Source organism: Thalassotalea profundi (assembly GCF_014653195.1).
GTDB lineage: Bacteria > Pseudomonadota > Gammaproteobacteria > Enterobacterales > Alteromonadaceae > Thalassotalea_B > Thalassotalea_B profundi.
Genome location: NZ_BNAH01000005.1, coordinates 57,672 through 288,357 on the forward strand (window position 1 = coordinate 57,672; position 230,686 = coordinate 288,357).

Here is a 230,686-nt window from a genome sequence, read left to right on the forward strand (position 1 = left end):
TCTGTTTTTGAAGAACTGAGTTCATTGGATACTTCATCTAAGTGAGCTTTTAATTGTTCCAGTTGTTCATTAAAATTATTTGTTAGGCTAGCACTTTCGCTATCGAGTGATTGATTTAATTCGGTAAAGTCTTTCTGTGTGGCTGCTGCGAACATTTCATGCTCTGAGGCTAAATTGTCAATGTGCTTCTGTAAGTTAACTTCATTATCATCATGGTTTTTATCAATAAAACTTAAGCGTTTGTCCATTTCAGCGAACTGTTGTTCAATATCTTGCTGTAAGCTATCAAAACGTTTAGTTAGTTTAGTGTTGAGTTCACTAATAGATGCTTCCATTTTATGGGTAAGTGCCGCTATTTGTTCATATATGTTCTTTTCTGCTGCGCCGAAAACAATTGATCTTAGCTGGTTTAGCTCTTCAACAGGATCAATCGCTTTATTTTGTATTTTCTCATTACCATCTTTCTTATTGGCCATTTTACTTTCCATTAAAATAAATATAACTACTCAATTTAGTGTAGTTGTGTTTTTTATATTTGCCTGATAATTAAACTATTAATGATTAAAAACCAATAAATTTTCAATAGTTAGATTAATAATTGAATATGAAAAGCGTATGAATATTCTTTTTTAAATTGAAAACTAAGCAAACAGTTAATAAACTTTGTATTTTATGTGTTTTTTTATTTTAACGTATTGGATTGATTAGAGTTTATTTGGTTAGTGTTTTTAATTGCTCAATTTTTGTATAACTTTCGCTTATGCTTCTATGAAAACGAGCAAAAGCTTAAAATGGTAAAACTCTTATAATTAGACGCTTTTAAAAGCCTTGATACAAATACTTAATGGCTAATTGGAAGGCATAAAGTAAACTTACAACCACCGAGTGGTGAGTTTGTTAATTGGCAGTGTCCGCCGTGCCACTGACAAATACGATTGACGATGGCAAGCCCTAAACCAAAACCACCAAATTCCTTGTTACGGCTTTCTTCAATACGATAAAACGCATCAAATACTTTATCTTGTTTACTTTCATCAATCCCTTTACCGTCATCTTCAATACTGATATAAAGCTGTTGAGCGTCAAAATGTACGGTAAAATTAATGTGGTTTTTTGCATAACGTAAGGCATTACTTAATAAGTTTTGTATAGCTCGCTCGATGAGTTGCTCATTACAATAAAAAGTATATTGGGACGGTAGATCATAGTTAATCGAAATATCAGAAGTACGGGTAAACTTTTCAATTGTATATTTAATTAATAAATTTAAATCTGTGTCAGACTTGTTGCTATGTGCATCTAAGTTTTCTAGTCGCGCGTAGCTGAGCATTTCATCAATAAGTGCTGACATTTCACTAAGGTCTTGACTCATTTCTTGGCGTTGTTGGTCAGAGACATTGTCTAACATTTCAATAGAAAATCTGAGTCTAGCAAGGGGGGTTCTTAATTCGTGAGATACATCATTTACAAGCTGTCTTTGATCCGAGATTAATTTAAGTATTCGCTGTGACATCGAGTTAAAAGTCGCTACGATATTCTTGATTGGAGATCGCGGGTTTGGCAGTGGTTTTATATCAATATTTCCATTAGAGATTTCAGAGGCTTTTTCATTAAGTTGGTTAAGATCTAGCCACAAAGGTTTAGTCCATAGGTAGATAATAAGACCAAGTAAAATATAAGATAAAATTAATAAGCTAATTTTAATGAACTGGTTATTCGTATAATTATTTTGTTGCTTAAAAGGGCCAAATACATAAATGTTATCGTTTTTTTTACTTTTGATATAAACAATAAGGTTATCGTTACTATCATATCCGATGAGAGATTGTTTATGTGTTAACACCTGCTTTTGTTGCTCTAACCAAGCAATATCTTTAGATTTTATAATATTAACAGGCATCGCTAGCTGCTGTTGAATATTTTTTAAACTTTGTGTAGCAAAGTTATTTTGTCCAGTATTAGTAGGTAAAGTGTCATCCGTTAAATTATCTGTAACTAATGTTAATGCTGTTAAGGCCTGAATCAACGATTGATGTTCAGATGATTGTTCTTGGTGCCATTGTTGCCATAAATATTCGGATAGCCAATTAATGGAAAATAGACCGATAACAATTACCACAAATAGATGAATAAACAAACGATTCATAAATAGCTCATTTTTATACTAGTTAACATCAAACTAAGCTTTAATAGAATACATAGTCATGATGCTATGCCGTCCATGCTGTTTTACTTAGCATGTAACCTTTCCCCCAAACGGTGATAATTCTGTAAGGATTCTCTAGGTTATCATTAAGTTTTTTACGTAATCGTGAAACTCTGACATCGACACTGCGATCTAAGCCATCATATTCTCGGTCGATCATTTTTTTATGAATGTACTCTCTATTTTGTGGTTCACCGGCATTTAAGGCTAATAACCAAAGTAGCTCAAATTCATGGCTAGTTAATTCAACTTCTTTACCATTAAGTAATACTTTTCTAGCTGCTTTATTAATATGAAGTTCATCAAATTGAATACTGTCAACTGGCTTTTCTATTGGTTGACTTTGTCTTAAACGTGTATTAATTCTTGCAAGTAGTACATGGGGCTCAATAGGCTTTATTAGGTAGTCATCGGCGCCAATTTCTAGGCCTAATACATGATCAAAGTCACTATCTTTAGCTGTTAGAAATAAAATAGGGTTATGAAAATGTTGTCGAACACTGCGACAGATAGAGAACCCATCGACTTTCGGTAACATGACATCCAAAATAGCTAAGTCAGGTGGTGTGTTTTTTATATAATCAATAGCCTGCTCACCGCTATGCAAAACCGTTACATCAAAATTATTTTGTTTTAGAAACTTTTGTATTAACTTTGCTAGGCGTTCATCATCTTCAACTAATAGAATATGTGTCATTAAAATACACTCCAATCTGCACGTAACTTTCGTCGATATCGTTGAGGGCTTACTCCGCTTACTCTAATTGTTTTTGCTGCAAATATTTGTGAATCATTACGAAGGGTAAATATATTATTTTTTTGCAAAGTAATGGGAATATTGGTATTAACATGCCGAGTGTTTTTCCAGCATTTTATTGCTAACTCTTCTTGGTATAAGCAATAATTACTAATGGTTGGTGATTGCCAGCTTACATTGATTTCCATTGAACAGGGATCTCCGGACTTTTCTACAATACATATCTTAGGTGTTATCTCTAAAATAGCTTGGGGTTGAGAAGCAAAAGCTGAGACTGAGAAACATTGTATGGGAAAATACACTAATGAGTACCTAAACCAATTGTTAGAACGCATATTCCATCCCAAAAAATACGGTATCAATAAGATGTGTTTTTACTAGGGGGCTGTCGGCTGTATTTGAATCAAGAAACGTTCGCTTCCAGTTGAAAAGTAACCGCCATTGTTTGTTAATGGTTTTTGATAGCTTGATTCTTATGATAGGGTTAACACTGGCGCTTCCATGGAAAGTATTTCGAGCATAAAAGTTATTACTTTCTTCAATACCATAGTAATAATCGACTAAATTTTCACTGTTAACTTGTGCTCCCACTCCCACGTTTATCGATGTGTTTTTGCTATAGGGGATGTTGAACGCACTATTTAGACTTACGTTGGCATTATAGCCGTTGTACACACCATTAATATCATGTAATAACTTTACACTGATATTTGTGGCAGAACTCATAAACCAATTTATTTGAATACCCGCGTCGAGTGCCCAGCGCTTATTGTCTACTTGAGCTATATTTACATTTTCTTTCGAGGGGGAAGCGGCACTTAAATTATACATAAATATATTTTGAGGATGCCAGCGACTAAAAAAAGATTTTTCTAGATTAAATTCGCTGATAGCACTTATCACTAAGTGGTGATTATTTGTGAATGAATAACCCAAAGTGCCGTTATCAAAAAATAAATTTTCGCCGTAGTAACTTACTGATGGCACAATAAATAAAGGTATATTATCGCCACCATTTAATGGATTCGTATGCACGCCTGCACCAAGCGCTATGGATAGTTGCCACTCACCTATTGGCGCGCACTCCTCATTGTCTGTATCACAAAACGCAAAAAGAGAAGTACTACAAAAATAAAGTAAAAGAAATAGATATTTCAACGAGAATGATTCCAGAGTTTATTTTATTAATTTATCAATAGAGGTCTACAAATACTAGTGCAGATTACATCTGATTACATTTGAGAGAGTTACAAATGTTTAACGAGTTTGGTGACTGGTGCATCTGTCGCTGATTACAAAAGATAACAAATCATTACATCAATATACTGTTTATCTGCCTATAAAACGGTTAATTTTATTTCGATCCTTAATTGATATGAGAGCAGAAAACATGTTGTATTTTATCTTATTTTTATTTGCTTTGCTGGCACTAAAATTAGAGTTACGGGCAAGAGCAAAACGTTAGAAAGATCACTCGTCAATTTTTAGCAGTATTCTACATTTACATAGAAGGAATAAAACTTGCTAGGTAATATCACGTCAAATTTATGTTGAAATACGGATATGATCAATAATATTAATACCTATAGTAATTTGTTTAACGCGAGTTCCACCAGTACATCTGAAGTTGATGCTGTCATTGCTGAGCATAAGCAAAGTACGGCAGTGGTTGAACAAGAAATTAGCCATAGTACTAATTTATATTTAAGCTCTCGCGCACAAAAAATTAACTCAATTAGCCAAGAGTTTTTTAGTGGTGGGAGCTTAAGTGTTGAAAATATTGATTCATTAAAAGAACGTGTATATCAGCTAGGACTTATTTCAAAACAGGAATATGCAAGTTTAACTAACACAGAGTTGTCTGAAAAAGAACTGGCGGCAGCCGAAGCATTACCTAACCAAAATATTGCTAATTTTATTGGTGATTTTTTAACTCGTTTAGATGAAACAGATGCAGGTAAAATAGAAAAATCGGAAATTGACGAACCTTTAGAAGAAAGTGAAACACTTATTTTACTAAAAAGCACCTTATTAACAGCAAAAGACATTTTATCTGATGTTGAACAAGCTAAAACTAATTCAAACTTTAAAGAGTCTTTGGCCTCAACGTTGTCTTTCTTACAAGAAACCATTAGTGCCGATGCCTTTGAGAAAATGCCACTTGATGACAAGGTTGGGCTAAGTAAAACGTATCAAGCACTTGAAATAGTAGATAAAATATCACCACAACGTCTAAGTAACGACAAGCTTAATCGTTACCTAGAAGTTTCTCTTGAATAATATAGAAAGGGTTGAAATAACCTTGTCTAAATAATCAAGCATTAATTATAAATCAACTCAAAACATTCATTATTTATATAAAGCTCTATTATTTTTAATAACAGAGTTGTTATTTTCTTGTTAAGTAATTTTATTTATTTTGTTGCTTGCTAGGAGGCGATTCTTTAATATAATGTTGAATTCGTTAATTTTTAAGTGTTAATGAATTTAAAATTAACAGGAAGGCGTTGCTACTGTCTGTTATTAATTGAATTAAATTTAATGGGGTTAAAATAATAATAAAATGATGGTTAAATCTAAATTAATTCATGGAATTCTTTCTGTTGTCATGTTGTTGGCAATGACTGGTGTAAATACTGTGAATGCAAAGCTTATCACGGTTGAAAATTGGCATTTAACGACTGATGAATTGGGTGGCTTACGGCAAAGTTCTGCCTCTGAGCAAGTTTTTTATGCCGTATCTAAAATATGGCAATTAGATAGAAATGATACCTTTGAAGCTTTGGATGGTTATTATTTTGCAACACATCAAGAGTGGCGAGATTTAGTCGGTTTTGGCCCTAATAGTAATCGAGGTTATAAAAACCAAGGTGGATGGAATGATTATGAATGGGAAGGGAAAGAGCGTTACTTTTTTTTATTTGCTGATACATTAGATACGGGGTGGTATAAGCACGCAGGGAACAATGATACAACATCAAACCACACCGGATTTTATCAAGGAAGAACAGGTATGGCTGGTTTTGTTATGATTAAGGGGGAAAGAGAAGTCGCAGGTTTTGGTGCTGATGCTATTGTCCCAGAGCCTACAACAATCGCTATTTTAAGCTTAGGAATTATTGCTTTATTTCTGCGTCGAATTATTGATTAATCATAATATTTACAATTATTAACTGCCAAGAGCTGGAGCAAAGCTCTTGGCTAATATAAGTTATGATAACTAGTGGTAGATAGACAAACCTAGCTCTTCTGCGATACCTGCAATAAGGTTCATACCGACAACTGAGTTTCCAAAACTGTTAAGTGGCGGGCTCCACGCGCAAATTACGCCAAAATTAGGGACAACAGCAACAATTCCCCCTCCTACACCACTCTTTGCAGGTAAGCCAACTGAAAATGCAAACTCGCCTGATTGATCATACATACCACTGGTCGATAAAATCGCATTAACTCTATGGGCATCTTTTGGGGTGCATATTTTTTTATTCGAGAGCGGGTGAATACCTTTATTGGCTAAAAAAAGTAAACTTTGAGCTAGTTGTTTACAGCTCATACTCACCGAGCATTGAGCAAAGTAATGCGTTAATACATCGGGCACTTCGGCTTCAATATTACCAAAACTTTTCATTAAGTAGGCAAGTGCCGCATTTCTATTGCCATGTATTAACTCTGATTGATTTACTTCTTGATCTATATAAATATTTTCGTCATTGGCCAATGAACGCATAAAGCTTAAAAATGCAAGCTTACTCGCGGAATAATGGCTTGCTAATACATCAGCAACTAAAATAGCCCCTGCATTTATAACGGGATTACGCGGAATACCTTTTTCCCACTCAAGTTGAATTATCGAGTTAAATGGTTGGCCTGAAGGCTCCATATTAACGCGTTTCCATAAGTTATCTCCGACTCTATTCATTGCCATAACTAAGCCAAATATTTTGGAGATACTTTGAATTGAAAACTGAGTGTCATAATCGCCTGCGGTAAATACTTTTCCATCAATTGTAGCGACCACTACGCCCATTAACTCAGGAGGAACTTGTGCTAAAGCAGGAATATAATCTGCGACATTGCCTTCTTTATATGACAGAGTTTGTAAAGTTAAAAGGTTGTGTAGTTTTGACTTAAAATCGTCAGGAATTTTTCTCATTATGATGTGCATTCCACTAAAAGGTGAATGTTATTTATGAGTGTTATTATGCATGACTTTTTAGTGATTAATAACCCACTTTGCTTCTAACTTATAGTGAACTTTACTTTAACTTTGTGCCTCTTTAAATTTAATTTTGGCGTAGGCCAACAACGAAACTCCAAATGCAACAATAATAGCAGTTACATATAATGCATAGTCATAGTTATTAAATTGTTTAATTAATGCGACACTGTATAGTGGTGCAACAATTTGCCCAAGACCATACGCAGAAGTAATTGCGCCCATGATGAGTACTGGATTTTTATTGGAAAGTTGACCTGCAAAGTTCATAAACAAGGCGACTAAGCCAATAAATGTTGCACCGAATAATAAGCCGCTAATGATGTTTAAAATAATATTGCTAGATAAGGTAGGAATTAAGATACCGATAATCTGCAATAGCATGGCTATTATCATAATATTGATACTGCCAAAGTGGTGGGCTAAGCGCATCCAAATAATACAAGCGGGGATCCCGGCAATTCCTGCAATTAACCATACGTAACCACCGTAGCCCTCCAGACCCGCTAATGAATTGACAATATCGGGTAAGAATGTGGCTTGTACTACCATGCCGACACCTTCGGTAAAGTAAGCGAGTATAAGTATTATGGTGAGGGGGGAAAATAATGATTTATCAAATTTATGCGTAATAATTTTATCTTTAGTTTGTTTTTCAAAACGTAATATATAAGCGGAATAGCATGAGAAAATGGCACCTATAACAGCGAGAATAAGCCAAGCTTCTTTCCAGTTACCACCATAGTAAAATACGGCTCTCATGATAAGATCTGTCACAACTATTGAGAAACCTAAACCACTAAAATGAATGCCCATCGCTTTGGTTTTACTGCTTAAATTTAACTTCAACATGACAATAGAGGAGCCAACAACTAATGCCATTGCCGCGCCAAAACCTGCTAACAACCTTGCTAGGATCCAAACAAGGTTATTTTCGGTTATACCCAAAATAAATGAAAAAATGACGCAAAAACATAAACCAAGCCTAAAGTATTTTACTTTGGCATGTTTATCTTTAATAAATATGGAAAAAATAGAACCAGATAAATAGCCAACATAATTTATTGATGCAAGAATACCTGCAAAAGTAATACTAATACTATCGGCCAGCATTGCGGGTAAAAGAGAGGTGAAAACAAAGCGTGCTACCCCTACACCGACAACTAAAGCTAAAATTCCAGCTAGTAGAATAGCGCTATTACTTTCTCTATTAAATTGCAATATGTTGTCCAGTCGTTATGATTTTTCAAGCCTTCAGTGTAAAATTTCTAGAGGCGGATAAGCAAATCATTAATGGTGATGAGTATAATAGTGAATATAAATAAGCTATTTAATTTCGACTACTTGTTTGCCTGTGAAATTTCCTGAAAGTTGCTTACGCAGTGCTGACGAAATGCTTTCTGAATCAAAGTCTATTATCGAAATTTCAGGCACAGATATATTTTTATTAGCCACATTTTCCAATAATAATTTATTCATAAAGGACATATGTTGTTGAGCACACAAACTATTGGCCAACCAAGCTCCACCTAATGAAACTATACTGATATTTGGTGCCTTTCTAAACATCAATTCAGGGGCTAATGTCGGTAGAGTTTTTAAACAGGCAATGCGACCGCAAAATCGCATTAATTCTATGTTTCTAACAGTGGTTTCACCGCCAATAGAGTCAACTACGGCATCAAACCCTTGCGGACCAAGGGTCGTTCTTATTTTGTCGCAGAGTTTTTTATCGTGATAATCAAATACTGCGTCAGCCCCTAACTTTTTAACAAGTTTATGGTTGCGTTTTGATGCTGTGGTAAATACATCAGCGCCGCGTTGTTTGGCAAATTGAATAGCAAATTGACCTACAGCGCCTGCACCAGCTTCAATAAAAACAGTATTTCCTTCTGTTATTTGCACTTTGTCTAAGGCGATTAGTGCAGACATACCAGAGCAAGGTAAGGTTGCTGCAATATTGCTAGAAACTGTTTCTGGGATAACCGATACGGCAAAGTTTGGCACTTTAGCATATTCACTCAATACACCTTGTTCTGCCAAACTTGAGTGCCACATAATACGATCACCAACACTTGGAAAAAGTCCTTTATTGGCTTGTACTACTGTACCTACAGCATCTAAGCCTAATATGTGTGGATATTGCCACTTACAAAACCCCGTTTGTGCAAATTGCGCGTCTAAGGGGTTTAAGCCTACCGCTTCAATTTTCACCAAAATTTCATTCTCATCACATTGCGGTAATGGTAATTCAATTTTTGATAAGATCATCTCTTCATTGGGCTCTACCAACACAATGGCTTGCATAGTGTTGGGTAAGTCGCACAGTTGTAGCGTATTATTAGGTGCCATAACGTCTATTTTTCAGCAGTTAATTGACGACTCCATCGACCATTAAAGGCTTGATAAGTGCTTACCTTAGCAATTAATGATGATATTGATGAGTCAATATTGTCTTTTTCCGCTATTAAAACATCCTGTCGCGCATCTAACAACTCTAGATAAGGAATTTGTCCTTCCTGATACATCGCTTGTGCTTGATAAAATGCATTGTTAGCGTGCTTGAAGCGTTCTTGGGCAAAAGATTGTTGATTGTTTTGCTTCACTAATAACTGTAGTGAAAGCTCACTTTCATTCATCGCCTTCAGTACGATTTTCTGATATTCACTGTAAGCTGCTTCGCTTAAATATTCTTGTGCTTCTTTTTGCGCTAATAATGCGGGGTAACTTAATAATGACCATTCGATTTGAGGGTTTACTTGCCATTGCTGCTGAGTATCGACTAAACGAGTGTTGTTCAATCCAAGTATGCCAGCAAATCCGCTCAAGCTAATATTAGGTAACAATGCTTTATTAGCAGCCACACTTAATGAATTAGCTTGGCTAAACTTATATAGAGCTTGGAGTATATCGGGGCGAAGCGCAATGGCATTATTGGGGTCTATAATTTCGACCGCTATTTGGCTTAATAACACTTCACTGTTTTCATCAACCTTGATTTCATTAGTAAAATGTCCTGTTAATAAGGCAAGCGTTGATAAATCACGATATTTAGCATACTTTATTTCAGGTAACAATGCTTGCTGTTGGCTTAATTGTGCTTTCGTCCTATTAAGGTCTAATTCGTTAGCCATCCCTTCATCTACTTGTGCTTGTAGCACATCGATACTTTGATGAAGCGCTTCTATTTGTTTAGTGGCAATATGTTCTTTTTTGATATTCCCTTGATAGTTTACATAACCTTTAACTATCGCAGAAACAACTTCTACTTGTAGTAGTCTTAGTTGCTCAGCTTGACTCATCGCTGACGCATTGGCTGCATCCACTAAAGCTGTAATTCTGCCAAATAAGTCAATTTGCCAATCAGAAGCGATATTTGCCGTTGATTCCTTACTAATAGCATCAGCTAAGCTACTTCGGTTAGCTGATGCTGATATGCTACCTTGAGGTAAATAATCTGTTTTTTGTGCGCCAAGTCGAGCTAACGCACTTTTCAATTGTAATTGACTTGTTTTTAAATCATGGTTTTTCGCTAATGCGGCGTCAACTAATTGGTTGAGTTGTGCCGAGTTGAATCTATGCCACCAATTTAATTCATCTTGCCCAGATAAATTTGAGGCAATATCAGCTCGCTCTATAAAACTTTCTAATAGTTGTTGATGTTGCGTTTCATTAATTTTACTGGCGCAGCCAGTAATCAAAGCTGAAAGCATAACAGCGGCTACAATATGCACTTTATTTTTAAACATAATTGAAACGTTACTTTTTAAATTAGAGTTAATTAAAGTCTTCATCATTATTTCTCAGCTTTTGATACTTTATTTTTACTAAGAAAAATGTAGAAAACAGGCGTGAATAATAAGCCAAAAATGGTGACTCCGATCATGCCTGAAAATACAGCATTACCCATAGCATGTCGCATCTCTGAACCAGCTCCCGTGGCTAATACAAGGGGCACTACACCGGCAGTAAATGCAATAGATGTCATCAAAATAGGACGTAAACGCATTCTACATGCTTCTATAATGGCATCTAAATGAGACAAACCGTTTTCATTTTGATCTTTTGCAAACTCTACCATTAAAATTGCATTTTTGGAGGCGAGGGCGACTAATACAATTAATGCTATTTGAGTAAATATATTATTGTCTGAGCCTACTAACCATACACCTAATAATGCTGAGAAAATCGTCATCGGTACTATTAGTATAATGGCTAAAGGAAGTCGTAAACTTTCGTACTGTGCGGCAAGCACCATGAATACTAAGAGTACCACCAAAGGAAATACATAAACCATGGTATTACCGGCTAAAATTTGTTGGTAAGTCACTTCAGTCCATTCATAGCTAATGCCTTTTTCTAAAGTATCAGCCAAAATCAACTCGATAGCTTTTTGTGCTTGGTCAGTACTTGTCCCAGGTGTTGGACTACCGTTTAATTCTGCACTTGGATAACCGTTGTAATGCATAACACGGTCAGGTCCAGTAGTAGGTGTAACAGTTAATACTGAGCCTAAAGGCACCATATTTCCTAGGCGGTTACGTACCTTTAAGTTTAATATTTGTTCGGGATCCTGACGAAAATCCGCATCAGCTTGTGCGTTTACCTGATATGTTCTGCCAAATAAATTAAAGTCATTAACATAGACTGAACCTAAGTATATCTGTAAGGCATTGAATACTTCATCAAGTGGAATACCTTGAAGTAAAGCTTGTTCGCGATCAATATCAATATCCATTTGAGGTACTTGAATACGAAAACTTGAGTATAAGCCCATTAAAGCTGGATCTTTTTGTGCTTTTGCTATCACGGCTTGTAAATTGTTAAAGAGCACTTCAAATCCTTGATTCTCGCGATCTTCAAGCTGTAATTTAAAGCCTCCAGTGGCGCCCAAGCCTTGAATAGGAGGCGGTGGAAATACAGCAACAAATGCTTCATCAATCGCCATGAATTTTTGATTAAGTTGCGCGGCAATTGCCATAGCAGATTGACTAGGATCGGTTCTATTTTCAAAAGGTTCTAGTGGCGTAAATACAATGGCACTATTTGGGCTATTAGTGAAACCATTCACTGACAAGCCTGGGAAACCAACGGTATGAGCAACGCCTGGTATTTGATGAGCTATAGCTTCCATTTGTTTTACTACGGCTTCCGTTCGATCTAAACTTGATGCATCAGGTAATTGGGCAATTGCAACCAAATACTGTTTATCTTGAGCAGGAATAAACCCACCAGGAACTTGATCGAATAAGGTTAATGTACCACCAACGAGCACTAAATAGACAACGCCAACAACAGCACTTATACGGATCAATTTTTTAACTAACTTCTGATAGCCTTGAGAGCCTTTATCAAATACTTTGTTAAATGGCGTAAATAACCATTTGCCAAACATTGCATTCAGTAAACGGGTTAACTTGTCAGGCTTACTGTCATGCGACTTTAATAAAAGTGCAGCTAAGGCTGGCGATAACGTTAATGAATTAAATGCTGATATAAAAGTAGAAATAGTAATGGTTAACGCGAATTGCTTATAAAACTGTCCCGATAAACCACTTATAAATGCTGTTGGAATGAATACTGCACCTAATACTAACGCAATAGCGATAATAGGGCCTGTTACTTCAGTCATTGCAACACGTGTTGCTTCTAATGGAGATAAACCTTTTTCTATATTACGTTCAACATTTTCCACTACCACGATAGCATCGTCGACTACAATACCTATAGCGAGTACTAAACCAAATAAGGAAAGGGTATTAATTGATACGCCTAACCATTGCATGACAGCAAATGTACCGATTAATGAAATAGGGACAGCAATTAATGGAATAATAGATGCGCGCCACGTTTGTAAAAATAAAATAACAACGATAACGACTAATGCTACAGCTTCAAGTAAGGTGGTTATTACGGCATCAATTGACCCACGAACAAATACTGTTGGGTCATATACAATGTCGTATTCTACACCTGCTGGAAAATTTTTAGCTAATTTTGCCATCGTTTCACGTACTTGATTTGATAACTCGATAGCATTTGAGCCTGGTCGCTGGAAAACAGGCATTGCTAACGCAGGTTGGCTATCAAGTAAGGCGCGTAATGAATAGCTGTCTTGCCCTAACTCTAAGCGCGCTAAATCTACAAGGCGGGTAATTTGCCCTTCGTTACCGAGCTTAATAATAACTTGTTCAAATTCTTCAATGCTATTTAATCGGCCTTTTACATTTAATAATACTTGGAATTGGTTATCGTTCGCTGTTGGTTGCGCACCTAAACTACCCGCTGCAACTTGCTGATTTTGCTCACGTAAAGCAGTTACTACATCTGTTGCGGTTAATTCATGTGCAGCTAATGCATCAGGATCTAACCATACGCGCATTGAATATTTTCCACCACCAAAAAGTCTCACATCGCCAACTCCTTCTAAGCGTGTAAGTTGATCTTTAATATAAATATCTGCGTAGTTAGACAAGTAAGTTGTGTCATGTGTGTTTTCCGGTGAATATAAATGCACAACCATGGTTAAATCAGGTGATGATTTTTCAGCGACCACACCGAGTCGCTGAACTTCTTCAGGTAAGCGAGGTAGCGCACTATTTACTCGGTTTTGAACTTGTGTTTGAGCACGATCGAGATCTGTTCCTAAAGCAAAGGTAACGGTTAACGTCATTCGGCCATCACTAGTGGCTTGTGAAAACATATACAGCATATTTTCTATACCATTAATTTCTTGCTCTAATGGTGTTGAAACGGTTTGTCCTATTACGGTAGGGTTAGCTCCAGGGTAACTAGCGGTAACTACAACGGTAGGTGGAACAACTTCAGGATATTCACTTACAGGTAGTTGAAATAATGAAATTCCACCAGCAATTAGAATAACAAGAGAGAGCATCGCCGCAAAAATCGGCCGTTGTATGAAAAAGTGAGAAAACTTCATGAGCTGCCCTTAGTACTTTGCAAATAAGTTGTTATTGTTGGCATTACTTAAGGTAAAAGCGATGCCAGTAATGTCTAATTCAACATTGTTTGGTTGGATTGGCATACCAGGACCCACACGGGCAGGGCCATTTACTGCGATAATGTCACCTTCTGATAGCCCTGATATTATTGCGCTATACTTACCGTAACGTTCACCTACTTCGACCAATTTATATTGCAAAATATTATTTTCGCCAACGGTGAGTACAAAACGATTCTTTAAGTCAGTGCCAATTGCTCTGCTTGGAATAATAATTTGCTCAGTTACTTCGTTCGCTGCTAATTTAATGCGAGCAAAAGAGCCTGTACGAAGTTGATCTTCTGACTCTTCAAATACGGCTCTTACGCGTAAAGTGCCTGTCGAAGGATTAATTCTATTGTCAATGAAATTAATATAGCCAGCATATGGGAAGGTTGTTTGCCCAACTTTTTGCATAACCACTTTTTGTTTCTTTTCAGCCGTTACATTGTTAAATGATTTATTCCAAGTGCGCTCATCAATGTCAAAATATGCATACATTTTTTTATCTGAGACAATAGAGGTTAAAACACTCTGCCCGGCAATGATGTTATTACCTTTGGTAATGTTTGCTCGAGAAATAATGCCGTTAATAGGGGAGCGGATAGAGGTGAATTCTAAATCCAACATTGCCGCATCAAGTTGTGCCTGTAATGCTGCTACTTGTGCTTTTCGTTGTAATAATGTTGATTCACGCAATTCTGCTTGTTCTGTAGATATCGCTTTACGTTCAGATAATCTCGCTGCTCGTTTAGCTTCACTTTTTGCTTGTTCAAACGCGGCTTTAGCACTGATTACTTGTGCTTCTAAGCTAGAGACAATAGCTGCAAAAGGCCTTTTATCTAATTGAAATAATAAGTCGCCTTCAGCAACATGATCACCTTCTTTAAACGTAATTTGTGTTATTACACCTGAAATGCGTGGCATAAGTGCTACTTCTTCTGGTGATTCAATACGTGTTGTGTAGGTATACCAGGTTTGTACAGGCTTAATTAGAACTTCTGCAACGTCAATCGGTTGAAGTGGGGGTTGTGTTTGATTTTGTTTAGTTTCAGCAGTGCAACCCGATAATATAGTGGTGATAACGATTGCACTAATGACAAGAATATTTTTTAACATTTTAAGCTCCTTTGAGATATGGAGCGATCATACGGAACGAACCTGTAGATAAAAAGACTAGTTTTATGCATTCATTAATGCCAAAATGGCACCAATTGGTTGGATGAGTTAACTATGGATACTACAAGTCGATTACTTTTATTACTTGAAGTGGTAGAGCGGGGCTCTTTTACAAAGGCCGCTTTATCACGCAATATTGATAGATCCGTCATTTCTAAACAGATGAGTAGATTAGAAGAAGATTTAGGGGTAAGGCTTTTAAATAGAACAACGCGCTCTTTTTCATTAACTGCCGCTGGCGCTGAAATGGTAAAAAAAGCCCAGCAATTAAGAGAGCTCTTAAGTGAAACTATTCGACTTGCTGAAAATTATCATCAAGAACCAAAAGGTGTTTTAAGAATTACGGCATCTACCACTATAGGTCATAGATACTTACAACCTGTAATTAATGATTTTCAAAAACGTTTTCCTCAGGTTGAAGTAGAGTTACACCTTGATGAATTAGTCGTAGATATTGTTTCCGAAGGTTTTGATCTGGCATTTCGCATTGGAGAGCCTAAAGATTCATCGCTTATTGCCCGCAAAATTGCTAGAAATCGGCTGCTCCTTCTCGCATCTCCTGAATTTATTGATACTTATGGCATGCCAGAAACAATAGAAGAATTAGCCCAATTACCGTCAGCAAGCTATTCAAGTCAATCTATTAGAGTCGGCAGCATACGTTATTACAATGACAGCAATGAAGAATGTGAACAAATTACGAATAGTACTTTCAGAGCGAACAATGGTGAAGTGCTGCTAATGAAAGCGTTATCGGGCACCGCATATGTTTTAGCTCCTGCTTTCATGATTGAAAATGAAGTAAAAGATGGCTTATTAGTGCCCTTACTCACTGATTTAAAACTGATGAACTTTAGTGATATGTACGCAGTGTACCCTCATCGTGATTTACCTGTAAGAACACGATTATTTTTTGATGCAGTTAAAGACTATTTAGGGCAAAAAGTTCCTATATGGGAAAATAACATTCCAAATTTTGAGAATCTCTATCAATAATCTATTTTCGTTAACTTTTAGTAATATCAGCCAACCATTGCACTTCAAACTGTGTCATAGTTTGATGTTTTTTACTGCGCAAATGATTCTGCTTATCTTGTTCGGCATAAAAAGGTCCAACGCGGCAATAGCTGCAATAATTATCATTTAAATATTTGGGTTGGGTTAGTTTGCTGTCAAGTTCTGTGCTGATACGTTGGCTAAAAGCATAGGTGATCCCTTGTGTGTCTTTAACATGTTTATTTCGATCAACATTTCTTATTTTGTAACCTGGAAACTTTTCTATATTAAAAGGCATATAGCCAAGGTAATTAATATCAGTATTTAGGGTTAAGACTTGTTCAATATGCCATTGTCGATAAGGTTTTACATCTTTTGACGTAATAAAAGCCAGTTGTGAACCGTTAGGATCTAAAAAATAATTAACACTATTTAAAAGGTATTTCCTTAATAGGCGACGGTTTAAGGTATTTACACTGACGTTTATACACTGCTGCTTAAAGTCTTCCTCAGAATTAAATGCCGGTAATAGTGGAAATTGAAAAATTACCGCGTCAAATTGATGCTTTTTAAGTGATCCCCAAGTTTGCTTATTGGTGACATCAAAATCGGTCAGTACATTACAACCTTGGATTTGCAACTTTTGGAAGTGCACATCACCATATTTAGTGTTTAGTGACGAATAATTATCAAAAATTGTTGCAGTTAAAAACTGTGGTCGATAACTTTCAAGCAAAGCCTGTGAAAATGATAAGTCGCCATCTCCAACTGTGAGTATGCGCCACGCAGAATTGATATACATAGAGGATTAATTAAAAACCTTTATTGGCTTTCAATCGATTTTCTTTGAAATGCCTGATGAAAATAATGCGTGAGCATTGCTTTATCACTTGGGTTAACAAAGTCTAAATGAAGGTTAAGTAACTCTTCAATATTACTATTTAATTGACGATTGACTTTGTTGATGAAATTATTGTTCTCAGGTGTGTTGGTACACATTAAATGTCCTAAAATATAAGGTGGAGTTCCTTTGATTTCGTACGATCTAGCATTCACGTTAGTGATGTAATTATACACTTGCTGTGGATATAATATGGCAAATTCGGCACGTTTTTTTACAAACATATTAGCGATACCTATCTCTTGTTCTCCACTGTAACGCCTCATTTTATTTTTTTCAGGAATTCTTTTAATTTCAGAATCTATGGCATCACCGTAAGACATTTGTTCTGCAAGCAAAATTCGGGCATTGGGTTTTTCATTGAAAATATTGCTAAGATTAATAATATTATTTGATGACTTTAACGGAGCTGAGTCGATCTGCTGATATAAGCGTTGACTGAGAAATAAATTGATAGGTTGACTAAAAAGGAATTTTTTCAATCTTTCTTTATTTTTGACCCTATTTACAGTACATATACTTTGACCTTCATCGATTTGATGCAAAGTACGTTGAGTGGTCATATATTTAAATTCAATAGACGAATATACATGCTTTAAAGCATATAAATTAGTAGAAACAGACAGGTTTCCTGTGGCATTATTATTTTTAAACGCATTAAATTCAGCTTTGTTATTCGTATGAATTGTTATTTTTTCAACACTGCCGTGAGCAATAAACGTTATAAATAATAATATTGTTAATAATGAAAATTGTCTGTAAGGCATAGGGTTATTAGCGTTAAAACTTCCTAATTGAATATAAAAAGATTGGAGATTAAAGGATTGCTAAAAATACTCACATATTTATTCTTAATTATATCAGCTTTGTTATTTTAGTCTAATTATGCTGCAATTTAGCATCTATTAGCATGTTCAATGTCAGTTTCCTCGGTTAGCTATTGTATGCAATTAATTGGCTCTTTTTATAATATCGCTTAGCTAAAGTTATCCATTTTAAAGAAATAAAAAAGCCTCAACATTATGTTGAGGCTTTGCTTTTCAATTACTTATAAATAATAGAGTTATTTCACTATCGTCATTTCGTTTACTATATTACTGGCACCGTCGATATGCTCCATTGTCCAAAGCATAAAAGGTACGCTCGTATGAATAGCACGCTTAAATTTAGGATCGTAATCCCAGTCACCAATGATTGACTCGTAAACGCCGTCAAACACTAAACCAACAAATTCTCCGTTGCCATTTAGTGTAGGTGAACCTGAGTTACCCCCGGTGATATCAAGGGTAGATAAATAGTTAACAGGTACGGAATCTAAGCTGTCACGTTTGTAATTACCGAAGTCTTTATTAGCAATGGCGGTGCGAATGTTTTTAAATAAATCAAACTCGTGATCACCGGCGATATATTTAGCCAACATGCCTTCCAATGTTGTAAAAGGTGTAGCGGTTAAGCCATCTTGTGGGGAGTAACCTTTTACATTACCGTAAGTTATACGTAATGAACTGTTTGCATCCGCATAAACAGGCTCGCCTTTACTTTTCTTGTAAGCGATCATCGCTTTCATAAATTGTGGACGAATTTGCGCTAATTTACCGGCGAGATCTTCTGCTTCTTGTTCAAGCTTTTGATCATTTTCATATTGCGATACAGCAAATTGTATGTATGGATCGTTGCTGTTTTTAAAGTCTTCAACTGATTTATCCATCCATGCTAAACGCACACTTTCTTGATCAAGTTGCGTTTCGCTATGCATTTTATCTAATTTAGCTGCAAGTTTTTTGGCATCAAAGTTTTTATCTAAACCGAAAAATTGATCAAAGGTTGTATTTCGCTCTGATGCTGGAAACTCTGCATATTGCGCCATAAAGTGAGCTAATACGGCTTTATCTATGTTGGCATCGTAACGACGATTAACACGTTTCATACCTTGCGTAAAACGATTCATATCACGTTCTTGATAACCTTGCTTTCGCTCGGAGCTTGGCTTATTTTTTTCATTCGCTAAACGATATAAACGTTTGGCAACACCCATTAAATTAGTACGGCCGATATAAGATAAAATAAGATCTCTGTCTTGATTTTCTTGTCCTTTGGTAATTAATGCGTTTAGCTCAGTTAAGGTTTTTCCATATTGCTGTTTACGTGTTTGTGAGGCATTTATCCACGCTTGTAATTCTTTAAGCTCTTGCTGTTTACGCGCTAACATATCGCCTTTATGGAAACTTTCAATCATAGAACCATAGTTTTTTGCATAATTAGCTAAACCCGCTAACGTGCTTTCATATTTTATGCGCGCCTCGCTACCTGTTGGGGCAGTTGATTTAATGATATCGATGTATTCTTCTCGATAACGCTTAGCTGTTGGATAAACTAAGTTAAACTGATTTTCCACTTCTTGAGCGTTACGGTAACGGTTAGTTCGGCCTGGATAGCCCAATACCATCACATAGTCATTTTCTTCAACGCCGTTTGCATTAACTTTTAAAAATGCTTTAGGTTTAAATGGTACATTGTCTTTCGCATAATCTGCTGGCTTACCATCTTTGCTTACATAAGCTCGGTAAAATGCCCAGTCGCCAGTGTGACGTGGCCACATCCAGTTATCGGTATCGCCACCAAATTTACCAATGCTTGAAGGTGGTGCGTAAACTAAACGTACATCGCGAATAGCAAGTTGTTTAATGAGAAAATACTCTAAACCACCATGAAAACTGTATACTTCACAACGATAATCTTGTGATGTTTCACACTGCTGAACTAATTCTTTTTCATTCTTTTCAATGGCTTTGAAGTACGCTTTTCCGGTAACTGATTTTTCGATAGAGCCCGTTACTTTATCTGTTACATTGGTTAATGATTCAGTAACATAAACACGAGAACCAGGAGCAGCTTGTAACTCATCTGACATCTTTTTGGCTACAAAACCTTGTTTTAATAGGTTGTCTTCTTCGCTTGAGTTGTATTGAATTGAGCCATAAGCACAATGGTGGTTAGTAACCACTAGACCTTGGTCAGATAAAAATGAGGCGGTACAACCCCCTAAGCTAATAATTGCATTCATTGGAAATTGATCTAAATTTTCCATTTGCGTTGGGTCTAGCTTTAAGCCTGCTTTTTTTAGCTTGCCACTTATTTCTTGTAATTGGTGTGGTTGCCACATACCTTCGTCAGCTGTAGCTGTTCCAATAAATAGCAGAGATGTTAAGGACAATGCCTTAAGCATTTTTTTATATAACATGGTAAATCTTCCTAGGATAAATTCAGACTGGATATTATTTTCCGTAGCATTAAACCGTAGATATTAAGAAAAGTAAAAGAATTGTTATACTATAACATTAATTTATGTAATGTATTTGTAAAGATATGAAAACAAAAACGTTAACTAAAGTCAGGACAACTTTCTTCTGAACTCTCTTATTGAGCTTGAAATACGACTTGATTTTTAGGCTATATAACCTAAGAAAATCAATTAGTCTTTGTGTCAATAATTTTTGCGGTACCACTATTTTAATTATTACTTCTCATGTTTGATATAGGGATTGAAAAGGATAATCAAATGAAATTTAAATGGTTGAAAATAGCGTTCTAGGAGGGGTAATAGCAAGCTTTTTTAGTACGGCTAATACTGGAATTATTGTTTTTCAAATAGGAAACTATTTAAAGCTTCTCTTGACGTTTTACAATAGATAACTTGAAAGAGATGCCTACAATTTATTTTGACCATCAAATAGATCAAGGTAATTACACTTTAACGGCTGGGGCAGCGACAGCTTGGGGCTGTATTTATCATTTTAGTTGTAATAACAATTCAATATAAAAGTGATCTGGTGCTTATTCGTGTTTATTGTTTATTAACTTATCTGTCTGTGACCAAAATTTACTAGATATTTGGCTGATAACATTGGCTTCTGCGTTGATAAGTATCGCAAAACCTATATCTAATTCAGGTGAATAACCAATATCTGCTCGAAATCCTTCTACCCAACCAGAGTGATAGATTACTTTTTGTTCGTCAAGTTGATAAATTCTCCATCCGTAACCGTAATGTGCATCAGTTAAATAGTCTTGCCAATATTTTCTTCGCATATTTCTTTTAGTTTTTATTCTGGGTGTTGTTAATTCACTTAATAGTGCGGGCGATAAGACATCAGGGTTATGACCTAAATTTGCAATTAACCATTTTGCTAAATCGGAGATACTTGAGTTAACTCCTGCAGAAGGTGCAACTTTATAAAAGTCAGGCACTACATTTACAGTGCGCCAAACATATTTTCTTATCCTTTTACCTTGCTTATCTTTCTTTTTAGTTAAGACTCTTTTTCTTAAAACATGAGGCTTAGCCGTGTTGATATGTTGTTTAAAAGCATTAAAACCGATAGAGGTATCATTCATGTTTAAAGGAGAAAATAGTCTTTCCGAAAGTAAAGTGGAGTAACTTTTATCTTGGCTTGTTTCAATGGCCGGTTGTAATAGCCCAAAAGTAATATTTTGATAGCCATAACACTTTTCTGGTTGGCAAATAGGTGTAATGCGATCAAAGCGACCTATAATTTTATCCATACTCCAGTTTTCATGTAGTAAATTATCATAAGCATTAGGCATCAAACCACTAGAATGGCTGAGTATATGTTTTAATTGAATTTTTTCTGCTGCACCTTCTTTAGCTAAAGAAAAGTCGGGTACGAATTTAGTTATGGGGTCTGATAAGTTAAGAACATGCTCTTGCGCGAGCATCGTCGTAAGAGTAGAAGCAAAAGTCTTAGATACAGAAGCTAAACGAAATACCGTATTACTATTAACTTTTTGTTGTTTTGTGTTATCAATATGGCCAAATGTTTCTAAGGAAACTATCTTATCATTTTTTACAATGACATATGCCCCACCAGGAATATTGTATTTTTTGAGTTGCTCTGCGACATAAGTCGAAAATTCGTGATTAAATCCTTTAAACGTATCGGCAAAAGAAAGCGAAGTAAAAAGAATTAGCAATAAAAGGCAATATATTCGAATCAACACTGACCCCTTTAATAAAATTAAATATTCCTTCCATAAAATAAAAAAGCCTCAACATTTCTGCTGAGGCTTCGTTATAAATGGTGCCGACTGCCGGAGTCGAACTGGCGACCTACTGATTACAAGTCAGTTGCTCTACCAACTGAGCTAAGTCGGCACACGAAGAACGTGTGCGATAATCATATTCTATTGAATTTAACTATCTTGGCACCGAATAAATGTTTGTTCATTAACTAACACTCACTCAAAATTATGGTGCCTCGACCCGGAATCGAACCAGGGACACGAGGATTTTCAATCCTCTGCTCTACCGACTGAGCTATCGAGGCACATTGATAATAAATTATCACGTACTCATCTTTAAAATAAATATAATGAAAACTTAAAGATGTTGTCTTTTTGGCTTTGCCTTGAAGACGGGGCGTATTAAACTGTTTTTCCTTTTCCCCGTCAACTCTTTTTTTGAAATAAATGTTTGTTTGGTGTTTTTTTCTACTTATAGCACTAAAAAAAAGCATTGTGCTTGTTTTTTACCATCTATAATTAGCTTGTTGTTATTTTTTCTCAGGAACGTAACCTTCAATTTTAGGTTCAATACCTTCAAATAAATAATCGATCATTTGTTTTTCTAATATAGCGCGATCGTTAGGATTCATCATATTCATTTTATGCTCGTTTATTAGCATAGTTTGTTTTTTTTGCCAGAGTGTCCAGGCTTCTTGGCTGATATTGTCGAAAATTCGCTTGCCTACTTCCCCTGGGTATAATTGAAAACGAAGTCCTTCTGCGTCTTTTTTCAGGTTTTGACAAAATACAGTTCTGCTCATAATAATTCTCTAGTAGTTTTCATATTCTTTTTCATCATTGTTGTAACAAATTTTAACATACTGATAAGTGTTTGCTTATGTTTCTTTTTAAAAAGGCAACTCATTTATCTCTTCGAGTATTTTACAGCTTGAAGCGGCTAATCCAATGCTATTTGAATGATTAAGCTCATACCAGAATATATTTGATGGTTCGCTAATATTATTATCCTGATTTTGCTTACAGTTAATAAGGATAGGCGTAATATCAAGATGAAAATGACTAAAAGTATGCCTAAAAGGTGTTAAAGCTGTTCTTGATATTTCAGTCAGTCCGTATTGGTTTAACGTATCACAGGTATCCGTTTGTTTATCGACTTCAATGAAACTATACAGCCCCCCCCAAATACCCGATGGTGGTCGTTTTATCATTAATAATTGGTTATCTATTTTTGCAATCAACATAGTGGTTGATTTTTCCGGTACGACTTTTTTTGGTTTTTTTTGTGGGAAATTAGCTTGTTCGCTTAATTTAAATGCTAAACAGTTGTTATGAAGTGGGCATTTTTCGCAGCTAGGTTTACTGCGTGTACATATCATAGCACCTAAATCCATCATAGCCTGATTATAGGGGGCTACGTCTTTTACTGGAGTTAACGTGTTTGCAATTGGCCAAAGTGTTTTTTCAAATTTTGCTTGTGCGTTGTGCCCTTCAACTAAATAACAGCGCGCAAGTACACGCTTTACATTACCGTCAAGTATCGGGTGAGGTTTATGCAATGATAAGCTTAAAATCGCACCTGCGGTAGAACGACCAATGCCGGGAAGAGCAATAACTTGCTCAATATCTTCAGGAAATTCACCTTGGTATTGCTGTGCAATAATTTTTGCTGCTTTGTGTAAGTTTCTAGCGCGAGCGTAATAACCTAATCCTGTCCAATGGTGTAACACATTATCTTCATCGGCGTTAGCAAGTTCTACGATAGTTGGGAAGCTTTCCATAAAACGTTGATAATAAGGGATCACTGTTGCTACTTGGGTTTGTTGCAACATTATTTCTGAGATCCAAACACGATAAGGTGTCTTATTTTGTTGCCAAGGTAAGTGTTTTCGGCCTTGTTGGTGATACCAGCTGAGCACTTGTTGGTTAAATTTCTTGGCAGATGCTGCCGATATTTTAATTTCATTTGTCATAATGGCGTCAGTGTAGCCAATTCATCTAATCCAAACAATCATGTTTATTAAATAGCACTAGCTATTGTTGAGAAAATACGTGATATAATTGAGATATTAAATATCCATCATTAATGTTAGTGGTTAGTGCTAAATAAAAGTTAAGTAGGTAAGTATGAAAATAGATGCGAAAAATCGTAGTCAGCGTTTGCGTAAAAAATTACGAGTTGATGAATTTAAAGAATTAGGTTTTGATGTTGCTTGGAAACTTGCTGACGACACTGATAGCGAAGGTATTGATAACTTTTTGAATAAATTTTTTGATGAAGTTATAGAACCAAACGGCTTAGGCTTTGGTGGAGAGGGTGACACATTGTGGCATGGTTTAGTATGTACTCAACGTTTAGGTCAATGTACTGAAGAGCACCGTACTGCTGTTGAAAGTTGGTTAAAAACTAATGGCGCTACTGCTGTTTCAGTAAGTGAACTGTATGATGTTTGGTGGGCTGAATAGTTAGCTTACTTTTATAAAAGATAAATGTTAAAAGGCTAAAGCATAATTAATTGCTTAGCCTTTTTTATTGGGATTATTTAATGATTAAAAGTGGTACTTCACTAATAAATTCATATTTTTTTCGTTAATGCCGTCAATACCGTATTTGTTATGCCAATAAACGTATTCAATGCCGAGGTAGAGTTTAGTTTCTAGTTTTAGCATATCCGCAATATTATATTTTAATTGCGAGGTGAAATTTACACTGGTGCTAGCATCGTCGTTAGATGGGACATAATCAATAAATCCGTCATAGATTAATGATCCAATAGGTAGTGCCCATGTTGCGGTAAGCTGTTTGCCATTATCTCCGCTGTCGTTATTACGATGATAAAAATTTAAGTTTAAATATTTAAAGTGAGGGACTTTTAAATTCGTGCCAACGCCAATTAAATAGTGTGTAAATCCATCACCAATTTCAGCGGTAGTGGCAATATAAAAATTATTTAGAAAGCTATTTTTGTATTCAGATATTTGAAACCGAGGTGATATTTCAGCATACGTTTCTTTGTTACCATTAGCTGATTGTAAGCGATCAACAAAAATAAAGCTGTCGCCCCAGCTATAACCTGCAGCATGTTCAAAGGTGAACACAGTACGCTCATTATCACCCACTTCATAATTATTACCTTTGAGTAAGGTCGCACTAAAGTCAGACCAGAGAGTTTTAGCATAATTATTAAAACTACAAATTGATAATATTGCGAATACTAATACTTTCATTTAATTTTCCTTATTCGGCTTTATACAAAGCTTGTATTACTTAAATTAATTACAAGTTTTTGAGATAAACATAATACATAAGCGTGTTAATTTAATTCTAGTATTGACTAATATTACTCAATTATCTAATTACTTGAATAAAAAGTAATTATCTCATTTGAGTTTATACGGTTAAACATAGATAATATGCATCCTTATATTTTCTGTTAAAACCTCTAGTAAAAAACTATGACTGAAAGAACCCATAAAACCATTGAGCAAGCTGAACAAGAAGGCAAATACATTCGTAAAGTACGCAGTTTTGTTAAGCGAGAAGGGCGTTTAACAAATGCGCAAGCGCGTGCACTTGAAGAACATTGGTCGACAATGGGCCTTAATCATAGTGACGGTGTCATTGATGCGGGTGTACTATTTAATAACAACAACCCAGTCGTACTAGAAATTGGTTTTGGTATGGGAAAATCATTAGTTGAAATGGCGAAAAATTCGCCTGAATTAAACTATATTGGGGTTGAGGTTCACAAACCTGGTGTAGGGGCATGTATTGCTTTAGCTAAAGAACAGGAAGTGGATAATTTAAAAGTGTATGAACATGATGCTATTGAAGTATTGGCAGATTGTATTCCTGATGCAAGTTTAACTACAGTACAGTTATTTTTTCCGGATCCTTGGCATAAGAAAAAGCATCATAAGCGTAGAATTGTATCGCTAGAGTTTGTTGAAAATATTCGCCAAAAATTAAAAGTTGGCGGTGTATTTCATATGGCTACAGATTGGGAAAACTACGCAGAATGTATGTTAGAAGATATGAATAATTCACAAGGTTATCAAAATTTATCAGAAACTAACGATTATGTACCTCGTCCTGATTCTCGTCCGTTGACTAAATTTGAAAATCGAGGTCAAAACTTAGGCCATGGTGTTTGGGATTTGCAGTTTAAGCGTATTGATTAATATCAGCTTTAAGTATTTTAGTTATGCATTTTATCGCGCTGAACATGGAACAAATGCTGGCAGTTTCGATAATTACCTGTTTCCTTTAGCCATGCGTCACTAATAATCTCTCTTATTAGTGCCGCTTGTATAATACGTACGGGATAACGGCACCAATAATCAATTGTTGCTTGTTGATGGCATTCGTTATTAGGATAAATTTCACTGCGCGTTTCGATAAGTTCTTCTTCAATACTAGCAATAACTTTTGCTTTTAGATCTGTGTTAATCATCACTTTAAAACGAGTGAACTGTTTTGCTCGATATAATTGAAATGCAAACCAAGCAATAATAAGCATCGCAACAATAATGAAAAATTCCAAAATTACTTCCAATTTTAAATACGTTTATTTATCTTCTTTGGGAAGATATTTATAACCGTTGATCATAGAGGAAACTAAGCCCGTTCTCTCTTTACGTTCCCCTATAATAACACCAATAATATGTAAGGGTATTAAGAATAATAAAGTATAAAATGTATAAACATGAGTGGTGATAAAAGGCTGTCTTATTTCACGCATTGAAGCATAGGCCTGTTCATCGATATTTTCTTTAGAGTAGGGTTTTATCAGCTCAAGTTTACTGTTATCAATAGCAATGCTTTTCGCAAAATATTGCCCTAAAGGCGGATAGTAAATATCGGTGCCAGCAATAACCAATCCTGTGATCATTTGAATAAACATCGCGAGTAATAATGCTCCTACCATCAATTTCCCTAAAGGATTATGGCCTTTGTACTTTTTATGGGGGTTTTGCTTAAATTCAGCCAACTCTTTTGTAAAGTTTTTAGCAAAGGGTAACGTTTTATGCCAGCGTTCGTAACCTTTTCCAAAAAAGCCCAGTACTATTCTAAAAAGTAGATTAGCTGAAAATACATAACCTATAAGTACATGGATAGTCTTTAGTAGTATTTTACCTTCGACACTTACACCAAGTGCTTTAGCATTAAAGATAATGAGCCCTATCGCTAGTAAGAACGTGATAGTGATTACATTTAACCAATGAAAGAGTCTTAAATATCTACTCCAAACAAAAACTAGATGAGATTGACTATTCATATAACCACCTATTAACCCTATAGCTTTACTTTATATAATTATATACTTAAATTTTGCTTAAATATTATTTTAGCGCAATAAATGATGCATTTTCATGGGTTAATAGCTTTGCTTTTAAAACTAAACCACCGGCATATCCCGTGAGTTTATTATTGCTACCAATAACGCGGTGACAAGGAATAATTAATGCAATAGGGTTTTTGCCATTTGCACTACCAACTGCACGTACGGCTTTTTCGTTACTGATTTTTTTGGCAAGCCAAGCATAACTTTGAGTATCGCCAAAACTTATCGTTTGTAGGGTTTGCCATACTTTTTGTTGAAAAGGTGTACCTTGTGGCGCTAAAGGTAAATCAAATGTAGTGCGTTGGTGACTAAAGTATTGTTGGAGTTGTGTAATAACCTCTAAAAAGTATGTATTATTTTTGTGATGTTTTGTATCAATATTGATGGGCTGTTCTCCTTCAGTAAATGCCAAAGCGGTTAAACCTTTATCATTTGCTGTAAGTATAATTTCGCCGAAAGGAGATTGGTAAGTTGTATAATACATTTTAATATCTTCTTAAATTGTGTTGATATTTTTTAAAGAGCTAATGTAGAGAATGCCATAGGTATAACGTTGCATAAGAACGCCAAGGTTTCCAGTGCTCAGCTAATGCTAATATTTCTTTATTACCCAGTTTATTATCATCAATGGTAAGCGCTTTTATTACTCCTAAATCTGCACTTGGAAAAGCATCAGGATCACTTAAGCCTCTCATCGCTAAATAATTGATGGTCCAAGGACCGATGCCTTTGATCGTTGATATTAACCTTGATAATTCTTCCGTAGAACTACAATTTTCTATTTTATTTTGATGTTCATAATAAAATTTTAACCAATTAATTAGCGTATTTTTTCTTGAGGTAGTCAGCCCTAGCCCTTCAAAGTCAGCAGTGAGTAAGGTATTAATTGTTGGAAAATTTAAACTTAATTTTTCATTATTATAGGCTGATTGTTCACCATATTTTTCTGTAATGCGCTTAGCAAATGTCGTAGCGGCCTTAACAGACACTTGTTGACCTAAAATTGCTCTAATTGAAAACTCAAAGAGATCCCAACTTCCTGGTAAGCGTAAACCATTAAATTGTTTGATAGTTTGTGCAAGTATAGGGTGTTGGCTTAATTGTTGATGGATAATACTCATGTCAGCGTCTAAATCGAACATACGTCTAACGCGCATAATGACATTATTTAAGTATCTATAATCCGAAAGGCTAACGGTTAATACTAAAGCACTTTTTTTATGATGGTGGTTAACTTTTATCCAGCCTTTACATGAATCGATTGCAATGGTTCGTTGATACGAAATGTCATCTACACTTTCCATTTTTGATATTTGACGATCTCGAAAAAATTTAAGCATCAATGGCCAGTCAAATGGCGGCCGATAACTTAATTCTATGGAAATATCCTTACTGCTTGAGTTTGATTGCGCCGTACTCTTCAATTCTTTTGGTGTGCAGTTATAAGCTGACTTAATTGCTTCATTGAAGCGTCTTAAGCTATTAAAGCCTGAGGCAAAACAAACGTCAGTAATGGAAAGCTTTGTTGTTTTTAACAGTTTTCTGGCTAGTAATAAACGTTGTTGCTGAAAAAACTGGTGAGGAGCTATTCCATAATTGTCTTTAAAAACCCGCTGAAGCTGTCGTTCACTAAGGTTAAGCTTGTTCGCGATAGAGGCTATTGAATCATGATTAAAATTAAAATCATTGCAAATGCTTTTTAATTTGTTTGGAATGCTTAAAGCGGGTGCGCATTCAGGAATACAACGTTTACATGGACGAAAGCCTTCTGCTTGTGCTTGCTCAGCACTTGAGTAGTAGGTGACATTTTCTGACTTTGGTGGTCTAGCAGGACATATTGGACGGCAGAAAATACCCGTGGTTAATACCGCGGTATAAAATTTACCATCAAAGCGAGCATCTCTACTCAATCTTGCTCTTTCACACGATGCGATATCTAACATTGTTTTTACGAATTTTAATTTATATGAACGCTATCATAATAAAAGCTGATATTAATACTAGCGAATTTCAGACATCAATTAAAAAGAATTCCTTTAATCAATAAATGTTAATAGAAGGTGATTATATTAAGAGTCTGTACTACTTTTTAATTATTAATCAGGATATTTTAAATATCCGTCAGTTTTTTTGAACAATAAGTAAGCTTTTATTGTAAGACGTCAATATAGTGATTATGCAATTATAAAAATAATTATTTAAATATTAAAAAATGGGGAATACATAATGTTGAAAGACTTCCAGTCGGGTAAAGCATTAACATCTTTGAAGAAGCATCCAGTTGCGATTGCTTTGTTATCTACAATGGCCGTTTCACCATTAACAGTTTATGCAGAAGAAACTAATCAAGCTAATGACGAAGATAAAGTCGAAGTGGTTACTGTAACTGCGCAAAAACGAATACAAAATATCTTAAAAGTGCCACTTACTGTTGGCACAGTTAGCGAAAGCTTAATTGAAGAAAGCGGCTCTATTTTATTAAGTGATGTAGATAAGTTTATACCTGGTTTTGATTTTTCAGATAGTAGTATGACCCAAGCAGGGATCACCATGCGTGGTATTTCTAGCCCTAACATTAGTGTTGGTGGTGATCCATCTTCAGCTACATTTTATGATGATATATATATGCCACGAGCAGCACAAAGTGTTGTGTTTTCAGATATGGCACGTATTGAAGTACTAAAAGGTCCTCAAGGCACCTTATTTGGTCGTAATGCGGCGATGGGGGTAGTCAATATGGTACCCAAATCACCGTTTGCCGATTTTGAAGGCTTTGTTAAAGGCAGTTTCGGTACTGATAACCTTCAACGTCTTGAAGGTATGGTGAATATTCCATTATCAGATAATGTATATATGCGCGCGAATTTTCTTTCGAATAAACAGGACGGTTTCATTGAAAATGTTGCCGTAACTAACTGGAATGATAGTGATTACAAGCAATGGGATTTAGGTGAGCGTGATCATAGTGCGGCAAGGGTTGCTCTTTTATGGGATATCTCTGATGCCACGAACTTTCAATTATCGTATGACTTTGATGATTTAGAACAAGGGCCGCCTATGGCTGTTGGTATTTCTGAATATGCTTATAATAATGGTCAGTCAGCATTCTCGTCAAAAGCTGAAAACGATGTTAGAAATGGTGTCGAAGCTCGCGATATGTATGGAGTTACTGCAAAATTGCATCATGAGTTTAATAATGAATGGTCAATGAAGTATGTACTTGGTTATCGTGATTGGGAAACTGAAAATCGCCAAGATGAAGATGGCACAGCTGATATCACACGCTATTTTGATACATCAAATAACGAAGATTCTAATATTTTATATACTGAATTACAGTTAAATTATATTGGCGATAAAGTGAATGCGGTTGCAGGGTTTTCATACTCAAAAGAAAAAGTTAAACAAACGACAGAATTAAACGTTACCACAGATACTGCAGCAAGATTGATCACTGGTGATTTAAATAATCAAATTGACGGATTAGTTGCTGCTCAAGTTGCTGAAATGTTAGGCGGCAATACCGATGCTCATGCCGCTGGCGCTTTTGGACCTGGTGTTACTTTTGAAGGTGCTGTAGAAACGTTAAAGTCTGTTATGGGAATTAACGATATGGATCATATGTGGGATCCAGACGATTGGGCTGGCGCATTAAATGGTTTAGGCTTAGCAGATCAAATTATGGCGGCTATTGGCATGCCGGGAGTTCCCTTAACTGCCGATATAGTTTCTGCAACAGGTGATTTAACCTACGATATAGTGTCTGCACAATTACCTGGGCTTGTGGGGTCATCAGCTCCTTATATTCCTGAAATATTTGGTCCAAGTTACGCTGGACAATTTTGGCAAGAAAGTATTAATAATACCGGGGACTTTACTAACTGGGGCGTATTTGCTGATCTAGATTACGCCATTGACGATAAATGGAACGTAATTGTTGGCCTGCGTTATTCCAAAGACGATAAAGATTTTACATGGGATATTCCCGTTAATACCTTTTCAACTGTTCCAAGTAACAGTTTAATGCCCGCAGGCGTACAAGTGCCAATAGGTAATATTTTATTCCCGCAGGTAAACCTCGCCGCATCTGATTCTTGGAGTAAAGTAACAGGGAGATTTGTTACTAGCTATCAAATAGATGACGATCAAATGATTTTTGCTTCATATTCAACAGGATATAAATCAGGTGGTTTTGATTCATTAACGGCTTCTACAAAATCATTTGCTCCTGAAGATACAACTAACTATGAGCTTGGTTATAAAGCCGTATTGTGGGATGAAGTTATTGCCAATATTAGTGCTTATTATTTAGAGTTAGATAACCTTCAGCGGTCTATCGATTCGAAGGCTCCAGGTAGCTCACAAGCTATTCCAACCATTATTAATGAAGACCGTGAAATTACAGGGGTTGAATTTGATTTACGTTGGCATATTAATAAAAGTGTTACTGCTGGTGTTGTAACAGAAATACGTAGTACAGAGTACATTTCACCTGACTTTTATAATGGCGATGGTGACTTAATTGCAGCAACACAAACATCAAGTAATGCTAAAGCGAATTATACTTTTACACTCGATTGGATGCCTGATTTTAGTGTAGGAACAACTAATTTCCATCTTGATTATGTTTTTGTTAAAAATGTAAATGCCGACAGAGTAGGGCTTGAAGATTATGTAAAATCTATAGACGCATACTTTGAAGATACAGAGCTATTAAATGCACGTTTATCTTGGACGAATAGCAGCGATAAATTAGAAGTAGGGTTATGGGGTAAAAATTTACTTGATAATCGCTATGTTAGTAGTATTGGTGGTTTAACTGCGAGTATTTTAGGTACGCCTCACGGTCGTATAAATCGCGGCTTAGAAATGGGACTTGATGTTAAATACAACTTCTAAGCGATGTTTAAATTACAGGAAATTTAAGACTTTATAGCCCGATTTTTCGGGCTTTTTATTTTTCGATTATTGATAGGCGCTAGCCTTTTAAAAAAATTGTGTTTACACTGCAAAATCGAATTTTATTTATTAGTATTTAGGTTTTTATGTTTGAGCTTTTAACTCATTTTGCTATTGCACAAATGTTGTTTTGTATTCTAGTGCTTCTTCCTCAGCAACAAAAAAATCCATCAATTCGACTCTACATTTTATTAATGCTTTGCGGCGTTAGTTATTGTTTAGGTGAAATTCATCCTGAAAAAATCACTCATTCCTTTTTTTGGTGGTTTAGCCATATAGGTGGCAATGTACTACCAGGAGTGTTTTGGCTTGTTAGTCTTAGTGTTTTTGGTGATCATACTAAACTTAAACGCTGGCAGTACGCGTTAGCTTCAATGACATTACTCATACCTTTAACGTATCAAGCCATTCAATACATCATGAGTTTCAATGCAGATACTAGTCGTATGTTGGAACTTTTGTTTGGTCAAAGTGCATTACTACTTGAGTTAGCCTTAATTGTTCACGCTTTTGTTGTGGCTTCAAAATATTGGCGAGATGATTTAGTACAGGAACGTCGTTATATACGCGGGGCTGTTATCAGTTTATCGGCAGTTTATCTCATATTGAAAATTGTTGCGGATCAATTGCTCAATATAGACTGGCAGGGTATTGATATTATTAATTCATTATTACTAGTGGTGTTAGTAACGGGTATTAATTATTTCTTATTTCAATTACGAACTTCAAGCTTGTTTGAAACAGTTAACGTAACCCCACAAAAGCGATCACCTAATAAGAAACTATCTAAAGAGCTATTACGTATAACGGCTTCTATGACCGACGAAAAGCTATATCAACAAGATGGAATTACGATTGCTGAATTAGCAAAACATCTTGGAATTCATGAATATAAATTGAGAAATTTAATCAACGGAGAATTAAACTATCGAAACTTTAATGATTTTTTAAATCATTATCGGATTGCAGAAGTTAGCGAAAAACTCATTGATAGTGAGTTTTCAACCACTCCTGTCTTGACACTAGCATTAGAAAGTGGTTTTAGAAGCTTAAGTTCGTTTAATAAAGCTTTTAAAGCAACTCATGGGCAAACGCCTACAGAATTCAGAAAGAAAACCCTTTCTAACTTATAAATTATAGGTTTAATAATAAAGCCTATGTTGATATTTCTTATTTTATGACTTTAACAATAAAAATATCGCCTTCAAATTTAGTGTTATTCAACAACATCATTTATATACATATTTTTGCTATATCAATGTCATATTACTGAGATTTTAATACATTAATTTAAATTGGTGTATCTGTTGAAAGTCTTGCTCAAACTAAAAATTGCCAATTTTAATCAATAGAAGAAATCAATATATTTACCTGTTGTATACAGTATGCAATAATGTGTTGCGTATTATGTTTTTTTCAGGGTTAGTATGATCAATATAAGTGAAGAACAAGTAAATAATGCATTAGACTTTTCAACGTTAGTGCCAGCACTTAAACAAGCATTTACTACTGATATCTGTGTGCCATCTCGTTTGCATTATGATATGGAGAATCCTAAAGCCTCAAGAGAAACAACATTGCTAATGATGCCTGCGTGGCAAGCTGGTGATGTTGCAGGGGTTAAATTAGTAACTGTTGCACCAGACAATGGCTTAAAAAATTTACCGTCAATTCAAGGGACGTATTTATTGTTTGATATAAATAATGGCTCGATAAAAGCTATGATGGATGCGCCAGCATTAACGGCAAAAAGAACTGCGGCAGCTTCGGCTTTAGCGAGCCAATTTTTATCAAGAGAAGATAGCAAGAGTTTGCTTATAGTTGGAACAGGCACGTTAGCACCTCAACTTATTGCAGCTCACACAAACGTTAGGCCGATAAATCAAGTATATGTCTGGGGGCGAACATTAGCAAAAGCTCAAGCAGTATGTGAGCAAGTTTCAGAGTTAAATATTGAATGTATTCCTGTTGATGATATCCAATCTTATGCTAAACAAGTCGATATAATTTCTTGTGCAACATTGAGTACAACGCCGCTTATTTTTGGTCATTGGTTACAGCCTGGTCAGCATGTTGATATGGTGGGTGCTTATCGCCCTGATATGCGAGAAATGGATGATGCATGTTTAGTCGGCAATAAAATTTTTGTTGATAATTTTGATGGTGCGTTGAGAGAAACAGGTGATATAGCTATACCTTTAAAAACAGGGATTATCTCAAAAAAAGATATTAAGGCTGATTTATTTTCACTTTGTAAAGGTGAGTATCAAGTCAACCGAAAAGCAAGTGATATTACGATATTTAAATCTGTTGGCCATGCGCTAGAAGACCTAATAGCGGCTAAATTAGTGGCCAATAACACATTAAAATAAACTACGGCAATTATAGAATAGAGGTATGAGATGATCTACCAACAAAGACGTGCATGGCTTTGCCAACAACTTGATAGTGACTCTGTTGTTATCGTTGTGGGTAATACGGCGAAAACACGCAGTAAAAATATTAATTATCATTTTCGTTGTGACAACGACCTCTATTACTTAACAGGGTTTACCGAACCTAATGCTGTAGCTGTTATACGACCAGGGCATGAACAAAGTTATATTTTATTTACCCGCCCTAATGATGCGTCTGCAGAAACAAGTTTTGGTAAAAGAGCTGGACTAGCTGGTGCAATTGAATTTTATCAAGCTGACACTGCTTATGCGATTAATGAATTGGATCAAACATTACCTGAATTACTCGAAACACGTAGTAAAATTTATTATTTAGATGAGCAGGGGATATATCAAGATAGTATTTTCAAATGGATAAATACTCAGCGAAAAAATACCGCCTTTGATGTAATTAAAGCGTATCGTCAGTTATTACCTTTACAGCCTATTTTGCATAATGCGCGAGTCATTAAATCAACTGAAGAAATAACATTGATTAAACACGCGGTCAAAGCCTCTGTGAGTGGCCATAAAGCGATGATGCGATCAACTAAACCGGGTATGAATGAATTACAACTCAGTGCCATCTTTGATCGTGAAATAGCTGAATTTGGCTGCCGCGAAGTTTCGTATCCAACTATTGTTGCTAGTGGAAATAATGGTTGTTGTCTTCATTATGAAGATAATAATAGCGAACTAAAATCAGGGGAATTAGTTTTAGTAGATGCGGGTGCTGAATACCAAAAATATTGCTCTGATATTACAAGAACTTGGCCCATTAATGGAAAATTTACTAAAGAACAAGCACTACTTTATCAATTAGTATTAAATGCTTTAGATGCAGCCATAGCAATTGTAAGGCCTGGTTTACCTTGGTGTGATATATATAACACAGCAATGAGAGTTTTGGCACAGGGATTAATTGATCTTGAATTATTATCGGGCGAAATTGATCAAGTGATGAATGATGAAAGTTATCGACAGTTTACCGTGCATAAAACTGGTCATTGGTTAGGAATGGATGTACATGACGTGGGCAGCTATCATGATAAAAGTAATCAATGGTTAACTTTAAAAGAGGCTATGGTCTTTACTATTGAACCTGGGATATATATTCCTGAAAGCTGCCAACAGGTTGATCAAAAATGGCGCGGAATAGCCATAAGAGTCGAAGATGATATCATGGTAACCAAAAGTGGACATCAAAACTTATCAGCTGAAATCCCCCGAACGATAGAAGATATAGAGCGATACATGACGTCTAGGTAATATACTTTATTAAAATAATAGCTTAGCGTATTTAGACGTTACTTTTATTTTAGTGTATTTAGTTGACAATACTGTAAATGCCTATTTTAATTAGAAGACCGATAAAGCATAAAATTTCACTGATTTTTGTGTGAATTTTATCAACTAAGTGAAAAATATTAATGCCAAATAAAGGCTCATTTAATAATAAATTAAGTCGTCGAGTACTGATATATATTTTGCTGTGTAGCTCAATATTGTCGTTCACCTCTACAGCTATACAGCTGTATATGACATATAAAGATCACCTTTCTTCGTTAGATCAGCAATTTGAAAATATTGAAACAAGTTATATCCAATCAATTTCAACAAGTTTATGGGATTTTAATGAGCCTTTAGTGTTACAACAATTACAAGGTATTGTTCGTTTACCTGATATTCGTTATGTAAAAATCACAACAAGCTTTGGTAAAATTTACCAATTTGGTAAAGAAGATGTTAAAGCGGAAAAGTATGTTGAATACCCTATAATCTACGGTGAAAATACTATTGGTATTTTGGGTGTTTCGGCAGATTTTGAAGATATTTACGATAGTTTATGGCAACAAGCGGGCTTTATTTTAGCCTCTGAAGCAGTAAAGACCTTTATTGTCGCTTTTTTTATCATGATTATTGTACATTGGCTTATAACTCGCCACCTTTATTTTATTACCAATTATTCATTAAATCTAAAAGGGCATAACTTAGACACTCCTCTGAAGCTTCCAAACCGAAAAAAGAAAAGGGATGAGTTAGATGATTTAGCTGATGCTATCAATAATATGCGGATAGACTTAAAAGAGGATATTGTTAAATTAGAAGAAGCAGAAAATGCTTTAATTAATTTAAATGGTGAGTTAGAGATAAAAGTTTACGACCGTACAGCTAAATTGGCTGCTAGTAATCAGCAACTTCAACAATCTTTAGATGATCTAACATTAGCAAAAGATCAATTAGTGCAATCTGAAAAAATGGCATCTCTTGGCCAGCTTGTTGCGGGTGTAGCACATGAAGTTAATACGCCATTAGGCATCTGTGTTACTTCTATTACGGCATTGAAAGAAAAAGTTGAGGAATTAAGTAGCGCAATTGAAAGTGAAAATTTAACTAAATCTCAACTTACTACCACATTAACGCTGTTAACTGAATATCAAAATATTATTGAAAGAAGTTTAAATAAAGCTGTGGATTTAATAAGAGGGTTTAAATCTGTTGCTGTTGAGCAACATACAGATCCTAAGCTAAGCATTAATTTAGCACAGCATGTCAATGATATTGTTAATACGGTCAAAACTCTTTTCAAACGCAAAAAATATTCTATTAATATCTCCGTCGATGAAGATTTTAATTTGGTCACTTATCCCAGCGCGTGGAATCAAATATTAACAAATTTTTTAACGAACTCGCACGTGCATGGCTTTGAAAATAAAGAGTCAGGGCAGATTAATATTGAATTTACCCATAATAAAAACTTTTTAACTCTGAAATATAGCGATGATGGCCAAGGATTAACAAAAGATATTAAAAAGCGGATTTTTGATCCGTTTGTTACGACTAAACGAGGACAAGGGGGCTCAGGATTAGGCATGAATATTGTTTTTAACTTAGTACATACTAAGTTAGGTGGCACGATAAAAATAGAAGATAGTAAAGTAGGCTGTTCTTTTATTGTTAAGGTGCCACTTCAACAAGCTGATAAACCAGATTAATTAAAACGTTTTAACGAAAAAGGGGTTATATCTAAATCTGTTTTATCGTTTTGTACAAGTTGAGTAATTAGTTTTCCAGTAATTGCCCCTAAGGTTAGACCTAAATGCTGATGCCCCACTGCAAAGTAAACGTTTTTATGGGCAGGAGCTTGACCTATTACAGGTAAAGAGTCAGGCATTGAAGGTCTATGGCCCATCCAACATTGATCTTCACTTATCTCGTGATCGTGTAAAAACGCTGTATTTTGTATAATAAATTGCGCATTTTTATATAAACTTTTTGCTCGTTTCATATTTGCCGCTAGTTTTAATCCTGCAAACTCAACTGTTCCGGCCAATCGTAACCCGTGCGCCATTGGTGTAATGATAAATTTTCGCTCAGCGGAAGCTATAGGGCGAGTTAGCTGGTTATCTATGTCAAGTTTTGTTAAGTCTAAATGATACCCACGTTCATATTCCATGGGTAATTTATAGCCTAACTGGTTGGCTAATTCTACAGACCAAGCGCCGGTAGCAATAATAACTTTATCAAAAGTTAAGCAGTGTTTTTCATCATATAATTTGATGCTATCTTCTTGATAAGTAATTTTATTTACTGAAAACTTCTTGAAGATTGTTCCTAATGATAATGCATGGTTACCGATGGCCTGACATAGTAGGTAGGGGTCAATAGTATGCCCTACTTCAGTAAAATATAAGGAATAATTAATACTGTGGTGAAGGTTTGGTTCTAACAATAATGTTTGCTGTCTATCTAACAATAAGACTGCTATTCCTTGATTTTTATAGGCGTGATAATGTTGTTCAACCGTTTTTATATTGTTAGTTTCAAAAACTAATAAACTTCCATTTGTTGTTAATAAGTGCTCAGCTTTTGCTGCTTTTAAGATTGGACTATATTCTGCTATCGCATTCTTATTGAGAGCTTTTAGTGCAAGCATATTATTCTGACGTTTATCATTAAACATATTACGCATGAATTTAAAAAACCACGGTAATGCTTGAGGAAAATATCGGGGAGATATCGCGATAGGCCCCAGGGGGTTTAATAATAATTTGGGGAGTTGCCATAACAAATTAAATTCAGCAAGTGGAAAAACTTGTTCGGTGGCAAAATGCCCAGCATTACCTTTTGAACAACCTTCTCCTATGCCTTCTTTATCAATTAATGTAATACTGTTTCCTTGCGCTTGTAACTGAGCAGCGCAATTTACACCAATAATGCCTGCCCCAATTACAGCAATTTTTTGTTTTTTTGTTGTCATGATAACTTATCTCAATATAAAGCCTTGAGGGAATATATCTTTGTGATCTAATAAAAATTGGTGATAACCAGTGATAAATGCTCTACCACTAACGCGAGGAATTACTGCTTTTTTTCCATGATAGTCACAAGTTTTTTGAACATTAACTGTCATTTTTCCATTAACAATACTTTCTATTACAATGTCTTTTTGTGATGTTAGTTTTTCTTTTTCTACTAAGATCGCTGCTCTTGCGCTTACACCTGTTCCAGTTGGAGAACGGTCAACTTCTCCATTAGCAAAAACACAAACATGGCGAGAATGAGAGTTTGAGTGAGTTGTCTTATTAGAATAAAAGATAGTGCCGTATAAAAAACTTAGCTCTTTTTCAACAGGGTGTTGTAGAGAATAACTATTCATTATAGCTTTTTTTATATCCCAGCCCGCTTTGATGAGTGTTTGGTTATTAGCCGGGGTGCAATCCATACCAAGTTTATCCGCATCGACAAAGGCGTAATAAGCGCCTCCATAGGCAATGTCATAATCTACTTTACCTAAATTTTTAACTTCAACAGACTGATTTAATGCTTCGATAAAAGAAGGAACATTATCAAAGCTTACTACGATGTTTTTATTTTTATCATATTCGACGTAAGCCTTAATTAATCCTGCTGGAGAGTCTATACCTATCGCTTGATTTACAGGTGGCATTGTTAAGGCGCCCGTTTCTATCGCTACAGATACTGCAGCAATAATGCCATGCCCACACATACTGCTATAACCTTCATTATGCATAAATAAAATGCCAAATTTAGCTTCTTTCGTACAGGGCTCTGTAATTAGAGCGCCGTACATATCTGCATGACCGCGAGGTTCAAACATGAGCAATTTACGATATTGATCTAAATGTTCAGTAAGATATTGACGTTTTTCCAATATAGTGTTGCCCTTAATTGTAGGGTAACCTTGAGTTATTATACGTAAAGGTTCTCCTTCTGTGTGGGCATCAATAGTACTAATACACTGATAGTTTTCTAATTTATTAATATTAAATTGCATTTATAGTTACCTAATTGAGAAAAACTTAACGAAATGCTTGTGTGATTAAAATTATTGTATACAATATGCCGAATCTTTTCTAGTATTACTTTGACTGTATTTTAAAAATTTGAGTGAGAGATAAACTATGAATAATATAAATTGACGAGCCATTTATCCTGCGGTAACTACGCATATAATGAGGATATATCAGTCAACTTGGTTATCTACATTTCACTTGGATTAGACTTTAGTTAGGTTTAGGTTAAGTTTGATTTAAATCTATAAAACGAGATTCAGCACATTAGACAGTTAATTATGAAGATGCTCGGTTTTTTATAGCGTGGCGCTTTTCTTATTTTGTATAGGTTTTTTTATGATTAAAGGTACGTTTTTTTGCATTGATGCACATACTTGTGGCAATCCAGTACGTTTGGTAACTAGTGGTCATCCAAATTTACAAGGCGTTACTATGAGTGAGAAACGTCAAAATTTTTTACAATATCATGATTGGATCCGCAGAGGTCTGATGTTTGAACCAAGAGGGCATGACATGATGTCAGGGGCCTTTATTTATCCTCCTTGTAGTGAGAATTCTGATGCTTCAATATTGTTTATTGAAACTTCCGGGTGTTTACCTATGTGTGGCCACGGAACTATAGGTACGGTAACTGCAGCTATTGAAAACGGGTTAATTACTCCGAAAGTTAAAGGTCAGCTCACGTTAGATGTTCCCGCGGGACAAATACATGTTGAGTACCAGCAAAAAGATAGCAAAGTAACTTCAGTTAAACTACATAATGTTGCTGCATACCTTGCTCATCAAAATGTTGTGCTAAATGTTCCAGGTTTAGGAGAGCTTTATGTCGATGTTTCCTACGGTGGAAATTATTACGTTATTGTTGAACCTCAAGCTAAATTCCCAGGTATCGATCAATGGAGTGCGAGTGATATTTTACATTGGAGCCCTATAGTTCGTGCTGTAGCTGATGAATTGCTCGAATGTATCCATCCTCAAGACCCTACTGTTAACGGAATAACTCATGTACTTTGGACGGGGAAGCCACAAAAGCAAGATTCTGATGGTGCTAATGCCGTTTTTTACGGTGATAAAGCTATCGACAGATCCCCATGCGGCACCGGTACCAGTGCTCGTATGGCGCAATTATTTGCTAAAGGTCACTTAACGCTTGGCGATAGCTTTACTCATGAAAGTTATATTGGTAGCCAGTTTATAGGCAAAGTAGAAGATGTGATTGACGTAAATACGCCAACTGGAGTCATCAAAATGATCAAACCAAGCATTGCTGGTTGGGCGAAAGTTTATGGTAAAAACTGTATTACTATTGATGACGATGATCCTTATGCATTCGGCTTTACAGTGAATTAATTATTAACAGATTGAATATTAAGTAGGTATAAATATGACATTAACAGGAAAAAATTTAATTGCTGGTGAGTGGTTAGGTGAAACGGCTAACGGATTTGTTGCTATCGATGCAGCACTTAACGAACCAATGACCACAAAATTTGCAGATGCTACTGAGCAAGAAGTAGAGAAGGCAATCGCAGCGGCGCATAATGCATTTGTAGGATATAGTGAATTATCAGCAGTAAAAAGAGCCGCTTTTTTACGCACCATTGGTGAACAAATAATGGCTTTGGGTGATGAGCTCATAACAACTGCTTGCCAAGAAACAGGTCTACCCCAAGCAAGAATTCAAGGAGAAAGAGGACGCACAATTGGTCAGCTAGGTCTATTTGCCGATTTATTGGAAAAAGGCGAATATCAAGGAGTGATTGATCTTGCAGATGCTACCAGAGAGCCATTACCTAAACCTGATACTCGATTAGGATATTTACCTTTAGGTGTTGTTGGAGTTTTTGCCGCGAGTAATTTTCCTTTAGCATTTTCAACCGCCGGTGGTGACACTGCTTCAGCTTTAGCTGCTGGTTGCCCTGTTATAATGAAAGCCCATGCTGCACATCCTGGTACTGCTGAGTTGGTCGCTCGTGCAATAAGTACAGCAATAAGCATTTGCGAGCTTGAACAAGGGGTATTTTCACTCATACAGGGTAAGAATTATGCTATTGCTAGCCAAATAGTTACTCATCCGTTAGTTAAAGCTGTAGGTTTTACAGGCTCAGAACGTGTTGGGATGATCCTACAAGCGCAAATTAATGAGCGTGCTGAGCCTATTCCATTTTATGGTGAGCTTGGTAGTGTTAATCCACAGTTTATTATGCCTAATAAGCTTCAACAAGAGGGAGAGAGTCTTGGACAAGGATTAGTGGCTTCTTTGCTAATGGGACAAGGACAATTTTGTACGAGTCCTGGTATTTGGACTTATGTAGAGGATAATAATAGTGATATTTTTGAACGTGCTGCTATAGCTTCTATAAAAGCATCATCAGCAGGTGTTATGTTAACGCCTGCTATTGCCGCTACTTATCAATCTGCGGTAAAAGAATGGCAATCGATTGAAAATGTAACGCTTCTAGCGCAAGGACAAACTAGTGAGGCTTCACATTTATGTCAAGCGGCATTATTTGCAACAGATTTAGCCACCTTTAAAGCTAATAGTCAGTTACATGAAGAAGTATTTGGTTCGTGTGCGTTAATTGTTCGCTGTAAAAATTTTGATGAAATGCTTAGCTTTGTTGAATTGTTAAAAGGTAATTTAACAGCAAGTATTCATGGAACTGATGCTGATTTAAACGAAAGTTGTTTGATAGCTAGAGCGGTAGCTCATAAAGTAGGCCGTTTGATTTACAATCAAATGCCAACAGGAGTTGAGGTGTGCGCGTCTATGAACCATGGGGGGCCATTCCCAGCGTCAACAGATCTGAGAACAACATCTGTTGGAAGTGAGGCAATTAAGCGCTTTCAGCGACCAATTTGTTATCAAAACATGCCCGTTCAATTATTACCAGAGCTGTTGAGAAATTAGTAAATAGATGATTAAAGGAATTATTTAAACAATAATTCCTTTTTTTTTGTGTTTATCATTCTATTCCTTATAATAGTCGACAACTACCTCTAGGAAAAAATGTATGAGCATAGTATTTAAAACCCGAACGCAGCTTGTTGTTGAAACATTGCGAGAAAAAATTCTTAATGGTGAAATTAAAGCCGGTCAACCATTGCGTCAAGCTGCTTTGGCTGAAGAGTTAAATGTTAGTCGTATTCCTGTTAGAGAGGCATTATTACAATTAGAGGCTGAAGGACTAGTTTCATTCGAACCGCATAAAGGTGCGACAGCAACCGAGCTTAATATTGATCAAGTGGACGAGTTGTTTGAATTACGGGCTATGCTTGAAGCTAATCTATTGGCTGACTCAATTCCTAATCTAAGTGATGAAACCTTAGCTGAAGCGACGGCGCTATTATCGGAGTTAGATCAAGCTTTAGGTAAAGAGAATGCGGTTAATACTTGGAGTGCACTGAATTCTAATTATCATAACTGTTTGTATTCTGGTGCTCAACGCCCCCAAACACAAGATTTAGTTAATACTTTAAATAAAAATTCGGATCGTTATATTCGCATGCATTTACTTTGGGCTGGCGGTATTTCTAAAGCCGAGTCAGAGCATAATGATCTATTAGCTTTTTGTAAGGCGAAAGATGTTGATAATGCCGTTGCTTTACTTAAAAAACATATTTTAGGCTCTCGTGATGAAATTAAAGCTTTTTTAGTTAAACGCGAAAACAATAAACTTTAAAAAAGTCTTTAAAAACAAATGAATATTTGATCGCGTGTTAATAAGATACGTGATCAAATATTGACTTTCTCCCTTTTTATCTATACTATCTCGCCGCCTTTAGTTGTCTGAAATTTGTTCTATTATTTGAGTTTACCTTTGACTCTTACAGTTAGATTCAACACTGTAAAAAATATAATGAATACCTATAGGTTATTACTTCTATAAATATTGATTGAATTATATCAATTGAAATAAATAACTCTCACAGATGTGGGGATTATTTATTTCATTTGACATCAACCCCTTTTGAAACAAGAGATTAAAATGTTTAATATTAATGTTGCCAAAGCTGGTAACTTGAAAAATGATATATTATCAGGATTGACTGTCGCCTTAGCACTGGTACCTGAAGCTGTTGCCTTTGCTTTTGTTGCAGGTGTTAAGCCTTTAGTTGGGCTTTACGCGGCCTTTATGGTTGGATTAATAACTTCTATTTTTGGCGGAAGACCAGGCATGATATCTGGTGCAACAGGTGCTATGGCTGTTGTTATGGTGAGTTTAGTTGCGATTTATGGTGTTGAATATTTATTCGCAACCGTTGTGTTAACTGGCTTACTTCAAATATTAGCTGGTATATTTAGACTGGGTAAGTTTATCCGTTTAGTACCGCATCCTGTTATGTTAGGTTTTGTTAACGGTTTAGCTATCGTAATATTTTTAGCTCAATTAGGTCAGTTTAAAGTGACTAACGAGTTAGGTGAATTAGAATGGATGCAAGGTTCTCAGCTATATATTATGTCAGGACTTATCTTACTAACTATGGTCATTATTCATTTTTTACCTAAGTTAACTAAAGCAGTTCCTTCATCGTTAGTGGCCATAGTTGTTGTTACCGTGCTTGTACAAAGTCTAGAATTAGATACCAGAACTGTGGTTGATTTTGTTAGAGACATGACTAACGATCCGCTTGCTTCTATCGCGGGTGGTTTGCCACAATTTAGTATTCCAATGGTACCTCTGACACTGGATACTTTGAAAATTATCTTTCCTTTTGCCATTGTTCTTGCTGCTATTGGATTAATCGAATCCTTGCTAACCTTAACCTTGATAGATGAACTAACGGGTACTCGAGGTCGTGGTAACAAAGAGTGTATTGCACAAGGCGCTGCAAATACTGTTACTGGTTTTTTCGGGGGAATGGGGGGGTGCGCCATGATTGGTCAATCAATGATTAATGTTAATTCTGGTGGACGAGGTAGAGCTTCCGGTATTACGGCTGCGTTAGCATTACTTGCTTTTATTATGTTTGCTTCAAATTGGATAGAAATTATTCCACTAGCGGCATTGGTTGGTGTAATGTTTATTGTGGTTATTGGAACATTTGAATGGTCAAGTTTTCGAATTTTAAATAAAGTACCAAAATCAGATGCTTTTGTTATTGTATTAGTTTCAGGCGTTACTGTTGCTACAGATCTAGCAATTGCTGTAGTTGTTGGAGTTATAGTTTCAGCACTAGTTTTTGCCTGGGAACATGCAAAACATGTTAGCGTTAAACGTGTGAGTGACGAAAAAGGAAGTACTGTTTACGAAGTAAACGGCCCATTATTCTTTGGCTCTGTGAGTAGTTTCTTAGAGCAGTTTAATATCAAAGATGATAGTGATGACGTAATTATTGAGTTTAAAAATTCAAGAGTTGTAGATCATTCAGCTATTGAAGCTATTGATACTTTAGCAGAACGTTTTATTAATCAAGGCAAAACCATACATTTAAAACATTTAAGTCAAGAATGTAAGTTATTGTTAGAAAAAGCAGGTGACTTGGTTGAAGTTAATGTCATTGAAGATCCTGATTATCATATTGTCTCAGATAAATTAGCGTAATCTATTACGTCTTATAACGTATAATGTTCTATAAGACTGACGTAACTTGGGTCGATATAATACATGGTATTAATATATGAGTATGCAGTTAGAGTTTTTTGATGTTCCAAGCCCTTGTATAGGTATTTGTCAGACAGATGATAAAGGCTTATGTAAAGGCTGCTTTCGTTCACGTGATGAACGGCAAACATGGATTCATTTAACTTCTGACGACAAACAAAAAGTAATAAAGCGTTGCCAGCAAAGGAAAAGACGCAAAGAAAACGGTATAAAGCCCAAAGCGGAAGAACTTGTGGTAAATGTTGTACAACCTTCATTACTTGATCAACCAAATAAACCTGCTATTTGTACTAAAGATGCTGTTGATTTTGGTGATTTTGAGTTGTAAGTCTGCCTAGAGATATCATTGTTACTGAGTTAAAAGAAAGAATACGAAGCCCATTAATAGCATAATGGGCTTTTTGCTTATATATGTCATCTTGTATTTGCAAGGCAAATTGTTTATTAAATGTGAAATCTATACAACACCTTGTTCTAACATTGCATCAGCAACACGTTTGAAACCGGCTATATTTGCTCCTAATACTAAATTACCCGGTTGGCCGAACTCTATTGATGTTTTATGGGCCGTTTGAAATATGTTTTTCATGATTTCCTGTAACCTTTGATCAACTTGTTCAAATGACCATGTTTGCATACTTGAGTTTTGCGCCATTTCTAATTGACTTGTCGCAACACCGCCTGCATTTGCTGCTTTTCCCGGACCATAAGAAATTTTGGCTTCAATAAAGGTGTTAATGGCGTCTTGTGTGGAAGGCATATTCGCGCCTTCACTCACTAACTGACAACCATTTTCAATAAGAGCTTGGGCATCAGCTAGGGTTAATTCATTTTGTGTGGCGCATGGAAATGCAGCATCGGCTGAAAATCGCCAAACAGCATGGCCATCTTTTGGATAGTCATCAATAGGGATAAATTGCGCTTCTTTATATTCTTCTAAATAACCAATAAGGCTTGATCTTGAACCCTCTTTTAATTCTTTTAGTAGCGCTAAATCTATTCCAGATTCATGATATATCGTTCCTGTAGAGTCACTACATGTGATAGGAGTAGCCCCCAATTGATAAAGTTTTTCTATAGCATAGATGGCAACGTTACCTGAGCCTGAAATTAAACATTTTTTATCTTTTAAAGACTCTTGTTTAACCGACAGCATATTTTCAGCAAAATATACAACACCATAGCCCGTCGCTTCTTTTCTAACTAAAGATCCACCCCATAATAAACTTTTTCCAGTAAACACCCCTTCATAACGGCCAGTTAACCTTTTATATTGACCAAACATGTAACCAATTTCACGTGCTCCTACGCCGATATCACCAGCGGGCACATCTGTTGTTGGACCTATGTGGCGATATAGCTCATTCATAAAAGATTGGCAAAAACGCATAATTTCGCCATCAGACTTTCCTTTAGCGTCAAAATTAGAGCCACCTTTGCCTCCGCCAATAGGTAAACCCGTTAGTGCATTTTTAAATATTTGCTCAAACCCTAAAAATTTAATAATACTTGCGTTAACGCTAGGATGAAATCTTAAGCCACCTTTATAAGGACCTAATGCTGAGTTAAATTCTACACGATAGCCTTTATTTACTTGTATATTCCCTTCATCATCAACCCAAGGAACACGAAACATTATTTGTCTTTCAGGTTCTACAAGACGTTGAATAATGGCTTGTTGTTGGTAGTGTTTGTTACTTTCTAATATAGGAGCTAATGAATCTAATACTTCTTCTACTGCTTGGTAGAATTCAGCTTGAGCTGGACTAGTATTTTTTAAATTAGAAATAGTTTCATGAATATATGACATAAATATTTATCCTTCATAATTCGTGTTAAATAAGTAAAGGTAAGCCCAATCATTTTGTGAATAGGGAAAGCGTGAAATATAGCAGTTAACTTCTTACTTGGTGAGTATTTTTGAATTGTTATGCTTTAATTTTGCATATTATTGCACTAATTAAGGGCGCTAATCTAGTGTTTTTTAAGAGGTATTTAATCTAATTTATTTTCTTTTATTTGCATCAGGTTAAAAAACAAATAGTCGTTAATGGTGTAAACTATACCTATTTATAGGTATTTAACTGATAATATAGTTAAATATGCAAAATCGCCTTAATACATATTGGCATAATTAAAGGTTAGAGTATCAAATGAGTAGAGCTGGTATCCAATGGTTTCCAGGCCATATGCACAAAGCCCAAAAAGAAATCAGAGAAATTCTGCCACAAATTGACGTTGTTATTGAAGTTTGTGATGCGCGTATACCTTTTAGTAGTGAAAACCCTATGATCACTGAGATCAGAGGTGATAAACCACTTATTAAAATTCTGAATAAATCAGATTTAGCTGATCCTAAAATTACTAATACTTGGTTAAATTACTTGGAGTCACAACAAAATGTTAAGGCTATTGCTTTAACAACTGAAAATTCTTCTGTAGCTAAAACGATCCCAGATCTCGTAAAAAAATTGGTGCCAAATAAAGATGAAGCAGGTAAACAAATCAATGTGGTCATTATGGGGATACCTAATGTTGGTAAGTCTACATTATTAAATACATTAGTAGGAAAAGCTAAAGCTAAAGTGGGAAATGAACCTGCTGTTACTAAAGGACAACAACGCATTAGATTAGAAGATGGCTTATATTTATATGACACTCCAGGCATGTTGTGGCCAAAAATTGTCAATGAGAATAGTGGATACCGTTTAGCTATTACCAGTGCAGTGAAAGATACCGCTTTTGATCATGATGATATTGCTTTTTTTGCCGCAGAATACCTGTTACAACATTATCCTGAACGATTAAAAGAGCGTTATAAATTAGATATTATACCTTCAAGTGAACTTGAGCTCATAGAAGAGATAGGTCGTTTACGCGGTTGTGTTAAAAGTGGTGGGCATGTTGATTTACACAAAGCATCTGCAATATTAATTCATGAAATTCGCGATAAGACATTGGGAGCCTTGACCTTCGAAACTCCTGAGATGGTTGAGCAAGAAATAGAGTATTTTGCTGAGCTTGAACAGAAAAAAATTTCAGAGCGAGAAGCTAAAAAGCTAGCGCGTGGTCGTGGTCGAAAGAATAAAAGGAAATAATGTTGGAAAATCAATTTGAACTGCACCCTTTATTAAAAAGAGATTGTATAGAATTACTTGATTTAAAACTCTCTAAATTATTACTGATGAATGATTGCCAATACCCTTGGTTTATTTTAGTTCCTAAAAGAGCTGATATTACTGATGTGTATCAATTAGATTGGCAAGATCAACAACAACTATTAAACGAATCTAGTGCGTTAAGTGAAATATTGATGCAAGTGTTTATGGGGAAAAAAATGAATGTTGCGGCAATTGGTAATGTATGCCCGCAATTACATCTCCATCATATTGTCAGATACGAAGATGATGCCGCTTGGCCTAAGCCCGTTTGGGGCTATCAACCGACTATTGCTTATTCGAGTGAACAGCTTACCGAATTACAAGAAAAGTTACTTCCCGCATTAAAACTAGTTTTAAAACAGGAAGAATAATTTAGGCTCTGATTAGTGAGATTTAAACGATCGTATCTAATGATTGTTGAAGATCTGCGATAATATCATTTACATTTTCTAGGCCAACAGATATCCGAATTAAGCTGTCGCTAATGCCTGCAGAGCGTCGTTCCTCCTCAGAATAAGGGGAATGTGTCATAGAAGCTGGGTGTTGGATAAGAGACTCTGCATCGCCTAAACTTACAGCAATGGAAAATAATCTCATACGATTAATAAAAGCGGCTCCGCCAGCGAGATCTGTTTTCAACTCAAAGGCTATTACACCTCCAGCTGCTTTCATTTGTTTGCCTATAAATTTGAAGCCTGGATGTGACTTTAAACCAGGATAATAAACTTTATCTACAGCTGGATGAGAATCTAGATATTGAGCAATAGTTCGTGCATTTTCACAATGACGTTCTATTCTAATCGGTAGTGTTTTTAACCCCCTTAATATTAGCCAAGCGTCATGGGGGCTCATAGTTGCGCCAATATCTTTAAGGGCGGTGAGTTTTATATGTTCAATCATGTCTTTGCTACCGCAGATAATTCCAGCAACCACGTCACCGTGCCCATTAAGGTATTTTGTCGCACTATGAATGATGATATCTGCACCTAACAATGCAGGTTTTTGTAATACTGGAGTGAGAAAAGTATTATCTACAACGGATATTAACTGGTATTTTTTTGCAATATTTAATATTTCTTCAAGATCCAACACCACAAGATTTGGGTTAATTGGGCTCTCTAAAAAAATTAACTTGGTATTATCACGTATCTCTTTTTCTATTTTTGAAGGATCTGTCATGTCGACAAATGATACTTCAATACCGAATTTAGTGAGCATATGGCTCATTAAAGCAAATGAGCATCCATAAACTGCATTAGATGAAATGACATGATCACCTGCTTGTAGATTTGCAAGTAATGCGCCTGAAACTGCTGCCATACCGGTTGCCGTTGCTGCAGCGTCTTCCATTTCTTCTAAAGCTGCCATTCTCATTTCAAGTTGTCTGGTCGTAGGGTTACCTAAGCGAGTATAAATATAACCTTCAGACTCTCCTGCAAACCGTTGCGCACCTTGTTCCGCATTATCAAAAATAAAGGTAGATGTTTGATATAAAGGAGTTGCTAAGGAACCAAACTGTTCATCATTGATTCTTCCTGAATGTATGGCTTGAGTTTCAATATGTTTACTTGTTGTCATTATTTGCCTTAATTATAGTTATTATTTATTGATAAATTTACTTTAATAAAAGACAGCAAAAGACAAGCCAGTGTTATTTAATCTTTATAATTCAATTACTTAATCTTAAATTCGAAATTGTTTAACTTTTTGTTGTAATAAAATAATTACAACCTTAATTTTATAAGCATAAAATACTTTTAATTTTTTATTATATGTTGAAATATATAGAAAATATTGTGTAATTTTTTTATTACGTTGTACTATGTCTATGACGGATGTTTGGATGCAAAGGTAATATGAAAGTAGAAATTAAATCATCAGATCGTATTGGGATCAGTCAAGAAATACTCGCGGTATTTGCTGGCAAGTCTTGGAATGTTAAAGCAATTGAGGTGCAGCGACATTTTACTTTTGTTTATATTGATAGTGATGTCTTAAAAATTAACGAAATAACTGATTCCTTGTCCCACATTGAGGGGGTGAAAGGTTGTAAAAAAATTGATCTCATGCCTTCTGAATTGCGAGAAAATCATTTGAGCACATTGCTTTCTCGTATTCCTGATCCCATCATTGACTTAGATTCAAAGGGAAATATATTAGCGCTTAATCGGGCTGCAGATAAGCTCTTCTCAAGTGAACAAAAGTCGATTGTTGGTCAGTCAATCGAAAAATATACAGATATTAACTTAAAAAACATTAATAAACCTAATGAGCATAGTGTATCTATTAAAGTACTAGATACTCATTATATTGCGGATGTAAGCCCTGTTGTTGCGAATAAAAAAATTAAAGGAGCAGTAATTACATTACGCTCTATTAAAAAGTTAGGTCGTCAATTATCGATGATCCAATCTACAATTGAGCAAGGAATTGACAATATATTAGGTGAGTCAGAAACAATTCAACTAGTTATTTCTCAAACATTACGTTTTGCTGAACTTGATCTACCCGTATTAATTTCAGGGGAAACGGGTACAGGAAAAGAACTTTTTGCAAGGGCTCTTCATCAATCGAGTCAAAGGAAAAATGGTCCTTTCTTAACGATTAATTGTGCGAGTTTACCAGAGCAATTATTAGAAAGTGAGTTATTTGGTTATGAGTCAGGCGCATTTACTGGCGCAAGTAAATCCGGTAAACCTGGCTTGTTTGAATTAGCCGCAGGAGGCACTGTTTTTTTAGATGAAATCGCTGAAATGTCAGTGTATTTGCAAGCAAAGTTACTACGTTTCTTGCAAGATTATCGTTTCAGAAGGGTAGGAGGAACTAAAGAATTTATTGCTGATATAAAAATAGTAAGTGCTAGCCACCAAAATTTTAATCAGTTGATTGAGGATAAAAAATTTAGAGAAGATTTATATTATCGCTTAAATGTATTGCGATTAGAGTTGCCGTCATTAGCAAAAAGAAGTGATGATATTCCAATGCTTGTTAATCACTTTGTAAAAAATGCAGCAACACATGTTGACCAAATAGTTCCTATTATAGCAAATGATGCAATGGCGGCTTTAAAAGCTTATTCTTGGCCTGGGAATATTAGGCAACTAGAGAATACCATATTTCGATTAGTTGCGCTTAATAGTAATAAGGAAATAACACGCGACGATGTAAATGCAATTTTATATCAATCAGATGATAGTTCGACAATTAAAATTGTATCTCAAAGGGATGTTGATGATTGGGCAAGCGCACAAGCAAATTTTGAAAAGCAATTATTAACAGAATTGTATCCACATTATCCAACTACAAGAAAGCTTGCTAAAAGGTTGAAGGTTTCTCATAATAAAATTGCTATGAAGTTAAGAGCTTATAATATCGAATAAACTCTTTACATAAAATGTACTAGCTCAGACTTGATCTGACAGTTACCCGTTTTTCAATCGGTGACTGTCAGTTTAGATTTAAGCTAAATTCTTCTCAGCCCAAATCGATTTTCCATCAAGTAATGTCTCAAATGGCGTTCTGCCACAACACATTTTGCCCTGATGAGTTCGCTCATTATTGTAATAAGCCATCCATTCGTCCAGATCTTTTTGAAGTTCTTCTAGTGAGCTGTAAAGCTTTTTACGGAACGTAACTTGATAGAACTCGTTAAGTATCGTTTTGTGAAAGCGCTCGCAGATACCATTGGTTTGAGGCGACATTGCTTTAGTTTTGGTGTGGTCAATGTCATTAATTGCCAGATAAAGCTGATAATCATGATGCTCGACTTTGCCGCAATATTCAGTGCCTCGGTCAGTTAAAATTCGCAGCATTGGCAGCTCGTGCTGCTCGAAGTAAGGTAGAACCTTATCATTGAGTATGTCAGCCGCTGTAATTGGTGTTTTCGTTGTATATAGCTTAGCGAAGGCCACTTTGCTGTAGGTATCGATAAATGTCTGCTGATAGATACGGCCAACGCCTTTGAGGTTACCAACATAGAACGTATCTTGTGACCCAAGATAGCCCGGATGCGCCGTTTCAATTTCACCACACGCTTCGTCATCGTTTTTCTTTTTCTCAAGTGCTGCGATTTGGCTATCGGTGAGGATAATGCCTTCGTTAGCCACTTTTCCTTCCAAAGCTTTTAAGCGCTTCTTGAAGTTCTCTAAGTCATGGCGTAGCCAGATTGAACGAACACCACTGCCTGAGACGAAGACACCTTGTTTACGCAATTCATTGCTTGTTCTGTGCTGTCCGTGAGCTGGGTAATCTATAGCGTATTGAACAACTGCATTTTCCGTTGCTTCGTCTACACGATTTTTGATGTTTGGCGATCTGCGACTTTTATCAATTAACGCATCCAAGCCACCGTCTTCGACTAGTTCTTGGTATCGATAAAATGTATCTCTTGAAACGCCCATGACTTTACAGGCTTTTGACACGTTACCTAATTCTTCTGCCAAATTAAGTAAACCAGTTTTGTGTTTTATGATTGGGTTGTTAGTATGCAACATGAGAGTTACCACCTTTTATTTGTTTTGATTAAAAGATTTGACACCTTTATCAAAACGGGTAACTCTCAATTTTTCAAATCGAAATGTCAGATCTTGTCTGAACTAATTCACATAAAAAATTAAAGTTTATTAATGTTCAAGTAAGCGATAAAGTATTTGTTTTACATATTCAGGTTCAAAAGGTTTATCACATAAGGCATTAACGCCATCTGTTTCAATGTTCGCTAGATGCGTATCATTTTTCTCACTGGTTACCATTAAAATTGGAATATGAGATTGCTGACTCTTTTCACGAATAAAACGTGTTAGCTCTCGACCATCTACCTCTGGCATATTAAAATCAGTCACCACTAGATCATACATATTTTCTTGTAGAAGATTAATTGCTTCAGAACCATCTGAAGCTTCTGTAATTTTTTGTAGTCCTAAGTTATTTAGTACACGTTTTATGAATTTTCGTGCTAAAGCGCTATCATCAACGAGTAACACTCTAATTTGATGAACATCAAAATGCTCGAGTTCTATTTCATCTGAAGTGAGTAAATCAAGTGTTGTATTAATAGCCGCATGTAAGTGATCAGTAGTAAATGGCTTAGGTAATATAGCGACAACACCAGACTGTTTGAATTCTTCTAAATTTTCTCGTTTATTTTCACTGGATACGAGCATAAAAGGCGTATCGGCTAGTTTTTCATCGGCTCTAATTTTTTTGAGGAGATCTAAAGCAGTTCCATCGTCTAAATATAATGAGCTAATGATTAAGTCAAATTGATGTCGACTTAATATTTGATTAGCATTTTCCATGTTATTTGCTGATGTCACTTCAGTAACGTCATGCTTTTTAAGTTGGTTAATAATAATTTTTCGTTGTGTATCTGAAGGTTCAATTAATAAAATTGATAATTCAGACGGTTCTAAACTCGCCATTGTCTGTCCTTAACGATTAATTTTTTATATTCAATTAGTGCTACTTAGCTAGCGGCTAAAAAAACTAACCACCAATGAATTTTACTTTATATCCATTTTTTTCAAGTACTTGTTTGATAAGATCTCTTTTATCCCCTTGTACTTCGATAGTTTCATCAACAACACTACCACCGGTCCCACATGTTTTTTTCAGCTGACTCGCCAATGCTTTAAGTGCTTTATTGTCTAAGCCTAAACCACTGATGACGATAACGCCTTTGCCTTTTCGGCCCTTGGTTTCTCGTCGTACTTTTGCCGTACCATCACTTGGTGTGATCTGTGATTTTTTTTCTGGTGTAATTTTTCCTGAGTCGGTTGAATATACAAGTGTGGATAATTGGTCTTGCCAAGACATACTGTAGCCTAAAAGTAATTACTGTATGTTGATTATAGCTAATTCAGAGCAAAAAAAACCAGTCAAAAGACTGGTTTTTCATTATTCACTATTTGGTAAGTAAAAGCGCGATATTATAGCTTTGCTTCTAACTCAGGCAATACGTCAAATAAGTCAGCAACAATGCCATAATCAGCAACTTGAAATATAGGTGCTTCAGCATCCTTATTAATAGCGACTATTATTTTAGAATCTTTCATACCGGCAAGATGTTGAATAGCGCCTGAAATACCTACAGCAATATATAAGTCAGGGGCAACAATTTTCCCTGTTTGACCTACTTGCATATCATTAGGAACAAAACCAGCATCAACTGCCGCTCTAGATGCACCAATAGCAGCGCCTAGTTTGTCAGCAATACCATCAAGTAACTTAAAGTTGTCACCATTTTGCATGCCACGTCCGCCTGATATAACCACACTAGCGGCTCCTAAATCAGGACGGGCTGAAACAGTTAATTCATCTTTAACATAACTTGATGTACCTGCGTCTGTTGCTTGCGAAAGAGCTACAATTTCTGCACTGCCGTCAGTTGCTACTGCATCAAATGCTGTAGAACGAACAGTGATGACTTTTTTCGAGTCTAAGCTTTGTACTGTCGCTATCGCGTTACCCGCATAAATTGGACGTACAAAAGTGTCAGAAGATTCTACGCCAATAATATCTGAAATTTGTGCTACATCTAATAATGCTGCAACTCTTGGCATAAAGTTTTTACCAATTGATAAAGCTGTAGCAATAATATGTTCATAGTCGCTAGCAAGTTCAACCACTAACAAGCTGACATTTTCTGCTAACTGATTCTCGTAAGCTGCATTATCTGCAACTAATACTTTGCTTACACCATTTATTTTTGCAGCTTGCTCTGAAACAGGTGAGCAATTATGGCCAGCAACTAATAAATGAATATCTCCACCTATAGCTTGTGCAGCTGCAACTGTTTTTAATGTGTCAGCTTTTAACTCTTTATTGTCGTGCTCTGCGTAGACTAAAATACTCATGAAATCACCTTAGCTTCATTTTTTAGTTTTTCAATTAATTCATCAACGGTTTCTAAAACGATACCGGCTTGACGCTCCGATGGAGGTGTTACTTTAATCAAAGTGGATCTTGGTGCTAAATCAATAGCAAAGTCTGCAGCAGATTTAACATCTAACGGTTTACGCTTTGCTTTCATTATATTGGGTAATGATGCATAACGTGGTTCATTTAATCGTAAGTCTGTTGTTACAATCGCAGGTAAGTTTAAAGCTAATGTTTGTAAACCGCCGTCAACTTCACGAGTTACATTCACTTTATCACCATCTACTTTTATTTCAGAAGCAAATGTACCTTGAGCTAAACCAGTTAATGCGGCAAGCATTTGACCTGTTTGGTTGTTGTCGCTATCAATGGCTTGCTTGCCTAGAATAACGAGTTGTGGTTGCTCTTCCTCAACCACTTTTTGTAAAAGCTTAGCAATATTTATCGAATCTAACTTTAGGTCGGTTTCTATATGAATAGCACGATCTGCGCCTAATGCTAATGCTGTTCGTAATTGTTCTTGGCACGATTTATCGCCAATTGATACTGCAATAACTTCAGTTGCTGTACCGGCTTCTTTTAATCGAACAGCTTCTTCGACAGCTATTTCACAAAATGGATTAATTGCCATTTTTACGTTGGCCAGATCTACGTCAGAGTTGTCTGCTTTTACGCGCACCTTGACGTTATAGTCGATAACGCGTTTAACGGGGACTAGTACTTTCATCGTTGCCTCTAATAAATGCTTGTTGTTGTATCAGTGCTTTATGAGTAAACACTGTTATAGTTACTTGTATATGCAGCGAAGATTACTGATTGATAACGCTCACGTCAACGTAATCTTCGCTAATATAATTATTTAAAACACTAAAATTTGACTTATATTAAATAGCTTTATTACAGAATAGTATTTACTGACAAAATAGCTATGTTGTATGATACTATCAAACAGGTGTTTGAAAATCAAACGAGTGTTTGAATTCGTTTAAATTATTTATTCTGGGGGAAGTTATGGAACGCGAATCAATGGATTTCGACGTTGTTATTGTTGGTGCAGGTCCGTCGGGCTTATCTGCTGCATGTAGATTAATGCAACTTGCACAAGAAAAAGAACAAGAATTAATGGTATGTGTCGTTGAAAAGGGCTCAGAAGTTGGTGCTCATATCTTATCGGGTGCTGTTTTTGAACCAAGAGCAATGAACGAGCTTTTTCCTGATTGGAAGGAAAAGAATGCGCCATTATCTACCCCCGTTAAAGGCGATGATATTTATTTTCTATCTAATGCTGATAGTGGCATTAAACTACCTAACTTGGCAGTTCCTAAAACAATGCATAATGATGGTAATTATATTGTCAGCATGGGTAATGTTTGCCGTTGGTTAGCAGAGCAAGCTGAGCAATTAGGTGTAGAAATTTTCCCAGGTTTTCCAGCACAAGATGTTATCTACAACGAAGACGGTAGTGTCGGTGGTGTTATTACTGGAGATATGGGACTTGATGCTGAAGGTAATCCTAAAGACTCTTATGTTCCGGGGATGGAGCTTAAAGCTAAATACACTATTTTTGCAGAAGGTTGTCGTGGTCACTTAGGTAAAGAGTTAATTGCAAAATTTGAATTAGACAAAGGAAAATCCCCACAACATTATGGCATCGGTTTTAAAGAGATTTGGGATATTGATCCTGCGAAACATCAAGAAGGTTTAGTTGTTCATAGTGCGGGGTGGCCTCTAGAAAAAGACACTACAGGTGGTGGCTACTTATACCATGCTGAAAATAATCAAGTATTTGTAGGCTTGATCATTGATTTAAATTATAGCAATCCACATTTAAGCCCTTTTGATGAATTTCAACGTTATAAACACCACCCTAAAATTGCCCAATATTTAGAAGGTGGTAAACGCGTATCTTATGGCGCAAGAGCTTTAGCTAAAGGTGGTTTTAATTCTTTACCGAAAATGACTATGCCTGGTGCCGTTTTGGTTGGTTGTGAAGCTGGAACGATTAACTTTGCCAAAATCAAAGGTAATCATACTGCAATGAAAACAGGAATGTTAGCGGCAGAAAGTATATTTGACGCTTTGGCATCTGGTTGTGAGGGAGGCAAAGAACTTGATAGTTATTCCACAGCATTTGAAAATTCTTGGGTCTATGATGAGTTATACCGTACACGTAACTTTGGCCCTGTAATGCATAAATTAGGTACGTTTTTAGGTGGAGCTTATAACACCTTAGATCAAAATATATTTGGTGGGCGATTACCTTTCAACTTTACTGATGACACCTACGATCATGACCAGTTAAAGCTTGCCAGCGACGCTATGGTGATAAACTATCCTAAGCCTGATAATATCTTAAGTTTTGATAAACTTTCGTCGGTATTTTTATCAAATACCAATCATGAAGAAGAGCAACCCTGTCACTTAAAATTAACGGATGCAAATATTCCATTAACGGTCAATTTAACTAAATACAATGAGCCTGCACAACGTTATTGTCCTGCTGGTGTCTATGAAGTTGAAGAAACTGAAGCTGGGAAAAAATTTGTAATTAATGCTCAAAACTGTATTCATTGTAAAACTTGTGACATTAAAGATCCTAGTCAAAATATCACTTGGGTTACGCCAGAAGGGACGGGTGGACCAAATTATCCTAATATGTGATGTTATATAATATCAATACAGATATAAAAGACTAATGCCGATCAGTTAAGCAATGCAAAATTTGACGATTGGTAAAATAAGATCAAAATCCTATGATCTCAGGTCATAGGTTTTTTTATATCACTTGATCATAAATTAGCTACCATTGTCGATGCATGCAATACGTTTTTCAACAACTCGCTGTAGCAACAGCTAGAAAGCGTCACCAGCCTTTAGAGACTGTGCTATGGTCACATATCAGCATAAAGTTATTCAGCTAAGGTTTGGGATATATCGACTCTAGTGGATAGCATCTTACCGGATAAAAAGTTTTTTATTAGCCTCCAATTTACAATGCATCCGAGTCTATGCCCAACATAAAAGTAGCCTTCATTTTTATTAGTATATTTGGATTATTGAGTAACGAGTAAATTTAAATCTTTAAGAGCAGGTATTTGCTGATTAATTTTTTCTTCTAATTGGTCTAATTCGCGTAAAGCATTGCAAAAATTTTCTGCACGATTTTCTAACAACTTTGCTTGTGGGGATATTTCTAAATCAATTTCTTCCCCCATCAACTTCATGCGTTCATCAAATGTATTGATACGCTTTTCTGTGTCGCTAAGTGGCTCGTCTTCATAACTTTTATTCGCTACCGCTTCGCCTACTGCCACTAGAAGTGTGCCAATGGACTTTGAGACAATCTCTTTAATTTCGTTTTCAAAAGTCCCTTCAAGAATATCATCAAAATCATCAAAGTCTTGTGAAGCTATAAAATAACTATTATCACTATGATTAAATCTAGCCTTAAGACGCCACTCTAGTTCTTTAAAGCGACTATTTAGTTTTTGCTGAATTGCACTATTCTCACCTGTTAAGCTAGCAATAACACGATCCACAGACTTTAAGCCAAGGTTAACACTTTCTAACGCTATTGATACAATTTGAGGTACTTGTTCACGTATAGTTTGTGAATATTCATGAATTAAATTGATTTGAAAGGGCGAAAGATGAATTTCTACTCCACCAACAAATACTTGTTGTTGATTACTAATTTGAATTAGGGTTTGTTGCTTTTCTAAAATTCTTATTCGGTGTTCATCAATAATAATGCCGTAATTAAAGTCAATATTACATTGAGTTGCTTTAGCAAAAAAAGAAAAAGGTAGATAGAGTATGAATAGAATAACTAAGTAACTATTTTTCATAATAGTTAAGTATTTACGATAGGATCAAAAATTATTTTTCTTTCTTTATACTTCATTTTAGTAGGGCCGTATTCACGTTTAGTTTTTTCATGAAAGTCGCCTACAATCATTTCTACCCCTTGATATACTTTATCTGTAGCTGTTACATAAACACTACACATATAAGTTTGTATTTCAGTTTCAAGCTCCTCTTTTTCATGTAATAATTCGCCCATACGTTTAGCATGGAATTGAAAAGTTGAGGTTACTTTGGCTAACATGTCTGGGTTTTGCTTTTCTTTAGGGAGTGCTTTTAACTTGTTACTAGCATTTTTAAGTTCAGTTGTTGTTGCTGATTCTTGCTGAATACCTTCCTCAATTATATGCAACTTATCATGGAAATCTTTTAACCTTTTTTCAAAAGTTATAATAGTAGTACTGCCAGCTGTTGCGCCAACAATCCCAGCACTTACTGAGGTGCCTGCGGTTATATGGCCAGCTATAAGTTTGCCATTTGCTTTATCTGCTGAGCCTAGCCATAGCGCTTCTTGAACTTCGATAATACTATGCATCATTTGGTTTTCGATTCTTAAACTAGCACATGAAATTTCAGCATATTGGCAGTATTTAGCATAAACTTTACCTTTAGCTTTGATATTCGCACTCATGATAATATCTTTGATGTCTAGCTCTTCAACATCTTGTTTTCGTCCGATAATACCCGTTCCAATAGTGATATCGCCTCCGGCTTCCAAATAAGCAGACTCTACAAATCCACCCACTGTAATGTCGCCACTTGCGATGACTTTCATGCCTTCGCAGACATCTCCATCAATAATCACACTACCTTCAAATTGTATATGCCCAGAGCTAACATCGACATTTTTGATTTTGTAAACTTCGTCAATTTCCATTCCATTTTCAATTAAACGAGGTAAACCAACAAGTTTAGAAACTAATACATTTTGATTTTTAGGGCTAATTATCGTGCCATTACCAGCGCATAGTTCAATATCATTTCCGGGTTGAGGAGGTAAAGGTTCACCTGTCACTGCAAAACCATTAATACCATCAGTAGGAGGGAGTTTTTGTGCAAGAGGGTCACCAACTTTAACGCAGATAATATCGCCTAAATCACGCATATCAACAGTGCCATCTTCACGATCTCTTGGTTTTAAAATTCTATCTTGAGCACTTTCAACGAGAAATTTTATTTTACCATCTTTGCCATTTATAGCATTTTTACCGTGGGCTATTTCGCCTTTTACAATAGAACCTGGCGGCTCTTTAGCAGCTTGTTGAGCTAACTTTATTAGTTCTTCTTTGCTAAATCCTTTAACAACACCTGCTTCTTGGGCAGCATTTAAAATTGCTTTTGCTGATAAATGGTTACCGCCTAATGCCGTTGCAATTTCTGCAGAGGCAGTCATTTTTTCTTTATCTATTTCTATCGTGATTGATGCATCACGGCGCTCTAATACTTGATACTTGATTTCTCGACCTTGCATGTTTGCTTGTAAGGGCTTTAATACACTATTAAGCTCAGCAATTGCATTTTTTATGTTGCCGTTGTCTATATATAATGCGGTGTATTCAGATGCAGCGATAAGTTCATGAATAGTCGCTTCTGTGATTTGTACATCGCCTTTCATTGGCTGTAAAACCAGATCAACATTATTCTTTTTATTATTCACTAAACTTATTTGGGTCACGATAGCCTTACTCCGTCATTACAACGATAGTTATGGTTATATATAACTATCCTGATGGATTTTTATAAAATTAGGGGTCCCGACTTTTGAATAATCAATTTTATACTCTTTATTGTCGAGTGCTTGAATAAATAATAATGTTTTTAACTCTCCAAAAATATCTGTTGCTTCTACATCGATTACATCTTGATACGCTTTTTTAGCATCAGATTTTTTTTGTGGAACAGGACCTTCATATACACCAATGCCCCTATTACTTACCATAATCATAGGGTGAGAGCCATTAATAATAATGAGGTCAAACTTTCTCATTTTATGAATAATGGTATTTCTACCACTAGTTATATAATTTTTCTCTATCAAAATAGGCTCCTAAGCTTCTGATTAATATTGAGATTAGTGTTTATAAGAACTTTTCGTTTAATTTCTATCGATTAAATAAAAGTACTTATTCTATTTAAGTAAAAACATTATACGTAAAAAATATATCTGTAATTTTAGTATAACTTTTATCAAATATATAAAGTTTTGATTTACTACGCAATAAATAACAATCACTTACTTGATCTAGCATACAATTTCAAAGCTGAAGTAGCGATGTATTTTATGACTTATTTAGCTTATGAGTGTAAAAAGGCTCTTCAGAAATATTGAGTAGAAAGCGCCTCACTAAATCTAATGATCTGTAAGCAACCGCTTTTTGAAAATATTGTCGGTTTCCTTTTATGCAAAAATAAGCACTTTGTAGGTTACTTTCGCTTCCCCATGCAATCCAAACAGAGCCGACAGGTTTATCTGGACTACCTCCTGAAGGGCCCGCAATTCCAGACACAGCAATTGCAATATTCGCGTTAGATTTTTTTAATGCGCCCAGAGCCATTTCTTCTACAACTTCTTTACTTACTGCGCCATATTGCTCAAGAGTTTTGCTATTAACATTGATTAATTCGGATTTCATTTGGTTGGAATAGGTGACAAAACCAGCTTCAAAATTTAATGATGCATTAGCAATCGAAGTCATTAAACTTGCGATCAGTCCGCCAGTGCATGACTCCGCGGTCGTTATTTTTAGGTTTCTGTCTGAAAGTAAGTTTAATACGTGCTCCGGCATTGAAAATTCGTTATCTTTTATTTCAGCGAGAATATGAGCACCTAATAAACGTTGAATTTTATCTTCCCAGATAGGTAATACATCAATACCAGCACTTGTTCTTGTTGTTAATTTGAGCTCGATAAAAGGTGATTTTGCTCTAAAGCCTAAGTCTAATGATGATGGCCAATCAGGAAAATTATTATCTATTAGCATCTGTAAGTTCGATTCTCCTAAACCATAGACTTGAAATCTCTTAACTTTATAGCAGGGACTTTCAGGTAACAAGGCACGAATTTCAGGGATCAAGCTATTGGTTAGCATGAGTATTAATTCACGAGGAACGCCTGGAGTACAATGTATTTTACATTTATTTAAGGTTAGGCTAAAACCAACCGCACTACCTATATCGTTGGGGATTATCACTGCCGATTCAGGTAGTAGAGCTTGCTTTAAATTAGCTTTACTTAGCTCTGCACCTTTCTCTATGCTCCAGCGTTGTAAGTGTTTTTCTGCGTCTAAATTTAACGTTAACTTACTGTTGCTTGCTAATGCTAAAGCATGTGCTGTAAGGTCATCAACCGTAGGGCCTAAACCACCGTTAATAATTAATACATCTGCACTTTTACTCATGCTGATGATTTCATTTTTCAGTAATGACTCATCATCTCCAATGGTCACTTTTCTATAAACTTCTACACCTATTTCTTTCAGTGCTTGTGCTATAACAATTGAGTTAGTGTCAGTAACATCGCCAGTCATTAACTCATTACCTGTTAATAATAATTGAACATTTAATGGTGTCATCAATTTTTGAATTCTCGTCATTGAAATTAATTATTTAAACCTTTTGTTAAGGTGCTACATCTAATCAGTAAAAGAACAATTTATCAAAGGAATACTTATGTTAAAAGATTTAAATAAAATGCTGTTTATGGGAATTATATTGGCTTTTTTATCTTGGGGGGTTCAGGCGGATGTTGTTGATCAAATTAGTAAATCTTTCGATGTCGGTAATTCTCCACGACTGACGCTACAAAATATTAACGGTGGCGTTAAAATATCGGCTTGGGATAAAAAGGTAATTGAAGTTAATGCTACTGTGACGGCTGATACTCAAGAAGAGCGTGAAATGGTTTCGGTCATTATTGAGCAAACCGGTCGTAGAGTTGAAATTGAAAGTAAGTATAAGAAAAGTCGTGGGTATAAAGGTAATAGTGCAGAAGTAGAATATAAAATTATGGTACCAAGTTTTACTGTACTTTCTTCAATTGAATTGGTAAATGGTTCACTCGAAATAAAGGAAGTACAAGGTGAAATAAAGGCTGAATTAGTCAATGGCTCATTTAAAGCTACCGGGGTTGGAGCTGATGTTAACATTTCATCTGTTAATGGGAGCGTCAGTGTCGCCTATCAAGATGATATTGAAGAGTTAAGTCAAATTGAGATAGAAACAGTCAATGGAGCGGTTAAATTATATTTGCCGAAAATTGTAGGAGCGGATGTAAGTGTTGAAACCATGCACGGAAGTATTAAAAATGATTTTGGTTTATTAGTTGATAAACACCGTTTTATCGGTAGAAGCTTAGATGGAATTATTGGCAATGGTAAGGTAAATATTGATATTGAAACAGTCAATGGTTCGGTAAAAATACTTAATAATTAAGTAGAAACTATACGAGGGACAATAAAAGTCCGTGTAAGTGTACATATTTTATGACACTTTAGAATATTAAAGCGACTTATTGTCGCTTTTTCTATATTTCATTACACAGGTTTTGTACAATTACTTTTATCATATATTGATGACTTACTAATATGAATTATGAACGTAATGCATTAGTTGGGCAGTGGTTTAGTTCAACAGTTAATTCAGATGGGGAACAGTCTACAGAATTTTCTGATATCCAAGCCGATGGTAGTTTCGAATTTACTTTTTCTCACTATGATCGCAATAATAATCTTGTTGAACAAAGGATCGAATTAGGGGATTGGGGATTAGTAGGCGATATTCATTTTACTATGACTAAAAGTGAATTTATTAATGAACAACATTACGCCTCTGACCTTTCTGATGCTGATAACTATCATGCCTATAAAGTTTTAGAGTTAAATGCTAGTACCTTTAAATATCAACATGTAATCACACAAGAGATGTTTATCCTTAAGCGGGTAATTGATAAGATCGGCCATTGTTAAAATGTAATAACAAAAAATAATTGAGAGTATGGATGAAGCGTTTAAAAGAAGCGAGTTTAATTACCGCCATAAAAACTCCTTATAATGAAAATGGAGATATTGATTTAGTCACATATGATGAACTTGTGGCAAAGCAAATTGCTGCAGGCGTTGATGGGATTATTGTAGGTGGCACAACAGGAGAAGGGCATCTATTAAGCTGGGAAGAGCATCTAATGTTAATTGCTCATAGTGTTCATCAATACAGCAAGGAATTGCTGGTTATTGGAAATACAGGTAGTAATAACACTCGTGAAGCGATTAAAGCTACCGAAAATGGTTTTGCTATGGGAATGGATGCGGCTTTACAAATTAATCCATATTATGGACGCACATCCTTAGCTGGTGTGACAGCTCATTTAAATCGAGTTTTAGATATTGGCCCTGCCTTTATTTATAATGTTCCCGGGCGTACTGGCCAAGATTTAACACCTGAAGTCATTGAGCCATTATCTACACATAAAAACTTTATTGGCGTAAAAGAATGTGGTGGTAATGAACGTATTGATTATTATGAAAAACAGGGAATAGCCTGTTGGTCGGGTAACGATGATGAGTGTCATGCAGGACGACATAAACATGGTTCACATGGCGTTATTTCAGTTACATCGAATGTTATGCCAGCATTAATGCGCCAGTTAATGGATAATGAAAATGAAGCACTTAATCAAAAATTAACACAATTAATGCAGTGGTTATTTTGTGAGCCTAATCCTATTCCTCTTAACACTGCAATGATGATGACTAAAGCCGTGAAGCCTGTCTTTAGGTTGCCCTATCAAGCATTAACTAAAACACAACGAGAACAAGGAGTAGCATTAATTAATGCTATTGGTGAGGATTTTATTGGAGCCCAAGCATTGCTAATGGATGATGATGACTTTATTTATACAGCTTAAGTCATTTTAATTAAGCCAACTTATTATTCCAATTCGTTCATAGAAGGGGTTAAGTGAGTTGGCAGTTCAAATTTTTTCTGCTCTTTAGTTAATGGGCAAGTAAAGCTCAATTTTACAGCACAAAGCTGTAAATTTTGGTTGTCAGCTAGATTAGCTTGAACATTGTTGTAGAGCCTGTCACCAAATACCGGGTAACCAATAAAAGCTGCATGTTTTCTTATTTGATGTTTTCGTCCGGTTTCAATGGTAACTTCAACTAATGATATATCTTTTTTCTCATCGTAGGCTAAAGCATTGAAGTGACTAGTTGCTTTTTTCTCATCGATAGGCTCTGTTACAGAGATAGTTTTTTGAGTGCTAAACTTACCTAAACAAATGATGTGATATGTTTTTTCTAAAGAACGGCTTTCAAAAAGTTCAGAAAAAGCTTTTGTAGCCGACTTGCTGTGAGCAATGATGATTAAACCTGTGGCGGCACGATCTAATCGGTGCACAATAAAGGCAGGCCTTTGAGGAATTAACTGAGTTTCTGCCCAGCGAGCGATAGTACAATGATCACTCCATTTTGAACCTTGAGATAACATTCCGTAAGGTTTATACCAAACACTATAATGTTGGCAGTCTTCAATTAGTACGGCGTTTGACGGTGTTTGAGATAATACAGTTTCATTATAATAAAAATGTAATGTATCCATTTTTTTTAATGGCTTCTTAATACGTCTTAAGCGTTGAGTGTATTTACCCCTGGTTAGCCAAAGGGCACCTTTAGTAATAGCAGACTTTATTTGTTGGTTACTCAACTGGCATTCTTGCTCAATGGCTTGAACAATTGTTGTTTGCTGGCTAATCACAATATGTTTTTCAAATGTAGTCATAGAGTATATTTATGGAAAAATTATCTGATGCTTTTAAGTTCATAAGTGTAGCAAGTCATTTATACTCAATCTATGTAAAGAAAGGTTAGTGTGTATATTATTTTAAAGTACTTTTGTGTAACACTTACGTAACTAATATTTACATATTGTCGAGTAAAAGATCTTTTTCTATTCTTTTGTTCAACTTGCTTAGCTGATAATATCAACTTTTGAGTTTAGTTTAGTCAGTTATTGTTAAGAAACATACTGTCAAACATGCTATTTGCTAGAGGTAAAAATGGAACGAAATTTAGCGCTTTTTCCGCAGAATGCGAATGGGGATATGTTATGGCAAATGCTCCTTGAAGGTGATGACCTATCAGAGATCCGCGAAGTTGAATTTTCAGTATTGTTTCCTAGTCAAGAGCTAGCACTTAAATTTGGCCATTTGTTGTTAGAAAATAACCAAAAGCTTTCTTTTTGCCCTTTTAAAAACGATCCAGATTACCCTTGGGAAATTACTGCTTACCCAGAAATGGGGGCAACTTATGAAAATATTTCAGCTTATCAGCATTTATTAGAAACAAGTTCAGCCCCTCTTAAAGGAAAGTTTGACGGCTGGTATTGTGTAACTTCTAGTAAATTACCTTACTAAGCAAAGGCTTAGTCATTTAGTCGAGTATATAAATATTAATGATTGATTTTAGTTATTTCAGTGATTTATCACAACAAAAAGCTAAGGCTTTTAATCAGGAAAAAAACTATATTAAGAGGGTCTTAAGTGGCAAAGATGTTAATTGTCGTCAATGCGATAAGTTGTTAAATATACAGTTTTTGAATGATGGAACGCAATTACAGTTACAGTGTAAAAATGGTTGTACCGATATCATACTTGATTTAGATGGCCCGTCTTAAGTTTGTGATTTAGCATAAACAAAGCATACTCTTTGAAAATGCTAGATCACATAAACATTTATGTACTTTATGATAAGAAAGTACAAACCTCATTAATTGATTTTTTTACTTGTGCATGATGTGGTACAGATGCATCATCGGCAGGATAGCCGACAATCAGTAACATATAAGCACGATCATTTTCTCCTCGGTTACATATTTTACTCAAAAAAGACATAGGCTTAGGTGTATGGGTTAAGGTGACCAACCCTGAAGAGTGCAGAGCGTTAATTAAAAAACCTGTTGCTATGCCCACAGACTCATGTACGTAATAGTTAGTGTTTTTATCTTCAGCATGAATCCCGCCTTTTTTTTCACTAAAAATGGCGATTAACCATGGGGCATGGGTTAAATAAGGTTTGTTATCATCAGTACCTAAAGGTTTTAATGCGTCAAGCCACTCATCACCAGCACGGCCTTGATAAAAGCTTCTCTCTAGCACTTCTGCTTGTTCTCTAATTTGTTTCTTAATGTCATCATTACTTATCGCCACAAAATGCCATGGCTGATGATTAGCGCCGCTAGGAGCTGTAGCTGCGGCCTTAATGCAATTTTCAATAATTTCTTTAGACACCTTTTTATCACTGAAACTTCTTATTGAATGTCGGCGTTTAATTTCATTATAAAAATGCTCTGAGCGTTGTAGCATTTCTTGGGGGGAGTATTCAATATAGTCGGTTAATGGTGAAGAATCATGTGCTTTCATAGTTAAACTTTCCCTTTTTTGGATAAGAATATCGTAATTAGATTATATTGCAAATGCAATATAATCTAATGTGGGTAGCAAGGTAAAATGATTCGTTTTTTAGCTTCCTTTAATAAAGACAGTGTTGACTAGCTATGAATGTGCTTGCGAAAAGCTAAGGGCATCAAGCATAAAAGTAACCAAAAAACACTACCACCACTACTGTTATCATCATTGCTTTCAGTATCAGGTGTTTGGGTAATTAATGTATTTTTAATTGAATTTAAGCTGCTATCAGTATTGTCTGCATCATCTAAAACCAGTACTTGGTATACAGTGACAAAGTTATCTGCTCCTGGATTGTTACAGCTATTAGTTGAATTGTCATTAACTGGAACATCGCCACATCTTTGCAAAGCGGCTATTTCATCAAGTACTTGCATACCATCATCAATAACTTCACCAAAAACAGTAAATCCGCCATTTTGTAGATCTAGATTAGTGCTATTGTTACTTAGGTTGAAAAACCATTGACTGGTAGCACTATTAACACTATTAGCTTGTTTTGCCATAGCTATAGTGCCACGAACATTAGAGTATATAGGTTCATTTTTTACGGGATCGTAAATATCTATGTCTTTAAGAGGAAGTTCATTATTAAAAGTATAACCGCCACCTTGTACAACAAAATCGTCTACGACTCGGTGAATCACAGTATTGTTATAACGTTCGCTAGAAATATAATTTAAAAAATTTTCAACAGTTAATGGTGTGGTTGTGTCATGTAAATTGACTTTAAAACTACCGTGAGATGTTTGAAACTCTACAATAGTAGCATGAGTTATGCTGCTTAACATTGATAATACAACAGCTAATATGGCAAATTTTTTAGTAAATAAATGGGTCATAATTGTACAAGGTTGTGATGAATTAAAGCGCATTAGTATACGGAGTATGTGATAAAAGCCAATATGAATACCCCTCTTAGTTTGTTATTAATTGTAATCAAGTGAACTTATGCTTGAATAAAGTTAAATAAGTAAAGAGAATAAGCATTCCAAAAATTATCTATAAACACACATGACGATACAAGCAGTAAAACTGGTATTAACTAATCCTAAAAGCCCTACAAACGTTGGCGCAGTTATGCGTGCGGCTGGTTGTTATCGCGCAGAAGAAATATATTATACTGGCCAACGTTATGAGCGTGCAGCTAAATATAATACTGATACTAAAAATGCGAGTTTACACATCCCTCTAACTTCAGTGACTAGTGCTTTGGATATTCCATTAGAAGACAGTGAACTTGTTTGTGTCGAATTAGTTGAGGGTGCGACGCCTTTACCTGATTTTATTCACCCTACAAAAGCTATTTATGTCTTTGGAGCTGAAGATGGCACTATAGAACAGTCGGTTATTGATAGTGCTGATCATGTGGTTTATATACCAACAGTGGGGTGCATGAACCTAGCAGCTACAGTAAATGTTGTGCTATATGATCGCTTAGCAAAGTCTAAGAATTATCCTCATGGCGATCAATTAATTAAAGACAGCCGCGACACTAATAACAAGGTCAAAGTAAAATAACTATAAAATACAATTTAGAGTACAAGGCGAAATAGCTTGACTCTAAATTAATAGTGGTTAGAATGCTCTTAGCTAGAAAGTAAGACCTATATTTATATACACCGTACCGCGTTATTTGTAGTAGCTCGTCCCGTTTAATAAGTCATAGTAAAACTTCCTGCATTATCGCTTTGTATTTTACAAAGTAACATTTACAAATTTTTAGGATAAATATTATGTCTGATAAAACTACTGGTACAGTAAAATGGTTTAACGAATCTAAAGGTTTTGGCTTCATCGAGCAAGAATCTGGTCCTGACGTTTTTGCACATTTTAGTGCTATTTCTGGTGACGGTTTCAAAACGTTAGCTGAAGGTCAAAAAGTTGAGTTCACAGTAACTCAAGGCCAAAAAGGTCCTCAAGCAGAGAACATCGTTGCTTTATAATTTTAATTCGCTATAAATAGCAAATTAAAATATAGAAAGGGTAAGATTATTCTTACCCTTTTTTAATACCTAAAAGAAATTTTCTCCCCCCCCTACAATTTACACCTAGTAATACTTACTTCACTATTTTAAAATTCAATTTTCTAAGTGGTTAAAATAACTATTTTTTCGTTTTTTATACGAATTTTTTTTAAATGAATACTATAACCTTTAAATCCTTTAATTTAACTAATTGAAAATAAATGAATTCTTTAGTTGGCATTAGAATTGATTGTATCTAGGTATATTTATCGTAGAACTATGTTAGTTATACTAAATACACAAGGACAATTAGATGAAAACATTATTAGCGACTTCAATTTTATTGGCATCAACTTCAGCATTTGCCCATAATGCGTCTTTTTCAACAGATTCATGTAATGTTGAAATTGAGGGCGGCATTTCTATTACAAATGATAGTTTAACTTTCAGTAAAGATAAAAAATCACTGTATAAAATAGAAAATAATGAGCTATTCGTATCTGATAAAAAAGTTCAATTAACTGATAGTCAACGTTCGTTATTAACACAATACTCAACGAGCATTAGAGCGGTTGTTCCTGAGGTTAAAGGTGTTGCATTAGATGCAATGGATTTAGCTGTTGATGGCGTTAATTTAGCATTCAATGAGTTACTTGGAGAAGGTAACAGTGTCGGCCGTGAGTTAACAACTGAATTAGGTAAATTACGTTCAGAAATTCAATTTAAATTCGATGAAAATAAAACAATTTCATTTGATGAAGATGGCTTTGATGGTGAAGAATTTTTTGGAGAAGAGTTTGAGCAAAGAATAGAGTCATTAGTTGAAACTACAATTACTAACTCTATGGGGAGTTTATTAATAGCCGTTGGCCAAGAGTTGTTATTTTCAGGAGGGGATCCGGATGCATTTGAAGCTCGAATGGAAAAATTCGGCGAACAAATCGAATATGAAATGGAATCTCGTGGCGAGCAAATAGAAAAACGTGGAGAAGCACTTTGCGGCTCTATTGCTAACATAGACAATATTGAAGAACTGTTAAAGTCGAGTATTGATGAGTTATCCGATACCAACTTTTTAACTGTTAAAGATAAAAGATCAATTTAATGTAAAAGTTATTATGGGTAGGGGCTGTGATATTCCTTTAGCCTAGTTTATTACTTATTTCTCTCTTTAGGGCATAGTTTTATGCCCTTTTTTTATATTATCATTTTATAGCGTACTATTTTTCATGTGATATATTTCGTATAATCTTCACTCATTTTCCTCAAATGTAATCCGCATGCACTCAGTCCAAAAATTATATTTACAGCGTAAGAATACGTCTACAAAACCATTTAAGGCCAGAGGTTTTAGGGTAGAACGCTGTGAAAATTGTAGATTAGCGTCGGCACATTGTATTTGTCAGTGGCGACATCAATGCCACAGTGGCGTTGGTTTTTTATTGTTGATGTATGATGCCGAAGTGCTTAAACCCAGTAATACAGGCAGACTTATTGCTGATATAATTCCTGAATGCTTTGCCTTTATTTGGTCTAGAACAGAAGTTGATCCTTCATTATTATCGATATTAAATGATAGCCAGTGGCAGCCATTTGTTGTCTTTCCACAAGACTATGCGACAGAAAGTCAACAAATCACTAATTGTGTGCCCACGTTACCAAATAATAAAAAGCCTTTGTTTATTATGTTAGATGGTAGCTGGCGCGAGGCAAAGAAAATGTTTCGTAAAAGCCCTTATTTGAATCAATTCCCAGTGTTATCTATTGATCTAAACCATTTAGCAATAGAAGATAAAAATTCACAATATCAAATTAGGAAAGCAATAAACCCTAATCAACTCGCCACAGCAGAAGTTGCATCTCATATATTAAATTTGGCGGGTGAAAATCAAAATGCCGAAATTTTAAAAGCTTGGTTTAATGTGTTCACATACCAGTATCAAAAAAGTGTCTGCCGTACTAATTATGGTGATCCTCAATCGTTAGAAAAGTATTTAGCGTTAAAATAATAGGCGTTTTTTACTTCGTCATTTGTCATCTATATTTAAAATATGATCGCATGGGATGAGAAGGTTGATCTGTAGTTTAATTGTGAATTTAATAGCTAAGGCTTGGCAGGAAGCCTTCAATGGCTAGATTAGCATAAGAATTCAAACATAAAAAAAAAGCGACCTGAGTCGCTTTTAATAATCATCTTTAATTTTTAGCTTGTGTTTATGAGTTAACTTTACGTCGATAAGCTATACCAGCCATACCTAATAGAAGTAACATTATTGTTTGAGGTTCAGGTACTGTTGTAATATTATCACCGCCACCGCCACCAGGAGCAACCGACGCTAAACCTTCAATAATATCGTTAGCACAAGTCATTGCCCAACGAAATGCTATTTGATTAGCCGTAGCTAATGCGGTGCCTGATACATCCATAGTAAAAGAGAGTGCGCCGTAATCAATACCATCTTTTCTATAAGCTTTTCCACCTACAGACCATGATGCAGAACTATATGCACTATATCCACCATCTTCCATCATAACACCTTGATACTTTCTTGAGCTGTTACCATGTAGGTCATCAGAATCTACTAGGTCATTTCTATTAACGTCTCTTAACCAGCCTGTACCGCTGCTGCCCATACGATCGCCATTTTCAGAGCCTAAGTCAAAAGCATATTCCCAGTTAGTCCCAGTGTTATTTCGCCAGTTATTATTAGAAAAACGATCACCGTTGTTAGGTGTACTTCCTGTAGGGTTCCATACATCGCTATCACCAGCCGCCATGAATAAATCACCTAAGCGAATGCCGTTATCACCTATGTTATTATAAAATGCAGTGAAAATATTAACCGTTAAAAAATTACCTGTACGAGATACTTCCATTTTATCAATATCGTATGCTGACTTACTACCGTAAACATCACCAGAGTAGCCGGCACCAATATAGTTATCCATAATTGTTGTTGCAGGAATATCAGCGGCAGCGGCGGTTAAGCTTGAGGCTGATAATGCGATTGCTGCGATCCATTTAATACACTTCATAATTTTTTCCTGTTAATGCTAAATTAACTAAATACATCATTGTACCCAGTAAAGCAATTATTAAGCCAGTTTAAAAATATCTTTTTATAACAATATACTAGTTTTGTTTTTCGATTTTTTACTTGATACTAATATAGTAATTGTAAATTTTTTCGACACTTGAGTAAATACATTATTTAACGCGTTAATATGAAGTAATATTAAGGGAGGATAACTCGAGCATACTTAGGTGCAAAAAAATTTAAAATAGTGAATAAATTGAATAAAACTTTTCAGAACTAGATATTTACCCATAGTCAAAGTATTCTAACTCCATTAAGTACTCGTGTTAGGTAAAGGGATTATGGTAGTAAAATTTAAATGTAAAGTTATATTGTTGTTAAGCATAATGTTTTGTAGTCAAGGCGCATTGGCATATACAGAACAAGCAGCAAATCAACCTTATGAAGAAGCATTAAAAAGTTTCTACGGTACTGATTTAAATACGGCGATAATCCACTTAAAAAATGCCTTACAAAGCCAGCCTAATCATCTACCTTCACTCGTTTTGTTAGCGGAAGTTTATATTGCTAGAGGTGATGGTGGTGCCGCTGAAGACTCATTACTTCGAGCTAGGCAATTAGATGCAGATGAAAAAAAGTTAATACCACTATTATTAGAAGCGTATTTATTACAGCAAAAATATAAGTTGGTGATAACAAATGCTAGTACTACATTTACCGATAGCCAGCTACAAAGTAAAATTCAAGTGTTAAAAGGTCGTGCTCATGTGCAATTAAATGAACTTGAACAAGCAAGAGTTGCTTATCAAGAAGCGTTGGATTATTCGCGATCTAATATTCAAGCATTACTTGGAATAGCACAGGTACACATACTAAAATATCAATATGATCAGGCAAGAACGTTTATCAATAGCGCATTATCACTTTCATCTATTAATTCGAATGCGTTGGTGATGTTAGCTAATATTGAGCAAAGTGAAGGTAACATCGAAGAAGCGTTAACAATTATTTCTCAAGTTATTGCACTTAATAGTGAAAACTTTCCGGCATTACTAACACGAGCGAGTTTGCTCATTGAACAAAATAAATTTGAATTAGCACTTAAAGACTTAGAGGTGATTTTAGCGCAAATCCCCAATGAACCTAAAGCGAACTATCTAAAAGTAGTGGCATCAACTGCGCTAGGAGATTTAACTACTAGTAAAGAAACCGTTGACCATTTAAATATTGTATTATCGGGCTTACCCAATGATGTGATGAGACAAAATCCGGTATATCTTTATTTAGCTGGAGTAGTTAGCTTTCAGCAACAAGAATATCGTAAAGCCCAAGATTTCTTAAATCGTTATGTCGATATAATTACTGAAGACCCTAGAGCATACAAACTACTTGCCAGAACAGAAATGGCATTAGGACAATATTTAACGGCTAAAACTTATTTGATTAAAGCACGATTAATTAACCCTGATGACGTACAAACATGGTCATTACTTGGGCATACTTTGCTCACATTAGGTGAAATTGAAAAAGCGCAGCAATATTTTATTGATGTGCTAGAAGTTGAAGGTGAACAGCCAGAACCTTTATACAACCTTGCACAATTACAAGTGTTAACAGGTCAAAACCAGCTTGCGATAGAAAATTTACAAAAAGCTATAGCAATAGTAACTACTACAGATAATTTACTTTTATTAGCCAGTGCCTACAAAAATAATAATCAGTTAGAAGCCGCTTTATCTACGATAAATCAATTAATTGAATTAGATGATCAATCAAGTTACTACTTCCAGCAACAAGGCGTTTTATTAGGTCTTTTAGGAAAGCTAGCTGAGGCGAAATTAGCCCTTAATAAATCGGCATTGCTCAATGTAGATAATTATGAAACGCTTATCCATTTGGCTCGCATAGATGTATTAGAGGGTAATACTCAAGGGGCAATCGATCGAATACAGCGTAGAATTGCTGAGCAAAGTACACCTCATTTATTATTACTAATTGAGTTAGGAAGTTTATATCAAAATTCGGGTGATCTTGATAATGCGACCTTATATTTTGAGAAAGCTTATAGCCAGAATAGAGATAGTTTTGAAGCGATAACTCGTGTCTTAACACTTTATGTAATAAAAGGCGAAGTGAATAAAGCAATTACCTCTGCCAAAGAATATTTAACCCGAAATAATAAAGAGGGAAGTATTTATCTAGCTTTAGCAAACTTGTACATGTCGATTAAAAATTATAAAGAAGCTGATAATGCTTATGTACTTGCTATTAAAAACAGTAATAACAAATCACAAATCTACGGCACATATGCAGATGCACAAATGAAAATGAATGATGTAGATGGTGCTATATTAAGCCTGCAACGCGCTATTTCATGGAATCAGCAAGACTTAACCCATTATTTAAAGCTTTTTGATTTATACTTAAATAACGATAAAATCATATTAGCTTCAAAATTACTTGAGAACTTAGCAACTAAAGTAAAAGACACCTCTTTACTAGAACGTTTAGCTGGCGACTTACAACGATTTTCAGATAAGCCAGAGCAAGCTATTACTCATTATAAACGTTCGATGAAAGAAAAATTGACCCGCTCAGCCGTATTCGGTTTATATCGTATTTATGATCAACAACAGCGTTTTGATGAGTCGCTAACTTTACTTATGACGTGGATCGAAAACGCACCTGACGATTTGGTTGCACATATTGCTATCGCTGATACTCACAAAGCTCAAAGTAATCTAGAACTGGCAGTGAAATATTATCAAGAGCTTGTGAAAAAGTATGGTGAGTTGCCTGTACTATTGAATAACATGGCACAGCTGCAAATTAAACTAGGCCAATATCAGCTTGCACATACAAATGCAGAAAAAGCCTATAAAGCACTTCCAGATAATAATGCAGTTATTGATACGTTAGCGTGGACGCTGAGCTTAACTGAAAAGTATCAAGAAGCATTACCTCTTTACCGTCAAGCGTTATCTAAAGACTCTAGCAATGCCGAAATTAAATACCATTTAGCTTACACATTAACAAAATTAAATCGACTAGATGAAGCTAAAACACTATTAACTGAAGTGGTTATAAGTCAGCAAATATTTAATGAATTAGAAGATGCTAAAGCATTATTATCGACATTATAAAATTGATGGTTAGCAATATAAAAGGAATGCCGCCGTTGATAAATAAGGAGTATAACGAGTGAAAAAAATATTTTTTGCAGCAACACTTACTGCACTTTTTACGACTAACGCACAAGCCGATACTGTTGGTTTATATCTTGGTGGTCAAATTTGGCAAAGCGAAGCAAGTGGTGTTTTTGGTGAAGAAAGTCAGCTTATTGATTTTAATTTAAAGAAAGAGCAACAAGTTAACTATTTTGTCGCTATTGAACACCCGTTACCGCTTCTCCCTAATGTACGTATATCATCAACTACGCTTGATACTACAGGTAACACGACTTTTTTGCAGGAGTTTAGTTTCGGTGATGAGGTCTTTCCTGATGGTGAGACTGTTGATGCGAATTTTAAAGTGAGTTATATCGATTACTCCGTTTATTATGAACTATTTGATAATAGTGGGTTTTCGTTTGATATAGGGGGAAGCGTTAGAAGCTTTATGGATGATATTACTATAGCTGGGCCACCAGATTTTATTGATGAGTGTACACCTATAGATATCCCTAATCATTGTATAACTAATGGCGAATCAATTGAGATCACCCAGAAGGGTAAAATAGATACTGATGAGTTAGTTCCCATGCTGTACCTTGCAAGTCAGTTCAATATACCGCTAACCAATGTAAGTATTTTTGCCCAAGGAGATTTTTCATTAGTCAGCGATCACTCACTTTCTGACTATCAAGTTGGTCTAAGTTACCGCTTAATTAAAAGCAGAATGGGCGATTTTAATCTGACTTTAGGCTATCGAGTGGTGAGAATGGAATTTGAAGATTTAGATAACTTATATACTGAACTTGATTTTAAAGGTGTGTTTTTCGGTGCGATTGCACACTTTTAAAAGCTAAGCCCTCATTCTGATAGGGCGTGACAGGCGACAATGAGGTTATTGCTGCCTGTCAGAATAGGTTTAGTTATTACCAAGTAATCTGTTGTTAATATCACTCGGCGTTACCGTATTAGATCATTGACTAACAGAGTCTGAAACTAACGCTTCTTGATAAAGCATTAATAAATGTGCGGCACTCCAACTAAAATTTGTTGCCCCTTGAACCGCACCAGTTTCTGGATTGTAATTTTCTCTAATTGCTTGATCACTACTCAATCCTTCTGCATTTTTATAAAGCTTAGTGAGTAATTCATTTGCTTGTACATTTTTACCATAGTTTTTTAACGCCACAATGCCAAAATAGAATTGATCTAACCAAACACGTCCACGCCAATAGATATCTGCATGATATGCAGGGTTAGTTAATGCGGCTGTTCCTAAAGGAATGACTGTATTAAACTCTTTTTCATCAAGCATACTAGCCACAACGCGTTCTGCTTTGTCTATATCTGCAATATTAGCCCATAGCGGGCTCCAACCCTCAGGGCCTTTACCACGGTAGGTTAATAGCTCTCCCTGACATACGTCAGTATTTGTTGTGGGTGTTTCAGTAATTTTTAAATCGTAGTAATAACCTGAATGTTGATCATAAAAACACTGGTTAATTCTCTGCTTTAAAACTTCAGCTGATTTATCAAGCTGGCTTGCTAGTGTTTCATTGTTTAACAACCGTGCCATTTTAGCTAATAGGTGTTTTTCAAGAGCAAGGTAACTATTTAACTCTACAGACTCCTGATTGATTGAATAACCAAGTAATTTATTCGCACTGTCTCTATTTTCAAAAAACCTTACTTGCCAGTCTTTTTGAGCGCGTTTTATATCGTTGTTATAGCGATTTTTCGCGTAAACTTTTAGTTGTTTTTCAGTAATAAAGCCAAAACGAGCAGCGTTATCCATACCAGACTCCCAAGCAGCTCCATGTTGGGCGCCTATATCAAGTTTTGTATAATGTCCATCTTGAATAACTTGCTGGTAAAGTTGTTCACCAGCGCACTTAAATTGGTGTGTTGATAGCGTTTTACAGTTACTTAAATCAATGTTTTTATGCTGGTTGGTGGTATTATAGTGCACCTCAAAGGTTAATTGGTCTTGTTCATTATTATGTAATGGATGCTTAGTTGCGCCATACTCAACCAAACCATTTTTATTGTGATCACGATTTCGATACCACCACTTATGATACTGAATTAATTTTGGAAATAGTGCTTCAATAAACGCAATATCGCCTGTGCTTTGATAGATTTTCCAGATGGCCCAGCTTGCTAGTGGCGGTTTAGTATTACGTTCGTTCCAGTTTCCCCCAATGTCATCACGAGTTTCATCTTTATTATAAAAGACGGCATCAATGATCATGCCTTTATCTTGGGGTCTTAGCTTGTCATTAGCCGATATCTGATAGTCAAACATGGCTAACACATTGTTACGGGCAAGTTCTGGAGCTAAATTAGCAATGGCGTAAACATGCTTCCAGCTATCCCATGCCCATAAACCATTGAACCATCTTGCTGTTACTGAAGGTGTAATACCGTCATGCTTAATATTACCCGCGGGGCTACGCCAATTACCAATAAGTGTTTCTAATGCTTTAACTGCAACACGTTGTTGTGTTAATGAATTGTGTTGAATTAAATTTTGTTTGTTATTTTGATTAACCAAGAGTCCATCAAGGTACTTTTGCCAGCGTTGCTTTGATTTGGTGATGAACTGATCTGGGCTACTAAGCGCTTTATCAATTTTTATTTTCTCTGCTTTCGCTTCTTGTTCATTATGAAAATAACTTTGTGTGGTGGTTATTGTCAGTTGTTGTTGCGCTAATACGGTTACTTTAGCCTTACTTTTATAACTGTTTGTTTCAGCGGTGAGCATTGTTTCTGCTGGAATTGAACGATTAATTTGGTATTGGGCATTATCTGCTAATAACAACTCCCAAGTTGATTGCACTCGATTAAAATTAAACGTGACATTATTAGCAGAAGCGCTAATTGTGGGTGACCATTGTTGATGTGCTTGTGCCACCTGTTTCTTATTATCCCACTTTGATAAAAGCTCACCAGACCAAATAAGCGCTAAATTAAGGTTAGCGTTCGAACTATTATTGATGGTGGTAGAAATAATTGCTGTTCTATTACTAATAAAATATAAAGCTAAGTCGATTGAAAAACTATTTAATTGATATTTAAGGTGAAGTTCCCCTGGTAATGTGTAACTTTTTATTTCAGCATCCGCTAAATTAATTTTTTTATTTGATTTTAAATCAATAAGTTGCAGTTGTTCTAATTGCTCTGATAAAAATACACTATACTCTTGCGCTATTACCATAGGGCCGGTAAATGCGGCATAATTTTCAGGTTTGTCAGGTAATAAAAAGCCATGCCAAGCACCATTATCGAAGAAAGGGTTAAATTTTTGATTTTGATAACTATCAAACATTCTCATTTGATTAGGAGTGCCAAAACGATTAATAACATTTTCAAATGCCAATAGATTATATTGATTTGTAGGCAAGTTCTCAGTGATATTATTCATGTTCACTGCAAATGCCTTAGAAAGAGATAGCAAAATAAAAATAAAACTTATCAATGGATTAGGCTTTACTTTTGGTTGCCATTTTTTAAATTTACTTTGTATCACTTCTATACCTCATTATTCGTTCATTCATATAAATACTTCGTTTGAAGCGCATCTCATGCCTACCTATTATTAAAGCATATAATATATATGGTATATTTAACAATAATATTATTTGTATTATAAATATTGCAAAATGAATTTTAGGATCATAGTATTAAATGAAGCGGTGAAAAGTTCGGCAAATTTAAACCGCTAACAAGCAAACAATAAAAAACAACATGAACAAATAAGTTGTGCGTTCACATACATGACCTGGAGATTTATAAATGCGCCATCAAAAGCAAAAACTTAACTACTTATCTATGCTGGTAATGTTAAATTTAGGCACTATCGCTAGCGTAAGTGCTGAAGAAGCGACAGAAACTAAAGAGATAGAAAAAATTACGGTTACTGGTATTCAAGCCAGTTTAATTAAATCAATGGATATTAAGCGTTCATCAGACGGTGTAGTTGATGCTATCGCTGCTGAAGATATTGGTAAATTTCCTGATCAAAACGTTGCTGAGTCGCTTCAGCGCGTAACTGGTGTTGCCATCGATCGTGAAGGCGGTGAAGGGCAGTTGGTCAGTGTGCGTGGTCTTGGTCCTGAGTTTAACTCAGTTTTAGTTAATGGTCGTACTATAGCGACTATCAGTGGTGGTAGAGCATTTAGCTTCGATACCTTAGCTTCAGAATTAATCAATGGGGCTGAAGTTCACAAAACGCAAACGGCTAAGTTACAAGAAGGCAGTATTGGCGCAACCATTAATGTGACAACACACCGTCCTTTATCATTGAAAGAATTTAAAGTTGCAGGCAGTGTTAAAGGTACATATGACGATATGTCGGGTGAAACTAACCCAACGTTTTCAGGATTTATTAGTAATACATTTTTAGATAATACAGTAGGTGTATTAGGTTCTATCTCAATAAGTGATCGAGATAGTCGTTTCGATTATGGTCAAACGGCTGGTTATATTACTAACCACTCATTAAATCTTGACGATGGTACCACACACGAAAATATATTCTTACCGCGCAACTATGATCAAATAGTACAAACAGAACAACGTGAACGTACTACCGCTAACCTTACTTTACAATATCAACCGACGGAAGATATTTTATTAACAGCGGATATGTTGCATTCAAAGTATGATGTTAGCTACCGTCAAGATATTCTTGCGCATTGGTTTGATGGTGCAAATATTACGGATGCCACATTAGATGAAAACCGTACTGTTGTTAAACTTGATTCTGCTAGAAATAGTGCCACAGATTATTTAAATCGCTTATCTTCTCGTCCAACAACCACAAAAGCGTTTGGTTTAAACTTAGAGTGGACATTAGATGATCGTTGGTCAATAAATGCTGATATATCTGCATCAGAAGCAGAATCATTAAACGGTGGTCGCACTACTGACACGGTAGCAGGGTTTGTAAATGCTTACTCATTTGATAATAGTACTGGGGCATCTGTTCCTCAATTATCATTTACCGAAGACTTAGACCCAACACGTGTAAGCTCAAACTGGGCAAGTAAGTTTGGTAATGATATTAACGATGAAGTTAACGAAGTTAAAATTGATGTTGAATATATTATTGACCAAGGTGTCTTTGGAAAAATTAACTTTGGTAGTGCTTATTCTGATCGTACATTGGCAACTACATATTCAGAAACTAACTGGCGAGTAAGTGAAGCGCATGGCGGTTATCCGGCGGGGATGGTTTTCCCTGAAGGCATGTTTACTAAATTCGACTCCGATGGTTTCTTGTCGGGTGCAAATGCTGATACTGCTAATGAATGGTTAATTTTTGATTCGTACGAGTTTATGGATTATCTACTAACCGATAATGCAATTAATGCGTCAAATGATCCACAATATACGCGCGATGTTATTGCCCAGTACAATGGCTATAGCGCACATGAAGATGCATCAGCATTTGAAGTTAATGAAGAAGTTAAATCTATTTATGCAGACCTTCATATGTCAGGTGATATAGGCACAATGCCTTGGAATGTTGTTGCCGGTTTACGTTATGTTGAAACAACAACAACGTCTTCAGGTTCAACAATTGAACTTTTAGATTTAGTAGAAACCAACACCGTTGATGAATACCAGCCAGTGGAAACAGATGATTGGGTGCCAATTTCTATCAGCCATTCATACGACAACTTATTACCAAGTTTAAATGCTAATCTAGAGATAACTGAGGATTTAGTAGCACGTTTTGCTTATTCAAAAAGCATCACAAGAGCGACGTTATCTGAAATGTCACCAACAACGTCATATGGTGGTGGTAAGTTAGATTCATTACAAGCAAGTGGCGGTAATCCAATGCTTGACCCATATGAATCAAGCAACATTGATTTAGGCCTTGAATGGTATTTCGATGAAAACAGTTATGCCGCTATTGCTTATTTTTCAAAAGACGTAGACAACTTTATTGATGGTGGTGTAACCAAAGAAACCGTTGATTTAGCAAGTGGTAGTTATAACTACACAGTAAGTCGTCCAATGAACTTAAATGATGCAAAAATTGACGGTTACGAAATTGCGGTTCAGCATAGTTTAACTTACTTACCGGCTCCATTTGATGGTTTAGGCTTCATTGCTAACATGACAATAGTCGATAGTGAGTCAAGTGCAGACACTGTTGATAACCCATTACCGTTACCTGGCCTTGGCGACTCTCAAAACTTAATTTTATTTTATGAGCAAGACGATTATCAATTCCGCATTGCTTATAACAACCGAAATGAGTTTATGCAGTCTACCACTAACTGGGCTGGTGGTGCTCCTATATATGTTGAAGATTATGCGCAAGTTGATATTAGCGGAAGCTACGACATTAACGAAAACGTCAGTCTTTTCATTGAAGGTATTAACATCACCAATGAAATAACACGTAAACGCGGTTTATATAAAAATCATGTTCTAGCTATTATCGAAACTGGGCCAAGATACTCAGTGGGCATACGCGCTAACTTTTAACTTATTAAATTTGTTATTTTAATACTTACAGGGCAAATGGATTTGCCTCTTCCTGTCAATCGTTACAAACACAATAGAAATTGATTTGTAAACATTCTTAAATACTATCAATATGAATCGAGTACACCTTTGGTTAAGAGCCGAAACTAAACCGCAAGAACAACGTGCTGCATTAACGCCTAAGGGCGCTAAATATCTAATTTCACAAGGGTTTAAAATATCCGTTGAAGTGTGTAAACAACGTATTTTTTTATTATCACATTATCAAGACGTTGGCTGTGATATTGTGCCATCAGGTAGCTGGATTAATGCTCCTGAAAGTGCTTTTATCTTGGGGCTAAAAGAGTTACCCGAAAATGACTTTCCGCTTATTCATCGACATATTTATTTTGCACATGCTTACAAGGCACAAGCAGGTGCTAGTGAATTACTGTCGCGCTTTGTAAAAGGCGGTGGTGGTTTATACGACCTTGAATACTTAGTTGAAACCAATAGTAGGCGTGTTGCCGCTTTTGGTTATTGGGCGGGCTTTGCTGGCGCGGCATTAAGCCTGCTGGCTTGGGCAAATCAACAATTAAAACAACCTACATTATCAGCCATATCTTCATTTAATAACCAGCAGACATTAGTTAATTTTATTAAAGCGTCGCTATCTAAAGTAGAAGGTTTACCAAAAATTATGGTGATAGGTGCGAAAGGTCGAAGTGGTTCGGGTGCCATTGCATTAGCTGAGTTATTCGGCCTAAAAACCCTTGCATGGGATCTTGAAGAAACCAAGCGAGGCGGACCATTTAGTGAAATCAATGATACCGATATTTTAGTGAATTGTGTGATGGTGAACCAAGATCTTCCGCCTTTTGTTACGTTAAGTTCGTTAAATGATCATCCACGAAAAATATCAGTGATTGCTGACGTAAGTTGTGATCCCTATGGCAGTTATAATCCGATTCCGCTATATCAGCATTGCACCACCTTTGAAAAACCCTATGTTCGGGTGTTAACAGACAGCCCTGAATTAGATTTAATTGCGATAGACCATTTACCTTCGTTGTTACCGAAAGAAAGTAGTGAAGACTACGAACAGCAATTATTACCTTATTTACAACAATTATCTGATTTATCTGAGCCTGTATGGGCTAACGCCTTAAGTTTATTTCATCAAAAGTGCCATTTAATAGTAGGTGAGACGACACTTGAAAAAACAGGCCATAACAATAATATTCAAGAGGTCAATTTATAATGAAAACAAATGTTCACTGGTTAGGCACTGGGCTGTCTTCAATTCCAGGTATTAAATTATTATCTCAATCTGATAATTGCATATTACATATTTGGGCGCGTAATGTAGATAAGGCTAAATCTGAGCTTTCAGAGGAAGGGATTGATGTAGTTATTCATCACTTAGATTGGCAACAGTTTAGTAGTGAAATTAAAGCAGGCGATATTGTCACCTCTATGTTACCGGTGACGGAACATGTAAAAGTTGCGAACATTTGCCTTGAAACCAACGCACATTTTGTTTCAAGTAGCTATATTTCGCCTGAAATGGCTTTATTAAATGATGCCGCAAAAGCGAAAAGCTTATGTTTTATTAATGAAGTGGGGTTAGATCCGGGAATTGATCATTTATTTGCACATTTATTGGTTGATTCCTATCGTAAAAGTGCTGAATATGATGTAGATAATCATCTCTACTTCCGCTCCTATTGTGGAGGTGTGCCTAAAATACCTAATGATTTTAAATATAAATTTAGCTGGTCGCCTTTAGGGGTTTTAAAAGCTTTAAAGTCACCGTCTAAATGGATTGAAGAAGGCCGTACTAAAAGTGCAAATGCGCCATGGGAGTCTTTGCGAGGAATTTTTATAACACCAGCAAATGAAGACTTTGAAGCTTACCCAAACCGAGATTCATTACCCTTTGTTGAACATTATAATTTTGCCCAAAATTGGCAGGTTAAAGAATTTGTGCGTGGTACCTTAAGATTATCAGGTTGGTCGAAAGCCTGGCAATCGTTGTTCGATAACGTATCTGCTTTAACGCCATCAGATCAAGAGCAACAACTCACTGATATCAGTAAACAGCTCGAGAAAAAATATGCTTATCAAGAAAATGAGCCAGATCGGGTAGTGCTTTATGTGGAGTTGTTGGCCAAAAATGCAGAAGCAAAGGTTTGGCATCAAGCTTATTTTGTCGACGAAGCGGGCAACAAACAGGGTCAAGCAATGGCACGTTTAGTGTCAATTACTGTTACTATGGCAATAGAATCGATAATTGCTAAAGAGCTTGAAACTGGGGTTCATCCGGCGCCAAGTGATCCTAAGCTAATTGAGCAATGGCTAAATAAGTTAAAGGAAAAGGGCATTAGTATCGAGCATATTAATTATTAATAACGTTCGCTTAATCATTGGGTAATGGTTAAGCGTTTTTTTATCACAATTTATCTATAAAAAGCGGTGCTTAATTTGCCGTTTTTTGGTCTATGAAATAAGGATTTTAACAATGAATAACAATAGAGAACCTTCGCTAGTAGACGCTTTTATCCCAATCGTTTCAATGTTGTTACTCTTGTCTTTATCGGTTTTTTATTTTGGTAATGACTCATCTTCAGGCCCGAACCAAATAGCTTTACTAATAAGTGCAGGCGTTGCCACATTAATTGGTTTAAAGAATGGTTTTAAACGGGAAGAAATTGAACAAGGTATTGTTAAAGGTATAAGTATTACCTTAGGTGCTATTTTAATCTTATTTGCGGTAGGCTCATTAATAGGTACTTGGCTTTTGTCTGGAACAGTGCCTACTATGATTTATTATGGCTTACAAATACTTAATCCAGACTTATTTTATGTCAGTTGCTCATTAATTTGTGCGGTAGTGGCTATTAGTATTGGGAGTAGTTGGACAGTCGCGGCAACTATTGGTGTAGCACTAATGGGGGTTGCTAATGGACTTGATGCCAGTCTCCCGATAAGTGCCGGCGCTATAATTAGTGGCGCGTATTTTGGAGATAAACTTTCTCCGCTTTCAGATACCACTAATTTATCTGCGGCAGTCGCTGGTACCGAGTTATTCTCACACATCAGAAATATGCTGTGGAGCACATTACCCGCATTTATTCTTAGCTTAATAGCCTTCTTTTTTCTTGGTTTTAATACTAGTGCCAGCCTCGATGATCAACGTATTCCGCAATTAATGAATAACCTAGAGAATGAATTTTTTATTGCATGGTATTTATTAATTCCTCTTTTTCTCACGCTGTTACTCGCCATAAGAAAATTTCCTGCTTTTCCTGCTATTGGTTTAGGTGCATTGGTGGGAGGGATATTTGCAGTATTATTTCAACAAGAGTTAGTCATGTCGCTGGCAGATAAAAGTCTATCAGTGCTAAGTGCCAATATTACTGTTGTTTGGCGAGTAATGTTTGAAGGCTTTGAGCTTTCAACCAAAGATGCAGCTTTTAATGACTTACTTAGCGGTGGTGGTATGGGATCAATGCTAAATACTATTTGGCTGATAATAACAGCGATGACATTTGGCGCAATTATGGAAAAAGTTGGGTTATTACAAATTATCGTCGATAGGCTTTTAGCCTTATCAAACAAAGTAAGCTCTTTAATCATCTCTACTATTTTTACGGCTTTTGGTACTAACTGTATTGCTGCAGATCAATATATTTCAATTGTTATTCCTGGGCGAATGTTTAAAGACAGCTACCAACAGAGAGGACTTGCACCAGAGAATTTGTCACGAGCACTTGAAGATGGCGGTACTGTTACCTCGGTGTTAGTGCCATGGAATACCTGCGCCGCTTATATGCAATCTGTTTTATTAGTGAATCCTTTAGAATATGCAATTTTTTGTATTTTCAATTGGTTAACGCCTTTAATTGGCGTTATTAGCGCATTGGTTGGTTTTAAAGTTAAAACACTGATTAAGCCATTATCAAAAAATAAGGCAATACCAGAGGCTTAGCTATAAAGCCTGTTTATCCCTAATTAATTTAGAAGGTGATTGTAATTATGTCTGAAGAAATTAAAAATATTGTTATTTTAGGCGGAGGTAGCGCCGGTTGGTTAACGGCAGGCACCTTGGCGGCAAAGCATAGGCAAACAAGTAAGAAGCCTTACGCTATTACTTTAATAGAGTCGCCTGAAGTGAAAATAATTGGTGTGGGTGAGGGAACTTGGCCAACTATGCGCGGTACGTTAAAAACTATGGGTATAAACGAATCGGCTTTTATTCGTGAATGTGATGTCAGTTTTAAGCAAGGAGCAAAGTTTGTTAAATGGATCACTGGAGCTGAAGATGATTTCTATTATCATCCATTAGAGTTACCCAATGGTTACTTTGACACTAACATGGCGCAATCTTGGTGTAATGGTGCTCGAGAAAGTTCATTCTCATCTACTGTAAGCGCGCAAGAAGCATTATGCGAAGCCGCCATCGCACCAAAAATGATCACCTCACCTGAATATGCCGCCATTGCTAATTATGCTTATCATATTGATGCAGGAAAATTTGCTCAATTCTTAAAACGCCATTGCATTGAAAACTTAGGCGTTAACTATATTAGTGACCATGTAACACACGTTAATAGCGACGAAAAAACAGGTGATATAACGGCTTTAACAACTAAACAAAATGGCGACGTAGAAGGTGACTTATTTGTTGATTGTTCAGGGGCTAAATCATTGTTAATTGGTCAGCATTATCAAGTGCCATTAACTTCTAAAAAAGACGTGTTATTTATTGATAATGCCATTGCCGTACAAGCACCTTATGCTACCCCAGACGTTGAAATACCCCCTTATACATTATCAACCGCACAAAAATCCGGTTGGATATGGGATATAGGGCTACCGACAAGGCGCGGTATTGGTCATGTGTTTTCTAGCCAACATTGCTCTGTGGAAGAGGCGAAACAAACTTTGATTCAATATCTTGAAGAAACAGGCGTCAGTAAAATTGATGAATTACGCTTTAATCACATTGATTTTAATCCAGGTATACGCGAGCAATTTTGGGTAAATAACTGTGTGGCTGTTGGTATGTCTGCTGGTTTTTTAGAGCCATTAGAAGCATCAGCACTGGTTATGGTGGAGCTTGCGGCTGCCGCAATTAGTGAACAGTTACCCGCATCTAAAATGGCAATGCCTATTTTAGCAAAGCAATTTAATGAAAAATTTCATTATAATTGGGACCGAATTGTCGATTTTTTAAAGTTACATTATCTTGCAAGTCAGCGTACCGACAGTCAATTTTGGCGTGATAATCAACAAGAAAGTTCTATTCCTGATAGCCTTAAAGCGTTAATGATACTTTGGCAACATAGAACGCCTTCTGAGTTTGACTTTAAACAAAAGCGAGAAGTATTTTCAGCAGCTAGCTATCAATATGTACTGTACGGCATGCAACAACTCCCGCAAACATTACATTCGACATTGTCAGCTAAAGAAAAGCAATTAGCGAAGCAGTGTATGGATGACACGAAACGCCAAACTGCTCAATATACGCAAGCGTTGCCAACGCATAGAGCCTTACTAAAAACACTCCAAAATCATTCATTCCAAGCAATATAGAAAATGTGGAGCGAATAGAACTATATAGGTATTGATAATGTTTAAATTTGAAAGCTTAGATGCACTAAAGCATCAACAATTAAGAGTTATGCCATGTCAGTTAATGGATCGAAAAAATCAAGTACACCTGATTGATATTTTCCCAGCAGAAATTGCTCTTTTAGCACAGGAGTTACCATTATTTTTTAACAAAGATAGCGAAACAGGACAATTCAATTTAATTACCTTAATGGGATTGACTATTGACGAAAACTTATTGATAGAAAATTCGCAATGGTGTGGTCGATACTTACCTTTGAAGTTCCAGGCTCAACCTTTTTATTTACTACCAGCAGAGCTTGAACAATCATCACCTCAAGAAAATAAACAAGATTCAACGTTGATGAATATCGTTATAGATAGGGCCGATGATCGCGTACAAGAGTTAAGTGGGGAGAAGCTTTTTAATGATGGCGTACCTAGCGAATATTTAAAAAACCGTATTAAAATATTGAAGCAAATTACCGAGGGTTATACTGAGCTTGATTCATTAACTGCGTTTTATCTTGAAAATGAATTAATTGAGCCACTAACACTAGATATTACCTTGAATAACAAACAAAAATTATCGATTACTGGCTTATATACAATACATCGGGCACTGTTAACCGAAAAAATTGAACAACAGGATAAATCCATGCCTGATAGTGTTTTTCAACAGACACAATTAAATAGCCTAGCGAATCAAACAAGGGCATACCTTAATATGGCAAAGCATATTCTTGATTCACAAGTGCATGTGAAGCGATTGATTGAGTTAAAAAATAAACTATGTGAGGTTAGTTAACCCGAGGCGATGTTAATTATTAAGTTCATTTTTGTCTAAAAAGTTATGTGTGACTAATTGTTTTAGAATTAGCGCACATTTCTCTCGTAACATATCTCTTAATAATCGAATTGCGGGGGTTATTGATTGCCGACTGGGGCAAACTAGCCATAGTTCAGTAGACCGAGCTCTATAAGGTTGCATAAAGGGGGTTATTCTCCCTGCAAGTAAATCATCTGAAATATCTAAGCAGGATTTTACGGCAACACCATGACCTGAAACGCACCAGCGTCGTACTAAATCACCATCATTCGAGGCTCGATCACCTGACATTTTAACTTTATAGAGAGTATCGTTATGAGTAAATGTCCAGACATCATGAATGACATCGTAGAGTTGATAAAACAGGCCATTATGCGCCGCTAATTCGTGAGGATGTTGAGGTTGGCCATTTTGCTCCAAATACTCTGGTGTTGCGCACAATATACCGGGAACGTTACAAATTTTAAAACCGTATAAGTTCGAGTCAGATGGCGAGCCATAGCGTAATGCAACATCAACAGAATCACGATAAAAGTCAATATTGCTATCGCTGACATTCATTTTTAAGCTGACCTTAGGGTGTGTTTTTACGAACTCATCAAGCCAAGGCGTTACAATATTTCGCCCTAAATCTGAAGGTAATGCGATACGTATTTCTCCTTCAACACACCCTTGCTCGTTGTGCAAATTTTGCTTTGCTTGTGAAAGTGCTAATAACGCTTGTTGGCATTGAGGAATATATCGTTCTCCTGCCGCCGAAAGTCTTAATTGACGAGTGGTACGAATAAATAAGTCAACGCCTAATGAAGCTTCAACCCGCTTAATAGCAGCACTTGCTGTAGCTGTTTGCATATCTAAACTGGTCGCTGCTGCCGTTATACTTTTAAACTCAGCTACTTTGATAATGACTTGTAAATCTTCGAGTAACATAACTTTATTTTCAAATTTAATTTGATAATGTTTCGTTTATTATGCTGTTTGTGTTTGGTAAATCAAGTTTTAACATAGCTCTATTGAAGTTAACCACACAAACATAGTTTGACTATTGGAGATAAATACATGAAAGCCATTGGATATAAAGAATCACTACCTATTAATAATGCGGCGTCGTTAGTTGATATTGAGTTAGCTCAACCGATAGCGAAAGGGCGTGACATTTTAGTAAAAGTTAGCGCGATAGCCGTAAACCCAGTTGATTATAAGATCAGACAAAATATGACGGCTGAGAATGGCGAGTATAAAGTGTTAGGTTGGGACGCCGTAGGTGAAGTTGTTTCTACAGGCGAACTTGCAACTACCTTTAAACCAGGTGATAAAGTTTATTATGCTGGCGACTTAAACCGTCAGGGAAGTAATGCGGAATATCAATTGGTTGATGAACGCATTGTTGGCAATAAACCTAAAAGCCTAACCGATTCAGAAGCCGCAGCACTGCCTTTAACTGCCATTACCGCTTACGAATTATTATTTGAACATTTAGCACTAAATAAACAAAGTACAGGCACAAATGAAAGCTCGAAAGAAGTGTTATTAGTGGTGGGTGCAGCAGGTGGCGTAGGTTCTATTTTGGTGCAATTAGCGAGAGCCGTTACTGGTGCAACCATAATAGCGACTGCTTCTCGAGAAAGTTCGAAAGCATGGATTAAAAAGCTTGGCGCACACTATGTGGTTGACCACACTCAACCATTACAAACACAAATTGACGCCTTAGAGCTTGGTGAAGTAACCCATATCGCAAGCTTAAATGGTACAGAGTCATACTTTGACACTTACGTGGAACTTTTAGCGCCATTTGGAAAAATAGCGATGATAGATGATCCAGAAAAACCTTTAGATGTAATGAAACTAAAAATGAAAAGTTTGTCATTACATATTGAATTTATGTTTGCGCGGTCAATGTTTAATGCCAAAGATATGGAAGAACAACGTCATTTATTAAATCATGTTGCTGACTTAATTGATTCTGGGCAAATTGAAACCACATTAGGTAAAGAGTTAGGCACAATTAATGCTGAAAACTTGAAGCTTGCGCATGCAGAACTAGAATCAGGCAAGTCTATTGGAAAAATAGTATTAGCGGGTTTCTAAATACTTCGTTTATTTAAGATTACATAGCATTAAGTAATTAAAAGGATAAGATTTTTAAAAGTTCTATGTTTTTTGAACCAGTGATTAAATTAAAAAAGGCCTGAGGGTTACTCAGGCCAAACTTGCATAACATTAGGGGCTGCTGAGCTTTCGCGGTTAAATTTTGTTCGAGATAAAAGCGTTTTAATCGCGGCGAGTAGTGTGTAGCCTAGTCATTCTAAGCAAATACTACTCAACAAAGAATAAAACGCTTTTAGCCGAATCCTTCGGACAGCATTTGTTGGTCATTTCTACGGCGTTATAGCCTTTTTATGTGGAATAACCACATGACAAAGGCTATGCCTTGTATAAATACCCAACAAATAGCTGCAAAAATGATCTCGAACGTTCAACAGCCCCTAGTTCTATTGATGGATAAGTTGCTTTATCTACAAGTCGAATTTTATGCCTTGAGCAAGAGGAAGCTCGGTTGAAAAGTTAATGGTGTTGGTTTGACGACGCATATAAGCTTTCCATGCGTCTGAGCCCGATTCACGTCCGCCGCCGGTTTCTTTTTCGCCACCGAATGCGCCACCAATTTCAGCACCTGAGGTACCAATATTTACATTAGCAATGCCGCAGTCTGATCCCCAGTGAGACAAAAAGGTTTCACATTCACGCATATTATTTGAAAATATTGCTGACGATAGACCTTGAACGACATCATTTTGTAGGGCTATAGCGTCATTTACATCGCCTTTATATTTAATTAAATATAAAATTGGGGCAAATGTTTCGTGCTGAACGGTTTGATAATGGTTTTCTGCTTCAATCATTACGGGTTCTACGTAACAGCCAGACTCATAGCCTTCACCACTTAATACGTTACCACCACACAGTACTTTACCACCTTCTTCTTTTACGGCTTTTATAGCATTCGTAAAGGCTTGTACAGAATCGGTATCAATTAATGGACCCACATGATTATTTTCATCTAATGGCGATCCAATTCTTAAGCCTTTGTATGCTTTAGTTAATACCGCTTTAACTTGGTCATATATCGATTCATGAATGATCACTCTACGGGTAGAAGTGCAACGTTGTCCAGCTGTGCCAACTGCACCAAAAACAATGGCAGGCACTGCAAGTTTAAGATCAGCATCAGGGGTTAGGATCATGGCATTGTTGCCGCCAAGCTCAAGTATGCTTTTACCAAAACGAGCGGCGACTTTTTGACCCGCATGTCGGCCTACACGGGTAGAACCTGTGACTGAAACTAACGGTACATTTTTATCTTCAAGCATATCTTCACCAATGACATTTGCATCGCCAATAACGAGTGAAAAAATACCTTCTGGCAACTTATTGTCGATTAATACTTCTTTAATGATATTTTGACAAGCAATAGCGGTTAATGGTGTTTTTTCTGATGGCTTCCAAACGGTTGCATTACCACAAATAGCAGCAATCATGGCATTCCATGACCACACAGCAACAGGAAAGTTAAACGCTGAAATTACACCAACCACACCTAAAGGGTGATATTGATCGTACATACGATGTAGTGGACGCTCAGAATGTAGTGTTGAACCATTAAGTTGTCTTGACAGACCAACGGCAAAGTCACAAATATCAATCATTTCTTGAACTTCACCAAGACCTTCTTGTAATGATTTCCCCATTTCGTAGGCAACAAGTTCGCCTAATGGCTGTTTAAATTCTCTAAGTTTATTGCCTATTTGACGTACAATATCACCACGTTGTGGTGCAGGTACTTGTCGCCATTCAACAAAGGCACTTTTTGCGCTATTGATCACTTTTTGATAGTCGCTTGCGTTACATTTATAGACGTTGGCAATTGTTTTTCCGTCAACAGGGGATTTTATTTCAAATACACCTTCATCTGTGGTTGTTAACCATTGTGTTCCTGTAGATGCGCCGTAGTTATTAGCTTCAATTGCTAATGAGTTTAAAAAATCCATAGTTCCTCTGTAGATCGTTGTTTTATTAAAGTGTGTTAATTAGAGTTAATGTTAAGTTGCTTCAATCCTTGCTCGATAACATTAACGAAGATATCAGCGTCGCGTTTGCTAAACACGATAGGGGGTTTTATTTTTAAAATATTATAAAATCTGCCTTCTGTGCTTAATAACACCTGATGCGCTTTTGCAAATTCCACTAATTTGCCTGTTTCATCGGTAGCTGGTGTTTTGGTTTCTCTATCGGTCACTAATTCAACGCCAATAAATAAGCCTAAACCGCGAACATCACCAATTATTGAATATTCTTCTTGTAAGGTCTTAAAACGGTTAAGTAGATAATGTCCAACAGTGAGGGCGTTTTCTTGCAGCCTTTCTTGTTTGATAACATCAAGTACTGCATTACCAATGGCGCATGAAACTGGGTTGCCACCAAAGGTATTAAAATATTCCATACCGTTAACAAAAGCATCAGCAATGGCTTGGGTTGTAATTACGGCAGCCATCGGGTGGCCATTACCAATAGGTTTGCCTAAGGTGACAATGTCTGGCACAACGTTTTGCGTTTCAAATGCCCACATATGAGTGCCTACGCGTCCAAAACCTACTTGTACTTCGTCAGCAATACAAACACCACCAGCATTTCTTACTAATTGATAAACTTGCGTTAAGTAGCCTTCAGGCATAATAATTTGCCCTGCTACCCCTTGTAGCGATTCACAAATAAAGGTGCCTACTTGTTCACCTTTTGCTTCAATATCTGCAATTACTTGAGCAACATCATTAGCATAATCTGTTGCGGTGTTTTCGCCTTGGTATTTACCACGATAGGGGTCAGGTAGGGTCACTTTATGAACATAATCTGCAGCGCCTTTTCCACCAGGGCCATCAAATTTATAAGGGCTTGCTTCAATACATGCGCTGGTGTTGCCGTGATAAGCACCATCTACGGTTAATAATTGTTTAGAACCAGTAAAGTTTTGAGCTAATCGGAAAGCGAGTTCATTGGCTTCACTTCCTGAATTTACTAGCATACATACCGATAACTTTTCTGGCATGGTCGCAAGTAATTTTTCTGAATATTCAACAATGTTGTCATGCAAATAGCGTGTATTGGTATTAAGTTTTGCTAATTGGTTTTGACCTGCACTCACTACTTTGGGATGGCAATGGCCAACATGACAAACATTATTTACCATATCTAAATAGGGCGTACCATATTCGTTATATAAATAAGCACCTTGACCGCGTACGATTTTAAGCGGCTCTTTGTAGCTTAAACTTAAGGTTTTTCCTAAATGCTTTTTACGGTAGTTAACAATCTCATTTTTTGATTTTCCATTGTCTAAAGGTAAGCCACAGGCAGTACGAAGTTGGCAAAGCACAGCAAAAGGATTACAGGTACTGAGTAGGGTAAGTAATTGCCAAGCAGGAGCCACAGAAATATTCAAATATTCATTATCTGGATTTTCTTTTATTGCTAACGCAGCGTTGCATACGGTAGTACATAAGCGTAAAGCGACTAAAGAATAAAGGACTTCAAGCTCTAAATCACTTAACGGACGCACCTGATGATAAGCACTTACTATCGCTGTTAGCGCTTTTAATGGGTGCTCTTGCCCCATTAATGCATAAGCACAAGTAATCGCTAAATCATTTATTATATGGGTATGGACCATGTCACCAAAGTCTATTAAACCCGTAACTTTCGTTGGGGTGGTAATACTATCAACTAAAACATTATGATCGTTAGCATCGTTATGAATTACCCCTTGTGGTAACTGACCAATAACAGGAAGTGTTTGTGTTTGATAAAGCATTAAAAATTTATCAACTAAAACGGCTTGGCTTGTGGTGAGTAAATGTTTTTTACTCATACATATCGGGTAGCCTTGGGCCAAATCCCACTCTAAATAGCGAAAAGCGCCAGGATGAGTAAAATCAGCTAAGCTATTATCAATTTGCGCAATAAATTGGCCTAAGCTAGACCACAAAGGCCCATTAGCCGTTTTACTTTCAATTTGGGCATAAAAGTCGCCAGTTAAATAACTAAGTACACGCATGTTAAATACACTAGAGGTATTAGCGTTTGTATCTGTAGCTGAAATTTTCGTGATGGCATCGTTATAGTTATTGTTTATCACGTTTGGCACTTGGCAATGTCGATTAACCAAATGTTCCATGGCTGCATTTTGCATTTCTAGTGCGGATAAAGGCTCTGCATTATTGGCTATTTTTACAATATAACGTTCATTATCGGGTGTCGTTAATAAATAATTTTGATCACAATATCCTTGTAACGGTTTAAGGGTACCTAATAAATTATAATGCGAATTGACTAAGCTAAGCACATTATCGGCGGTAAATTTAGGTGTAGTTATTGTCATAATTATCTCTGTAATTTTTATGGGTAGCTTGGTATTTAAGTCGTCACATATTTACTTGTAAATGCGGCTAACTAATCGATTTTTCAGTAATTTCTCTTGCATTACATTACTAGCGCCATCCTTGGCAAAAAAGCCCAACCTACTGATTAATTTACTAATGTCAGAATTAGTGCGTTTTTACGGAACGAGCTAATTCTGCAATATCAATGTTTTCACCTGTAAACGGAATTAACGTAAAACCATATTCCATACTTTTTGCAGGAATAGTATATTGTGGATGTACTAGACGCCCCCAAGATGTATCGCCGCCAACACCCATTTGTTTATGATCAATATTAAGTGTAACTAGGTCTCGCATGGGTAAGTATGCGCCATGCTTACTGGTAACAGGGACTAAACCTGAAGCTGATTCCCCGCCGTCTTTACCTGCAATAAAGTCTATGTCACTTTGCAAGTAAGGCCATGCGCTGGCATTTAACAATTGATCACCTACGGCAATTAACCCCATATTTTGATTGTTTTTAAGAGCAACCCAACGAATATCTGTTTTATTTGCATTTTCTTGTGGGCGAACATAATCATGAATTTGATCTTTTACTAGGCTTCGGTAAACAGAAATAGGGGCTGACGTTTTTCTATCGGCATAGCTTTCATGTGGACCTCGACCAAACCAAGACATTAGTTCAAAATCGCTCGGCATAGCTAATTGCATTCCAAATCTTGGAATATTTGCTAATTCTTGACCGTTATCTAGGGTTAAAGATTGATTAACGTGAACAAGACCATTATTTCTTACATGGTAACGTACGGCTAACTTGCCTTTAAAATATTTGCTGCTGTAGCTTGCATTCACATGATAACCATCATCTACTAGGGTGTAGGTAAAAGTATTTAGTGCCAACTCATTAGCTGCCTTTTGCCAGATAGCAGCCCAATTTTGCATGCCATTGCCTAAATCGTTATCTGTTGGTGCTCTCCAAAAATTAGTTTTTAACGCTTGAGTAATTAGAGGTGTTTGTTGGAAATTAAACGCGGTTAGCCAACCTGTTTTTTTGTTAAATGAGATTGTGCTATCACTATTGCTAAACGCTATTTTAGTTTGTGTATCTTCAACAACTTTCATTAAATTAATCGTGTTTTTAGCTGTTTTTTCATTTGAAGAATGCTTAAGTGCTAAATGTTTATAAGCAACAGGTAACTTAAATTGTTCAAAGGCAAGCTCATGTCCAGCGCCTAATAAACCATAGGGTTCTTTAACAATGGCTGTTAACGTAATAAAGTATTCTTTATTATCACTTGTTGGTAACTGTGGTAATGATAGATTTATCGCCTGTTTTTCACCTGCATTTACTACTGGGAATGCTTGCATACCATTGGCGATATTTTTACCATCGGCTTCAATGTTCCAACGTAAACTAAAACGCGATAAATCAATAAAGTCATAGCGATTTTCTACTAAAAACTCTGTTGGTTTAGCCTTGTTTTGATGAAAACGAATTGCTTGGTAGACTTTTTTAACTTCAAACGCATGAGGGTGAGGTTCGCGATCTGCATTCATTAAACCATTATTTAAAAAGTTACCATCAGTTGGCAAAGTTGGGTGAAAGTCTTTACCGTAGGCCCAAAATTTTACGCCATTTTCATCAGTGTAAGAAAGCGCTTGATCAACCCAATCCCAAATAAACCCGCCTTGCAGTACATCGTATTTTTCAATGGCGTTCCAATAATCTTGTAAGTTACCTACTGAATTTCCCATGGCGTGTGCATATTCAATCATAATCGCTGGACGAGTAGGATTAGATTCTGCGTATTCTATTAAACGCTCAATTGAAGGGTACATTGGCGCGAATACATCGGTATAATAATCTTCTTTTGCGGGCTCGTATTGGACTAAGCGGCTAGTGTCATTATCTTTTAACCACTTATACGTGGTTTCAAATACTTTACCTGTACCTGCTTCATTACCTAATGACCAAATAATAATTGATGGGTGATTTTTATCACGCTCAAACATGCGTTGCGTACGGTCAAGGTGCGCGGGTATCCAACTTTCTTCATTGCCAAGCTGTGTTTTTTCATTAATGGCTAACGGGTGAGATTCAATATTGGCTTCATCAATAACATACATACCGTATTTGTCCGTTAATTCGTACCAGTATGGGGCATTTGGATAATGGCTAGAGCGAACAGCATTAATGTTGAATTGTTTCATTAATTTAATGTCTTTTTCCATAGAGGCTTTTGTTACCACATGACCATGCTGTGGATCGGTTTCATGTCGGTCAACACCACGGATAGTAATAGCTTTACCATTGACTAATAATTGTCCGTTAACTGACTCTACACGTCTAAAACCGATATCATTTCGAATAGACTCAATGATATCGCCCTGATTATTTTTTAAATTAACTAATAAAGTATATAAATTAGGAAGTTCAGCAGACCACAAGGCTGGTTTAATTACGTTAGCTGATAACGATACAGACGTATCTTTATTACTTGTTAATGTAAGTTTAGCTTCCTTACTTATGACAGGAGACATGTCGTTACGTGGATCAAGTAACTGCATTTCAACAGTCGTTACCGCTTTAGTTGAGGCATAGTTTTTAACAATTAAATCAACGTCAAGTATTCCTTTACTGAGTTTTTGATTTAGTGTGGGTTTTGCATGAACATCAAAAATATGTTGTTTTGGGGTCGCGTATAAATAAACATCACGCTCAATGCCTGAAATACGAAGCATATCTTGGCTTTCTAAATAACTTGCATCGCTCCAACGTCGAATTTGAAAGGCTAAAATATTACGTCCTTCTTTTAAATAAGTAGATAAGTCAAATTCTGCAGGCGTTTTTGAACCTTGACTAAAGCCCACTTTTTTACCATTAAGCCATACATCTAAACTTGATTTTGCCGCACCGACATGTAAAAAAACTTGTTTATTTTTCCAATGGTTAGGAAGTTTAAATTCCTTACGATACGAGCCTATAGGGTTGTAATTTTTTGGCGCATCAGGCCAAGTTGTAGCGAAAGGAAAGCGTTCATCTAAATAAATAGGGTAACCATAACCTTCCAATTCCCAATTACTGGGCACGGGTATGTGGCCCCAATTGGAATCATCAAAGTTTGGGGCTTCAAAACCGTCGGGCTTATTTTTTGGTGAACGTTGCCAATTAAACTTCCATAAACCATTTAATAATAAATAATTAGCGCTTTTTTCTTTATCGTTGACTAAAGCAGCTGATGTATTAGCAAATGGAAACAAAGTGGCGTGTGGCGCTTCTTTATTGATAGCAAATACTTGGTGATCTTCCCAAGGTTCACGTGTCTGAGCGTGACTAATTGAGCTATGGATAAAAACGGTGGCAAAGGTCAATTGTTTAATTAGTTTAAGCATTGTGTCATCTAAAAATATATACAATAGTATTTATAATACAAATAAAAAAATAAGAAGCAAGTGTTAAATGCATTTGTTTTTATGTGAGCGGTATTAGCAAGGGTAATGAAAATGTTAATAATGTTAACAAGGAGGGGGATAAACGTGATGAAATAGCAAAAAATAAGATTGAGTAAAAAATCTACTAGGTAAATGAGTCATCCTCATTTATCATACAAATTAAATTCAGGTTAAAATTTATCAGGAAATATGGAATCTTCGCATCGCAACTTAACCCAACAAGTGGTTCATGAATTAGGCAAATCTATATTCCAAGGAACATATAAAGTAGGGGATAGCTTACCTTCGGAAGCGGAACTCTGTACTCGATTTAACATTAGCCGAACTGCGACTCGCGAAGCGGTTAAAATGTTAACGGCAAAGGGACTTATTGGCTCTAGACCTAGACAAGGCATTAAAGTGCTTGATTCAAAGCATTGGAATTTATTCGATGTTGATGTACTTGATTGGATCTTAATTGGTAAGCCTGATTTATACATGTTAAGAAGTTTCCAACAGTTGCGTTTAGCTATTGAAGCTGAGGCTGCATTTTTGGCAGCTCAATATGCGCAGCCGGAAGATATTAAAGCAATAGAAGATGCTTTAGTGCGGATGAAGGATGCTACCAATGGTGAAGATGACACCCATGAAGCTGATATCGACTTTCATCAAAGTATTTTATCCGCCAGCCAAAACCCTTTCTTTATCCAATTAAAGAACTTTATTACTACAGCATTGAAAGTAAACTTACGTTTCACCAATCGTTTAAAAGCGGTAACGTTAGAAGAATATCAAGCGCATGTTGATATTTTTGACAACATTAAGGCGAAAGACTCTCAAGCTGCATTTGATGGTGCAATGGTGACGCAACGCGCAACATTAGCTTTGATTAACGAACAAATACAACAGTTTGAGAGTAAGGGAGATAGTTAAGTCCGTCACGAAAAAATACAATCATTAGGTGGACTTATGAAAAGTAAAAGTCACTTATTATGTTTTTTATTGATTTTTCCAATGTTAGTTTTAGCTGATGATATGGAAAAATTTTATGAATCCATAATTACATTAGAAATGCTTGTGGATCACTTAGGTGAAACTGCTAAGGTAACTAAGTTTACCGATCAAGGAATGCAGTTTACTCATTATTACTATAAGCAGTTAAATCGTTCGTTTATTGTGAGTGATGAAATATGGGAAGTATGCCATACCTATGAAGGTGCAACTATTTTAAGCTGCTTTCCTTGTGCTAAAGACGAAGTTTCAACACAATGCCCTTGAATTTCATCATTAAAAACTTTTCTTAATAAATAAAAAAGCATCATATTTTAATGATGCTTTTTAGATTTCGTTGAAATTTTTACGTTTTATTGTTTACTTCTTTTTGCGTTTCGCTATTTTCTTCGCTTTTGCTTTTTTCTGGGCTGCTGTTCTTTTTACTTTAGGTTTTTTGATTGAAACGCGTGATTCTTTGTGTTTTGGACGTAATTCTTCGATGATTCTTCGAGGTAGTTTTTCATCGATATAGCGTTCTATTTTTCCAATAATGGCCATATCATGTGCTTCAACTAGCGAAATGGCAGTTCCTTTATTACCAGCGCGTCCTGTTCTACCAATACGGTGAATATAAATATCAACCATTCTTGGCATGTCGAAGTTAATAACGTGAGTTATGTCATCAATATCTAAACCTCTCGCCGCCACATCCGTAGCAACAAGTACATTTACCTTGCCTGTTTTTAATCGATCAACGGCATTGTTGCGCTTATCTTGTAGCATTTTTCCTTCAAGCCAAGCACAAGGAATTTCTTCGGCGTATAATTTTCCGGATAAATATTGAACAGTTTCACGTTTATTGGCAAACACTACAGCACGTTTAACACCTTCTTGCTTAAGAATGTTAGCCAATAGTTTAAACTTATGATCTTTATCATCAGCGAGGTGGATCCACTGATGAGTTTTGGCTTTTTCTTGACGTGACGGATTAGACTCTAAATAAACAGGATCATTTAAAATTTCTCTGGCAAATTTAGACACACCAGCACTTTCTAATGTTGCTGAAAATAATAACGTTTGCTTACGCCACCGCGCTTCACCAATAATTCGGTTGATGGTTTCAGAAAACCCCATATCAAGCATACGGTCAGCTTCGTCTAATACTAGAATTTCAATGTCTCTAGCATCGAATTGTTCGTTTTCTATGTATTCGAGTAAGCGTCCAGGCGTTGCAATTAAAATATCAGTATTTCCTGTTAATACCTCTTGGTGACTTCCGTAATTAACACCGCCGGTTACTACCGCCGTTTTAATGCTTGTCAGTGACGTTAATTTTTCAGCTTGCTCACCTATTTGTAGAGCTAATTCACGGGTTGGTGATAATACGAGTACACGAGGAAATCCAGCTCTTTTTCTTGGATAATCAAGTAAATGTTGTGCAGCAGGCAACAAAAAAGCAGCAGTTTTACCTGTACCTGTAGGTGCTGATGCTAATACATCTTTACCTGCCATTGCTTCCGGTAAAACAAGAGATTGGATTGATGTTGGTTTTTTGAAGCCGGCATTGTTAATACCGCCTAGAAGTTCTGAATCTAGCTCGAACTGCTCAAACATAAAAAATTAAATTCACTTTGGATAAAATTGCCGCTAATTATAAAGGCAATTGTTGTTATTAGCTAATCATCTTGCGATAAAAGCTGCTCAATTTCACTTTTAATTTGTTGACACCAAGTCGCTATTCGTTCGTCTGATAAATCATATTGGTTGTCTTCATCAAGTGCTAAGCCAACAAACTCAGTTTGATCTGAGGTTAATGCTTTTGACTGTGCAAACTCATAACCTTGATTAGGCCAATAACCAATACAATAAGCGCCTTGTGCTGTAACTTGCTGATGTAACATTCCAAGAGCATCTTGAAACCAGTCGGTATAGCCTATTTGATCGCCCATACCAAAAAGAGCGATGACTTTATTAGATAAATCAAGATCAGCAATTTCAGGCCAATGACTTTCCCAATCTTCTTGTATTTCACCATAATCCCACGTTGAAATACCAAAAATAAGCAGATCAAAATTTTGACAATCTTTTAATGGCGTTTCTTTTATATTAAAAAGCTCTACGGTTAGGTCATCGGTAAAATGTTGTTGAATTTTTTCTGCTGCTATTTCTGTATAGCAAGTAGTAGAGCCGTAAAATAAACCTATATTCATAGTTATTATATCGTTACTAGTTGAAGAGTATTTTTAAATGTTCGCGAGTTTACCAGAAAGCGTCTCATAAGTGTTACCATAGTGCGAATAAGTTAAATGTTAATTTAGTCGAAGATTGATTTTTTAATAATAAGCCTGTAATTTTAGCGCAATTAAAACGGTCTTGTTTTTATTGAGTATTCGCTTGATTGTTACGCTCATAATTTATCGTGTAGTTTTATTTAGGAAAACGTATGTTTAAAAAAATATTATTAGGTACCGTATTCTCCGTCGGTTTAATTTCTCCTACTTGGGTACAAGCCGTAGATGCACCGAACTCGTCTAAGACGTCTGTAGTTGAAGGTGAACTAAAAGCGTTAACAGCTAAGTTGACTGATGTTTTAGGTGACATTACCTCAATTAAACCAAGCCCCATGGTTGGGTTAGTTGAAGTAATAGCGGATCATCGAGTATTTTATTCAAGCCTTGATGGCAATTTTTTGGTTGATGGCAAGCTGTATGACATTAATGCCCGCAATGATATTACCGAAGAAACTTTGAAAAAGGTTAGGCTTGAAGGTGTAAAGAGCTTTGCTGGGGATATGATTGTTTATAAAGCAAAAAATGAAAAACATGTGATCAATGTGTTCACTGACATCACTTGTGGCTATTGTCGTAAAATGCATGAGCAAATGGATGACTATAACGATAAAGGTATTACTGTACGTTATTTAGCTTATCCTCGATATGGCGTAAGAGATCAGATGGGGCAATATTCTCAAGGGTTTAAAGATTTACAATCTATATGGTGCCATGAGGATCCTCAAAGTGCATTAACTAAAGCTAAGCAAGGATCACCAGTTGCGCAAAGAATATGTGATAAGCCTGTTGAAGCTGAGTTCGACTTTGGACGAAAAATTGGAGTTAATGGTACTCCAGCAATCATTTTAGAGAATGGTTTAATGGTTCCTGGTTATAAAGATCCAAACAGCTTAATTAACATTTTAGATCAAATTAAAGCTACAAGTTAAGTGGTCACAAAAACTGTTGTTCGTCGCAAAAAGGTTTGCGATGAGCATTTATCAGGTCAATTACACCCTGTTATTAAACAGATTTATGCCAGCAGAGGCGTTAGCTCAGATCAAGAACTAACGCTAGCAACTAACCTCCTCGCTCCTGTTGGTTCTATGAAAGGGCTTGAAAAAGCCTGCCAAGTACTTTTTCACGCATTAAAAAATCAGCAATCTATTTTTATTATTGGAGATTTTGATGCTGATGGTGCCACTAGTACGGCACTAATGATGATCGCACTCTCATTATTTGGCTGTAAAAATCATCAATTTTTAGTGCCTAATAGATTTGAATATGGCTATGGCTTAACACCTGAAATTGTCAATATTGCTGCTAATCAAGGTGCTCAACTTTTAATCACTGTTGATAGTGGGATCAGTTGTCATGCGGGTGTAGAGCAAGCTAAAGCTTTAGGTTTGAAAGTTATTGTAACGGATCACCATTTAGCGGGAAAAACGCTACCGCCAGCAGATGCTATTGTTAATCCTAACCAACCTGATTGTGCTTTTACCAGTAAATCTATTGCAGGGGTTGGTGTTGCTTTTTATTTGTGTTTAGCAATGCGTAAATATTTACGCGAGCAAGAGTGGTTTAACCAACAAGGTATTAATGAACCTAATATTGCTCAATTACTTGATTTAGTTGCTTTAGGCACTGTAGCAGATGTTGTTTCTTTAGATGCTAATAATCGTATTCTTGTTGAACAAGGCTTGAAACGTATTCGTGCTGGTGTAACACGACCTGGCATACAAGCATTAATAGAAGTTGCAGGAAAAAAACAGCAACAATTAGTGGCAAGCGACTTTGGTTTCGCGTTAGGACCTAGAATAAATGCGGCAGGGCGATTAGATGATATGGCCTTTGGTATTAATTGTTTACTTGCTGATAATTTGATGAATGCGCGATTGATGGCGCAAGAGCTTGATGGATTAAATAAAACACGTCGTGAAATTGAGCAAGGTATGCAACAAGAGGCTGAAAGTGTACTTAAAGCGCTGAATTTTACCGAAGACACTTTACCTTCTGCAATAGCGCTATTTCACCAAGACTGGCATCAAGGCGTTATTGGCATTGTTGCTGGCCGACTAAAAGAAAAGTATCACCGACCTACTATTGTTTTTGCTCAGTCTGAAAATGGACTTGAACTTAAAGGTTCCGCCCGCTCTATTTTAGGCTTACATATTAGAGATTTACTTGAACATATTGATAGCCAAAAGCCAGAACTCATTATTAAATTTGGTGGTCATGCGATGGCGGCAGGCCTGTCGATTAATAAAGCGCATTTTAACGAATTTCAACAAGCGTTTACTCATTATGCCAGCCTTTGGTTAAATGAAGAGTTGCTCCAAGGCACTATCATGTCTGATGGCGAACTTCCGTCAGAAGCAATGACATTATCTTTTGCCCAATTAATTAGAGATTCAGGCCCATGGGGGCAAAATTTTCCAGAGCCTACTTTTGATGATACATTTACCTTAATGCAACAACGTATTGTCGGTGAAAAACATTTAAAAATAGTAGTGGAAAAAGAAGGGCAGCTATACGATGGTATTGCTTTTAATGTTGATGTTTCACAATGGCCAAACCCACAAATACAGCAGGTTCATTTAGCTTATCGTTTAGATATTAATGAGTTTCGTGACAAACAAAGTCTACAATTGATAGTAGAGCATATTACAGTAGTAAATTGATGGGTATTTAACTTCATCTGTTAATGTATTCAATTATTTATTTGCCTGATGATTTACGCTACAATGCGCGCCTATTTTGCTATATTTCAAGAAAGACATAACGCTAATAATGTTTGAAGTAAATCCAGTCATAAATAAAATTAAAGAAATTCGCGAGCGTACAGAGCTACTTCGGGGGTACCTTTGACTATGATCACAAGAGTGAGCGTTTAGTTGAAGTAGAAAGAGAATTAGAATTACCTGACGTTTGGAATGAACCTGAACGAGCACAAGCCTTAGGTAAAGAACGTTCAGACTTAGAAACAGTTGTTAACACTATCGATGAGCTAGATGCTGGTTGTGACGACATCGAAGGTCTAGTTGAGTTGGCGATAGAAGAAAAGGATGAAGAAACATTTAATGATGCCCAATCAGAAGTAACAACACTTGAACAAAGCTTAGAGAAATTAGAGTTTCGTCGAATGTTTTCTGGTGAGCAAGACGCTAGTAATTGTTATTTGGATATACAATCAGGCTCAGGTGGTACAGAAGCCCAAGATTGGGCAGAAATGATAATGCGTATGTATTTACGTTGGGGCGAAGCCCATGGATTTAAAGTAGAAGTTCTTGAAGTGACTGATGGTGATGTAGCCGGTATTAAAGGTTGTACGATTAAATATACCGGTGATTACGCTTACGGTTGGTTACGTACAGAAACTGGTGTTCACCGTTTAGTGCGTAAGTCTCCATTTGATTCAAGTGGTCGTAGACACACTTCATTTGCATCCGCATTTATTTATCCTGAAATAGACGATAATATTGAGATTGATATTAACCCAGCTGATTTACGTGTTGATACATATCGAGCATCGGGTGCTGGTGGACAGCATGTGAATAAAACTGATTCAGCTATTCGCTTAACGCATATACCAACAGGTGCGGTTGTACAATGTCAAAGTGATCGTTCTCAGCACAAAAATCGTGCTGCAGCGATGAAGTTATTAAAAGCTAAATTGTATGAACTTGAAATACAAAAGCAAAATGAAAACAAGCAAGAGCTTGAGGATGGTAAATCAGATATCGGTTGGGGCAGTCAAATACGCTCTTATGTTTTAGATGACAGCCGAATTAAGGATTTACGTACAGGTATTGAAAATCGTAATACGCAGGCCGTATTAGATGGTGATCTTGATAAGTTTATCGAGGCATCATTAAAGTCAGGGTTATAACGTTTATAATCCTAAAGTAATTATTTAATGTTGATTGACGAGCAAGCGCTCTTTATTTGGAAAAAAAATGACAGACCAAACACAGCAAGACGAAAACAAACTTATTGCCGAACGTCGAGGCAAGTTAACGCAAATCAGAGAAAACTGCCCAGCGAATGGTCATCCAAATAAATTCGATCGAAAACACTATGCAGCTGATTTGCAAGCTGAACATGGTGAAAAAGATAAAGAAACCCTTGAAGCTGAAACTGCTGAATACAGTATCGCTGGCCGTGTGATGGCAAAGCGTGGTCCATTCTTGGTATTACAAGATATGACCGGACGCATTCAAGCATATGCCCATAAAACTGTGCAAAAAGATATTAAAGAACGTTGGGGAACATTAGATATAGGCGATATTATCGGTGTTACTGGTACTATGCATAAGTCAGGCAAAGGTGATTTATATGTCAATATGGACAAATATGAGTTACTGACTAAATCGTTACGCCCATTACCTGAAAAATTCCATGGCTTATCTGATGTAGAAACAAAATATCGCCAACGTTATGTTGATTTAATTATTAATGAAGATACCCGTAATACGTTTAAAATTCGCTCTAAAATAGTGGATGGTATTCGTAAGTTTTTAACAGAACGTGATTTTATGGAAGTTGAAACACCAATGTTACAAACAATTCCTGGTGGTGCTTCGGCTAAACCGTTTGAAACGTTTCACAATGCATTAGATATTCAGATGTTTATGCGTATTGCTCCTGAGCTTTACCTTAAACGTTTAGTTGTTGGTGGTTTTGAAAAAGTATTTGAAATTAACCGTAACTTCCGTAATGAAGGTTTATCGACTCGTCATAACCCTGAATTTACTATGATCGAATTTTATCAAGCTTACGCTGATTACCATGACCTTATGAATTTAACTGAAGAAATGTTACGTACATTAGCCCAAGACGTTATGGGGACATCGGTTATTCGTAACACAGTGAAAAACGCCGACGGTGAAGTAGTCGAAGAAAAATTTTATGACTTTGGCAAACCATTTGTTCGTTTATCTATGGTTGATTCAATTCTTCAATACGGTAAAGAAAAATACAATGATGTATTAGACGAAAATGTATTACGTAACCCAGAAGCAAATTTTGAAGCATTAAAAGCGATTGCCAAACAAGTTGGTGTAAAAGAAACTGAAGCTTCTAAGGTATGGGGTGCTGGTAAATATATTTGTGAAATTTTTGAAGAAGTTGCAGAGCATTTATTAGATCAACCCACATTTATCACAGAATACCCTTGGGAAGTATCACCGTTAGCTCGTCGCAATGATGAAAACCCGTTTATTACTGACCGTTTCGAGTTCTTTGTTGGCGGTCGTGAATTAGCCAATGGTTTCTCTGAGCTTAATGACGCAGAAGACCAAGCAGCGCGTTTTCAAAATCAAGTTGAAGGCAAAGATGCCGGTGATGATGAAGCAATGCATTATGATGCAGACTATATTACTGCGCTTGAATACGGTTTACCGCCAACAGCAGGTGAGGGGATTGGCATTGACCGTTTGGTTATGCTATTTACTGATTCACCGACGATTAAAGATGTTATTTTATTCCCGCACATGAAACCGATAGCGGAATAATTTATTAGCCTTGCTTTTTAAGTCTCTATTTTAAAAGCCAATGAATAATTTTCATTGGCTTTTTTGATCTCTAGGCATAGGCATTTTAAATACTTAATAATCCCCAAACAAAAGCTATTATTGCTGCTATTGTAAGTAAAAAAGTATATAAAATGCTGATGATAAAATATTTGATAGATGTTAAAAAGTAGCTTTGTTTATATATGCGTTTTTGCATAATAAATAAATATACGGGTATCCAAAATAGCAAAATGGCCATTAAAAATTGTATTAAATTACTGACCCAGCTATTAGGACTATCTAACGCATCGAAACAGGTATCTAAAATTTCTATGATAAGTACTGCTAGAAATATAAAGCTATGACTGTGTAGAGCAACCGTTAGATGCTCCATGTAAAGCCTTTTTGAAAAAACAAACATGAACTTAAGTAACAATGCAAATAATGGCAATATTACAAACATTATTTGAGGTAACTTATTAATGGCTTCACGTAAGAGCTTTTCAGGTGATGTTTTCAGTAATTCGCTTGCTTTCGTTTCTATTTCATCTGCTTTTGCATTAAGTATTTTATTATTTTTATCTGAAAGGAAATCAAGACTTAAGGTGCCATCTTCATTATTACTGATAGATACTGTTTTATCAGTGTTGCTAGTTTTTAACTTTTCTTTAAGACGTTCTAATTTTTGTTGCTGCTTTTCGGTTAATGGAGGATCATTTTTAATTCTCAATAATTCTAATTGTACAAGTTCAATCGTTGTGTGAAGGCTTTTTGTGTTATTGGATTGAGATATATCAGTTTTATATTGTTTAAGTAGTTGTTGATGATTCGCTATATCTTGAAGTTTCTCACTATTGGCCGCTGTTTGTTGAGTTTGAAAACGTTCAAGTTGACTGTCTATTTGTTGTACAATGTCTGCTCTTTTTTGTTTTTGATTGCTTAAGTCATCGAAATTTGGCTTAACAAAAAAACTTAATGATAAGAAAAAAATAATACTAATAAAAAGGTAGAGTCTAATAGGAGGAACATAATGAACTCTTCGGCCAGCGATGTATTCTTTTGTTAAAAACCCCCGGATTAAATAAAAGCGGGACAAGGGTGCGGCTAGCACGAGAGTCAAAGCTAAAAATATCGTCTAATAAGTGCAGAATAACCGTCCAAAAATATTTTAAACTTGATTCAATTGATTGACCACATTCACTGCAATACGCACCAATAACTTTAGCATGACAGTTTTCGCAAATTTTGTTTGAGGAGTCTATCTTCGAGCTTTCTTGGTTTTTAAGGGGGGCATTCATAAGGGAATATTTTTACTAATTGATCTTAATATATAAATAGTAGCATGGACTAATCCTGTATACGTCGACAATAAGCAGAAATGTAAAATATTTATAAAAAATATGTATATCTATAGTGATGTAATAGTCATGTTCTGTTAAATTAATTATCAAGCACAAAAAAATGCCAACCTAGGAGAATTAAAATGGCCTTTGAAGTGACTTTCGAGTTAAAAGAATCAGATTTAGATCATTTCCGTGACGTAATGCGCAAAGCCCAAGATGGCGCAGAAAAACTAAGTGAGCAAGAGATATTAGCTAATGCTAAAAAATTGAGCCAATCTATTAATGTTGAACTGCCATTATTTGTGAGTGAGCGTCTACAGAAATTAGAAACATTAGTATCAATGATCGAAGATAGTGAATGGCAAATACCAGAAGAAGCTAAAACTGATGTACTTAGTGCCCTAGCATATTTTAGTGATCCTGAAGATTTAGTTCCTGACCATATACCTGTTCTTGGCTTCTTAGATGATGCCATTATGATTGAATTAGTGGTTGCAGAGTTAAAAGAAGATATTAATGCTTTCATTGACTTTTGTGCTTATCGAGAACGTGAAGAAGCACGAAGAGATACGAGTGTGACACGTGATGAATGGTTAGACGCAAAAAGACGTGAATTACATAGCCGTATGCGTAATAAAAGAAGAGGCCTACATCGGGGCGGTTCTTCATTCCGATCTATTTTTTAAGCGTTAAATAAGTTCGATTAAATTGTTTTGCTAAAACCTTAGTGTTCTTGAGACATTAAGGTTTTTTTATTGAGTAACCAATGATTAAAATTGTTTTATGTACTTAGTGAGTGACAAATAGCATTAATACAAAAAAGCCAATAATGATCACATTAAACGTGATGATATAAAGAAAACCTTTTAAGCCTTCTTTTAATGTGTATCCACGGTTTGTTAAAAACCACCACCAAATAGCGCACATTATAATGGGTAATAAAAAATACAGTTTTATCATTATAGTTTCATTTATTAATGTTATATCAATATGATAGGTTAGTTTATATTAATTTGCTAAACATTACTGTTTTCATTTAATGCATTTTGTTCATTAATGAGACGAGTTAATGGCTGCCTAATTGAATATAAAAATAATAAGCTTGGTATTACCATTAATGAAGTTAATACAAAAAATAACGCCCAATTACCATCTAACCAATCTACTACAATTCCTGAATATGAGCCTAGCATGACACGCCCAAAGGTGCCTAAAGAAGCCATCAAGGCATATTGGCTTGCAGTAAAACTCTTATTACAAAGTACTGATAATAAAGACACAAAAGCAACAGATCCCCAAGCAGAAGTGAAGCCATCTACAAAAACGGTAAATGCAAAAAGTAAATGGTTGGGCCCAACTATTGCCATGACTGAAAACAGTAAGTTACTCGCAGACATCGCAATTCCACCGATGAATAGCCCTTTTAATATACCGTATCGAATAGTAAAAACACTGCCAATAAGAGAGAATACAATAGTGGTTGCCCAATTAATTAACTTCGAATAATAAGCAATATCCGCATTAGAAAAACCTACTTCTCGGTAAAAGACAATTGACATTCTACCTAAATAAGCTTCTCCCAATTTAAAGAGAAAAATAAATAATAAAATAGAGATGGCGAGTCGTGTACCGTTACGATTAAAAAACTCCTGAATAGGGGCAACCAAGGTTGTTAATAACCATGCTGTTACCTTATGTAATGTTGTCGTGGTGCTTAAAGTTATCCTTTGGGATGTTGTACTCTCTATGGTTTTATTTAATTTGGATAATTGTTGCGCAAAAATAAGTAATAAAATCGCAACTAAACAACTGATAATTGTAAAGCTATAATCGGTGCTAATTAATTGAGAGGGCCAATAAGGGTAATCAATATTGGCATAAAATATACAAGCAATAATGAGCGGTAAAATAAGTAATATGCCGAAAGAACGAGCACCATAATGTGGTAGTGCCGATAAATATTTAGCTTCTATTAGCCCTTGTTCTGCTTCTCGATCGCTTTGTGGCTCTTTAATTATCAATGCGGTGATCATTAGCAACGCCATGATGGCTGCAAGGACCATATAAACTTCAGGCCACTGCCAATTGGGGCGACTTACTAGAATGAATGGAATACTGCCTAAGCCTGCATAGCCTGTCCACCAACCCGCAGTAGCCATAGCAGAACCTGCTGCCATAAAGTTTGAATTTTGTTTAGCTAATGAATCTATACGGTAAGCATCTATCGCTATATCTTGGGTTGCGCCACTTATTGCAACGATTAACCCAAAAATGGCAAGGACACTAAGCTCGTTTAATACATTAAGTTGGCTCATTTGTATTGTTGCCAATACTAAACAAGCTTGTGTGAATAAAATCCAGCTACGGCGTTGACCAAATACTCTTGTTAACCATGGAATTTTGATACGATCAGCTAATGGTGACCATAAAAAATTGATGCTGTAAGCTACAAAAATTAAGCCAAATAAACCGATACTCGAACGGCTTAACCCTTCATCTTTTAACCAACCACTCATTGCCGAGCCAATCATGACCCAAGGGAAGCCACTTGCAATACCAAAGAAAAAAATAGTGAGTAATTTACGGTCTTTAAAATAACGTAGGGTTTGTTTAATAGTATGATTTGATGGCATTGATTAGTGATTAACGATAATTATATTGCTACGCAGACTAACAGACTTGATACGCCTAAAAAAGTACTTTCAAGGAAAGTTCGACATTAGAATTGTGAAATTTAATTAAGGCAACGGTCGCCAGCCAACACAATCTATTGGATAGCTGCCAAGGCCATTAACAAAATCAATGCAAGTTTTAATTTCTGCTTTTAAAAATAGGTTATGTTTTAAAGCTTGTGCACCGTGTAAGCATAGTAAATGAATAATATGCCAAAAAACACGCTCTTTAGCATTGTTAGGTGTTTCTTCAACTACTTGTAGAAGTGTCCATTCTTCCATAGTGTCAGTTACGAATCGATCAAGTTCTGTATAATGTATTGTCTTTTCTATGACTGCAGTGATATAAGCACTGATTTGTAAAACTTTTTCATTGATAAACTGCTCAATTATCATGGAAATCCCCAAAAGTATCTGGCATAAAAAACTGAAAAATATAACTATGAGATGCAATATTGTAGTTTTTCTTAATTGTACTTTTGTCTATTGCTAGTTAAGTTATCGTAGATAAATGCGGGATTGTCAAAGCTGTAAGGTAAAGATTTAGTCATTTATTTGTAACATATTGTACTTTCAATAGTTAATTTTTGAATTAAATTTCTAAAAATGGGAAATAATTAAATAGTTAATCGGCTGGCAATAAGGTTGCCTTAATTAATATTATCGGCTCAACGGGGACATCACTCCATGCCATTGCTTCATTAAAATCTGTTTTCACTTTTGACATTTCCATAATAACTTCTTCTCCTTGAATAATATAACCAAATACTGTGTATCCCCAACGTCTACCTGGGTTTAAGCTAGTATTGTCAGCAACATTAAAGAAAAATTGTCGATTTGCCGTATGAGGATGGTTTTCTTTTGCCATAGCAATCGTACCAATGTTATTTTTTAATCCATTGCCTGATTCATTCACTATATTTTCTTTAACTTTTTTTATATTAAAGTCGCTATCATAACCGCCACCTTGAACAATAAAGTCTTCAATAATCCGATGAAAAATAGTGTTGTCATATTTCCCTGTAACCACATAAGTGAGAAAGTTATCTACCGTAATCGGAGCTCGAACACGGTCTAATTCAACAACAACTATTCCTTTTGAGGTTTCAAGCTTTACTTTAGGATAAAGGTTGTTTGGATCTATGTTAGTGTTTGCAGCCGAAGCATGAAAACATATTAAAGTTAGCAATATGACGATTATTCGCATGGTTTATCTCATAAATTCAATTAATTGTGGGTCATTCACGATATTGCTAATCAGCTTGCTTAACTGTTGATTGAAATCACGTTCAAGTACTGCAATATCAGCTTGTAACGGGCCTTCACTTTTACCCGAGCTTCGATAGCTTTTTGTTAATGTTTTTTCACCATTATCAATACTAATACTTAGTACAATTGCATTGCTGGCATTATATTTCAGCATACTTTGGTTGACACTGATTAATGCTTTGTTAATGGCAAGGTTTAATACATTACTACCTGCAGGAGTAACTTGTGTCCCTGACTTTTTATAGGCAGAAGTTAGGGCGTTATCGATAATTTCTGCTAATGACGACTGACTGGTAATCACGTCTGCTGCTTGATCTTTTTTTAGAATTTGCAGCATGTGTTGTGCAGGTCGTAAATCGCTTGTTGAAATATTTAAAGACTTAGCTGTTAGCGAAGAGTTCCCCGGTGTTAAAACCTCAGGTGCTATGACTAAATGCTTTACGTTACTTGAACAAGCACTTAATAAAAACAATAAACTAAGGAGAGTAGGTCGTACTACAGTATTTAATTTCATTTTAATAAGCACTCATTTTTTAATAGAAGATAAAGTAACAAATTTATTATCACTAGCAATAAGGGTATTGTTACCGAAAAGTCGTTTCATTTTTATATGGTAACCAAGCTGTCTGTTACCGACAATGCGCAACTCACCTTTTTTCCGTAAAACTTTGTAACTATCTTTAAACATTTGCCAAGCAATATGATCCGTTACTGCGTTTTGCTGATGAAAAGGTGGATTGCAAAAAATGGCATCAACACTATCACTATCAAAATTATGTAAACAATCATTGGTAATGAATTGGCATTGAGAGACTAAATCTGGGAAATTATTTTCAACATTGAGTTTTGCTGAAGCTACTGCCATATATGATTCATCAACAAATGTGATATTAGCTTGTGGGTGTTGAGCTAAAATAGATAAACCAACAATGCCATTGCCACACCCTAAGTCTATTATTTCTTTATATTTATTAACATCACCTAAATTTTGAATAAAATGACGAGCACCAATATCGAGTTTTTCTCTGGCAAATACATTAGCTAAATTAGATAAGGTCAACTTAGGAGTGGAAATTTCCCATGTAGTGGGTTTAGGCACTTCATAATGTTGGCTATTATTTAGTTGGCAAAAAATCAATCGTGCTTTCTTTACCGCTAACGATGTGGTGGTGTTACCTAAATATTTTTCAAATATGGCTAATGTTGTTTTTTGAATGTTTTTGGCTTTGTCTGCAGCAATAAAAATTGTACCTTCTTTGAGCGAATTTTTAATATTGATTAATTGTTCTATAAGTAATGCTTTATTTTTTGGTACTTTATAAAGCACTACTGATACGTTATTAGGGAGTGCTTCAAGACTGGTAATACAGGTAATATTATCGAGTGGTAAATGGTTTAATTCAAAGTTATGGACTAAACCTTGATGACTAATAATAGAATCAGTGACTGTGGTGACACAGTGATCTTTAAAGTTTGCACTTAATGCTCCAAAACTATCATTAAAAATAAGTATGTTAGTATTTGAAGTAAAAAGTTGCTCTTGCTCTACATAATTACATATATATTCATCAGCCGCATCCCAAGCTTGTAGGCTTCGATTAACTTGATTGGCAGGAAAGCGTTCGAGAAAAAGGTTTTTGTTTTCTTGGTGATGCTTAAATATAAAAGGGCTTAGCATAATAATTGACTGTATTGGGTTGCTTTTAAGTTGCTAGGTAATGATAAACTAAAATGAGTGATGGCTAAACTTCGATTTAAGGGGAAAGCTAATAAAAGTTGCCGTAAAAGACGCTAAAATTGACTATTATCCAAATTTTTTGTCGTGGGATGAAAACCAGCATTATTTAAATTGTCTTTATCAAGATGTTCAATGGCGACAAGATCAAATGTTAATGTTTGGTCGAGTCATTGATATACCTAGATTACAGGCTTGGTACGCTGATGCTGAGTTAAGTTATCGTTACTCTAAAATGACGTTGGCTCCAACGCCATGGCTACCGGTACTGACAGAGTTGAGAAATAGAGTGAATACTTTTTGCCAGGCACAATTTAATGCTGTGCTTGTTAATTGCTATAGAGACCATAAAGATTCGGTAGGCTGGCATAGTGACGATGAAGTAGAGTTAGGGAAAAATCCATTAATTGCCTCGCTTTCATTTGGTGCAACACGCGACTTTCAACTTAAACATAAAAACGGTGGAGAATCGATTAAATTATCATTACAATCAGGCAGCTTATTGGTTATGGGGGATAAAAGCCAAGAATACTATCAACACGCATTACCTAAATCTCGTATTGAAAAATCAATGCGAATAAACCTTACTTTTCGAGAAATAAAAAAATAAATTTATTTAATTTAATGTTATTGCTCAGAAGATTTAAGGTTAACTATGTCATTTTTGTAAAGCGTGGAAAATTGTGAGCACACTATAATCCATGAATTATTTAAAATTTAAAAAGTAAGGGAAAAGAATGTCAACTGAAGCTGTGATAGAACAAAAGTTACTTGCTGCATTTTCTCCAGTATTTCTTGATGTACTTAATGAGAGTCATAAACATAATGTACCTCCTGGTAGCGAGTCACATTTCAAAGTCATTATTGTGTCTCCAGACTTTGAAGGAGAGCGCTTAATTAAACGCCATCGAGCCGTTAATGCGGTATTAGCGACTGAACTTGCTGAAAAAATTCATGCACTAGCACTTCATACATATACTGAAAAGGAATGGAGTGACTATTATGAAGAAAATACCCCATTATCACCTAAGTGTTTAGGTGGTGGAAAAAGATCTGCTACGCCTAAAGCTTAGTAGCTCTTTACTATGTCTTGGCGTAGTATGGCGTCCATATTGTTAATCATTTTCACTGCTCGTACCTCTTATTCTGCAAAGGCAGAGTAAACTATGCAGCAAATTTTTGAATTATATTTTAAAAGGCGATCTAATGGTCATTAAACCTAAAATTCGTGGCTTTATTTGTACTAATGCACATCCTGCTGGTTGTGAAGCTCATGTAAATGAACAAATAGCTTATGTAAAAAGCCAAACACAAGCAGCAGATAAACCAAAAAACGTATTGGTTATTGGCGCATCGACTGGTTATGGACTAGCTTCTCGAATTACCGCCGCATTTGGTAATAATGCTAAAACCTTGGGTGTGTTTTTTGAAAAAGAACCTACAGAAAAGAAAACCGCTTCAGCTGGTTGGTATAATACAGCTGCATTTCAAAAAGCGGCTGATGAAGCTGGTTTATGGTCAAAAAATATTAATGGTGATGCTTTTTCTCATGAGTTAAAAGCCAAAGCTATCAATATTATTAAAGAAGAATTAGGGAAAGTTGACTTAATTATTTACAGCTTAGCCTCACCGCGACGTACGGATCCAGATACTGGAGAAGTCTATTCTTCAACACTTAAGCCAATAGGTCAGGGCGTTACTACCAAAAATTTAAATACTACTAAACGTATTATTGATTCTGTATCTGTTGAAGCTGCAAATGAGGCTGAAATTCAAGGTACTGTAGACGTAATGGGCGGTGCTGATTGGGAACTTTGGATCAAAGCTTTATCAGAAGCTGATGTTTTAGCTGAAAACTTTAAAACAACGGCATACACTTATATAGGTAAGAAATTAACTTGGCCAATATACGGACATGCAACTATTGGTCGAGCAAAAGAAGATTTAGATCGTGCAGCCAAGGCTATTACTGAATCAACGAGTTCCGTTAATGGTAAAGCTTATGTTACTTCATTAAATGCTGTTGTTACTCAAGCAAGTTCTGCTATTCCGATTATGCCTTTATATATTTCGGCAATGTTTAAAGTCATGAAAAGTGATGGTGAATATCAAGGATGTATTGAACAAATACAATCGCTTTTTGTTGAAAATTTATATAACGATTCTCCGCGATTAGATGATGAAGGACGTTTAAGCCAAAACTACAAAGAGTTAGACGATTCTGTGCAAGATAGAATTCAGCATATATGGGACACTGTTGATACTGATACTATTGATGAGTTAACTGACTATGCTGGTTATCACAATGAGTTTTTAAAACTATTTGGTTTTGGTATTGACTCAGTTGATTATGAGGCTGACATTAATCCAGTGGTAGAAATAAATAACTTAGTTTAACGATAACATTTAATTTTATATCACAGATAAAAAGGTCAATATTTTTAAATATTGGCCTTTTTTAACAGTTGAAAATAGTGAAAATGAGAGATTAGCGTGAAAAATCACCAAAGAGTACTAAATACTACTAAAACTCTTGTATCAATGTAGTGCAATAATTAAATATTGTGCTAAAATTCGCCCCAGAATATTTTTAACTTAGAGCCGGTAGTTGCTCTTTTTTCTAACTTTATTATGAAGTGCGAAATTAAGATGTCTTCTGCTGAAATACACTGAAATCAAATACTTTATTATTTCCTTTATTTAACCTTCTGATTTTTCAGTTCGTTAAATAAATGATTAATAGGTTTTGATACTCCCGTCAAAGTAGTGCAAGTGTTTATGATTACAATAAAAAAAGGTCTGGATGTCCCTGTTAGTGGCACTCCCCAGCAGGTAATCCATGATGGTTCTGCCATCAAAAGCGTTGCAACACTAGGTGAAGAGTTTGTGGGAATGCGTCCGACTATGTTTGTTAAAGTAGGCGATCGTGTTAAAAAAGGTCAGGCTATTTTTGAAGACAAAAAGAACCCTGGCGTTATGTTCACAGCTCAAGCAGCCGGTGTGGTAACTGAGATTAACCGTGGTGAAAAACGTGTTTTGCAGTCCGTTGTTATTGAAATAGATGGCAATGAACAAGAAACCTTTACTAGCTACCCTGCTAATGAATTAGCATCTTTATCTCGCGATACTGTTGTTAATACTCTTGTCAAATCTGGTTTATGGACAGCGTTACGTACACGCCCGTATAGCAAAATACCAGCAATTGATTCAACTCCTTCAGCAATCTTCATTAGTGCGATGGATACTAATCCATTAGCGGCTGATCCTGAAGTTATTATCAATGAGCAAGGCGAAGCCTTTCAAAATGGTTTAACTGTATTAAGCCGTTTAACTGAAGGTGAAGTTTTTGTATCAAAAGCACCTGGGGCTAATATTCCTGTTGCTGCCAATGCAGTAGTCACTGAATTTGCAGGAAAACATCCTGCCGGTCTAGTGGGCACACACATTCACTTTTTAAAATCAGCTAGTGCTGAGCGCGTAATGTGGCATTTGAATTACCAAGATGTTATTGCATTTGGTAAGCTCTTCACCACTGGTGAAATTGATAATATGCGAGTGATTTCACTTGCAGGTCCAGCGGCTTTAAATCCGCGCTTAGTTCGTACTACGCTAGGGGCTAATATTAGTAATTTAATTGCTGATGAAACTGTTGACGGAGAGATTCGTGCGGTTTCAGGGTCTTTATTACAAGGACAAACAGCAAAAAATGTACATAGCTATTTAGGACGTTATCACGTGCAAGTAAGTTTATTACTTGAAGGCCGTGAAAAAGAGTTTATCGGATACATGTATCCAGGACCTAATAAGTTCTCTGTAACACGTGCTTATATGTCTCACTTGTTCCCAAGTAAGTTATTTAAGATGACAACGACTACTAATGGTAGTTCACGAGCGATGGTACCTATTGGTAACTACGAACGTGTCATGCCGTTAGATATTTTACCGACCATGTTTTTGCGTGATTTAGCTGCCGGTGATACTGACAGTGCGCAACAACTTGGTGCCTTAGAGCTTGACGAAGAAGATTTAGCCTTATGTACATTTGTTTGCCCAGGCAAAACAGATTACGGCATATTACTTCGTGATTGCCTAACCATAATTGAGAAGGAAGGTTAGTCATGGGCTTGAAAAAGTTTATTGAAGATATAGAGCCACATTTTGAAAAGGGTGGCAAACACGAGAAGTGGTTCGCATTATATGAAGCGGTCGCTACTGGTCTATTTACTCCTGGTTATGTGACTAAGGGTAAAACACATATTCGTGACAGCATTGACTTAAAACGTATCATGATCACAGTGTGGTTAGCGGTATTTCCAGCAATGTTTTTCGGTATGTATAACATTGGGTTTCAAGCAACAGAAGCGTTAGCTGCTGGTTATGCTTTACCAGATTCATGGCAAGTTGGCTTGTTCTCTATGTTAGGTGGTGAGCTTACTGCCAACGCTGGCTGGTTTACCATGATGCTATACGGCGCATGTTTCTTCTTACCTATTTATGCAACAACCTTTATTGTCGGTGGATTTTGGGAAGTATTATTTGCTGCTGTACGTAAACATGAAGTAAACGAAGGCTTCTTTGTTAGTTCTATCTTGTTTGCTTTAATTGTTCCAGCAACCATTCCATTATGGCAAGTTGCTATCGGTATTACTTTTGGTGTTGTTATTGCCAAAGAAATATTTGGTGGAACAGGTAAAAACTTCTTAAACCCTGCGTTAGCGGGTCGTGCATTTTTATTTTTTGCATACCCTGCACAAATTTCTGGTGACGCGGTTTGGGTAGCTGTTGATGGTTTCTCAGGCGCTACAGCACTTGCACAGGGGGCTTTAGCTGTTCCTGGTACTATTGATTACAGTATGAATGCCGATTGGTGGAATGCATTCTGGGGCTTTATCCCTGGTTCTGTTGGTGAAGTATCTACCGCAGCAATTCTCCTAGGTGGTGCATATATACTGTATAAAGGAATTGCTTCATGGCGCATCGTTTTGGGTGTGTTTGGTGGTATGGTAGTTACCTCTATGCTATTTAATGCTATTGGCAGTGATACTAATGCTATGTTTGCGATGCCTTGGCATTGGCACTTAGTTGTTGGCGGTTTTGCTTTTGGTATGATGTTCATGGCAACAGATCCGGTTTCAGCATCATTTACCAATACCGGTAAATACTGGTTTGGTGCACTTGTTGGAATCATGGTGGTTTTGGTACGTGTTGTTAACCCAGCGTTCCCTGAAGGTATGATGCTAGCTATTTTATTTGCTAACTTGTTCGCACCGTTGTTTGACTACTTTGTAGTGCAAAGCAACATCAAACGGAGGCTTGCTCGTAATGTCCAGTAATAAAGAATCGTTTGGCAAAACAGTTGGTTTTGTATTTGCAGTCTGTTTAGTTTGTGCTGCATTAGTGTCTTTTTCAGCTGTTATGCTTAAAGAAAAGCAAGTAGCGAATAAGTTATTAGATCAACAAACTAAGATATTGGAAGCTGCTAATTTATTAGACGTTGCCGGCAAAGATATTGTTGGAACGTTCAATAAGTTTGTTGAAGCTAAAATGATTGATCTTGATAGTGGTGACTATATTGAAGGAGATCCACTGTTATTTGATGAAAGACGTAACTCACGTGATGCGACTAAATCAGAAAAACCTGAGAACGATATAGCGGGCATTAACCGTCGTTCACATAATGCAGTAGTTTATTTAGTGCATGATGAGGCAGGTAAAGTTCAAACTGTAGTACTACCTATTGTGGGTTCTGGTTTGTGGGATCTCATGTATGGTTATGTTGGTTTAGAATCTGATTTAAACACTGTTAGAAGCGTTGTTTATTCTGATCATAAGGAAACTCCGGGCTTAGGGGCTGAAGTTATGAATCCTAAATGGAAAGCTTTATGGCCAGATAAAAAAATGTTTGATGAGCAAGGTGATGTTGCGATTAAAATAGTTAAGGGTGGCGCTAAAAAAGGCGACATTCATGCCGTTGATGCATTGTCAGGTGCAACCTTAACAAGTCGTGGCGTTGAAAATACATTACATTTTTGGTTAGGTGAGGAAGGTTATGGTCCTTTCATTACTAAAAATCGTGGAGGGCTGAACTAATGTCTTCAGATGCGAAAAAAGTATTAACGAGTCCAATTGTTGATAATAACCCGATTGCACTTCAAGTATTAGGTATATGTTCGGCACTTGCCGTAACAAGTTCAATGGCGAACGCTATTGTTATGAGTATAGCTGTTATTTTGGTAACTGCTTTTTCTAACTTGTTTATTTCAATTATTCGTAATCATATTCCTTCTAGTGTTCGAATCATTGTACAAATGGCGATAATCGCTTCTTTAGTAATTGTTGTTGACCAAGTGCTTAAAGCATTTTCTTATCAGCTATCGAAAGAGCTATCAGTATTTGTTGGTTTGATTATCACCAACTGTATTGTTATGGGACGTGCAGAAGCATTTGCGATGAAAGAAAAGCCAGGTGTGAGTTTTCTAGATGGTGTTGGTAATGGTTTAGGTTACGGCGCTATTTTAATCACAGTTGCATTTTTCCGTGAACTATTAGGTTTTGGTACTTTGTTTGGTTTTGAAATATTACCATTAATTCAAAACGATGGATGGTATCAAGCAAATGGCTTACTTGTATTGCCATTTAGTTCTTTCTTCATCATTGGTTTAATCATCTGGGGTATTCGCCAGTGGAAACCTGCTCAAGTAGAGAAGGATTAAGTCATGGAACATTATCTTAGTATATTTATTAAAACGGTTTTTATAGAGAATATTGCTCTATCGTTCTTCCTAGGTATGTGTACATTTTTAGCTGTGTCTAAAAAAGTAAGTACTGCAATGGGATTGGGTGTTGCCGTTATTGTTGTACTTGGTTTGGCTGTACCAGCAAACCAAATTATCTACCAAAGCATACTTGCTCCAGGCGCGTTAGATAGTCTATTAGGTATAACTGATCCGAAAGAATCAATCGATCTTAGCTTTTTGTCGTTTATTACCTTCATTGGTGTTATTGCGGCATTAGTACAAATCCTTGAAATGGTGTTAGATAAATACTTCCCTGCGCTTTACCAAGCACTAGGTATTTTCTTACCACTTATCACTGTAAACTGTGCAATTTTTGGTGCCGTATCTTTTATGGTTGCGAAAAACTTAACGCTAGGAGAATCAGTAGTTTACGGTATTGGCTCTGGTGTGGGTTGGGCACTTGCGATTGTATTATTAGCAGGCCTCCGCGAAAAGATGAAATATTCTGACGTGCCAGATGGCTTAAAAGGTTTGGGTATTACGTTTATTACTGCAGGATTGATGGCTTTTGGCTTTCTTTCTTTCGGTGGTATTTCGTTATAATAAGATTAACGTAGAAGATACTCATTAAGTGTCTTCTCACAAGAAGTGCAAAGGATAAGTCGATGGAAATAATTCTCGGCGTAGGAATGTTCACTGCGATCGTATTAGTTTTGGTATTAGTAATTTTATTTGCTAAATCAAAATTGGTAGCAGACGGTGACGTAACTATCTCAATCAATGGCGACCCAGAAAAAGCAGTTACGACTTCTGCAGGTGGCAAGTTATTAGGCGCACTTGCTGATAAAGGTATTTTTATACCATCAGCATGTGGCGGTGGCGGTACATGTGGCCAATGTCGTGTACATATTCATTCAGGTGGTGGTGATATTCTACCTACTGAAATGGGGCATATTACTAAACGTGAAGCGAAGGAAGGTTGTCGTTTGTCATGTCAAGTAGCTGTTAAGCAAGACATGGATATTGAACTTGAAGACGAAATTTTTGGTGTTCAGCAATGGGAATGTGAAGTTATCTCTAACGATAACAAAGCGACTTTCATTAAAGAATTAAAACTAAAAATTCCTGATGGTGAATCAGTACCTTTCCGTGCAGGTGGCTACATTCAAATTGAAGCCCCCGCTTATGATATTAAATATAAAGACTTTGATATTGATGAACAATATCGTGGTGACTGGGAGCACTTTGGCTTTTTTGATGTAGAATCTAAAGTTGATACGCCAACGTTACGTGCATATTCAATGGCGAACTATCCATTGGAAGAGGGCATTATTATGCTGAACGTGCGTATTGCGACACCACCACCAGGTAAATTACATTTGCCTGCTGGTAAAATGTCGTCATATATATTCAGCTTAAAGCCAGGTGATAAAGTGACAATTTCAGGCCCGTTCGGTGAGTTTTTCGCTAAAGATACCGACGCTGAAATGGTTTTTATTGGTGGTGGTGCTGGCATGGCGCCAATGCGTTCACATATTTTTGATCAGCTTAAACGACTTCATTCTAAGCGTAAAATGAGCTTTTGGTATGGTGCTCGTTCTTTACGTGAAATGTTCTATGAAGACGATTACAACATGCTTGCTGCTGAAAATGATAACTTTGAGTGGCATGTAGCATTATCTGATCCGCAACCTGAAGATAATTGGGATGGTTTAACTGGGTTTATTCATAATGTACTTTATGAACAATACTTGAAAGACCATGAAGCCCCTGAAGATTGTGAATACTATATGTGTGGTCCACCAATGATGAATGCTGCTGTTATTCATATGTTAAAAGAGTTAGGTGTGGAAGAAGAGAACATCCTACTTGATGACTTTGGCGGATAATATTTTTTGATAGTATTTTTACCGTTACTCAGTATTTCTACTATGATTAACAAGTAATTTACTACGCTAGATTTAAATATTAACTGCATATAAAAGGTGACTTAGGTCACCTTTTATTTATCTAAATAACTTGGATTTTAAGAGTTACTAAGAAAATACAAAACAAAGCTGGCTGGTGATGGTTGAAATTGAAAATTGCCTGTAGCACCTAACACTAGGTTATTTAGATAAATAAAATTTTCGGAAGTAATTAACATGAAGCAAATAAAGTTTATTGGAATATGTCTATTATTTATAACTCTCTCAGGCTGTTTTCCGAGTAACGACAATGTAAAACAAGAGTTGTTATTGCAAGGTAAAACTATGGGAACAACTTATAATATTAAAATTGTTGTTGATCCTAATGCAACCGACACTGAAAACCTTCAGCAACTGATTGACGCTGAGTTGAAGCAAGTAAATCAGGAAATGTCGACTTATATTCCTGACTCTGAATTATCCCTATTCAATTCCTCAGACTCTTTAGAGCCTGTTGAAATGTCACAGGGCCTCTCACGTGTTATTAAAGAGGCAATAAGACTAGGCAAGCTAAGTGATGGCAAGTTAGATGTCACTGTGGGCCCTCTAGTTAATTTATGGGGTTTTGGACCTGAATACAGACCAGAGAATATTCCTACTGATGAAACACTTGAATTAGCACGCCAACGAGTTGGTTTAGATAAGTTATCTTTAGATGAAAACAAGCTTACTAAAAGAAATGCTGATCTTTATGTCGATTTATCAACTATTGCAAAAGGTTACGGCGTAGATATTGTAGCAGAGCTCATTGAAAGCCATGGTATTCACAACTATTTAGTTGAAATAGGCGGTGAAATGCGTTTGAAAGGCTTCAAGCATACGGGCGAACTTTGGCATATCGCTATTGAAAAGCCAGTAAGTGAAGAGCGTGCAGTACAGCAAATTATCGTGCCTAAAGATAATGCTGTTGCAACTTCAGGTGACTATCGTAATTATTATGAAGTTGATGGGCAGCGTTTTTCGCACATTATTGACCCTAGTACAGGAAAACCGATTAACCATAAGTTGGTTTCAGTCACTGTTATTCATCCGTCTTCTATGACTGCTGATGGTTTATCTACAGCTATGATGGTTATGGGAGAAGAAAAGGCGATTGCATTTGCACACAAGCATGACTTAGCAGCTTATATTATTGCTAAATCAGAAGTTGGCTTTGTTGAGCATACTTCTGTAAAATTCATGCAATATTTAAGGTAGGGTTTTGTCATGACAATTTTTTTACTAACTTTAGGTTTCTTTTTGGTCATTGCTGTAGCAATGGGGATTGGTTATATTGTCCAAAATAAAACATTAGCAGGCAGTTGTGGTGGCTTAGGTTCTATAGGTATAGAAAAAGCATGTAACTGCGATAAACCATGTGAAAAGCGCCAAGAAAGAGAACGTGTAGCTGCTGAAAAAGATCAGATATCAATTAAAAACATTTAAGTTTTCTATCGTAAGAATAAAGCCGCGAGTTAGCGGCTTTTTTGTTGAATTTATTATAAGGCTCTTTCGATAAACCAATATACACCGATGAGCGCGATAACAATGCTCATTGGCATAACTATTCTCCGTTGATACCAATCTTTTTTATAAAACCAACATAACAGACTGAAAGCAACTAGTATCACGCTTAATTGCCCTATTTCAACTCCTATATTAAAAGCAATTAAGCTGGTAATAAATTGCTGCGGCTGTAGTCCTAACTCTAATAGTACAGAAGCAAACCCTAATCCATGCAATAAACCAAAAGCGAATATAATAGGGAGTCGCGCTCGGGTGAGTTTTTGTTGAAAAATATTTTCGATGGCAACATAAGCAATAGATAATGCAATTAAAGGCTCTACAAAGCTACTGGGAATATTAATAATGTCAAATATCCCTAGAGCTAAGGTAATAGTGTGAGCAAGAGTAAAAACGCTTATTTGCCAAAGTAGTGTTGATGTTTTTCGCGCTAATAAAAAAAGTGCGAGTACAAACAAAATATGATCTAAACCTTTAGGCACTATGTGCACATACCCTTGATATAGGAACTCAGTAAAAGTATCGAATTGGCTTATAACCATGTCATTAGTTTCATTTGGCTTATGAGTGTTATTTATATAAATATCTTGGCTACGACTATGCGTTTCGACTAAGTTTTTATATGGCTTAGCAACGGTTAATATTACATTACCTAACTCAGGTGCAAAACTTATTGCAACTTTTTGAGTATTAATAGGAATATCTCCTACTAAAGTTAGTGGTAAAGATTGAAAATTTAGATGAGTTAACAACTGCTTAAATTCAGCAACACTTAACCCTGATAAAGCAGGGATAGCGTATTTATTTTCATCAAAAAAAATAAAACTATGTTGTTGTATAGATTGTCGAATTGAATCAAGTAGTCGTTTAGTTTCAATTAAGGAAAAAGAAGACAAATGTTCAATTAGCTCAGCATCACCTTCTTGAAAAGCAAGTTTATCTTTTACTATATGTAAAATATCGACATGTATTGATAGATCATATTTGCTATTGGCTAATATATTTAATGTGGCATTAGTATTGTTAGTGATATGCGCATTAGCATTGGCGGTTATAAAGAAAAGTAATACAGCTAATATATTAATTAAAAAAGAGTTTTTAAGCATAGGTGTTCTGTTATGGAATAATAAATTTCAGATACAAACTAACTGATTAGGCTTTAAAAGTGAAGAATAGTTTGTATTTGAAATTAAATTAAAAAGATGTAAACTGTTTTTATATACAGTATTTTATTTTGATTTTTTATGAGTCAACTACGAAAAATAATACATGTTGATATGGATGCTTTTTATGTTTCGGTTGAAATACGAGACAACCCTGATTTAGCTGGCAAACCAGTCGCTGTCGGTGGAAAGGCAAATACAAGAGGGGTGTTATCAACATGTAACTATAAAGCGCGAGAATATGGCGTACGTTCAGCGATGCCTAATAGTGTCGCACTAAGGAAATGCCCTAACCTTGTGATTATTCCTGGCAGAATGGAAGTATATAAGTCAATCAGTGCTCACCTTAGAGAGATCTTTGAGCGTTACACTGATAAAATTGAACCCCTATCACTTGACGAAGCTTATTTAGATGTTTCAGATTGCACATTATTTAATGGCTCGGCAACCCTTATCGCTGAGGATATTAGAAAAGCGATCTTCCAAGAGCTTAATTTAACGGCTTCAGCGGGTATTGCACCCATTAAATATTTAGCAAAAGTTGCCTCTGATTTAAATAAGCCTAACGGACAATATGTAATCGCCCCCAAAGATATTTCACTTTTTATTAAAAGCATGCCATTAAATAAAATTCCTGGGGTAGGTAAAGTGACTTTTGAAAAATTAAAAGTTAACGGTTTTGAAACTGGAAATGACATCATTGCCGCAGATGAACGTTTTTTACAGCTAAAATTTGGAAAGTTAGGAAAGTCGTTATGGCAAAAGTGTCATGGCATAGACAATAGAGCTGTAGAAACCACCCGTATACGAAAATCAGTTGGTGTAGAACGCACATTTTTGCATGATATTTCCGATATCGACGAACTGAGTCGTTATATGCATGAAAAGTTAATACCAGAGCTTAAAAAGCGAGCCAATAAATATTTAGTTAATCGAGACATTAGTAAATTGGGAGTTAAAGTCAAATTTCAGGATTTTCATCAAACCACAAAAGAACTTAGACACACATGTTACGATGATGATATTTTTTCCTCATTATTAGAAGCAGCATTAAGCAGAGGAAATGGTAAATCAGTAAGGCTAATCGGTGTTCATATTGGCTTAGGTGATGTAGCAATGAGTGAACAGAAGCAAATAGAGCTTGAGCTTATATAGCGTTTGCTCTATTTATTGTAATCGTATCCAATTAAGTAACATAAAAAAACGCCACAGAAGTGGCGTTTTTTTATGTTACTTGTTAATGCTAACGGTGATTACTGCATAAAGTCCATCACTAACTTATCATCAACAAAATGTATCAATCGATGATACGTTGGTGAAATAAATGCGTTATTTGAACCTGATGTATAAGCAGAGTAATCAAGTTGCTGTTGCTGACTGTCATATTGCGTTAACGTATGTGCTTCACCATAACCATTTATAAAGCTTTTACGATAAACGTAGCTATTATCAGCACTGTCAGTAACCACTGTAATGGTAGAGACTGTTTGAAACGAAGGTAAAACCCCATTATCACTATAGGCCTCATTTGTTAAGGTTGCCCATTCACTTCCTAGGTTTGCTGTATATAATTGCGTTCCATCGGTGCTGGTTGTGATATTTGGTAAGCCGTAGGTTAAAAAGTTAATGTTTGTATAAGCGGCAACCGTTGTAGCATTTATCATCTTTTCAGCAAAAACATTTATAGAAATATCATTATCTATAATCGATGTAATATTACCGTTATAAGCTAGTAAGCTATTTTTATTAGGAACTTTATGCATTGTTGTCGTTAGAAATGCATTGCTAGTGTCCCAAAATTGAACTTCAAGTGCCATGTTGGCATATTCCATCGCTTGACTAACAACAATCGCTTTTCCATCAACAACAATTATTTTATTAGGGCGATAACTTAAATCTATTAATTCACTATCTAATTGACTAATACTGAAGTCAGTTAGATCGATCTGATAATGGTTAACTTTGGTTTGTTCTACGCCTTCATCATCTAGATAAGTTTCTACATTAGAAGCTAACATTATTGAGCCATCAGGGTGAATCACCAGATTGGTTAGTTCAATATTGGCTAAAGGAGAACTGATTGAAGTTACTTTATTGCCGTCAATCAAATTATAAACATCTATTTTGTCTAATTGAGCAACATAAATGTATGGGCGAAGCGGATCTAAGGTGACACCAAGGGTATTTGGGGTAACACCTTCAATACTGATCTCCGATTGCTGCGTACTATCATAGTCGCCTTTAGTAAAGCTTACGGATATTTTTCCAGACAAGCTCTCATCGATAGAAGTTGGCGATAAAATTATTTCACCGTAGTGTGTACCATTATTTGTCACCATATTTGGATCTACAGTCACAGTTAATGTATTGTCGTTAAGGTTTTCATTAAGCGTTATCCAACTACTATTGGTGGTTGCTTGCCATGGTATATTAGATACTTTATTCGTTTGTACTGTGACTGTTTGCGTCAGTAAAGAACGATCTGCTTGTTGGTCAAAAGCCAAAGCAGGGTAATTTGCAAACAGCCTTACTTCATCAATAGCTAAGGTAACCACCACTTGGATATTATCACCGGAATCAAGATCTAAAATGCTGATCACACCTGTAAATAATCCCCAATTACTGATTTGAGCAGTATCAATTTCAACTGTTAAACTTATGTCTTCATCTTGAAGGTTTGGAGTTAAAATTAACCAACTGGCATTGCTTGTTGCTTGCCAATTTTCGCTTATATTTTCTAAAGTAATTGTTTGTTCATTAATTGTGGTATCACCAAAGGTGCTAGTAAACTCTAGATTAGCGTCAGAAATAGCAATGTTATCTAAATTAATAAGTTCAACTTGTGTATTGGTTTGAAGCACTATTTTTTTATTATCATGGGTGATAGCGGTCGCTTGTGATACTTGCCCGCCTGTGACTATTGTATTTTTACGCTCACCCTGTAAATTATAAATATCAACAACCATGCCCATACCCGCTGCAGGGTCAAAGCGTGTAAATGCGATATTGCCACGGTTATCTTTATTAACAGCTAAAGCTGTACTGTTTTCTGCTTGTGTTAATAAGCCTTTATCAGTGTAGTTTTCACCATCAAAAGTAATCCATTCAGTCGTATCGTTTATCATAAAAAGGGATGTTTCATCATCACTTACAATAAATGAGGCAATAACTTCATTTTCAGGTAAAGATTCAGGACGATACTCAGCTGATATTTCAGGAATAATTCTACTTGTTGTGAAGTCGTTAACTCGAGCCGTTATTCTTTTAAAGGTTGAGTTTGAAGCGTCTATAACATAAAGGGCCTCAGTTTCACTGGCCTGATCGACATTACTAATTGCCGTTATATTTTCTGTATCCCAAAAAAGACGTTCTAAATTTTCGTTGGCAAATTCCAATGTTTGCGTAACAACAAAGTGTCGGCCTGCAAAGCTTACAAATTTTAATGGTTCATATTCGATAGTCGTTTCTGATAATTCAATAGCACTGTTATTATCTAAATTAATCTTATATCGGTGAGTTGTCGTTGTGGTAGATTCATCCTCATTAGTAACGGTAACGTCGGCTTTTGCAAGCAAGATTTTACCATTTGGGTGCAGAATTAATTGTTCTAATACACTATCAGAAGGAGATACGGTAAGTGTTTCAATTAATTCGCCTGTGTATTGATGGTAAGTCCGCAATTCATTATCGACTGACGTATAAAAGTAAGGTTTATCGATAGCAGAAATTAAGGCGTTATTGTTTAAAGTTGTTTCTTCAATAATTGTGTTTTTGGTTTCTAACTCACTAAAGTAAAGTGAAACTGGTATTTCTGCGTTAATAACAAAGGGATTATCTATAGCATTAATGCTGACTATGGCTGAGCTTAATTCATCAGTAGGGATTATGCTTGGGTCAACCGAAATATGAAGGCTATCAGCTGTTAATTTATTAATAATTAACCAAGGTTGATTACTATTTGCTTGCCAATTTACAGCATCAATACTATTTGTGCTTATTTTTACCGTTTGTTCTAATGACTGAATATTTAATGTTTTAGTGAATGAAATAGTTGTTTTACTAGGTACTAGATATAGGTTATCGATACCTAGTTCTACAGGAATTGTATCAATATCACCACTAGAGTTTTCAGTAATGGTGATATTACCCTGATATAAGCCTGCTTGTGTAAATTCGCTGAGATTAGGTACCACTGTGAGTGTGGTTATACCTTCAGTAGTTAAGGCCTCAACTGTTAACCAATCAACATCTGAACTAAATGTCCAATCTGCACTATCTAAGCTTAAGTCTAGTGTTTGTGCCGAGACTTCAGACTCTCCTAGTGTTGCACTAAAACTTAAAAGATTGGAAATAAGTAAAGAAACATCAATATCATGGTGGACTAATGCTGCACTGTTAGCATCGCCTGTGGATAGTCGTATGGTGGTTTGATAAAAATCAGCAGGATAGTTTTCAATATTTGATAACTCTACGATAACGGTTGCAGACGTATCACTGACATTTTCTGTGTAGAACTTTAACCAAGGCACGGCTTGTATATCTGGGGCATAACCCAGTAGTAAGCCATTGCCAGTATAATTAACAGAAACTGAAAATGATTGTGACGATTCTTCATTAACTTCGTGGGTAAAGTTTATCCGACTAGTGTCAGCAGATATTGAAAAACCTGCTTTTGGATCTGGAGTATCACTGCCACATGCTTGTAACGTAATCGCTAATATTATCAAGATAAAAAAACGATAAAGGTGGTTTAACTGTTCCTTCATACTTTTCCCTGTTTTTATAGATGGATTATCAGGTAATTTATTCTATTTTGCTCGAATCGTCACCGAAAGTAAAAAGTTATTCTGATTAATCCGTTTTACTGGTTATTTTTATTGCTTTATGGGTAAAATAGCGCACTTAAATTATCAATAATATTTTTTCTTTTGAATAAAGCCATTTTACATACTGCCGTTGATCTTTTATCACGTCGAGAGCATTCTATAAAGGAATTAAAGAATAAGCTGTTGTTACGTGATTATCCACCAGAAGATTTTGACGAAATTATTGATTATTTACTAGAAAAAAATTATCTCAGTAATGAACGATTTGCTGATAGCGTTATTCGTCAACGGATTAATAAAGGCTATGGTTGGCGCTTTATAGAGAATGAGCTGAAACAGAAAGGGCTAGATACCACAACTATTATGCTAGCGAAACAAGAGTTATCAATAGATTGGTATCAACAAGCAGAAACAGCTTACCATAAGCGCTTTGGTAAAAGTTCAGTAATTGATAATAAAGATAAAGCCAAAAGAATAAGGTTTCTTCAGTACCGAGGATTCTCAAGTGATGAGATTATGCAAGCGATTAAAACTGAAGTATAAATGATAAAATTAACCCGATTAAAAATTAACTTGAATGGAAGTGCCCATGATTAAAACCAGTGCCGAATTACGTCAGGCATTTTTAGATTTTTTTGCTACTAAGCAGCACCAAATTGTTTCAAGCAGTTCACTTGTTCCTGGTAACGATGCAACTTTGTTATTTACTAACGCCGGTATGGTGCAATTTAAAGATGTATTTTTAGGTGCTGATAAGCGTAGTTATACACGTGCAACATCTTCACAACGTTGTGTACGTGCAGGTGGTAAACATAATGATCTTGAAAATGTAGGTTATACAGCGCGTCATCATACATTTTTTGAGATGCTCGGTAACTTTAGTTTTGGTGATTACTTTAAAGAAGAAGCTATTGATTATGCTTGGACATTTCTAACACAAGTATTAGGCCTACCAAAAGAAAAGTTATTAGTGACTATTTATGAAACTGATGATGAAGCTTACGATCTTTGGGCTAATAAAATTGGTTTACCAGCAGAAAAAATAATACGCATTGGCGATAAATCTTCAGCTAAAAAATATGAATCTGATAATTTTTGGTCAATGGGGGATACCGGCCCTTGTGGTCCGTGTAGTGAAATTTTTTATGATCATGGAGAGCATATTTTTGGTGGTCCTCCAGGATCACCAGATGAAGATGGTGATCGTTTCATTGAAATTTGGAATATCGTTTTCATGCAGTTTAATCGTCAAGCTGATGGTGCCATGAATCCATTACCTAAGCCATCTGTTGATACTGGTATGGGCTTAGAACGAATTGCGGCAATTTTACAAGGTGTTCATAGCAATTATGAAATCGATATTTTTCAAAATTTGATAAAAGATACTGCTCAATTATTAAATTGTACCGATCTTGAACATAAGTCTTTACGGGTGATTGCAGACCATATTAGATCTTGTAGTTTTCTAATTGTTGATGGAGTTATGCCATCAAATGAAGGCCGTGGCTATGTGTTACGTCGTATTATTCGCCGCGCTATTCGTCATGGTCATAAGCTTGAAGCTAAGTCTCATTTTTTCCATCAACTGGTTGCATCACTTGTAAAACAAATGGGAGTAGCCTACCCAGAGCTAGTAAGTCAACAACCTATTATTGAAAAAATATTACGTATTGAAGAAGAACAATTTAGTCGTACTCTTGATCGAGGTATGGCTTTATTAGAAGAGATATTATCTCAATTAAAAGGTGATACAATTTCTGGTGATGATGTCTTTAAATTATATGATACGTATGGTTTTCCAGCCGATTTAACTGCTGATATTGCGCGTGAGCGAGACTTTAAAATTGATCATGATGGTTTCGACATTGCTATGCAGCAGCAGCGAGAACGTGCTCAACAAGCGAGCCAATTTGGCACAGACTATAATGAGCAGCTCAAGTCGGATAAAGTCTCATCATTTAAAGGCTATACCAATAGTGAGTTTTCAGCGACGGTTATAGAGCTGTTTAATAATGAAGGAAGTACCTCCCAGTTAGCTGATGGTGAACAAGGCGTTGTGGTGCTTGATCATACCCCTTTTTATGCTGAATCCGGTGGGCAAGTGGGTGACAGCGGAATTATAGTGACCAAAGATGGGACCTTTGAGGTTAAAGATACCGTAAAAGTAGGTCATGCTTTTGCACATAAAGGCGTTGCAAGAACCAATATTCAGTTGAATGCGCGTGTCAATGCATGCATTGATGTTGAACGTCGTCAAGCGATTATCAAAAATCATACGGCTACTCATTTACTTCATGCGGCATTAAGAACAGTGCTGGGTGATCATGTTACTCAAAAAGGTTCATTAGTCGACAATGAAAAGTTGCGTTTTGATTTTTCACACTTTGAAGGTGTTACCTCTGACGAGTTGAAACAAGTTGAACGTATGGTTAATCATGAAATACGTCGAAACCATAAGCGTGATACAGAACTAATGCAAATAGATGCTGCGAAAGCTAAAGGTGCAATGGCATTATTTGGTGAGAAATACGATGATGAAGTGCGTGTTGTTACATTGGGTGATTTTTCAACAGAACTTTGTGGCGGTGTACATGTAAATAGCACTGGTGAAATCGGTTTGTTGAAAATCACTTCTGAGTCGGGCATAGCCGCAGGTATTCGAAGAATTGAAGCGGTTACAGGTGAAGCCGCATTAAATTATATTGATAATCAAGAAAAATCATTAGCTTCAATTGCACACTATGTTAAAAGTGATGTTGGAAGTGTAATTGATAAAGTTGAACAACTTGTTAACCGTAATAAGCAATTAGAACGTGAATTTACACAATTGAAACAACAATTAGCTGCTCAAGCAGGCGCTGATCTTGTCTCTCAGGCGATTGAAATTAATGGGGTGAAGTGTTTGATTGCCGAGCTCGATAATGTGCTTTCAAAAGACTTACGAAGCATGCTTGATGAACTGAAAGTGAAGTTAAATTCAGGCATTGTTATATTAGCAACAGCTAACGAAGGAAAAGTCGGTTTAATTGCAGGTGTTACTAAAGATCTTGTAGGTAGCGTTAAAGCGGGCGAACTTGTGAACTTAGTCGCACAGCAAGTAGGCGGCAAGGGAGGCGGTCGTCCAGATATGGCCCAAGCAGGCGGTAATCAGCCGGAAAATATTAAAAGTGCATTAGCGAGTGTTTCACCTTGGTTAACTGAAAAGTTAACTTAATATGCTAATTGGCTAATCTTAAATTTTAAAAAGGAACATAGTTGTTCCTTTTTTTATGGCTTTAGCTTTATCAGAGGCTTTGTGCCATGCAGCATTAAATAGTAGAGACCTTTACTAAGTAAAAGTTAATCAACTGTTAATAAATATTTGTTAAATAATTAATTTGTAAGGCGGTGTAAAAAACACTGAATTATTGGGTGCCTAGCATACAGAAGCTTGCTATTATATAAACTGTTGATATTTATCAATGTCATATAATAGCCGAATTAAGCTAATTATAATCGTCATTTAAAGTGGTGTTTAAATGTCTTTTATACCAAAAATTACTTAAGTAATTATTTTTTCATAATTAATTACACTTTTATTATGCGAAATTTCAAAGTTTGAACTAAATTTAATACTAGCTTAACGATTTAGTGGATCCCGTTTTAAAGAAAAGGAAATGAATAATGTTAATATTAACGCGTCGTGTTGGCGAAACCTTAATGATAGGTGATGAAGTCACAGTCACGGTATTAGGCGTCAAGGGTAACCAGGTTCGTATTGGGGTGAATGCACCTAAAGAGGTTTCTGTCCATCGAGAAGAAATTTACATGAGAATACAATCTGAAAAAGGTGAAAGTGAGCCAACAGGCAATAAATTTTAAATAAAAAAGTCGACTTAGGTCGACTTTTTTATTGCGAGAATATTTAAATTAACAGATGTTTTAATCGATTAATTTATAATTTGATGTGTGAAAAACAAGCGAGTTGCACGATTTCTCATCAAACAGTTAATAAAGCGTATTAAAAGGTAAAAAATTGTTTGACATATTTTTTATATCCATTAGTATTCGCATCCATTGGTGAGGTGGCCGAGTGGCCGAAGGCGCTCCCCTGCTAAGGGAGTAACGGCTTTAAATCCGTTCGAGAGTTCGAATCTCTCCCTCACCGCCATTCTTTTTCAGGAAATAAAATACCGAAATGTGAATTCATTCGCTATCTTATAATCAAGATATAAAATAATGGTTTATTGCGAATATGTAGTTTGCTGGATAGGAATATTTGGTAATGATGGCTACGAATTGGTTCGCTATCTTTATAATCAAGATATAAAATAATGGTTTATTGCGGACGCGTAGCTCAGCTGGATAGAGTACCTGGCTACGAACCAGGCGGTCGCAGGTTCGACTCCTGCCGCGTCCGCCACTTTTCTTCAGGTGGTAAAATAAAGAAGAACAGCTACTATTAACGCTGTTAAAAAATTATAGAACGTGAATATATAAGTTTACTGTATAGAGATATATTAAGGTCTACGAAAAGTTCACTATCTTTATAATCAAGATATAAAATAATGATTTATTGCGGACGCGTAGCTCAGCTGGATAGAGTACCTGGCTACGAACCAGGCGGTCGCAGGTTCGACTCCTGCCGCGTCCGCCACATAGAAAAACCAGCCTTATGGCTGGTTTTTTTTCATCTTTAACATATCAANATAGAAAAACCAGCCTTATGGCTGGTTTTTTTTCATCTTTAACATATCAAGCCCCCTCAAAACTATTTAATCATGAGAAGCATTCTTATCTTCATTATATTAGAAAATATTCTTATAAAAATTATTATATTTGGAAGTAAACGCTATACTCATTTAGATTGATGATTTAGGTATAATGATTAATTCATTTTCTAGATTTATATTGACGGCGAATAACCCATTTTAGTTCATATTACCAATATCGATAACTTACGGTTTTGGTTTTTGAATCGAGTTAAGTGTTATATTATTTTGTATACAAAATAATATAACTGACCTCAACCTCTTTGTAGGTAAGAGTTTTCTATTGTATACAATGCGTTTTTTGTTATATCAAATGTGAATAAATATCAAAAAAGTCTGCATATATAGTTAATTTACATACTTTGTACTATTGACTTAAATTTATTTTTATGAATTCAACATATTTAAGTTGCTTTTTACTTATTGGAGTGATTATTCTAATTCTATAATAAATCTTATGATGAGGGGAAAATGGATAACTTGATGCAACTTTTTACGGAAGCAGGTACTTTAATGCTTGCCGGTATGGTGTTTGTTTTTGTTTTTTTAGGTTTGCTAGTGGTTTTTATAAATACAGTACTAGTAAAACTAGCTCAAACATATCCTGATCCTGTCGTTCAGCGAAAACCTCAACATAATTCAATAAATAAAAAAGAAGCGCATGACGGTGTTTCCCCCAGTATCGTTGCTGCAATTAGTTCAGCTGTTACTCAGTATCGTCAGCAACATTCTAAAAAGAAATAGGAGTATAAAACATGTCAAAACCACTAGGTATAACTGAAGTTGTTTTAAGAGATGGTCATCAATCGTTACTTGCCACCAGACTTCGTTTAGAAGATATGTTGCCTATTGCGTCAAAACTAGATGAAATTGGTTTTTGGTCAATTGAATCATGGGGAGGTGCAACGTTTGACTCCTGTATTCGTTATTTAGGAGAAGATCCTTGGGAACGTATTCGTGCCTTAAAAAAGGCAATGCCAAATACTAAGCAACAAATGTTGTTTCGCGGACAAAATATTTTAGGCTACCGCCATTATGCTGATGATGTTGTGGAAAAATTTGTTGAACGTGCTCATATAAACGGAGTGGATGTCTTTCGTATTTTTGATGCGATGAATGATGTTCGAAATCTTCAAACATCAATTAAAGCCGCTGTTAAGGTGGGTGCTCATGCCCAAGGAACATTAAGTTTTACTGAAAGCCCTGTTCACACTCTAGAAGGTTGGCTAACTATGGCCAAACAACTTGAAGATATGGGGGCTCACTCGCTCTGTATCAAAGATATGTCTGGTTTGTTAAAACCTTACTATGCGGCTGAGCTAATAAGTCGATTAAAAGAAACGGTTACATTACCCATTGCGTTACATTGTCATGCAACAACAGGTTTAAGTGTGGCTACACATATGAAGGCAATAGATGCAGATATTGATGTGATCGATACTTCAATTTCTTCAATGAGTCAAACCTATGGTCATTCACCAACAGAAACCATAGTTTCTATAGTTGAAGGTACTGAACGTGATACTGGCCTAGATATGGTCAAGCTTGCAGAAGTTGCCGCATATTTTAGAGACGTAAGAGAAAAATACGCACGCTTTGAAGGTAGCTTAAAAGGGGTGGACGCACGTATTCTTTTGGCACAAGTTCCTGGTGGTATGTTAACGAATATGGAAAGCCAACTTAAAGAGCAGGGCGCTGCGGATAAGTTAGATGCAGTGTTAACTGAAATACCTAAAGTAAGAAAAGACCTTGGTTATATCCCATTGGTTACTCCTACTTCCCAAATAGTTGGTACACAAGCAGTACTCAATGTATTAACCGGTGAGCGCTATAAAACTATAACCAAAGAAACGGCAGGAGTGCTTAAAGGAGAGTATGGAGCCACAGCCGATAAAGTTGATGCTGAGTTACAAGCACGCGTTTTGGATGGAGCAGAGCCAATCACTTGTCGACCTGCAGATCTACTTAAACCTGAAGTAGAAACAATATCCGCTGAGTTAACAGCAATTGCCGATGAAAAAGGCATTAAATTAGCGGATGATATTATTGATGATGTTTTAACATATGCCTTATTTCCACAAATTGGATTGAAGTTTTTAGAAAACAGAAATAATCCTGATGCATTTGAGCCTGTCCCCACTAAGTCACCAGAAAAAAGAGAGGCATCAGCTGAAGTTAAAGCGACTAAAACTGAAAACTATGCCGTGAGTGTTGATGGGAAAGTTTATGATGTTATCGTAGCACCTGGTGGCTCTATTGATAGTGTTAAGCCTGCAGTTAGTGGAGAAGTATTAAAGCAATCTGCATCAGTCAGTGCAGGTGAAACATTAAATGCACCTTTAGCTGGAAATATATTTAAAGTACTCGTTAGTGAAGGTGATCATGTTGAAGCTGGCGAAGTTGTAATTATTATGGAAGCGATGAAAATGGAAACTGAAATTCGCGCAGTTAATGGTGGTGAAATTGTATCACTGAACACCAAAGAAGGTGACGCTGTCGCTGTTGGTGACCCATTAATTACATTGGCATAGGTGGGAAAATGGAGTCGTTAAATACATTATGGTTATCCACTGGTCTAGCTAATTTTGAGTTAGGACAAGTGATAATGATGCTTGTTGGCTGTTTGTTACTATTTCTTGCTATCGCAAAGAATTTTGAACCGCTATTACTTTTACCTATTGGTTTTGGTGCTATTTTAACTAATATTCCCGTAGCGGGTTTTTCAGAAGTAGGTGGACTACTGCATTATATTTACTATATTGGGATTGATACTGGGGTTTTCCCATTATTAATTTTTATGGGTGTTGGTGCGATGACCGACTTCAGTGCGTTAATTGCTAACCCTAAAGTATTATTTTTAGGAGCTGCTGCTCAGTTCGGTATTTTTGCCACCTTATTTGGCGCGATAGCTTTAAATGCCATTCCAGGTTTTGAATTTACCATGCAAGATGCGTCTGCTATTGCAATAATTGGTGGTGCTGATGGTCCAACGGCTATTTTCTTAGCGTCGAAACTAGCGCCTGAATTATTAGGGGCCATAGCCGTTGCTGCCTATTCTTATATGGCGTTAGTACCTATTATTCAACCGCCTATTATGAAAGCATTAACGACACCAGAAGAGCGTAAAATTGTAATGGGACAATTACGTCCTGTTACAAAAGTTGAAAAAATTGTTTTCCCGCTCGCTGTTTTGTTGATGACAATATTTTTCCTGCCAGCAGCTACACCACTAGTGGGAATGTTTTGTCTTGGTAACTTAATGAGAGAGTGCGGTGTAGTCGATCGTTTAAGCTCAACAGCTCAAAATGAGTTAATCAATATCGTCACTATTTTCCTTGGCTTAGGTGTTGGCTCAAAACTTAGTGCGGATGCATTCTTAAATGTTGAAACGTTAGGGATTTTAGCTTTAGGTGCTGTTGCATTCTCTATTGGTACTGCGTCAGGTGTTTTAATGGCAAAGTTAATGAATAAGTATACTAAGGCTCCCATTAACCCTCTCATTGGTGCTGCGGGGGTTTCAGCGGTACCAATGGCGGCTAGAGTTGCGAATAAAGTTGGCTTAGAAGCTAATCCTCATAATTTCTTATTAATGCATGCTATGGGGCCAAATGTTGCAGGTGTTTTAGGCTCTGCGGTAGCGGCGGGTATTTTATTAGCGCTTGTTGGTAGTTAACCATTCAAATAAATAAGTCAAAATATCAATAAAAAGCCAGCATATAATTTGCTGGCTTTTTCATTAGGAACATCAGATTTTGGAGTGTTGTGAAAGCTAAACTTAAGGTTTAGTACTTTCTTTTGTTGATTGTGTATTGATGCCTATAGTGTCTTTTGGATTATATGGAACTTTCCCTTGGGGTGGTAATGTATTGTAATTGCCATAGCGTTTAAAAGTATTTTTAGTGGCCATTTTAAGGATTTGTATATCTAACTTTTCTTTTAGCAATTGTCCTTGCTTAGTGTTGGCTACAGCAAATGTTGCTGGCATACTCTCAAGAAATCGGTAGTAAATAGGGCTTTGTAAATACTTTTGAATACTCGACATGGTCGCTATTCTTTCAAATACAATTGCTTTAAGTCGTCCTTTATCCATCATTTTTACCAATTGTTCTAAGCTTGCTACTTCAAGAAATTTATCTAAAGGAATATTCAATGCTTCTGAAAAAAAGGCGGCGTTACCTACCAGCGTTCCTAAGCTTTTAGGGGGAATGGAATCACTCGATAAGTACTTTGTGTGTGGACTATAAATATCTACATTATTATCAAATGACCAATCAAGCTCTAAGCCATATTGATAAAAATCTTTTGTTTCCAGTCCTTTAGGGATTAAGCCAATAATATCCAAGCGTTCATTTTCTAGCTCTTTCTTTGCTCTTGCATACGTCATTACTTGAATTTGAAAATTGAGTTCAGATATATTCGCTATAGAATTAAGTAATTCAGTACCAATACCTTGTCCATTTTCATCAAATACGGGGGGAAAAGGTTCTACACCTACAGTGAGTTTTTGGGCAGCTGTACATGCTACAGTTACTGTCAATAATCCCACTAAGAAAAAATGTTTTAGCATATTTAGCGCTTTATTAAATGACTACTTAATGATTAATTATAGCATAGACGTTATAATGGAAGAAGTCACTGCTAACTGGTATGAGCAGACAGTTCATTTTATCTGCAATAAATCAAAAGTTTATACAAGTATTTTTAAGCTGTTCGTTTGATTCTAGTGGTCCCTATAAAGTTAAGGATTTAGCTTAAAATGATTCCATTGGGATTGTTGTTTTTCAAAACATAATCGATCATGAAGTCGACTCGCACGACCTTGCCAAAACTCAACATAATGAGGTTTTACGCGCCATCCACCCCAAAAGTCAGGTAATGGTACGTCTTTACCCTTAAATAACTTTTCATAATAATTAAATTGTTGTTGTAGTTCATTATCTTGTGATAATTTCTGGCTTTGATGAGATGCCCATGCGCCAATTTGACTACCACGATCTCTGCTACGAAAATAGTTAGCAGACTGCTGAGCAGAAATTTTCTCTACTGTGCCTTCTATACGAATTTGACGTTGCAGTACATTCCAATGAAATAATAGAGCAACTTTATTATTGCCTTCTAAATTCTGGCTTTTTCGACTGCCGTAATTGGTATAAAAAATAAAACCTTCTTCGTCGAACTCTTTAAGTAACACCATTCTTGAGCTGGGTTGTCCATTGTTGTCAACGCTAGAAACAGACATAGCTTCAGGTAATAAAATTCCAGCTTTGTTGGCATCATCAAACCATTGTTGAAAAAGTTCGGTTGGGGTAGTGTCGGACGTTAATTCTGGTAATGGTAGTGCTACGCCTTGGCCAAAAGTAAACAAACAACGTAATTTTTCAAGCAACGTCATAAGAGAAGTGTTCTTTGTATTTATGTAATAGGTATTTTAGCAGTAATCATCATTACCTTGTATGATTATATGCACTAATTTTATCTTTTTCTTTTGAATGATAGTAATCACTAATATCACCAATCATCAGTGTCATCTAATAATTCTTTTAAACGCTTCTTTTCTAATAGATCATCAATACGTTTTCGAACTTGAGCGGATTGGCTTTGCTTTTTACGAGCTTCGATTGAGTTATCGTGATCAATAGTTTCATTCTCATTGTCCACGTTATCATCTATATCGTCGTTTAAATCATCATTAAAATTATTAGTTGAGTCATACGTCATTTTATTAACCTACAAACAATATCAATCTGTTTGATATTTATTGACTATCTTAATGTGAAACATAGGTCTAAATAAAAAAAAATTCAATAAAAAAGTCAGTAAATTTACTGACTTTTTTGATATTTTATCACAATGTTAAATTTAGCTTTAAAAGACTTATTCCCAGCCTTCAACCCCTTTCATATCAGGCAATTGATGAGCAATACCTTTATGGCAGTCAATACAGGTTTTATCACCACTTGCCAGAGAGGTTGAATGTTGCTGAGATGCGCGAGGGCTTTGTGCCGTAAAATCCATATAATCAAAATTATGGCAGTTTCTACATTCTAAAGAGTCATTGGCTTTTAATCGTGTCCATTCATTTTGTGCTAAACGTTTCCGGTGAGCTAAAAACTTATCTCGAGTGTTAATCGTACCGAAAATTTTCCCCCAGACCTCTTTCGATGCCTGCATTTTTCGGGCTATTTTATCAGTCCATTTATGGGGTACATGACAGTCTGGGCAGGTTGCCCTTACGCCCGAACGATTTGAAAAATGTATAGTGGTTTTTAATTCTTCATAAACGTTATTTTCCATTTCGTGACAGCTGATACAAAATTGCTCAGTATTGGTTGCTTCAAGCGCCGTGTTAAAACCGCCCCAGAAGATAATTCCTGCGATGAAACCACCTATAACTAAGAAACCTAAACTAAAATATGCACTAGGTTTTTTTAACGTCTGCCAGCCAATTTGGATAATCTTTTTCATTGCTATCTCCTAGTCTTTAGCTGCACGCTTAGCTTTCATCAATGTATGCATATCAACAAAATCATTTTCAACTAATAATTTAGCATCGGTTTGTGTTGCATGACATTGATTACAAAAATAGCGGCGAGGTGATATTTCAGCTAAAAAATTACCGTCTCTGTCCATAAAGTGGGTCACACTTACCATCGGCGCTTGTGACTCTTCAGTACGACTTCGACTGTGGCATGACATACATTTGTTAGAGTTTAGGTTAACCTCATAATTACGCGTTTTATGCGGGATTACTGGAGGTTGCATGGGGTAATTTCGTGCTTGCTTTATATCTTTATTAATTACGTTTGCAATAGGTGATGGTGTCGCTTGGGTGTCGATACTTGTGCTAGCGCGTAAAGTTGCTATGTTATGGTTTTCTGCAATTACGTTAGTTACGAATAAAGTCGCTACTATAAGTGTTTGTATAGCTATTTTAGATATTTTAGCGATATTAATGATGATTTTCATGATTACCCCCTAAACCTTAACCACTTTGACAGCACATTTTTTGTAATCTGTCTGTTTTGATAAAGGGTCTGTTGCATCTAATGTTACTTTGTTAACTAATCGACTGGCGTCAAACCAAGGCATATAAACTAAACCTATAGGTGGTTTGTTTCGTCCTCTAGTTTCAATACGAGTTTGCACTTCACCTCGACGAGAAACAAGTTTGACTAAATCACCTCTGCGCATACCTCTTTTTTTAGCATCATCGGGGTGCATATACACAAGCGCATCAGGAATGGCTTTATAAAGCTCAGGTACACGTTGGGTCATTGAACCTGAGTGCCAATGTTCAAGTACTCGGCCTGTTGATAGCCATAGATCATATTCATCATCAGGGCTTTCAGCAGCAGGCTCATAGGGTAATGCAAAAATAACAGCACGTCCGTTTTTATGGCCATAAAACTCAAAATCACTGCCCGCTTTTACGTAAGGATCAGAGCCTTCTTTAAAACGACGAAGCGTTTCTTTACCATTAACTACTGGCCAGCGTAAACCTCGTTCTTGATGATAACGATCATAGTCTGCTAGATCGTGTGCTTTTCCTCGGCCAAAGCTTGCATATTCTTCAAATAAACCTTTTTGTAGATAAAAACCAAAATGGCGAGCTTCATCGTTAAGTCGGTCTTCTGGTATTTCATCGAGTGAGAATTTATTTACTTGACCATTTTTAAAAAGCACTTCGAATAAGTTTTTCCCTTTAACGCTTGGATCTTGTTCAATTAACTCTTTTGGCCAAACTTCTTCAATATTGAAACGTTTGGCAAATTCTAGTAATTGCCATAAATCAGATTTTGCACCTTTAGGTGCATCAACCATTTGATACCAAGCTTGCGTTCTCCGCTCTGCATTACCATAAACGCCTTCTTTTTCTACCCACATTGCGGTAGGTAAAATTAAATCAGCTGCTTGTGCAGTAACTGTTGGGTAAGGATCAGAGCAAACGATAAAGTTTTTAGGGTTGCGGTATCCAGGATACATTTCTTCATTAATATTGGCTCCCGCTTGCATATTGTTATTACATTGAACCCAATAGAAGTTTAATTCTCCGTCTTTTAATTTACGGTTTTGTAAAACGGCATGGTATCCTGGTTTCGGTGGAATAGTACCGTGAGGAACTTTCCATAATTTTTCTGCTTTATCACGATGAGCTTTATTGTTAACGACCATATCCGCAGGTAAGCGATGAGAAAAAGTGCCTACTTCACGTGCTGTACCACATGCAGAGGGTTGTCCTGTTAGCGAGAAAGGGCTATTGCCAGGGGTTGATATTTTTCCTGTTAATAAATGAATATTATATACGAGGTTATTTGCCCATACACCTCGAGTATGTTGATTAAAACCCATGGTCCAAAACGAACACACTTTAATTTTGGGATCCGCATAAAGTTCTGCTAATGCATTCAATTTATCGACGGATACGCCTGATAGTTCAGAAGTGTATTCGGCAGTATAGGTACTGACAAACTTCGCATACTCTTCAAATTCAATGGGCGTTGAATCTCCTGCGTTACTACCATTGTTTTTGGCCTTTTGCTCTAATGGATGTTCTGGACGTAAACCATAACCAATATCAGTAGCACCTAGCCTAAAGTTGGTGTGCTTATTAACAAAGTCTTTATTTACTCGATCCGTCTTAATAATGTAATTTGCAATAAAGTTTAGTATGGCTAAGTCGGTTTGCGGGGTGAAAATCATACTATTATCAGCAAGATCAGAACTGCGATGAGCAAAAGTAGATAAAACTGCCACTTTTACATGTGGCGAGCTTAAACGACGATCAGTAATACGCGTCCATAAAATAGGGTGCATTTCTGCCATATTTGAACCCCAAAGCACCATAGCATCAGTAGCTTCTATATCGTCATAACAGCCCATAGGTTCATCAATGCCGAAAGTGCGCATAAAGCCACCAACAGCTGATGCCATACAATGACGGGCATTAGGGTCAATGTTATTGGTTCTAAATCCAGCTTTCATTAATTTTGATGCAGCATAACCTTCAAATACCGTCCATTGTCCTGAGCCAAACATGCCAATAGCTGTAGGACCTTTGTCTTTTAATGTTTTTTTGGCTTTTTCTGCCATTATGTCAAAAGCAGCATCCCAAGATATAGGAGTAAAATCACCGTCTTTATCAAATACCCCATTTTTCATTCTTAATAAAGGAGTGGTTAATCGGTCTTTTCCGTACATTATTTTTGAAAGAAAATAGCCTTTAATACAGTTTAACCCTTTATTTACTGGCGATTTTATATCACCATGGGTAGCAACTACTTTGCCATCCATAACACCTACATTAACACTGCAGCCTGTCCCACAAAATCGACATGGCGCTTTGTCCCATTTGAGTTTTGTTATATCACTACTAGTAATTAAGTTAGTTGCGTTAGTTGGAATTGATACGCCAGCAACGGCAGCAGCAGCGGCAACAGCATTAGCTTTAATAAATTCTCGGCGATTAATAGTCATATACTCACCCTTTCCCTTCGGTTAGTAAATCTTCTGTTAAAAATTGATGATATACCGGAGACAGACTAAACAGGCCGGTATGATGTTTTAGTTGGTCAATTAAAAAACCAATTTTTTTCTGTGTTGAGGCTTCTAATGTAAAAACTATTTTACCTTCCTTACTAATTGCATGAATTTCAGCGCCTTCGATAAGCGATATGTCATTGGTAACATTCTCTATGCAATGCATTTGAGCATGTGCAACATAGCTTGCCACATGATACTCAACAGCTGGCTCTACCTTAGTTGATGTTTTAGCGGGTGTGTAAATTTCAGACATGGGTAATCTCTAATTTAGTAAGGTTGAGTGATATAGCATCTTGTGGGCAAGTTGAAATACAAGCACCACATTGGGTACAGTCAGCTAAATTAATGGTAGGTGTTGGAATGCTGCTTTTTTTAAAATCAAACACAATAGCGCTTGTTTCGCATACGTCCTGACAACTCTGACAAAAAATATTGTTTTCGGCTAAACACTGGTTATTAATTTCAAGCTGAGCTGGCCATGGAAGGGGATTGTTAGTTTTTATATCGTGCTTATCAACAAATAAAGGCTGTTGACAACTTGCATGACACTTATCACAGAAAGTACATTCATTATTTGAAAAGTCGATAGCTGGAAAGCCAGCATCATCTTTAATGATTATATTGGTTTCACAAGCTTCGATGCAGTCTCCACATTGAGTACAATTGCTTAAGAAGTGATCTTCATTTTTTATCCAAGGTAAACGTAATGAAGGAGTAGGGGGAGTGACTTTCCCTCTAAAAAGACGTCGTCTACTTGGGTTTTCTAGCTTATTATTCATGAGATGATATATTCTTATGAAGTAGGAGGGCCAAAAATCATTTGGCTGATCCAAATCATAAACCCGAAACCGCCGACAATAATTATTGAAAGAATTGGTGCTAAAAACACCGCAAGAAATACAAATGTATTCTTCTCATACTTTTTTATTTGCTCTGGGCTGTGGTTGTCACTCATTTTATTCTCCTTGTAGCTAGAAGGGTTTAATAATGACATGGCTTATAATGTTAAATGTTGATTGAAATCAAAGAAATATCCTTTAACTTAAGTCATCTCTAACTTATTGTTTTATGACACTCTAGTTTAGGTTTAGACAAATGCTTGCTAAACTTCAAGTAAATTAACTAAAGAAAGTATATTTTGACTACTCAAATGTTTCGTTTGTGGGTATCAGACCTTCGCCAAAAATTAGCGATATATAATCAACGCCGTTTGGTGGTGTTATGTGGTGATTTAACATGGTCAAATAAGCTAGTTGATGACTACCTAAATGATGAAGATTTTTATGCATCTAGTGTGAATCATAGAAGAATAATTGCTTTTGGTGAACAGTTTTGTGGCAAATCAAGCCTCATCATTAAGAATTATCGCCATCATTTAGGCACTGAAAATGATTTGGTGATTTTCGCCGATGATGAATTTCACCCTGATGCATTTGCCGCTTTAAGTGGGACCATTAAAGCTGGAGGTATCATGTTTTGGTTATGTTCACCTGACATGATAAATGATAAAGCTAGCTTATTTATTTCGCGTTTTTGGCAAAAAGTTGTTAATGATGAAAATGTCTTAATATTGAGACAAGAAAATAAAAAACTCCCCGATTTTAATATCACCTACACTGATAATAGCTTGTCTGAAATAGGAAATTTTAAACACCATAATTGTATCACCCACGATCAGCTTTTAGCAGTCGAAGCTATAGAAAAAGTGGCTAATGGTCACAGAAAAAGGCCGTTAGTGTTAACTGCTGACCGAGGTCGAGGTAAATCTTCAGCATTAGCGATTGCTGTGGCGAATCTATTTATGAGTCAACAGCAATCTACTAAGCTTAAACTGCTAATAACGGCACCACATCGCGATGCTGTGGCTGTATTTTTTTCGCAATTAGATAAAACTTGTGACAAAGGTAAATGCTCTGGTGATTACTTTACATATAAAAATCATAGTGTTGAATTTATTCCGGTCGATATCTTGGTGTTAGATAAGCCCAATGCACACTTATTATTAATTGATGAAGCCGCTGCCATTCCTATCTATTTATTATCAAATTTACTTGAGCGTTATGCTAGAGTTGTTTTCTCATCAACGGTTCATGGGTATGAAGGCGCGGGTCGTGGGTTTGCGATTAACTTTAAAAAAATTCTTGCAGATAAAACGCCTAACTTTGCCCAACTTCATATCCATCAACCGATCCGCTGGAGTGAAAATGATCCTTTGGAGCAGTTGATTTTTTCAAGTTTTTTGCTTGCTCCTAAATTAGCCCTTCTCAATGATGAAAAGAATTTGTTGTCTAATTACTTGCCTGCTAAAAAGGAGTATATGAGGCAAGTGAGCCAGAAAGAATTAGTCGAGAATGAATCACTCTTGCAAGAAGTCTTTAATGTGTTGGTCACTGCACATTATCAAACATCGCCTAGCGACTTAAAACTCTTATTATCAAATCAGGAGTTAACGATCTTCGTTAGTTTCGCTAGTAACCATTCAACAGTGCTTGCTGTGGCATTAGCACTGAATGAAAGTAATGCATCGCATACAGATATTCAATTAGCTTTAGCATCAAAAAAGCGTTTAAAGAATCAATTTTTACCACAGTCTTTATTGCTGCATTGTGGGGTGAAAACAGCGTTTGAATATAAGTATTTACGTATAATGCGAATTGCTGTTCAACCTGAACTTCATGGAAAAGGTATTGGTAGTGATTTATTAGCGCTCATAGAAGACTACGCGCTTAATAACGATTATGATTTTATAGGTACATCATTTGGTATTAACAAAAGTCTCGTTAATTTCTGGGGTAAAGCAGATTACCAGTTTGCGCGTATTGGGTTCAGTAAGGATAAAGCCAGTGGAGAGCATTCTTGTATCTTACTTAAAGCACTCTCAAGTACGGCTGATTCTAAGCTATTGAGTATTAATCAGCAGTTTTATCAGCGTTTTAACTATTATTTATCTGAACAGTTTCAAGAGCTTAATCCTGAATTGGTTCAGTATATTTACCAGCAAGTAAAACCTAAAATATTACCTAAACTATCTATTAATGATTTAATTGTGGTAGAAGATTTTGTTAATAAAGTGTCACTGTATGATGCCTGTGCTTTTTCATTAAGTATTTGGTTATCTAATGTGATAAGTACAAAGGCGAACCGCGCTGATAAGTTACCTATTGAATTACTCATTGCAAAAGTTTTACAACGGCGAAGTATAGCCGATTTATGCCGTCAATATCAGTTTACTGGTAAAAAGGCTTTAAATAATGCCCTTGTTGACCAAGCTAAACAGTTATATCTGTTAACGTCTAATTCTTCAAAGCTTATTGAGTAGCACAAAACTCGCTATGGCAGCATACTATGTAGATGTTCTTCACTACTTTGTAAAATAGTTTCCCATAACGCTTTTTTGGTTGAGTTATTTAAACATTTTAATTGATTTGCTGAAATCAAGCCGCTAGCAATAATTTTGGCAAGTAGGGCTTGAGTCAATTCTATTTGTACTTTTTCATTATCGATAGAAAATGTTTGAAAATATGTCATTATACCCCCTTGGTAATGTATGTGAGCACTTTGTATTTATAGAATGTTTTCAAAAAGAATAACGGATTATATTAATGTTGTAAATGAGAATTATTATCAATTGAGTGCTAAGGTAACAAAATATGAGTGCAGTAATAGAAGTCATTAATTTAGTTAAACGTTATCATGAGTTTAGTGCGGTTGATGATATTAGTTTTTCAATCGATAAAGGCATTTGTTTTGGCATCTTAGGACCTAATGGGGCAGGAAAAACCACTACAATTGAGATAATGGAAGGTATTTTAAAGCCAAGCTCTGGTCAAATTAACTATTATGGCCAACCGATGAAAAGTGAAGTTGCCCAACAAATAGGGATCCAATTTCAGCACACGGCTTTACAAGACTTTTTAACCGTAAAAGAAACATTAAACCTGTTTACTTCTTTTTATCAACATACCGTTGATCATGCTCAACTTATTGAGCTATGTGATCTAGGGGAGTTTTTAAATAAAGATAATAGGTTACTTTCTGGTGGGCAACGCCAACGTTTATTACTAGCTTTGGCCTTAATTAATGACCCCGAAATTATTTATTTAGATGAACCGACAACGGGTCTTGACCCTCAGGCTCGTCGTAATTTCTGGCAGTTAATTGAGAATATTAAAAAACGCGATAAAACCGTTATTTTAACAACACATTATATGGATGAAGCTGAACGCTTATGTGACGATGTGGTGGTAATGGACCGTGGTAAAATAATTGAAGCGGGACGTCCACATCAATTGCTCGATAAACACTTTAAAGAAGTATTTATTTATTTGCCTTCAGCGAACATAAAGCCTGAATTGATTCAAAAGTATCAGTGGCAAGTCAATGGCGATCGCGTTGAAATTAATTCAAAAAATATTGAACACAGTTTAGCTTTATTAATGAAGGAACAAATATCGCTGGAAGGTTTACATGTAAAATCCGCCAATTTAGATGATTTATTTTTAAAGTTAACAGGTCATTCACTAAGAGAATAATATGAACTTAAAACGTTTTTTCGCTGTAGTTAAAGCCCGTAATATTGAATTTGTACGAGATAAATCTTCGTTATCGTGGAGTATTATTTTCCCCGTATTGTTATTAGTGGGTATGTCGCTTGTTTTTTCTGGTGAAGGGCAGTCTCAATACAAAATAGGCGTGATGAATTTAAGCCAGGTAAATTCAAATTTTATTGAAACCAAATATATCGACTTCATAGATTATAATGATCCGACTATCGCACAAAAAAAATTAGCCCAGCATAGTATTGATTTACTCATAGACTTTTCAAAAAGTACATATTGGATAAATCCATCATCACCTAAAAGTTATTTAACAGAGAAAATTTTTCTGGCTAGTCATCACAGCTATACAATGCAGCAAGTATCAGGAAAGAAAATACGTTACGTTGACTGGGTTTTACCGGGGGTTTTGGGGATGAATATGATGTTTAGCTGCCTATTCGGTGTAGGGTATGTCATTGTACGTTATCGTAAAAATTCAGTGTTAAAACGCTTAAAAGCTACGCCGTTAACAGCCTTTGAATTTGTTAGTGCTCAGCTACTTTCTCGCTTAGTGATAGTCATGATCACTTCATCAGTGATATATACCGGTTGTAATTTATTTTTCGACTTTTATATGCTTGGTAGCTATTTCGACTTATTTATTATTGGGGCGTTAGGGGCATTTAGCTTAATAACATTAGGTTTATTAGTTGCTTGTCGTTCGAAAAGTGAAGAATTAACGGGCGGCTTATTGAACTTAGCGTCGTGGCCCATGATGATTTTATCAGGCGTTTGGTTTAGTTTAGAAGGTTCGCCACTACTATTACAAAAATTTGCAGATATTTTACCATTAACACATTTAGTTTCAGGCGCGAGGAAAATCATTACCGAAGGCGCAACATTAGCTGATATTAGTTATCACGTAGTTGTTCTAATTGGCATGTCGACACTGTTCTTACTATTAGGATCTTATTTGTTCAGTTGGAATGAAGAGCGTTAGTTTAATTACTTTTACTCTATTCATTATTCAATAGCTTTTATGTTGGTAAATAAATCCTTCAGTTAAAGCTGAATGTTTAATTGAAGGATTTTTTTCTAGGGAGCATTACGATCTGATGGTGTTTTTTTGAAGTCAGTTATTAATTGGTGAGGATTAATATTGGCTTTATGCTGGCTTGAAGCTTCCGCCCACCAAATTAGTTGATTAAACGCTCGGCCTAAATAGTTAAACCAAGCTGTTTGATCTTCACCCTCTTGCATTTTACCCTCTTCAGTCAATACTTCTTGAGCTTTAGGTACGTGGATCATTGCTGAAACGGGAAGGCATCCTAACTCTGAAAGAAAGGTTCGCATTCCTACTGCAGCTCGCATTCCGCCCCATTGACCAGCAGAATAAGTTACTATAGCACTGGGCTTGTATGAAAATAGCGAACTGCCAAAGTGGTTTAGCAGGTTTGCTAATGCAGGGCTCATAGAATGGTTATATTCAGGACTTATCATGATAAAGCCATCAGCTGATTCAATTTTGTCAGCAAGCTCATTCAGTGTGGTGGGGGCTTTACTTTTTGGATAAGCAAAATGAGGTTTAAAAATTGATTCAAGAGGATATTCTAAAGCATCAATTAACTCTATTTCATGGTCAGTATATCGGCTAGTTAAACACTCAATACAAGCCTTCGATACTCGTAAACCTAGTCGAGCAGGTCGAGGAGGGGAACTATCGCGTACAGTTCCCAAGAAAACTAAAAATTTCATACACAAAACTCACTTTGTTAGTTTAACGAAATATATAATTAGTATTGATATAATTGATTAGTAAAACAAGTATTTATTATGTGCTGTATCACGTAAATATCAGACAATACCTGAACTAAATTTTCTAGTATTAGTTTAAGCCATTAATCGCAACGCGATATAAGGTACTATATTAAAAAGGAATATGCCTATTTTATAATTACCTAAAAATTTGAAATATAGTTTAGGTAAAGCGTTAGGGGCAATACCTGAAATTTTACTGTGAATATTCATAGTAAAATTTTTAAAACCTAAAAGAAATAATGCAGAAAATAGATAAATTCCTAAGTTGAGCAGAGTACACCAAGCTAAAAAGTCAGTAATTTCATTTATATACATTGTAGAATTTACCTTTGTTGGCTTTATCAATATATAGTATTGAGATTACAATATCTGCCTACACAATACAAAGTCTTTAACATCCCTAATGGATTAATGTTTATATATGGTAAGTTTAGCTTAGCTGCTTTTATAAATTGCTTGTTCTATAATAGGGGTATCTTTGTTTCTCTACATAGTTGTATGTTTATGTTATTGAAATTATCAGGTGTTTTTTTTGTTGGATTGGCTCTTTTAGGGGCTATTTTACCGTTATTGCCGACAACTCCTTTCTTGTTAGTTGCGGCTGCTTGCTTTGCTAAATCTGCTCCTCGGTTACATAAAATGTTACTAGCAAATAAAATGTTTGGTCCATTAATTTATCACTGGCAAGAATCTCGTAGTATTCCCAAGAGAGCGAAGATTATATCGTTACTATCAATGATATTAGCGGTTGCTTGGTCGTGTTACCTTTTACCGCAATGGTATTTGCAATTATTGGTGTTTTTATTAGTATTAGGGCCATTTATTTTTATTTATCGATTACCACTTTCTAATGGCAATCGATAAACAGCACAGTCAAATTAACAATACAAAATATTAACTTAAGGCTTTTTCAACTAATTTGCTTAAATGCGAAGGTAAGGTAAGTGTTAATGCAATATTATGTCCTTTTTCAGACATTTTTCTCCATGTTAATTGTAATATCCGTATAATTTTTTCTTCACTATGCTTAGTGGCAAAATCTTCAAAATAATGCTGTAAAAAGACTAAACAGGCAACATCTTCTAGTGTTTGGCTTTGTTGATTTGATTTTAAATTTTCTTTTCGAATGATACGGGATGTGGTTTCAGCTTCAACTTCTTCGTATCCGTAGTCAATCATAAGTTCTTTAGTTGTTTGAGCATGAAATAAACCTAATGCTTTGCGCCATGTTAAATAACCTTGCTTACCTTCTGAAAAATCACTGCGTTTCAAATGCCAACGTTTTATATGTTGTGCACGCACTGCTATTTGTAAGTATTCATCTGCATCCGGCCAATGTTGGGCTAAGCATTCGCTCATATATTGTCCATATAATAATTCTTTGGGTTTTTCGATTCCACCCACAATAGTTACGTTAGGATCTTGCGAATTTATACGATCTATTGAGTTAAGGACATTATTAAGTTTTTCAGACATAGGAGTAGCTTTCTGTAATAAATAAGGTAATGGTAACTTTTTTATAGTGATTTACAATTATAAGTCGATATTTAATTTATTCGTTTATGATTTAACTATTTTATAGCAAGAGAAAGTAAGATCTTTATTGTCGTAATCGTGGGATTTAAGTATAATGCTTTCCCGTCCTGTCAGAATCGTTAGTTTGTCTAAAACTTTTTAATGATTTTGACGCAAAATTCTGTTTTTCCTGACTCTGGGTATCGCATGACAACTAGATATATATTTGTAACGGGTGGTGTAGTTTCATCTCTTGGTAAAGGCATTGCTGCTGCTTCTTTAGCGGCGATTCTTGAGGCGCGTGGTTTAAAGGTAACTATGCTTAAACTAGACCCTTATATCAATGTAGACCCAGGGACAATGAGCCCGATTCAACATGGTGAAGTATTTGTTACTGAAGATGGTGCTGAAACTGATCTAGATTTAGGTCATTACGAGCGTTTTATTCGCACCAAAATGACTAAACGTAACAACTTTACTGCAGGGCGCATATATCAAGACATTTTAGCTCGTGAACGTAGAGGCGAATTCTTAGGTGCAACTATTCAGGTTATTCCACATATTACTAACGATATAAAGCGCAGAGTGATTGAAGGTGCTGAAGGCTACGATGTAGCTATGGTGGAAGTAGGTGGTACAGTAGGAGATATTGAATCTCAACCTTTCTTAGAAGCGATTCGTCAATTAGGAACTGAATTAGGTCGTGAACGTGCAATGTTTATGCATTTAACATTAGTTCCTTATATAGCTGCAGCCGGTGAAATTAAAACTAAGCCTACTCAGCATTCTGTAAAAGAATTACGTTCTATCGGTATATTCCCTGATATTTTAGTGTGTCGAAGTGAAGTAAGTATTCCTGCAAATGAGAAGGCTAAAATTGCTTTATTCACTAACGTAGAAGAGCGCGCGGTTGTGGCAATGCGCGATGTTGATAGTATTTATAAAATTCCTGCTATTTTAAAATCACAGGGTACAGATGACATTGTTTGTAAGCGTTTCGGCTTAGATTTACCCGAGGCTGATTTAAGTGAGTGGGAAAAAGTACTTTATCAGGAAGCTAATTCAGTAGGTGAAGTTGTTGTTGGCATGGTAGGTAAATATATTGAATTACCTGATGCTTATAAATCAGTTAATGAAGCGCTTAAACATGCTGGTATTAAAAACCAAGTCGATGTAAAAATTAAATACATAGATTCACAAGATGTTGAGTCAAAAGGTGTTGATATGTTCAAAGATATTGACGCTATATTGGTTCCAGGAGGCTTTGGTGAACGTGGCGTGGAAGGGAAAATTGCCGCTGTAAAATATGCACGTGAAAACAAAGTACCTTATCTCGGTATTTGTTTAGGTATGCAAGTAGCATTAATTGAATATGCACGTAATGTTGCCGGTTTAGAAGGCGCGCATAGCACAGAGTTTAATTCGCAAACAAAATATCCTGTTGTTGGTTTAATTAATGAATGGTTAGATGAACAAGGAAAAATTGAGTATCGCTGTGAAAAATCAGACCTTGGCGGCACTATGCGTTTAGGTTCTCAGTTGTGTCACCTTGTGAAAGGTACCAAGGTATATGACGTATATGGTAGTGAAACAATTTATGAGAGACACCGTCATCGTTTTGAGGTAAATAATAACTACCGAGATCAATTAAGCCAAGCGGGTTTAGTGTTTTCAGGTTTATCTACTGATAAATCATTAGTCGAGGTGATTGAAATATCAGATCACCCATGGTTTATTGCGGGGCAGTTCCATCCTGAGTTTAATTCGACTCCACGAGATGGACACCCATTATTTGAAAGCTTTATTGCTGCTACCTATGCGGAGCAGAAAAAAAAGTCTAGCTCAAAATAATAGATTAAAAAAACCGTGGCAATGTCGCGGTTTTGTGTTTTTACCCCTTGAATAATTCAAGATAAAATTAGCTTAAGTTATGTTGGTTCATCAGCGTTATGAACAGCAAATTAGAGGAATAATAATGGCGAATATCAGTAAAATAATTGCACGTGAAATAATGGACTCTCGCGGTAACCCAACCGTAGAAGCCGACGTTTATTTAGACTCTGGTGCATGGGGACGTGCAGCAGCGCCTTCTGGTGCTTCTACTGGTTCAAGAGAAGCATTAGAACTACGTGACGGTGATAAGTCGCGTTATTTAGGTAAAGGCGTTTTAAAAGCCGTAGCTGCAGTAAATAATGATATTGCTGCTGCCTTAGTTGGAAAAAATGCACTTGAACAAGCGGCTATTGATCAAATTATGATTGATTTAGACGGTACTGAAAATAAAGAAAAATTTGGTGCTAATGCAATACTTGCTGTTTCACTTGCTAACGCTAAAGCTGCTGCAATGGAAAAGAAAGTGCAATTGTTTGAACATATTGCTGATTTAAACGGTACTCCGGGTCAATATTCATTACCATTACCTATGATGAACATCATCAATGGTGGTGAACATGCTGATAATAATGTTGATATTCAAGAGTTTATGATTCAGCCTGTTGGAGCTGAAAGCTTTAAAGAAGCATTACGTATGGGTGCTGAAATCTTCCACGCGCTTAAAAAAGTATTATCAGCTAAAGGGTTAAATACTGCTGTTGGTGACGAAGGTGGTTTTGCGCCTGACTTAGCATCAAATGCTGATGCGTTAGCTGTCATCAAGGAAGCAGTTGCCGCTGCTGGTTATGAGCTAGGTAAAGATGTAACGTTAGCGATGGATTGCGCTGCTTCTGAGTTCTATAACAAAGAAACGGCTATTTACGACCTTAAAGGCGAAGGTAAACAATTTACAGCTAACGAGTTTTCTGACTTCTTAGCGACACTTTGTGAGCAATACCCAATTGTTTCAATTGAAGATGGTTTAGATGAGTCAGATTGGGACGGTTTTGCTTACCAAACCAAACTATTAGGCGATAAAGTTCAAATCGTTGGTGATGACTTATTTGTAACTAATACTAAAATTTTAGCCCGTGGTATCGAAAACGGTATTGGTAACTCTATCTTAATCAAGTTCAATCAAATTGGTTCATTAACTGAAACCTTAGCAGCTATTAAAATGGCGAAAGATGCTGGTTTTACTGCGGTTATTTCTCATCGTTCAGGTGAAACTGAAGATGCAACTATTGCTGATTTAGCTGTAGGTACTGCTGCAGGACAAATTAAAACGGGCTCTTTATGTCGCTCTGATCGAGTATCTAAATATAACCAATTACTTAGAATCGAAGAGTTTTTAGGTGATAAAGCTATTTTTAACGGTTTGTCTGAAGTTAAAGGTCAATAATCCTTTTAATTTCAAGAAAAATATCAACTATTTGTCGATCGGATTTGAGTTCAACTTAATAGTTAAGATTGTCTATTTTACGATATAAAAGTTGATCGGTAGTTGAAGTCTTAAAGCCAGTTAAGTTATTAACTGGCTTTTTTATTCTGATTAATTGTTTAAATAATATAGGGAAGATAACAATGGAAATTAGGCATTTTTTAGGGAAAACAATTCACGGGCTTGCTATCAGAACTGATAATGAGACCGAAATGAATCCCGATACAGGAAAAATAGGTGCATTATGGCAAACATTTGATAATACGGTGCCTGTTGATTATAAAAATGGTGAAAGGGTATACGGCGTGTATTCTGATTATGAATCTGATCATACGGGAAAATTTACGGTGTTAGCAGGTTTTGACGGGACATCATTTCCTGAGAATTTAGAGCCAATAACAATACCACAAGGTAAGTATCTTGTTTTTACACATCAAGGTGAAATGCCACAAATAGCGATTGATGCTTGGACAGAAATTTGGCATTACTTCACTAATGAAGACGTTGATCATCAAAGGCTTTATACAACAGACTTTGAATACTATCCAAGTGGTAATCAAATAGAAGTGCATATTGCTATCAAATAACGAAAGCTAATGTTATGAATCAAGCTATTGTTAGCTTTAAGAAAGATAATGAAAACCATTGGGTTGCAGTTCTTGAATGTGGTCACTGTCAGCATGTTAGACATATCCCCCCTTTTATTTCTAGACCATGGGTTGTGACTATTGCAGGGCGAGCATCAATGCTCGGTTATCAGTTAGAATGTAAAAAGTGTGTTACTGGTGAGTCTATTGATTAAAGTCGTATTATTATGAAACTTAATATCGACGTATAATTATTAGACTTATCTCAGCTAAATTTAATAACCATAAGGACGTGTATGAATATTTTTTTAATCAGTGCGGGCGCTTTAAGTGCTATTGCTGCCATCTTACATTTGGCGTGTATATATTTTGGTGCATCTTGGTATCGTTTTTTAGGTGCTGGTGAGCAAATGGCACAACTTGCAGAGCAGGGTAGTACAAAGCCAGCAATGATCACGGCAGGTATTTTTTGTGTGCTGTCTTTATGGTCTCTTTATGCCTTTTCTGCTGCCGGGATTATTGTTCGTTTACCTTTTATTAAAGTTGTACTTCTAATTATTACTGCTATTTATCTAATCCGTGGCGTCGCTGGATTATTTTTGATGGCTAACCCTTTAGGACGGACGCCAGAATTTTGGTTGTGGAGTTCAATAATATGTTTAGTGATTGGCATTGTGCATTTAATTGGAATTCTTCAACACTGGCCATATCTAACAATTAAGTGAAAATAACGGGGACTCTATGATACCCACCCACAGGAGCTACTTCGCGCTCTGGCATTTGCTCTGATATCAAGGCTATATTGTCTATATTTGCAAGTAATGTTTGTAATGCTATTCTTAATTGCCAACTTGCTAATAGCCGTCCAGGGCAGGCATGCTTGCCAATACCATAGACTAAATTTTTATCTGCATTTTTTTTCGGATCAAATTGATTATTATTAAATACAGATTCATCTCGGTTTGCTGAGGTCCAATGTAATTTTACCCGTGCACCTTTGGGGATACTTTGGCCAGCAATTTTAACCGGGCAAGTTGTTATTCTACGATTAGAAACAAAAGGATTATCAATACGTAGTATTTCATTAATGATGTCTTCTACCTCATTGTTTGATGCTTTACGTATATGATCAATCAATTCAGGATGCTCAGCAATATAAGCGATAATTACACCAACACATAAAGCAATAGAACCTAGATCTCCTCCTGTCCAATTTCGTAAAATTGAAACAAGCTCTGATTCTGTTAACAATCTCCCATCAACTTTTTCATTACATAGCTGTGCAGTTACATCGATAGCAGAAGAGTTATTTAATTTATTTGCTGAATGACGGCGTGATTGAATTATCGTTTGAACAATATCATCAAATTTTTCAGCTACACTTGAAGTCCAAGCATGATCACCTGAACGAGTGGCAGCATGGTTTTCTTTCATCCATGCTAACAATGTAGTCTCTAAGTTTTTTGGCCAGCCTAACCATTTGCTTTGGGCTCGTACGGCAAAAACGGCTCCTATATCATTTACAGCATCTAATATGGCACCTTTTGGAAGATCTTTTACTAATTGCTTTGCTATGTTTTCAAAAACAGGAATATAAGGTATTAAAGCTTGACGTGTTAAGTATTTATCGATGATTTTTCGATAACGAGTGTGTTCTTCACCATCAAGTCCATTTGGTATCTGTAAATATCTAGAAGCGTTATTAGAAAAACTTTCATCATTTAAAGCTGCAAAGTTCACATCTTCATGCTTAAGTAATACCCATTCATGAGAAGTATTTTTTACAATGGGGTATTTAGCTCTTAATTCATCGGTATAGGATCTTACATCTTGACCTTTAACAGACACATTATGTAGTATTTTTTTGGCCATATCTTATTCATTTTTACGTAATACCGGCTGGATAACTAATATTAAAACACTGATTATTGGGAATAAAAATAGTCATATCATAAAGAAAAGTGAAGAATTGTTTTTTGTTGATCTGAATCAAGTCGTAGGCCACTTTAAGTGACATTTTTGCCTATGAAATGAAAATTAAGCAACTAATGTTAATTTTAGTTGCTTAAAGTATTCTATAGCTCAGTGTTTAATCTTGGCTAATAAGATGAACATCGCGTTGAGGAAAGGGGATTTCAATATTTTCTTTTTGAAAAGCAAGATAAATTGCCTTGTATGCTTTATACTTGGAATCGTATAAGCTAAGTGTTGGCGTCCAAATTCTTAAGCCAATGTTAATAGCGCTATCAGCAAATTCATCGATCCCTATTTGCGGTGATTTTTCTCCACTTGATATGCCTAGTTTTTCAATAACGTCTTCAAGCATCTTAATCACTTCTACAGGATTTTCTTTATAAGATATGCCTACATTAAGCTCTAAAAGAGATTCATGTTTTGAATTGTGTAACACTTCCCCAACAATGTGTTTGTTAGGGATGGTTATTTTTACATCATCTTCGTCAACAATTATAGTATATGCCAGTAAGACTTCTTTAACTAAGCCTGTAACACCCTGTACTGTTATAGTGTCACCTACTACGAATGGGCGAATAATTATAATGTTAAATCCAGCGGCATAGTTAGCTAATAACCCTTGAAGTGCTAGACCAGCCCCTAATGAAACAGCACCAATAGCTGCAATAAATGGCGTTACACTAATACCTAACTTATTTAGTGCGACTATAGCAATCATTACTACAATGATCATTTTACTGGTATTGGCAAGAAAGTGACTTAACGTAATGTCTAGCTTATGCTTGGTACAAAGCTTCAACACTACATTTGCTATTTTTCCAGCAAGCATATATCCAATAGCAAAGATGATGAATGCGCCAATTAATTGAAAGGTATAATTAGCAAAAAAGTCGACGATAATGTTATATATTCGACTCATTTGATCAATTTCATCTTTTAACAGGTTGACTGGTTCTATGCTATTAAGAGTTGTGTTGGTTTCTGCAGATTTTGTGATAGTTTCAGACTGAGCAACAGGTGTGTTTGCAAACATAATTTTCTCTAACTATTTTGGTTTTACATGATTCAGGATATAAATTTATCATAACATTTTGTTTTCTTTGCCTATAGTAAATAAATTAATTGTAATATTTATAGTGTCGAAAAATTTTACATTAATTACTTATTTACAATAAATTTACTACGTTAACAGTTGCAACCCATTGAATTAACATTTTTTTTTGTTTTTGGTATAGCTTTTGCTTTATTAAGAAAAGTATCTATTTATCAAAATAAATTAAGGAATAGTCAAATGAAAGCAATAATTCGGAATGCAGTAATAGGTTTATCTTGTCTTTTTAGTATGAGCGCTTCAGCTGGGTTAATACTAGATGTTCAAGAATATAGTAATAACACAGCAACAGAGTATTTTGTTGATGTCGATAGTAATAAAACTAATAACCCTTATTATCGTAATTCAAGTCAAGATTGGGAATGGGTTCATGATGGGATTGCGGGTAGTTCTTTCACCTCTATTCTTTTAGATATTTCAGCTTTTGATGTTGATGCACCAGCTGAAAATGATGAAATCTCAGTATTTGATGGTGTTAATTGGGTTTCATTAGGCGCATTAGCTGGTAATAATAATGTTTGGGCGTTTACTCAATTTGACTTAACTGGTTTTGCTTGGGCTGAAGCGCAAGTAAATGCGGGTTTAAAAGTTAGAGTGGATATTGACACTTTAAATGGTAACTGGTTAGTTACTTTAGGTAAAGCTGTGTTAACTGTTGATGATGGAACTGGCAATGGTGGCGGCGGTGCATGTGTACCAACTCCAGGTATTCCATGCACTACAACAGTGCCAGAACCTTCATCTTTAATGATTCTTGGACTTGGTTTACTTGGCTTTCAAGCAAGAAGAAAATTTTTAAAATAATTTTTACAGAAAAACTGTAATAAAATAATTTAATAAAGCCACGTTTAACGTGGCTTTTTTGTATCTATAATTTACATAGGTCCTAATATTTATCTTTTGATAACAATAAAGTATGCTTAAAGCTTAGACGATAACCATTTAAAAAGTATTCACTATTCAATGACCGAGCAAGTTTCATTTTGGCAAGAACAAGAGCAGCTATCCTGACTAGGTATATATAATATAAATTAATTGTAATACTTATAGTGTCAGAATACTTTACATTAATCATTTGTTTACAATAATTTTACTATGTTTACATTTTTAAATGTATGATTTAAATGGTTTTTTTTATTATTGGTATAGGTTTTGCTTGCTGCAGTGGAATTTTATCTATTTATCAAAATATATTAAGGAAAGTGAATTGAAAACAATAATTCGTCGTGCAGTAATTGGTTTTTCTTGTCTTTTAAGTATGAGTGCTTCTGCGACATTAATTACAGATGTACAAGAATACAATAGCAATACAGCGACAGAGTATTTTGTTGATGTAGACAGTAATAAAAACAATTCACCATATTACCGTAATTCAAGTCAAGATTGGGAATGGGTTCATAATGGTATTGCAGGTAGTTTTACATCAATCATTCTAGATATTTCTGCATTTGATGTCGATTCACCATCTGAAGAAGATGATATATCAATATTTGATGGCAATTCTTGGGTTTCTTTAGGTAATTTAATAGGTCGAGATCAAGAGTGGGACTTTACTCAATTTGATTTATCTACTTATGCTTGGGCAACTACACAAGTTAATAATGGTTTAAGAGTTAAAATTGATATTGACTCAGGTTGGTTAGTAACTTTAGGCAAGTCAGTATTAACTGTTGATGACGGTAATGGTAATGGTGGTGGTGGCAGTACATGTGTACCAACTCCTGGAATTCCTTGTACTTCAACATCCGTACCAGAACCTTCTACTTTATTAATATTTTCACTAGGTTTGGTTGGTCTTCAAGCAAGAAGAAAATTTTTAAAATAATTTTTACAGAAAAACTGTAATAAAATAATTTAATAAAGCCACGTTTAACGTGGCTTTTTTGTATCTATAATTTACATAGGTCCTAATATTTATCTTTTGATAACAATAAAGTATGCTTAAAGCTTAGGCGATAACCATTTAAAAAGTATTCACTATTCAATGACCGAGCAAGTTTCATTTTGGCAAGAACAAGAGCAGCTACCTGAATTAGCTGAGCTTTGCTGCGCCTTATATGAACGAGAATTAAAGTTATTAACGAGTTTAGATATTAATACTGTTAGTGTAATTCAGTTGCAGGAGCGAATAAAAAGTCTACCTTATTATGTTAAGCGCACCGCTTTCTTAATGACACAAGCATCATCACCGCTTGAATTAGATGTGCAAAACGCCACTTGGTCTGCCAAACAAGCCAGTAATTTTCCAGTTTCAGGGCAGGATATTCATGAGGTAAATGAATGGTACTTATCACTTACTCTATTACCAGGGTTAGTTGTACCTGTAGCCACATCTACTCATATTGTTTTAGACTCTATAGATCGAATAGATAATGAAAAGCAACGTTTTCGCACTAACTTACATGGCTGGTTTGATTTAACATCTAGCCATTATGAGAGTGATGAGGTTCGATTATTAAAACCTAATAAACGTGTAATGACAGCTGCTTGCGCAGGTCATGCTTGGCTTAATAGCCATAAGATTAATCCAGTAATCCCTACCTTACGAGAAATGCTACTGTCTTGTGCGATAAACTGGCGTAACTTTAAACAGCCAATCGCCTTTAAGAAATTTAATTAGTATTAATTAAGCTCAAGTGTTTACAGCGACGCTGACATTCATATAATAAGCTGATACTTATCTATTTGGCTTGTTTATTTCAAATGCGCATGCTCACTAGTATTTTGCTAGTCTTTTTTGTTTTATTACAATACCGACTTTGGTTTGGTAAAAACAGCGTACCTGATTATTTAGCATTAGAAAATGAAGTGACTCGACAGATGCTGGATAATGAAAAACTCAAGCAGCGCAATAAACTACTTTATGCTGATACTGATGATTTAAAATCAGGCTTAGATGCTATTGAAGAGCGCGCACGTAATGAGCTAGGCATGATAAAAGAAGGGGAAACCTTTTTTAGAATTATCCCTAACAAGCAAGAGCGGTAATGTGTGACTAAACAAACTGAACAAGTGACTAATTACGATACTAGTCATTTAGTGGTGATTGTTCCTGCGGCTGGAATAGGTAAGCGTATGAAAATGCAACAGCCAAAACAATATTTAATGATAAAAAACCAAACAATTTTAGAGCATACTGTTCATCGTTTATTGTCTCACCCTAATATCGTTAAAGTTATAATAGTGATCAGCCCAGATGATGACTTTTTTGCTACAACTGATCTGGCAAAGTTAGATAATGTTAATACCGTTGTAGGTGGAAAAGAACGCGTTGATTCTGTACTTGCAGGATTAAAGTCTATCAATAAAGAAGAATATCCTTGGGTGCTTGTCCATGATGCAGCGAGACCTTGTGTGAGTCATCATGATATTTCTGCTTTAATTGAGCAATGCCAAATAGCCAATACAGGTGGTCTTTTAGCAACTCCAATTCGAGATACTATTAAGCGATCAACTCGCCTATCTGATCAAAATTTAGTGCTTGAAACTGTTGACCGTGATCAATTATGGCACGCGTTAACACCGCAAATGTATCCGACAGAAAAATTATTATTTGCAATTGAAACAGCGTTAACTAAAAATGCGATAATTACCGATGAAGCATCAGCAATAGAGCATATTGGAGTTGAAAGTTTATTAGTTGAAGGCAGTAGTGATAATTTAAAAATTACCCGACCTGACGATTTACAATTAGCTGAATATATTCTGTCAAAACAACAGCAACAAAAATTTAAGGAAATAGTGTGAGAATAGGTCATGGCTTTGATGTGCATAAGTTTGGTGGCGAAGGCCCAATTGTCTTAGCTGGAGTGCCTATCCCTTATCCTCAAGGCTTTATTGCACATTCTGATGGCGATGTTGCTATTCATGCATTATGCGATGCCATATTAGGGGCATTAGCTTTGGGAGATATTGGAAATCATTTTCCTGATACAGATTCTCACTATGAAAATATTTCCAGTAGAATCTTACTTAGACATGTTGTCCGATTAATGCAAGAACACGATTACATTTTAGGCAATGCCGACATCACTATAGTCGCACAAGCACCTAAAATAGCGCCACATATACTAGTTATGCGTCAGAATCTTTGTGCTGATTTACAATGTGATATTAGCCAAGTTAATGTTAAAGCTACGACTACAGAGAAGCTTGGGTATACAGGAAGAAAAGAGGGGATTGCTGTTCATAGTGTTGTTCTACTTGTTAAACAGGATAATTGTTTAAATTCGCATAATTCCAATGAGAATAATTAAGTGACTATGAACCTTGCTTACCTTTATGGAGAACCAACTTCAACAGGTGATTTACGTACCAAAATGGAAGACTTTGTTGTCTTAGAACAATTATCTTTTACGCCAAGTGGAACGGGTGAACATTTACTTATTAAAATCCGTAAAACAGGAGTCAACACTGTGTTTGTTGCTCGTCAACTAGCCAAATACTTTGGTGTTAAAGAGGCTATGGTCACTTATGCTGGCTTAAAAGATCGTTTTGCAGTGACGGAGCAATGGTTTGGCGTTCATATACCTGGAAAAGCAACTGATGATTTATCTCAATTAACAATTGATGGTGTAGAAGTACTCACATACAAACGACATGATAAAAAGCTCCGTATTGGTGCTTTAACCGGTAATCAATTTGAGATTACTCTGCGTTCGGTGCGTAATGCTGATGAATTAGTTCGCCGATGGTATGCCGTAGTTAGTCATGGTGTACCCAATTATTATGGTGAGCAACGTTTCGGAATTAATGGAGGGAATATTGACAGAGCTAAAGCTATGTTTACTGGTGTAAAGGTCAAAGATCGTAAAAAACGTAGTATTTATCTTTCTGCCGCTCGCTCTTATCTGTTTAATGAATTAGTAAGTGAACGTGTTAAAAATAATCATTTTGAAACGCTAAGTGTTGGTGATGTGATGATGTTAGCTGGCACACAATCGATTTTTCATTTAGATGAAGTTGATGAAAGTATTCAACAGCGTTTTAATGAAAAAGATATCGATTTAACTGCTTGTTTATGGGGCTCTGGAGAGCTAAAAACTACTGGGAGAATAGCCGCTGGGGAATATGCTTTAGTTGAAAAACACCCTGAAATTTGTCACGGATTGATTAAGTTTGGTTTAAAGCAAGAGCGTCGACGTATCAGACTTTCATTAAGTAATGCTGAAATAATTGTCGATAAACAAAGTTCAGAAACGGATGATAAATATAGTAAAATCTTATTGAAATTTTTCTTACCAGCAGGCTGTTTTGCCACCACCATATTACGAGAATTACTTATTTATAATGACTTAACGGAGCGAGAACATGCGGATAGCCATAGGGAATAAGCGATGAATATATTATTAAGTAATGATGACGGTGTAAATGCTTTAGGTATCAAAGTACTTTATCAGGCGTTAAGTCAATTTTCTAATGTTACCGTTGTTGCACCTGATAGAAATTGCAGTGGCGCAAGTAACTCACTTACTTTGTTAAATCCTTTACGTGCTGAAATACTTGAAAATGGTTTTTACTCTGTTAATGGTACTCCGACTGATGCGGTACACCTAGGGATAAGTCAGCTTGTTAAGCCGTTACCTGATTTGGTAGTAGCAGGTATTAATAAAGGTGCTAATTTGGGAGATGACACGTTATATTCTGGTACCGTGGCGGCTGCTACCGAAGGGCGTCATATGGGAATGCCTGCTGTAGCGGTTTCACTTGCTGGAAAAGATGAACAGCACTATGAAACAGCAGCTTGTGTTACTGCAAGCTTTATTAAGCATTTAGTTAAACATCCTTTACCGGCAGATCAAATAATTAATATTAATGTGCCAGATATTCCTTTATCTGAATTAAAGGGCATTAAAGTTACACGTTTGGGACATAGACATAAAGCCGAAACAATGAAACGCATGCAAGACCCTTGGAATCGAGATATATTTTGGTACGGTTCTTTAGGGAAAGAGCTTGATGCTGGTGAAGGAACAGACTTTCATGCCATTAATCAAGGATATGCGTCAGTAACCCCTTTAACCGTTGATATGACAGCATATAAAAGTATAGACTCCATGTCGCAGTGGATAAATCAATTAACATTATGAGTATTGTAAAATGAATGCCAGATCAATAAGTAGTATTGGCGCCAAAACAAATAGAAGCGGTGAGCTTTTAGCACAAAAATTACAAGCTGAAGGTATTGTAAATCCTCAAGTTTTACAAGCTATTGCGAGAAGTCCTAGACACATATTTGTTCCTGAAATATTAGCACATAAAGCCTACGACAATACAGCATTACCAATAGGACAGGGACAAACTATTTCCCAACCTTATATTGTGGCAAAAATGTCAGAATTATTAATTGCTGGCGGTACACCTGAAAGTATCTTAGAAATAGGTACAGGATCTGGTTATCAAACATCTATATTAGCTCAACTGACACCTAAAGTATTTTCAGTTGAGCGGATTAAGTCATTACAATGGCAGGCCATGCGTAAGCTTAGGTCAATTGATTTTCATAATATTTCGATGAAACATGGTGATGGCTGGCAAGGCTGGAAAAGTAAAGGACCATTTCAAGCGATTATTGTAACGGCTGCCCCGACAACAGTACCTCAAGCTTTACTTGAACAACTAACTGAAGGTGGTAGGTTAGTGATACCTGTTGGCGAAAAAACACAAATTTTGAAAATTATTACTCGCAATGGCAATGAGTTTAATGAACAGCAAATAGAAGCCGTTAAGTTTGTTCCATTAGTGCAGGGCGACTTACTTTGAAAATATTCACGCCACTTTATGATTGGACAATAAAATGGGCTAAACATAAGCTAGCACCTGTTATGTTGGCAATACTAACATTTGCAGAGTCAGTTTTTTTCCCTATTCCTCCTGATGTTTTATTAGCGCCTATGGTACTAGCCAACAGAAAAAAAGCATGGTTTTATGCGAGCTTAACAACAATATCATCAGTGATTGGTGGTGTTGTTGGATATTATCTTGGCTTCTTAATGTTTGAACCTTGGATCCAACCACTCATTACTGAATTTGGTTATCAAGAACGCTTTAATACAGCCATTGCTTGGTTTGAACACTGGGGAGTTTGGGTGGTATTTCTTGCGGGATTTTCGCCAATACCTTATAAATTATTTACGGTAAGTGCTGGCTTTTTACAGATGCTTTTTTTACCATTTTTACTGGCTTCTGCAATAGGGCGTGGTTTACGCTTTTTCTTGGTTGCGGGGGTCATTTATTATGGTGGTGAAACCATGGAACAAAAAATTCGACAATGGGTTGACGTTTTAGGCTGGTTAGTAGTGATATTAATTATTATTGCTTATTTTGTGATGAGATAGAAACTTTCAAATAGGATTTAATACGTTATTTTGTTTAACTTTACACGTAGCTGTACAATAACTGTCATCATTGTTTTATTATTAGTTGGGTGTTCTAGCAGACAATCGCCTGCTCCTGTAGTTGATGTAAAGGCACATGTACCGTTACACAAACGGGTAAAAAGTAGCATTACCACAACCGAGTATATTGTTAAAAAAGGTGAAACGTTATACTCAATAGCGTGGAGGGCTGATTTAGATGTACGTGAATTAGCTCAACTTAATAACATCCCCCCCCCTTATCGCATTTATCCAAAACAAAAATTATTTTTAGATAAAAATGCTCGCAACACTAGTAATAGTAATACCTCTACAGAAACGCCTCAAATTGGTCAACCAAAAGTGGTAAAAAAACCTGTTGCGACTTCTAAAAAGCAGGCGTATGGTGGTAATACAAGACGGGAAAATTCAAGCAATAATTCCCCGTTGAGTACCGGCACATTTTCACAAAAAATTAGTCAGTGGAAATGGCCAAATAATGGCCGAGTGATTTCTAAATTTTCTACGAAAAAACAAGGAAATAAAGGAATTGACATCGCAGGTAACAAAGGCGATTTGATTAAAGCAGCGGCTGACGGAAAAGTAGTATATGCTGGAGATGTTTTACGAGGGTATGGTCGGTTAATTATTATTAAACACAATGATGATTATTTAAGTGCTTATGCGCACAACGATAGTATTTTAGTTAAGGAGCAGCAAACCGTAAAAGCTGGCCAAGTCATTGCCAAAATGGGTGATACAGAAGCGAAAAGAGTCATGCTTCATTTTGAAGTTCGCTTTCGTGGAAAATCTGTAAATCCATTAAAGTACTTGCCGAGAAGATAATAATTAATGATAGGTGTATGGAGTTAACGTGAATATTTAATTAGTACTTAAGTATAGGCTTTGCTAAATTTATGGGAGATATAGCATGAGCATAAAAAAAGATTTAAATGAGTGTACAGGTGACAATGTTGCCGTTGAGAATAATTCTAATAAAATTGTGGATGATACTCCGTCAAATCTAGATGCAACGCAATTGTATTTAGGGGAAATCGGTTTTTCACCTCTGTTAACTGCCGAAGAAGAAGTCTACTTTTCACGCCTTGCTTTAAAAGGTGATGAACCCTCTCGTAAACGTATGATCGAAAGTAACTTACGTTTAGTTGTTAAAATCGCACGTCGTTATAATAATCGCGGATTACCTTTATTAGATTTAATTGAAGAAGGAAATTTAGGGCTTATTCGAGCCGTGGAAAAATTTGATCCTGAACGAGGCTTTAGATTCTCAACTTATGCTACATGGTGGATACGTCAAACAATTGAACGTGCCATTATGAATCAAACCCGCACTATTAGATTGCCTATACATGTCGTTAAAGAACTTAATATATATTTACGTACTGCACGAGAACTTATTCAAAAACTCGATCATGAGCCTACCGCAGAAGATATCGCGGCGGAGCTTAATGTACCCGTTGCTGATGTTTCTAAAATGTTACGTTTAAATGAACGTATTTCGTCTGTAGATACACCTTTTGGAGGTGAGTCTGACAAAGTGTTGTTGGATATAATTCCTGATGAAAAGAGTGGTGGACCAGAAAATGAGCTGCAAGATAATGATATTAAGAATAATATTGTGCATTGGTTAAATGAGCTCAACTCCAAACAGCGTGAAGTATTAGCAAGACGCTTTGGTTTATTGGGTTATGAAGCGGCTACTCTTGAAGATGTTGGTGTTGAAATAGGTTTAACTCGAGAGCGTGTACGTCAAATTCAGGTGGAAGCCTTAAAACGCTTACGTGATATTTTAAGCCAACAAGATTTATCTATTGAAGCGTTATTTCAAGCTTAAACTCGGTCATTTTCATAATAAAAAAACCAGCATTCAGGCTGGTTTTTTTAAAAGTGTTTTTTAGTTATTTAAGTTTATTCTTAAGCTTAAATAACAGATCGAGTGCTTGCTTTGGGCTAATATCATCGACATCAAGCGCTTTTAACTCTTCAACAATAGGGTGACTTTCATCTACTAAGCTTAGCTGCTCAAAAGTTTGAGGTTGTAAACTAACATTAGATGCACTTTGTTGACTTTCTAATTCACTTAAGCGTTGTTTTGCTCGTTGTATTACCGTTTTAGGTACGCCTGCAAGTTGTGCCACCTGTAATCCAAAGCTTTTACTAGCCGCGCCTTCTTGTACCGCATGCATAAAAATTATTTTTTCGTCATGCTCAACAGCATCTAAGTGTACATTAGCTAAAGTTGAAATTTGCTCAGCTAATAGGGTTAATTCAAAGTAATGGCTAGCAAATAACGTAAAGGCTTTGGTTTTTAGTGCTAACATTTCTGCACATGCCCAAGCTAATGATAAACCATCGAAAGTACTTGTTCCTCGACCTATTTCATCTAACAACACTAAACTTTTTTCTGTTGCATTATGTAAAATATTAGCTGTTTCTGTCATTTCGACCATAAAGGTTGATCGACCACTAGCGAGATCATCCGATGCCCCAATACGGGTAAATATACGGTCAACCATGCCAATATTAGCAGCGCTTGCTGGTACAAAACTGCCAATATGTGCAAGTAATACAATTAATGCTGTTTGTCTCATATAAGTCGATTTACCGCCCATATTAGGACCGGTAATTATGAGCATTTTCCTTTGATCTGTTAGTACAACTGGATTGGCAATAAAGGGATCTTGTGTCATTTGTTCAACGACCGCATGACGACCAGCTTCTATATTTATGCCTGGTTCTGCTAGTAAATTAGGCATAACGTAGTTTAACGTTTCAGCTCTTTCTGCAAATGTCGCTAGTACATCAACTTCAGCAATTGCTTGTGCAAGGGTTTGAAGTTTGTCTAGTTCAGGTAAAATTAAATCAAACAGTTGTTCATATAAACGTTTTTCTAATGCAAGAAATTTACTCTGTGCAGTAAGTACTTTATCTTCATGCTGTTTTAATTCATTAGTAATAAAGCGTTCGTTATTTTTGAGTGTTTGTCGTCTAATATAATCGTCGGGCACTTCTTGCGCAGCATTACGGCTTATTTCTATATAAAAACCATGTACGCGATTGTAACCAACTTTAAGCGATTGAATTCCAGTTCTTTGCTTTTCTCGTTCTTCTAATTGAGCCAAAAATTCAGTTGCGCCCTCACTTAAATCACGTAATACATCTAATTCTTGGTGATAATTAGCAGCAATAACACCACCATCACGGATTAATACTGGAGGGTTTTCAACAATAGCTTTTTGCAAAAGTGTAGCAATATTGCCTAGTGGAGCAGTATCTGCTTTTAATTGACTCAGTGCAGATAATTCATCCATTGTTAATAATTGTTGTAATTCAGGTAATAACAATAAAGCATTACGTAATCGGGCAAAATCTCGAGGGCGTGCTGAGCGTAGTGCAATACGAGCGACGATTCTTTCAATATCCCCCATATGTTTAAGTAAGCTATGTAAAGGGGAATAAGTATCTGTTGTAATTAAGGCTGATATAGAGTTTTGTCTTGTCCTTAAGGTATCAAGATCTCTAAGTGGAAAATGTAACCATCGTTTGAGTAATCGTGAACCCATAGGTGTTGCAGAAGTGTCTAATATTGAAGCAAGCGTGTTTTCACTTCCACCCTGTAAGTTTTGAGTAAGTTCTAAGTTACGTCGAGTAGCAGCATCTAAAATTACACCTTTAGCAGCTGTTTCAGCTAAAATAGAACGTATGTGAGGTAATGCAGAGCGTTGACTATCTTTAACATACTGTAACAAACAACCCGCGGCCATTAATCCAATATGTTTATCGTTTACGCCAAAGCCGGTTAATTCTTTCGTGCCAAATTGTTCATTAAGTAATTTCTGTGCTGTATCTAAATCAAACTCCCATTCAGGTCGACGTCTGAGCCCTTTGTATTTACTGAGCATCGTTGTATCTTGAAACGTTTCAGGATATAAAAGCTCTGCGGGTGATAGTCGTTGTAGTTCTGCTTGTAATTGTTCTGTTGTAGCAGGTTCAGTTAACACAAACCGCCCACTTGTCATATCTAAGTATGCTAAACCAAAGCCTTGTTGTTTTTCAGCGATAGCCACAATTAAGTTGTCTTGTTTGTCCGTTAATAAAGCTTCATCACTAACCGTACCAGGAGTGACAATACGAACGACCTTTCGTTCAACAGGTCCTTTACTTGTTGCAGGATCGCCAATTTGTTCACAAATGGCTACAGACTCACCTAATTGAATTAGGCGAGCTAAATAATTTTCGACTGCATGATACGGTACGCCTGCCATTGGAATTGCATTACCACCAGTCTTTCCTCTAGCTGTAAGTGAAATATCTAATAAATCAGAAGCCTTTTTAGCATCATCAAAAAATAATTCATAAAAATCCCCCATTCGATAAAAGACAAGAATATTCGGAAATTCAGCCTTAATTGTTAAGTACTGACGCATCATTGGAGTATGAGAGGATAAGTCTTGGGTTACTTTAGTCATTAAATATATTTTAAATTTTTTTCTCAAATAATGTGTCGTTAATTATGCCATAAGGACAAGCATTAGACCCATAAGTTTTCATCAAAGAATTATTTATAGCTGATTATTACAATATTACTGTAAATAATAACGGAGTAACTTTTTCAACTTAAAATATAGAAAGTTACTATTTTGATTATTTGCCAATTAAAACAATGTATTAAAAGTATGGCTTGTTTAAAAATAAATGGATAAAAAAAATAATTATAAAAAAGCTTGATACTGTACACACTTACTAGTATCAAGCTAATTTACAACAATTCTATTAAAATCAATCAGATAAAATAGAAGTTTTAACGCGCCATGAAAGGCGTGTTTTAAGAGGTTAAACGGGTTGGATTTCTAAAAGCGTTTGATACTATCGGATTATGAATTCTTTCGGCATACACCGCCATGTAAGCTAATACGGGGTCAACGCCGCTAATATCAATAATCTTTTCTAAAACTTCATCACTTGGCAATCTGCGCCCGTTTCTGTATGCGCTGAACATTTGCCTCGTTATTCCAAGTTTTATAGATGTTTTGGTGTCGCTTGCCTCGCCGCAAGCCTTGTTTAGTAGGTCTTGTAAGGTCATTTTGTTTTACTCGTTGTTGTTGGCTAAATTAAGTTTAGTGCCTGTAAACTGATAAGACAACCCGTAACCGAACAGTTTACTTTTGTATTACTCTAGTGTTTACTAAAAAAGCTTTCGCGGCTTATATCGATTTACTTGTTGTTGTTGGCTCAATGTTCAAGCAATTCAATCAGGCTCGAAAGCACTCCATTTTAAACATTTTAAAGTTCTTCCTTTGGTTGTCGGGTGCGGTTCGAAACAATCCCGACAATTTTCTAAACCAAAGTAAGAAAATAACAAAGGGTAGATTAATGAAAACTGAACAAAATCCGCACAAGTTGATAATGGTTCGAGCAGAACAAGATAAGTTATTAACCCTATTTGCAAAAGAAATCATCAATAAAAACAAGTCCAGACCTGATATTGCAAACATGCATTTGTCAGAAATGCGCCACAAAATCAATAGCGCAAAAATTAAAAATAATAACCCAATACAAAGAACGCGGGATAGCCTCGCCGCTATGGTCGGTGTAACAAGTCAGATTAAAAAAGCGGCGGGGCTGGTGTAATGAAGTGTACAGAGGAAAACCTTAAAAAGTATGTTGTTAGCAACCTTTATTCAGCGGTGGAGCATGAGTTTAGAGGGGTTGATTATAAGTGCGAAATTGAAAGACAAGTAAAGGGGTTAGAAAATCTTTGTGAATCGCTGGGTTTTTATGAGTTAGAGGTTATCTGCAAAATGGTAGGAAGTCTGATTTGCAATGATAGTTTCGACGAGGCTAGGGGTGTAGCGCGCACGTTAAAAAAAGCGGCGGGGCTGGTGTAATGAAAATGCAAAAAACCTACTCGGCAAAAGATATTTGGGCGGTAGCTTGGCGTTTACAACGTAAAAATAAAGCGGGGGATGATGAATTTCCTTTTGCATTGCTTAAGATAAAAAACTTAATGACAACAAAAGGTCAAGGGGGTGTTTTTTTTAAAATGATGTTAAAAGCTAAGTGGGCTTTTATATATCGCGAGCGATATAAACACAAAAAAGAACGCGCATTAAGTACAAAGCAAAGACTGTTAATGTTAAAGGTTACTGGAAAATGGTAATTAACAAAGCAATCGACCACAGCAAGCGGCTAATAAAGCCGCTTTTTTTAGTTCCAACAAAAAAGCAATTGCAAACAGTTGACGAGCTAAACAAAGAATTCGACTTGCAGACCAAAAAACACCGCGTAGCGGCTCAAAATCGCGTAGCGATTGACGAGGAAAGACTTAGGCTAGTCAAGAGGGGCGAAAGTCCGACAAAGGAATTTCAACACGTCGCTAGTGCAAAAAAACACGTGTTTGATGTGCAAACACAAGTTAATCAATACGAGGTCAAGAAATGGCGTGAGCATTGCGAGAAACTGCATTTCTGTCCTGAGCCGTTAAGCTTACCGAGTAGGAAAACGATAAGCGAAAGAGAATACGTTAAAAGTCAAAATATAAAACCGCTTGGTTCGATTAGCGCAAATTCAAAAGTTTGCGTTCGTCTTTACGCTCAAGAGTGGGCGAATAAGTTTCGTTTTGGTTTTGAGTCGGGCGCGTTGGGTGCAAAAGTAGCGCCGCCAATAACCACAGGCGAAAGAAAAACAAACGAATTAACAAAAAATGCGACGAGACAGATTTTAGAATCGGGCGCTTATTTATCAGCAACAAGGGCGGGTTATACAACGTTTTTAACATTAACGTTTGATGATATTGCTCGCGGTAAATTAAAGCGAGAAGAAACAACCATCGGGAAAGAGGTATCTCGATTTTTTGACGCGGCGCAAAAAATATACCAGCGGGGCATGGAAGTAGGGTTTTATCAAGATGATAACGGCGAGTTTATCGATTACGACAAACCAAAAAAAATAAAATTTTCCTTACCTATGTATTGTCCTGAACTGGTTTTTCCTCGTTTGCCATGCGGCGATATAAAGGCGTTACCAGATTTAGAAGAGTGTATTCCTTATAACTTTAGAAAGCATATAGAGTGCGATTACTTGGAAAATGATGCCGTTTACGGCTTAAAAAAAGTCTATCCACCGCTTGATTATATGTGGGTCGCTGAAAACCCTAAAAACAAAGCGGGCGAAGACAACCCGCACGTTCATATCATGATGAGATGGAAAGTTGAGAAAAAGCATTTTCGTGCATGGGCGGAAAGGCTCGAAAGTATTTGGGGGCATGGGTTCGCCAAGCTTGAGCGAATTCATACACCGCAAGCCGCAAGTAATTATCTATTAAAAGCGGTTGGTTACTTGTCGAAAGGTTCGAGCGGTGAGCAAGGCGAAATCAAAGGTAATCGGTACAATGTTTCTGCAAGCGCTCGCGCTCCGAAATGGGAGTGCATAGGCGAATTTTTCGCGGATAATTTTATTGCCATATTGGGCGAATTACGGGAAAAATTACATCGTAAAAAATTAAAAGCTTATGCCGATAAAATCGCGGTAAATGCGAAATTGTCAGAAGAAAAAGCGAAATTTAAAAAGCTGTCAAATATCAATAAAAAGTCGCCAAGCGAAAAACGCCAAGCGTATATCGAACACTTAAAAAATAGACTGTTAGGCGGTGACAAAGCGTTAAAAAGTATTAATGAAAAATTAAGCGAATTACCTTTTATTAATGATTTTGCAATAGGCAACTTAAACAAAGAGCAAGCAGATAATTTCATTTATTGGGCTATGCGCGAAAGGTTTTGGAATACCGCTATAACAGACGATAAAGCAACGTTTAACCAGCTTAAAAAACAAACCTTTGAATCAATTAAATTTATGCGTCAAGCCGCGAAAATCCCTGAGCACATTATTTTAACGAATAAGCTTACGTGGCAATGGGCGGAAAACGATTCTAATTTTGAGGCAATAGAAACAAGACAAGATATTTTTATAGATGATAATGGTGTTGAATGGTCACTAGATAAAAATATTTATAAAACAGCCTAAGCAAACAAAAGAGGTCAACGAATGAAAGTTATAAAACATCATTTCAAAATAGCATTAGAAAAGCGAAAACAAGCGAATGAAACTAGCGTAATGCGCCCATCAGTAAAAATGCAATTAGCAGACGAGGCGCTTGATGCATTGCAAATTGTTGTTGTTGGCTTAATTGGTGAAATCGAGCGATTAAACGAGAGGGTAAACGATGAAAACAGATAACCCAATCTTGGGTGAATGCACTTGTGATGCTTGCGGAAACAATGCGGGTATTAAGCGAAAGCGCACAGGTAAAAAATTACTCTATTTACACTGCCCTAATTGCGGATTAGACCAGCGTAGCGGGGCGTTAATACAAGCTAAATGGCAAGCAATAATTGACGGTGTTGAGTTGCCAAGCGAAAAAGCCGAAAAAATAGCGGAATTACAGCCAATTAGCACCGAAACAGCAAGCGAAATAAAAACCGAAGTAACGCCAGAAATCAGCGAAAACTGGCAACCAGATAACAATATTGAAAAGGTAATGAAAAATGACAACAGCGGCACAAAGACACGACCAGATAAAAGCGAGCAAGAATCAAGTGAATCAAGCGGTGGAATCCTTAAAATCTTCGGAGCAATCGCAGGAATCGCCCTTGTCATTGCAAAAACCAGAAGTTAACGAAACCGAAAGCGAAAAAGCCGAATCATTCACCGAAACACTAGCAAAAGAGAATGAGGAAAAATATCAGTATAACCACTTAGACGAATACGAAAAAAACTTATCTTTCGTGTCGGGTGGTAACACCGAAAGCGAAACCGAAACGGTGGAGGAAAGCGAGCAAGGCGAAAGCGAAACCGAATCAAGCAATCAATTAGTTATGCAAGATGATGATGCGGCGGTGTTGGCGGCTTTTGGTGTTAATACGGTTAATAGTTTTTTGCCAACAATTTTTAAAGCGCCCGTTTCTATGAGTGACGAGCAACAAGAAGATATTGCACTTAAAGCGGTTCCTTTAGTTAAAAAGTATTACTCAGGTGATGATGTTCCCGACTGGCTTAAAAAATATCAAGATGAATTTGCCTTTGGTTTGGCGTTAGGTGGTGCGCTATTTGGTTGTAATCAGCAAGCAAAAGCATTTAAAAAAGAACAAGCGTTAATTGCCAGCAAGCAAAAAGAAACCGAAAAAGAAGAAGATAAAAAGGCGGCATAATGGCAATAAATATAAACGAATCGTTAAGCGCTGAGCATGTATGTATCGCCGCAGATACAGGCGGCGGAAAAACGGCGGCGGTTAAGTTGCTGGGGGTTTGTGGTGATTGTGTCGCTATATTTGATTTATACGGCAATTATCGCTTTGACGGTCGAAAAGGTAAGGTTAATAAATTTAACGGTTTAGGCGGTCGAGAGGTTTTTACATTTCACGATAGAAAGTCCTTTTCTAAGGCATTTATTAGTGCGTGGCGTAGCGGTAAAAAATTTGTGCTTGCTTATAATCCAGTATCACAAAAACCATTAAATCAAAAAGAAATGTTAGAGTTTAGGCGTCAAGAGTTAGACTTTTTTGGCGGCTTGATGTGGGCGGCGCTTGATGGAAAAAGAAAGTTGTATATTGCTATTGAGGAATTAGCGAAACTTGTTTCTACAACAGGGAAAGACAGTTCAATAATAGGTGAAATAGCTACAGGTGGGCGCGCTTTTGGTGGCGTATTGGTTACAGTGTTCCAGCGCAAGCAAGAAGTGCCAAAGACTATTTGGAATATGTCACCTAATAAAATAATCGGCGCGCTTGATACAAAAGCAGATATAAAAGCCATGAATGAGGCAACCGATGCACCGATAGAATGCTTGAATCATGTTTCTAAATTGAACGCAAAATATAAAGCGCAATTCCTGCACTACATAATCAAAAGCGCGGGTTTTGGTAATGTATCAGCTAAAAGGGTGAGTCTAAAAGCGCCGTTTAAGGTTGATAATCTAGCGTTAGATGAGTTTTTATTACTTAAATGAGTAATCACAAGTAAAAATATTTCAAGCCCGAAAACACACCGAAAAGCCCTTATTTTGTAAGGGTTTTACTCTTGCCAGTCAAAAACCAACACACCGAAAAATAAAAAACCAGCACCGAAAGCCGCTTTACCTGATAGCGAAATATTTTGTCTTCTATAAATCGAATTTTAATGAATCTCTATTTAACAGACACAAAGCGGGTAACAAAAATGAAAGCGAATCAAAAAAACATGCTAATTACGGCTTTAATTGCGGCGGCAGTTTCGGCGGTTGTTGTTTACGCATCAAACAATATTGATGTAGTCGAAGATATCATTGGATAAGGGGAATAAAATTGAATAAGTCACTTATCACACAAGCGCTAGCGAGAGTTTTTACTTCTCATATCAAATTAGACGCCGCGACAGGTTCTAATTATAGCGACGAATGGACAATTAAATTACAAGCGGGAATGACATATCACCGCATTAAATTAGTAACTAACTTACTTGAACGTGTTGCTATTAAAAAAGTAACTATCGATGTAAACGGCAGTGATGCGGCGTATGCATCAGGCGCATACTTAGAATTTTTAGCAAAGGCATATCAAAAAGCACAGACGACAGGAATTTTTGTATTCGATTTATCGAAATTTCATTACAGAACACAAGCGGGGGTTTTTCAGACTCAGTTAGTGACGTTGCCTAGTGACGATGTAACGTTAAAAATCCTTTTCGGCGCGAAAGGTGCAACAGACCCAGCTACGCCAACGTTGCGAGCATCGGCGACTGTTTCAGATAACGCGCAAATGATGCCGCGAATCTTTGAGCCTAAAAAATACGAGTCGGTTTTATATGCGAGCGCCGCGGACGATATCGAATGGATTTTTCCAAGTGGTTCAATTCATAAGAAAATTCAAACTATCGCGTTTGATGAAACCGAGGCTTCAATCTCTAAAATCAAAGTTAAGCGCGGCTCAATAACGCTTAACGAGTGGACTCGAGCAGAACTTGACCACGATTTAAAAGAATTGGGTGGAATCTTGCCGCAGGCAGATATGTGTCTTGTTGATTTTACAGTTCTTGGCTTTGGTACGACAGGTATGCCAACTAATGACCTTAAATTTGAACTGACAACAAGCGCGGCAGGTTCCATTAAGGCGCATATTGACGGTTACGAGCAAGTAATCTTCCCAAAAGCAGAACAAAGCGCTTAACAAGGGGGTTATATGTTCGATGATTTATGGGACGGGTTTACCGAGTCGCTAGGTGAGACGTGGGACGTAGTACTTGAGACAGGGAAGGGCGTAATTGCCGAAACCCTGCAAAAGACAAAAGAAACAGGTGTTGACACTACGCAATTAAAAGCAAGTGAGCCGTTAAAAGGTACTAATCCAGATGGTTCAACAATTGTTGTAGAAAAACAAACAACAGGTAATGCAGTAATTACCAGCACGCAATTAATCAACGGTGTTGATAATAAACTTGTCTATGTGGGCGGCGCGGTTGCTGGCTTTCTTATGTTGTTGTTGGTAATAAAGGCGGTGAAGTAATGCCGTTGTTACTGATACCTTTAATCGGTGTAAGTTTTGCGGGTGGCTTTTGGGCGGGTGATGGTTTTAACAACATCGCCAAGATTGCCGTTATACTACTTGCAATGTATTTATTTTACATGAAAGTTTACAAGGTGGCTTAAATGATACCAGGCTTAGGTGCGCTATCAAAATTAAGTAACTCGGGGCAAATGCCAATCTCAGGTGGCGACGCAAAGTCGGGTAATGGCGATTCTGTTTTTTCAGCAGACGCCCAGTTCGGCGGCATTAATTACAATGCTGGAATGAATGTTTATTTGGTGGCAGTAGTCGCGGCGGTGTCTGTAGTCGGTATTTTTGTTTATGTTCAAAGTAAAGCTAAGTAATCAGATAATGCAGGCGTTAAAGCCTGCATTACCTTTTGCAAAAGGCACTATTAAAAACGAAATAATTAACGGCATAAGTCAATTGTATTCAACGAATGCAAGAAACTTATATATTGTGACTCGTCCAGAGGGAGCTGAATTAGTGATAGTGGCGGTAGTAGGTAAAAATCTATTATCAGCACAGCAAGAGATTATTAATTTCGCAAAAATCAACGGGTTTAAAACAATACGTTTTCATACAACTCAAATAAAAAGGCTAAAAAAAGGCTTGCGAGGGCTGAATTATCAGCTTGTTGAGCATAAAAAGCGATTTTTAAGGGGTGATGAATACGTGTACAGATTAAGGTTGTACTAATGAAAACTAAAACAACGCAAAAAGGACGAATCAAGCAAGTTCGCCGACAAAGAAACAAGCAAAAACGTACATCAGGCAGTGAGACGCCGCCAGTGGTTCGTATTCGAACTAACCGTTACTAATAAGGTAGGCTTAATATGGGTGGCAGTTCAAGAAGTAATCAATCAACCAGCAACCAGCAACAAACAAATAATATTGTTAATGATGGTGAATTTGCAGGCGCGGGTAATGTCTCGATAGACGAATCCGACCACAGTATTACAGATGCGTACAATACGGAAACTAATATCGAAGTTGCCATTGATGAAGATTACGACTATTCAACAAATCTTGAAGATTCAAATAATACCGATAATTCAATTAATGACAGTAATGTAAATTTTGCGGGCGGTGATATTGTACTGAGCGATTCAGGCGCAATTAATGCGGCGCAAGAAATCGCGCTAAAAGCACTGGAAGAATCAACCAAGCAAAATTCAGCGGCAAACGAATTATCGCAAAGTGCGCTTGATGTAAACGGAAAAGTTACAGCGCAAGCGATAGAATCAGTAGAAAAAACAGCAGAAAAAGCGTTTGAAACATCGGTTTATGCTATTGACGAGGTAAGCGATTTTGCAGAGTTGTCAGTCGACACAATCGGAAAAACAACAACAGACGTTATTAATGAGCTATCAAGTTCGAGTGAGGCGTTTGCAAATAATTTAAACCAAGCAACACAAGCGAATTTTAGCGCTAATGAAAAGGCATTAGGAGTTATTTCAGATAACAACACTAAAGATAAAGAAACCATTGCGGAGCTTGCCAAAAATACAGCGTTAGCGGGGCAAGATATTGTTGCGACTTCTTCTGAAAAAATGGTTATGTATATGGCGGTGGCGGTCGCGCTTGGGTTTGTCACAATGGCTTACATGGCAAGGGGTAAATAATGCCTAGTCTCATTTTAAAAGTTGGCGAAGAAAGACCGATTTCAACGGCGGGTTTGTTTCTTTCAATCGTTGAATCATCGGCAAAGTTTGTTATTAAGTCGGACTTGCTCGGCGGTGATGTTATCGGCGAAACCAACAAACAATTAAAAATACCGAACGTGCCAATGGTGCATTTTGTTAATGAATCACAAGACCCGATAAGCATCACTTATGAATCATTAAATATTGAGGCGTGGCTCAGTGGCAAAGGCTCGGTATCGGTAAGTAATGATGTTGTTGTTCAAAAGATAGTTGAACCAATAGCGGTTACAGCATCGGCAACGGTTGAAGATGGTAAAATGGCAATGAATGTATCAAATGCATTTGCGCCTATCGATCCATCAAAAATAACAATCGCAGACGGTGCAACGGTTGAAATATTCCCCGCTAGAAATGAGTTAAATAGAAAAGTTATAGTGCAAATTGTGACCGATAGCGCGGTAATGGGTAAAGCTAGAATAGGCGCGAGCGCTTTGGAAGTTAGCACAACAAAAGGAATTTTTATTAATGGCAACTTAGATGCGTCATCGGGTTATGAGTGGGAAACCACTACAGCGGTAGTCATTCATAATTACTCAGGTGAGACAATCGAACTTGCAGGGGGTGAGATGTGGCGCTCATAAATTCAGCGGTAAATATTAAGAAGTTACTTGATGACCAGCAAGTAGCAATCAATGTCAATACAGATGCTAAAGCGAGCGTTATTCAATCTCATGTTTCTGATAAAACAGCGGAAACTAAAAGTCATGTAACCACAAAGGCAACCGATACAAAAACAAGCGTTAATGATAATACCAACAGTGAAACGCTAGAGCTTGATAATGCGGTTGCAGGGGTTGCGGCAGGCGTTGATGCACTACCAGCGCATATTACTAGCGAGGTTGAAAGGGTTATTTCAGGCATACCAAGTGCGGGTGCAGTAAGTAGCATTCAAAGAGGGAGTTTGTACCTTGCTACGGTATCAGGGCGGGGGTTTTTTGATATAACAATTGCAGATTTAGGTTTAAAAGGAGAATTAAAAATAATCTCTTTTACGACTTCCTCATCAGCAACGGATAAATATAAGCAGTATGTATATTTGCATGATAGTTCAACCATAAGAGTGATTAATGAAGATACGTCAAACGTATTATTTACAATGTCGTGGGAAGCTATAAGTTATGTTTAATTACGCGCAAATAAAAGACGGGATTGTTGTTGCTGTTCAACAGTCGACAAGCGAGATAAGCAAAGAGGGTTTAATTTCTATTCCTGAATACAGCACTGAAATAATAAACAAGCTTTACATGGACGGCGATTTTATCGACCAACCACCAAGACCAATAAGAATAATTTCAACGGGTGCAATGCAAAGACGGTTTACCATTCCAGAAGAAGTTTTTATATCAGGTGATGCGGCGGCTACGGTGATTAAATCACGCCTTATTAACTCGGCTTATTGTGATTTAGACTTCCAAGATGTAATTGACGGCATTAACTACATTTGCGGCGTATTGCAAGCGGGTGGGGTGATTGCAGACGCAACAGCAAGAGCAATAGAATTACTTCAGGACGGCGTATCAAGTGAGCAACCATAATGCAAAAATACTTAATTACTTCATTTGTTTTATTGCTGGTAACAGGGGTTTACTTTATGACGCGCCCAAATAAAAACGTTAGAAATAACAATCCGCTAAATATTAGAGAGTCGGCGGAGTGGGTAGGCGAAAGAACGCTAAACATAGATAAAGAATTTGAAGAATTTAAAACGCCTGAGCATGGCTTTAGGGCAGGATACATTATTCTCTTGCAATATCTTGAGCGTGGCGATAACACAATAGATAAAATAATCACTAAGTGGGCGCCAGCAAGCGATAACAACCACACTAATAATTATATAAATTACGTGGCGAACGAATTAAATATATCTGAATTTCAAGAATTAGCGCCTAAAGACTTGCCGCAATTGATGCTTGCAATGTCAGTATTTGAGGGCGGCGGCGATCACTTTGAGCTACATCAGGTTGTTAGTGGTATCGAATTGGCACACAAAGAAAGCTTTGTTGTTGCGCGTCTAGGGCGTTTGGGTGTTGAGGTTTACGTTTAATGATTAGTAAAAAAATGATTATCTCAACGGCGGTCGGTGCATTGGTGGCGGCTTTTGTTGTCTACCAAGTAAAAGCGCACACCAAAGGCATATTAGATGCTGATTAAAACGAATAGTCGCTTTATTGGTGAGGCTGATACGCGAATAATTAAAGGTGAGAAAAGAAAGGTTGAGCTGTTAAATGATTTTGCATTTATCGACAAAAAAGGCTTTGAATGGTTCGCGCCAAAGGGTTCGATTATTGACGGTTCAAGTATCCCTTTTTGGCTTTGGACAATAACGGGTTGTTCGCCTTTTGTCGGTTATCATCGCTTAGCGAGTATTCCGCATGATGTGTACTGTAAAACAAGAGAAGTGCCACACAAAAACGTGCATAAAATGTATTTTGAGGCGTGTTTGTTAAACGGTATGAATAAAATTAAAGCAACAGCTTTTTATAATGGCTTAAAAATAGGCGCGCCAAGATGGTAAAAAAAAGAATATTATCCTTTATCGAGAAAATAATTATATTTGTATCGCTTGTGTTAGTGGTGTTGATTAATCAGGGTTGCTCAAGTAATGGCGACAATAAACAGGGTTATCAAGTAGGTGATATTTCAAAGCGCCTAGTTAATGCGCCTGAAAACTATTGCAAAGCAACAAACCCAGAAACAAGAGCAATGCTAAAAGCAATGCTCAATAGTCAAGGCGTAACTATTGGCGTTGATTTTTGCACCGCATACGGGTTGAGCACGATTGTTTTAGGGGGTAAGTAGTGGATATAATGAACCCTAATATGATTGTTTTGATACTCGGGCAGTTAATCAGTACATTTGTAATCGTGTACACCAATAAAACGGAAATCACTTGGATTAAAGCAGTGCAAGAAAAGCACGATTTAAGAATAACCAGCGTTGAGAAAGCAACGCATTGCAGACGCAAAGCAGACCATTAAGGGCGTAAAATATGTATCATAATCGAAGAACAATTTTCAAAGATAATAAAACTCAAGATAACAACTCACCATTTGACGAAAGCGGAAAGTTAAAAAAAGGCTTTCGGTATATTGGTGACGGTAAAGTTACCGATAGTGAAAAAAACGAATATTTAATATCTGATTACAAATAATAATTACCAACCAAGTAGAAAGCCGCAATTAATGCGGCTTTTTTTGTGTCTGTAAAAGCTAAAAAGGCAATAGTTGAATGGTGGCTTTTGCGTGTCTATCAGGTCGACGGTCATAAATATCAATAGTTTTTAAATTGCTATGCCCTAAAAGCCTTTGAACGCCAAACCTATCTGCGTCATTATCTAATAAAAGCGTTGCAAATGTGCGGCGCAAGTCATGACTAGTAAAAGGTGTTAAATTTGTATTTTTTGAAATACGGGCGGCGGTGCGGTGTATGCTCAAGATGGTTAAGCGTTCTTTTACGCTGTTTTTGTAGGTTTTTGTGAATATAGCACCGCTTTTGCAATCCCTGAACGATAACCAGTTGTTTAATGCATCAGACACAAAGCGAGTCAAAGGTAGTGAGCGCGTATGATTATTCTTTCCAGTAACCGTTATTTTTTCATTATCAATACTTTCAAAATCAAGCATTCTTATTTCATTTCTGCGTAATCCAGCGCCAATGCCGAGCGCAAAAATTGCATAATCTCGACAATCTAAGGGGCTGATATTTTGCTTGTAGTAGTTGTTTATAGTGTTGATTTCATTACTTGTTAGGGTTCGCCCTGCTACAGTGTTGCGCCCTTTGATTTTTTTTAATGATTTTATTCTCATGTAAGTATCACAATTAATGTAATCGAGTTGCCAGCAGTGCAGGCTAACCGATTTTATGACAGCTAAAGTCGTGTTGATTGATGTAAAACTTTGACCGTTGTTTTTTAAAAAATGAATAAACTCTAATACTTTTGTGTAGCTGATTTTTGACCAATCGCACGTCTCAAAAACTTTGTTGTTGAATGTAAAAGCGCAAAATTGGCGCATTCTGTACGTGCTGGATTCAATCGTTGACGCGCTGAATGTGGTTAAGAAATAAGCGTTTACGGGGTCGGTTGGGTGTTTTAGTGTATTCATTAACATTTTTTTTAATCCTTTTTAATTTTTTTTCAATGTTTCTTTTTAACAACTTCAAGTAAAAAGCAAGGCGAAACACTCAAAAACATACTTTTGTATAATTTTAATAAGTCACTTGCAATACTGTACACACTTACAGTATACTTTGCGTCATAAGAATATTTAATGTTAATTATTTGTGGAGCACGAAATGGATGATAATAAAGAAAAAGCACTCTCTGCTGCGTTGAGTCAAATTGAGCGTCAATTTGGTAAAGGTTCAATCATGAAGCTTGGTGAGAACCGTAGCATGGATGTAGAAACCATTTCAACAGGATCTCTTGGGCTTGATATCGCATTAGGGGCAGGGGGCTTACCTTTGGGTCGTGTTGTAGAAATATACGGACCTGAATCAAGCGGTAAAACAACCCTTACTCTGGAAGTGATTGCTGAAGCACAGCGTAACGGTAAAGTCTGTGCATTCGTAGATGCTGAACATGCATTAGATCCTATTTATGCGGAGAAGCTAGGCGTAAATATTAATGAGTTATTAGTTTCTCAACCTGATACAGGTGAACAAGCTCTAGAGATATGCGATATGTTAACCCGATCAGGTGCGGTTGATGTTATCGTTGTCGATTCAGTTGCAGCACTAACACCAAAAGCTGAAATTGAAGGTGACATGGGTGACTCTCATATGGGACTTCAAGCACGAATGTTGTCACAAGCGATGCGTAAATTAACAGGTAATCTGAAACAGTCTAATACAATGATGATTTTCATTAACCAAATTCGTATGAAAATTGGAGTAATGTTTGGTAGCCCTGAAACGACCACAGGAGGTAACGCGCTTAAGTTTTATGCTTCAGTGCGTTTAGATATTAGACGTATTGGTGCTGTTAAAAATGGCGATGAAATTGTAGGTAATGAAACCCGTGTTAAAGTGGTTAAAAATAAAATTGCACCACCATTTAAACAAGTTGAATTTCAAATTTTATACGGTGAAGGCATTAATAGCTTAGGTGAGTTAATTGATCTAGGCGTACAACATAAGATGGTTGAAAAAGCGGGTGCTTGGTATAGCTACAACGGTGAGAAAATAGGGCAGGGTAAAGCTAACTCTACAAATTATCTTAAAGAAAATCCTGAAATAGCCAATGAAATCGATACGCGTTTACGAGAGTTATTGTTAACAAAGAAAACAGATAAAGTAGAAGAGGTAGCTGCAGAATAATCATTTATTTATGCGCTATTAATTAAAAACCACTGAACTGTCAGTGGTTTTTTGTTTTTAGCTGTTTGTAAAAGTCAATTAAAACTGGAAAGATCTAAGTCACTGTTTCAAATGATTATATTTCTGATGTGATGTCATATGCTCAACAACGGAATAAGCGAGTTAACTCTTTCAGTTTTAAACTTCAAAAAAACGTTCCATTACTTTGTTGTCACAAAAACTTACTCGTCGGCTCATACTTCGCAAAATATTTAATTAGGCTAATTTATTCCTAAACACCTTTAAAGTTTGCCTATTTAAAGCTATAAACCGTTCCAGTTTCATTAGACCATTACAATCAGTAACAGGGGTTTTTGGCTGCGTTTGAAGCTTAAGGGGGAATGAAAATTAGCCTCATATTTTTTTGTTTAGTTGGTTCACTATTTCTGTTCCTCATTTGTTGTCTGAGTAACAATTGGATGAAACGTTGGTTTTGTTGTATTTATCCAAAACATTTATTTAAAAACAGGCTTTTAGCTCTTGCATTGCTTTATTCTCGTGCTTGACGGTATTCTCGTTTTAAATGACGTTTTACATTTACATAATTAAACTCGCAAAATTTACAAAATCATTTAGACGTCTATACGTTTAGATGTTGACACCTCTAGCATTCCAAGGCATATTATCACCCATAATAAATGATGTTTTGCTAAATCATTCATACGTATTCAATATTGAAAGGTGAAATTACATGCCTATAAAAATTCCAGATCAATTACCAGCATTCCAAGTACTTGATAATGAAAATATTTTCGTTATGCCAGAACATCGTGCTGCCAGTCAAGAAATACGCCCGATGGAAGTGGCTATTTTAAATTTGATGCCAAATAAAATTGAAACTGAAGTTCAAATATTACGTATGCTGGCTAATACACCATTACAAATAAATATAGAATTTGTGCGTATTCACGCAAATGAGTCAAAACATACGCCACAAGAACATTTAGATAATTTTTATCGTTTATTTGATGATATTAAAACTAAACAATACGATGGCTTAATAATAACAGGGGCGCCACTAGCGTTACTTGATTATCAAGAAGTGACATTTTGGGATAAAATTTGTGAAGTCTTTGACTGGGCTGAAAAAAATGTTACATCTACCATGTTCTCTTGTTGGGCAGCCCATGCTGCTTTGTATCATCATTATGGCTTAAACCGGCATTTACGAAAACAAAAACTGTCTGGAATTTACGAACATATCTCACTTGACCCTAAGGAAGAATTAACACGAGGCTTTGATGAGCATTTTATTGTGCCTCATTCACGTTATGGATATATCAGTAAAGAAGATTATGAATCTGTTGAAGAGTTAAAAGTGTTAGCGGAATCACCACAAGCCGGTGTTTATTTAACGGCTAGTAAAAATAAACAGCAAGTTTATTTAACGGGACATCCTGAATATGACGCAATGACTTTAAAAGAAGAATACGATCGTGATGTAAAAGCTAATTTGTCGCCTGAGCTGCCAGAGAACTATTTTGTTAATAACGATCCTTCAACGACACCAAAAAGTTCATGGCGAAGCCATGGTAGTCTATTGTTTACTAACTGGCTTAATTATTATGTGTATCAAATAACACCTTATCAGTTGGATGCTAGTAACATTCAAGCAATTCATCCATCAAGTAAAAGTTTATCAAAAGAGCAGTAACATGAAAAAATCAACTTCGTTTTCACTATTAGAACAACAACTTGCTAAGAATATATTGATACTTGATGGTGCAATGGGCACCATGATACAAGCCTATAAGTTTGAAGAGCAAGACTATAGAGGCGAGCGTTTTTCTGATTGGCATAGTGATGTAAAAGGCAATAACGATTTGCTAGTGCTCACACAGGCCCAAGTGATTAAAGATATTCATTGCGAATATTTAGCTGCGGGTGCCGATATTATTGAAACCAATACTTTTAACGCAACCACTATTGCTATGGCTGATTATGACATGGCGTCGTTAAGTGCTGAAATTAATCGTGAGGCGGCAAAAATAGCGAAAGCTGCTGCTGATGAATATACAGCCAAAACGCCAGATAAACCACGATTTGTAGCCGGGGTTTTAGGACCTACTAATAGAACTTGTTCTATCTCTCCTGATGTAAATGATCCGGCATTTCGAAATGTAACTTTTGACGAATTAAAAGATGCTTATATTGAGTCAACACTTGCATTAATTGAAGGTGGTTCAGATATTATTCTGATAGAGACCATTTTTGATACGCTTAATGCAAAAGCCGCAATATTTGCGGTAGAAACTGTGTTTGACCAGCTAGGTTATCGTTTACCGGTGATGATATCAGGCACTATAACTGATGCATCAGGTCGAACATTGTCAGGGCAAACAACGGAAGCTTTTTACAATTCTTTGCGTCATGCAAAACCTATTTCATTTGGGCTTAATTGTGCTTTAGGACCACTCGAATTACGTCAATATATTGAAGAGTTAAGTCGTATTTCTGATTTTGCAGTATCAGCTCACCCTAATGCCGGTTTACCCAATGCATTTGGTGAATATGATCTTGATGCTAACGAAATGATGGTTCATGTAAAAGAGTGGGCTGAATCTGGCTTTTTAAATATTATTGGTGGTTGTTGTGGTACTACACCTGAACATATTAAATTGATGTCTGAAGCTGTTGAAAGTATTAAGCCTCGAGAAGTGTTACAGCGCGATATTGCTTGTAGATTGTCGGGATTAGAAGCATTAACTATTGATGAAAATAGCTTGTTTGTTAATGTTGGTGAAAGAACCAATATCACTGGTTCTGCGGCTTTCAAACGGTTAATTATTGAAGAAAATTACGATCAAGCGATTGCTGTCGCTTTGCAGCAAGTCGAAAATGGCGCGCAAATTATCGACATTAACATGGACGAAGGCATGCTTGACTCGCAAGCGGCAATGGTACGTTTTCTTAACTTAATTGCGGGTGAGCCTGATATAGCAAAAGTGCCAATGATGATCGACTCTTCTAAGTGGGAGATCCTTGAGGCTGGACTCAAATGTATTCAGGGTAAAGGCATTGTTAATTCTATTAGTTTGAAAGAGGGGGAAGATAATTTCCGCCAACAAGCCGAGTTATTACGTAGATATGGTGCAGCAGTTATAGTAATGGCGTTTGATGAAAAAGGCCAAGCAGATACACGCTCACGTAAATATGAAATTTGTAAACGTGCTTATCATATTCTAGTGGATGAAATTAACTTTCCAGCAGAAGATATAATCTTTGATCCTAATATATTTGCTGTCGCTACAGGTATTGAAGAGCATAATAATTATGCAGTAGATTTTATTGATGCAGTTGCTGATATCAAACAAAATTTACCTTATGCGATGATCTCTGGTGGTGTGTCTAATGTGTCATTTTCTTTTAGAGGAAATAATCTAGTTCGTGAAGCTATTCATGCGGTATTTCTTTATCATGCCATAAAAAATGGTATGGATATGGGGATAGTGAATGCAGGACAACTTGCTATCTATTCGGATATTCCTGAAGATTTGCGAGTCGCTGTAGAAGATGTCATCCAAAATAGTGATGATGGTGCAACAGAACGTTTATTAGATCTTGCAGAGAAGTTTAGAGGCCAAGGAAGTGCAACTGATAATAAAGCCGACTTAACATGGCGTGAGTTGCCAGTAATTAAACGTTTAGAGCATTCATTAGTTAAAGGTATCAATGAGTTTATAATTGAAGATACCGAAGAAGCTCGACTTCAAGCAGAGAAACCCCTTGATGTAATTGAAGGTCCATTGATGGATGGCATGAACGTAGTGGGCGATCTATTTGGTGCGGGCGAAATGTTCTTGCCACAAGTAGTAAAGTCGGCGCGTGTCATGAAACAAGCGGTTGCTTATTTAAACCCTTTTATTGAAGAAGGTAAGACTGAGGTACATTCAAATGGAAAAGTTTTATTAGCTACGGTTAAAGGTGATGTGCATGACATAGGCAAGAACATTGTTGGCGTTGTTTTGCAGTGCAATAACTACGATATTATTGATTTAGGTGTAATGGTGTCTTGTGAAGAAATCCTTCGCGTAGCCAAAGAAGAGAATGTTGATATTATTGGTTTGTCAGGATTGATCACTCCTTCGTTAGATGAAATGGTACATGTTGCTAAAGAAATGAAGCGTCAAAACTTTGATCTGCCTTTATTAATTGGTGGTGCAACTACATCAAAAGCGCATACGGCAGTTAAAGTTGACCCGCAATACCAACATCCCGTTATTTATGTAGCTAATGCTTCTCGCTCGGTATCCGTGGTTAGTAACCTATTATCAGATGAATTACGTCCGGCCTTTATGGAAAGACAAACACAAGAATATATACGAGTTAAAGACAGGCACTATAAAAAAGGGCCACGGTCTAGCTTAGTGAGCTTAGAACAAGCTCGCGCAAATGCTACACCAATTAATTTCGATACCTATACACCAACTATACCTAAAAAATTAGGCGTTACGGTTTTAGATAATCTCGATTTAAGTATTGTTAGAAATTATATTGATTGGACACCATTTTTTACCACATGGCAGTTAATGGGAAAATACCCTTTAATTTTAAAACATGAAGTTGTAGGTGAAGAAGCAACCAAGTTATTTAATGATGCCAATGCGATGATTGACGAAATTATCTCAGGGAATAAAATTCAAGCAAAAGCTGTATTTGGTTTATTTGCAGCACAACGAGACCAAGATGACTTAATTGTATTTAATGATGATACTCGGTTAAGCGAACGTATGCGTTTACATCATTTAAGACAACAAAGTAAAAAACCGTCGGGACAGTATAATCGTTGTTTAGCTGATTATATTGCAGACAAAGCATCAGGAGTAAATGATTATATTGGCGCTTTTGCGGTATCAGCAGGTTTTGGCGTTGACGGATTAGTTAAAGGTTATGAGGCTGAACATGACGACTATAACGGAATTTTATTAAAAGCAGTTGCAGACCGTTTAGCTGAAGCCAGTGCTGAATATTTACATGAGCTTATTCGGACTACCTATTGGGGTTATGCCCCTGATGAAAATTTGGATAATGACTCGCTAATACGTGAAAAATATCAAGGTATTCGCCCAGCTCCAGGATATCCAGCTTGTCCTGAACATACTGAAAAAGGTTTGTTATGGGATTTGCTCAATGTTCAAGACAATATAGGAATGGAGTTAACATCTAGTTATGCTATGTGGCCTGGTGCCGCGGTAAGTGGATGGTATTTTGCTCATCCAGACAGTAAGTATTTTGCTGTTGCAAAAATGGCCAAAGATCAAGTTATTGATTATGCATCACGCAAAGGTATGACACTAGAACAGGCTGAACGTTGGCTATCTGCTAATTTAGATTACGAACCTGAGTAATTGCTATTTACTAGAGTAGTTACGTAGTTTTTACTCTTTTTTTATTATAAATACATTGGCTTACATTTATTCAATTGTAAACCTTTATTATAATAAATTAACATAAGATAATGATCTAAATTCTAGGATAGGAATTATGTAATGAATGTGATTGAACTTATTTCCCAGTCGTCATTTACTGAAATTGCAGCTCTTTTGGTACTGGCTGCTATTTTAGGTTTTATTGGCTTGCTGCTCAGGCAACCTCTTATTGTAAGTTTTATTGCTGTTGGGCTTATTGCAGGCCCTTCAGCTTTAGATATTGTACACTCCAAAGAGCAAATTAAGCTTCTTTCAGAGCTAGGTATTGCTGTTCTCTTATTTCTGGTTGGTATCAAGTTAGATGTTAAATTAATTAAATCGATAGGTGGGTTTCCGTATTAACGGGATTAGGTCAAGTTGCTTTCACATCTTTATTTGGATATTACATTGGTTTAGCGATTGGCTTAGATCATATTACTAGTCTTTATGTTGCGGTTGCACTGACTTTTTCATCTACAATTATTATTGTTAAATTACTCTCGGACAAACGTGAAATAGAGTCTTTGCATGGACAAATAGCTTTAGGGTTTTTAATTGTTCAAGACCTAGTAGTCGTTGTCGCTATGATTGTATTGGCTACTATAGGTATAGGCTCAGGGCATGGAAGTTCAGCTAATTCATCAGTGTGGCAAGTCGCAATATCAGGGGTAAGCTTACTTGTTTTTGTTATTGTATTTGTGCGTTATATCGCTAATCCTCTTACCGAAAAATTGGCAAAGGCTCCTGAACTATTAGTGATTTATGCTATTGCCCAAGCTGCGTTGTTTGCCGCAATAGGAGATGTTGTTGGATTAGGAATGGAAGTAGGGGGATTATTAGCCGGTGTTGCACTCGCTTCTACACCCTATAGAGAAAGTATTGCTGCTAGATTAGCGCCTCTAAGAGACTTTTTATTACTGTTTTTCTTTATCGCTTTAGGCGTTACCCTTGATTTATCTTTACTCGGAACACACTTGTCCGGTGCTATTATTTTTTCACTATTTGTACTAATTGGTAACCCACTGATTGTCATGTTTATAATGGGGTTAATGGGCTATGGAAAAAGAACTGGATTTCTTGCTGGCTTAACCGTTGCGCAAATAAGTGAGTTTTCGTTAATTTTCATTGCTATGGGAATTAGTTTAGGGCATGTACCACAAGAAGTTCTCGGTTTGGTTACTCTTGTCGGTATTATTACCATTGCAGCATCAACTTATATGATCACCTATTCGCATCAGTTGTATTCAATATTTGCCCCTCTTATTGGCATCTTTGAACGTTCTGGCATACCTAGAGAAAGTGCTTCTGATGAGCATGTTGGCGACCATTATCCGGTGATTATTTTCGGTTTAGGAAGACTAGGAACTGCTATCGCGATGCAACTTAAAGAGAAAGGAATTCGAGTATTAGGTATTGATTTTAACCCATCAGCAATAAAACATTGGAAATCGTTGGGTTTAGATTGTGAATATGGAGACTCAACGGATGCTGAATTCATTATCGATTTACCTCTTAATCATGCATCTTGGGTCGTATCTTCTATTCCTCATATTCACACTGGTCTATCGTCAGAAGATAATCGAAAAACGGTTATTCAGTTAACTCGCTCTGCTGGGTATACAGGAAAATTAGCTGCAGTATCACAAAGTCGTAGAGATACTGAAGAGTTGAATTTGCTTGGAGTTGAACTGATTTTAGAGCCTTTTCAAGATACTGCAGATAGAGCTGTGAAAATGCTTTTTGAAGGAATTAACAGTCAATCAAGTAATGAAAAAAGAGGGATATAAGGTGAAACGATTTAAAAACTTTCTGTATGTAATGAATACCCATATTGATAAACCCAATCCTTCTTTATTACGTGCTGTGTCATTAGCTAAGAATAACCAAGCAGATTTAACCTTGTTATTGGTTATTCCAAAGCTGACATTATCATCAATAGGCAAAACAGGTATTAATGGCGCAGAAATAGAGAAGATTGCTTTCGAACGAGAAACCAAAAACTTAAACGAACTTCTTTCTCTGTTAGATCAAAAGGTTAATATAAAGTTTGAAATAAAAGTGGGCAAAACGTACTTAGAAAGTATTCGCATCGTTTTGTCTCAAAACTTTGATATATTAATTAAAGAGGCCGATAAAGCTAGTTGGTTTAATCGACTAATAACAAGTGATGATATGCATTTATTGCGTAATTGTCCTTGCCCTGTTTGGTTGATGAAAAAAAATGAAAAATCAAATTATAAACAGGTGTTAGCTGCGGTAGATTTTGATTCAGAAGATGTTGAAAACAGTAATGATGAGTTGAACAATTTGATAGTTTCACTGGCGTGTTCCATTTCAATAGCTGAATTTTCGACACTTCATGTGGTTAATGCTTATGATGTACTTGATGCTGGCTTTATTAGCCTTTGGGTTGATGAGCCTGAAAAAATAGAAAAAGAGATGTTTGATTTTAAATACCGCGATAGCCGCTATAAGATGGATAAGTTATTGCACAATTTAAAAGAAACATTAGGAGAAAAAGTTTCTAACTTTCTGTCACTAGAGTCACATATTATTAAAGGGGCTGCCGGCGAAGAATTACCTAAAATAGCAAAAAGGGTAGATGCTGATATCGTGGTAATGGGAACAATTGCGCGTACTGGTATTTCAGGCTTAGTCATTGGTAATACGGCTGAAACTATTCTCAATCAATTAGATAGCTCTATTTTAGCAATTAAACCGAAAGGCTTTGTCTCGCCCATTTCTCTTTGATGAAGAGTAAAGAGTCTCATTAAGGGACTCTTGAAAATTGCGGCTAACTTTAAAAAGTCAATGAATGGAAAGTGACGGTTTATTTCAAAAACGGTCACTAAAGAACCAGAATTGCTTAGATATATACTTCAATTACGGTATACCCCTATGTGCATTCAATTTTTTAATGAGCTTAATGTCGTTAGGGAGTATGTTATTTAACTACTTTTTGCCAAATTTCATATTCGACCCGAATATTATTATGCCAACGTTCGTTATGCCATAAATTATCTTGTATCTTATATTTGAAAGTATAAACTCCACCACTTTCTAAAGGGTAAGAGGCCATTTTGGGTGATTCAAAATATTCCTTTTCATTGTAGGTATAGGTGCCTGTACCTGCAGCCCAAAATTTTCCATTTGCCATAGACACAAAGCTGAAATGTTGTTCATTGATAATTTTTTGAGAGCTGAGACCTAGTGAGTCATAACTTATCATCACCTGCTTATCATTTAAATATTCACCTGAAACTAATTGCCAAGTCCCTAAAAATGGATTGTTGCTAGCAAAGCAAGTGATTGATATAAAAATGAAAAGTAATGAAAGGTATTTATACATAGTTAACTCCTTTATTGTGTGAATACTAAAAATGATTATGACTATTGCTGATAAACTAAACCGCTTCTATCGCTTCGCTCAACTTTTTAACACCAATTACTTCCATACCGTCAATTTTTTGTTTAGGTAGGTTGTTATATGGCACGATAGCACGTTTAAACCCATGTTTAGCTGCTTCATATATACGTTCTTGTCCACTTGGTACCGGACGTATCTCGCCTGATAGCCCTACTTCACCAAATACCACTAAATCTTGAGGTAGTGCTTTGTCTCTAAAACTGGAAACCAGTGCTAGTATAAGAGCCAAATCGATACTTGTTTCTGTAACCTTTACTCCGCCAACTACATTGACGAATACATCTTGATCATTCATCTGTAGTCCACCATGGCGATGTAAAATAGCGAGCAACATTGATAGCCTATTTTGCTCAGCACCTACAGCTACTCGTCGAGGGTTTCCAAGTGCAGAATGGTCTACTAACGCTTGAATTTCAACGAGTAAAGGACGAGTGCCTTCCCAAAGTACCATCACTACACTACCGGCTGTTTGCTCTTCTGAACGTGTTAAAAATATAGCTGATGGGTTTTTGACTTCTTTTAATCCTGTACCTGTCATGGCAAAAACACCGAGCTCATTAACTGCGCCAAAACGGTTTTTATTGCCACGTAGAGTTCTATACCTAGAATCGGTACTACCTTCTAGCATGATAGAACAATCAATACAGTGCTCTAAAACTTTAGGTCCTGCCAAGCTGCCATCTTTAGTAACATGCCCTACTAATATCATGGCAACATGATGCTGTTTAGCAAAGCGAGTTAAATAAGCGGCTGTTTCTCTAACTTGGGATACACTGCCAGGCGCAGATTGAATATCTGCCATATGCATAACTTGAATTGAATCAATTACGATAATTTTGGGTTGTTCTTTTTCTGCAATATGACAAATGTTTTCAACACTTGTTTCAGATAATAATTTTAAGTTATCTGCTTTTAACCCTAAGCGATTTGCACGCATAGCGACTTGCTGTAACGACTCTTCACCAGTGATATACAGAGCAGACATTGACTTTGAAAGTGCGCACATTGTTTGTAGTAATAAAGTGCTTTTTCCAGCGCCTGGCTCGCCACCTATCAAAATGGCACTACCGGGAACAATTCCCCCTCCTAAAACGCGATCAAACTCTAAGAAGCCAGAAGAAAATCTTGGTAAGTCAGCTAGGTCAATTGTGTCAAGAGTTTGAACTTGTGCTTGGGTAGCGCCAGCAAAACCTGAAAAATTTCCGGAGCGTGCGGGAGCTTTTGCTTGTCTAAACTCTGAAATAGTATTCCATGCTTTACAATCGTTACATTGTCCCATCCAGCGAGAATATTCAGATCCACAGTCGGTACAAACATAAGCGGTTTTATTTTTAGCCATAATTATTTTGCTTAAGGTATAGTTTTTGCTTAATTAATATAATGTTATGAAATAGTTAGTGTATTCTCATTGATTTTTGAAGGATATTCACCGCGTAACAATGCTTGTGAGTGCTTGAATATTCAATTTATAATACAAACTAATTATTATCAGTCTATTGTAATGATATATAAGTGTAAATGACTAAAGATTTTTCTAAATTCCAGCATATTATTGATGATTTCAAAGGCCAAGTATCATCAAGCGATTTTGAAGCTCGCTTTGCTGAAGCAACTAAGGCACTTAATCAAACAGAACGTTTTCTATTAAAAATGGAAATTAAACGTTTAGCCACCCCGTGCACGCGTTTGATTGATTTAAGAGGGCATGTAAATGGAGTGTGTCGTCCGTATGAAGAAGAAGGGCGTGTCCATTATATTGATGATATAGCGATTAAATTATTTGAAGCAAATGTAGCAATGTATGGTGGTTATACCTTTGGTGTTTATGAAGCCTTAATGAATACTGAAAATAACTTTCGTGTGATGTATCAAAACGAAAAAGCTAATCCTCAACAAGCATCTGCCGCACCAAGCTCGTTAAATAACAGTAAAGTCTTTGAAAAAACGCAATATCCAGCCAAATTATATCAATATGGTCCTTACTTTGATCGTAAAGAAGAACGGATGAATTTTGCAATTCCCATTCATATTAATATTAAAGGGGATAAATCAGCAGAAGCGGTAAGTTCTGACCTAAGTGTTGATGGCTGTAAATTTCGCTTTAATAAAGCGCAAGAGTTACACCTTAATCAAATTATTAATATTCGATTTACCGGTCTAGAAGAAGAGTTTCAATTTAAAAATGAAGATCATTATGAATATGAGATTCGAAATATTCAGCAAGTAGAAAAACATCAATTTGTTGGGGTGCGACGGGTTTATAAAACAGATGAAAGTCGTGATGGGTTAAGAAAGTTTTTAATCGGCTATATTCAAGGTAATAAACGTCGTTATAAAGTTAACCTTGATAATACAATAGCTGCGCTGCAATCTCGATCTTTTGAACATTTTACTGTGCCCAAGTCGAACGAATTACCTATTTTTTTACATGAAGAGAACGGCGAAATTTTGCCGAAGTACGCATTAACTTGCCACAATAATCAAAGTATTTATCAATACTGGCAAGATGAACGTGGTACTTCAACGTTACATTGCTTAGTTACACCTGAAAGAGTTGCTCGTATTAAGAGAGCACAAAAAAGCGGTCAAGCGTTATACGTCTATAGCTTTATTCATCAGAGCCAAGGTAAAAGTTACTTTTATACTGCTGATAATATTCAATTGAACGAAGATAAAGATTTTATGGCAAACTTTTTAGGGTTTGCTTCCCATAAGTCTGATTTTACTATTACTCAATTGACGGGTCTTGATGTAAATCCCAGTTTTAGCCATTCGCCTTTAACTTTATCCAATATACTGGCCACAAAAGATCAGTATTTGAATTTATTACCGCCTGAAGATATTCAAAAGAATATTGAGAAACTGACATACTTAGTTGTTGCTAATGAAATTTCAGATCTAGCCACCTTAAAACAGTATAAAAAGCTCTCTCCAGAAAATATTAATACAGCCAAGCTAAAAAATTATGGTCATAAACGTTTAAAGCAAGGCTTGGTGGTTGATGATGTTGGCATTAACTATAAAAATCAACGGACTGAACCAAGATTTTGCTATAAGACTCCTGTTATTGTAGAGTCAGGTGGAGTGAAGTGGTTAGGCAAATCTGAAGATTTTTCTGCGTCTGGATTAAAATTACATTTAGATAAACCCTCAGTCCTAAATAATGGGGAGATAGTCAATATGAGTTTCCCCAATTTACAGAAAATCACCTCAGCGTTTGACTTAAAAGGTTTACCTTATGAAGTCATTCGTATTAATAAGAAAAAAAATATTCTTAATTTACGTGTTTATGTCGCCAAACATAAGCATATTGGCCGTTCTTTTTTTAAAGCGTTAATTGAAAAAAATAAAGAAAAATTAACTCGTGATGAATATGCAATGATGAGTCCAGAGCTCGGTAAAGCGTTGCGTAATATTTATAGTCGTAGTTTGGTTACTCCCTCTTTAGTTATTCAAACAAGTGGAAGTCGTTATAAAATTGAAGTGATCACTTGTAACTCTGAACATGAAAAATTAATTGATTACTGTGCTCAACTTAGTGATAGAAGTCGCCTTTATAATTTATATCCATTATTAAATAATTTGCAAGCGACAACATTAATGCATTCAACGTTAAAGAAAATAAAGCCTGGTGATTTTCCTATTGTTGATGTTTTATATATAGCGATAAAAACGGATAAAGATTTTGTGGATCAAGCTGTTACAACAAAACTTGATTCTGAATTAAAAACTCATGCAATGAAGAAGCAATTTATTCATAGTGCACTAAAAGAAGGGAGTTTCTTGTGTGTTCAAGTGAAGCTATCACGTACAGATAGACCTGACATGGAGTACCTTAATCCAGAACTTAGCTATATTAGTGGTTATGCTATTCACAGAGGCAAGCAATTAGAACAAGAAATTTGGAGCGTTGCAGGAGTGGTTCAGTTACTTGATATAACTCAAGAGGCAATGATTCGTTACCAATTATTGCCAGTAGAAAAACCAGTAGAGGCCTAATATTTCATGAGCATAGTATTAATGACAAAGCATTAATACTATGCTGTAAGGTTATAAATGATTGATTAGTTATTCAGGGTAACGGGTAAACTGTTGAGCGGTTTGGCCTTTATCATACCAACAAGACCTCTCTTCCCAAAAAATATTAGCTGATGGGGTAATGCCAGGATCATCAGAAAGAAAACCAGCAGGAATTGCCAATTTAGATCCGTCTCTACTTAAATAAGGTACTTGCGAACCACACTCACTACAGAAGCTATTACTAAAACGTACAGCGTTTGGTAAATCATAGCGTTTTATTAATTCAACGCCAGTGTGCCACGTAACATTGTCTGGTGTAGTAAAAATTAATGAGGCAAATGCGGAGCCTGTTTTTTTTTGGCAGCGATCACAATAACATTGATAAAACGCTTGAAAAGGCCCCCTTACCGTACAAGTTACTTGGCCACATAAGCAACTACCTTTTATGTTTTGTTCCATGCGTTATACTCCCATGAGTTAAAATTTAATCGTTAAATGCCTACGGCAGTAAATGCTACTTTAACCAGTGTAGTAAATAATCAAGACCGTGAGAGTTTATTGCACAATCTGCTTGCTTTAATACAATGGGTTTAGCATGAAATGCCACTCCTAAATGCGCAGCATTCATCATAACTAAGTCATTTGCACCATCACCCATAGCAACTGTTTGAGCGTGAGTTAATTGATATTTTTGTTGCAGTTCAACTAAACAATCAGCCTTTGCTTGAGCATCTACTACATCGCCTAAAACCTTACCGGTAAGTATTCCATTACTGATTTCTAATACATTGGCTCGAACATCATCAAATGCAAGCATTTGCTGTAAATGTTCGGCAAAGTAGGTAAACCCACCAGAGGCAATGGCGATATGCCAATTATGCTGTTTTAGAGTGGTTATTAATGTTTCTAATCCTTCCATAAGAGGAATATCTTTGGCAACATTCGAAAGAATACTTTCAGGGGCATTGGCTAATGTTGCAACTCGTTGATATAGACTTTTTGAAAAGTCTAACTTTCCTTGCATGGCAAGTTCTGTTACAGCAGCAACCTGATCACCAACCCCTGCAAGTCTCGCAATTTCATCGATACACTCAATTTTTATTGTGGTTGAATCCATATCCATCACTAGCAGCCCAGGGCGTGATAATTGAGGAGCATCTTCGATAATAGCGGCTTCAAACTTAACTTCTAATATTAAATTTGCTAAAGCGTGTCGTGCAGATTCAAGGTCTTTACATTCTACAGAAAAACGATAACTATAAAGTTTGTTACGGTAATTGATGGTTGTTAAAACGGGAGATGTTAACTGGCATTGACTGATGATGGTGTGTAAACATGTTATTGATATATCACCTAAAACAATTAATTCTATGGTGTTTTTAGGTTTTTCTGTTGTAGATAAACTTAACTCGTTATCAGAATATAAGCATGCTAATGGCAATAAATTACTATGCAAAGAAGGTGTAATAACGTTTTGTAGTTCTTGATTATTAATTGTATTAAGGGGTAATTGCAAAACAGGCATAAATACTAACAAACCTTTAAATTATGAGCTGATATTAAAATTTCTTTGCTGATAATATTTATATTCATCTCATAAGTCTCTATAGTGTAAGTAACTGGCACGACTTAATCATTTGTAATTTATGCAGCAATCTGAATTGCCTTTATACCCTAAATTATCGTCTATTTATAATAAAATAATGCAATTAGCTATAGCGATTGTAATTATAGTCGTTTTAATGGAGTTTTGGTTATATGCCAGTCGTACGATGGAAAACACCATTTCGCAAAACTTTACTCAAACCAGCAAAGACTTTATTGCTCAAGTTAATAAAGGTCTTACTGCTATTATTGTGAGTAATGAGTCTATCGCAGATAAACAATTAATGAATAAGCATTTGCAAGCATTTATTGATGAATCAGCGCAACCTCAATGGATAAAAGATATTAGTTACTACGGCGAAACTGGCCAATTATTACTTTCTTCAACGGATCAAGAATCAATTAATGCCTTGTATGGTATCAGCCTCTATCATTCAAACGTAAGTGAGCAGTTTAGTCCGTTTATTGAAGAGGTTAGAACGCCTAATACCCAAGGTTATTTAAGAATAACTATGAAACGTGGATATTTTACTGATCGCTTATCCCAAGCAAATTTCGAACATTACGAATTTATTCGGATCATGATGATTTTAGCTGGTTTAGTTGGCTTTTTATTAACAAGAGGCTTAAATAGGTTTAGTCGTCAAGGTTATCGCTTAAATAAGAATATTAATAAAGCTAAAGATTCGCTACCTGATAAATAAGTCCTTAATATTTTCTTCGATGGCGAAAGCTATTGTTTCTGGTTCTTCGTTTCGATATCGACAAAGTAAATTAAATACATCTATTATTTTTAAAGGGGAATTTGCCATTCCTTGAAAGCCTGATAAAGGCATAGCTGGAGCGTCAGTTTCAAGAATTATACTACTTAAAGGGAGTTTTTTAAGGGTGTTAATGGTTTTTTGGGCTCGCTCATAACTAATAGTACCACCGATACCCAGTTTGAATCCTAAATCTATATATTGACACGCTTGCTGGTAACTGCCTGAAAATGCGTGAATTACGCCACCAAAGTCTACAGGATTTTGTTTTAATTGTTGGTAAATTATAGGATGTGAACTGCGATGATGAACAATGAGTGGTAGTTTAAATTGGTTGGCTATTCGTATATGTTCATTAAAAAAAGTAATTTGCTTAGCAAGATTAGCTTGTTGTTTTGCTATTTTTCCATCAATTCCTGTTTCGCCAATCGCGATTATTTTAGCGCGACTCTTTATTATTGTGGACGTTAATATATCTAAATCTTGGTAAGTAAGCCCTTGTAAATACCAAGGATGGATGCCTAAAGCCGCTAATACGCTAGGTGTATCGGTCGTTTTGTTTTGCACTAAATTAAGCGTTTTTTGCCAATTTTTAGGTGATACAGCAGGCACAATAATACGCTGAATACCTGCATGGTAACATTGGGTTAATAATTCAGGCGTTTGAGTTGATAATTCACTAAAATCAAGATGGCAATGACTATCTGTGAAGGTAAGTGAACTCATAGCACCTCTTTATTTTACATTATAACGCTGAGCTTTTTGTTGAAGACTTTCTAAGTTATTCGTTAATTTAAAATGTTCAAGAAATTTAGTATGTGGTACTTGCTCGTTCAATAAACAATTTGCTAAATAAACGGCTTGAGCGGCACCAAATTCATTCGTTAATAACTTTTCTGGATTATGATGATTCAATAGCACTAATATAAGGCTATAAGGGAAGTTCCAACAATGCAATAAATAACCACCAATTCGACAATGATCTGTACCAAAAATTTTATGCTCTAGGCTTATATTATCATGACTTGTAGAGCAGTGTTTAAAGTAAGTTTTTGTTAATTGATGATCTATTTCAAAAAGTACTACACGTCCAATATCATGTAATAAACCACCTAACATGGTTTGCTGTCTTAAATGTGGTTTAACTAACGACGCTGCAAGTTTTGCAACAGCTAAGCTATGAAGTTGTTCATTAATTATACTAAACCCTTGAATGTCGGGTTCATATGCAAATAATTCGGCGGTCATTACCACACAACTCAAGGCTTCTAAGCCCATTTTAGTGATGGCATCAGCAATATTATTTAATGGTTTCCCAGTATTCATACCGGGGCTATTACTAATTTGTAATATTTTCGCTGTCAGTGCCGGATCTTGGGTAATAATATCAGCAATCTTCTGCGAGTCAGTCGAATTATTTTCTAGCATGGCATTTAACTGAAGGTAGACCTTAGGAGGACTTGGCAAGGTTTTAATGCCAGCGACTGACTTTACAATAATTTCTTTGGTGATGGTTTTTTGCTGTTCAGCAATCCCTAAAAGGTTCGATATTATGGTATCAATCGGCAAGGGGAACGAATAAAGGTAATGACTGACTTGTTTAAGCTTATGTTGCGGATCATTTTTTTCAGTAACGCCAATACGAATAAACTGGGGGTATTTAAGAGACAAGGCATTAAGCAGATCATAACCTGAACTACTGGTGAGTTTTTCATTAACGATAATGGCATCAAATTTATATTTTTTAATGCTTTTAACCGCAAGTAAAACGCTATCAAGGTAAGCTACTTGACAACGTTTATCTTTAAAGCCTTGCTGTAATGGTTGTAACGCGTGGGCTGCGTTATCTACAATTAATATGCGCATTTAACTTATTTACCTTGTATGCAAACTTATATCTAACATTAAATGCTAAGCATTACATACGGTCCATTACATCAATACCTAGCACGTCTAAACCTTGCTTCAGTGTTTTGCTGATTAAAAGACATAAGGCTAAACGCGATTGTTTGGTTTCAGAAGATATACCTTCTTTTAAAATAGGGCATGCCTCATAAAAGCTCATGTACAAGCTGGCAAGCTCATAAAGGTAATTACATAATAGGTTAGGCGTGCATTCACTCACTACCGCATCAATAACATCTTCTAATTGTAATAACTTTAATGCTAATGCTTTTTCTTGCGGTTCGATGATAGTAATAATATTACCATCGTCATTACGATTGAAATCAGCTTTAGTAAAAATACTTTGGATACGGGAATACGCATATTGCAAGTAAGGGGCGGTTGCTCCCTCAAAACTTAACATGGTTTTCCAGTTAAATATGTAATCACTGGTACGATTTTTTGAGAGATCGGCAAATTTTACCGCGCCAATTCCTACTTTACGTGAAATTTCATTCAAGGTTTCTTGGTCGTAATCTGGATTTTTTTCACTGATCACTTCTTTGGCACGAACAATAGCCTCATCTAATAATTCAGCTAATTTTATTGTACCACCGGTACGTGTTTTAAAAGGTTTGCCGTCATCGCCCATCATCATGCCAAAAGGGCAATGATCATAACCAACGTTCTCAGGTAAGAAACCCGCTTTACGAGCAACCAATTCAACTTGTTTAAAGTGTAACGCTTGACGAGCATCAGTAAATATAACGATGCGATCTGCGTTTAGTTTATCGGTGCGATAACGACAAGCGGATAAATCAGTTGTGGCGTATAAGTAACCACCACCTGATTTTTGTACAATAAATACCGAAGGTTCGCCGTCTTTATTTGCCATTTCATCAATAAAAACAACTTTAGCGCCTTGATCTTCAACCGCTATACCCTTTGTCATTAGCTCATCAATAACAACTGGTAAGTCAGGGTTATAAGCACTTTCACCCATAATATCATCGCGGCTTAACGTAACATTGAGCTTTTGATAAATTTCTTCACTATGCGTGATTGAAATATCAATAAATTGTTGCCAAAGTTTGGCACAATCAGCATCACCACCTTGTAGTTTAACTACATAGTCACGGGCTCTATCAGCAAAACCTTCTTCTTCATCGAAACGAACTTTTGCTTCACGGTAAAAATTCTCTAAATCGGCTAGAGCGGTTTCAGCCACTTCGTTGGCTTGGAGTTTATCGCTTAGATGCGCGAGTAACATACCAAATTGTGTGCCCCAATCGCCCATGTGATTTTGGCGAATAACCTTGTCACCACGAAACTCTAATGCGCGAACTACGGCGTCACCGATAATCGTAGAACGTAAATGGCCAACATGCATTTCTTTAGCGAGATTAGGGGCTGAATAATCGACAACAACCGTTTGAACTTTATCATTAGCTGAACTGCCACGTTGGCTTACACCTAAGTATTCATCTTTGCTAATTTTAGTTAATTGTTGTGCAAGCCATGCTTTGTCTAAATGAATATTAATAAACCCTGGGCCAGCTAATTCGATATTGTCAGCTATGCCGTTAAGATCTAAATGCTCAAGTACTTTGCTGGCTAATTCGCGAGGGTTAGTTTTTAACTTTTTGGCAGCGCCCATAACTCCGTTGGCTTGATAGTCGCCAAAGTTAGCACGATTGGAAATACTAACCGCAGGATTGGTATCTTCAGGAAGGCCTGCTGCAATCATTGCCGCTAATACTTTTTCACTTAGTAATTGTTTAATATTCATTTTAAAGATTCTTTAGTCATTTGGGCAAAATGACACAGGACTGAATGTCATTTTGCCATATTCAATTATTTCGATAGCAACACTAGTGCTCACGTGTTTTTAAAAACTCAATTTTTGGATAACGCTCTTGTGCCAAGTTCAAGTTCACCATAGTCGGCGCTACATAAGTTAAGTTATCTCCACCGTCTAGCGCTAAGTTGTCGCTGGCTTTCTTTTTAAATTCTTCAAAGGTTTTAGCATCATCACATGCAACCCATCGAGCCGTTGCAACACTAATCGGTTCGTAGATGGCATCAACGTTGTATTCATTTTTTAAACGATGAACGACAACTTCAAATTGAAGTACTCCCACAGCACCAACGATCATGTCGTTGTTGTTCAGTGGACGGAATACTTGTACTGCACCTTCTTCAGATAATTGAATTAGGCCTTTTTGTAATTGTTTGGCTTTTAGGGGATCGCGTAAACGTATACGTCTAAACATTTCAGGTGCGAAGTTAGGTATGCCACTAAACTTCATCATTTCACCTTCGGTAAAGGTGTCACCAATTTGGATACTACCGTGATTGTGTAAACCAATAATATCACCAGAGTAAGCTTGTTCTACATTAGCACGATCGCCTGCCATAAAAGTCACTGCGTCTGCAATTCTCACATCTTTATTGATACGCACTTGGCGCATCTTCATACCTTTTTCATACTTGCCAGAGCAAATGCGCATAAACGCAATTCTGTCGCGATGTTTGGGATCCATGTTGGCTTGAATTTTAAAAATGAACCCTGAAAATTTATCTTCTTCGGCATGTACTGTTCGTGTGTCAGTCACTCGAGGCAAAGGCTTTGGTGCCCATTTTGTTAAACCATCAAGCATATGATCTACACCAAAATTACCTAGCGCAGTACCAAAAAATACCGGCGTTAACTCACCTTTTAAAAACTCGTCTAAATTAAACTCATGAGATGCGCCTAATACAAGTTCCATTTCTTCACGTAAATCGTCAGCATAGTTACCAATTGCTTGTTCAAGCTCAGGGTTATCTAAACCTTTGATCACCCGTTTTTCTTGAATGGTATGGCCTTGGCCTGATTTATATAAAATAGTCTCATCAGTAAGAATGTTATAAACACCCTTAAATTCTTTACCCATACCGATAGGCCAAGTAATAGGCGAGCACTTTATTTTTAAAATATCTTCAACTTCATCCATTACTTCCATTGGATCACGTACATCACGATCCATTTTATTCATAAAAGTAATAATAGGCGTATCACGTAAGCGAGTCACTTCCATTAATTTAATGGTACGAGCTTCTACACCTTTAGCGACATCAATCACCATTAAACATGAGTCAACAGCAGTAAGGGTACGATAGGTATCTTCAGAGAAGTCTTCATGGCCTGGTGTATCAAGTAAATTAACTAGGCAGTCATTATACGGAAATTGCATAACTGATGTGGTAATTGAAATACCTCGATCCTTTTCCATTTCCATCCAATCAGACTTTGCATGCTGACCCGATTTTTTACCTTTTACGGTACCAGCTTTTTGCAAGGCTTGACCAAAAAGTAACACTTTTTCAGTGATCGTGGTTTTACCCGCATCGGGGTGAGAAATGATAGCGAAAGTACGACGTAAATCGACTTCTTGCTGTTGTACAGACATGCGTGTTACCTGTTTGAAAAAGTGAATAAAATAAAAGCGCGTTATTATAGCGAAAAGTTAGCTTGTGGGCAGTAATTATTGGTATAAAAAATTATATTTTATTTTTCAATATTTTTAACTAAGTAATATTTTAGTAATGCTTACTTATAAAAGTATCGTAAATTGATGTGAGCGGCGTGAAGGCTCAATAAGTCTTAATATATTTACTCAATTTTACTGATTGATAACGGTTAATCTAGGATGAATCTGTTTAATTGTCATTGAACAATAAAGCCAGCTAATCAGTTTTAGTGATTAGCTGGCCAATTAATTTTAGAAAGTGAAAGACTTTTTATCCATTTATCGCCAAAAGGTTTGTTATTTGATTATTTTATTCGATAACTGACTTTAAATAATATGCTGTATAACAAGGGTACTGCAATCATGGTCAGAATGGTTGCAAATGCCAGTCCACCCATAATAGTAACTGACATATCAGCAAAAAATGGATCAAATAGTAGGGGAGCCATACCTAAAATTGTTGTTATCGCAGCAAGTGCTACTGGGCGCAAACGACTAATACTTGCTGTTATAATGGCTATTTTCTTCGTTCTACCTTCTTCAATTTGCAAATCAATTTCTTCAATTAATACGATGGCATTTTTAATTAACATACCAAATAGACTGAGAAAGCCTAATAAAGACATAAAACCAAAAGGCATGTCTGTCGCTAATAATCCAGCGACTACACCTACGACAGCCATAGGCACAGTTAACCAAATTATTAGGGGTTGTCTTACTCGACCAAATAAAAGTACCGACACTAAAAACATCACCAGAAAACCAGCAGGTAATCCTGTGCCTAATGCTTTTTGTGCATCGGCAGAAGCTTCATATTCACCGCCCCATTCCAACTTATAACCATCAGGCAAACTAATAGCTTCAATTTGTGGTTGAATTCTACTAAAAGCACTCCCCGCTGTTTCGTTAACCCCAGGCTCAGCAAAAATAGTAATTGTTCTTAGGCGATTACGACGGTGTATTTGGGTTTCTTCATTGATTAATTCCACACCGTTAGATATTTGTTGGAAAGGTACATACGTTTTTTGAGAAGAACTCCATACCTGATTATTTTCAATAGCTTCTACTTCAGAATTACTCATTGAGGACATTTTTGCTTTGATAGCATAAATATAGTCACCGTCGACAACGTTGCCTAATACCAACCCGTTAGTTGCATACTGAATGGATTGGCTAAAATCGTTTCGAGATACACCTGCAATGCCGGCACTAAATGCGTCGTAGTGGGTATTCATGGCAAAACCTTTACTACGCCAATTGTGGCGAATATCTTGAAGGTTGCCATCGGCAATCAAAATATCCTCAGCTTGTAATGCAAGTTGTCTTAGCACTTCTGAATCAGGACCCGAAAAACGTGCGGCTAATTTAGCGCCGCCCCCAGGGCCAAACTGCATTCGTTCAGCATAATAATTTGCGCTCAGATCTAAGTGTTTAAATTTATCATTTAATTTACTAATTAGGGCTGGTATTTGATCACGTGAATGCGTTTGTATCAAAAAGAAACCATAACTTTCATTAGGTTGTTGTGCTGCATAAGTTAAAGTGAATCTATCAGCCCCTCTACCGATAAAGGTACTCACTGCTTCAACTTCTTCTTGTTGCAGTATAAGGTGTTCGGCACGCTTAACTTCTAAAGTAGTTTCCCTTATATCTTGAGATTGAGGTCCCCAATAATGAACAAAAAACAAAGGTGCATTGGAAGCGGGAAAAAATCCTTGTTTGACCATACCAAAGCTAGCATAGGCAATAAAAGTGATGATAAATAAGCTAGCAATTGATAACCAACGAAACTTAAGAGCTAATTTTAATATTGATATATAACCACGATAAAAAGCATTATGCTTTTCTTCTTGCTCTGTAGTTTCTCCCACTTGATAAAAATACTTACCAAATAAGGGTACAACGGTAGTGGCTAGTATCCAGCTTAACATAAGTGATACAAGCACTACGGCAAACAACGAATATAAGAACTCTCCTGTGGCATCATCAGACAAACCTATCCCTGAAAAGGCCGCGATGCCGATGATTGTCGCACCAAGTAATGGCCATTGAGTACGCTTTACAATGAAACTTGCTGCTTCAGTTGCCGATTTACCTTGGCGCATTCGTAGCATCATCCCTTCAGCCACGACAATGGCGTTATCTACGAGCATTCCCATCGCAATGACCATTGCACCAAGTGAAATGCGTTGCAGTTGTATGCCCATTAACCACATGATTAATACCGTGCCTATAACGGTAACCAGTAGCACTGAACCTACTACAACACCACTACGCCATCCCATAAATAAACAGAGGGTAATGGTAACGACAGTAACGGATAAAATTAGGTTGTCGATAAACCCATCAACTGATTCTTCAACTAATGACGCTTGATCATAAATGGGGGCTAACGTTATACCGGCCGGTAGTTTAGTCAGTAGTTCATCAACTTTGGATTTGACACTTTTGCCTACGTTAACAATATTGACATCATCAAGTGCAGAAACGGCAAGGGTAATGGCTTCTTGACCTTGGTATCGTACTAATATTTGTTGTACATCAACTGGCTCAATTTTAAGCTCTGCAATATCGCGAATTTTTATCGAACGTGTTGTCCCAGGCACCACTAAACTTAGGTTATATATTTCTTCGAGCCTATCTGCGGAGCTTTCAATAATAATGCGAACCTTTTTTCCTTCGACCTGTACTCGTCCACCATTAAAGGGTTTCAAGTTCTCAGCTAATAAATTCGTTAGCTCTGGAAATGAAATGCCTAAGCCAGAAATTTGGTATGGATTAAAATAAGCAACAATTTGCTCTTGCTGTACACCTGTTACTTGTACTTTCGCTACACCATCAGTGACTAATAATTCTCTACGAATTATGCGTGCAAACTCTCGGAGTTCCTGCGGGCTAAAATCAGATGCGGTAAGGGCATAATACATCCCATAAACATCACCAAAATCGTCGTAAACTACGGGTTGTTGTGACCCCGTGGGTAAAGATACACTTGCATCACCCAATCGTTTGCGTAATTCGTCCCATATTTGTGGTAAGACTTTCGAGTCGTAAGTCGATTTAACTTCAACGGTAATTTCAGATACGCCAGGTTTAGAAATTGATTCTAAACGATACAACTGAGACATTTGTTGAATAGCAATTTCTAGCGGTTCAGAAATTTCTCGTTCTACTTTTTCTGCGCTTGCTCCAGGATACTGAGTGACGACTTGTACCTGTTTTATCGTAAATGCAGGATCTTCTAAACGTCCAATATTAGTTAAGGCGATCAGCCCGCCAATAAGGAGAACGACTATCATTAACCAAATATTGACAGGATTTTTAATCGAATAGCGTGCAATATCCATATTTATTGCTCCGCTTGATAGGGCTTAACAACTAAACCTTCGCGCATTTTATTTGCCCCAGCTGCTACCACTAAGTCACCGGAAGCTATTTCGCCATTTATTAAAGCAAAATCTTGTTTTATATGTAAAACATTTACAGAAACAGCCTCTACGTTTTTATTAACCTTATTAAATCGCCAGACTTTAAAACCGTCAGAATTATTACCCACTAATGAAGAGAATGGCACTAAAAAGCCATCGCCATAGCTTTGATATGCTAAGTTAACGTTGACTACAGCACGAGCTCCGGGGGTTAAATTGCCATCATCTTTTTTAGAAGCAAAAACAACTTTATACGTTTGTGTTACAGGATCTGGTTGGGTATCGTGCTCAATATATTCAAGGTTATAATGTTTTTCAGGCGAACTGATAATAAACGCTTGTGCTGTAACGTGAGTATTTCCTTTATATCGACTTAATAAGCGCTCTGGTACATTAATATTAAAGTAAAAATGCGATACATCTTGTATATGAGCAATAATATCGCCCGTTTTTACATAACTGCCGTTATCAACAAAACGCTCTGATATTTGCGCATCAAATGGTGAAATAATTTGAGTGTAACTTAAGTCTTGTTCGGCTTTTTGCAAAGCTATTTTTGCAAGCTCAAAACTGGTTTTAGCATTATCAAATTCACTCAGTGAGATTAAACCTTTATCAAACGTTGAGGAGATTCTTTTTAAACTTCTATCGGCTTGCTCAAAACGAGCTTCAGCTTCTTTAACTGATTGTTCAAAAGGGGTTGGATCAATTTTAGCTAACACATCCCCCTTTTTTACTAGGTTACCAGTTTTAAGGTTAGTGGTAATTAATCGACCTGAAACTTCAAAACTAACATCGATAGTTTTTACGGCAGAAACTTCTGCTGGAAATACTCGTTCAGTACTCTTCGGTGAGTCAACTACTTTGGCGAGTTTAACTGCTTGAACAACAGCTATCTGATCTTGAACATTCTCTGTTTCGGAACAAGCGCTCAAACCTAGTGTTGTAGCCAAAATTAATACAGTAACTTTTAGTCGAGAGCATAAATTTAAATTAGTGTGTAACATTATTATTCCATGTATAAAATGACGTCGCATATTTATATGTTAAAAAAGTAAACTACACGGTATAGTTTATTCTGATAATTTGAAAAGTAAACCGATCAGTGTAAAATTAATTTAGAAATACTTGGGATCAAGATGAATGATGGTAGAAGTTAAAAAAACACGCAGTGAATTAAAACGTTCAGCAATTTTGCAAGGAGCTATTCAAGCATTCAAGCAATATGGTGTGAGTGACACTAGCATGGATAAAATAGCGGAAGTTGCACAGGTGTCTAAACGCACTGTTTACAATCACTTTGAGAGTAAAGAGTTATTAGTGACGCATATCATTAAAGAAATTTGGTGTAAAAATGTGGTAAGTTATGAAGTCAAATATAATCCCGACATTACACTTAAAGAACAATTGATAGAGCTGGTTGAAAATGAACTTAGTTTATCAAAGCAACCAGAAACAATAGAGTTAATTAGGGTAGCGCTTACTCATTCTATTAATAATCCTGAGATGTTCAATCAAGAATTGCACCAATTTTTTGAACAAGATACTGCTTTGGTTAGATGGTTAAAGGCTGCAATTGCAGATAATCGATTTAAGACAATGGACCCCCATAAAGCGAATGAACAAATTGTAAGTTTATTAAAAGGACAAGCTTTTTGGCCCCAAATTATTCGATTTGATCCTTTATTAAACGATGAAGAACAAAGTGACTTAGCGAATGAAACCGTTGATATGTTTTTAGCTTATTATCAACGGTAATCATCACCCAATATAATGACCATTAAAGCTTAACCTGCCATGCTCTGAAGCTTCGGCCTTTAATTTTTCCTTGGGTTAACTTTTTAAGCGCAAGTTTAAGTGCTGATTTTTCTACAGCGACATAAGCGTAAAGATCAAATAAGTTAATTTTACCTACTAACTTACCGTTAATACCGTCGTTACCTGTTAAGGCCCCTAAGATATCACCCGCACGTACTTTTTGTTTTTTACCTGCATCAATTCTAATCGTTACCATATTAGCTTGGCGCGGTGCATCAAAATTGAGTTGTGATGCGGGGAGTTCTTCTTCAATTATTGTTTGTTTAGTGTAATCTTCTAATGCGACTAGTTTGTTGCCGTCTTTTTCATCGAAAAAACTCACTGCCATACCTTTACTACCGGCGCGACCAGTACGGCCAACGCGATGAACATGAACTTCAGGATCATGTGATAGTTGATAATTAATGACTAAATCAAGTGCTTCGATATCAAGCCCTCTGGCAGCTACATCGGTAGCGACTAAAATATTAGCGCTTTTATTGGCAAAACATACCAGCATTTGTTCGCGATCTCTTTGCTCTAAATCACCATTTAAGCACAGCGCGTTAAAGCCTAATTTAAGCAATTGTTCAGTGACTTCTTGGGTGTCTTTTTTCATATTACAAAAGATCACACATGATTCAGGTTGTTGATTTTGTAAGAAAATATGCATCGCATCAATACGTTCTTTAAAGGGCACTGAATAAAAATGCTGAGCAATAACATTCTGATCATGCGACGCTTCAACTTTTGCCATAACAGGATCATGGGTGATTTTTTTGGCAATCTCTTGAATTTGATCAGGGAAAGTTGCACTAAATAATAAGGTTTGGCGATTAGCTGGAATATGTTCTAACACAGTATCTAACGATGGTTGAAAGCCCATTTCTAACATGCGATCCGCTTCATCTAATACCAATAAATTAACGTTTGATAAGTCTAGACGGTTTTTCTTTAAATGATCTTCTATTCTGCCCGGCGTGCCCACAATAATATGAGCGCCATGTAACAATGAACCAATTTGTGGTCCCATGGGTAAACCACCACATAAGGTGAGTACTTTAATGTTATGGATTGTTCGGGCAAGTTTTCTAATTTCTTTAGCCACTTGATCAGCTAGCTCACGGGTAGGGCACAGCACTAACGATTGAATACAAAAACGTTTTACATCAAGTTTATTTAATAGCCCTAAACCAAAAGCAACAGTTTTTCCTGAGCCTGTTTTACCTTGGGCAATAATGTCTTTATTTTGTAATATCGCCGGTAAGCTCTGCGCTTGAATAGGTGTCATGTCTTGATAACCAATGCTATCAATGTTCTCTAATAAGGCTTTTTTTAGGGGGAGTGAAGAAAAATTAGTTGAGCTCAACGTGATATCCAATTGCTGGTAAAAAATTCAACACAAGTATATCAGAGTTTGCAAAATCTGCTGAGTCGTATTTTAGAGAAATTAAATGCTTGCTTTTTAAGATTACAAATGTAATTCTTTGTTGATTACGTTTGTAATCAATACTGTGAATTTGAGAATTTGCTTATGACTGAAATTAGTAAAACTGAGTTTGAAGTACTAGAAGTACTTTGGCAAAAGCAACCAGCTAGTGCGAATGAAATTATTGAGTCGTTAAATCAAGTTAAAGAATGGCATGATAAAACAGTGAAAACATTGTTAAATCGACTCGTTAAAAAACAAGCCATCGCTTTTGAAGTAGACCAACGACGATATTTATATTATCCGCTCATCGAGCGTGAAAGTTATATGGCAAAAGAAAGTAAAAGTATAGTTGAACGTATGTTTAGTGGTCGTGTATCTCCATTAGTCGCAGGTTTTGCAAAGCATAATCAATTGGCTAAAGATGATATTGATGAATTAAAAAAAATTATATCTGCGTGGGAGCATGAGCAGGAGAGTGATAATGATTGATTTTCTGCAACCTCTTATTCTTCCATTAACGGTATTGTTAACCATGATTTTAATTGTACATAAGGCAATGCGAAAGCATATTGATGCGCAAAGTTTATATTGCTTTTGGTTAGTATTGCCTTTGGGCTTGTTGTTTTATTTATTACCAATTCAATGGCAAGTTGAAAATACGATAATAAATAGCGCTATTACTACCTTAACTATTACACCATCACAGTGGCAGGCAAGCACAACGAATTATTGGAGTATAGTTTGGTTGGTTGGCTCAATCACAATGCTAACGTTTGCTGTTTCGTCGTATATTATTTTTCGTCGCAATATGGCCTTATTTGCGATAAATGAAAAAATGTCTCAGTGGGTTGAATCAGTTTTACCAGCAGGCTTAAGCGTCTGGCAGAGTAAGGCAGTAAATAGCCCGGTATTAGTTGGTATTTTAAAGCCTATTCTTATTTTACCGACAGACTTTGAAACACGTTTTGACCAAGAGCAGCAACAGTTGATTTTGGCACATGAAATTTGTCATTTTGATCGCAATGACATTTATTGGAACTTAATTGCGTATTTGATCGTTACGTTATTTTGGTTTCATCCTATGGTTTGGTTAGCCTACGCGAGGTTTTGCCGTGACCAAGAAACGTCCTGTGACCATAATGTTCTGGCGCGCAAACAGACTGAGAGCAGGATTAATTACAGCAAGGCCTTAATTAAGGGGGTTAATAAACGACCAATATTAAGTTTTGCTCAATTATCCTTTATGAATTATGGAGATAAAAATATGATGTTAGAACGTATTAATAACATTAAGTTAAACCCAAAAAGATCAAAATTAAAAGCGGCGTTACTCTCAATTACTGCGTTGATTTTGGTTTCTGGAGTAAGTGTTGCAGGTAATAATCAATGGATAGAAGGTAAGAAAGAAATAGAATTCAGTACTCAAATAAATACTAATTTAGAACCCATTGTACGGATAGAGCCCAAATACCCTATTCAAGCTGCACGTGATGAAATTGAAGGTGCTGTATTATTAAAGTTTGATGTAGACTTAGATGGTAGCACTAAAAATATTAGTGTACTCACATCAGTACCAGAATACGTATTTAATAAAGTGTCTATTACAGCGTTGGAAAAATGGAAATATAAACCAGATTCTCAAAAGGTGCTAAAAGATAATGTGGTACAGTTAGATTTTAGAATGGATGCAAACTCTACGTTTGAGTCAGTTAATTTAATTGAAAAAATTAAAGTTAGTAATCATTAATTCATTATTTTTGATGGTATTATTTATTGATTTGAACTAGAGAAGTTTATGGTAAAAGAGCCTTAACTTAATATGTCAGGTTTAATTTATTGTCCTCGAATAAACCTGACATTCTCTAGCCTAAAATAATTAGAATCTATGACTCTTGAGGCGTTAGAATGGATACTTTTATTTCTTTCGTGATTTTTTTAGTGATTTACTTCGTATATTCTTATTGGTTTTATTAACTTTTTTCTTACCCTGATTTTTACCTAGCTTTTTGACTTGTATTGACGCTTTTGAAAACTCTTTATGGAAAGGTTGTTCGGTAACCACAGGAATAACTTGTCCTATGCTATTTTCAATATTCGTTAATTGCCTTATATCATTTTCAACAGCAAATGAAATAGCCATACCACTTTTACCAGCACGCGCCGTTCGACCAATTCGGTGTATATAATTTCTTGGATCTTCCGGAAGGTTATAATTAATAACTAAGGTAATATTATCCACATCAATTCCACGAGCAGCTACATCTGTGGCGACTAATACTCTTAAATTAGCCTCTTTAAAGTGTTGTAATACTGTTTCTCTTACGGCTTGTGTTTTACCACTGTGCAGGCTATCGGCAGTTATTGAGGCTTTTTTAAGTTCGTTCACTATGATGTCAGCGCCATATTTCGTTTTACAAAATATAAGTACTTTTTCATAGTCAGGTGTTTGAAGAATATTAAGCAATAAAGGCATTTTATCTGACTTTTCTAGGTGGTATACATTTTGATTAACCAAGTCGGCGGTAACTGTTTCAGGGGTAATTTTAACTTTTGTCGGAGCTGTTAATATGTCTTGTGCAAGTATCTCTATCTCTTTAGGCATAGTGGCTGAAAATAATAGCGTTTGTCGCTTCTTAGGGAGTTTAGCAATGATGTTTTGTACATCTTTAAAGAACCCCATATCAAGCATAGTATCGGCTTCATCTAACACAAATACTTCTAACGCCTTAAAGTGTATATCGCCAGTTTCTATTAAATCTAATAATCGTCCGGGCGTAGCGACTAAAATATCCAGCCCCTGTGCGATGGCATCAACTTGACCTTGTCTGCCTACTCCACCGTAAACCACCTTAGTGTTAAGCGCTAAACCCTCAGCGTAGTCATCAATATTTTGCATAATTTGCGAGGCAAGCTCACGTGTAGGCGTTAATATCAGCGAGCGTGTACTTTTAGCGCTGATATCAATTTTATTTCGAGCAAAATTATTGATAATAGGCAATGAAAAGGCCGCAGTTTTTCCTGTGCCTGTTTGCGCTATACCCAGAAGATCATTGCCATTAATAAGGATTGGTATGCATTCTTTTTGGATCGGTGTCGGCTCTTTATAGCCTTTAAGACTAAGACGGTCAATAATCGACCCTAAAAGTGAAAATGCGTTAAATTCTGACATATTGGCTCGGCATTGCTTAATCAATTACCTATATTGTATCAGAATGCTTTTTTATTAGTTATGTAAATGATATTTATTGAGCGGCGCGTTAGTACATTGGATTTAGTATGAGAAGCAACCATATTGAAAGTTGTGTCTAGGCGGTGTTAGTATCTAATTTTTAATATATATTTTGAGCGTTAAGTGGGCATTTAAGCATTATTGTTTTTATTGTTAGACAATAAAACTAAAGCTTTTTTTTCATAACAATAGCATCTTCATAACCAATGTTACTAGGGTAATAACCGGTACGCCTACCGACTTCAACAAAGCCCCAGTTAATATACATCATTAATGCGGAAATATTCTTAGCACGTACTTCTAAAAAGAGTTGCGTAGCACCAAGGGATTTTGCTTGTTCGGTAAAGTGGATAAGTAATTGCTTACCATAGCCTTTACCTTGATGATCTGGTGATACGCAAACATCCATTAAGGTTGCTTCACCAGCTACATATTCACCAATGTAAAAACCTAATATGCTTTGTTCCTGTTTCAGCATAAAACCAAAATAGCGTCCGCCGATACAACTTAGCATGGTTTGTTCACTCCAAGGGTGTGAGTGACAAGCATTTTCAACCAACATTATTTCAGCAAGCTGGTCTTTAGTAACAGGAGAAAAGTGAGTTGTCATTATCTTGGTATCATCAATAGGGTGCTATAGCGAAGAAGCGCTGAGTAATTGCCATAATTGGCGTTTTAATTTGGGTTGTTCTACTAATTGTTCAATAGCCGGTGTGGTTAAGGTATTGTTTTCATAATTGGTTTGATTATTTTCACTAAATTGCCAATTAATCAAACCTAAATTTAAACAATGCTCACTTTTAAGTGTTATTTGATCAAGTGTAATATTAAGACTTTGTATGAGATCAATGAAAAGTTGCTGTTTGCACAATTTGTCTAAATCAATAACAAGGTGAGATTGCCCTGCATCTTTTTCTACATCAGTATGTTTTTGTTGCCAAATATCGATACCCATTGCATTAAGGTAACTAAATTGTTTTGCGTTAGTGATCATAATTTTTGATGTTATCGCTCAATGTTAAGTATTAAAAGGTATTAAAGTAGATTATTAATTTTAATTTATTTTAATGAGGATATCATACAAACAGAATAGGACTAAAAAAAGAAAATGGCAGGGGTGGAGAGATTCGAACTCCCAACCGTCGGTTTTGGAGACCGCTGTTCTACCAATTGGAACTACACCCCTGCAACGGAGAAGAATTATACCCAAGGTTTTATAAAGGTAAAGCGCTAAATTTAATAAATGGTTTGTTTGCCTATTTATTGACCTTGGTACCTGTTCTTAGCGAGCGTTCTTAACGCTATTTTTGCTTACTAAAGCGTAAACGATTTGGATAGGGGTATACATTGGCAAATTTTCCTTGCGCGACACTCTTTTGACACTGTTGCCAGTAACTTGCTTGAAGTAGTTCTGCGTGGTGTTTTAAAAATGCGGTGCGGTATTTAATATTTGCTAAAGCAAAGGTGGCAATTTCTTCTGGGAATACATCACCAGGCGCTACAGAATACCAAGGTTCAGCGGCATAAATTTGCTCCTCGGTAACGGGCTCAGGCTTTATTCTAAAGTTGACTTCATTCATATAGGTAATTTCATCATAGTCGTAGAAGATAACACGGCCATGTCGGGTTACACCGAAGTTTTTTAGTAACATATCACCAGGAAAAATATTAGCAGCAATTAATTGTTTGATGGCTTTTCCATAGCCGTACATTGCTTTATCTATTTGCTCGTCAGTCGCATCCATTAAATAAAGATTGAGCGGAGTCATTTTTCGTTCAATATAAACGTGCTTGATAATGATTAATTCATCTTCAAAACGAATGATTGATGGAGCTACTGCAAGTAATTCGGTTAATAACTCTTCGTTAAATCGGGATTTAGGAAAGGCAACCTCAGAGTACTCCATGGTATCTGCCATTCGGCCTACACGATCATGCAGTTTCACTAAACGGTATTTTGCTTTTACATCTTTTTTGGTCATTTGCTTACTGGGCGCAAATTTATCTTTAATAATTTTAAACACATAAGGAAATGACGGCAGTGTAAATACCGACATCACCATGCCTTTAATACCAGCGGCAAGTTCGAATTTGTCCTCACTATTGTCTAAATGCTGTAACAAGCTTCGATAAAACTGGGTTTTGCCTTGCTTGTGAAAGCCTATACTCGAGTATAAATCGGCACGGGTTTTATGAGGAATTAGTTCTTGTAAAAAATCAACTAAAGCATGGGGATGAATACAATCAACAAAAAAGTAAGCGCGGGCGAAGCCAAAAACTACTGCCATATTTTTTTCATCCGTTAATAAGGCGTCTAATGCTAAACCGTCTTTTTCGTCATTGGTTATTGGCACAATAAATGGGGTGATGCCTGCTGGCGATATAACTCTGCCGATAATATAAGCGCCTTTATTGCGGTAAAAAACAAAATTTAGAATATCAATTTGTAGGTCTTCAAGCTGATAATGGGTTCGTTGGGCTTGTTTGGCAAAAGCTCTAATTAACGCATTGATATCGCATTTAAGTTGTTTAAAAGGCCGGTTAAATTCAGCTTTATCAATAATTTTTTTTATCGTTTGGAACAAACCTACTTCGGCAGGGTGATAACGGGTATATATTTGTGGCACATTAATATAATTGCACTCATCTAGTGATGATTTAACAAAAATATAGTCATTTAAATAATATTTACGTTCAAACAAATGACAGAAAACCGAATTATAAAAACTTTCAGCAAGTTCAGGTTGGGAGTGTGTTTTTAATATACTGATATAGGCTGATTTTACTTCTTGCCATAGTGCTTCGTCTAACTCTTGAATTTGAAAGTCATTCGACATTGTTGCGAGTGTTTCTTTGACTCGTTTATCGTAAAAATCAGTTCTTGATTTAGCTGCATCTTGAATAGCTTGCCATTGGCATTGCTCAAAGCGTTCTTTTGCGGAACGAGTTATTTCTATATATAAATAAATATGTCGTTCAAAACCATTAAGGATTGTTTTGGCGATAGCATAAGCAAGATTTTTCATAGTAACTACCTAATACATTTTAAATAACTATAGATAAAGAGTACGTTAATTTACTTAACAAGTAGCAGAGTTTTTAAAAATGATCACTATAACTTTCAGTGATATTTGCGCTTATCATAGGCATTACTTGCTATTGTGGGTGTAGATCTTTAAAATTGCGCAGTTATTTTTAGCCATTATCTCATTATTTATCATGCGTGTTGCCGATTTTTCATTTGATTTACCCGAAGAGCTGATTGCTCGATATCCTAAAGCTGAACGTACTTCAAGCCGCTTAATGTGTCTTGATGGTAATAGTGGTGAAATAGATCATAAAAATTTTGTTGATGTAATTGATCAATTACACAGTGGTGATTTATTAATTTTTAATAATACTCGCGTTATTCCAGCACGTTTATTTGGCCAAAAGGCCAGTGGCGGTAAACTTGAAGTATTGGTTGAGCGTTTGGTTGATGAACATACTGTACTTGCCCATGTAAGAGCGAGTAAATCACCTAAAGTGGGTAGCGAATTATTGTTTCATGATGATCATGGAAAATTGATAGCAACAGCAATAATGCAAGCACGGCATGACGCCTTATTTGAGTTGAAGTTTTTAGGTGAAGATAAAGTACTTTCTCTTCTAGAAAATATTGGGCATATGCCTTTGCCTCCTTATATTGACAGACCTGATGAAGACAGTGACAGAGAACGTTATCAAACGGTATATAATGAAAAGCCTGGTGCGGTTGCAGCACCTACTGCAGGCTTACATTTTGACGATAATTTATTAGCGCAATTAAAAAACAAAGGTGTAAATTTAGCTTTTGTAACGCTTCACGTTGGTGCGGGCACTTTTCAGCCAGTTAGAGTCGAAGAAATAGCTGATCATATTATGCATTCTGAATATGTTGAAGTGTCTGATGAGGTGGTTGAACAAATCAATAAAACGAAAGCGGCAGGAAAACGTGTGGTAGCTGTTGGTACAACTTCTGTGCGTTCTATTGAAAGTGCTGCGAGAGATGCCGCCAATAAAGGTCAACCTTTGCAAGCCTTTTATGGTGATACTGATATTTTTATTACGCCGGGTTATCAATTCCAAGTAATCGACGCGTTAATTACTAATTTTCATTTATCAGAATCAACGTTACTAATGTTAGTCAGTGCATTTTCTGGCTATGAACATATTATGACTGCCTATCAACAAGCAGTTGAACAACAATATCGCTTTTTTAGCTATGGTGATGCGATGTTTTTAACGAAGAAAACCAATTAAGGTGTAATTGGGATTTTAATATTGCTGCTGGCCTGTTTCGCTAGTGGGCAGAGGATTATTTATGACAAAAGCAATGCAGTACGAATTATTAAATACTGACGGTAAAGCACGACGTGGAAGATTAACATTTTCTCGCGGTACGGTAGAAACCCCCGCTTTTATGCCAGTTGGTACATACGGTACCGTTAAAGGGATGAAATCAGAAGAAATTGAAGCAACAGGTGCTGAAATTATTCTGGGTAACACGTTTCATTTAATGCTTCGCCCTGGTACTGATATAATTGAACAGCACGGCGACTTGCATGATTTTATTCATTGGAATAAACCAATTCTTACCGATTCTGGTGGATTCCAGGTGTTTAGTTTAGGTGCTATGCGTAAAATTACCGAAGAAGGCGTAAAGTTTAGCTCGCCTGTTAACGGTGAAAAGATTATGTTAACGCCTGAGCGTTCAATGGAAGTGCAACGTAAGTTAGGCTCTGACATTGTAATGATCTTTGATGAATGTACCCCTTATCCCGCTACTCATAAAGAATCTCAAGAATCTATGGAGTTGTCGTTACGTTGGGCTCAACGTTCTAAAGACGCGCATGGCGATAACCCAAGTGCATTGTTTGGCATCGTGCAAGGCGGTATGTACGAAGACTTACGCGAAGTATCTGTTGCTGGCCTTCAAGCCATTGATTTTGACGGTTACGCTATTGGCGGCTTATCTGTTGGAGAACCCAAAGCAGATATGATCAGAATATTAGATCATACAACCCCCTTGATACCAGAAAATAAGCCCCGATATCTGATGGGAGTTGGCAAGCCTGAAGATTTAGTTGAAGGTGTACGTCGCGGTATTGATATGTTTGACTGTGTAATGCCGACACGTAATGCCCGTAATGGCCACTTATTTGTGACAAATGGCGTAATTAAAATACGTAATTCTCGTCATAAAACCGATACTGGGCCGTTAGATAGCGAATGTGATTGTTATACCTGTAAAAATTATTCACGTGCTTATTTACATCATTTAGATAAGTGTAATGAAATTTTAGGTGCACAACTAAATACGTTGCATAACTTGCATTTTTATCAACGTGTAATGCAAGGTTTGCGTGATGCAATAGAGCAAGGTAAATTAGACGACTTTGTTACAGAGTTTTATGCATTACGTGATTTACCTGTACCCCCACTGAAATAATCAGTGTGATTGAATTACGGTTTATAGAGAATTAGTTTATTTTGATTCTTTCTAATGTAATAAATTTATTAAAACGATTTATTATCAAAACAATTTAGTATTAACACTATTTATAAAACAATAAATATAAGAGGAAATTATGAGTTTATTTATTAGCAAAGCACATGCCGCAGCTGGGCCTGCTCCATCAGGTGGTGGTATGGAAATGATCATTATGTTGGCAGTGTTTGCCTTTGTATTCTATTTCATGATTTACCGCCCGCAAGCCAAACGCGTTAAAGAGCATAAAAGCTTAATGTCTGCTCTAGGTAAAGGAGATGAAGTACTTACACAGGGTGGTATTGTTGGTAAAATTATTAAAGTTTCTGATGAAAAAGACTTTATTGTCATCAGCATTGCAGAAGGTACAGAAGTTACTGTACAAAAAGGTGCCGTAAACGCTGTTCTGCCTAAAGGAACAATGAAGTCATTATAGTTTTTTGATAGTCTGCTTCAGCTAAATGAAAACTTAGCTGAAGCATGAAGTATTAAAAGATTAACTAAAAATAGGATTAAATTGTGTTGAACCGTTCTCCCTTATGGAAAACACTACTGGTTGTTATTATCGTCGCGTTTGGTGCTTTATATGCACTACCAAACTTATATGGTGAAGACCCAGCAGTTCAGTTGTCAGGTTTACGTGGTGTTGAGGCTGATGCAGCCACTCTCGATAATGTTAAATCACAACTCTCAGAGCAAAATATTGATTTTGCAAATATTACTTTAGAAGACGGACAGTTATTAGTACGTTTTTCTGATCCAGATAATCAGCTTAAAGCGCGTGATTTACTTGATAACACCATGGGAGAGCAATTCTCTGTTGCTTTGAACCTAACCCCTGCAACTCCTGATTGGTTAGCTGCAGTTGGTGGTGTACCAATGAAGCTTGGTTTAGACTTAAGTGGAGGGGTTAGTTTCACCATGGAAGTTAATATGAACGAAGCGGTTGTGAAAGCACAAGAAGGCATGTTAAGTGATTTTCGCAGCGATTTACGTGGTGAAAAAATTCGCTATCGTAGTGTTAAGAAAGTTGATGATGCTATTGAAATAGTCTTTCGTAATGCTGAAGACTTAGATCAAGCTGAATCTTTTTTGAAAAAACGCTACAGAGACTACCTATTTACGGATAATACAGACACATTAACGTTAACGAGCAAAATGTCTGAGTTAAAACTTAAAGAAATTCGTGAATATGCACTTCAACAAAACATTACCATTATTCGTAACCGTGTTAATGAGTTAGGGGTTGCTGAGCCACTTGTTCAACGTCAAGGGCAAAAGAATATTGTTATTGAATTGCCGGGCGTGCAAGACACTGCGAAAGCAAAAGAAATTCTAAATGCAACGGCTACTATTGAATTTAGAATGGTTGATAACGAAAATGATTTAGCCACTGCATTAAATGGTCGAGTGCCTGCAAGTTCTCAATTGTTATATGAACGTGATGGAACGCCTGTGTTATTGAAAAAGCGTATTATGCTCACAGGTGATCATATTGTTGATGCCGGTTCAAGCTTTGATGAATATTCTCGTCCTCAGGTTAATATTACGCTTGATTCTCCAGGCGGTAGTAAGTTTTCAAATGCGACTAAAAATGCAATTGGCCAGCCTATGGCGACAGTATTTATCGAATATAAGCCAACGGATAGAAAAGATAGTGAAGGCAATACTATTTTTGATAAACACGAAGAAGTGATTAGTGTTGCTACTATTCAAGCACGTTTAGGTAAAAGCTTTCGTATAACGGGTGCAGGCTCGCAAGCTGAAGCGCATAGCCTTGCATTATTATTACGTGCAGGTGCATTAATTGCCCCAATACAAATTGTTGAAGAACGAACAGTTGGTCCATCGCTTGGCGCAGAGAATGTAAAAGCTGGTTTTCAAGCGATTATGGGCGGTTTTGCTTTGGTCTTTATTTTTATGCTGATTTATTACCGTGCATTTGGTGTGGTGGCTAATTTAGCGTTAATGGCTAACTTAATTTTAATTGTTGGCGTAATGTCGATGATCCCAGGTGCAACATTAACCTTACCAGGTATGGCAGGTATCGTACTAACGGTAGGTATGGCTGTTGATGCTAATGTGCTTATATTTGAACGTATTCGAGAGGAATTACGTGAAGGTAAAAGTGTACAACAAGCCATTCATCAAGGCTATGACGCCGCATACTCAACCATTCTTGATGCCAATATCACTACATTAATTGCTGCTATTATTTTATTTTCGATTGGTGTAGGACCTATTAAAGGTTTCGCTGTAACGTTATCGATTGGTATTGTTACATCGATGTTTACTGCAGTTGTTGGTACTCGAAGCATAGTTAATGCTATCTGGGGTGGAAAACGCCTCGATAAGCTTCCAATATAGGTGTCGTAATGCAAATTTTAAATTTGAAAGAAACTGTAAACTTTATGGCGTACCGAAAGTACGCTTTAGCGTTTAGTATTATTCTGATGCTTGCCTCGGTAGGCTCTTTATTTGTTAATAAACTTAACTTTGGCTTAGATTTTACGGGTGGTACTTTAATTGAAGTGGCTTTTGAAAGCCCTGCTGAATTAACACAAATTCGTCAAGTACTAGAAAGTGATGGTTACGGCGATGCTGTTGTACAGTTTTATGGTAGTAGCCGTGAAGTGATCATTCGTTTAGCACAGCGTGAAGGTGTAAAAGCTGAAATGTTGAGTAATGAAGTACTTTCGTTACTTAAAGAGGGCACAGGTCAAGAGTTAGAAATGCGCCGAATTGAATTTGTTGGTGCAAGCGTAGGCGATGAATTAACAGAGCAAGGCGGTTTAGCTATGTTAACTGCTTTGATTTGTATTTTAGTTTACGTTGCATTTCGATTTGAATGGCGCTTTGCATTAGGCTCGGTTTTTGCGCTATTTCATGATGTGTTGTTAACGTTAGGATTGTTTTCATTTTTACAACTTGAATTTGATTTAACTGTAATGGCGGCTATTTTAGCTGTAATTGGTTATTCACTTAACGATACTATTGTTGTATCCGATCGTATACGAGAGAACTTTCGTAAGATCCGTGTTGGTGGGCCGTCTGAAATAATAGATATTTCACTTACCGAAACATTAAGTCGAACTGTTATTACCTCAATTACTACGTTATTAGTATTAGCTGCATTATTTTATCAAGGCGGCGCGTTAATTCATGGTTTTGCTACGGCTTTGTTGTTTGGGGTTTTTATTGGTACATACTCATCAATATATGTTGCCAGTGCTGTTGCTTTAGGTTTAGGAATATCAAAAGAAGATTTAATTCCTGAGGTTATTGAAAAAGAAGGCGCCGATCAGCAAGAAATGATGCCATAGCGTATTAATTAAAAATTGAGTTTCTAATTTTATTTATAAAAAGCCGACATATGTCGGCTTTTTTTATATCTAAGCAAAATGATTTTCCTAGCCATTCTTATTAGATGACTTATTGAATAACGATAATTTTATAAAAGCCTAATACTTTCCTTGTAAAAGTAATTTAATTACACTAGTGAAATTTTATAACCTATATTTTGTATTTATATACATTTATTAGTCTTAAAAATGAAATAAAAATAAATTTATGTAATTTAATTACAAAAACAACTTGAACTGTTTAAAATTATTAGTATAATTACTCTAAGTTTTGAGGTTTCTTAAATTTTACACATCGAGGTTGTTATGAAAAAGTTATTAGTTGTTCTATCTATGGTATTAGCATCAAGTGCAGCACAGGCGTCAAATGCCAATGTAAAATTTGTTGCTAAAGATTCTTCAGTAGAAAGTAAATTATGTGTAGTTGCAGCAGAGTCTGGTTACAAAGCGGCAATTAATGAAGCTAAATTATTAGGCAGTAAATATGAGGCTTTTGCTTTTGTTGCAAAATGTAATGGTCAAAGTCTTCGTGCTTTTGCTCAGTCATTCCAAGCTAAGCCAGCATTAGAAACATCTGAAGTAGCAAAGTTAACATTAGTAAAACCTGCAAATGAAAGTATTGAATCTCAGCTATGTGCAAGCGCAGCTAAAAATGGCATTGAAGCAATTCAAAGCGAAGTAAAATACGACGTACGTGAACTTATTTGTAATGGCATGAGCCTTACGCGTTTTGTTAAATATAACAAATCAATTTAATTTTAATTAAGGCCTATATGGTCTAGTTACCCACTAATTAATGGGTAACAACACAGTTTAGCTTCCCCCTTATGCTGCCACGTTTACGTGGCTTTTTTTTGTTCTATTTTAGTTAATAAAATCTTTAATTACTTTTTGAGTGCTAATTTCAAAGTCATTAGCATCAACAGCAGAGGTTATGGTTATCGACTCTATACTCAGGTCAGCGTCTTTAGGTTTGATATAATGCATTGTTTGGGTATTGAAAAATACTTTAACTTTTGGTTTTAGCGGTTCATCACGATTTCCATGCATTACCATGGCAAGTCGTTCGTCTGAAAGTTGCACCACTGAACCTACTGGATGTACGCCTAAATATTTAATAAATTGTTGAACGATATTAGGATCAAACTTTGTATTACTAGAAATTAGATAACGAAAAACATTAAGAGGTTGTAGGGCTTTTTTATAATTTTTTTCGCCAGTCATAGCATCATATACATCGACAATAGCCATCATTCTGGCAAGTTTAGAAAGTTTATCTTTAGACAATCCTCGCGGATAGCCAGAACCATCAAGACGCTCATGATGGTTCATTGTCATGTCAGTAATAATCGGGCTTGTAAAACCTTCTCTTTTGCAAATCTCTATACCTTGTATTGTATGTTTTTTTACCACAGATAGTTCATTGGTAGATAATGAATCAGGTTTGGCGATTATACCTTCTGGCACTTTTGCGGTACCAATATCATGAAGTAACGCGCCTAAGGTAATTTGTTGGACGAGATCTGGTTTAATTCCCAGAAACAAAGAAAATCCGCACATGTGTATTGCGCAGTTGATTGTATGTTCCCATTGGTAGGTTGAATGGTGACGAATACGCGTTAATATTGCTATTGCGTACTCATTTCTCATTACCGATTGCATTATTTCAATAGCAAGTTCTTCAATTCCGTCTGTGGATATTTTTTGCCCTTTACTAGCTTGAAGAAATAATGATTTTATTTTGTCGTTAGCTTCTTGGTATAACTTGTGTGAATGCTCTAGCTCTTGATCAACGCTGGTGGGCGCTATTGCTTTATGGTGCTCTCCTGCTGCTTTTTTGGTATCTGTGTCACTACTTTCATTCTTATTAATATTATTTGAATTAATTTTTGTTGATTTTTCAAGTGCTTCTAATTGCTCAGGCTGCAATTCTACAACAACTTTATCAACACCTTGCTTTTTTAATAGAGCAATCGTACGCTCTGAATTCACCACTCCTTGATTTTTAACTTTGTGGTCACTGTTTTTTAAAATAATATCTTTAACAAACATACCCACTTTTAAGTCATTTATTGATAAGGTTATAAGCTCTGTCATGGTTAATTTTCATTACTGCACTTCTTTATATAGTTGCTTATTTTTAAGTGTTTCTCAATAATTTTACTTAAATTTTAAACGTTCCCATTAATGATAAAATTATTTGCTTGTAACATTTCTGACTTATTTTAGAAATAAAAAATACATATTACTAAAACAATTCTGTCATTTTTCATCCGTAGGATATCCCAAAACTTAAATCAAGCTGATTAAGTGAATGTTTTATTAATTATTAGTTCATTCCCTTAATCAGCTTATACATTTTAAACACTAAATCTGCGGAGCAGACAAATGCAAATAAAAACACTTTTTAAAATAAGTACTATTGCGGGCGCATTAACATTAGCTGGCTGTGGTGGTGACATTAACCTTGAGTCAAATGTAGATAACTCAGTAGGTGATACTAATATTAGTAACCCTGCACCGACAACACCCGATACAGTTGAATTACCAGGTAAAGCAAGTACTGCTTTATCAACGGAAGTTAGTGGTTCACTTGGATTTGACGTAACAGTACGTGTTTTAGATGGCCAAGTTACTGAAGATATGACATTAGTTGCATCTGCAGATGGCACACCAGTTTTCTATGCGGTAAGTGGTTCTTTTGAAATGATGGCAAATACCACATTAACTATTGAGCCAGGTGTTGTTGTTTTTGGTCAATCAGGTAATGACTATATTGTTATTCATCGTGATGCAGACATTATGGCTGAAGGTACAAAAGCTAATCCGATTATTTTAACTTCAATCGCTGATGTAAAAGGTGATGAAGCTACTGCTGGTCAATGGGGTGGTTTAGTTATTTTAGGTAATGCACCATCAAATAAATGTCCAACTGATGGTAGTGAGTGTGCGCTTCAAGTAGAAGGTGTGGCAGACGGTGCTGTTTTCGGTGGTGAAGACTGGGAAGATAATTCAGGTGTTTTAAAATATGTTGTGGTTAAATATGCAGGTTATGAAATTGCACCAGATAATGAGTTAAACGGTATCACATTTGGTGGTGTCGGTTCTGGTACTACTGTTGAATATATTCAAGTCCATGCAAATGCCGATGATGGTGTGGAATTTTTTGGTGGCGCAGTAAATGTTAAGCATTTAGTACTTACTGCTAACAAAGATGACAGCATTGACTGGGATAATGGTTATAAAGGTAACATCCAACATATCTATATCGAACATGCTAAAAATGCCGGCGAAGCTAACCGTGCTATTGAAGCTGATAATGACGGTTCATCTCCAGCTAAAGAACCACAATCAAACCCTACATTAGCCAATATGACAATTATTGGTAATAACTTTGATACGCCAGATAAAGCGTCTGAAGGTATTTATTTACGTGAAGGTACAGCCGCTAAAATTTTCAATACCGTTATTACTGGTACTGATGAGATGGGAGAGTGTTTGGAGTTTGAAGGTGGTGACACGTCTTCTGTAACCGTTGATAACGCGACAAGTGGAAAAATTGTAATGCAAAACAGCATTATGGCTTGTACTAACGGCGAAAACTTTAAAGATTCAAAAGCAGCTGATGGTTCTGTGCTACTTGATTTAGAATCATGGTTTACTGCTGAACCTTCAAACATGATCAGCACTTCAATTTTAATTGATGAAAATGGCGTACCTAATGCTAATTCTCCATTAATTGCAGCTGATGCTGGCCAAGATGTTGCCAATACACAAGGCGGATTTTTTGATTCTGTAAGCCATATCGGTGCTTTTGATGGCACAACTGATTGGCGTGATGGTTGGGCGTTTGGTTTTGGTGGTGGTGTAGTAACAGCACAAGTTGAAGCTAGCGGTTGTCCAACAGGTACTACGGCTATTTCACCTGTTGATGGTGTAACCACTACATGTGAAATGAAAGGTTTTATTACTAGTGATATTACACTGACAGCAAACAATATTTATGCGTTAGACGGCGCAGTATTTGTTGGTGAAGATAAAGCTAATTCAGCAACCTTAACTATTGAAGCGGGTACTACAATTTACGGTCGTTCAGGTAATGACTATTTAGTGATAAGCCGCGACTCAAAAATTCAAGCAAATGGATCTGCAACAAAACCAATTACATTTACTTCTTCTCAAGACATGACCGGTGCAGAAACATCATCAGGTCAATGGGGCGGTTTAGTGTTGTTGGGTAATGCTCAATCTAACAAATGTCCTACAGATGGAAGTGATTGTGCGTTACAAGTGGAAGGTGTTGCAGATGGCGCTGTATTTGGAGGCACTAATGATGCTGATAATTCAGGTACATTACGTTATGTAGTGGTTAAACATGCGGGTTATGAAATTGCCCCAGACAATGAACTTAATGGTATTACTTTTGGTGGTGTAGGTTCAGCTACTACCGTTGAATTTATTCAAGTACATGATAATGCCGATGATGGTGTTGAATTCTTTGGTGGTACAGTTAATGCGAAATATGTTGTGTTAACCGGTAACAAAGATGACAGCGTTGATTGGGATAACGGCTACCGTGGTAACTTACAATATGTTTTAGTTAAGCATGCAGCTAACGATGGTGAAGCTAACCGAGCTATTGAAGCAGATAATGACGGTTCTACGCCAAATAAAATGCCTCAATCAAATCCTACTATTGCTAATATGACGATTATTGGAAATGGCTTTGATACACCAGATAAAGCATCTGAAGGTATCTATTTACGTGAAGGTACTAAAGCACAATTCCATAACTTTGTAGTTACAGGTTATGCAGGTATGGGCGAATGTTTTGAAATGGAAGCTGGCTTAACCGTTGATCAAGCAATTGCTGGAGATACAGCCATTACTAAC

General features: G+C 36.3%; 210 protein-coding genes, 6 tRNA genes and 2 pseudogenes (2 of these 218 only partly in view). 127 read left to right on the top strand and 91 right to left on the bottom strand.

Annotation, left to right across the window (positions count from 1 at the left end):
• The 5 genes from IE155_RS07335 to IE155_RS07355 all read right to left on the bottom strand — a co-directional run.
• A protein-coding gene (locus IE155_RS07335; RefSeq protein WP_189377600.1) for a hypothetical protein crosses the window boundary here: on the bottom strand, window positions 1-476 show its 5' portion. 64 nt of this gene lie to the left of the window's left edge; 476 of the gene's 540 nt are visible here — the first part of the coding sequence; its start codon is at window positions 474-476; the stop codon falls past the left edge of the window.
• A gap of 365 nt (window positions 477-841) precedes the next feature.
• Window positions 842-2,146: an ATP-binding protein gene (locus IE155_RS07340; RefSeq protein ID WP_189377601.1), complete on the bottom strand. Its 1,305-nt coding sequence runs from the start codon at window positions 2,144-2,146 to the stop codon at window positions 842-844.
• A gap of 64 nt (window positions 2,147-2,210) precedes the next feature.
• The gene (locus IE155_RS07345; protein ID WP_189377602.1) at window positions 2,211-2,903 is read right to left on the bottom strand and encodes a response regulator; all 693 of its coding nucleotides are present in this window, start codon (window positions 2,901-2,903) and stop codon (window positions 2,211-2,213) included.
• On the bottom strand, window positions 2,903-3,298 hold the full coding sequence (locus IE155_RS07350) for a DUF3019 domain-containing protein (RefSeq protein ID WP_189377603.1): 396 nt from the start codon (window positions 3,296-3,298) through the stop codon (window positions 2,903-2,905). The genes IE155_RS07345 and IE155_RS07350 overlap by 1 nt, the downstream gene beginning before the upstream one ends.
• The gene (locus IE155_RS07355; RefSeq protein ID WP_189377604.1) at window positions 3,288-4,121 is read right to left on the bottom strand and encodes a MipA/OmpV family protein; all 834 of its coding nucleotides are present in this window, start codon (window positions 4,119-4,121) and stop codon (window positions 3,288-3,290) included. The genes IE155_RS07350 and IE155_RS07355 overlap by 11 nt, the downstream gene beginning before the upstream one ends.
• A gap of 405 nt (window positions 4,122-4,526) precedes the next feature.
• Between IE155_RS07355 and IE155_RS07360 the strand changes: the two genes are divergently transcribed.
• Complete coding sequence (locus tag IE155_RS07360; RefSeq protein WP_189377605.1) at window positions 4,527-5,243, top strand: hypothetical protein; 717 nt, start codon at window positions 4,527-4,529, stop codon at window positions 5,241-5,243.
• Window positions 5,244-5,526: 283 nt separating this feature from the next.
• Window positions 5,527-6,114, top strand: a complete 588-nt coding sequence (locus IE155_RS07365) for a PEP-CTERM sorting domain-containing protein (RefSeq protein ID WP_189377606.1) — start codon at window positions 5,527-5,529, stop codon at window positions 6,112-6,114.
• A gap of 69 nt (window positions 6,115-6,183) precedes the next feature.
• On the opposite strand, the gene IE155_RS07370 is transcribed toward IE155_RS07365, so the two are convergent.
• The 6 genes from IE155_RS07370 to IE155_RS07395 all read right to left on the bottom strand — a co-directional run bounded on the left by IE155_RS07370 (window position 6,184) and on the right by IE155_RS07395 (window position 15,298).
• Window positions 6,184-7,116 carry a glutaminase gene (locus IE155_RS07370; RefSeq protein WP_229817130.1) on the bottom strand — a complete coding sequence of 311 codons (933 nt, stop codon included), beginning with the start codon at window positions 7,114-7,116 and terminating at the stop codon, window positions 6,184-6,186.
• A gap of 108 nt (window positions 7,117-7,224) precedes the next feature.
• Window positions 7,225-8,400: a YbfB/YjiJ family MFS transporter gene (locus IE155_RS07375; protein WP_229817131.1), complete on the bottom strand. Its 1,176-nt coding sequence runs from the start codon at window positions 8,398-8,400 to the stop codon at window positions 7,225-7,227.
• A gap of 105 nt (window positions 8,401-8,505) precedes the next feature.
• Window positions 8,506-9,531: a zinc-binding dehydrogenase gene (locus IE155_RS07380; protein ID WP_189377608.1), complete on the bottom strand. Its 1,026-nt coding sequence runs from the start codon at window positions 9,529-9,531 to the stop codon at window positions 8,506-8,508.
• Between the two features lie 5 nt (window positions 9,532-9,536).
• A complete protein-coding gene (locus tag IE155_RS07385; protein ID WP_189377609.1) occupies window positions 9,537-10,973 on the bottom strand; it encodes a TolC family protein in 1,437 nt (478 codons plus the stop codon).
• A gap of 2 nt (window positions 10,974-10,975) precedes the next feature.
• The gene (locus tag IE155_RS07390) at window positions 10,976-14,119 is read right to left on the bottom strand and encodes an efflux RND transporter permease subunit (RefSeq protein WP_189377610.1); all 3,144 of its coding nucleotides are present in this window, start codon (window positions 14,117-14,119) and stop codon (window positions 10,976-10,978) included.
• A gap of 9 nt (window positions 14,120-14,128) precedes the next feature.
• The gene (locus IE155_RS07395; RefSeq protein WP_189377611.1) at window positions 14,129-15,298 is read right to left on the bottom strand and encodes an efflux RND transporter periplasmic adaptor subunit; all 1,170 of its coding nucleotides are present in this window, start codon (window positions 15,296-15,298) and stop codon (window positions 14,129-14,131) included.
• 114 nt (window positions 15,299-15,412) lie between these two features.
• On the opposite strand from IE155_RS07395, the gene IE155_RS07400 reads away from it, so the two are divergent.
• The gene (locus tag IE155_RS07400) at window positions 15,413-16,354 is read left to right on the top strand and encodes a LysR family transcriptional regulator (RefSeq protein WP_189377612.1); all 942 of its coding nucleotides are present in this window, start codon (window positions 15,413-15,415) and stop codon (window positions 16,352-16,354) included.
• Between the two features lie 10 nt (window positions 16,355-16,364).
• On the opposite strand, the gene IE155_RS07405 is transcribed toward IE155_RS07400, so the two are convergent.
• From IE155_RS07405 to mutY, 8 genes are all read right to left on the bottom strand, one after another.
• Entirely contained in the window at window positions 16,365-17,156 is a 792-nt protein-coding gene (locus tag IE155_RS07405; protein WP_189377613.1) for a Rossmann-like fold-containing protein, read from the bottom strand.
• A gap of 20 nt (window positions 17,157-17,176) precedes the next feature.
• Window positions 17,177-18,022: a hypothetical protein gene (locus IE155_RS07410; RefSeq protein WP_189377614.1), complete on the bottom strand. Its 846-nt coding sequence runs from the start codon at window positions 18,020-18,022 to the stop codon at window positions 17,177-17,179.
• 296 nt (window positions 18,023-18,318) lie between these two features.
• A complete protein-coding gene (locus tag IE155_RS07415) occupies window positions 18,319-20,496 on the bottom strand; it encodes a S46 family peptidase (protein WP_189377615.1) in 2,178 nt (725 codons plus the stop codon).
• 593 nt (window positions 20,497-21,089) lie between these two features.
• Window positions 21,090-22,274 (bottom strand): serine hydrolase domain-containing protein, encoded by a 1,185-nt coding sequence (locus IE155_RS07420; protein WP_189377616.1) that lies wholly within the window; start codon window positions 22,272-22,274, stop codon window positions 21,090-21,092.
• Between the two features lie 78 nt (window positions 22,275-22,352).
• Window positions 22,353-22,428: transfer RNA gene (locus IE155_RS07425), tRNA-Thr, on the bottom strand.
• A gap of 96 nt (window positions 22,429-22,524) precedes the next feature.
• Window positions 22,525-22,600, bottom strand: a tRNA-Phe gene (locus tag IE155_RS07430).
• 225 nt (window positions 22,601-22,825) lie between these two features.
• Window positions 22,826-23,098 carry an oxidative damage protection protein gene (locus IE155_RS07435; protein WP_189377617.1) on the bottom strand — a complete coding sequence of 91 codons (273 nt, stop codon included), beginning with the start codon at window positions 23,096-23,098 and terminating at the stop codon, window positions 22,826-22,828.
• 87 nt (window positions 23,099-23,185) lie between these two features.
• Window positions 23,186-24,268: an A/G-specific adenine glycosylase gene (gene mutY / locus IE155_RS07440; protein ID WP_189377618.1), complete on the bottom strand. Its 1,083-nt coding sequence runs from the start codon at window positions 24,266-24,268 to the stop codon at window positions 23,186-23,188.
• A 154-nt stretch (window positions 24,269-24,422) separates the two neighbouring features.
• Here mutY and IE155_RS07445 point away from each other — a divergent pair, with 154 nt between their 5' ends.
• Window positions 24,423-24,761, top strand: a complete 339-nt coding sequence (locus IE155_RS07445) for a YggL family protein (protein WP_189377619.1) — start codon at window positions 24,423-24,425, stop codon at window positions 24,759-24,761.
• Between the two features lie 84 nt (window positions 24,762-24,845).
• On the opposite strand, the gene IE155_RS07450 is transcribed toward IE155_RS07445, so the two are convergent.
• Complete coding sequence (locus IE155_RS07450) at window positions 24,846-25,523, bottom strand: outer membrane protein OmpK (protein WP_189377620.1); 678 nt, start codon at window positions 25,521-25,523, stop codon at window positions 24,846-24,848.
• A 228-nt stretch (window positions 25,524-25,751) separates the two neighbouring features.
• On the opposite strand from IE155_RS07450, the gene trmB reads away from it, so the two are divergent.
• Window positions 25,752-26,477, top strand: a complete 726-nt coding sequence (gene trmB, locus IE155_RS07455; protein WP_189377621.1) for a tRNA (guanosine(46)-N7)-methyltransferase TrmB — start codon at window positions 25,752-25,754, stop codon at window positions 26,475-26,477.
• 17 nt (window positions 26,478-26,494) lie between these two features.
• On the opposite strand, the gene IE155_RS07460 is transcribed toward trmB, so the two are convergent.
• The 4 genes from IE155_RS07460 to IE155_RS07475 all read right to left on the bottom strand — a co-directional run bounded on the left by IE155_RS07460 (window position 26,495) and on the right by IE155_RS07475 (window position 29,583).
• The gene (locus IE155_RS07460) at window positions 26,495-26,839 is read right to left on the bottom strand and encodes a hypothetical protein (protein WP_189377622.1); all 345 of its coding nucleotides are present in this window, start codon (window positions 26,837-26,839) and stop codon (window positions 26,495-26,497) included.
• 24 nt (window positions 26,840-26,863) lie between these two features.
• Window positions 26,864-27,574 (bottom strand): cytochrome b/b6 domain-containing protein, encoded by a 711-nt coding sequence (locus IE155_RS07465; protein WP_189377623.1) that lies wholly within the window; start codon window positions 27,572-27,574, stop codon window positions 26,864-26,866.
• A 64-nt stretch (window positions 27,575-27,638) separates the two neighbouring features.
• On the bottom strand, window positions 27,639-28,124 hold the full coding sequence (locus IE155_RS07470) for a methylated-DNA--[protein]-cysteine S-methyltransferase (RefSeq protein ID WP_189377624.1): 486 nt from the start codon (window positions 28,122-28,124) through the stop codon (window positions 27,639-27,641).
• A gap of 40 nt (window positions 28,125-28,164) precedes the next feature.
• The gene (locus IE155_RS07475; protein WP_189377625.1) at window positions 28,165-29,583 is read right to left on the bottom strand and encodes a DNA-3-methyladenine glycosylase 2 family protein; all 1,419 of its coding nucleotides are present in this window, start codon (window positions 29,581-29,583) and stop codon (window positions 28,165-28,167) included.
• Window positions 29,584-29,866: 283 nt separating this feature from the next.
• Between IE155_RS07475 and IE155_RS07480 the strand changes: the two genes are divergently transcribed.
• The 5 genes from IE155_RS07480 to IE155_RS07500 all read left to right on the top strand — a co-directional run bounded on the left by IE155_RS07480 (window position 29,867) and on the right by IE155_RS07500 (window position 38,030).
• Window positions 29,867-32,539, top strand: a complete 2,673-nt coding sequence (locus IE155_RS07480) for a TonB-dependent receptor (protein ID WP_189377626.1) — start codon at window positions 29,867-29,869, stop codon at window positions 32,537-32,539.
• A 146-nt stretch (window positions 32,540-32,685) separates the two neighbouring features.
• Window positions 32,686-33,732: an AraC family transcriptional regulator gene (locus tag IE155_RS07485; protein ID WP_189377627.1), complete on the top strand. Its 1,047-nt coding sequence runs from the start codon at window positions 32,686-32,688 to the stop codon at window positions 33,730-33,732.
• Window positions 33,733-34,026: 294 nt separating this feature from the next.
• A complete protein-coding gene (lhpI, locus tag IE155_RS07490) occupies window positions 34,027-34,971 on the top strand; it encodes a bifunctional Delta(1)-pyrroline-2-carboxylate/Delta(1)-piperideine-2-carboxylate reductase (protein ID WP_189377628.1) in 945 nt (314 codons plus the stop codon).
• A gap of 30 nt (window positions 34,972-35,001) precedes the next feature.
• A complete protein-coding gene (locus IE155_RS07495; protein ID WP_189377629.1) occupies window positions 35,002-36,303 on the top strand; it encodes an aminopeptidase P N-terminal domain-containing protein in 1,302 nt (433 codons plus the stop codon).
• A 269-nt stretch (window positions 36,304-36,572) separates the two neighbouring features.
• Window positions 36,573-38,030, top strand: a complete 1,458-nt coding sequence (locus IE155_RS07500; protein WP_189377630.1) for a sensor histidine kinase — start codon at window positions 36,573-36,575, stop codon at window positions 38,028-38,030.
• Here IE155_RS07500 and IE155_RS07505 read toward each other — a convergent pair.
• Window positions 38,027-39,295 carry an NAD(P)/FAD-dependent oxidoreductase gene (locus tag IE155_RS07505; protein WP_189377631.1) on the bottom strand — a complete coding sequence of 423 codons (1,269 nt, stop codon included), beginning with the start codon at window positions 39,293-39,295 and terminating at the stop codon, window positions 38,027-38,029. The two genes, IE155_RS07500 and IE155_RS07505, sit on opposite strands and share 4 nt — an antisense overlap.
• Window positions 39,296-39,301: 6 nt before the next feature.
• On the bottom strand, window positions 39,302-40,333 hold the full coding sequence (locus tag IE155_RS07510) for a proline racemase family protein (RefSeq protein WP_189377632.1): 1,032 nt from the start codon (window positions 40,331-40,333) through the stop codon (window positions 39,302-39,304).
• A 355-nt stretch (window positions 40,334-40,688) separates the two neighbouring features.
• Here IE155_RS07510 and IE155_RS07515 point away from each other — a divergent pair, with 355 nt between their 5' ends.
• From IE155_RS07515 to IE155_RS07535, 5 genes are all read left to right on the top strand, one after another.
• Window positions 40,689-41,702, top strand: a complete 1,014-nt coding sequence (locus tag IE155_RS07515; protein WP_189377633.1) for a 4-hydroxyproline epimerase — start codon at window positions 40,689-40,691, stop codon at window positions 41,700-41,702.
• A gap of 34 nt (window positions 41,703-41,736) precedes the next feature.
• A complete protein-coding gene (locus IE155_RS07520; RefSeq protein WP_189377634.1) occupies window positions 41,737-43,263 on the top strand; it encodes an aldehyde dehydrogenase (NADP(+)) in 1,527 nt (508 codons plus the stop codon).
• Window positions 43,264-43,366: 103 nt separating this feature from the next.
• Window positions 43,367-44,035, top strand: a complete 669-nt coding sequence (locus IE155_RS07525) for a GntR family transcriptional regulator (protein ID WP_189377635.1) — start codon at window positions 43,367-43,369, stop codon at window positions 44,033-44,035.
• Window positions 44,036-44,341: 306 nt separating this feature from the next.
• On the top strand, window positions 44,342-45,898 hold the full coding sequence (locus IE155_RS07530) for a SulP family inorganic anion transporter (RefSeq protein ID WP_189377636.1): 1,557 nt from the start codon (window positions 44,342-44,344) through the stop codon (window positions 45,896-45,898).
• 76 nt (window positions 45,899-45,974) lie between these two features.
• Window positions 45,975-46,286 carry a DUF1289 domain-containing protein gene (locus tag IE155_RS07535; RefSeq protein WP_229817137.1) on the top strand — a complete coding sequence of 104 codons (312 nt, stop codon included), beginning with the start codon at window positions 45,975-45,977 and terminating at the stop codon, window positions 46,284-46,286.
• A 129-nt stretch (window positions 46,287-46,415) separates the two neighbouring features.
• Here the strand turns inward: IE155_RS07535 and gdhA are convergent, their stop codons facing one another.
• The gene (gene gdhA, locus IE155_RS07540; protein ID WP_189377637.1) at window positions 46,416-47,768 is read right to left on the bottom strand and encodes an NADP-specific glutamate dehydrogenase; all 1,353 of its coding nucleotides are present in this window, start codon (window positions 47,766-47,768) and stop codon (window positions 46,416-46,418) included.
• A gap of 343 nt (window positions 47,769-48,111) precedes the next feature.
• On the opposite strand from gdhA, the gene ylqF reads away from it, so the two are divergent.
• A complete protein-coding gene (gene ylqF, locus IE155_RS07545; protein ID WP_189377638.1) occupies window positions 48,112-49,056 on the top strand; it encodes a ribosome biogenesis GTPase YlqF in 945 nt (314 codons plus the stop codon).
• A complete protein-coding gene (locus tag IE155_RS07550) occupies window positions 49,056-49,490 on the top strand; it encodes an HIT domain-containing protein (RefSeq protein ID WP_189377639.1) in 435 nt (144 codons plus the stop codon). The genes ylqF and IE155_RS07550 overlap by 1 nt, the downstream gene beginning before the upstream one ends.
• Before the next feature lie 22 nt (window positions 49,491-49,512).
• Here IE155_RS07550 and megL read toward each other — a convergent pair whose 3' ends face one another.
• Entirely contained in the window at window positions 49,513-50,697 is a 1,185-nt protein-coding gene (gene megL, locus IE155_RS07555; protein ID WP_189377640.1) for a methionine gamma-lyase, read from the bottom strand.
• Between the two features lie 278 nt (window positions 50,698-50,975).
• On the opposite strand from megL, the gene IE155_RS07560 reads away from it, so the two are divergent.
• On the top strand, window positions 50,976-52,499 hold the full coding sequence (locus tag IE155_RS07560; RefSeq protein WP_189377641.1) for a sigma 54-interacting transcriptional regulator: 1,524 nt from the start codon (window positions 50,976-50,978) through the stop codon (window positions 52,497-52,499).
• A gap of 78 nt (window positions 52,500-52,577) precedes the next feature.
• On the opposite strand, the gene IE155_RS07565 is transcribed toward IE155_RS07560, so the two are convergent.
• The 5 genes from IE155_RS07565 to IE155_RS07585 all read right to left on the bottom strand — a co-directional run bounded on the left by IE155_RS07565 (window position 52,578) and on the right by IE155_RS07585 (window position 56,722).
• Window positions 52,578-53,612 (bottom strand): IS481 family transposase, encoded by a 1,035-nt coding sequence (locus tag IE155_RS07565; RefSeq protein ID WP_189377642.1) that lies wholly within the window; start codon window positions 53,610-53,612, stop codon window positions 52,578-52,580.
• Window positions 53,613-53,741: 129 nt separating this feature from the next.
• Complete coding sequence (locus IE155_RS07570) at window positions 53,742-54,539, bottom strand: response regulator (protein WP_189377643.1); 798 nt, start codon at window positions 54,537-54,539, stop codon at window positions 53,742-53,744.
• A 64-nt stretch (window positions 54,540-54,603) separates the two neighbouring features.
• Window positions 54,604-54,933 carry an SUI1 family translation initiation factor gene (locus IE155_RS07575; protein ID WP_189377644.1) on the bottom strand — a complete coding sequence of 110 codons (330 nt, stop codon included), beginning with the start codon at window positions 54,931-54,933 and terminating at the stop codon, window positions 54,604-54,606.
• Window positions 54,934-55,046: 113 nt separating this feature from the next.
• The gene (locus IE155_RS07580; RefSeq protein WP_189377645.1) at window positions 55,047-55,973 is read right to left on the bottom strand and encodes an electron transfer flavoprotein subunit alpha/FixB family protein; all 927 of its coding nucleotides are present in this window, start codon (window positions 55,971-55,973) and stop codon (window positions 55,047-55,049) included.
• Entirely contained in the window at window positions 55,970-56,722 is a 753-nt protein-coding gene (locus IE155_RS07585) for an electron transfer flavoprotein subunit beta/FixA family protein (protein ID WP_189377646.1), read from the bottom strand. Before IE155_RS07585 ends, IE155_RS07580 begins: the two co-directional genes overlap by 4 nt.
• Before the next feature lie 284 nt (window positions 56,723-57,006).
• Between IE155_RS07585 and IE155_RS07590 the strand changes: the two genes are divergently transcribed.
• Complete coding sequence (locus IE155_RS07590) at window positions 57,007-58,656, top strand: electron transfer flavoprotein-ubiquinone oxidoreductase (RefSeq protein WP_189377647.1); 1,650 nt, start codon at window positions 57,007-57,009, stop codon at window positions 58,654-58,656.
• 392 nt (window positions 58,657-59,048) lie between these two features.
• On the opposite strand, the gene IE155_RS07595 is transcribed toward IE155_RS07590, so the two are convergent.
• The 4 genes from IE155_RS07595 to IE155_RS07610 all read right to left on the bottom strand — a co-directional run bounded on the left by IE155_RS07595 (window position 59,049) and on the right by IE155_RS07610 (window position 63,452).
• The gene (locus IE155_RS07595) at window positions 59,049-59,843 is read right to left on the bottom strand and encodes a DUF2884 family protein (RefSeq protein ID WP_189377648.1); all 795 of its coding nucleotides are present in this window, start codon (window positions 59,841-59,843) and stop codon (window positions 59,049-59,051) included.
• 5 nt (window positions 59,844-59,848) lie between these two features.
• On the bottom strand, window positions 59,849-61,534 hold the full coding sequence (locus IE155_RS07600; protein WP_189377649.1) for a flagellar assembly protein A: 1,686 nt from the start codon (window positions 61,532-61,534) through the stop codon (window positions 59,849-59,851).
• A 36-nt stretch (window positions 61,535-61,570) separates the two neighbouring features.
• Window positions 61,571-61,897, bottom strand: a complete 327-nt coding sequence (locus IE155_RS07605) for a hypothetical protein (RefSeq protein ID WP_189377650.1) — start codon at window positions 61,895-61,897, stop codon at window positions 61,571-61,573.
• A 241-nt stretch (window positions 61,898-62,138) separates the two neighbouring features.
• On the bottom strand, window positions 62,139-63,452 hold the full coding sequence (locus IE155_RS07610) for a CinA family nicotinamide mononucleotide deamidase-related protein (protein WP_229817139.1): 1,314 nt from the start codon (window positions 63,450-63,452) through the stop codon (window positions 62,139-62,141).
• A 76-nt stretch (window positions 63,453-63,528) separates the two neighbouring features.
• Here IE155_RS07610 and IE155_RS07615 point away from each other — a divergent pair, with 76 nt between their 5' ends.
• From IE155_RS07615 to dapA, 3 genes are all read left to right on the top strand, one after another.
• On the top strand, window positions 63,529-64,290 hold the full coding sequence (locus tag IE155_RS07615; protein ID WP_189377651.1) for a DUF4097 family beta strand repeat-containing protein: 762 nt from the start codon (window positions 63,529-63,531) through the stop codon (window positions 64,288-64,290).
• Between the two features lie 152 nt (window positions 64,291-64,442).
• The gene (locus tag IE155_RS07620; RefSeq protein WP_189377652.1) at window positions 64,443-64,823 is read left to right on the top strand and encodes a hypothetical protein; all 381 of its coding nucleotides are present in this window, start codon (window positions 64,443-64,445) and stop codon (window positions 64,821-64,823) included.
• Between the two features lie 32 nt (window positions 64,824-64,855).
• A complete protein-coding gene (dapA, locus tag IE155_RS07625; protein ID WP_373295357.1) occupies window positions 64,856-65,761 on the top strand; it encodes a 4-hydroxy-tetrahydrodipicolinate synthase in 906 nt (301 codons plus the stop codon).
• A 23-nt stretch (window positions 65,762-65,784) separates the two neighbouring features.
• Here the strand turns inward: dapA and IE155_RS07630 are convergent, their stop codons facing one another.
• Window positions 65,785-66,636, bottom strand: a complete 852-nt coding sequence (locus IE155_RS07630; RefSeq protein ID WP_189377654.1) for an RluA family pseudouridine synthase — start codon at window positions 66,634-66,636, stop codon at window positions 65,785-65,787.
• A 277-nt stretch (window positions 66,637-66,913) separates the two neighbouring features.
• Here IE155_RS07630 and IE155_RS07635 point away from each other — a divergent pair, with 277 nt between their 5' ends.
• Together IE155_RS07635 and IE155_RS07640 are read left to right on the top strand one after the other, a co-directional pair.
• Window positions 66,914-67,270, top strand: coding sequence for a ribonuclease E inhibitor RraB (locus IE155_RS07635; RefSeq protein ID WP_189377655.1), 357 nt, complete (start codon window positions 66,914-66,916; stop codon window positions 67,268-67,270).
• 38 nt (window positions 67,271-67,308) lie between these two features.
• Window positions 67,309-67,530 carry a hypothetical protein gene (locus IE155_RS07640; protein WP_189377656.1) on the top strand — a complete coding sequence of 74 codons (222 nt, stop codon included), beginning with the start codon at window positions 67,309-67,311 and terminating at the stop codon, window positions 67,528-67,530.
• Window positions 67,531-67,597: 67 nt separating this feature from the next.
• Here IE155_RS07640 and IE155_RS07645 read toward each other — a convergent pair whose 3' ends face one another.
• A complete protein-coding gene (locus tag IE155_RS07645; RefSeq protein WP_189377657.1) occupies window positions 67,598-68,275 on the bottom strand; it encodes a nitroreductase family protein in 678 nt (225 codons plus the stop codon).
• 128 nt (window positions 68,276-68,403) lie between these two features.
• Complete coding sequence (locus IE155_RS07650; protein WP_189377658.1) at window positions 68,404-69,162, bottom strand: peptidylprolyl isomerase; 759 nt, start codon at window positions 69,160-69,162, stop codon at window positions 68,404-68,406.
• A gap of 172 nt (window positions 69,163-69,334) precedes the next feature.
• Here IE155_RS07650 and IE155_RS07655 point away from each other — a divergent pair, with 172 nt between their 5' ends.
• From IE155_RS07655 to IE155_RS07670, 4 genes are all read left to right on the top strand, one after another.
• Complete coding sequence (locus IE155_RS07655) at window positions 69,335-69,841, top strand: RNA methyltransferase (RefSeq protein WP_189377659.1); 507 nt, start codon at window positions 69,335-69,337, stop codon at window positions 69,839-69,841.
• A 215-nt stretch (window positions 69,842-70,056) separates the two neighbouring features.
• Window positions 70,057-70,266, top strand: coding sequence for a cold-shock protein (locus IE155_RS07660; protein ID WP_184424145.1), 210 nt, complete (start codon window positions 70,057-70,059; stop codon window positions 70,264-70,266).
• 334 nt (window positions 70,267-70,600) lie between these two features.
• Window positions 70,601-71,392 (top strand): DUF2884 family protein, encoded by a 792-nt coding sequence (locus IE155_RS07665; protein ID WP_189377660.1) that lies wholly within the window; start codon window positions 70,601-70,603, stop codon window positions 71,390-71,392.
• 175 nt (window positions 71,393-71,567) lie between these two features.
• On the top strand, window positions 71,568-72,296 hold the full coding sequence (locus IE155_RS07670) for a tRNA-uridine aminocarboxypropyltransferase (RefSeq protein ID WP_189377661.1): 729 nt from the start codon (window positions 71,568-71,570) through the stop codon (window positions 72,294-72,296).
• Window positions 72,297-72,501: 205 nt separating this feature from the next.
• Here the strand turns inward: IE155_RS07670 and IE155_RS07675 are convergent, their stop codons facing one another.
• Window positions 72,502-73,323 (bottom strand): PEP-CTERM sorting domain-containing protein, encoded by an 822-nt coding sequence (locus tag IE155_RS07675; protein ID WP_189377662.1) that lies wholly within the window; start codon window positions 73,321-73,323, stop codon window positions 72,502-72,504.
• Window positions 73,324-73,666: 343 nt separating this feature from the next.
• Here IE155_RS07675 and prsT point away from each other — a divergent pair, with 343 nt between their 5' ends.
• Both prsT and IE155_RS07685 read left to right on the top strand, forming a co-directional pair.
• On the top strand, window positions 73,667-76,468 hold the full coding sequence (gene prsT, locus IE155_RS07680) for an XrtA/PEP-CTERM system TPR-repeat protein PrsT (RefSeq protein WP_189377663.1): 2,802 nt from the start codon (window positions 73,667-73,669) through the stop codon (window positions 76,466-76,468).
• Window positions 76,469-76,526: 58 nt separating this feature from the next.
• A complete protein-coding gene (locus IE155_RS07685) occupies window positions 76,527-77,345 on the top strand; it encodes a TIGR04219 family outer membrane beta-barrel protein (RefSeq protein ID WP_189377664.1) in 819 nt (272 codons plus the stop codon).
• A 123-nt stretch (window positions 77,346-77,468) separates the two neighbouring features.
• Here IE155_RS07685 and ygjK read toward each other — a convergent pair whose 3' ends face one another.
• Window positions 77,469-80,024, bottom strand: coding sequence for an alpha-glucosidase (gene ygjK / locus IE155_RS07690; protein ID WP_189377665.1), 2,556 nt, complete (start codon window positions 80,022-80,024; stop codon window positions 77,469-77,471).
• A 266-nt stretch (window positions 80,025-80,290) separates the two neighbouring features.
• Between ygjK and IE155_RS07695 the strand changes: the two genes are divergently transcribed.
• The 6 genes from IE155_RS07695 (at window position 80,291) to IE155_RS07720 (ending at window position 89,402) form a co-directional block, all read left to right on the top strand.
• Window positions 80,291-82,999 carry a TonB-dependent receptor gene (locus tag IE155_RS07695; protein ID WP_189377666.1) on the top strand — a complete coding sequence of 903 codons (2,709 nt, stop codon included), beginning with the start codon at window positions 80,291-80,293 and terminating at the stop codon, window positions 82,997-82,999.
• Between the two features lie 112 nt (window positions 83,000-83,111).
• Complete coding sequence (locus IE155_RS07700) at window positions 83,112-84,239, top strand: saccharopine dehydrogenase (protein ID WP_189377667.1); 1,128 nt, start codon at window positions 83,112-83,114, stop codon at window positions 84,237-84,239.
• Window positions 84,239-85,387, top strand: coding sequence for a saccharopine dehydrogenase C-terminal domain-containing protein (locus tag IE155_RS07705; protein WP_189377668.1), 1,149 nt, complete (start codon window positions 84,239-84,241; stop codon window positions 85,385-85,387). The genes IE155_RS07700 and IE155_RS07705 overlap by 1 nt, the downstream gene beginning before the upstream one ends.
• Window positions 85,388-85,499: 112 nt before the next feature.
• Window positions 85,500-86,969, top strand: a complete 1,470-nt coding sequence (gene nhaC, locus IE155_RS07710; RefSeq protein WP_189377669.1) for a Na+/H+ antiporter NhaC — start codon at window positions 85,500-85,502, stop codon at window positions 86,967-86,969.
• A gap of 47 nt (window positions 86,970-87,016) precedes the next feature.
• The gene (locus IE155_RS07715; RefSeq protein ID WP_229817143.1) at window positions 87,017-88,576 is read left to right on the top strand and encodes a tryptophan halogenase family protein; all 1,560 of its coding nucleotides are present in this window, start codon (window positions 87,017-87,019) and stop codon (window positions 88,574-88,576) included.
• Window positions 88,577-88,613: 37 nt separating this feature from the next.
• A complete protein-coding gene (locus tag IE155_RS07720; protein WP_189377670.1) occupies window positions 88,614-89,402 on the top strand; it encodes a SapC family protein in 789 nt (262 codons plus the stop codon).
• 12 nt (window positions 89,403-89,414) lie between these two features.
• On the opposite strand, the gene IE155_RS07725 is transcribed toward IE155_RS07720, so the two are convergent.
• Window positions 89,415-90,353: a LysR family transcriptional regulator gene (locus tag IE155_RS07725; protein ID WP_189377671.1), complete on the bottom strand. Its 939-nt coding sequence runs from the start codon at window positions 90,351-90,353 to the stop codon at window positions 89,415-89,417.
• Between the two features lie 129 nt (window positions 90,354-90,482).
• Here IE155_RS07725 and IE155_RS07730 point away from each other — a divergent pair, with 129 nt between their 5' ends.
• Together IE155_RS07730 and IE155_RS17930 are read left to right on the top strand one after the other, a co-directional pair.
• Complete coding sequence (locus IE155_RS07730) at window positions 90,483-91,511, top strand: zinc-binding alcohol dehydrogenase family protein (RefSeq protein ID WP_189377672.1); 1,029 nt, start codon at window positions 90,483-90,485, stop codon at window positions 91,509-91,511.
• Window positions 91,512-91,710: 199 nt separating this feature from the next.
• A pseudogene (locus IE155_RS17930) lies at window positions 91,711-91,929 on the top strand (hypothetical protein).
• 10 nt (window positions 91,930-91,939) lie between these two features.
• Here the strand turns inward: IE155_RS17930 and amaB are convergent.
• From amaB to lacZ, 3 genes are all read right to left on the bottom strand, one after another.
• Window positions 91,940-93,472, bottom strand: coding sequence for an L-piperidine-6-carboxylate dehydrogenase (gene amaB / locus IE155_RS07735; protein WP_189377673.1), 1,533 nt, complete (start codon window positions 93,470-93,472; stop codon window positions 91,940-91,942).
• 35 nt (window positions 93,473-93,507) lie between these two features.
• Window positions 93,508-95,856 (bottom strand): aminotransferase class III-fold pyridoxal phosphate-dependent enzyme, encoded by a 2,349-nt coding sequence (locus tag IE155_RS07740; protein WP_189377674.1) that lies wholly within the window; start codon window positions 95,854-95,856, stop codon window positions 93,508-93,510.
• Between the two features lie 166 nt (window positions 95,857-96,022).
• A complete protein-coding gene (gene lacZ / locus IE155_RS07745; RefSeq protein WP_189377675.1) occupies window positions 96,023-99,250 on the bottom strand; it encodes a beta-galactosidase, LacZ type in 3,228 nt (1,075 codons plus the stop codon).
• Between the two features lie 249 nt (window positions 99,251-99,499).
• On the opposite strand from lacZ, the gene IE155_RS07750 reads away from it, so the two are divergent.
• Both IE155_RS07750 and IE155_RS07755 read left to right on the top strand, forming a co-directional pair.
• A complete protein-coding gene (locus tag IE155_RS07750; protein WP_189377676.1) occupies window positions 99,500-100,222 on the top strand; it encodes a FadR/GntR family transcriptional regulator in 723 nt (240 codons plus the stop codon).
• A 36-nt stretch (window positions 100,223-100,258) separates the two neighbouring features.
• Window positions 100,259-100,567, top strand: a complete 309-nt coding sequence (locus IE155_RS07755; RefSeq protein WP_189377677.1) for a hypothetical protein — start codon at window positions 100,259-100,261, stop codon at window positions 100,565-100,567.
• A 93-nt stretch (window positions 100,568-100,660) separates the two neighbouring features.
• Here IE155_RS07755 and srmB read toward each other — a convergent pair whose 3' ends face one another.
• Together srmB and fldB are read right to left on the bottom strand one after the other, a co-directional pair.
• Entirely contained in the window at window positions 100,661-101,896 is a 1,236-nt protein-coding gene (srmB, locus tag IE155_RS07760; protein WP_189377678.1) for an ATP-dependent RNA helicase SrmB, read from the bottom strand.
• 62 nt (window positions 101,897-101,958) lie between these two features.
• Window positions 101,959-102,492, bottom strand: a complete 534-nt coding sequence (gene fldB / locus IE155_RS07765; RefSeq protein ID WP_189377679.1) for a flavodoxin FldB — start codon at window positions 102,490-102,492, stop codon at window positions 101,959-101,961.
• A 233-nt stretch (window positions 102,493-102,725) separates the two neighbouring features.
• Here fldB and dsbC point away from each other — a divergent pair, with 233 nt between their 5' ends.
• From dsbC to lysS, 4 genes are all read left to right on the top strand, one after another.
• Window positions 102,726-103,502 carry a bifunctional protein-disulfide isomerase/oxidoreductase DsbC gene (dsbC, locus tag IE155_RS07770; protein WP_189377680.1) on the top strand — a complete coding sequence of 259 codons (777 nt, stop codon included), beginning with the start codon at window positions 102,726-102,728 and terminating at the stop codon, window positions 103,500-103,502.
• Window positions 103,503-105,233: a single-stranded-DNA-specific exonuclease RecJ gene (recJ, locus tag IE155_RS07775; protein WP_189377681.1), complete on the top strand. Its 1,731-nt coding sequence runs from the start codon at window positions 103,503-103,505 to the stop codon at window positions 105,231-105,233.
• A 109-nt stretch (window positions 105,234-105,342) separates the two neighbouring features.
• Window positions 105,343-106,441, top strand: a protein-coding gene (prfB, locus tag IE155_RS07780; RefSeq protein WP_189377682.1) for a peptide chain release factor 2 whose coding sequence is annotated in 2 segments (ribosomal slippage) — window positions 105,343-105,417 and window positions 105,419-106,441 — 1,098 coding nt in all. Because the reading frame shifts where the segments join, the coding sequence is not laid out codon by codon here.
• A gap of 67 nt (window positions 106,442-106,508) precedes the next feature.
• Window positions 106,509-108,065, top strand: coding sequence for a lysine--tRNA ligase (lysS, locus tag IE155_RS07785; protein WP_189377683.1), 1,557 nt, complete (start codon window positions 106,509-106,511; stop codon window positions 108,063-108,065).
• Window positions 108,066-108,150: 85 nt separating this feature from the next.
• On the opposite strand, the gene IE155_RS07790 is transcribed toward lysS, so the two are convergent.
• Window positions 108,151-109,161: a DUF3667 domain-containing protein gene (locus tag IE155_RS07790; RefSeq protein WP_189377684.1), complete on the bottom strand. Its 1,011-nt coding sequence runs from the start codon at window positions 109,159-109,161 to the stop codon at window positions 108,151-108,153.
• 387 nt (window positions 109,162-109,548) lie between these two features.
• Between IE155_RS07790 and IE155_RS07795 the strand changes: the two genes are divergently transcribed.
• Complete coding sequence (locus tag IE155_RS07795) at window positions 109,549-110,094, top strand: YkvA family protein (protein WP_189377685.1); 546 nt, start codon at window positions 109,549-109,551, stop codon at window positions 110,092-110,094.
• Between the two features lie 330 nt (window positions 110,095-110,424).
• On the opposite strand, the gene IE155_RS07800 is transcribed toward IE155_RS07795, so the two are convergent.
• From IE155_RS07800 to IE155_RS07820, 5 genes are all read right to left on the bottom strand, one after another.
• Window positions 110,425-112,041, bottom strand: coding sequence for an AmpG family muropeptide MFS transporter (locus IE155_RS07800; protein WP_189377686.1), 1,617 nt, complete (start codon window positions 112,039-112,041; stop codon window positions 110,425-110,427).
• Between the two features lie 105 nt (window positions 112,042-112,146).
• Window positions 112,147-112,476 (bottom strand): hypothetical protein, encoded by a 330-nt coding sequence (locus IE155_RS07805; protein WP_189377687.1) that lies wholly within the window; start codon window positions 112,474-112,476, stop codon window positions 112,147-112,149.
• Window positions 112,477-112,705: 229 nt separating this feature from the next.
• The gene (locus IE155_RS07810; protein ID WP_189377688.1) at window positions 112,706-113,287 is read right to left on the bottom strand and encodes a peptidylprolyl isomerase; all 582 of its coding nucleotides are present in this window, start codon (window positions 113,285-113,287) and stop codon (window positions 112,706-112,708) included.
• A 3-nt stretch (window positions 113,288-113,290) separates the two neighbouring features.
• The gene (locus IE155_RS07815) at window positions 113,291-113,863 is read right to left on the bottom strand and encodes a YajG family lipoprotein (protein WP_189377689.1); all 573 of its coding nucleotides are present in this window, start codon (window positions 113,861-113,863) and stop codon (window positions 113,291-113,293) included.
• A gap of 12 nt (window positions 113,864-113,875) precedes the next feature.
• On the bottom strand, window positions 113,876-115,027 hold the full coding sequence (locus IE155_RS07820) for a methyltransferase (protein ID WP_189377690.1): 1,152 nt from the start codon (window positions 115,025-115,027) through the stop codon (window positions 113,876-113,878).
• A gap of 118 nt (window positions 115,028-115,145) precedes the next feature.
• Here IE155_RS07820 and IE155_RS07825 point away from each other — a divergent pair, with 118 nt between their 5' ends.
• The 11 genes from IE155_RS07825 to nqrM all read left to right on the top strand — a co-directional run bounded on the left by IE155_RS07825 (window position 115,146) and on the right by nqrM (window position 125,213).
• The gene (locus IE155_RS07825) at window positions 115,146-115,694 is read left to right on the top strand and encodes an alpha-ketoglutarate-dependent dioxygenase AlkB family protein (RefSeq protein WP_268245247.1); all 549 of its coding nucleotides are present in this window, start codon (window positions 115,146-115,148) and stop codon (window positions 115,692-115,694) included.
• 127 nt (window positions 115,695-115,821) lie between these two features.
• A complete protein-coding gene (gene bolA, locus IE155_RS07830; protein ID WP_189377691.1) occupies window positions 115,822-116,157 on the top strand; it encodes a transcriptional regulator BolA in 336 nt (111 codons plus the stop codon).
• A gap of 133 nt (window positions 116,158-116,290) precedes the next feature.
• Window positions 116,291-117,481 carry an enoyl-ACP reductase FabV gene (gene fabV / locus IE155_RS07835; protein ID WP_189377692.1) on the top strand — a complete coding sequence of 397 codons (1,191 nt, stop codon included), beginning with the start codon at window positions 116,291-116,293 and terminating at the stop codon, window positions 117,479-117,481.
• 381 nt (window positions 117,482-117,862) lie between these two features.
• On the top strand, window positions 117,863-119,200 hold the full coding sequence (locus tag IE155_RS07840; RefSeq protein ID WP_189377693.1) for a Na(+)-translocating NADH-quinone reductase subunit A: 1,338 nt from the start codon (window positions 117,863-117,865) through the stop codon (window positions 119,198-119,200).
• Between the two features lie 2 nt (window positions 119,201-119,202).
• Entirely contained in the window at window positions 119,203-120,417 is a 1,215-nt protein-coding gene (locus IE155_RS07845; RefSeq protein ID WP_189377694.1) for an NADH:ubiquinone reductase (Na(+)-transporting) subunit B, read from the top strand.
• Window positions 120,407-121,174, top strand: a complete 768-nt coding sequence (locus IE155_RS07850; RefSeq protein ID WP_189377695.1) for a Na(+)-translocating NADH-quinone reductase subunit C — start codon at window positions 120,407-120,409, stop codon at window positions 121,172-121,174. The genes IE155_RS07845 and IE155_RS07850 overlap by 11 nt, the downstream gene beginning before the upstream one ends.
• A complete protein-coding gene (locus tag IE155_RS07855) occupies window positions 121,174-121,797 on the top strand; it encodes an NADH:ubiquinone reductase (Na(+)-transporting) subunit D (protein ID WP_189377696.1) in 624 nt (207 codons plus the stop codon). The genes IE155_RS07850 and IE155_RS07855 overlap by 1 nt, the downstream gene beginning before the upstream one ends.
• A gap of 3 nt (window positions 121,798-121,800) precedes the next feature.
• Window positions 121,801-122,424, top strand: a complete 624-nt coding sequence (gene nqrE, locus IE155_RS07860; protein ID WP_189377697.1) for an NADH:ubiquinone reductase (Na(+)-transporting) subunit E — start codon at window positions 121,801-121,803, stop codon at window positions 122,422-122,424.
• 62 nt (window positions 122,425-122,486) lie between these two features.
• Window positions 122,487-123,710 (top strand): NADH:ubiquinone reductase (Na(+)-transporting) subunit F, encoded by a 1,224-nt coding sequence (gene nqrF, locus IE155_RS07865; RefSeq protein WP_189377698.1) that lies wholly within the window; start codon window positions 122,487-122,489, stop codon window positions 123,708-123,710.
• 255 nt (window positions 123,711-123,965) lie between these two features.
• Window positions 123,966-124,985: an FAD:protein FMN transferase gene (locus tag IE155_RS07870; RefSeq protein WP_189377699.1), complete on the top strand. Its 1,020-nt coding sequence runs from the start codon at window positions 123,966-123,968 to the stop codon at window positions 124,983-124,985.
• A 9-nt stretch (window positions 124,986-124,994) separates the two neighbouring features.
• Complete coding sequence (gene nqrM, locus IE155_RS07875; RefSeq protein WP_189377700.1) at window positions 124,995-125,213, top strand: (Na+)-NQR maturation NqrM; 219 nt, start codon at window positions 124,995-124,997, stop codon at window positions 125,211-125,213.
• Window positions 125,214-125,266: 53 nt separating this feature from the next.
• Here nqrM and IE155_RS17935 read toward each other — a convergent pair whose 3' ends face one another.
• Window positions 125,267-126,397, bottom strand: a complete 1,131-nt coding sequence (locus tag IE155_RS17935) for a HupE/UreJ family protein (RefSeq protein ID WP_229817147.1) — start codon at window positions 126,395-126,397, stop codon at window positions 125,267-125,269.
• A 138-nt stretch (window positions 126,398-126,535) separates the two neighbouring features.
• On the opposite strand from IE155_RS17935, the gene dinB reads away from it, so the two are divergent.
• Window positions 126,536-127,609 carry a DNA polymerase IV gene (dinB, locus tag IE155_RS07885; RefSeq protein WP_189377701.1) on the top strand — a complete coding sequence of 358 codons (1,074 nt, stop codon included), beginning with the start codon at window positions 126,536-126,538 and terminating at the stop codon, window positions 127,607-127,609.
• Window positions 127,610-127,707: 98 nt separating this feature from the next.
• Here dinB and IE155_RS07890 read toward each other — a convergent pair whose 3' ends face one another.
• Window positions 127,708-131,220 (bottom strand): BACON domain-containing protein, encoded by a 3,513-nt coding sequence (locus IE155_RS07890; protein ID WP_189377702.1) that lies wholly within the window; start codon window positions 131,218-131,220, stop codon window positions 127,708-127,710.
• A gap of 162 nt (window positions 131,221-131,382) precedes the next feature.
• Here IE155_RS07890 and IE155_RS07895 point away from each other — a divergent pair, with 162 nt between their 5' ends.
• From IE155_RS07895 to IE155_RS07935, 9 genes are all read left to right on the top strand, one after another.
• Window positions 131,383-131,823, top strand: a complete 441-nt coding sequence (locus IE155_RS07895) for a regulatory protein RecX (protein ID WP_189377703.1) — start codon at window positions 131,383-131,385, stop codon at window positions 131,821-131,823.
• Between the two features lie 46 nt (window positions 131,824-131,869).
• Window positions 131,870-134,494 carry an alanine--tRNA ligase gene (alaS, locus tag IE155_RS07900; RefSeq protein WP_189377704.1) on the top strand — a complete coding sequence of 875 codons (2,625 nt, stop codon included), beginning with the start codon at window positions 131,870-131,872 and terminating at the stop codon, window positions 134,492-134,494.
• Between the two features lie 449 nt (window positions 134,495-134,943).
• Window positions 134,944-135,141: a carbon storage regulator CsrA gene (csrA, locus tag IE155_RS07905; protein ID WP_184423771.1), complete on the top strand. Its 198-nt coding sequence runs from the start codon at window positions 134,944-134,946 to the stop codon at window positions 135,139-135,141.
• 197 nt (window positions 135,142-135,338) lie between these two features.
• A tRNA-Ser gene (locus IE155_RS07910) sits at window positions 135,339-135,430 on the top strand.
• 175 nt (window positions 135,431-135,605) lie between these two features.
• Window positions 135,606-135,682 (top strand) — tRNA-Arg (locus IE155_RS07915).
• 157 nt (window positions 135,683-135,839) lie between these two features.
• A tRNA-Arg gene (locus IE155_RS07920) sits at window positions 135,840-135,916 on the top strand.
• Window positions 135,917-136,514: 598 nt separating this feature from the next.
• Entirely contained in the window at window positions 136,515-136,775 is a 261-nt protein-coding gene (locus tag IE155_RS07925; protein WP_229817149.1) for an OadG family transporter subunit, read from the top strand.
• Window positions 136,776-136,786: 11 nt separating this feature from the next.
• Window positions 136,787-138,562 (top strand): sodium-extruding oxaloacetate decarboxylase subunit alpha, encoded by a 1,776-nt coding sequence (gene oadA / locus IE155_RS07930; RefSeq protein WP_189377706.1) that lies wholly within the window; start codon window positions 136,787-136,789, stop codon window positions 138,560-138,562.
• Window positions 138,563-138,570: 8 nt separating this feature from the next.
• Window positions 138,571-139,704: a sodium ion-translocating decarboxylase subunit beta gene (locus tag IE155_RS07935; protein ID WP_189377707.1), complete on the top strand. Its 1,134-nt coding sequence runs from the start codon at window positions 138,571-138,573 to the stop codon at window positions 139,702-139,704.
• 102 nt (window positions 139,705-139,806) lie between these two features.
• Here IE155_RS07935 and IE155_RS07940 read toward each other — a convergent pair whose 3' ends face one another.
• From IE155_RS07940 to napE, 9 genes are all read right to left on the bottom strand, one after another.
• Complete coding sequence (locus IE155_RS07940; RefSeq protein ID WP_189377708.1) at window positions 139,807-140,598, bottom strand: transporter substrate-binding domain-containing protein; 792 nt, start codon at window positions 140,596-140,598, stop codon at window positions 139,807-139,809.
• Window positions 140,599-140,769: 171 nt separating this feature from the next.
• Window positions 140,770-141,423 (bottom strand): pyridoxamine 5'-phosphate oxidase, encoded by a 654-nt coding sequence (gene pdxH / locus IE155_RS07945; RefSeq protein WP_189377709.1) that lies wholly within the window; start codon window positions 141,421-141,423, stop codon window positions 140,770-140,772.
• A 116-nt stretch (window positions 141,424-141,539) separates the two neighbouring features.
• Window positions 141,540-141,749 carry a PA3496 family putative envelope integrity protein gene (locus tag IE155_RS07950; protein WP_189377710.1) on the bottom strand — a complete coding sequence of 70 codons (210 nt, stop codon included), beginning with the start codon at window positions 141,747-141,749 and terminating at the stop codon, window positions 141,540-141,542.
• 156 nt (window positions 141,750-141,905) lie between these two features.
• Window positions 141,906-142,496 (bottom strand): cytochrome c3 family protein, encoded by a 591-nt coding sequence (locus IE155_RS07955; protein ID WP_189377711.1) that lies wholly within the window; start codon window positions 142,494-142,496, stop codon window positions 141,906-141,908.
• Between the two features lie 9 nt (window positions 142,497-142,505).
• On the bottom strand, window positions 142,506-142,997 hold the full coding sequence (locus tag IE155_RS07960) for a nitrate reductase cytochrome c-type subunit (protein ID WP_189377712.1): 492 nt from the start codon (window positions 142,995-142,997) through the stop codon (window positions 142,506-142,508).
• 9 nt (window positions 142,998-143,006) lie between these two features.
• A complete protein-coding gene (napA, locus tag IE155_RS07965; RefSeq protein WP_189377713.1) occupies window positions 143,007-145,505 on the bottom strand; it encodes a nitrate reductase catalytic subunit NapA in 2,499 nt (832 codons plus the stop codon).
• A 4-nt stretch (window positions 145,506-145,509) separates the two neighbouring features.
• Window positions 145,510-145,824, bottom strand: a complete 315-nt coding sequence (locus IE155_RS07970) for a chaperone NapD (protein WP_189377714.1) — start codon at window positions 145,822-145,824, stop codon at window positions 145,510-145,512.
• On the bottom strand, window positions 145,817-146,350 hold the full coding sequence (gene napF, locus IE155_RS07975; protein WP_189377715.1) for a ferredoxin-type protein NapF: 534 nt from the start codon (window positions 146,348-146,350) through the stop codon (window positions 145,817-145,819). Before napF ends, IE155_RS07970 begins: the two co-directional genes overlap by 8 nt.
• Before the next feature lie 14 nt (window positions 146,351-146,364).
• Window positions 146,365-146,526 (bottom strand): periplasmic nitrate reductase, NapE protein, encoded by a 162-nt coding sequence (napE, locus tag IE155_RS07980; protein ID WP_189377716.1) that lies wholly within the window; start codon window positions 146,524-146,526, stop codon window positions 146,365-146,367.
• A gap of 183 nt (window positions 146,527-146,709) precedes the next feature.
• On the opposite strand from napE, the gene IE155_RS07985 reads away from it, so the two are divergent.
• A complete protein-coding gene (locus tag IE155_RS07985) occupies window positions 146,710-148,890 on the top strand; it encodes a tRNA(Met) cytidine acetyltransferase TmcA (protein WP_189377717.1) in 2,181 nt (726 codons plus the stop codon).
• An 11-nt stretch (window positions 148,891-148,901) separates the two neighbouring features.
• Here the strand turns inward: IE155_RS07985 and IE155_RS07990 are convergent, their stop codons facing one another.
• Window positions 148,902-149,099: a hypothetical protein gene (locus IE155_RS07990; RefSeq protein WP_189377718.1), complete on the bottom strand. Its 198-nt coding sequence runs from the start codon at window positions 149,097-149,099 to the stop codon at window positions 148,902-148,904.
• Window positions 149,100-149,221: 122 nt separating this feature from the next.
• Between IE155_RS07990 and IE155_RS07995 the strand changes: the two genes are divergently transcribed.
• Both IE155_RS07995 and IE155_RS08000 read left to right on the top strand, forming a co-directional pair.
• Window positions 149,222-150,103 (top strand): ABC transporter ATP-binding protein, encoded by an 882-nt coding sequence (locus tag IE155_RS07995; protein ID WP_189377719.1) that lies wholly within the window; start codon window positions 149,222-149,224, stop codon window positions 150,101-150,103.
• Window position 150,104: 1 nt separating this feature from the next.
• Window positions 150,105-151,109, top strand: a complete 1,005-nt coding sequence (locus tag IE155_RS08000) for an ABC transporter permease (RefSeq protein WP_189377720.1) — start codon at window positions 150,105-150,107, stop codon at window positions 151,107-151,109.
• A 95-nt stretch (window positions 151,110-151,204) separates the two neighbouring features.
• Here IE155_RS08000 and IE155_RS08005 read toward each other — a convergent pair whose 3' ends face one another.
• Window positions 151,205-151,864 (bottom strand): NADPH-dependent FMN reductase, encoded by a 660-nt coding sequence (locus tag IE155_RS08005; protein ID WP_189377721.1) that lies wholly within the window; start codon window positions 151,862-151,864, stop codon window positions 151,205-151,207.
• 135 nt (window positions 151,865-151,999) lie between these two features.
• Window positions 152,000-152,242: a DUF6868 family protein gene (locus IE155_RS18145; protein WP_373295358.1), complete on the bottom strand. Its 243-nt coding sequence runs from the start codon at window positions 152,240-152,242 to the stop codon at window positions 152,000-152,002.
• Between the two features lie 189 nt (window positions 152,243-152,431).
• Here IE155_RS18145 and IE155_RS08010 point away from each other — a divergent pair, with 189 nt between their 5' ends.
• Window positions 152,432-152,791: a YbaN family protein gene (locus tag IE155_RS08010; RefSeq protein WP_189377722.1), complete on the top strand. Its 360-nt coding sequence runs from the start codon at window positions 152,432-152,434 to the stop codon at window positions 152,789-152,791.
• A gap of 30 nt (window positions 152,792-152,821) precedes the next feature.
• Here the strand turns inward: IE155_RS08010 and IE155_RS08015 are convergent, their stop codons facing one another.
• Window positions 152,822-153,403 carry a DUF4202 domain-containing protein gene (locus IE155_RS08015; protein WP_189377723.1) on the bottom strand — a complete coding sequence of 194 codons (582 nt, stop codon included), beginning with the start codon at window positions 153,401-153,403 and terminating at the stop codon, window positions 152,822-152,824.
• Between the two features lie 246 nt (window positions 153,404-153,649).
• On the opposite strand from IE155_RS08015, the gene pyrG reads away from it, so the two are divergent.
• The 5 genes from pyrG to IE155_RS08040 all read left to right on the top strand — a co-directional run bounded on the left by pyrG (window position 153,650) and on the right by IE155_RS08040 (window position 158,067).
• Window positions 153,650-155,293, top strand: coding sequence for a CTP synthase (gene pyrG, locus IE155_RS08020; protein WP_189377724.1), 1,644 nt, complete (start codon window positions 153,650-153,652; stop codon window positions 155,291-155,293).
• Window positions 155,294-155,417: 124 nt separating this feature from the next.
• Complete coding sequence (gene eno, locus IE155_RS08025; RefSeq protein WP_189377725.1) at window positions 155,418-156,716, top strand: phosphopyruvate hydratase; 1,299 nt, start codon at window positions 155,418-155,420, stop codon at window positions 156,714-156,716.
• Between the two features lie 182 nt (window positions 156,717-156,898).
• Window positions 156,899-157,342: a GyrI-like domain-containing protein gene (locus IE155_RS08030; protein ID WP_189377726.1), complete on the top strand. Its 444-nt coding sequence runs from the start codon at window positions 156,899-156,901 to the stop codon at window positions 157,340-157,342.
• 14 nt (window positions 157,343-157,356) lie between these two features.
• Window positions 157,357-157,557 (top strand): DUF3565 domain-containing protein, encoded by a 201-nt coding sequence (locus IE155_RS08035; protein WP_189377727.1) that lies wholly within the window; start codon window positions 157,357-157,359, stop codon window positions 157,555-157,557.
• Between the two features lie 81 nt (window positions 157,558-157,638).
• Window positions 157,639-158,067 (top strand): hypothetical protein, encoded by a 429-nt coding sequence (locus IE155_RS08040; protein WP_189377728.1) that lies wholly within the window; start codon window positions 157,639-157,641, stop codon window positions 158,065-158,067.
• Here the strand turns inward: IE155_RS08040 and IE155_RS08045 are convergent.
• Both IE155_RS08045 and IE155_RS08050 read right to left on the bottom strand, forming a co-directional pair.
• A complete protein-coding gene (locus IE155_RS08045) occupies window positions 158,060-159,214 on the bottom strand; it encodes a cytochrome P450 (protein WP_189377729.1) in 1,155 nt (384 codons plus the stop codon). The genes IE155_RS08040 and IE155_RS08045 overlap by 8 nt on opposite strands.
• Before the next feature lie 217 nt (window positions 159,215-159,431).
• Window positions 159,432-160,349 (bottom strand): mechanosensitive ion channel family protein, encoded by a 918-nt coding sequence (locus IE155_RS08050; protein ID WP_189377730.1) that lies wholly within the window; start codon window positions 160,347-160,349, stop codon window positions 159,432-159,434.
• A 258-nt stretch (window positions 160,350-160,607) separates the two neighbouring features.
• On the opposite strand from IE155_RS08050, the gene IE155_RS08055 reads away from it, so the two are divergent.
• From IE155_RS08055 to rpoS, 12 genes are all read left to right on the top strand, one after another.
• A complete protein-coding gene (locus tag IE155_RS08055) occupies window positions 160,608-161,231 on the top strand; it encodes a PEP-CTERM sorting domain-containing protein (protein WP_189377731.1) in 624 nt (207 codons plus the stop codon).
• Between the two features lie 403 nt (window positions 161,232-161,634).
• Window positions 161,635-162,252 (top strand): PEP-CTERM sorting domain-containing protein, encoded by a 618-nt coding sequence (locus IE155_RS08060; RefSeq protein WP_189377732.1) that lies wholly within the window; start codon window positions 161,635-161,637, stop codon window positions 162,250-162,252.
• Between the two features lie 159 nt (window positions 162,253-162,411).
• Window positions 162,412-163,047, top strand: a complete 636-nt coding sequence (locus IE155_RS08065; RefSeq protein WP_189377733.1) for a hypothetical protein — start codon at window positions 162,412-162,414, stop codon at window positions 163,045-163,047.
• 83 nt (window positions 163,048-163,130) lie between these two features.
• Window positions 163,131-163,415: a cell division protein FtsB gene (gene ftsB / locus IE155_RS08070; protein WP_189377734.1), complete on the top strand. Its 285-nt coding sequence runs from the start codon at window positions 163,131-163,133 to the stop codon at window positions 163,413-163,415.
• Between the two features lie 3 nt (window positions 163,416-163,418).
• On the top strand, window positions 163,419-164,174 hold the full coding sequence (ispD, locus tag IE155_RS08075; RefSeq protein ID WP_268245245.1) for a 2-C-methyl-D-erythritol 4-phosphate cytidylyltransferase: 756 nt from the start codon (window positions 163,419-163,421) through the stop codon (window positions 164,172-164,174).
• Window positions 164,171-164,683, top strand: coding sequence for a 2-C-methyl-D-erythritol 2,4-cyclodiphosphate synthase (ispF, locus tag IE155_RS08080; RefSeq protein ID WP_189377735.1), 513 nt, complete (start codon window positions 164,171-164,173; stop codon window positions 164,681-164,683). Before ispD ends, ispF begins: the two co-directional genes overlap by 4 nt.
• Before the next feature lie 6 nt (window positions 164,684-164,689).
• Window positions 164,690-165,760, top strand: a complete 1,071-nt coding sequence (gene truD / locus IE155_RS08085) for a tRNA pseudouridine(13) synthase TruD (protein ID WP_189377831.1) — start codon at window positions 164,690-164,692, stop codon at window positions 165,758-165,760.
• Window positions 165,761-165,763: 3 nt separating this feature from the next.
• Window positions 165,764-166,516 carry a 5'/3'-nucleotidase SurE gene (gene surE / locus IE155_RS08090; RefSeq protein WP_189377736.1) on the top strand — a complete coding sequence of 251 codons (753 nt, stop codon included), beginning with the start codon at window positions 165,764-165,766 and terminating at the stop codon, window positions 166,514-166,516.
• A 10-nt stretch (window positions 166,517-166,526) separates the two neighbouring features.
• On the top strand, window positions 166,527-167,189 hold the full coding sequence (locus tag IE155_RS08095; RefSeq protein WP_189377737.1) for a protein-L-isoaspartate(D-aspartate) O-methyltransferase: 663 nt from the start codon (window positions 166,527-166,529) through the stop codon (window positions 167,187-167,189).
• Window positions 167,186-167,764 carry a YqaA family protein gene (locus IE155_RS08100; RefSeq protein WP_189377738.1) on the top strand — a complete coding sequence of 193 codons (579 nt, stop codon included), beginning with the start codon at window positions 167,186-167,188 and terminating at the stop codon, window positions 167,762-167,764. The genes IE155_RS08095 and IE155_RS08100 overlap by 4 nt, the downstream gene beginning before the upstream one ends.
• Window positions 167,765-167,794: 30 nt before the next feature.
• Window positions 167,795-168,628: a peptidoglycan DD-metalloendopeptidase family protein gene (locus IE155_RS08105; RefSeq protein WP_229817151.1), complete on the top strand. Its 834-nt coding sequence runs from the start codon at window positions 167,795-167,797 to the stop codon at window positions 168,626-168,628.
• Between the two features lie 85 nt (window positions 168,629-168,713).
• Window positions 168,714-169,637: an RNA polymerase sigma factor RpoS gene (rpoS, locus tag IE155_RS08110; RefSeq protein ID WP_189377739.1), complete on the top strand. Its 924-nt coding sequence runs from the start codon at window positions 168,714-168,716 to the stop codon at window positions 169,635-169,637.
• A 64-nt stretch (window positions 169,638-169,701) separates the two neighbouring features.
• On the opposite strand, the gene mutS is transcribed toward rpoS, so the two are convergent.
• Both mutS and IE155_RS08120 read right to left on the bottom strand, forming a co-directional pair.
• Window positions 169,702-172,272, bottom strand: a complete 2,571-nt coding sequence (gene mutS / locus IE155_RS08115; RefSeq protein WP_189377740.1) for a DNA mismatch repair protein MutS — start codon at window positions 172,270-172,272, stop codon at window positions 169,702-169,704.
• A 356-nt stretch (window positions 172,273-172,628) separates the two neighbouring features.
• Entirely contained in the window at window positions 172,629-172,802 is a 174-nt protein-coding gene (locus tag IE155_RS08120) for a hypothetical protein (RefSeq protein WP_189377741.1), read from the bottom strand.
• Between the two features lie 374 nt (window positions 172,803-173,176).
• On the opposite strand from IE155_RS08120, the gene IE155_RS08125 reads away from it, so the two are divergent.
• The 22 genes from IE155_RS08125 (at window position 173,177) to IE155_RS08225 (ending at window position 184,215) form a co-directional block, all read left to right on the top strand.
• Entirely contained in the window at window positions 173,177-173,434 is a 258-nt protein-coding gene (locus IE155_RS08125) for a hypothetical protein (protein WP_189377742.1), read from the top strand.
• Window positions 173,434-173,691: a hypothetical protein gene (locus IE155_RS08130; protein WP_189377743.1), complete on the top strand. Its 258-nt coding sequence runs from the start codon at window positions 173,434-173,436 to the stop codon at window positions 173,689-173,691. The genes IE155_RS08125 and IE155_RS08130 overlap by 1 nt, the downstream gene beginning before the upstream one ends.
• Window positions 173,691-173,963 (top strand): hypothetical protein, encoded by a 273-nt coding sequence (locus tag IE155_RS08135; RefSeq protein WP_189377744.1) that lies wholly within the window; start codon window positions 173,691-173,693, stop codon window positions 173,961-173,963. Before IE155_RS08130 ends, IE155_RS08135 begins: the two co-directional genes overlap by 1 nt.
• Complete coding sequence (locus IE155_RS08140; RefSeq protein ID WP_189377745.1) at window positions 173,957-175,825, top strand: rolling circle replication-associated protein; 1,869 nt, start codon at window positions 173,957-173,959, stop codon at window positions 175,823-175,825. Before IE155_RS08135 ends, IE155_RS08140 begins: the two co-directional genes overlap by 7 nt.
• A 21-nt stretch (window positions 175,826-175,846) precedes the next feature.
• Window positions 175,847-176,038, top strand: a complete 192-nt coding sequence (locus IE155_RS08145; protein ID WP_189377746.1) for a hypothetical protein — start codon at window positions 175,847-175,849, stop codon at window positions 176,036-176,038.
• Window positions 176,025-176,477 (top strand): hypothetical protein, encoded by a 453-nt coding sequence (locus IE155_RS08150; RefSeq protein WP_189377747.1) that lies wholly within the window; start codon window positions 176,025-176,027, stop codon window positions 176,475-176,477. Before IE155_RS08145 ends, IE155_RS08150 begins: the two co-directional genes overlap by 14 nt.
• Window positions 176,452-177,009, top strand: coding sequence for a hypothetical protein (locus IE155_RS08155; RefSeq protein ID WP_189377748.1), 558 nt, complete (start codon window positions 176,452-176,454; stop codon window positions 177,007-177,009). Before IE155_RS08150 ends, IE155_RS08155 begins: the two co-directional genes overlap by 26 nt.
• Window positions 177,009-177,806 (top strand): hypothetical protein, encoded by a 798-nt coding sequence (locus IE155_RS08160; RefSeq protein WP_189377749.1) that lies wholly within the window; start codon window positions 177,009-177,011, stop codon window positions 177,804-177,806. Before IE155_RS08155 ends, IE155_RS08160 begins: the two co-directional genes overlap by 1 nt.
• Before the next feature lie 334 nt (window positions 177,807-178,140).
• A complete protein-coding gene (locus IE155_RS08165) occupies window positions 178,141-179,001 on the top strand; it encodes a major capsid protein P2 (RefSeq protein ID WP_189377750.1) in 861 nt (286 codons plus the stop codon).
• Window positions 179,002-179,013: 12 nt separating this feature from the next.
• On the top strand, window positions 179,014-179,337 hold the full coding sequence (locus tag IE155_RS08170; RefSeq protein ID WP_189377751.1) for a hypothetical protein: 324 nt from the start codon (window positions 179,014-179,016) through the stop codon (window positions 179,335-179,337).
• Complete coding sequence (locus tag IE155_RS08175; RefSeq protein WP_189377752.1) at window positions 179,337-179,480, top strand: hypothetical protein; 144 nt, start codon at window positions 179,337-179,339, stop codon at window positions 179,478-179,480. The genes IE155_RS08170 and IE155_RS08175 overlap by 1 nt, the downstream gene beginning before the upstream one ends.
• Window positions 179,481-179,702, top strand: coding sequence for a hypothetical protein (locus IE155_RS08180; protein ID WP_189377753.1), 222 nt, complete (start codon window positions 179,481-179,483; stop codon window positions 179,700-179,702).
• A gap of 7 nt (window positions 179,703-179,709) precedes the next feature.
• Window positions 179,710-180,057 carry a hypothetical protein gene (locus IE155_RS08185; protein ID WP_189377754.1) on the top strand — a complete coding sequence of 116 codons (348 nt, stop codon included), beginning with the start codon at window positions 179,710-179,712 and terminating at the stop codon, window positions 180,055-180,057.
• Window positions 180,057-180,179, top strand: a complete 123-nt coding sequence (locus IE155_RS18065) for a hypothetical protein (RefSeq protein ID WP_268245246.1) — start codon at window positions 180,057-180,059, stop codon at window positions 180,177-180,179. The genes IE155_RS08185 and IE155_RS18065 overlap by 1 nt, the downstream gene beginning before the upstream one ends.
• 15 nt (window positions 180,180-180,194) lie before the next feature.
• Window positions 180,195-180,983 carry a hypothetical protein gene (locus IE155_RS08190; protein ID WP_189377755.1) on the top strand — a complete coding sequence of 263 codons (789 nt, stop codon included), beginning with the start codon at window positions 180,195-180,197 and terminating at the stop codon, window positions 180,981-180,983.
• Window positions 180,983-181,645 carry a hypothetical protein gene (locus IE155_RS08195; RefSeq protein WP_189377756.1) on the top strand — a complete coding sequence of 221 codons (663 nt, stop codon included), beginning with the start codon at window positions 180,983-180,985 and terminating at the stop codon, window positions 181,643-181,645. The genes IE155_RS08190 and IE155_RS08195 overlap by 1 nt, the downstream gene beginning before the upstream one ends.
• The gene (locus IE155_RS08200; RefSeq protein WP_189377757.1) at window positions 181,633-182,190 is read left to right on the top strand and encodes a ribosome maturation factor RimM; all 558 of its coding nucleotides are present in this window, start codon (window positions 181,633-181,635) and stop codon (window positions 182,188-182,190) included. Before IE155_RS08195 ends, IE155_RS08200 begins: the two co-directional genes overlap by 13 nt.
• Window positions 182,183-182,599 carry a hypothetical protein gene (locus IE155_RS08205; RefSeq protein ID WP_189377758.1) on the top strand — a complete coding sequence of 139 codons (417 nt, stop codon included), beginning with the start codon at window positions 182,183-182,185 and terminating at the stop codon, window positions 182,597-182,599. The genes IE155_RS08200 and IE155_RS08205 overlap by 8 nt, the downstream gene beginning before the upstream one ends.
• A 56-nt stretch (window positions 182,600-182,655) precedes the next feature.
• Window positions 182,656-183,108: a hypothetical protein gene (locus IE155_RS08210; protein ID WP_189377759.1), complete on the top strand. Its 453-nt coding sequence runs from the start codon at window positions 182,656-182,658 to the stop codon at window positions 183,106-183,108.
• Between the two features lie 96 nt (window positions 183,109-183,204).
• A complete protein-coding gene (locus IE155_RS08215; protein ID WP_189377760.1) occupies window positions 183,205-183,579 on the top strand; it encodes a DUF1353 domain-containing protein in 375 nt (124 codons plus the stop codon).
• Window positions 183,573-183,863, top strand: a complete 291-nt coding sequence (locus tag IE155_RS08220; protein WP_189377761.1) for a hypothetical protein — start codon at window positions 183,573-183,575, stop codon at window positions 183,861-183,863. Before IE155_RS08215 ends, IE155_RS08220 begins: the two co-directional genes overlap by 7 nt.
• A gap of 190 nt (window positions 183,864-184,053) precedes the next feature.
• Window positions 184,054-184,215 carry a hypothetical protein gene (locus IE155_RS08225; RefSeq protein WP_189377762.1) on the top strand — a complete coding sequence of 54 codons (162 nt, stop codon included), beginning with the start codon at window positions 184,054-184,056 and terminating at the stop codon, window positions 184,213-184,215.
• A gap of 58 nt (window positions 184,216-184,273) precedes the next feature.
• On the opposite strand, the gene IE155_RS08230 is transcribed toward IE155_RS08225, so the two are convergent.
• On the bottom strand, window positions 184,274-185,173 hold the full coding sequence (locus IE155_RS08230) for a tyrosine-type recombinase/integrase (RefSeq protein WP_189377763.1): 900 nt from the start codon (window positions 185,171-185,173) through the stop codon (window positions 184,274-184,276).
• A 184-nt stretch (window positions 185,174-185,357) separates the two neighbouring features.
• On the opposite strand from IE155_RS08230, the gene recA reads away from it, so the two are divergent.
• The 6 genes and pseudogenes from recA (at window position 185,358) to IE155_RS08255 (ending at window position 194,578) form a co-directional block, all read left to right on the top strand.
• Window positions 185,358-186,380 (top strand): recombinase RecA, encoded by a 1,023-nt coding sequence (gene recA / locus IE155_RS08235; RefSeq protein ID WP_189377764.1) that lies wholly within the window; start codon window positions 185,358-185,360, stop codon window positions 186,378-186,380.
• Between the two features lie 730 nt (window positions 186,381-187,110).
• On the top strand, window positions 187,111-188,073 hold the full coding sequence (metA, locus tag IE155_RS08240) for a homoserine O-acetyltransferase MetA (protein WP_189377765.1): 963 nt from the start codon (window positions 187,111-187,113) through the stop codon (window positions 188,071-188,073).
• Window position 188,074: 1 nt separating this feature from the next.
• Window positions 188,075-191,767 (top strand): methionine synthase, encoded by a 3,693-nt coding sequence (gene metH / locus IE155_RS08245; RefSeq protein WP_189377766.1) that lies wholly within the window; start codon window positions 188,075-188,077, stop codon window positions 191,765-191,767.
• Window positions 191,768-191,908: 141 nt separating this feature from the next.
• Window positions 191,909-192,972 (top strand): annotated as a pseudogene (locus IE155_RS17940) (cation:proton antiporter domain-containing protein); the annotation flags it as partial.
• A gap of 231 nt (window positions 192,973-193,203) precedes the next feature.
• Window positions 193,204-193,614, top strand: a complete 411-nt coding sequence (locus IE155_RS17945) for an NAD-binding protein (RefSeq protein ID WP_229817161.1) — start codon at window positions 193,204-193,206, stop codon at window positions 193,612-193,614.
• 1 nt (window position 193,615) lies between these two features.
• Complete coding sequence (locus IE155_RS08255; protein WP_189377767.1) at window positions 193,616-194,578, top strand: universal stress protein; 963 nt, start codon at window positions 193,616-193,618, stop codon at window positions 194,576-194,578.
• Window positions 194,579-194,771: 193 nt separating this feature from the next.
• Here IE155_RS08255 and IE155_RS08260 read toward each other — a convergent pair whose 3' ends face one another.
• Together IE155_RS08260 and radA are read right to left on the bottom strand one after the other, a co-directional pair.
• On the bottom strand, window positions 194,772-195,176 hold the full coding sequence (locus IE155_RS08260; protein WP_189377768.1) for a hypothetical protein: 405 nt from the start codon (window positions 195,174-195,176) through the stop codon (window positions 194,772-194,774).
• A gap of 55 nt (window positions 195,177-195,231) precedes the next feature.
• Window positions 195,232-196,593, bottom strand: a complete 1,362-nt coding sequence (radA, locus tag IE155_RS08265; protein WP_189377769.1) for a DNA repair protein RadA — start codon at window positions 196,591-196,593, stop codon at window positions 195,232-195,234.
• Window positions 196,594-196,772: 179 nt separating this feature from the next.
• Between radA and IE155_RS08270 the strand changes: the two genes are divergently transcribed.
• Window positions 196,773-199,253 (top strand): PilZ domain-containing protein, encoded by a 2,481-nt coding sequence (locus IE155_RS08270; protein WP_189377770.1) that lies wholly within the window; start codon window positions 196,773-196,775, stop codon window positions 199,251-199,253.
• 69 nt (window positions 199,254-199,322) lie between these two features.
• Here the strand turns inward: IE155_RS08270 and IE155_RS08275 are convergent, their stop codons facing one another.
• Both IE155_RS08275 and serB read right to left on the bottom strand, forming a co-directional pair.
• Window positions 199,323-199,733: a GFA family protein gene (locus IE155_RS08275; protein ID WP_189377771.1), complete on the bottom strand. Its 411-nt coding sequence runs from the start codon at window positions 199,731-199,733 to the stop codon at window positions 199,323-199,325.
• A 55-nt stretch (window positions 199,734-199,788) separates the two neighbouring features.
• Window positions 199,789-200,799: a phosphoserine phosphatase SerB gene (gene serB, locus IE155_RS08280; RefSeq protein WP_189377772.1), complete on the bottom strand. Its 1,011-nt coding sequence runs from the start codon at window positions 200,797-200,799 to the stop codon at window positions 199,789-199,791.
• 121 nt (window positions 200,800-200,920) lie between these two features.
• Between serB and IE155_RS08285 the strand changes: the two genes are divergently transcribed.
• Window positions 200,921-201,583, top strand: coding sequence for an AhpA/YtjB family protein (locus IE155_RS08285; protein WP_189377773.1), 663 nt, complete (start codon window positions 200,921-200,923; stop codon window positions 201,581-201,583).
• Here IE155_RS08285 and IE155_RS08290 read toward each other — a convergent pair.
• The 6 genes from IE155_RS08290 to IE155_RS08315 all read right to left on the bottom strand — a co-directional run bounded on the left by IE155_RS08290 (window position 201,569) and on the right by IE155_RS08315 (window position 211,471).
• Window positions 201,569-202,366, bottom strand: coding sequence for a TatD family hydrolase (locus tag IE155_RS08290; protein ID WP_189377774.1), 798 nt, complete (start codon window positions 202,364-202,366; stop codon window positions 201,569-201,571). The genes IE155_RS08285 and IE155_RS08290 overlap by 15 nt on opposite strands.
• A gap of 9 nt (window positions 202,367-202,375) precedes the next feature.
• Window positions 202,376-203,506 (bottom strand): HDOD domain-containing protein, encoded by a 1,131-nt coding sequence (locus IE155_RS08295; protein WP_189377775.1) that lies wholly within the window; start codon window positions 203,504-203,506, stop codon window positions 202,376-202,378.
• A gap of 52 nt (window positions 203,507-203,558) precedes the next feature.
• Window positions 203,559-205,313: an arginine--tRNA ligase gene (argS, locus tag IE155_RS08300; protein ID WP_189377776.1), complete on the bottom strand. Its 1,755-nt coding sequence runs from the start codon at window positions 205,311-205,313 to the stop codon at window positions 203,559-203,561.
• 82 nt (window positions 205,314-205,395) lie between these two features.
• On the bottom strand, window positions 205,396-206,976 hold the full coding sequence (prfC, locus tag IE155_RS08305) for a peptide chain release factor 3 (RefSeq protein ID WP_189377777.1): 1,581 nt from the start codon (window positions 206,974-206,976) through the stop codon (window positions 205,396-205,398).
• 365 nt (window positions 206,977-207,341) lie between these two features.
• A complete protein-coding gene (locus tag IE155_RS08310; protein ID WP_189377778.1) occupies window positions 207,342-210,383 on the bottom strand; it encodes an efflux RND transporter permease subunit in 3,042 nt (1,013 codons plus the stop codon).
• A gap of 2 nt (window positions 210,384-210,385) precedes the next feature.
• Window positions 210,386-211,471 (bottom strand): efflux RND transporter periplasmic adaptor subunit, encoded by a 1,086-nt coding sequence (locus IE155_RS08315; protein WP_189377779.1) that lies wholly within the window; start codon window positions 211,469-211,471, stop codon window positions 210,386-210,388.
• 136 nt (window positions 211,472-211,607) lie between these two features.
• Between IE155_RS08315 and IE155_RS08320 the strand changes: the two genes are divergently transcribed.
• Complete coding sequence (locus tag IE155_RS08320; protein ID WP_229817154.1) at window positions 211,608-212,222, top strand: TetR/AcrR family transcriptional regulator C-terminal domain-containing protein; 615 nt, start codon at window positions 211,608-211,610, stop codon at window positions 212,220-212,222.
• A gap of 22 nt (window positions 212,223-212,244) precedes the next feature.
• Here IE155_RS08320 and dbpA read toward each other — a convergent pair whose 3' ends face one another.
• Window positions 212,245-213,630, bottom strand: coding sequence for an ATP-dependent RNA helicase DbpA (gene dbpA, locus IE155_RS08325; protein WP_189377780.1), 1,386 nt, complete (start codon window positions 213,628-213,630; stop codon window positions 212,245-212,247).
• Window positions 213,631-213,795: 165 nt separating this feature from the next.
• Between dbpA and IE155_RS08330 the strand changes: the two genes are divergently transcribed.
• Both IE155_RS08330 and IE155_RS08335 read left to right on the top strand, forming a co-directional pair.
• Window positions 213,796-214,182 carry a BlaI/MecI/CopY family transcriptional regulator gene (locus tag IE155_RS08330; protein WP_189377781.1) on the top strand — a complete coding sequence of 129 codons (387 nt, stop codon included), beginning with the start codon at window positions 213,796-213,798 and terminating at the stop codon, window positions 214,180-214,182.
• Complete coding sequence (locus tag IE155_RS08335; RefSeq protein WP_189377782.1) at window positions 214,175-215,440, top strand: M56 family metallopeptidase; 1,266 nt, start codon at window positions 214,175-214,177, stop codon at window positions 215,438-215,440. The genes IE155_RS08330 and IE155_RS08335 overlap by 8 nt, the downstream gene beginning before the upstream one ends.
• A 168-nt stretch (window positions 215,441-215,608) precedes the next feature.
• On the opposite strand, the gene IE155_RS08340 is transcribed toward IE155_RS08335, so the two are convergent.
• The 5 genes from IE155_RS08340 to aceK form a co-directional block, all read right to left on the bottom strand.
• Window positions 215,609-216,862, bottom strand: a complete 1,254-nt coding sequence (locus IE155_RS08340; protein ID WP_189377783.1) for a DEAD/DEAH box helicase — start codon at window positions 216,860-216,862, stop codon at window positions 215,609-215,611.
• Window positions 216,863-217,088: 226 nt separating this feature from the next.
• Window positions 217,089-217,532 (bottom strand): ribosomal protein S18-alanine N-acetyltransferase, encoded by a 444-nt coding sequence (rimI, locus tag IE155_RS08345; RefSeq protein ID WP_189377784.1) that lies wholly within the window; start codon window positions 217,530-217,532, stop codon window positions 217,089-217,091.
• Between the two features lie 24 nt (window positions 217,533-217,556).
• Window positions 217,557-217,916 (bottom strand): DNA polymerase III subunit psi, encoded by a 360-nt coding sequence (locus tag IE155_RS08350; RefSeq protein ID WP_189377785.1) that lies wholly within the window; start codon window positions 217,914-217,916, stop codon window positions 217,557-217,559.
• A 115-nt stretch (window positions 217,917-218,031) separates the two neighbouring features.
• A tRNA-Trp gene (locus tag IE155_RS08355) sits at window positions 218,032-218,108 on the bottom strand.
• A gap of 115 nt (window positions 218,109-218,223) precedes the next feature.
• Entirely contained in the window at window positions 218,224-219,948 is a 1,725-nt protein-coding gene (aceK, locus tag IE155_RS08360) for a bifunctional isocitrate dehydrogenase kinase/phosphatase (protein WP_189377786.1), read from the bottom strand.
• Window positions 219,949-220,141: 193 nt separating this feature from the next.
• On the opposite strand from aceK, the gene queA reads away from it, so the two are divergent.
• The 6 genes from queA (at window position 220,142) to IE155_RS08390 (ending at window position 226,549) form a co-directional block, all read left to right on the top strand.
• On the top strand, window positions 220,142-221,203 hold the full coding sequence (gene queA, locus IE155_RS08365) for a tRNA preQ1(34) S-adenosylmethionine ribosyltransferase-isomerase QueA (protein ID WP_189377787.1): 1,062 nt from the start codon (window positions 220,142-220,144) through the stop codon (window positions 221,201-221,203).
• 73 nt (window positions 221,204-221,276) lie between these two features.
• Window positions 221,277-222,392 carry a tRNA guanosine(34) transglycosylase Tgt gene (gene tgt, locus IE155_RS08370; protein WP_189377834.1) on the top strand — a complete coding sequence of 372 codons (1,116 nt, stop codon included), beginning with the start codon at window positions 221,277-221,279 and terminating at the stop codon, window positions 222,390-222,392.
• Between the two features lie 139 nt (window positions 222,393-222,531).
• Window positions 222,532-222,867, top strand: coding sequence for a preprotein translocase subunit YajC (yajC, locus tag IE155_RS08375; RefSeq protein ID WP_189377788.1), 336 nt, complete (start codon window positions 222,532-222,534; stop codon window positions 222,865-222,867).
• Between the two features lie 83 nt (window positions 222,868-222,950).
• Window positions 222,951-224,798, top strand: a complete 1,848-nt coding sequence (secD, locus tag IE155_RS08380; RefSeq protein ID WP_189377789.1) for a protein translocase subunit SecD — start codon at window positions 222,951-222,953, stop codon at window positions 224,796-224,798.
• Between the two features lie 8 nt (window positions 224,799-224,806).
• Window positions 224,807-225,754 carry a protein translocase subunit SecF gene (gene secF, locus IE155_RS08385; RefSeq protein ID WP_189377790.1) on the top strand — a complete coding sequence of 316 codons (948 nt, stop codon included), beginning with the start codon at window positions 224,807-224,809 and terminating at the stop codon, window positions 225,752-225,754.
• 345 nt (window positions 225,755-226,099) lie between these two features.
• A complete protein-coding gene (locus tag IE155_RS08390; protein WP_189377791.1) occupies window positions 226,100-226,549 on the top strand; it encodes a hypothetical protein in 450 nt (149 codons plus the stop codon).
• Between the two features lie 108 nt (window positions 226,550-226,657).
• On the opposite strand, the gene IE155_RS08395 is transcribed toward IE155_RS08390, so the two are convergent.
• Window positions 226,658-227,890: an HD-GYP domain-containing protein gene (locus tag IE155_RS08395; RefSeq protein WP_189377792.1), complete on the bottom strand. Its 1,233-nt coding sequence runs from the start codon at window positions 227,888-227,890 to the stop codon at window positions 226,658-226,660.
• 291 nt (window positions 227,891-228,181) lie between these two features.
• Here IE155_RS08395 and IE155_RS08400 point away from each other — a divergent pair, with 291 nt between their 5' ends.
• Window positions 228,182-230,686, top strand: the 5' portion of a protein-coding gene (locus IE155_RS08400) for a beta-helix domain-containing protein (protein ID WP_189377793.1). It continues 261 nt past the right edge of the window; only the first 2,505 of its 2,766 coding nucleotides appear in the window; the start codon lies at window positions 228,182-228,184; the stop codon falls past the right edge of the window.

Excerpts from the sequence above, each read along its gene's own strand:
- IE155_RS07340 (WP_189377601.1), bottom strand. The coding sequence starts at position 2,146 with ATGAATCGTTTGTTTATTCATCTATTTGTGGTAATTGTTATCGGTCTA.
- IE155_RS07345 (WP_189377602.1), bottom strand. The coding sequence starts at position 2,903 with ATGACACATATTCTATTAGTTGAAGATGATGAACGCCTAGCAAAGTTA.
- IE155_RS07350 (WP_189377603.1), bottom strand. The coding sequence starts at position 3,298 with ATGCGTTCTAACAATTGGTTTAGGTACTCATTAGTGTATTTTCCCATA.
- IE155_RS07360 (WP_189377605.1), top strand. The coding sequence starts at position 4,527 with ATGATCAATAATATTAATACCTATAGTAATTTGTTTAACGCGAGTTCC.
- IE155_RS07365 (WP_189377606.1), top strand. The coding sequence starts at position 5,527 with ATGATGGTTAAATCTAAATTAATTCATGGAATTCTTTCTGTTGTCATG.
- IE155_RS07370 (WP_229817130.1), bottom strand. The coding sequence starts at position 7,116 with ATGAGAAAAATTCCTGACGATTTTAAGTCAAAACTACACAACCTTTTA.
- IE155_RS07380 (WP_189377608.1), bottom strand. The coding sequence starts at position 9,531 with ATGGCACCTAATAATACGCTACAACTGTGCGACTTACCCAACACTATG.
- IE155_RS07385 (WP_189377609.1), bottom strand. The coding sequence starts at position 10,973 with ATGAAGACTTTAATTAACTCTAATTTAAAAAGTAACGTTTCAATTATG.
- IE155_RS07390 (WP_189377610.1), bottom strand. The coding sequence starts at position 14,119 with ATGAAGTTTTCTCACTTTTTCATACAACGGCCGATTTTTGCGGCGATG.
- IE155_RS07395 (WP_189377611.1), bottom strand. The coding sequence starts at position 15,298 with ATGTTAAAAAATATTCTTGTCATTAGTGCAATCGTTATCACCACTATA.
- IE155_RS07400 (WP_189377612.1), top strand. The coding sequence starts at position 15,413 with ATGGATACTACAAGTCGATTACTTTTATTACTTGAAGTGGTAGAGCGG.
- IE155_RS07405 (WP_189377613.1), bottom strand. The coding sequence starts at position 17,156 with ATGTATATCAATTCTGCGTGGCGCATACTCACAGTTGGAGATGGCGAC.
- IE155_RS07410 (WP_189377614.1), bottom strand. The coding sequence starts at position 18,022 with ATGCCTTACAGACAATTTTCATTATTAACAATATTATTATTTATAACG.
- IE155_RS07415 (WP_189377615.1), bottom strand. The coding sequence starts at position 20,496 with ATGTTATATAAAAAAATGCTTAAGGCATTGTCCTTAACATCTCTGCTA.
- IE155_RS07435 (WP_189377617.1), bottom strand. The coding sequence starts at position 23,098 with ATGAGCAGAACTGTATTTTGTCAAAACCTGAAAAAAGACGCAGAAGGA.
- mutY (WP_189377618.1), bottom strand. The coding sequence starts at position 24,268 with ATGACAAATGAAATTAAAATATCGGCAGCATCTGCCAAGAAATTTAAC.
- IE155_RS07445 (WP_189377619.1), top strand. The coding sequence starts at position 24,423 with ATGAAAATAGATGCGAAAAATCGTAGTCAGCGTTTGCGTAAAAAATTA.
- IE155_RS07450 (WP_189377620.1), bottom strand. The coding sequence starts at position 25,523 with ATGAAAGTATTAGTATTCGCAATATTATCAATTTGTAGTTTTAATAAT.
- trmB (WP_189377621.1), top strand. The coding sequence starts at position 25,752 with ATGACTGAAAGAACCCATAAAACCATTGAGCAAGCTGAACAAGAAGGC.
- IE155_RS07465 (WP_189377623.1), bottom strand. The coding sequence starts at position 27,574 with ATGAATAGTCAATCTCATCTAGTTTTTGTTTGGAGTAGATATTTAAGA.
- IE155_RS07470 (WP_189377624.1), bottom strand. The coding sequence starts at position 28,124 with ATGTATTATACAACTTACCAATCTCCTTTCGGCGAAATTATACTTACA.
- IE155_RS07475 (WP_189377625.1), bottom strand. The coding sequence starts at position 29,583 with ATGTTAGATATCGCATCGTGTGAAAGAGCAAGATTGAGTAGAGATGCT.
- IE155_RS07480 (WP_189377626.1), top strand. The coding sequence starts at position 29,867 with ATGTTGAAAGACTTCCAGTCGGGTAAAGCATTAACATCTTTGAAGAAG.
- IE155_RS07485 (WP_189377627.1), top strand. The coding sequence starts at position 32,686 with ATGTTTGAGCTTTTAACTCATTTTGCTATTGCACAAATGTTGTTTTGT.
- lhpI (WP_189377628.1), top strand. The coding sequence starts at position 34,027 with ATGATCAATATAAGTGAAGAACAAGTAAATAATGCATTAGACTTTTCA.
- IE155_RS07495 (WP_189377629.1), top strand. The coding sequence starts at position 35,002 with ATGATCTACCAACAAAGACGTGCATGGCTTTGCCAACAACTTGATAGT.
- IE155_RS07500 (WP_189377630.1), top strand. The coding sequence starts at position 36,573 with ATGACATATAAAGATCACCTTTCTTCGTTAGATCAGCAATTTGAAAAT.
- IE155_RS07505 (WP_189377631.1), bottom strand. The coding sequence starts at position 39,295 with ATGACAACAAAAAAACAAAAAATTGCTGTAATTGGGGCAGGCATTATT.
- IE155_RS07510 (WP_189377632.1), bottom strand. The coding sequence starts at position 40,333 with ATGCAATTTAATATTAATAAATTAGAAAACTATCAGTGTATTAGTACT.
- IE155_RS07515 (WP_189377633.1), top strand. The coding sequence starts at position 40,689 with ATGATTAAAGGTACGTTTTTTTGCATTGATGCACATACTTGTGGCAAT.
- IE155_RS07520 (WP_189377634.1), top strand. The coding sequence starts at position 41,737 with ATGACATTAACAGGAAAAAATTTAATTGCTGGTGAGTGGTTAGGTGAA.
- IE155_RS07525 (WP_189377635.1), top strand. The coding sequence starts at position 43,367 with ATGAGCATAGTATTTAAAACCCGAACGCAGCTTGTTGTTGAAACATTG.
- IE155_RS07530 (WP_189377636.1), top strand. The coding sequence starts at position 44,342 with ATGTTTAATATTAATGTTGCCAAAGCTGGTAACTTGAAAAATGATATA.
- IE155_RS07535 (WP_229817137.1), top strand. The coding sequence starts at position 45,975 with ATGAGTATGCAGTTAGAGTTTTTTGATGTTCCAAGCCCTTGTATAGGT.
- gdhA (WP_189377637.1), bottom strand. The coding sequence starts at position 47,768 with ATGTCATATATTCATGAAACTATTTCTAATTTAAAAAATACTAGTCCA.
- ylqF (WP_189377638.1), top strand. The coding sequence starts at position 48,112 with ATGAGTAGAGCTGGTATCCAATGGTTTCCAGGCCATATGCACAAAGCC.
- IE155_RS07550 (WP_189377639.1), top strand. The coding sequence starts at position 49,056 with ATGTTGGAAAATCAATTTGAACTGCACCCTTTATTAAAAAGAGATTGT.
- megL (WP_189377640.1), bottom strand. The coding sequence starts at position 50,697 with ATGACAACAAGTAAACATATTGAAACTCAAGCCATACATTCAGGAAGA.
- IE155_RS07560 (WP_189377641.1), top strand. The coding sequence starts at position 50,976 with ATGAAAGTAGAAATTAAATCATCAGATCGTATTGGGATCAGTCAAGAA.
- IE155_RS07565 (WP_189377642.1), bottom strand. The coding sequence starts at position 53,612 with ATGTTGCATACTAACAACCCAATCATAAAACACAAAACTGGTTTACTT.
- IE155_RS07570 (WP_189377643.1), bottom strand. The coding sequence starts at position 54,539 with ATGGCGAGTTTAGAACCGTCTGAATTATCAATTTTATTAATTGAACCT.
- IE155_RS07575 (WP_189377644.1), bottom strand. The coding sequence starts at position 54,933 with ATGTCTTGGCAAGACCAATTATCCACACTTGTATATTCAACCGACTCA.
- IE155_RS07580 (WP_189377645.1), bottom strand. The coding sequence starts at position 55,973 with ATGAGTATTTTAGTCTACGCAGAGCACGACAATAAAGAGTTAAAAGCT.
- IE155_RS07585 (WP_189377646.1), bottom strand. The coding sequence starts at position 56,722 with ATGAAAGTACTAGTCCCCGTTAAACGCGTTATCGACTATAACGTCAAG.
- IE155_RS07590 (WP_189377647.1), top strand. The coding sequence starts at position 57,007 with ATGGAACGCGAATCAATGGATTTCGACGTTGTTATTGTTGGTGCAGGT.
- IE155_RS07595 (WP_189377648.1), bottom strand. The coding sequence starts at position 59,843 with ATGAAAAATAGTTACTTAGTTATTCTATTCATACTCTATCTACCTTTT.
- IE155_RS07610 (WP_229817139.1), bottom strand. The coding sequence starts at position 63,452 with ATGACGAGAATTCAAAAATTGATGACACCATTAAATGTTCAATTATTA.
- IE155_RS07615 (WP_189377651.1), top strand. The coding sequence starts at position 63,529 with ATGTTAAAAGATTTAAATAAAATGCTGTTTATGGGAATTATATTGGCT.
- IE155_RS07620 (WP_189377652.1), top strand. The coding sequence starts at position 64,443 with ATGAATTATGAACGTAATGCATTAGTTGGGCAGTGGTTTAGTTCAACA.
- dapA (WP_373295357.1), top strand. The coding sequence starts at position 64,856 with ATGAAGCGTTTAAAAGAAGCGAGTTTAATTACCGCCATAAAAACTCCT.
- IE155_RS07630 (WP_189377654.1), bottom strand. The coding sequence starts at position 66,636 with ATGACTACATTTGAAAAACATATTGTGATTAGCCAGCAAACAACAATT.
- IE155_RS07635 (WP_189377655.1), top strand. The coding sequence starts at position 66,914 with ATGGAACGAAATTTAGCGCTTTTTCCGCAGAATGCGAATGGGGATATG.
- IE155_RS07640 (WP_189377656.1), top strand. The coding sequence starts at position 67,309 with ATGATTGATTTTAGTTATTTCAGTGATTTATCACAACAAAAAGCTAAG.
- IE155_RS07645 (WP_189377657.1), bottom strand. The coding sequence starts at position 68,275 with ATGAAAGCACATGATTCTTCACCATTAACCGACTATATTGAATACTCC.
- IE155_RS07650 (WP_189377658.1), bottom strand. The coding sequence starts at position 69,162 with ATGACCCATTTATTTACTAAAAAATTTGCCATATTAGCTGTTGTATTA.
- IE155_RS07655 (WP_189377659.1), top strand. The coding sequence starts at position 69,335 with ATGACGATACAAGCAGTAAAACTGGTATTAACTAATCCTAAAAGCCCT.
- IE155_RS07660 (WP_184424145.1), top strand. The coding sequence starts at position 70,057 with ATGTCTGATAAAACTACTGGTACAGTAAAATGGTTTAACGAATCTAAA.
- IE155_RS07665 (WP_189377660.1), top strand. The coding sequence starts at position 70,601 with ATGAAAACATTATTAGCGACTTCAATTTTATTGGCATCAACTTCAGCA.
- IE155_RS07670 (WP_189377661.1), top strand. The coding sequence starts at position 71,568 with ATGCACTCAGTCCAAAAATTATATTTACAGCGTAAGAATACGTCTACA.
- IE155_RS07675 (WP_189377662.1), bottom strand. The coding sequence starts at position 73,323 with ATGAAGTGTATTAAATGGATCGCAGCAATCGCATTATCAGCCTCAAGC.
- prsT (WP_189377663.1), top strand. The coding sequence starts at position 73,667 with ATGGTAGTAAAATTTAAATGTAAAGTTATATTGTTGTTAAGCATAATG.
- IE155_RS07695 (WP_189377666.1), top strand. The coding sequence starts at position 80,291 with ATGCGCCATCAAAAGCAAAAACTTAACTACTTATCTATGCTGGTAATG.
- IE155_RS07700 (WP_189377667.1), top strand. The coding sequence starts at position 83,112 with ATGAATCGAGTACACCTTTGGTTAAGAGCCGAAACTAAACCGCAAGAA.
- IE155_RS07705 (WP_189377668.1), top strand. The coding sequence starts at position 84,239 with ATGAAAACAAATGTTCACTGGTTAGGCACTGGGCTGTCTTCAATTCCA.
- nhaC (WP_189377669.1), top strand. The coding sequence starts at position 85,500 with ATGAATAACAATAGAGAACCTTCGCTAGTAGACGCTTTTATCCCAATC.
- IE155_RS07715 (WP_229817143.1), top strand. The coding sequence starts at position 87,017 with ATGTCTGAAGAAATTAAAAATATTGTTATTTTAGGCGGAGGTAGCGCC.
- IE155_RS07720 (WP_189377670.1), top strand. The coding sequence starts at position 88,614 with ATGTTTAAATTTGAAAGCTTAGATGCACTAAAGCATCAACAATTAAGA.
- IE155_RS07725 (WP_189377671.1), bottom strand. The coding sequence starts at position 90,353 with ATGTTACTCGAAGATTTACAAGTCATTATCAAAGTAGCTGAGTTTAAA.
- IE155_RS07730 (WP_189377672.1), top strand. The coding sequence starts at position 90,483 with ATGAAAGCCATTGGATATAAAGAATCACTACCTATTAATAATGCGGCG.
- amaB (WP_189377673.1), bottom strand. The coding sequence starts at position 93,472 with ATGGATTTTTTAAACTCATTAGCAATTGAAGCTAATAACTACGGCGCA.
- IE155_RS07740 (WP_189377674.1), bottom strand. The coding sequence starts at position 95,856 with ATGACAATAACTACACCTAAATTTACCGCCGATAATGTGCTTAGCTTA.
- lacZ (WP_189377675.1), bottom strand. The coding sequence starts at position 99,250 with ATGCTTAAACTAATTAAACAATTGACCTTTGCCACCGTTTTTATCCAT.
- IE155_RS07750 (WP_189377676.1), top strand. The coding sequence starts at position 99,500 with ATGGAATCTTCGCATCGCAACTTAACCCAACAAGTGGTTCATGAATTA.
- IE155_RS07755 (WP_189377677.1), top strand. The coding sequence starts at position 100,259 with ATGAAAAGTAAAAGTCACTTATTATGTTTTTTATTGATTTTTCCAATG.
- srmB (WP_189377678.1), bottom strand. The coding sequence starts at position 101,896 with ATGTTTGAGCAGTTCGAGCTAGATTCAGAACTTCTAGGCGGTATTAAC.
- fldB (WP_189377679.1), bottom strand. The coding sequence starts at position 102,492 with ATGAATATAGGTTTATTTTACGGCTCTACTACTTGCTATACAGAAATA.
- dsbC (WP_189377680.1), top strand. The coding sequence starts at position 102,726 with ATGTTTAAAAAAATATTATTAGGTACCGTATTCTCCGTCGGTTTAATT.
- lysS (WP_189377683.1), top strand. The coding sequence starts at position 106,509 with ATGACAGACCAAACACAGCAAGACGAAAACAAACTTATTGCCGAACGT.
- IE155_RS07795 (WP_189377685.1), top strand. The coding sequence starts at position 109,549 with ATGGCCTTTGAAGTGACTTTCGAGTTAAAAGAATCAGATTTAGATCAT.
- IE155_RS07800 (WP_189377686.1), bottom strand. The coding sequence starts at position 112,041 with ATGCCATCAAATCATACTATTAAACAAACCCTACGTTATTTTAAAGAC.
- IE155_RS07805 (WP_189377687.1), bottom strand. The coding sequence starts at position 112,476 with ATGATAATTGAGCAGTTTATCAATGAAAAAGTTTTACAAATCAGTGCT.
- IE155_RS07810 (WP_189377688.1), bottom strand. The coding sequence starts at position 113,287 with ATGCGAATAATCGTCATATTGCTAACTTTAATATGTTTTCATGCTTCG.
- IE155_RS07815 (WP_189377689.1), bottom strand. The coding sequence starts at position 113,863 with ATGAAATTAAATACTGTAGTACGACCTACTCTCCTTAGTTTATTGTTT.
- IE155_RS07820 (WP_189377690.1), bottom strand. The coding sequence starts at position 115,027 with ATGCTAAGCCCTTTTATATTTAAGCATCACCAAGAAAACAAAAACCTT.
- bolA (WP_189377691.1), top strand. The coding sequence starts at position 115,822 with ATGTCAACTGAAGCTGTGATAGAACAAAAGTTACTTGCTGCATTTTCT.
- fabV (WP_189377692.1), top strand. The coding sequence starts at position 116,291 with ATGGTCATTAAACCTAAAATTCGTGGCTTTATTTGTACTAATGCACAT.
- IE155_RS07840 (WP_189377693.1), top strand. The coding sequence starts at position 117,863 with ATGATTACAATAAAAAAAGGTCTGGATGTCCCTGTTAGTGGCACTCCC.
- IE155_RS07845 (WP_189377694.1), top strand. The coding sequence starts at position 119,203 with ATGGGCTTGAAAAAGTTTATTGAAGATATAGAGCCACATTTTGAAAAG.
- IE155_RS07850 (WP_189377695.1), top strand. The coding sequence starts at position 120,407 with ATGTCCAGTAATAAAGAATCGTTTGGCAAAACAGTTGGTTTTGTATTT.
- IE155_RS07855 (WP_189377696.1), top strand. The coding sequence starts at position 121,174 with ATGTCTTCAGATGCGAAAAAAGTATTAACGAGTCCAATTGTTGATAAT.
- nqrE (WP_189377697.1), top strand. The coding sequence starts at position 121,801 with ATGGAACATTATCTTAGTATATTTATTAAAACGGTTTTTATAGAGAAT.
- nqrF (WP_189377698.1), top strand. The coding sequence starts at position 122,487 with ATGGAAATAATTCTCGGCGTAGGAATGTTCACTGCGATCGTATTAGTT.
- IE155_RS07870 (WP_189377699.1), top strand. The coding sequence starts at position 123,966 with ATGAAGCAAATAAAGTTTATTGGAATATGTCTATTATTTATAACTCTC.
- nqrM (WP_189377700.1), top strand. The coding sequence starts at position 124,995 with ATGACAATTTTTTTACTAACTTTAGGTTTCTTTTTGGTCATTGCTGTA.
- IE155_RS17935 (WP_229817147.1), bottom strand. The coding sequence starts at position 126,397 with ATGCTTAAAAACTCTTTTTTAATTAATATATTAGCTGTATTACTTTTC.
- dinB (WP_189377701.1), top strand. The coding sequence starts at position 126,536 with ATGAGTCAACTACGAAAAATAATACATGTTGATATGGATGCTTTTTAT.
- IE155_RS07890 (WP_189377702.1), bottom strand. The coding sequence starts at position 131,220 with ATGAAGGAACAGTTAAACCACCTTTATCGTTTTTTTATCTTGATAATA.
- alaS (WP_189377704.1), top strand. The coding sequence starts at position 131,870 with ATGATTAAAACCAGTGCCGAATTACGTCAGGCATTTTTAGATTTTTTT.
- csrA (WP_184423771.1), top strand. The coding sequence starts at position 134,944 with ATGTTAATATTAACGCGTCGTGTTGGCGAAACCTTAATGATAGGTGAT.
- IE155_RS07925 (WP_229817149.1), top strand. The coding sequence starts at position 136,515 with ATGCAACTTTTTACGGAAGCAGGTACTTTAATGCTTGCCGGTATGGTG.
- oadA (WP_189377706.1), top strand. The coding sequence starts at position 136,787 with ATGTCAAAACCACTAGGTATAACTGAAGTTGTTTTAAGAGATGGTCAT.
- IE155_RS07935 (WP_189377707.1), top strand. The coding sequence starts at position 138,571 with ATGGAGTCGTTAAATACATTATGGTTATCCACTGGTCTAGCTAATTTT.
- IE155_RS07940 (WP_189377708.1), bottom strand. The coding sequence starts at position 140,598 with ATGCTAAAACATTTTTTCTTAGTGGGATTATTGACAGTAACTGTAGCA.
- pdxH (WP_189377709.1), bottom strand. The coding sequence starts at position 141,423 with ATGACGTTGCTTGAAAAATTACGTTGTTTGTTTACTTTTGGCCAAGGC.
- IE155_RS07950 (WP_189377710.1), bottom strand. The coding sequence starts at position 141,749 with ATGACGTATGACTCAACTAATAATTTTAATGATGATTTAAACGACGAT.
- IE155_RS07955 (WP_189377711.1), bottom strand. The coding sequence starts at position 142,496 with ATGAAAAAGATTATCCAAATTGGCTGGCAGACGTTAAAAAAACCTAGT.
- IE155_RS07960 (WP_189377712.1), bottom strand. The coding sequence starts at position 142,997 with ATGAAAATCATCATTAATATCGCTAAAATATCTAAAATAGCTATACAA.
- napA (WP_189377713.1), bottom strand. The coding sequence starts at position 145,505 with ATGACTATTAATCGCCGAGAATTTATTAAAGCTAATGCTGTTGCCGCT.
- IE155_RS07970 (WP_189377714.1), bottom strand. The coding sequence starts at position 145,824 with ATGTCTGAAATTTACACACCCGCTAAAACATCAACTAAGGTAGAGCCA.
- napF (WP_189377715.1), bottom strand. The coding sequence starts at position 146,350 with ATGAATAATAAGCTAGAAAACCCAAGTAGACGACGTCTTTTTAGAGGG.
- napE (WP_189377716.1), bottom strand. The coding sequence starts at position 146,526 with ATGAGTGACAACCACAGCCCAGAGCAAATAAAAAAGTATGAGAAGAAT.
- IE155_RS07990 (WP_189377718.1), bottom strand. The coding sequence starts at position 149,099 with ATGACATATTTTCAAACATTTTCTATCGATAATGAAAAAGTACAAATA.
- IE155_RS07995 (WP_189377719.1), top strand. The coding sequence starts at position 149,222 with ATGAGTGCAGTAATAGAAGTCATTAATTTAGTTAAACGTTATCATGAG.
- IE155_RS08000 (WP_189377720.1), top strand. The coding sequence starts at position 150,105 with ATGAACTTAAAACGTTTTTTCGCTGTAGTTAAAGCCCGTAATATTGAA.
- IE155_RS08005 (WP_189377721.1), bottom strand. The coding sequence starts at position 151,864 with ATGAAATTTTTAGTTTTCTTGGGAACTGTACGCGATAGTTCCCCTCCT.
- IE155_RS18145 (WP_373295358.1), bottom strand. The coding sequence starts at position 152,242 with ATGTATATAAATGAAATTACTGACTTTTTAGCTTGGTGTACTCTGCTC.
- IE155_RS08010 (WP_189377722.1), top strand. The coding sequence starts at position 152,432 with ATGTTATTGAAATTATCAGGTGTTTTTTTTGTTGGATTGGCTCTTTTA.
- IE155_RS08015 (WP_189377723.1), bottom strand. The coding sequence starts at position 153,403 with ATGTCTGAAAAACTTAATAATGTCCTTAACTCAATAGATCGTATAAAT.
- pyrG (WP_189377724.1), top strand. The coding sequence starts at position 153,650 with ATGACAACTAGATATATATTTGTAACGGGTGGTGTAGTTTCATCTCTT.
- eno (WP_189377725.1), top strand. The coding sequence starts at position 155,418 with ATGGCGAATATCAGTAAAATAATTGCACGTGAAATAATGGACTCTCGC.
- IE155_RS08030 (WP_189377726.1), top strand. The coding sequence starts at position 156,899 with ATGGAAATTAGGCATTTTTTAGGGAAAACAATTCACGGGCTTGCTATC.
- IE155_RS08035 (WP_189377727.1), top strand. The coding sequence starts at position 157,357 with ATGAATCAAGCTATTGTTAGCTTTAAGAAAGATAATGAAAACCATTGG.
- IE155_RS08040 (WP_189377728.1), top strand. The coding sequence starts at position 157,639 with ATGAATATTTTTTTAATCAGTGCGGGCGCTTTAAGTGCTATTGCTGCC.
- IE155_RS08045 (WP_189377729.1), bottom strand. The coding sequence starts at position 159,214 with ATGGCCAAAAAAATACTACATAATGTGTCTGTTAAAGGTCAAGATGTA.
- IE155_RS08050 (WP_189377730.1), bottom strand. The coding sequence starts at position 160,349 with ATGTTTGCAAACACACCTGTTGCTCAGTCTGAAACTATCACAAAATCT.
- IE155_RS08055 (WP_189377731.1), top strand. The coding sequence starts at position 160,608 with ATGAAAGCAATAATTCGGAATGCAGTAATAGGTTTATCTTGTCTTTTT.
- IE155_RS08065 (WP_189377733.1), top strand. The coding sequence starts at position 162,412 with ATGACCGAGCAAGTTTCATTTTGGCAAGAACAAGAGCAGCTACCTGAA.
- ftsB (WP_189377734.1), top strand. The coding sequence starts at position 163,131 with ATGCGCATGCTCACTAGTATTTTGCTAGTCTTTTTTGTTTTATTACAA.
- truD (WP_189377831.1), top strand. The coding sequence starts at position 164,690 with ATGAACCTTGCTTACCTTTATGGAGAACCAACTTCAACAGGTGATTTA.
- surE (WP_189377736.1), top strand. The coding sequence starts at position 165,764 with ATGAATATATTATTAAGTAATGATGACGGTGTAAATGCTTTAGGTATC.
- IE155_RS08095 (WP_189377737.1), top strand. The coding sequence starts at position 166,527 with ATGAATGCCAGATCAATAAGTAGTATTGGCGCCAAAACAAATAGAAGC.
- rpoS (WP_189377739.1), top strand. The coding sequence starts at position 168,714 with ATGAGCATAAAAAAAGATTTAAATGAGTGTACAGGTGACAATGTTGCC.
- mutS (WP_189377740.1), bottom strand. The coding sequence starts at position 172,272 with ATGACTAAAGTAACCCAAGACTTATCCTCTCATACTCCAATGATGCGT.
- IE155_RS08120 (WP_189377741.1), bottom strand. The coding sequence starts at position 172,802 with ATGTTCAGCGCATACAGAAACGGGCGCAGATTGCCAAGTGATGAAGTT.
- IE155_RS08125 (WP_189377742.1), top strand. The coding sequence starts at position 173,177 with ATGAAAACTGAACAAAATCCGCACAAGTTGATAATGGTTCGAGCAGAA.
- IE155_RS08130 (WP_189377743.1), top strand. The coding sequence starts at position 173,434 with ATGAAGTGTACAGAGGAAAACCTTAAAAAGTATGTTGTTAGCAACCTT.
- IE155_RS08135 (WP_189377744.1), top strand. The coding sequence starts at position 173,691 with ATGAAAATGCAAAAAACCTACTCGGCAAAAGATATTTGGGCGGTAGCT.
- IE155_RS08140 (WP_189377745.1), top strand. The coding sequence starts at position 173,957 with ATGGTAATTAACAAAGCAATCGACCACAGCAAGCGGCTAATAAAGCCG.
- IE155_RS08145 (WP_189377746.1), top strand. The coding sequence starts at position 175,847 with ATGAAAGTTATAAAACATCATTTCAAAATAGCATTAGAAAAGCGAAAA.
- IE155_RS08150 (WP_189377747.1), top strand. The coding sequence starts at position 176,025 with ATGAAAACAGATAACCCAATCTTGGGTGAATGCACTTGTGATGCTTGC.
- IE155_RS08160 (WP_189377749.1), top strand. The coding sequence starts at position 177,009 with ATGGCAATAAATATAAACGAATCGTTAAGCGCTGAGCATGTATGTATC.
- IE155_RS08170 (WP_189377751.1), top strand. The coding sequence starts at position 179,014 with ATGTTCGATGATTTATGGGACGGGTTTACCGAGTCGCTAGGTGAGACG.
- IE155_RS08175 (WP_189377752.1), top strand. The coding sequence starts at position 179,337 with ATGCCGTTGTTACTGATACCTTTAATCGGTGTAAGTTTTGCGGGTGGC.
- IE155_RS08180 (WP_189377753.1), top strand. The coding sequence starts at position 179,481 with ATGATACCAGGCTTAGGTGCGCTATCAAAATTAAGTAACTCGGGGCAA.
- IE155_RS08185 (WP_189377754.1), top strand. The coding sequence starts at position 179,710 with ATGCAGGCGTTAAAGCCTGCATTACCTTTTGCAAAAGGCACTATTAAA.
- IE155_RS18065 (WP_268245246.1), top strand. The coding sequence starts at position 180,057 with ATGAAAACTAAAACAACGCAAAAAGGACGAATCAAGCAAGTTCGCCGA.
- IE155_RS08190 (WP_189377755.1), top strand. The coding sequence starts at position 180,195 with ATGGGTGGCAGTTCAAGAAGTAATCAATCAACCAGCAACCAGCAACAA.
- IE155_RS08195 (WP_189377756.1), top strand. The coding sequence starts at position 180,983 with ATGCCTAGTCTCATTTTAAAAGTTGGCGAAGAAAGACCGATTTCAACG.
- IE155_RS08205 (WP_189377758.1), top strand. The coding sequence starts at position 182,183 with ATGTTTAATTACGCGCAAATAAAAGACGGGATTGTTGTTGCTGTTCAA.
- IE155_RS08210 (WP_189377759.1), top strand. The coding sequence starts at position 182,656 with ATGACGCGCCCAAATAAAAACGTTAGAAATAACAATCCGCTAAATATT.
- IE155_RS08215 (WP_189377760.1), top strand. The coding sequence starts at position 183,205 with ATGCTGATTAAAACGAATAGTCGCTTTATTGGTGAGGCTGATACGCGA.
- IE155_RS08220 (WP_189377761.1), top strand. The coding sequence starts at position 183,573 with ATGGTAAAAAAAAGAATATTATCCTTTATCGAGAAAATAATTATATTT.
- IE155_RS08225 (WP_189377762.1), top strand. The coding sequence starts at position 184,054 with ATGTATCATAATCGAAGAACAATTTTCAAAGATAATAAAACTCAAGAT.
- IE155_RS08230 (WP_189377763.1), bottom strand. The coding sequence starts at position 185,173 with ATGTTAATGAATACACTAAAACACCCAACCGACCCCGTAAACGCTTAT.
- recA (WP_189377764.1), top strand. The coding sequence starts at position 185,358 with ATGGATGATAATAAAGAAAAAGCACTCTCTGCTGCGTTGAGTCAAATT.
- metA (WP_189377765.1), top strand. The coding sequence starts at position 187,111 with ATGCCTATAAAAATTCCAGATCAATTACCAGCATTCCAAGTACTTGAT.
- metH (WP_189377766.1), top strand. The coding sequence starts at position 188,075 with ATGAAAAAATCAACTTCGTTTTCACTATTAGAACAACAACTTGCTAAG.
- IE155_RS17945 (WP_229817161.1), top strand. The coding sequence starts at position 193,204 with ATGCAACTTAAAGAGAAAGGAATTCGAGTATTAGGTATTGATTTTAAC.
- IE155_RS08260 (WP_189377768.1), bottom strand. The coding sequence starts at position 195,176 with ATGTATAAATACCTTTCATTACTTTTCATTTTTATATCAATCACTTGC.
- radA (WP_189377769.1), bottom strand. The coding sequence starts at position 196,593 with ATGGCTAAAAATAAAACCGCTTATGTTTGTACCGACTGTGGATCTGAA.
- IE155_RS08270 (WP_189377770.1), top strand. The coding sequence starts at position 196,773 with ATGACTAAAGATTTTTCTAAATTCCAGCATATTATTGATGATTTCAAA.
- IE155_RS08275 (WP_189377771.1), bottom strand. The coding sequence starts at position 199,733 with ATGGAACAAAACATAAAAGGTAGTTGCTTATGTGGCCAAGTAACTTGT.
- serB (WP_189377772.1), bottom strand. The coding sequence starts at position 200,799 with ATGCCTGTTTTGCAATTACCCCTTAATACAATTAATAATCAAGAACTA.
- IE155_RS08285 (WP_189377773.1), top strand. The coding sequence starts at position 200,921 with ATGCAGCAATCTGAATTGCCTTTATACCCTAAATTATCGTCTATTTAT.
- IE155_RS08290 (WP_189377774.1), bottom strand. The coding sequence starts at position 202,366 with ATGAGTTCACTTACCTTCACAGATAGTCATTGCCATCTTGATTTTAGT.
- IE155_RS08295 (WP_189377775.1), bottom strand. The coding sequence starts at position 203,506 with ATGCGCATATTAATTGTAGATAACGCAGCCCACGCGTTACAACCATTA.
- argS (WP_189377776.1), bottom strand. The coding sequence starts at position 205,313 with ATGAATATTAAACAATTACTAAGTGAAAAAGTATTAGCGGCAATGATT.
- prfC (WP_189377777.1), bottom strand. The coding sequence starts at position 206,976 with ATGTCTGTACAACAGCAAGAAGTCGATTTACGTCGTACTTTCGCTATC.
- IE155_RS08310 (WP_189377778.1), bottom strand. The coding sequence starts at position 210,383 with ATGGATATTGCACGCTATTCGATTAAAAATCCTGTCAATATTTGGTTA.
- IE155_RS08315 (WP_189377779.1), bottom strand. The coding sequence starts at position 211,471 with ATGTTACACACTAATTTAAATTTATGCTCTCGACTAAAAGTTACTGTA.
- IE155_RS08320 (WP_229817154.1), top strand. The coding sequence starts at position 211,608 with ATGATGGTAGAAGTTAAAAAAACACGCAGTGAATTAAAACGTTCAGCA.
- IE155_RS08330 (WP_189377781.1), top strand. The coding sequence starts at position 213,796 with ATGACTGAAATTAGTAAAACTGAGTTTGAAGTACTAGAAGTACTTTGG.
- IE155_RS08335 (WP_189377782.1), top strand. The coding sequence starts at position 214,175 with ATGATTGATTTTCTGCAACCTCTTATTCTTCCATTAACGGTATTGTTA.
- IE155_RS08340 (WP_189377783.1), bottom strand. The coding sequence starts at position 216,862 with ATGTCAGAATTTAACGCATTTTCACTTTTAGGGTCGATTATTGACCGT.
- rimI (WP_189377784.1), bottom strand. The coding sequence starts at position 217,532 with ATGACAACTCACTTTTCTCCTGTTACTAAAGACCAGCTTGCTGAAATA.
- IE155_RS08350 (WP_189377785.1), bottom strand. The coding sequence starts at position 217,916 with ATGATCACTAACGCAAAACAATTTAGTTACCTTAATGCAATGGGTATC.
- aceK (WP_189377786.1), bottom strand. The coding sequence starts at position 219,948 with ATGAAAAATCTTGCTTATGCTATCGCCAAAACAATCCTTAATGGTTTT.
- queA (WP_189377787.1), top strand. The coding sequence starts at position 220,142 with ATGCGTGTTGCCGATTTTTCATTTGATTTACCCGAAGAGCTGATTGCT.
- tgt (WP_189377834.1), top strand. The coding sequence starts at position 221,277 with ATGCAGTACGAATTATTAAATACTGACGGTAAAGCACGACGTGGAAGA.
- yajC (WP_189377788.1), top strand. The coding sequence starts at position 222,532 with ATGAGTTTATTTATTAGCAAAGCACATGCCGCAGCTGGGCCTGCTCCA.
- secF (WP_189377790.1), top strand. The coding sequence starts at position 224,807 with ATGCAAATTTTAAATTTGAAAGAAACTGTAAACTTTATGGCGTACCGA.
- IE155_RS08390 (WP_189377791.1), top strand. The coding sequence starts at position 226,100 with ATGAAAAAGTTATTAGTTGTTCTATCTATGGTATTAGCATCAAGTGCA.
- IE155_RS08395 (WP_189377792.1), bottom strand. The coding sequence starts at position 227,890 with ATGACAGAGCTTATAACCTTATCAATAAATGACTTAAAAGTGGGTATG.